The following is a 230,686-nucleotide window of genomic DNA, read 5'->3' as shown; positions in this document are numbered from 1 at the left end:
CCGTGTTTACGATAGAAAAGCAAATGGTTGAGACGATTCGCGCCCATGAAAAAGTGAGCAAAAAACAGGCGTTTGAGCGGTCACTTGATTTACTTCATCTCGTTGGTATTCCAGATGTAAAGAAGCGGATTAAGATGTATCCCCATGAGTTTAGTGGTGGAATGAGACAACGTGTCATGATTGCCATGGCACTATCTTGTAATCCCTCTTTACTCATAGCAGATGAACCAACAACTGCACTAGATGTGACAATACAAGCGCAAATTTTAGAGTTATTTAAGAAAATGCAAGACGAATTGAATATGGCTATTATTATGATTACACACGATTTAGGTGTCGTTGCAGAAGTATGTGATGAAGTTCTTGTCATGTATGCAGGAAAAGCAGTTGAAATGACTTATACAAAACAACTGTTTGATAATGGAAAACATCCGTACACACTTGGTCTAATGCAATCGATACCTAAAATAACCCCCAATAAAGAAAAGTTAGAAGTTATTGAAGGGCTACCTCCTGATTTACGACGTTTACCAAAAGGATGTCATTTTGCACCCCGGTGTAAATATGTGATGGAACGTTGTTTAATAGAGGGGCCAGATATGACAAAAGTTAGTGAACATCATACTGTGCGATGCTTATTATATGAAAAGACGAAAAAGGCGGTAAAACAATGAACAATTTACTTGAAGTAAAAGATTTGAAAAAATACTTCCCGTTAAAAAGCGATAAATTATTCTCACGTGAAAAACCGATGCTTAAAGCTGTCGATGGTGTATCTTTCTCTGTCAAGAAAGGTGAGACACTTGGACTTGTTGGAGAGAGTGGTTGTGGTAAATCGACAACAGGACGTGTCATTTTAAAATTACTCGAGCCAACAGCAGGGGAAATTTTTTTTAAAGGAGAAAATATCACTTCATATAAAGGTGAACGTCTTCGAAAGTTGCGAAAAGAAATGCAGCTAATTTTTCAAGATCCGTATGCCTCTTTAAATCCAAGAAAAGTAATTGAAAAAACAATTGCTGAACCTATGAAGATTTTTGGTATACCTAAAGAAGAGCGTCTAAAAAAGGTAGAAGAGATGATGGAACGAGTTGGACTAAGTTCTTATCATAAACAACGTTATCCACATGAATTCAGTGGTGGACAAAGACAGCGAATTGGAATAGCTCGCTCACTCGTTTTGGAACCTGAACTTATCGTTTGTGATGAGCCAGTTTCTGCACTTGATGTATCTATTCAAGCACAAGTCATTAATTTAATGGAAGACCTTCAACGAGAATTTAATTTAACGTATATATTTATTGCCCATGATTTAAGTGTTGTCCACCATACTAGTGATCGTGTGGCAGTGATGTATTTAGGTGAGATCGTTGAAATTGGTGAAGTTCATGAACTATATACAGACCCAAAACATCCGTATACACAAGCTTTATTATCAGCGATTCCAGAAGCAAATCCTTACGCAGAAAAAGATCGTATCATCTTAAAAGGCGATTTACCGTCACCACAAAATCCACCGAGTGGATGCAAATTTCATACACGATGTCCTTTTTCTGAGGAAATTTGTCTCTTAAAAAGACCGACATTGAAACAAGTATCACGCTCAGGACAGATGGCTGCTTGTCATTTCGTTAAGGAGGTGGTGGAAAGAGAAACGAGCGGCATGCTATCAGAAAGTGCATATAAGTAGCCAAAATAATGTTTTATAGGAGGGATAGCTTTGAAAAGGAAATTATCACTTATGTTAGTTCTTATGCTAATTATAACTATCTTTGTATCCGCATGTTCAAAAGATTCAAGTACAACGGATGGTTCTCATAGTAAAGGAGGAAGCGGAGACGAAAAGACGTTAATATTTGGACGTGGAGCAGATTCAATTCAACTGGACCCTTCAAAAGTAACGGATGGAGAATCGATTTATGTTACGAATCAAATTTATGATACGCTCGTTCGTTATGAAGAAGAAAGTACAGAGGTAAGACCAGCTTTAGCTGAGGAATGGAATGTTTCTGATGATGGCTTGACATGGACGTTTAAATTACGTGAAGATGTAAAGTTCCATGATGGCAATGATTTTACTGCAGAAGATGTCGTTTATAATTTTGAACGATGGGCATCATCGAGTGAATTTATTTACTATGGTTATATGTTTGGAGCAACAGACGATAATTTAAAAGGTATTATTGAAAATGTAGAAGCAACAGATGATTATGAAGTCCAAATTACTTTATCAGAACCGAACGCACCATTTATCTATACGTTAGCGATGCCGCCGTTTGGTATTGCAAGTCCGAAGGCAGTTGAAGAATATGGTGACGATTACTTTAAAAACCCAGTCGGAACAGGTCCATTTATTTTTGAGGAGTGGGTGCCAGATGACACAATTACTTTAGTTAAGAATGATGACTATTTTGGAGAAGTGGCTAAAATTGATAAGGTCATTTTTCGTACCATTCCTGATAATGGGGCACGTTTTATGGAATTACAATCGGGAACGATTGATATGATGAACGGTTTAAACCCACAAGATATCGAAACAGCAGAAGCAGACAACAACCTGGAAATCATACGTCGTCCTTCGATGAACGTTTCGTACTTAGCTATGAATACTGATCATGATGGTCCATTATCCGAAAAGCTTGTCCGTCAAGCGATTAACCATGCCGTAGATAAAAGTGAATTAATGACGTTATTTGAAGGCATTGGAAAAGAGGCAAAAAACCCAATTCCACCATCATTATGGGGTTATAACGATGATATTGAATCGTATGATTATGATCCAGAAAAGGCAAAAGCGTTGCTCGCAGAAGCAGGCTATGCGGATGGTTTTGATGTTAAGCTGCATATTTTCTCTAATCCGAGAGATTATATGCCACAGCCAAAAGTAACTGCACAAGCAATTCAAGAGATGTTAAAAGAAGTAAATATAAACGTGGAAATTATTGAGAGTGACTGGGATTCGCATTTAGAAGCGGTTGAAAATGGGAAACACGATATGGCGTTTCTCGGTTGGACAGGTGATAATGGTGATCCAGATAACTTCTTATATGTCCTTTTAGATAAAGATAATGCTAAAAAAGGGTCAGCAGGTAACATAGCTTTTTATAAGAGTGATGAATTGCATGATTTATTGAAAGAAGCACAAATCGAAATGGATCAAGATAAGCGAACAGAATTATATTTAAAAGCGCAAGAAATTATTCATGAAGATGCGCCATGGTTACCAATTGCACATACAACACCACCACTGGCAGCTCATAAGAAAATTAAGAACTATCAACCACATCCAACAGGAAGTGAACCTTTTAACTTGTTGGATATAGAGGAATAAAAATGCTATTTTGAAGACCTTCCTTTTATATAAATTACTGGAGACTCTGTTTAATAGAGTCTCCAGTAACAGTACATATATTTAATTGTAAAATGGAGGAATCGAGACAATGCTTAAATATATTTTACGGCGTCTTGCTATGTTAATTCCCGTGTTAATCGGTGTGTCAATTATTACTTTCTCTCTCATACATCTTATACCAGGAGATCCAGCAAGAAGCATGCTTGGTGAAAAGGCTTCGGAAGCACAACTTGAATTATTACGGGAAGAACTCGGACTGAACGATTCCTACCTCGTTCAATACGGGCGATTTATAAGTAATATATTACGAGGAGATCTCGGAACATCGATTCAATCGAAAGAAAGTATCGCATACGAGTTAGCACAAAAATTACCAGCTACGATAGAATTAAGTTTATTTGCTATGATTCTTGCCATTGTTGTAGGTGTTTTGGCAGGTGTTATTTCAGCGGTAAAACAGTATTCATGGTTTGATCATTTAAGTATGACAGGTGCTTTGTTTGGTGTGTCGTTACCTATATTTTGGCTCGGTTTAATGATGATATGGCTTTTTTCTGTTCAATTTAATATTCTTCCCCCATCTGGTCGTATGACAACGGGTGTACATTTAGAAACGATCACGAATTTTTATTTAATTGATAGTTTATTAACCGGAAATTGGGAAGCATTTAAAGATGTGTTACAACATATTTTATTACCTGGTATCGCTTTAGCAACGATTCCGATGGCAATCATTGCTAGAATGACACGATCAAGTATGCTCGAAGTGATGCGACAAGACTATATTCGAACAGCTTATGCAAAAGGGTTGAAGCGTTTTATTATTATCTTCCAACATGCTTTAAAAAACGCCTTCCTACCTGTGTTAACTGTTATTGGTCTACAATTTGGTACCTTATTAGGTGGTGCTGTTTTAACAGAGACCATATTTTCATGGCCAGGTGTTGGACGTTATGTGTACTTAGCCGTATTAGGTCGTGATTATCCGATTGTGCAAAGTACGATTTTAATTATCGCGGCGATTTTTGTTTTCATTAACTTGCTTACTGATATTTTATACAAGTACTTTGACCCTCGCATTAAATATAATTAACATATGAAAGGATGTGTCCTTTGTGTCATTACAGCCTAGTCCACTTCCAGAACCACATGCAACTGATCAAAATAGTATATATGAACATCAAGGCCAATCAATGTGGAAGCGTACAATTTCTCAACTAATTAAAAGAAAGACATCATTGATTGGTTTTAGTATCATCTTATTCATTGTTGTTACTGCCCTTTTAGCACCAGTTATTGCCACGCATAACCCGACAGCACAATCGATAACAGACCGATACTTGGCTCCTTCTTCAGAGCATTATTTAGGTACGGATGAGCTCGGTCGAGATATATTTAGTCGAATTGTTTATGGGACGCGCATATCAATACAAATTGCACTTATTTCTGTTGGCATATCACTTGTTATTGGTGTCATATTGGGTTGCTTGGCTGGTTATTTTGGTCGGTGGATTGATCAAGTAATTATGCGAGTGATTGATGTTATGATGGCTTTTCCAAGCATTTTATTAGCTATAGCACTTGTAGCGGTACTCGGTCCAGGACTAAAGAACGCTATGATAGCTGTCGGAATCGTCGGCATTCCTCAGTTTGCCCGAATTGTTCGCTCAATCGTCATGTCTGTAAAAGAAACAGAGTACATTGAAGCAGCTCGGGCCATTGGAGCGAAACATGGAAGAATTTTATTTCAACATGTCTTACCGAATAGTCTTGCACCAATTATTGTTCAAGCTACATTAGGTATGGGAACTGCCATTTTGGATGCTGCTGGATTAAGTTTTTTAGGTCTTGGTGCACAGCCCCCAACTCCTGAATGGGGAGCGATGTTAAGTGATGGTCGTGCTGCCTTACAGACTGCTCCATGGGTCGTTGCTTTTCCTGGATTAGCAATCTTTCTCTTTGTACTAGGATTTAATCTATTTGGTGACGGTCTTCGTGATGCTATTGATCCACGATTAAAAGAATAGTCCATTTGTTTCATTTCGTTAGCTAAAAAAGTCAACAAAACAAAATTTTGAACATTTTATATAATTAAATAAGGCTCTACAATAAATAGTGTTGGTGAAGGAAAAAACACATTCGTTAAATGAATCATTTAACGAATGTGTCAAAATTCACTCACACTATTTTTTATCTAAAAAATAGAAAACAAGTGAGTTTCCCTGTAGAATTAAAGTCGACGAAAACCAAATTCAGGAGGGAATTCACTTGTCTATTCTTAATGATATTAAAGTTTTACTAGATATTCAAGACAAAAATATTATTTTTGAGGAAAATGGAGTATATATTAAAAACTATAAAGGATATATGTCTAAATTTGTGTCAGCTAAATTGACCTATATACCAACTCATTGTGAAAAGTGTGGAGTTAAAAATGATCATTATACCATTTATAAAAATGGTACAAAAACATCACACATTAAGCTGCCAATGTATGGATCCTATCCTACTTATTTATCTTTGAAAAAACAACGTTTCTTCTGTAAAGCATGCAATAAAACATTTATTGCACATACTTCGATCGTGGATCGACACTATTTTATTTCAAAAAACACCAAGGCAAAAATATTAATTAAATCAACTGATGCACAATCACTTACAAATATTTCTAAAGACTGTTCAGTCTCAACCACGACAGTACAACGAGTCAAGGAGAACAACGGATTTATGCCAATGACCAAACTGTCCGGTACAATCGACGATGGTGTTATTAACCTGACTCGGGATATTAGACAAGCCTTTAAGGTGCAATCAGGCGGCGCGGATTTGAATGAATTTCACTTGAATCGGGTCATGCAGGAAGAAAGATTGACATACAAAGGGAAGACACTTGATTTTGAGGATGTTATCCATTCCAGTAAAAAATCGATTGCTATGAATATCGTGGACCGGCTTAAAAATGTATGGGGAGAAGAGTCGGATTTCCTCTGGGGCAGCATCGGAAATCGCCTGCCCATTCATTGGACAGGCGTCACATACTTTAAAACATCTGCTTATTTCCCTAAACAACCTTTTCTTCGCCAATCGCGTTTTCTCCTTGAAGCCACTCTCTATCTTTTTTCTAGTCTTTGCATCTAGCATGTATATCTCCCTTCCGCATGGCTACTCTATGCCGCCGAAAGAGGAAAGAAAGGCTTGTGCACTGTTTCTGATGGCGTCTTCCGATACGACACCCTCCCGTTCCTCTCCTTCTGTTGCAGACTGACTTGGAGCAACCTTGATCCCTTTGCGTAATTCCTTTAATAGCTCTTCATGTTGCAATTGGTATGATTCTTTGAAATCAAGCAACGCTTTTTTAAGCTCATCCAGTTCTTTTTTCTCTTTCCGTTCTTCATTCATCATGCGATATGCGTATTTGAGCATATTACGAATCATTTCACTATTTTTACTGTCCGGTACATTTTCAAGCATTTGCCCGAGGTCTTCATCGTCATCCGTTAATCGAAAACTATACCGCCTTTTCCAATTCGCAGTCATCGTCGTTCACCGCCCGCTACCTTATTTCCGATGATTAAAAATGGAGTTTCCAAGTCGCAAGTACCCAATCGCATTTGCGAATTGGCTTTCTTGGATCTTAATCAGCCGTTCATCAAAAGGTTTTTGAATGAATGGTTCGAATAACTCGCCTCCACCACCTGCAAGGAAAATGGCATCGAACCAGCTGATGAAGTCCTATATTTGCTCGAACAGGGAGCGACAAAGAAATCCATTCAACATGCGCTCGGGTTTTCCAATCCGAAACAGTTGAATGGCTTTTTAAATGCAATTTATCAAAGCAAGGGATGGAAAACGGATAAGGTTATGTAAGGAAATGTAATGAAACTAATAACTTAATAAGAAAAAACAATAGACAAGGAGTTAATGGTATTAATGAAAAAGAAAACATGGTTGAAAGTTTTATCAGTTGGTGTACTTGCAGTAGGGTTGGTTGGATGCAGCAATACAGAAAATGCACCAAAGACAGATACAAAAACGGAAGATGTCGCAAAGAAAGTGAATGAGGATGCGAAAAAGATTTTTGAACAAGCTAAAACGAAATTCGAAGACGCAAAAAGTATGAAGTTTGTCATAGAGAACAAGCAGACATTTAAAATTGGCGATCAAGAAGATTCCGGTTCCATCACAAAAGAAACGGAGTTCATGAAAGATCCAGTCATGGCTCATATCATTACAAAAGCTAATATCGCCCCTCTTGGAGAATATCAAACTGAAATGTATTGGGTGGACGGATACCATTATCATGCTTTTGAAAACGAGACGACCGAGAAAAGCTGGAAAGCCAGGAAACGAGTACATTAATGAAGATTACCGTTTTGTCCAAGACATGTTCAATGCCTTCAAGGGTAATATTGATGATTTTAAAGTGAGGGAAAAAGATGGGGCCTACCATTTCGTTTTTGCTGCTGACAAGAAAGAAATAACCGAGAAATATAAGACAGTGACTAGTTGGCTCATGAATACGGAAGGTGCGGAAATTAATAAGATGGATGTGAATTTCACATTTGACAAAGACAGTAATGAATTGAAGTCCCTTCACTATATCTTTGATATGTCTGGCGTTGCACGTGAGGAAAAAGGAGATAAGGGAGATGTCCATGTGGATGCCTTGCTTACCGTAAGCGACTATGGTAAGGCGACTGTCAGCCTACCGGAAGAAGTAAAGAAAGGAGCGAAGGAGTTGCAGATAGAGAAACCTGCAACGGAAGAATCCGATAAGTAATGAAACAGTTACCAAATGCGTTGTTGTCGGCGGTCGTACTGTTCATTCTAATGGGAGTTCTTCTGCAAGGTGGAGGGGAGGAAGCCCCTTCTGAAATTATTCCGCCATCAAAAGAAAATAGTTTACAATTACGAAAATTAAAAGCTTCCATAGCTAGAATTGTGGATGGTGATACGGTCATTGTTCGTTTTTCAGAAGGAGATTTGAAAGGTAAGGAAGAACGTATTCGGCTTCTCTTGATCGATACTCCAGAAAGCGTCCATCCCTCAAAGGAACCTGAATGGTTAGGGAAGGAGTCATCAGAATATGCCAAGAAATATTTAAAGGAAGGCCGGAAGGTTACTGTCGAAATCGGGAACCCGGAGCGTGATAATTACGATCGGTTGCTTGCCTATATTTGGGTCGATGGTGTGAATTTCAATCAGCACATGATTGAGAAAGGCTATGCACGAGTAGCTTATGTTTATCCACCGAACACAAAGTATCTTGAAGAGTTTGAGAAGGCGGAGGAAAAAGCGAAAAAGAAAAGAGTTGGTATTTGGGGTGTCGCGGGATATGTGACCGAAAAAGGTTTTGACATGTCTGTCATTCAACCAAAAGGAGAGGTAGCTAAATGAGTAATCTGGGGGAAATCGTAAAACAGTATAAAAAGATTGGAAAGGAAATTGAGACTCTTTTACAAGATACTGACGAAATGTTCGACAATACGAATGCAGCAATTCTTGACATCGAGGAATACCAAAAATATCTTTTGGTTTACCAAAGTCAGTTAGCTCTTGAAAAAGCACATAACTACATGAAAGAGTTAAGTAAAACGACTTTCATAGAGGGCTATTTGGAAAAGAAAAGTAATGGTCGATATGCGATAGGGGGATATGAATTGTCAAGCGGTTCTCACCTTGATATTTGGGTAGAGGATGACGATTCACAAGCAGGTGGATATTATCTATTTACCCGCATTGAACACAAGGAGGATTATTACGCCTTCGACAAGCCAAGTCTTGAACTTGAAGGTAGAAAGGCGAGAATCCGTCGATAGCAGAACAGGCAACCTTATTCAGAAGGGTTGCTTGTTTCATTTTGACTGAATTAGGAGTGTAGAAGTTGGAATCAAAAGATAAGGAATTGGTATTCCCTCATTTAAACAAGTGGCAGTGGAAGCCAAATGTAGTAGAAGCCGTACAAGCGATGGAAAGGGAGCACGGGCCATTAAAGGTTCTTGTGCAAAAGGTGGATGTGCATACATGCAAGAACAACGGCGATATTAGCATTCACGAATTTACGGCTGAAACCATCATCAAAGGAAAGGAGGTGATCGTTTCAGATGCCTTTTCTGTGCTTTGGTTCATAGAGTGGGGCATCATCCGTCATTGGAACAGCATCAACTTGTCGGAAAAGTTTTTGAACACAAAAATTGGGAAAATATGGCTCGGGTATTTGATACAGGAATGCAAACCGCAATATCTTGTCTATTAGTCTTGTTTTCATAACTAAAGACGTTTAGTTTATGACGTTGAAAGTTCTCCTTACGATAATTGGTTGAATGCCTGTAGATGGTGCTACCATAGGTGTAAAATATCCGTTCTGCACGGGAAGCGATTGAAGAATTACGAGCAGCCGGATACCCAGAATACAACCTTCAATCCTTGATTGATAAACTTGATCAATACGAAAAGGATTTGGAGTCTGAACAACCATCTGAACCGGAGCAACTTACAGAACCTGGCAATGGCAATGATGGGGATGGAGATAGCAACGGTACGGATGAAGGGGAAAATCCAACTACACCGGAGCAACCGAATGAACCTGAACTGCCGACAAACCCACCTTCTAATGGTGATGGGGATAACGATGACGGTAAAGGTGAAGAAGGAGACGATGGCAATACCGATGGTGAAACTCCATCCGAAGGTGAAGAACCAACTGATCTAGAAGAGCCAACAGAGCCAGAGCAACCAACGACCCCACCTTCAAATGGTAATGAAAATGGCAACGGAAACAAAAATAACGGCAATGTGAACGATGGCGGGGACAGGATTCCAACGCCTGACAAACCTTCTACAGATGTGAAACCATCCGAGCCGGAAAAGGAACCGTCCACGGATAACGGACCAACTGACGAAACAGATTTGGACAAGGATGATACAACAGATGAAAGTAACATTTTCCTAACGGAAGACAAAATCGAAATTACAAGCTCTTTTGCTGTTAGCGTCAAGCCAACTAAGGATGGAACTATTGTTGTAACATTTGATGAAGTGACGAACGATAATATGGCAACAATTGCATTGCCGCTTGATGTTCTTGGTGAAGGAAAGGTCATCAAACTCAAAACAGAAAAAGGTATTGAAGCCGTGCCATATACCATCTTAGATGGAAAGATCATCTTGACGCTTCACAAGAGCGGGGAATTGATTTTCGTCGATCCGATTGTCAATATCAAGGACATTGACGGCAACCAATACAAGGACTACATCCAGAAACTTGCAGAACGAGGTATTGTTGATGGGGAACAAGATTCCTTTAAGCCGAATACCAAGTTAAATCGCTTGGAGTTCGCAACGATGGTCGGGAAATCCCTCGGCATTAACGAATCGACAACCAATCAATTCTCTGACGTTGCAGACGGATACGTGAACGCCCTTGCGGAACTTGGTGTACTACAAGGAAAGGGGGACGGCTCGTTCGATGCAGACGACTCCCTGACACGCCAACAGGCATTCACAATGATGGGTCGCTTGCTTGAATCAAAAGGATTTGAAGTAGATGCTAACCAAACCAACCTATCGAAATTCAAGGATGCTAATGCTGTTTCCGACTACGCGAAACCATACGTCGATTTGCTAATCTCATTAGACATCATTGGCGGTGACAATGGCAACATTAAAGGAAATGAAGCCATCACAAAAGGTCAAATGGCAAAAATCCTTAGCCGCACGCTTGAACGTTTAAGCCTGCTATAAGAATTACAAAAACCCGGTAAGCGAAAAAAACTGCTTGCCGGGTTTTTGTTGGTTGAATGATTAAAAAATGTGTTAAACATTCTCTTAACAAAAGTATTAATTGTTTGTACTAATTGATTTCTTTGTCCTTCTTATCTCTTTTTATAGATGAAAGGCGACATCGCGAAATAAAGTTGTTGCCTTCAAATCATATTAAAAAGGAGAGACTACAATGGGTGTATTTGAACGTGCTTTAGAAGGAAAGGACTTAGATTTATTGGTCCAAGAGTTTATGAGACGTCCTGATTTTAACAAAGCGATCAATCAGGTGAAAGAGGACAGGAGAATTAACCCGAGTAAATTTGTTGAGTCAAAGGGTTTTGAAGTAATCACGAAGGTTGATTCGGAGCAGGAAGAAGTAACAATTCAGGAACTCACTCTTTATTTAAAGTATGAGGATGATGTGCTAATCCGAATGACACAGCTCAAAGCTGAAAGTGCCGATCAAAAGGAAAGAAGTTTTTTCTCTGTTAATGTTGAAGTCAAAAAGGATGCGGACAATCAAAAAGTAATTGAAAAGTTTTCAATTGATGATGGGGAATTTACTTTTTCTGATACTTTTGAAGTCGGAGAAGTAGACACATTTGCGATTCCAACGTATCTTGAAGTTCCACACGATTCAGATGATGTTTCCATCATGGCGTCACCTGTTCCATGTTTTAATTGGGATGGGAGCGGAACATGTTGTAAATTCCGTTATAATGGATTACCGTGGAATCCACTCGTAACATATAAATGGTGTGGAGCGAATTGCGGTAATGGTTGCGGCAGCACTCCAACCCCGGTAAACGCATTGGATCGTTGCTGTAAGTCGCACGACTGCTGCTATGTGAATAACAAGTCATATCCTGCACGTTGTTCATGCGATAGAACCCTCATCAATTGTGCTCGTGGGACCGATAACGCCGGAAGCGACCGGGTAGTCGTAGCATTCCAAGCGAAAATGTTAGCTTTCAGATGTTAAAAAAAGTAGGGCATGACAATTCATGCCCTACTTTTCTTTTCTGGTTGTGAATTGATTCAATTAAGGGTTGTCATTCAACATGAAACCTATCCCCATTAGAATAGGAACTAATACGGCAAACAAAATAATAATCACTGGCAATAATATACCGATGTATTTTTTTATGCCTTCCTCTTTTTTTCTTATAGCCAAGATGCTTGTTACAACCCCCAAACCCAAAAGGACGATTGCTGATAGTAACATGATTTGTAAGCCAATCACGATCATTCCTTGAGGTTCATTTGGAGAAATCAGGTATGAAGCAACAAGAAGTAAAGAACCTGCAACACTGAACAATATAGACCAATATCCGTATGATTTATTTGAAGTCATCTTTTTCCCTCCATTATCCTACATAAAAGAATAGCGTTCCAACAACAATAATAATTGATAGTACGTTGAGTAAGATTCCGATAATCGGTGTACTATCCGTTCCCTTCTTCATGTACAACACAACGCTGCATAACAACATCGCAAGCAATCCCAAAGAAATATTCACTAAAAAATATGCAGGTTTTCCGATTAATACATTTAGATTCATGTAAAACAAATTGATGATAAGTAATCCGTAAGCGATCCAATGGATAAGACTACTTGTTTTTATTTTTCTTCCGTTTGCCAATTCCATAGTTTCTCACCTCCTATATATACATTTGAGATATTTTCATCTTGCTCTTTTATAAATGAGAGGATTTCTTGACTTGGGCCTGTGACAGATAATCCAACGATTGAAATTCCATTTTTCTTTATATAATTCAATTTTTCCTTTGCCGAATGTATCTTATTGTTTGAAATGGATCTTGCCAATTTTTCGTGTTTGCTCAAAAAGGCTAAAGAACTTTTAAATTCTTCTTCTGCCGAAGTTGCTCCTTTTTCACGGTGAAAGTTTTCTGGATAACCGATAAAACGTTCATCTTCATGTTCATTGTCATCGGTTTTAACAGCCCGCCATAGAATGTCCATATCATATTTATTTGCTAAAGTATCAACCTGATTAGACTCTTGGGGTTCATTAAAGACGATAAAGAGTTCCACGACAATCTCTTCATTTAACTTGCTTAACCTAGTTATTGCTGCTTTTTGATCTAATGGAGGATTAGCACTCATCATGGTAGGTACATTCCTCCGTTCCCTTGTTGCATGGTTTAACACAAGTGTAATGTTATCTGACGCGATGAATGTTCTTTCTTTTCCTATCCTTTTATAAAGATCAAATGAGTATTTTGCTTTTAGAAAATTTCTTGTTTTTTGAGGGTTTTCAAGTTCTACATTCGGATTTGTTATTGGGATAACTGTTTCTGTTATTTCTTGAAGCACATTCATCTTGCTGGAATCACCCCCTGCATTATAATAAACACTTGTAAATAGGTTTAGAGTCGGAAGAATGAGTAAAACACTAATTAAGGTGGATAACCCAATCCGAAGATAAGCAAATAATTGGCTGCGTTTCAAAATCCTTTTTTCAAGGTTAGGATCATATTCATTTTTAGTGACTTCTATCTTCATCTCTGTTTCGAGAAAGTTTTGATATTCGTCGAGTTTTTCTAATTCGTTTTCAAACTGTTCTTCCTCTTCTGGTGTCAAACTTCCTTGTTGATATTGTTCGAGTTTTCTTTTGAATTCATCACTCTTCAAGCGGCTCACCCTTTCTTTCTAAAGAACGTTTCAGGCTTTTCTTAGCACGGAATAATATACTTTTGAAATTTGATTCAGTAACATTCATTTCTGTAGCTGCTTCTTTGTAATTTAACTCTTTCAGGTAAAAACAGATAATTGCATCCCTATAATTTTCTTTCAGATTCATAATTTCTTCATAAAGTTGTTGAAGATTTTCTTTCTGAAATAAAGCATCTTCTGGGGATATATTTGTATCGGGTATTGTCGAATAATCATAATCTATATCTGCGATATTTTTGTTTTTCCTTATATGGTCGTAATAGATGTTGCGCGATACTGTAAAAAGCCATGCTTTGTTCGGTTGGTTATGAAAACTGTCTAAATTTAAATAAGCACGTATAAATGTTTCTTGAACAATATCTTCGGTTAATGCGCTGTTTTTCGTTAAGGATAGAACGAAATGGTAAACATCTTTAAAATATTGGGCATATAAATCTTCAATATTCATTCAAGAAACATCCTTTCACTTAACTAACGTATCAACAAAGGATTTGTTGCACTTAATAAACAAAAATTAAAAAACCCCAAATATTGTTCACTGTTGGAACGCTAAATATCAGAGGATTGTTTGTGCTTATTAAGTTTGCCTCTGTATTGAAGCATATCTAAATAATTTCCCGTTAAAGTCAAATGTTAGCATATTGCGTTTGGACCTACAATGAATCGTAAGGCAATTTTAAAAAGTAAAATTAATATTCACCTATTTTTAATGTTGTAATTTTTAAGGGGAAATGTTACACTTTACGTATAATAATTATTTTAAAGCTACACATTATGTAGATGTCGTCAAACCTTTTCTTCTAAAGGAGATTCGACGCAAATTAATTGCCTTTGAATTCTTCTATGAAGAAAAGTTAGGCAGGCTGCAATTAGTCAGAATTGCTTTCTAGCATGTATTTAAGATTGATAGCTTCACAACTTAGTTGTGTCAATATATATAAAGTCGATGGTTACGCTATTGCGTGCTGTCGGCTTTTTTGTGTTTAAAAACATTATTAAAGGAGAGGTTTTGATGAAGAAAGGCATTGCTAATTATGGAGTAGGAGAGAATTTTCAAGGGTTTCTATTGGTGAAAAAAGTTCAAAAGGGGATTGCTCGGAATAACAACGGATTCCTAACACTCACTCTTGGCGACAAATCCGGTGACATTGAATCCAAAGTTTGGGATAACGTAGAACAGGCATTAGCCTATTATTCAGTCGAGAGCATAGTTGAGGTGCAAGGGGTTATTACAGAGTTTCAAGGTAAAAAGCAACTTAACTCTAACTTCATGAGAGCTGTGACGGAAGATGAACATGTAACGGTTGCAGACCTTTTACAGTCAGCCCCCGTTTCAGGTAATGATTTATTGGAGAAAGTCTATGAAGTTATTAATCATGACATTCATAATGACAAAATTAAGGCCATTACAAAAGCAGTTATTCAAAACTTCGAAGAGGATTTTAAAGTTTATCCTGCTGCCTCCAAAAATCATCACGCTTATGTATCTGGACTTGCTTATCATACGGTGGGTATGTTGCGGATAGCGGAAAGCTTTTGTGCTCTATACCCGGAACTAAACAAAGACCTTTTGTTTGCAGGCGTGATTCTTCATGATATTGGAAAGATCAGAGAGTATGAAGGGATTGTTAATACCGAGTATTCCTTTGAAGGCAAGCTGCTTGGTCATATTTCAATGATAAATGAAGAAATCGGAATGACAGCAAAATCACTTGGTATTGAAGGTGAAGAAGTTACTTTGCTAAAGCACCTTGTATTAAGTCATCATGGCAAATTAGAGTGGGGAAGTCCTGTACAACCTATCATCATGGAAGCAGAAATACTTCATTTGATTGACATGGTAGATGCAAAGATGGATACGTTGCGAACAGCATTGCGTGATGTACCAGCAGGTGAATTTACTGAACGTTTATTCTCTATGGGCAATCGTTCGTTTTATAAACCCTTGATTTAAAATTTGTTTTGGATTTGACACATAAAACGCATTAAGAGAGGAGAATGAAAATGCCAAATTGGGCAGAGGGTGTTCTAAAAGTTAGAGGAACAAAACAAGACATTAGAAAGTTTTTGATTGAAGGATTAGAAGCACTACCAAGTATGAGTGGAGAAATGGCACGAATGATGGGAAAGGAAGTTGAAATTCCAAACGTAAAAATTGAAGAGGATGAATGGGACTTCAATATGTATTCACCTTATGGTTTTTACGTTAAGGGAACAAGACGAGCTTTTATTGAAGGTCATATCCAGTGGTACTTTAACGATAGTCATTTAGAGGTACTTACTATTAATTCATTTAAACAAGCTTGGGGCGTTGATGCTATTGAATTTGCTTAAATATCCAAGAGGTATAATATCGATATAAAAATTTATGTTTTTGAGCGTGGTATGGAATTTAATCAAGATATTGAAATTAATAAAGGTGAGATTATCAAAGATGAAGAGATTAAATTTGATGATTATGAATGGGAATGCATATATCCGAATTTAGGCGGTTAAAGCACATTCCGAATCAACTATGTATTTAACAAATTTGGTTTAAGAGGAAGTTTGTCATGCTAACTGTTACAGAAGATTTAGCAACAGCTATTGAACATGTAAAGAAAAATTGTAGGATGACGAGACTTACAAGATACCTTGATGGCGAAGGAGTACCGAAACATCCTTTAATTAAAAAAGTTCTATCGGAGCTAACAAAAGAAGAAGTGATTCAATCTATTTTCTATGGGTATAAAATCAAGGGTTAGCTAACAGTTGGAATGCTATGTGTAAAGTAATTAAAAAGTGAACGAAGGGAGTCTTTAATTCGTACGTTCACTTTTCTTAAATATGTTCTATAAACTATCGGAAGGTACGAAAGGTTTAATGTGAAGGAGTGAAATGGAATGGATTTAATTATTTATGTGGTTAGAGAAGGTTATGAAATTAAAACGTGGCTATATAATGTGCCAAAAAATGCATCTGATGAAGAAATTAAAAAATTAGCAAGAGCTGAATATAAACGTGTAGGCGTAGAGCTAAGTGAAAATGAAACTTTCAGTTGGGAAAGGTTTTAATCGAACCATACTTAACAACCAATAAAAATATAATATGATAGGTTGCGATGAAAATGAAGTTTGATTTAAAAACTCCTTGCAAGGATTGTCCTTTTATTAAAGGTAGTTCTACCAATACCACATTGGCAGAGGGGAGATTAGAAGAGATTGTGGAGGGTATCAGAGCGGATATGTCTTTCACATGTCATAAGACTTTGCATATGCCTTCTCCTGATCAACAACATTGTGCAGGTGCGATGATATTTCTTGAAAAGGAAGATCGGCCAAATCAGATGATGCGGATTGCTGAAAGAATTGGTATGTATGATCGACGTAAGCTAAATATGAATGTCGATATAGTAGATGAATATTAATAAATGAAAGGCGTTTTGCTTATATGCAGAACGCTTTTTTAATATCGAGAAATCCTGGTAATGGAAAGGAACTATTATTTTGCATTAGCGTCCTTATACAAAGAATGGATTATTGGGAGGGATACAGTTGACCAGTCGAAACGAGTCAATTATCCAGAAAATCAAGGGTTTATTAGCCATTGCAAACGATCATAAAAACGATGAAGAATGTCAAACAGCTTTCGTTATGGCTCAAAAACTTATGATAAAGTATGAAATCTCTTCATCCGAAATACTGGATCAGAAAAGCAATGAAACTGTCTCAAAAGGCCAAGTGACAGCCCATAAAACTCTATTCTGGTGGGAACGTCAATTGGCAAATGTTATAGCGGATAATTTTAGAGTTACATGGTACTACAATAGCAAAACGGTTGAAGGTGAGAGCAAGAAAAAGAGGGCTATCATTTTTTTGGGATATGAAAATGATATTGCGTTAGCGAAAGAAATGTATATATTGGCGTATGAGGTTTTAAGTTTTTATGTATCTCAATTCGTAGATGAATATTACAAAGTGAATTTTTTGCAAAGGGAGCGGAGCTTAACAACGGAATTAAAAAACTCTTATATTAGAGGTTTTTTAAGTGGTTTAAATGAAAAGTTTGAAAAACAAGTTAAAGAGATGGAACAAGAATACGGGTTAATGGTATTGCTGCCTACAGAAGTAAAACAAGCATACGATGAAATGTTTGAAGGTAAAAAGGGGTTGTCTTTTAAACTTCCGCCTATTGAAGAAGTAGAAGTATATCAACAAGGATTTCATGATGGAAATAAGGTGGATTATACGAAATCTACATTGGATCAAGGATCAATAGTTTAACAGAAAATGCAGAGGTCTCCTTCCTCAACAAAGTAGGCGGGGGGATGAATGCTTGACTTTTTAAAGGAAGTGAAAAAGATTGATAAAGACATTCAAGTACAGATTGTATCCAACGAAAGAAGAGCGAGAATTGTTCGAACGAACACTTGAATTATGCCGAGACTTGTATAATCACGCATTGGAGCAGCGGATATTCACCTACAAAAAACGTGGTGTTTCCATTACTCCCTTTCAACAAATAAAAGAATTGCCACATTTGAAAAAGGTGTTGCCGGAATACAAGGAGATTCATTCCCAAGTGTTGCAGAACGTGTTGAAACGACTAGATGTTTCCTTTCAAAACTTTTTTCGTAGAGTGAAAAATGGTGAGAAGCCCGGCTTCCCTCGTTTTCAAGGAAAGAATCGGTATGACAGTTTTACCTATCCTCAAAGCGGATTTTCAATTGAAGGCGATAAGTTGAAATTGTCCAAGATTGGCAGTATCCGTATTCACTTGCACAGGAAGGTGGAAGGCAAAGTGAAAACTTGCACGATCATTCGAAAGAACGGTCGCTACTTTGTCTGTTTCGTTTGTGAAGTTGAGAAAGTGTTCCATTTCACAGGCAAGCAGGTTGGTGTCGATGTCGGCATTTCTCACTTGGCAATTACATCCGACGGAGAATTCTTTGATAATCCGAAGCACTTGCGGAAGTCAGAACAACAACTAAAACGTCTGCAACGGATCGTATCCAGACGAAAGAAAGGTTCTAATCGGAGAAGGAAAGCTGTTCGATTACTTGCGAAAAAACATGAACAGATTGCCAATCAACGGAAGGATACGAACCATAAGGTAAGCCGGATGTTGGTCGATCAATATGATTTGATTGTATTCGAGGAATTGAATGTCAAAAGCATGGTAAAGAACCGCAGGCTATCAAAAGCGATTCACGAAGTTGCGTGGAACCAACTCATTATTTTCACCTCTTATAAAGCAGCATACGCTGATAAGCAGGTCAAGGTAGTGAATCCACATAACACTAGCCAGATGTGTTCGAACTGCGGTCGGATTGTGAAGAAAAAATTGTCGGAACGGACACATGTTTGTTCATGTGGGTACACCGACCACCGAGATATAAATGCGGCGAAGAATATCCTGAAATTAGGTTTAGAAGCCGGATAGAAAAAGTCTTAGGTGCGGAACGCGCCATCGTGGAGGGAGCGGGAATGCCTGTCCCGAGGAAACGAGAAGCCCCCACTTCAAGTAAAACTAGGTGGTTGGTAGTTCACTTACTGTAGATTCTTCCACTTGAAAAAACATTGCCACCCACTCAAGTAAAGCTGAGTGATGGGTAGTTCACTATTTAGCTCATTGCATAAGTGCGGACGCAAAAATGGGGGCAGGAATTGCTGTTCAGTTTCGAAAAAGATTTGATCTTGCTAATCTAAGTAAACACGCAAAATATTCATCCTTACAAGTCGGAAGCTGCATCGCTGTTGGTAGAGTGCTGAATCTTGTTACGAAACAGGTATATTGAAAAAAACCAACATATGATTCTTTTACGATGGCTATTGAGGCAATGAAAAAAACAGCAATTGATAATGGAATCAAAAAGATTGCAATGCCGCAGATTGGAGCAGGGTTGGATAGATTAGAATGGTCAAAGAACCGTGGGATAATCCAAAAGGTCTTTGAGGATACTGATATTGAAATACTTGTTTGCAAGGTATAAAAGTCTATGATTTGCTTGCTACCGATTTCTAATGAAGTCGGTAGTTTTTTTGGTTTAAGGAACTTTTTAAAAAAATCAGCGTCCTACTAAAGAAAATAGGGGGTGACAGGACAACGTGAAAAAAAGAGAGTGGTTGTTAATATTAGCGTTAATATCAGCGATCGGGAGTTTGATTTGTTCCACGTTAATGGTTGCCGAATATGTTATTGGTAGATGACCTGACGTATTAAAACGCTGCATTCTTGCTACCACAAGAAGCACCTGCCGGACAAGCGTAAAGGGTTAGGAGAAAGCCGGCTTTTGTAAGAGGACACTTGATAAGGCGTACATCGGTAAGATTGTACTACCCTTATCGGGTGTTTTTTTGTTAAAGGGAACCTCCCATTGAAAAGTGCGTCCTATTAATTCATAGCATTTCGAGCAAATAGATAGTGTTTGGTGAACTTGGACTAAGCAATTAAGCATTTGTTTATGGTTATCTTCCATGAATTTCACTCCTTATTTAAATGGGGGCTATATAGTGGAAAGTGATGCGCTCATTAAAATTATCAATCAAATATTTTATTAAATGGTTGATTTCTTTGTTTGTTCCCTCTCTTTAATATATGAATAGGGCAACATAGCCAAAAAGGAAAGGCAAAGGTCTGCAAAACCTTGATTCCCGGTTCGAATCCGGGTGTTGCCTCCAATTTCTTATATTTTGAGGGGGGTTAAGATGGATAAGGAAATCACTCTATACGGTAGTGATAGCTGTATTTATTGTTCCAGAGCAAAAGAATGGCTGGAAAAACACCAACTGGAATTTATTTATAAGGATATTTCTGACGAAACAAACATGAAAGAATTTGATGGTTATAATGTATTTGGAGTGCCATTGGCAGTGATTGAAAATAAAGAAACGAACGAAGTAACAATGTTGAATGGTTTTTCACCAAATAAATACGAAAAAGAATTTCTTTAATAGGTAAACGCCCTTAATAACAAAAGGGCGTTTTTCTTTTTTTTATAAGGAAAAGTTGGTAATCAAGGTTTTGATGTAAAAATTGAATCAAGATTTAACAATGTATAGTTTAAACTACATTTTGTATATGATAAGATACATTTGAGGTGAAACAAAATTGAAAAGAGGAAAAGTGAAAAACAATATACGCAATGTTAGAAGGATGATGGATATAACTCAACAGGACTTAGCAGATCAAGTGGGGGTCCATCGACAAACAATTCTCGCTATAGAAAAGCAGAAATATGAACCAACAATCGGTATTGTTTTGGCTCTTTCTAAAGCTCTGAATCAACCGGTTGAAAATTTGTTTTTTTGGGATGAGGAAAACGAATAACTAATTTGCTAAAAAAGGAGAGGGTTATAATGCGTGTGAATAAATGGGTAATTCTAATGCTAAATTTTGTATTATTCTTGTCATTTAGTTATTTAAGTTATTCTGAATTTCTTAATGGTGGAAGGTTCAGCTTTTTAATGGGAGTATGTTCATTAATATTCGTTTACCAAATAATCTCAATATCAATTAATAAGAAAAAGAAATATGTAATTGCGGATCAAAGAATAACAAGTCAGATTACACTTTCCTTTTCAATATCATATGTTTGTATTTTGCTTTATCTTTTAGTTGGATTAATCGGCTTCTATAATGGTTTCTTTGATCCAATAAATATTATAATTGGGGCAATTATTACAAGTGGTTTGGTTTTTGGGATTTCGCAAATTGTACAACGTTTTTTAAGATAAGGTTTATTAAATTGGTGGTTAGACCTCTTTTAATAATGTATCAAAAATATTATTATAAGGAGGAAGTTTTATGACTATCATGAAACCACTATCACTCAATGCAGTACAAGAACAATCTCTTGTACAAAAGATTAAAGAAAGGGTCACAGATCAATTTGGCTTTGAAGTTGATTTTTCCAAATTAAAAGCCAACGAGGTAGATTTTTCGGCAATCAATAGCGACACCATTAAAACAATGTCAAGCTTTAGCAATGAATCTAAAGCAAAGGTTTATCTAGAGAAAATCAGAGAAGCTCACTAACTAGACTGGGATGTTATCGAAGCGTCCACTGGTAAAGAGGCAGTAGACATATTTCATGTGATAGAGCCAGATGTTATTTTAATTGACTATCATATGCCAGAATGGGATGGGTTACGAACGATCAAGGAGATTCGTAAGCTAAATGAGCATGTACCAATCATTATTTTGACAGTTGATGATCGGCAGAAAATCGCTGATAAATTTATAAAGGAAGGAGCGACTGATTTTGCGTTAAAACCGATAAAGGCGCCGGATTTAATATCACGAATTCGTGTTAATTTGAAAATTGGTCAGCTCACAAAAAAGGATAATAATGTATTTGTTGAGAAAGGAATTAATGAGAAGACGTTACGCTCTATTAAATTGTTTCTTATTAAACAAGACAAACCAGTCACGATTGAAGACATGGTCGAAAAACTTCCAGTATCTTATCAAACGATTAATCGTTATTTAAATTATTTAGAGGCAGAAGGTATGCTTCAAGTCATCCTAGAGTATGGTCGTACAGGCAGACCGAAGAATTGGTATCGATTGCAAATTACTCAAATAAGTTAGAACAAAAATGGGGTTAAAAGGAGGCTTTGTACGAAAGGCCTCCTCTACTTTATCGTTTTTTGTAATGATTTTCTTCCTATTTTCAGTTTTGTAACTGTGACATTTAAAGAGCGAATCGAATCTTTTGTTAATTCGACTTTGCCGTCTTTTTGTAGCCTTTTCCAATCTTTGATGTGCTTTCGATAAACATGTTCCGACAAGCGGAAAATATCAATGTCTTTATTTAAGGCTTCTTCGTATGTCATAAGAATTTCGGATTTGACTGTGTTAGCAATATGTTCTTGAAATTCAGCATCTGAAACTTTCTCTGTTACAGTACTGACAACAGCCTGCACTTTGACATCAATATCAAAGTACACAACATCATTTTCAACAATAGGTGTAACTTTCACCTTTACATCATTTAAAGTGGCAGAAGTTATACTATTTTCATCTGATTTATCTAATAAAAAAGAAACGGTTCCACGCCTTGTATGATTATTCATCCATTTAATACCCCTTGCTTCTTCATTTAATATAAATCCTTTAAATTTGTCTGGTGTTATAATTCCAACACCAGCTAAATGAGCAGTTCGAGGTATTCTTTCAACAGTTTCCCAATTGTATAAGACATTAATGGTTGGAATAATCATTTCGTGATTCGGCTCATCTAAACCAATAATTAATCTTCTTATATCAACTGGCTCTACAAAAGATTCTTGTTTAAATGAATTCATCGGATCACTTAATTTAGAAAGCGTTAAAGTTGTACTGGTGATAGGAATGGTAAGAAGGACATCTTTTATATCCTCTTGTGTACTATATACCCAAATGCGATATCTTGTTTCAGCAAAACGAATAAATACATCGATACTTGCATTAAACTGATCTTCCTCCAATACATTTTTTGAGAAGACAATATAAGTTAAGTGCCCCCAAGAGATTCTTTCATCTGCAGATCGATATAAATTGAATACAGCATCCTCTAATGTATTTCCGCTTGCATATCCTACTTCTGCTTGAACAATCTCTGTTTTTGGTTCTTCTGACTTTGCGACATTGGATAAATTAATGACTTGAGCATATACCTCATATTTTCCATCTTTATAATCAATCCCTAAACCATGAACATATAACATTCTCTCAGGTTCATGTTTATCCCAACAACCTGATAATAATACGACACATAAACAGACTAAATATAGACTAACTTTTCTCATTATTCATCCTCATTAATTCGTGTGATATCATTTGTAGCTACTTCTACAGGACGTGTTTTATAAAACTTTTGTAAGGGGCGAAACAGTGTTTTCTTTACATGATCTGAGTTTAAATTGGCGCTAATATTTAAATAAGGAACACCAAAGACTCTGATATTCGCAACATAAAGCAATGTGAAATAAAAAACCATAAAAAAGCCAAATAAACCAAAAAGGGATGTGACTATAATGGAAATAAAACGAATAATACTAACAGCTGCAACGAGTGATTGATTTAATAAAGTAAATGTTGCTACAGTTGATACAGCGATGACAACAATCATTGCCGGACTTGTGACGCCTGAACGAATAGCAGCATCCCCGATAATTAATCCCCCAACGACACTTAACGTACCACCTATTGACTCTGGTAACCGTAAGCCTGCTTCACGAAAAAGTTCAAATAAAATTAACATAATTAACATTTCAATAACTGAGGGAAAGGGAAGTCCTGTGTTTGATTGGAAGACAGTAGCCAATAATAAGAGTGGTAATTGGTTTTGATGATACGTTATTAAGGCTAACCAAAATGCAGGAAGTAAGCCACCAACAAAAACACCAAAGACGCGTAATAAACGTTCAAATGTACTATATATAGATGGATATTCATTATCTTCTGTCGTTTTAAATAACTGGAATAAACTAACAGGTGTAATCACACCGTACGCTACACCGTCAATTAAAATTAAAATACGTCCTATTACTAATGATTGAATGGCTAAATCAGGGCGACCTGTATAATCGTGTCGTGGAAATAATCTGGAGTTTTTATCGATATGTTCCATTAGAATATTTCCACTAAATACAATATCTACATCGATTTTATTTAGTTTATCTCTAATACCTTTTAATATTTCTGGTTTTGCTATATCGTCGAAATAAAGCATAGCGATTTTTGTTTTTGTTCTTCTTCCTATATGAAAAGTTTCGACACATAATGAGTTGGTCGGAAGCCGTTTTCTTATGAGTGCGACATTTACAGATAAATCTTCAATAAAATTATCTCGAGGTCCTTTAACGGGCACCTCTGTTTTTGTTTCTTCTGGTTTTCTATTCGGTTGATTTGTGATATTACTTGCATATAGCTCTCCTGTATTTGAAAAGTAAATCAAAACAAACCCAGAATATACTTTATTGATAACATCAGTCTTTTTAGTTATTTTAGTTAGTTGGGGAAGGTGGAGGTTTTTAACATCATGTTCTTCACTTTCGAAATACCGTCTTATTCGTTCAATAATAATTTGTTGCAACATTTGATGGTCTATCATAGCATCACATGTGATAATTGTAATAATGTGCTTATTGAAGGTGTAATCTTCAAATTGAATATCATCTGATTTTTGAAAGAGATTCTCCAATGTTTTTAAATCGAGCTTTTTCCTCCTTCGACTTCTCATGGTAGCTCCCTCCTTTTGCTAATAATAAATGTCAATATTAAAGAGATAAGAAAAAGTAGATAAAACGTTATCGGTAATACATAGTTTCCCTTAATGTTAGTAAAGGTTTGATCGTCTATTAAGATTAAGGCGAAGCAAGTGATAAAAAAGAATGGAAAAATACGTGTCCATATTTTTTTTGTTTTTCTTTCAATGTTAAATAAAAGAGTCACAATGTATAAAATAAATCCGACGCGGATAAACACACCGGTTAACCATTGATAAATAGATAAAAAATCGAGATGTTCAATATAGCGTCCAATGGAAACAAGTCCCCATTCTTCATAAGCAGGGTAACGTTGACTGGCAGCTTCTACAGGACCAAACTCAGAGATTGCTCCGATATACGGTCCTAGCGTAAGTGAGGTAAGAATACCGATAATGATTACATAATGAATTGTTCGCATTTTTCCGTGAATTTTATGCTGGATAAATAAGAATAATATGATTTCTACAAAGCCAGAGGCAGGATAAATCATTCCTTTTAACACTGGTTCATATCCGTGCTCAAAAAATGGCCGTAATAAATTGTAATCTTTCACTTGTAAGTTCGTAATAGCTACAAAAAAACCAAATACAACGACACCGAATAGTGTAAAGGCATTAGCTATGACAATCGTCTGTATATTTGTACATGCTAATAAAATACATAGCACAGTGTAGATGATTAATAATATAAAAACAGGCGTTTCGGTTAGAAATGTTGCATTAATCCATTGAAGCACTTCACGCATTGTAAAAGCTGCTAAAATAATTAGAATCAATCCAAATCCAACTAGAAGCATGTTGGCCATTCTTTTTCCTAATGTTTGCTTTAACAGTTCCATTAAATTTTCTTGATTTGTTTTTTTGTGTAAATAACTCGGAACAAATAGCCAAGGTAAAAGAAAAAGCGCTGCCATCAATACAGATATCCAACCATCCCTACCAACATGTATTAAAAGTGGTGGAATGATTGTAACGTGATTTTTTAATCCTATAAAGGTCATAGCAAGTAATATGACGTGTAATATACTAATTAAATGTCCCATCATCGCAACTCCTCACTATCTATCTTTTGATAAATAAGCTGAAATATGTAATAAAAATAAATATGACATCTTTTTGTATTGTTATTTTAAAGTCCGCTTAGGCTTGAAATATTTGATATAGTATGGTTAATATCTGATTATGTTATGGGAAACAACATAGTAATTAGTTAAGTATAGAAAGTATGTTAAGGATGGAGAGATTAGGCGTGAATACAATTACCGTTTCCGAACTGGTAAAAAAGTTTTCATTAGAAGTTCTTGTAGGAGAGGAATATTTAGATCGAATGATCGTTAAAGCACAAACACGACGACCAGGATTAGAATTTATTGATTTCTTTGATTTTCTACCTACACAGCACGTTAAAGTACTTGGGAAGAATGAAGTGACTTATTTACACTTACTGGATAAGAATGAACGTGCCCTAAGAGTAGAAAACTTACTTAAATATGAACCACCTTGTATTATAGTCACTGATCAACAAGAGGAACTCACATATTTAACGAAATATTGTCATCAAAAAAAGATACCACTTTTAAGAACAGATGAGACAAATTATGAATTTATCGGTAAATTAGACGCGTATATGATTAAAACATTAGCTCCGGAAATTGCGATACATGGTGTTTGTGTTAATGTATTTGGAATTGGTGTGTTATTGCGTGGTGAATCAGGTGTTGGAAAGAGTGAAACAGCCCATACGTTAATTGGTCGAGGACATCGTCTTGTTGCTGATGATATCGTAGTGATTAAAAAGCTCAGTCCACAGACGATTCTCGGCACACATAATGGAAAGAATAAAGAATTTCTCGCATTAAGAAGTATCGGATTATTAAACGTGACAAGACAATACGGTAGAAAAGCTTTTCAAGACGAAACACGTATTGCGATGGACATTGAATTAACAAATTGGAAAGATCACTCTTTATATAATGATTTGGAAGTAGAGCAAAAGTACACGGAATATATGGGCGTTAAAGTACCGCATATTCAAATTCAATTGCAACCCGGACGTGATGTCGCTGGACTCATTGAAGCAGCTGTGAATAATTGGTATTTAAAGCAACAAGGTTATAGTGCTGCAGAAGAGTTTATGAAGCGAATTAAAGAGGATCAATAGAAAAATCTGATTTTATATGATAAAAGTTAATGAGATAGTCTGAAAGCAAATTATGCACATAAAAGTATACTTCAAGTTATATAAGTGCATGCCCATGTTGGTAAGAAATGATTATAAAATCCTTACTTATGAAAATTAAGGGGAATAAAAGGGTTACGATTGTTCGAGCCATCACACGCCAAACTTATTTGAAATAGGTTTATTTCATGATATGATGAGATATGTTCTTGGAAAAGAGAAGAATCATGTATCTCATTAATACTAGTTTTATTAAAGAGGATTTGGGACAAAACGAGTCTTAAATGAGAAATATTGCGGAAACATTTTAATGTTGTTTCCGCAATTTCTTTTTGTTTTGGATTGTTATGATTATTATTATTTTGTGTTTTGGCGGTATACTTCTTAAGTTTACTCTACCAGAAAACATAGATTGGGAATATGCACATAAAATGATTTTCAACATCATGTGAGGATGATCAGAAGGACGACCTGTTTTACGAAGAAAATTTTCAAAAGCCTCTTTAGGAATACTCTCTACTAAATCATTAATGACTCATTTTCTTGACGTTTCACTTCCAAATCCATGCAGAGTGGTTAGCTCTACCCCTCATGGTTACGCTCAAATCTTAGAAACCATGCAGAGTAGTTAGCTCCACCCCTCATGGTTACGCATAAAGCATCAAAACCATGTAGAGTAGATAGTTCTACTCCACATGGTTACGAACAAATCTTCAAAACCATGCAGAGTAGCTCTCTCCAACCCACATGATTTCATCCAAAACTTCAAACGATAGCGAATAATAGTCGATAATAGTTTACTATTTAAACAAACCCCAGCTCTCTCTACTCATGATTCAATACTATCATGATCATTAGGAGAAGGAGACTGGGACATAAGGAAAAAGTGAACAAAAATAGTTTTTCATCATCAGAGGCTTTGCACCAGCCACTTTTATATTTTACAAAAAAGTGGATGAGTTATTTTTAGTAGAAAAAGCTCTTCCGAGAAATCGAGAAGAGCTTTTAATGATTATTTATTTACTTTTTTCTTCAATTTGTCTTGCAAATTCATTTTTTATATCATCTAGTAACCGTTGATCTGTCAGTAAGCGATATCCTGTTCTTGCTAATGCTTTGGCACCAGTAATAATCGCTTGATTGCCACGCTCTGATTGAGCTGCTTCGCGAAATTCAGTAGTATGACCGATTAAGTCGTCGGGACCAATTTTGATATAACCATGAACGGTCGGTACTTCATAACTTATATTACCAGCATCAGTGGAACCTATTCCTTCTCCGCGCTCTGTAATGACAGTTTCACCAAGTGCTTCGAGTTCTTCTTTTAATACATTGTCAAAAGTATCGTTTAGTACAAAGTCTTTTACTTCGTTTTGGAACCGTTTGATTTTTACTTTGGCACCCGTAGCAAGTGCAGCACCGTTGGCGACTGCACGAACCTTATGAGCAGCTTCGACTGTCCTTTTCCATGTAGCTGCCCGAATGAAGAAGCGAGCCGCAGCATATTCAGGAACAATATTCGGCGCATCACCACCATGTGTAATAATCCCGTGTATTTTAACATCAGATGGCAAATGTTCGCGTAGCGCATTAATCCCATTAAATAATTGAATAACCGCATCTAGCGCATTAATACCTTGGTCAGGCGCTCCTGATGCATGAGCAGCTTTTCCATAAAAGTGAAAATCTAAAGGGTCAACTGCTAATGATTCTCCTGTTATACTTGTTTTTCCAGCAGGATGGAGCATAAGGGCGGCATCAATGTTTTTTAGAAAACCGTGTTTCACAAAGCTTCCTTTCGCACTGCCATCTGGTCCACCTTCCTCTGCAGGAGTACCGAGGACAACGACTTTACCTCCCGTATTGTCAATTACGTCAGCTAAGGCAATTCCTGCAGCTACACTTGTCGTTCCAATAATATTATGACCACAAGCATGGCCAATACCTGGAAGAGCATCATATTCAGCAAGAAAGGCTACGGTCGGACCTTGTTTTTCACTTACCTTTTCAGCATAAAAAGCTGTTTCATGACCAGCTACTCCAGTTTCAACAGTAAACCCAGCATCTTGTAAAAGCTTCGTAAGTGCTTCACAAGCAAAATATTCTTCATTACCTATTTCTGGTCGTGCATGGATAGCTTGACTCGTTTGAATATATAGTTCTTTATGCTTTTCCACAGATGCATTCATCTTATCCAGTTGGTCTTGAACAATGCTCATAAATAAATCCTCCTTATTTTTTCATTTCTTGAAACACATCGTTTAATTGCTCGGGTGTTAATTTAACGAGAAATGCGCCGTCATTCGTGTCTCTTTTAATCGCTTCTTCTATATCTGCTTCTTGATATAGCTCAACAATTTTTAAATAGGTTTCGTTATCTTTATCTTCGCCTCGTACAGCAAGGACGTTAACGTAAGGGTGTGTACTTTCATCAGTTGCTTCTTCTTTAAAAATTGGATCTTCGTTTGGTGAAAAACCCGCTTGACCTGCAATTCCATTATTAATAATTGATGCTGCAACATCCGGTAATACACGTGGTGTTTGTTGCGCTGTCATAGGAATGATATCTAAGTTTAGTGGATTGTCACTAATTTGTGATGGATCACCGAACATACCGAAGTCATCTGCTAACGTAATGAGTCCGGCAGTTTCTAATAGACGAAGTGCGCGTGCTTGGTTTGCCGGGTCATCCGGGATAGCAATCTTATCTCCTTTTTTAAGTTCTGATACGTCTTCAATTTTTTCGGAATATAATCCCATCGGTGCTAACATCGTTGATCCAATCGGCACAATATCTTCACCACTTTCTTTAACATATTGACCGAGAAATGCAATATGTTGAAATGCGTTCATATCAAGGTCTCCTTGTGCTAAGGCATTGTTTGGCAATGTATAGTCTTGGAATTCGATTAATTCGATTTCAATGTTCTCTTTAGCAGCTTTTTCTTTTAATTTAGGCCAGAGTTCACCATCAGCACCATTAACCCCAATTTTCACTTTAACTTTTTCCCCTGAATCCTCTGCTTTACCATCTTCTGAACATGCAGCTAAAAATAATACAGACACAATTGATAAAAAGACTAAAAACTTTCTCATGTTGATTCGCTCCTTTTTATGCTTTTAAAAAATTATCGTCTCATGACGAGTTTAGATAATGTATTTCCAATCCATTGTGCTAACTGAACCATGACGATGAGAATAACGACTGTAACAAGCATGACCGTTCCGTCAAAACGTTGATAGCCATAAGTCATGGCAATATGACCTAGTCCACCGCCACCGACAGTGCCTGCTACTGCTGAGAAATCAATTAAACCAACAGAAACAAAGGTTAGCCCTAAAATGAGTGGCCCTAATGCTTCCGGAATTAACACAGTAAATATAATTCGTAACGGACTTGCTCCCATCGCTTGTGCCGCTTCAATGACACCAGGGTCGATACTGACAAGGTTGTTTTCAACAACTCTGGCAATTGTAAAACTTGCTACAATCGTCATCGGAAATATTGCTGCAGCTGTCCCAATCGTTGTTCCGACAACGAGTCGTGTTAATTGTGAAATAGCAACAATGAAAATAATAAAAGGAATTGGACGAATGATATTAATAATGATATTTAAGACTTGAAAAACAAACTTATTTTCCAAAATATTATTTTCTCTCGTTACAAATAGTAATAAACCAAGCGTAATCCCAATAATTGATCCAAATATAAGCGTCATAACGACCATCGTAATTGTCTGGCCAGTAGCTTCGACGATTTGTGGCCAGAAGTTAGACCAATCCACTTTCATCTTTAGTGACCTCCTTAATATCAACAATACTTTCTAATTCTTGTAATACTTGTTCAATGGCTGATTTATCCCCGGTAAACGAAATGAGTAAATTACCGAATAACTTTTCTTGTAACTCTTGGACAGAGCCATAAACAATATTGAAATCAACTTCATATTTTCGTGTCACTGTTGACAGTATCGGTTCATTTGTGATATCTCCTTTAAAAAGAACGCGATATAACGTCTCACCACCATTTGATTGCCATTTTTCTAAAATATGTTTCGATGGTAAATCTTGCTGTACTGATTGGACGAAGCGCTTTGTTGTCGGGTGTTTAGGAGCTGTAAAGGTCTCAAATACATCCCCTGCTTCGATCACTTCTCCTTTTTCCATCACCGCCACTTTATTACAAATTTGTTGTATGACGTCCATCTCGTGGGTAATGAGTAAAATGGTAATCCCCAAATCCCGATTAACGTTTTTCAATAATTTTAAAATGTCAGCGGTCGTATCGGGATCTAATGCTGATGTCGCTTCGTCGCAGATGAGTATATCAGGTGAGTTAGCGAGTGCACGAGCAATGCCAACTCGCTGTTTTTGTCCGCCTGATAATTGATCTGGAAAGTCTTTCGCTTTATCTTCTAGTCCGACAAAGCGAAGTAGTTCCATGACACGTTTTTCACGTTCTTGTTTTGGCGTACCCGCTAACTTCAGTGGATAAGCGACATTACCTGCAACTGTCCGTGCATTAAATAAGTTAAAATTTTGGAAAATCATGCCGATGTTTTGCCGTTGCTTACGTAAATCCTTTTGGGATAACTTTGAAATATCAACCCCTTGAATATAGACAGCGCCCGAAGTCGGGCGTTCTAACATATTTACAAGTCGTAGCAATGTACTTTTTCCTGCTCCACTGAATCCGATAATGCCGAATATATCACCTCTTTCAACAGTGAATGATACATCGTTTACAGCATGTACTTTCCGTTTACCAGATGTAAAAGTTTTAGATACATTTTTAAACTCAATCATTAATCCATCCCCCTTAAGTGCCTTACTTGCTGTCAATAAAAAATCCCTCTTTTCTTATCAAGTAAGAAAAGAGGGATTCTAGTTTGTCATAGAATCATTCTTCTCATCTTTCAAATACGAACGGAACGTATTTGCAGGAATTGGCACAGTTTTCTTAAATAGAATCTGCTGCCGAGATGTCATCGGGCCTGTCCCTCAATCTCTCTTGATAAGAAATGATATCTTAGTATTTAATTTTTTAAAAAGATTTATATGCTAGTCTAAGCGGAAAAGAATAGAAAGTCAAGGTCTTTTGTAAAGTAAAATGATTCAGATAAATCAATCTAAAAAAAGGAGAGAAAAATTCTCCCCTTTTTTTAAGTGTTATTTATCTAAATTTACCCATACAGATTTAACTTCCGTATAGTTATCTAAAGCATAGCTACCCATTTCACGTCCGATACCTGATTGCTTATATCCACCAAATGGTGCAGCCGCATCAAATGCAGTATACGTGTTGATCCAGACTGTCCCAGCTTTTAAGTTGTGTGCAAGATAATGTGCATCACGTAAGTTCTCTGTCCAAATTCCTGCAGCTAATCCGAAATCTGAGTCATTTGCTTTAGCAATTAAATCGTCCATATGATCAAAAGGAATCGCAGCTACGACTGGTCCGAATATTTCCTCTTGGGCTATCGTCATTTTATTATCAACGTTAGCGAAAATCGTCGGTGCAACGAAATATCCATTTTCAAATGGGATATGTCCCCCTGTTACTAATTCTGCGCCTTCTTGTAGTCCTTTTTCTATATAGTTTGTCACTGTTTGTTGCTGTTGTGCGGAAATTAATGGCCCCATCGTCGTATCTTTATTTAAACCATTACCTTGCTTAATTTGTTTAGCATGACTTTCTAATTCAGCTAAGACATGGTCATACATCTCTTTTTGAATGAAGATACGACTTCCTGCACTACAAACTTGTCCTTGGTTAAACATAATACCCTGTAGAGCCCCAGGAATTGCTTTAGATAAGTCAGCATCAGGCAGGATGATGTTTGGTGATTTTCCACCTAATTCTAATGTCACGCGTTTCATTGTATTCGCTGCTGATTTCATAATGGATTTACCGACAGGAGTCGATCCAGTAAACGCAATTTTATCTACTTTTGGATGATTAACGAGTGCATCTCCAACCTGACTTCCTCTACCAGGAATAATATTAATAACCCCATCTGGGAATCCTGCTTCACTTATAAGTTCTGCTAAATATAAGACAGATAATGGCGTATTCATAGCTGGCTTCATAACAACTGTACATCCAGTAGCAAGTGATGCCCCTAACTTCCACGCTGCCATCATAAGTGGAAAGTTCCACGGAATAATGGAACCAACAACACCGACCGGCTCATGACGTGTATAGTTAAAATAATTACCTTGTACAGGAATGGTCTGACCGACAATTTTAGTCGCCCATCCTGCATAATAGCGGAAGTGTTCAATAGATAAAGGAACATCTGCATTCATTGTTTCACGGATTGGTTTACCGTTATCAAGTGTTTCTAGTTGAGCAAGTTCAAGTTTATGCTCTTCCATTAGGTCAGCAAGCTTGTAAATCAAGCGGCTTCTTTCGGCAGTTCCCATCTTTGACCAAGGTCCACTGTCAAATGCTTCTCGGGCTGCTTGAACCGCTAGATCTACATCTTCTACACCTGCTTCTGCCACTTCGGCAATTTCTTCACCCGTTGCGGGATTATATGATTTAAAGGTTTTCCCTGAAACAGAATGAACAAACTTCCCATCAATATACAGTTTTTTGACGCCTTTTAAAAAGTCCTGTAATCTTGGACTAAGTTGTTCTGTCATTGAAATCTCTCCTTATGAGTTAATAGGATTTTAAATACATCTTAATTATAATACCTATAGGGGTATATATAAAGTAATTGAACTTATGGAATGAAATTCGTTTAGACGAATAGATTGGAAAAAGCCTATGAATATGTTAATTTCAATGGAGACAAAGTAAATGTGATGGAAATGTGAATAAAGAAAGAAGGTAAAATATGACTACCATGCAAATGGGTACGATTCAATTAATGACTGTTCTGAGAAAAAGTGACCAAGGTTATATATTACAGAAGGGAAAAACAGAAGCCTTTCTCTCTGAACAAGAAACAACACGAAAATTATTAAATGGAGACAAAGTTGATGTCTTCGTTTACATGGACAAACAAGATCAAATTGTAGCTACGATGAATTTACCACAAATGGTAATGGGCACGTATGGCTGGGCTTCTGTCGTTAAAGTTGTTCCAAATCTTGGAGTCTTCGTTCATATTGGAAGTTCAATTGAAGTACTCGTATCTGTTGATGACTTACCGATTGTGGAAGCAGTCTGGCCAGATGTTGGTGATAAGTTGTATGTGACACTAGGTCAAGATAAGAAAGGTCGTTTGCTCGCCATCCCAGCATCTGAAGAACAGTTAAGAGATGAATGGGAGATTGCAGATAGTGTTAAATTAAATGATCGTGTGAGTGGTTATGTTTATTTAACGAGTAAAGAAGGCAGTGCGATGCTTACAGAACGAGGAAATCGCGCATTTATTCATCATACAGAAAGAGAAAGAGAGCCACGATTAGGAGAGTATGTTAACGGACGCGTTATTGATGTGAAAGAAGACGGTACACTTAACGTATCACTTCTACCATTTAAACATGAGCGGATTGCTGATGATGCTGAGGCGATACTTACTTATCTCAAACAACGAGGAGGGGTCATGGTATTTCATGACAAGAGTAGTCCCGAATCGATTCAAGAAACATTTCACATGAGTAAGTCTGCCTTTAAACGCGCAATGGGACGATTAATGAAGCAACGTCAAATCATTCAAGAAGACGGCTATACGAAGTTAATTGATAAATGATATTTTTTAAAAAAGACTGAATGATTAATACAGTCTCGTTTCGTTATTGGAATGAGACTGTTTTTGTTATACTTGTATTCTTTCTTCTTAATAGTATGATAGATGATTAGATAGTAGAATAATTAAAAGAACATCAAGAATAGGGGAAGAAGAAAGTGGTTGAGAAAAAGTTTGATCAGTTATTGGGGATTCGAACAGATGGAATCCGGGAATGGCGTGGCAATGTGCCGTATAATCGTTATGAACCGACACCATATGTCGCACTAGAAAAACTGTTTCAAGCGTATCGTATAGAGGAAGAAGATGAGGTTGTTGATTTTGGATGTGGAAGAGGACGGGTGTCATTCTATATCCATCATCGTTTTCAAGTACCTGTAACAGGGATTGAAAACAATGATAAAACATTTCAAGAAGCGCTGGATAATGAAGCATCGTATCGGCGAGGTCGGGAACATATTAAGGCACCAATTGAACTTGAGTACGGTCTTGCTGAAATGTATGAAATAGAAAAAACGGAGAACTGCTTCTATTTTTTCAATCCATTTTCCGTAAACATATTTAAGAAAGTCGTCGATAATATTATGACATCCATCAAACAGCATGATAGACCGGTAGATCTCATTCTTTATTACCCATTGCCAGAGTATAAGCGATTTCTAAAACAAAAAACACCTTTCCGTTTGATAAATAAAGTCCGTGTGCCAGAAGCGAATCACGGAAAGCGTGGTAAATTTAAAATATATCGTTATGCATAGAAAGGAAGCTTCAGAATGGTTATTTAAGTATGAGAAGGTAATTCCATGAAGTCAAAGGAAATACCTTCTTTTTTATATATGAAACTTTAAACTGTAAGATACGTACATATATATGAAAAGAGTCTGGGGGAATTTTAGTGACTTTACTAGCTGTTCATCCATATGTTAAAATCCAACGCGACGTCTCAAGCTTCAAACAAATCCAACGAGAAGACATGCGGGAAATTCGTCTGTATACAGATCGTATTGAGACGAAATATCACACATTTGCCATTCAAGATGTGTTAGATATATCTTACCATGCGATAGGCCATAAAAGTGGACTTCTTTATTTACATACGATTAGAGGAATTTATTCGTATCATGTCTATCAAACACCACAAACATTTATCGACTCCTTTAAAGCACATCGTAAAAATCTCTAAGAGACAAGGTTAACGCTCTTCTAATTGATCGAGTTGTACCTCAAATTCCTTGGTCGGATCATCCAGTAAATACACTTTTGCCATATCACTTGTTTTATGAACATGTTGGATGTAGACACGTTTTCCTTGATATGTGACATGTTTGAGATTTGGTGATTTTGAAATTTCAATGGCTCGATTTCGATTCATTATATATTTCCTCACTTTAATATTAAATATCAATCCATAACTGTTCTACATTTTTTAGTTTATGTCGTTATCATATGATTAATCAGATACAATAACTTCTTAATCGACTATTTATGAACAAATGTGAGTATCATACAATGTAAAGGAGATGTGTAGAAGATATTTCAATAGAATATTTAACGAAGAAAAGGAATTATATAACTAGGCTTAGGAGAAGATCCTATTCCTAAAAAAGTTCAAGTACTTACTATTTCATGCAAAAACAAGAAGGATCAATAAAAGGCAGAGTCCATAAGTTCAGCCTTTTATTTTTTAGATTAATTATTCAGAATAGCGTGATTGTTAAATTAAAAAATCCATTAAATGTAGAGAAATATTTGAGCTTAACGCTCTATCATTGAAGTAAATGGAGTTTTATTGAAAGTATTATGACGTGGGGTATTAATATGAGCAACAAAAGAAATCGTCTTTCTGAAAAAACCTATTATGGAAGGGTAAAAAGTTAGACAAGGAGGTCGTTCTATTGAGAAAAGTGAGAAGATTACCTTTGATATTTTTAATCATATTATTGATTTTTACTCAAGGGGTTCAACCATTTATGTTTGCTTCGGATAAAGAAATGGATAGCAAACAGAAATTAAATATTAAAGTTGATCCTGAAGCAACAAATCAATATACAGTAGTAACACTATTAACAGAAGACCCCATTGTAGATGAAGTACATATCAAACTACCAGAAAAATCAACCTACGACCAAGAACAAACAGCACAACTTAAGCAAAAAAGCACGACTTTTCAATATGATGAAAACAATCAATTGTTAAAAATTGAATGGAGTGGAGATTCATCAGAATCAAAGAGAGAAGCAAAATTTTTATTGAGTGATTTAGAAGAAGCAGAAAACAACATCCAAGCTATTGGATTGATAGAGAAAAAGAAAGTGGCAGAAGCTGAAGAGACGTTTCAGGTTAATATGGTGGAAGAAAATAAAACTACCGATAGTAAAGAAAATCAGAGTGATGAACCTGAGAAAGAGACTGATAAGCGACTAGAAGAAGATGGAAATAAAGCTGAAACCAATAAAGAAGAGAAGCCAGAAAAAACGAATCAATCCAACATAAATGAAGAAGATAAGAATGAGACAGCTGAAGAGAAACAATCAAAAGACGAATTAACAAAGACAGAGAAGGAAAGAACGACAGAAAATAATGTAATCAAGGAAATAGAAACACCAAATAAAAAGCAAACAGACAAAAAAGATAAGAAAAAAGGTTCAACTGACGAAAATACAAAAGTCGTAACCCCCTTTGTCGGAGATTTAAATACAGATATCGATCTTTCTCCTTATAAAACAACAGTCGAATCTGGAAAAGCAGCAATGTATAAACTGGTTTTAAAAACAACAGGTTCACAAAAGTTATATGAAGATTCGACACTTACTGTGAAATTGCCAATTACTGATTACACTCAATTTACACAAGACGTTTATGAATTTAGTGACCAATTAAGAGCCGGAGAAACTTACGAGAAAATTATCAAGGTGAAAACAGAGAACTTAAATTCTCCTAATGGTGCTGAGTTAAATGCCATTGCAACACTTCAGGTAACGGATAAGGAACAAACGCAAGAATTCATCGACGATGCTACGGTAAAAATAAATTCTTCAGGTGCTATAAATATTTCTAAAGAATATATAAGGGCCGAGAAAAATCAAGAAACTATATTAGCCCCAACTTTAAACAGTTATATACGTTGGGAAATCACAGTGGATATCCCTAAAAAAGACATCGGACAGATGTATTTAAAAGAAGGATCTAAAATTGTGATTACAGATACACTCCCACAAGGGATTGAATTTACAAAGATGAATAGGCAAAGTGCTCCACAGCCCACACAAAATGGGAATAAATTAACCTGGGAATTTGATGCACCAAGCCTCTTAGGACAAGGGGAATCCGATGAAAATTTTTTCACTCAAACCTTAACTTTTTGGACAAAAGTTGACAATGATAAGAAATTAGTTAACACAAAAATAAATAATACGGCAACTGCAACCGCGACTTTTATTGATGGAAAACCTATTGATCCGCCAGAAATGCAGAAGTCGGCATTTTCGAATCCGTATCATCAACAGGAGATATTCAAGGTACTATTTTCTATTCTGTTCACTATGGTCCCAAAGATGGAAAAGGTGGCCAAGGAACCCCTGAGGGAAAAAACCCAAATCCCCCTGTTCATGATGATGCATATTTACATTTTTACCATGGTGTGACATCCATGCATCCAGGACAAAAATACGATATGGATGAATATAGAACGATTTATACGGTAGATGAAAATTTAATCTTAGATAAAGTTAATACTCCTGGGGACTGGATATTTGCGAGAAGTAATCCTGAATATGGCTTAAATATACCATTGGCTAGAGACCCTGAATATAACCTTGTACTTAAGATAGACGGTAAACCAGATATAATAATTGAAAATGCTAAGCATAATCACGAGTATACGAGAAGTGACTTAGGTTTATCTGATACTGATCAAGTTACTGAAATTTTACTAGATTTCACCTATGCTCCTGCAGGAATGCATGCTAAAAGACAAGTGCATTATTATTTTAATGTAAAACCTGGTTATATAGGAGAAGTGGAGAATAGATTTAATGTTCGAATAAAACCAGATAAAAAAGCTATAGAAGACTGGAATGAAATGGTGGAAAACACCAAGGATAAAACGAGATATAGATCCATAAGTGACAGTGGTATTTGGTGGTATCGATATAATAATCCTAATACATGGGATAGTTTAGCATCTGATAGACATGCAACGATAGTTCCAAAACCAACTAATCAACCACCTATTGCTACAGTCGGTGTAGAATTATTAGAACATCATGGTGGACAAGTTCATCATGGAGAAAACAGAATGAAGGTTAGACTGCAGCAGGCTGAACGGGCTGAACAAGAAGATGATAAAAAAGAAGAGAAGAAAGCTGATTAGCTCGCTTTATAAAACATAAAGCTCCCCATATATGAGGAGCTTTATGTTTTTTTATTGTTTTGGAACGTCAAATAAAATTGTTGTCCCTTTATTTGGTGTGGACTCAATCTCTAAACCTTTACCAAAGAGTTTCTTCAACCGTTCATTCGTGTTAGCAATGCCGATTCCACTTTTAGAACTTGCTTTGTCAGTTAATAGCTTTTCAACTTTTGCAGCATCTATCCCCACACCGTCATCATGAATTGATATTGTTACTTCGTCTTCCTTTTCTGTTGCAGAAATTTTAACAGTACCTCCAGCAGCGCGTTTTAAGACACCGTGTTGAATGGCATTTTCAACTAAAGGTTGAATGGATAGCGGGGGTACATCAATTTTTAAATCGTCATCAATATCCCATTCAACGGTTAATCTGTCTCCAAATCGTTGCTGCTCAATATAAACATAAGAGCGAACTATTTCTAATTCTTCTTCCAGTGGTATGAGTTTTTCTGTATTTCTTACGTTAAAACTTCTCCGTAAATAGTTTCCAAAGTGATTTAACAAGGTCGTCATTCTCGCTGTATCAATTTCACTTAAAGATGCGATCGTATTTAATGTATTAAATAAGAAATGTGGTCGTATTTGAGCCTGGAGCCAAGCGGCTTCCATTCGTAACTGCTCATGAATCGCAAGCTTTAAATGTATTAATGAATGCACACGTGCTGATAATTCGAGTGCATCAACAGGTTTGACGACATAATCATTTGCCCCGACATTGAACCCTGTTTGTATATCTTCGATTTGGTTACGAGCCGTTAAGAGTAATATCGGTAACTCAGATAAAGTATATTGTTTACGTATATGTTGTGTTAACTCATATCCAGACATTTGAGGCATCATCACGTCTGAAATAATTAAATCAAATCGATTGTCTTTTAAATATTGTAATGCTTCCTGTCCACTTGTTGCTGTCATCAGATGATAATCATGGTTTAATATATTACTCACAACCCTTAAATTAACAGGGTCATCATCCACAATGAGAATTCTTGCAATTTTATGTTTTTTCTTTTGTTCTGAAATAGGTTCCTCTGTAATTGTTGCTGCGTGTTCTTTAGTAACTAACGTTTCTTCAGTTTCATCTGTCTGATGAGTCATTGATTGATCAGCTAAAGGAAGTGTAAATGAGAAAGTTGAGCCTTCATTTGGTTTAGATTTTACAGATAAGTTACCACCATGTAGTTCAACTAATTGTTTACAAACATGAAGACCTAAACCGATGCCACCCCCAATGGCTGTCATACTGGAATCTTCTTGTTCATAAGGTTTGAATATGTTATGAAGAGCATCAGGACCAATTCCAATCCCAGTATCTTTAATATAAATTGTCGCCATATTACCTTCAGACCGAGCATCAATTGTAATAGAGCCTGCAGGTGTATACTTTACCGCATTATGAATTAAATTAAATAGTATTTGGATGAGTCGATTCTCATCAGCATATACTTTTGGAAAGTCAATCGGTATATTGAAATGAAACTTTAAATCTTTCTCATCGACCATAAAAGAAATCAAATCGAGTACAACTGATGTAACGGTATGAAGGTTAACTGGCTGTTGATAAAACTGCATCTGATTTTCCTCTATTTTTGTTAGATCCGAAATATCATTTAGGGTAAATCGCATATTTTCACTAATGCGAATAAGTAATTTTAAGTCGTCTTTGTTTTTTTGCGTTAATGTATCTTCATTATTGTGTAACATCGTTTGCGCAATATTAATAATACCATGTAATGGGTTGCGTAGTTCATGTGATGTATTAGCTAAAAACTCATCCTTCTTTCGATCAGCTTCTTTTAATGCTAATGTTTGTTGCTCATTAACTTGTAGCACATTCATGTACCGTTTTAATAACAGTAAGGCAATAGCGACGACATATATAATAAAATCAAAGGGATAAAATGGAATTTTAACAAGTCCACCGTTAATCATGGCACCCCAAATCATATTAGATGTATATCCTGTAATAAAGAATAAAACATATATGCCCTCATCATTTCCCTTTTGGATAATTTTTATTGTTTGGGAAAATAAATAATAGAAGGATGTAAAGAAAAGTATCATCGTGCCGATATTTATCCATTGGAAATAATCCAATGGAATAAAGATAATACTAATAGCCAAGACAACATATAAACTAATAAGCACTGGAAAAAGTCTTGTTTTAATATTAAATAGATACTTTATCGCAGTGATTAAGGTAATCAGTGTACTAATAAATAATAAATTGAGTAATTTATGATATGTCTTAGCGCCGATTGATAATTGTAGAACGATGTCATCATCAATTAATACGGTAAATCCAGCTAGCAAGAGCATAAGTCCATAAAACAACAGCTCTTTTTGGTTGTATTTTCTCGCTAAAAAAAATAAGACAAAAGCATAGACACTATGCAATAGATAAACGATAAAAACAGCTAATTGATAATTTTGTGAACGATGGTCTTCTTTTATGATAGCTGTTTCAGTTCCAATTTTAATAGATCCTGTCATACCTCCGCGGTATGAAATATCGTAATTAGATACGTGAATCATAATTTCTATTTCATCTTGATTCGGATTTAAAAAAGTTAATTTTGGTCCGCGGTTTCCAATGGATGTATTAGCGGATGTTCCAGGTGTCCCATAGTCAGTAACTTTCTCTCCATTTACATAAATTTGGGCTGCGTTTGTTATTCCTTCCACTCTTAGACCGTACAACCTTTTGCGATCATCTGGTAAAGTGATTTTTAAACGATACGTTCCATGTCCAATATTGCTTTTATCAGGGCTGTTTATGCTATCTTTCCAATTTCCTGGGACTTTAATATAAGAGTGTTTATCTAATTGATTTACTTTACCATTAGGGTCAATAAATACATTTGGATAAAATTCCCACTCCCCATCTAGCGCTACTGTATGCTTGTCTGTGAATGTCCAATCTCTTAAGTCAAGCACACCTTTTTCCACATAGGGCTGCTCAGGCGTCTTGTGGAACATAATCCAACCTATTCTTAATCCTGTTAAACCAATAAATAATAAAATTATAAGAAGGAACACCTTTGTCTTTGTCATTGGTTGATTTTGGGGCATCATGATTTCCATCTTTCTTTATGAATTAAATAAAAAAATATAATTACATTAATTATGAATGATTTTCTATACTGATACAAGCTGTAAATATTATTTATACATGGAATTAAGTAAAAAATTCCCATTTGTCATGCTTATGTTATTTTTTGCATATAGTATAAGACATCATGAACTGAGGTGGGAAAGACGGATGGACATTTTGCAAAAGGTAAAACAATTTCGTGAAGAAGAAGAACGATTGAAATGGAAAGGGACATTTCGTGAGTATCTAGATATTGTGAAGCAACATCCCCAAGTTGCACAAACGGCTCATTCACGTGTTTATCGTATGATTCAGCAAGCTGGTATAACAGAAATCGATGGAAAGAAAGTGTACCACTTCTTTGGTGATGAGATATTTGGTATTGAAGATGCAATTGAGAGATTAGTAGAGGAGTATTTCCATCCAGCAGCAAAACGGTTAGATGTGAGAAAGCGCATATTACTGTTAATGGGACCAGTTAGTGGTGGGAAATCGACGATTGTAACGATGCTAAAACGTGGATTAGAACATTATTCTCGCACGGATGAAGGTGCTATTTACGCAATAAAAGGTTGTCCAATGCATGAGGATCCACTGCATTTGATTCCACATCATTTAAGAGATGATTTTTACAAGGAATATGGTATTCGCATTGAAGGAAGTTTGTCTCCTTTAAACATGATGCGCTTAGAGAAAGAATACAATGGACGGATAGAAGATGTGATGGTTGAGCGTATTTTCTTTTCTGAAGATAAACGGACGGGAATTGGAACATTTAGCCCTTCAGATCCGAAGTCACAAGATATTGCTGATTTAACAGGAAGTATTGACTTTTCAACCATTGCTGAATATGGTTCAGAGTCGGATCCACGGGCGTATCGGTTCGATGGCGAGCTAAATAAGGCAAACCGTGGATTGATGGAATTTCAAGAGATGCTGAAGTGTGATGAAAAATTCCTCTGGCATTTATTGTCGTTAACGCAAGAAGGAAACTTTAAAGCCGGGCGTTTTGCTCTTATTTCAGCCAATCTTCTCATTGTTGCCCATACGAATGAAGCAGAATATCGCTCATTTATTGCTAATAAAAAGAATGAAGCGCTTCATTCACGAATGATAGTGATGCCTATTCCATATAATTTGCAAGTAAGTCAAGAAGAACGAATCTATGAAAAAATGATTAAAGAAAGCGAGATGGCTCATGTACACATAGCGCCACATGCGTTAAGAGTGGCGGCCATTTTCACGATTTTAACAAGACTAAAAGAATCGAAGAAAAAAGGTATTGATCTCGTTAAAAAAATGCGTCTCTATGATGGAGAAAGTGTCGAAGGTTATAATCAAACAGATATAGATGAGTTACGTCAAGAGTTTCCTGATGAAGGGATGAGTGGAATTGACCCACGGTATGTGATAAACCGAATTTCTTCAGCCATTATTCGTAAAGAAGTACCATCTATTAATGCATTAGATGTTTTACGCTCTTTAAAAGATGGACTGGACCAACATCCATCGATTACAAAAGAAGATAAAGAAACGTATTTAAATTATATTTCAATTGCTAGGAAAGAATACGACGAAATTGCCAAAAAGGAAGTACAGAAGGCTTTTGTCTACTCTTATGAACAATCAGCTAAGACGCTGATGGATAATTACTTAGATAATGTAGAGGCATTTTGCAATCGACATAAACTAAAGGATCCATTAACGGGTGAAGAGATGCTTCCTGATGAAAAACTCATGCGTTCAATCGAAGAGCAAATCGGCATCTCAGAAAATGCAAAACGCGCTTTTCGTGAAGAGATATTGATCCGAATCTCTGCATATGCTAGGAAAGGTCAAACTTTTGATTATCGTTCTCATGATCGACTTCGTGAAGCCATCCAGAAAAAGCTGTTCGCTGATTTAAAAGACGTTGTAAAAATTACAACATCTACACAAACACCAGATGAACAGCAATTAAAGAAAATAAATGAAGTTATTGCCCGATTGATTGATGATTACGGTTATCACTCCATTTCAGCAAATGAATTATTGCGTTATGTAGGTAGTTTATTGAATCGTTAATGTTGTACGGGTGTTCTAAGTTGAACACCCTTTACATAATGTGAATTAAGAAGAAAGCCTTAATACATTCTTAAGAGTATAGTTGGAGTTTGTAGAGAATTTGTTGAGTTGAACAAAATATAATATATGTAATTAAAGATACTTTTTAACGAATGACGCGTCTATACAAAGACTATTTTATGAGATGTTACAGGATTCCTTAAAAAAAGCGCAGGTGTAAATATTGTTTTATTTAGAGGGATTTTCCTTTTTGACTGTTTTTTTAAATCCGTTATTGTACTGGTTCATTTTATTAATGATTATCTCTAGTTACATACGTGTCCGTTCCGAACGAAGTGATTATGGAAGAAAATTATTCCCTATGTTATCTGAGATGAGTCATACGTGGGTCATATCTATCGTAGCAAGTATGATATTGTCGATGTTTATTTATTTAACAGGTATCTATATAACGTTTGAAGCAATCCTTTTAATTAGTATCGTCACTGTTATTCTATCATTTAATTATCGTTATCGTTTTTTATCACCAAGTTATACATTAGGTCTTTCGTTTTTAATGATATTAGTGTATTCCAAACTAGGAATAGACACCAGTCGATTTCCAATTGAATCCATATCAGGATGGCTTATTTTAACTGGTATGTTATTAATTGTAGAGGCATTTCTTTTTTATAGTGTTCAGCGACAACAACTATACTCGGAAATTTCTCCAAGCTATCGTGGACTTTGGATAAATCAATTATATATTCGCAGATCCATGTTTGTGCCATTTATTGTTTATTTGCCTAGTGGAACAGTGGAAACAGCTTCCACCTTTTCAACTGAATTGATTTCATTTCAATTGACGATTTTTCCTTTTTTTATCGGATTGAATGAGGTCGTTGAGCAACAAGAGGAAGTACCTCTAGCACAAAGAAAGGCTAAGTATATTGCTTTACTCGGTGTTATTGTTATGAGCTTAGCGATTGGAAGTTATGTTATTTCGTGGTTTTCCTGGGTGACATTATGTATTGCTATTTTAGGAAGGTTGTTCATTCAGTACTATGTCAAGGCAGATACAATGCGGTCTTATTATTTCGCATTAAAAGATCAACTTAAAGTCTTAACGGTCATTCGGGACTCATATGCTGATCGATTAGGCATAGAAAGTGGTGATGAAATCATACGTGTCAATGGCTCACTTATAAAAAACATCGATGACTTTAATGAAGCACTTTATGATGAGAAGAATACGATTAAGATTCATGCTTATAATCCGATTACAAAAACAAACAAACAAATTAAACGAACAATCAGTCAAAAGGATAAACGAAACTTAGGAATCGTTTTTATTATGAAGCCTTATTCTGATGGAGGTCAATCATAACAGAAATCTAGGAGTGATGATTTATGCAGAAAAAAAATAACTATAGCAATACTAAGGGTCAAAACGAGATGTTAAGAGTTGCTCTTGTGGATAAAAGCTTGTTATATAGGGACAGTCTTAAAGTGTTATTTGATGCCATTGGTTCATCGAAACTCGTTGCTTATGCCCCAACATTTGAACAGTTAAACGATTTATATAAAAAAGAAACAAGAGAACCATTTGATATTTTGCTAGTAGAAATCGGTGATAAACCTATTTATAGTATCAATTCAATTAAGCGTATGATTGAGAAAAATCCTGATTTAAAGATAATCGTCTTAACGGAAGAAACAGATGATATATATGCAGTATATTCCATTCGTGCTGGTGTTAAAGGATATGTGTTAAAGACGATGGGATTCTCTGTTTTACTAGAAGCTGTTCAAGAAGTCTATGGTGGTAATTTCTATTTTAATGACGATATTTTAAAAAATGTTATCTATGATTATCAAGATAAACATTTGAATCATAGTGAGCAAGTGGCGGTAGACTCATACGAGGAATCACTGATGTTGAGTCGGCGTGAAAAGGAAGTATTAGATCTCATTATAGATGGTAAAACAAACAGTGAAATAGCAAAAGCGTTATCGATAAAAGAAGTGACTGTTAAGAATCATGTCTATAACCTAATGAAAAAAATGAATGTCGAACATCGTACAGGAGCTGTATTAAAAGCAATCAAACAAGGTTGGGTCGCTATTTAACAGAGTATTGTATGGATGAACAATAAAATGATTAACAATCATATGTTTTAAGAAGCAGATCTATGATATATTGGTCTGCTTTAATTTTTCTATCATATTTCCTATATGAAGGGATAAGAAAAGAATGAAGCAATCCGTTTTTATGAATAAATACTATCATCGTCATGATGAATCAATAAGTTTAAAAGAAGTTGAATCATCCTATCCGGATTTTTATGAGTTTTTATTAAATACTGGTGATATGAGACTCGTATTTTTCGTCACGGTTTCTGTTATATTAATTTTTATATTATATAGAAAAGGTCTCATTCGTTTCTTATTTACTATTCCACTATGCTTACTAGCAGTTGTCATGCTCGTTTTTGGTCATATTTATGTTGAATCATCCATTTTAGAAAAGAAAATAGAAGCATGGGAAGATAATCAATTGGGAAGTTATATTGCTCAGTTAGACGCAAAAAAAGTGAAAAGAAAAGATATAGATACGTTTTCAATAAAAGATAAAACGGTTAAATTTTTCCATAAGGATAAGTTAGTGACTGTTGAAGACATAAGTATAGCTGATTCACCAAACAATGAGATGTATGTAGAGTTTATTTACTTTAATAAAGAAGTAAAAGGTAAAGATATTTATAAAGGATATTATAATGTCGTGTTATATAAATAGTAAGTCCAGAATGGAAACAAATCCATTAATCGTGTAAGATTCCCCCTTTCTTTGCATATTGTAAAGTAAAGGATAAGGAAAGGTGAGGAAACCGTGAAAAACAAGCAACATCATTTTGTTGTTTCTAGGGAGGACTGGTCACTCCATCGTAAAGGATTTCGTGATCAAGAACGTCATATGGAAAAGATAAAAGAAGCGATTCAAAGTCATTTACCAGATTTAATAACAGAGGAAAGCATCATTATGTCGAATGGGAAAGAAGTGATTAAAGTACCAATTCGCTCACTTGATGAATATAAAATTCGTTATAATCATGAGAGGTTAAAACATGTCGGTCAAGGAGATGGAACGAGTCAACAAGGTGATGTCATCGCACACACATCGGATAAAGAAGCAAAAGCAAATGGTCTAAGCGGAGAAAAAGGTGGTAATCAACCGGGTGTCGATTATTATGAGACAGACGTCTCAATCGCTGAACTGGAAGAAGCGTTATTTAATGAACTTAAGCTACCTCAATTAGAGAAAAAGGATAATGAACAGGTGACGGTTGATAGTATTGAATTTAATGATGTCCGTAAAACAGGCTTAATAGGGAACTTAGATAAGAAGAGAACGATTTTATCGGCATTAAAACGAAATGCCACGAAAGGGAGAACTTCGATTGCACCGATATACGAAGAAGATTTACGCTTTAAGACGTGGACAGAAGTGACAAAACGAGAATCCAATGCTGTCATTTTAGCGATGATGGATACGAGTGCATCAATGGGAAAGTTTGAAAAGTATTTAGCAAGGAGCTTTTTCTTTTGGACGACACGATTTTTACGTTCAAAGTATGAGACGGTAGATATCGTTTTTATATCTCATCATACGGAGGCAACAGTCGTTTCTGAAGAGGAATTTTTTACGAAAGGTGAAAGTGGCGGTACAATTTGTTCTTCCGCATATAAAAAGGCACTTGAACTAATTGATAAGAAATATTCACCGACGAGTTATAATATTTATCTGTTTCATTTTACGGATGGGGAGAATTTCTATTCTGATAATCAGGATAGTATTCGTTTAGTAAAACAGTTACTTACCGTTTCTAAATTATTCGGGTATGGTGAAATTAATGAATATGATCGGTACTCAACATTGATGAGAGCATTTAGTGAAATAAGTGACCCAGCCTTCAAACATTTTGTGTTAAGAGGAAAGCAAGATGTCTATCATGCGATGAAGCATTTTTTTCATCCACAATCTGCTTACAATAGGTAATTGATGTTTGAGCTGATTCTGAGTCACTAGCATTTAATTAGCCAAAAGGTAAGGTAGTATATTTTATAACAACTTACTTTCTACTGAAATGACAAGTGGAAAGTTTAAATGCAATTCAGCCCTTGACATTAAATTTCTCTGGCAAAAATTTGTCAGTAGCTTTATTGTTAATCGATGATTAGGGGCTGCCTTAGTATAAGTGAAATTAAATAATATGTTAAATTATAACGTAATAAAACAAACAAAATGCGTACGATCATGACTACTTTATAAATCTAATTTTTTATTTTCTAAATCTCTTTATAAAGTTTTGGAATAAGAGGTTTTCTCTTTATTCTTTAAAAATCAAACGGTCTTTTTCTCTCTATATATAAAGTATTTAGCACTTCCATATTTCTGCCTTAATTCTGCTTTAATTCTGTTTTATAATAAAAATAAGCTAGAAGAAGCTAGCTAATTGTGAATGAAAAATTCATAATTTGTTCATAAATACAGATAAATGCCCCAACACTAATTGTTATTTTGTGTTATGATATAACATAAGTTAACTAACAGGAACAACTTATTGTAACATGTGTGGGAATGTTCTCCCTAATATAATTCGTAACTCCCTATACGAAATTTGTTGTCTTCAAAGTTCCCTTGAATATTCCTTACACATACCTTGTCTAGTAAAAAACCCTCGCTTTCATGTGAGGGTTTTTTACTGTTTTAAGGTTAATTTGTAGACAGCACGGTCATTTATGAGAATTAATTTATCACCACTTTTTCCATAGAGAGTGGTTGTCTCTAACGGAATATCATCCAATTTCTCTAGTAAGATTGTGAACATAAACTCCCCATAAATATTCCCTAATCCATTTAGTTTTAAAGTATATCTTGATACATAACCATGAAGCTTATGAAGATTTGTTTCGTAATGCGTTGATTGCAATCGTTATTCAATGATTTCATGTTCAGATTCAATTTTTTCAATTTGAATGGCATTTTCTTTCCGACTTTGCAATATTTCATGTAACTCTTCGATAGATATAAAGGGAGAGGACAATTTCTATTCTCTTTGTTGGAAGTTCAAAATTCAAGATAGTTCTCATACACTGTATAAAGCATAAATGGAGGGATTGTTTTGACTAAGGAATTGGAACGTGCCATTCATGATATTACGGAAATTGCGAAAGGATTTGGGCTTGATTTCTTTCCGATGCGTTATGAAATTTGTCCAGCGGATATTATATATACGTTTGGAGCATATGGTATGCCGACTCGATTTACTCATTGGAGTTTTGGCAAACAGTTTCATAAAATGAAACTGCAGTATGATTTGGGCTTAAGTCAAATATATGAACTCGTCATTAATTCGAACCCATGCTATGCCTTTTTATTGGATACGAATACTTTAATCCAAAATAAAATGATTGTCGCACATGTCTTGGCACATTCTGATTTTTTTAAGAATAATGTTCGCTTTGCCAATACGAGACGCGATATGGTCGATAGTATGACGGCAACTGCTGAACGAATTGCTCATTACGAGCATGTATATGGTTATGAAGTTGTAGAGAAGTTTTTAGATGCTGTGTTAGCGATTCAGGAACATATAGATCCCTCACTTCTGCGGCCGACATTATATGATGAAGAAGATGATGAGCAAGAGAGTGATATAAGAACGACACCTTATGATGATTTATGGTATTTAAATGAACCTAAACCAAAAGCGAAAAAGACACGGTCGGCAGGAAGGAGAAAAGCTCCTAAACGACGAGAAAAAGATTTATTACTTTTTCTTATTGAGCATAGTCAAGAATTAACTGATTGGCAGTGCGATATTTTAACAATGATGCGTGAAGAAATGCTTTATTTCTGGCCACAACTAGAAACGAAAATCATGAATGAAGGATGGGCATCATATTGGCATCAGCGCATTTTACGAGAGATGGATTTGAGTCCAGACGAAACAATTGAGTTTGCTAAATTAAATGCGAATGTGATTCAGCCGTCGAAAACATTTATGAACCCCTATTATTTAGGTTTAAAAATATTTGAAGATATTGAACAGCGTTATAATCACCCAAGCGAGGAAATGATAGCACATGGCATTAAGCCATATTCCGGTCGAGATAAAATATTTGAAGTACGTGAATTAGAATCAGATATTTCATTTATTCGAAACTATTTAACGAAAGAGCTCGTGCAGAAAGAAGACCTTTATTTATTTGAAAAAAAAGGCTCTGTATATCAAGTTACAGATAAAGACTATGAGAATATACGCAATCAATTAGTTTCTATACGAGTGAATGGAGGGTTTCCGTACATCACTGTAGAAGATGGAGACTATTTAAAAAATGGTGAACTCTATTTGAAGCATCATTATGAAGGAATTGAACTAGACATTCCTTATTTAGAAAATGTTTTACCGTACATTTATCAGTTATGGGGCAGAGTCGTTCATGTGGAGACATATTTGAACGAAAGACCGCTTCGGTTTACGTATAATGGGAAAATAGTGACTCGACTTGCTTTATAGTGAGAGGTAAATTCACAATACTTATAATGCAATGGATTTCTAATGTGATTTAACCTACCGATCGTTAAATAAAACTCAAGAAATATAAATGAACCAATTGGACCTATATAGCGATGCTTAATCTGAAGAAGAAATAAACATTTACAAGATGTTTATTTCTTCTTTGGTTCAGGAAATGTATTTCCCTTTTTATCGACAGTAGCTGTTTTTATTTTTTGGTCTTTAACCGGCTTATCCATCTCATCTCGTTCAGCTTGAACAATTTGGTCTACAACATCCATTCCCTCAATTACTTTTCCAAAAGCGGCATATTCTCCATCAAGATGTGTGGCCTTATCAGTCATAATAAAAAATTGTGATCCAGCTGAATCAGGATGAGCGCTACGTGCCATCGATACAACACCACGTACATGTTCGAGAGAGTTTTCAAACCCATTAGCGGTGAATTCACCTTCAATCGCATAGCCCGGTCCACCTGTACCATTGCCATTAGGGTCTCCACCTTGGATCATAAAGCCAGGAATCACACGGTGAAAAATCAATCCATCATAAAATTGATCTTCAACGAGTGAAATAAAGTTATGGACAGTGTTCGGCGCCACTTCTGGATACAACTCCATCACAATTTCACCACCATCTTCCATGGTCATAGTAACGACTGGGTTGTCTCCGTTAAATGTTGAGTCAGCTTGTCCATCTTCTTGAGTAACGCCACATCCGGTAAGCAGGATAACTACAAACATAAATCCAATTAACATAAATACTAAACGTTTCATACTCTGTTTTCCTCCTTTAATCCTTATTATAATGGTATTTAATAAAATAGGTAAGCATTTCCTTAGTAGGTAGAAAGCGTTAGTAACATTTTATAATCCAAATTCTTTATCATGAAAAAAATCAGAAAATACAGCTGTTTTTTGTTAAAAAGCCATCCATTTTTCTACATTTATGATAGTATAAATGATAAGACTTTTGTGAAGGAGTATTTAATTGTGGAAGAGAATAATATAACTAGGATTGACCTAGATGATAAACAATATATATTAATCGGTACGGCTCACGTTTCTAAGCAAAGTGCAGAACAAGTTAAACAAGTTATAGAAGAAGAACAGCCGGATTCAGTTTGTGTTGAGTTAGATGACCAGCGCTATCAATCGATAACAAATAAAAGTAAATGGAAGGAAATGGACATTTTTCAAGTTATAAAGGAGAAGAAAGCAACATTATTACTGATGAATTTAGCGATTTCTTCTTTTCAGCGGCGAGTGGCTAAACAATTTGGAATTAATCCTGGACAAGAAATGATCCAAGGAATTGAATCGGCAGAAGAAGTAGGTGCCGAACTCGTTCTAGCTGACCGCAATATCCAAATTACGTTTAATCGGATTTGGCGTAATTTAGGTTGGAAAGGTAAAGCCCTTCTTCTAACACAAGTCATTGCGGGTATCTTTAGCAAAGAGACGATATCTGAAGAAGAACTAGAGAAAATGAAATCCCAGGATATGATTGATTCAATGCTCGAAGATTTCACAGAAAATTTTCCACGTTTAAAAGAACCACTAATCGATGAGCGAGATCAATATTTAGCCCAAAAAATAAAAAACGCTCCAGGTGAAAAAATCGTAGCTGTTCTGGGAGCGGCCCATGTACCGGGTATTACGAAAGAAATTCAAAAAGATCATGATCTTGAACAGTTAACAAAGATACCACCTAAATCAAACGTACCTAAAGTCATTGGATGGTCGATTCCGGTTATTATATTAAGTATTATTATTTATACCTTCTTAGCCAATCCATCAGCGGGTTGGCAACAAACCGTTAGCTGGATTTTATGGAATGGTTCATTATCGGCAATAGGGACAGCTCTTGCATTCGGTCACCCCTTAGCTATTTTAACTGCTTTTGTTTTAGCGCCGTTAACTTCGTTGAATCCACTTCTGGCAGCTGGTTGGTTTGCTGGGTTTGTCCAAGCGTACATGAGACGTCCGAATGTAAATGATTTTGAAAAATTAGCAGAAGATGTTTTTAGTGTAAAAGGATTTTGGAATAATAAAGTCACACGCGTTCTTCTTGTCATCGTTTTAGCCAACTTAGGTAGCTCTCTCGGTACGATTGTTGGGGGAGCCGATGTCATCCGTCTGTTCTTTCAAAATATATCATGAATGATGGGCTGCATTCTTTGTCATGGGCAAAATGAGTATGGTACAATAAAGATGTTAAAAGAGCTCTTGAATGTCACATCTCGAGACCTTTGCCACTTGTGTAAAGCTCTCGTTTTTTACTCAATAATGAGGAATCATTTGCAACCGATAAGGAATAATAAATGAATGAACCTTTTTAGTCATAGATTACTATTGTTAACGTAAAATAGATACAAGGGAAGTGATGACATGAACGTATTTATGACAAAAATGCCAAGTTTTATTAAAAGAGAAATTGAACAACTTCAAAGAATTATCGGTCCAGTGGCGAGAAAAGCATCAAAATATACATTTTGGTCATTTCCGCTAATTATTATTTCTGTTGTAAACCTTGTCTTTCTACTATTCATCCTCCCTGAAGAGTATCGCAACTCGTTTACACTCATTCTCTTTGCGGTGATGGGAGCCTTCGGATTAGCTTTATCAAAAGAAGCTAAACATCAAAAAAGAGAGATTCATAAGTTAAGTACAGATTACATGATTAAGCGAATTAAGCGAAGTGAAATCGTTTCACAGAGTTCACAAAATCGGTATATCCGTTTAATTAAAGAACAGCCTGTTCATATGATGCATCATTTTGTCAGATTTTTAGAGGAAGAAAAAAGACAAGAATAATAAGAGTACCCAAAAGGTCTATAGGACTTATTGGGTACTTTTTGTTATGTTTTATGTTGATTGAAAAAGGGCGACAAGTGTTCATTGTGATATCCGATTTGTAGACTATGACTTTATAAATGTTTCCAAAATTTCTAAGGACGTATTTATTTACATTTTAACGATTTAAGTCTAATATATTTAGGGTATCGAAGTAATTTTAAGGTGATTTACTCTCACGTTCAATATTTAAAGGTAGGGAATTAACTTGACGTTCATTCATGAATGGTCGCGACAGTTTCAAACATATAATAAAAATATTAAATTAGCGATCTGGGCTAATGTCTTTTCGCAAATTGGCCTCGGTATGTTTATGGTTATTTATAACTTTTACATACGTGCTCTCGGCTTAAGTCAAGATGTTAATGGACAAATTATTTCATTAACCGCATTAGCAACGGCGATTATTTTAGTGCCAGCAGGGATATTGAGTGATCGACTCGGTCGAAAAAAAGTGATGGTTTTCGGTGTGGTTTTTTCAGGTATTGTACTTATTTTACGAAGTATTGTCGAGCCACAATCGCTTTTGCTCGTTACAGGATTTTTAACAGGGTTATTTACGGCTTTTTTACAAGTTTCGTCGATTCCATGGTTAGCAGAAAACTCATTACCGAAACAACGGGTTCATTTATTTAGCTTACATTCCGCATTAATGATGGTTGCTAACGTATTAGGTAGTATCATTGGCGGATTATTAACAGATATTTTTTCAATGATGACGACTGAACTATTAAGTATTCGATATACATTACTGATAGGAAGTTTCCTATATTTACTTGCTTTCTTTCCGATTATAAAAATGACTGAGAAAAAGAGAAAACAACCTATTCCATATGGGCAGAAAGAAACAAAGAAGCAACGTTCAATTAAACAGTTTGTCAAACATAATCAAACAGGGCTTAAGGTTATAGGTCTCTTTGCTATTGCGCAACTTATTATTGGCTCTGGAAGTGGGCTTGTTATTCCATATTTAAATCTCTATTTTGCTGATCGTTTTGAAGTATCTAATACGATCATCGGTGTTATTATTTCTCTTGGACAGGCGGCAACTGCTGTCGCTATGTTTATTGGTCCACAAGTCGTTAAGAGGTTAGGCGAGGTTCGTGCAGTTGTCACTTTACAATTATTATCTTTGCCGTTTTTACTCTTAACAGCTTATACACAACAGTTTTGGTTAGCAAGTATTGGTTTCTTATTTAGACAAGCATTAATGAACGCCGGTAATCCTATTCAAGCTTCACTTGTTATGTCAAAAGTGAATAACTCGATTAAAGGTCTAGCTAATTCAGTTAACCAAATGGTCTTTCAACTTGGCTGGGCGTTTATGGGACCGATCTCAACCTCAATCGTGTTACGTTACGGGTCTTACTGGGGATATGCACATGTCTTTACAATAACAGCTGGATTGTATCTCATCGGATCACTTTATTTTTATTTTGTTTTTCGTTCCTTGTCATCAACTCATGAAACTGAAACATGAACCATTCATAGAAATATATAATTATAGGCGTGGTATTTTGCTAAGTCATATTCGAGATCCACGCTTTTTGTTTTTCCTAAATATGAAAAAAGTCATATGGTCTTTTTTGCTTCTTATAAAAATAAGATATATAGGCGAAACACTTGAAGCAATTCAAAAAAATGGTGCGGCTTATTTCTATGATGAAATTTTACAAGAACGATTTCATTATGATGAACAGTTGGTGAAAGAAAGACTTGTCGTAGAAAGAGAGCCGGCTTCTGGAGAGTTTAATGGTAAACAGATTTATAGTGCACCACCACCATTTTCAGGTGTAACCTTTATACAAATGATGAAAATGATAGAGCTTGAAGAGATTCAACCATTAATAGGTTCAGATAGCGAAAATATAAAAAAATACCTTCATATCGTTGAACTTGCTTATAAAAATCGAAAGCAAAATATAGGTGATCCATCGGTTCAACAAATTGATTATGATGAATTAACGACGGACGAATATGTGAGAGAATTAATGTCGCAGTCTGTTAGTTCAGGTGAAAAAGATGAAGAAGAGCTTGTGAGTACAACACATTTTTCAATTACAGATAAAGATGGATTAACTGTATCAGCAACAAATACACTTGGCCAATTCTGGGGTACGGGTGAAGCATATAAAGGATTCTTTTTAAATAACGGATTAGATAACTTTAATACTGTAAAAGGGTCTTTAAATGAGTACATGCCTTATAAAAAATCACGTTCTTTTATGGCACCTACTATTATTGTAGAGGATGAATCTATAATGGCCATTGGTACTCCTGGTGGAAACCGAATACCACAGATATTATCACAAGTTTTATTAGATTATCACTTTACCGGTGATTTAAAAGAGAGTATTACCGTGCCAAGAATGACACTTCATAATAAATTTATTGATTTTGAGTCATATCCAGAAAAAAGTCTGATCGACGAATTAAAGGAAGTTGGCTATACATCGCGTGTCATTGATTTAGAGGACCATTTTGGTGGCATTAATGCTATCATCGATACAGGTGATAAGATTATTGGTATATCTGATTTTCGTAGAGATAAGGAAATTAGTCAATAAATAGGAGAGGTAGCATTGTTTAAAAAAATCGTTCCGTTTATATTTTATCCGTTAATTATACTTGTTTTTCTATTTGCAATGACTAATTTAAAACATAGTGAGGCCTTATCTCATTCTGAACAGGCTGAGATTGATCGATATTTAATGGTAGAAAAACGCTTGAAACAAAATGATGACAAACGTCAGATGGAGACAAAACAGCATACAGAATCAGCATTTAATAGTAAGAATCATTTACCTACAGTTAGTATGAATGATGAAAATAAGTATGTTCGATATCTCCAATCTTTGCTCAATATTTCGGAAGACGGCGTTTATGGTCAAGAAACATACGAGAAAGTCGTTGAGTTTCAGTTAGCAAACGATTTAAGCCCCAATGGGGTTGTAGATCAGAAAACGTGGAATAAACTTTTAAGAAAATAACCTTCTTAGGAATTTGGAATATACTATAAGTTTATTAAGAAGACCGCATGAGATAGATGTTAAATCTCATGCGGTTAAATCATTCCAGAATACGTTGTCTATAAATGCAAAACAACAAGACGATTGGCTATGACAGTTATCAAACGATCATAAGTGACTTTATTCCTTTAATAACTCAATGGCTTCATCAGGGGAGATTTCTCCTTTTTCTAGCATAGAAACAACCTTTTCTTTACTCATTTTACTCGGAGCATTTACTTCATAGCCGAGGATTGAAATAATGTTTTTCAATTTGTTTCGGACTGTAGGATAGGAAATACCTAATTCTTTTTCAACTACTTTAATATTGCCACGGTTAACGAGGAATATTTCAATGAATCGAAGTTGCTCTTCATTTAATAAAGAAAACTTTGATAAAGTAAATGAGTTTTCAATCGTTGTTTGACATGTTCGACATTTTAACTTTGTTGCGACTAATGGGCTACGACAAACCGGACAATTCGATAGTACAGGATACTCCATAACGAAATAAACCTCCATTAATAATATAAAGCACCTTATAAAGATTTATGTATGACTTTATTCATATAGTAATTTAGTTTATTTTATCATAATAATTAAAGCTTTGCTTTATTAACAATAAGTTTTTCTTAAAAGTTAAGAGACACTTCCTTTGACACACTTCAATAGATATGATAAATAAAATGATGGGATTATCACTCTAGTGAGGAGAGTGCTAATTTAATAAAACATTGAAAGGAAGGAATACGATGACAAAAAAGCAGTTCCAAGCAGAATCAAAACGTCTTTTAGAAATGATGATAAATTCCATTTACTCGCAAAAAGAAATTTTTCTTCGTGAATTAATCTCTAATGCGAGTGATGCCATTGATAAAATTTACTATAAAACGTTAACAGATGATTCATTAACATTCGATCGCTCCAAATACTACATAAAAATAGAAGCTGATAAAGAAAAGCGGACATTAAGCATAATTGATACAGGGATTGGTATGACTAAAGAAGAGCTGGAAACAAACCTTGGTACAATAGCTAAGAGTGGCTCATTAACATTTAAAAAAGCGAATGACATTGAAGATGAATATGATATTATCGGTCAGTTCGGGGTCGGCTTTTATGCTGCCTTTATGGTTGCTGATGTTGTTACAGTTAAAAGCCGTGCATTAGGTAATGATGAAGCTTATAAGTGGGAATCTTCTGGTGCGGACGGCTATACAATTGAACCTTGTGAAAAGGATGATGTCGGAACGGAAATTATTTTACAGCTTAAGGAAAATAAAGATGAAGAAGATTATGATCAATTTCTTGAAGAATATCGTATAAAAGAAATAGTGAAGAAGTATTCTGACTTTATACGTTATCCAATCAAAATGGATGTGACAAAAAGCAAGCCGAAAGATGATGACAGTGATGAATATGTGGAATATACTGAAGAAGAAACGATTAATAGTATGGTTCCTATTTGGCGTAAAAATCCAAATGAATTAACAGATGAAGACTATGAAAACTTTTATAAAGAAAAGCGCTATGGCTTTGACAAACCATTAAAACATATTCATATTAAAGCGGATGGAACGATTCGTTATGATGCGATTCTTTATATTCCGGAAACAATCCCGTTTGATTATTACACAGCAGAATATGAAAAAGGACTTGAGCTTTATGCAAACAGTGTCTTAATTATGGAAAAGAATGGAGATTTAATTCCGGATTACTTTAGCTTTGTCAAGGGAATGGTCGATTCAAGAGATCTATCATTAAATATATCCCGTGAAATGTTACAACACGATCGGCAATTAAAGTTAATCGAAAAGAATATTACACGTCGGATTAAACGTGAATTGCTAAAGATGCTACGTAATGATCGTGAAACGTATGAGAAATTTTATGAAGCTTTCGGTCGTCAATTGAAATATGGTGTCTATAGTGACTTCGGTGCTAATAAAGAAACATTACAAGATTTACTCTTGTTCTATTCATCAACTGAAAAGAAACTAGTCAGTTTAGAAGAGTATGTCGAAAGAATGCCGGAAGATCAAAAGTATATTTATTATGCGACTGGTGAATCAAACGAGCGTATTGAAAAGCTTCCACAAACAGAGCTTGTTGCTGACAAAGGATATGAAATTTTATATTTCACAGATGAAGTGGATGAATTTGCCATCAAGATGCTTGCAACTTATAAAGAGAAAGAATTCCGTTCTGTATCAAGTGGCGATTTAGGTATTGATATGGAAGAAGAAGATAAGAAAGCGAAACAAGAAGCAGATGAAAATAAGGACCTTTTCGCTGAAATGAAGAAACTCCTTGAAGGAAAAGTAAAAGATGTTCGCGTTTCTAAACGTTTGAAATCACATCCTGTCTGTCTAGCTGCTGATGGAGACATTTCTTTAGAAATGGAAAAGGTGTTACGCAATATGCCGAATAACCAACAAATTGAAGCAGAAAAAATCCTTGAAATTAATCCAGATCATGAAGTCTATCAGTCATTAAAGAACGCATTTGACAAAGATAAGGAAAAGTTTGCTCTATATACAAACCTATTATATAATCAAGCTTTACTCATCGAAGGTATGCCAATAAAAGACCCAGTAGAATTTTCCAATGATATTTGTAAAGTGATGAATTAAATCAATTAGAAGTGACAAGAGACTATTTTTAGAGATAGTCTCTTTTTTCTTCTTCAATATGTTAACCTAAATAAAAATATGTTGACAAAAAGAAGAAAAATCATTTACTCTATAAGAAATAGAAAGAATGGGGTGATTTATTTGAGCTCTACTACAGTAAGAACGAAAAGTCATTTTAGAGCGTTAGATATTGCTTACATTGGAATGTTTGCAGCACTGATGATGATAGGGGCTAATATTACATCATTTGCACCATTTATGGTTGTCGGAGGCGTGCCCATTACACTACAAGCCTTTTTTGCAATATTAGCAGGTATTATTTTAGGCAGTCGGTTAGGTGCTATTTCTATGGCGGTGTATGCAATTGTCGGATTAGCAGGTGCACCGGTTTTTGCACGTTTTACGGGGGGATTTGCTCAACTCATGAGCCCGACGTTTGGATTTATTATTGCATTTATTTTTACAGCTTATTTAACTGGAAAAATTGTTGAACGATATAGTAGCCGTACGGCCTATATCATAGCAGCACTTATTGCTACAGTTATAATATATATTTTTGGGACGAATTGGATGTATTTTGCTTATCAAATTTGGGCTGATGCACCACCTGAATTTACTTATAAACTAGCTTGGCTTTGGATGTTGGCTCCACTACCAAAAGATATTATTCTTGCGGTCTTTGCAGGGGTATTTGGTTATCGGATGAGACACATCATCAAAAAAACATCACAGAAAAGGAGTAGGAAACAATGACTCTATATGATCAATTAGCTGACAAAGTTCTACATGGAGAAGAAATAACAAATGCAGAGGCCCTATCGGTTCTGGAAAGTCCAGATGCGGATTTGTTACCACTTCTTCATGCAGCCTATAAAGTACGTAAACATTATTTCGGCAATAAAGTAAAATTAAATATGATCATCAATACAAAATCAGGGCTTTGTCCTGAAAACTGTGGTTACTGTGCTCAATCAATTGTGTCGAAAGCACCGATTGAAAAATACCCGCTTCTTGATCAGAAAGAAATTGTCGCTGGTGCACAACGAGCTAAAGATTTAAATGTCGGTACATACTGTATTGTGATGAGTGGAAGAGGACCGACAAATCATGAATTAGATGTCGTTGTTGATTCTGTGAAAGAAATTAAAGAAAAGCATCAAGATATGACTGTTTGCGCTTGTTTAGGTATTTTAAAGCCGGGACAAGCCGAGCGCTTAAAAGAGGCAGGAGTCGATCGCTATAATCATAACATTAATACATCAAAGAATCATCATAAGAACATTACGACCTCACATACGTATGATGACCGTGTTAGAACGGTTAATTATGCGAAAAGCATGGGAATTTCACCATGCTCTGGTGTCATTATCGGAATGAAAGAGACAAAAGAAGATGTTATCGATATGGCTCGGAGTCTAAAGGTGATGGATGCAGATTCCATACCAGTAAATTTCTTACATGCTATTGATGGAACACCATTAGAAGGTACAAATGAGCTTAATCCACGTTATTGTTTAAAAGTACTTTGCTTATTCCGTTTCATTAATCCGACGAAAGAGATTAGAATTTCTGGAGGTCGTGAAGTGAATCTACGAAGTTTACAACCATTAGGACTTTTCCCAGCAAACTCCATCTTTATCGGGGACTATTTAACAACTGAAGGTGCTGAACGCAACTATGACTATCAGATGATGGAAGATCTAGGCTTTGAGATTGATATGGAACCATTAAACACCGAAAGAGCAACAGCCAATTAAAAGAGTTAGAATAAAGTAAAAAAGTGCATGAAACCGAGTTTAGGACATTTGGCTTCATGCACTTTTATTTTTTAGGAGTGAACAACACGTATTATATTTTGTCTAAGTCTCTCCTTTTTATCTCTGTTGTGTTAAAGTGACGCCATAAAGCGAGTTAATTTAGAAGGCTTCAGTTGAGTTACCTATCATTAACGTGTTCAATGTAAGCTAACTGGATTAGTTAAAGCTGATTAACCAACTATTGTCCACTCCAATAGTAAGTCTATATAAACACAACGATGATCTATTATTAAATACGACCTTCCTTGACAATTAGACCAAGTAATATATATATTCTAGTAAGTATCTTATTTGGGAGCAGACAACAATTTTATTACTTAGTAAGGGAGAAGACACGACGTGCGAAAGCAAGAACAAATAACAACTTATCAAATCTTAGCCCAAACGATTAAAACGGGAATTATTAAATCAAATTTAATTCCCATGATAGCTGGATTTACATTAGCACTTTATACATATAATGTGGGATATTCTGAGAAATTACCCGAATTTATTTTTGCTATCATTGGTACGGCTCTTGTGATTGGTTCAGCGGGAGCATTTAATAATTTATACGACCGAGATATTGACAATATTATGCAACGAACAAAAAAACGACCGACAGTCACAGGGGCAATCACACCGAAAGCTGTTCTGTGGCTAGGAATTGTGATGGCTGTTATTGGAATTGGTGCACTTTTATTAACGACACCATTAGCAGCTATGTTAGGACTTTTAGGCTTGTTTTTTTATGTTTTCCCATATACCATGTGGACGAAGCGAACAACTGTTTATAATACAGAAGTTGGTAGCATCTCAGGTTCGATGCCAGTTTTAATTGGTTGGGCAGCTGTCCATCAAGATATTACGCACCCCGCAATTTTAGGTCTGTTTATTATTTCAGTCATCTGGCAAATGCCACACTTCTATTCAATTGCCATTCGAAAACATGAAGAATACAAAGCTGCTAATGTTCCAATGTATCCCGTTGTCAAAGGGATTAAAAAGACATATATTCGCACGAATATTTATTTAATCCTATTAATCGCAACGAGTTTTTTGTTTAAATCACTTAGTCTCGGACTCATGTTAGTAGCACTTATTTTAAATGTCTCATGGCTTATCTTAAGTGTTTATGGTTATCAAAAAATGGACGCAGATAAATGGGCTAAAACAATGTTCGTTTATTCTCTTTTCCATATGACAATTCTTTTTTCAACAGTTATTATTTATGCATTGATAGGTATATTTTTTAAACTATAAAAGAAGCTTTTATATAAAGTATGCGAAGAAAACACGAGATTTTCTTCGCTATTTTTATGGACTGGTTTTAGAAGATTCAAGTGTGTCACTCATTCTCGCTCTATTGACATCTTATTTTCATAAAATAGATCCTTTAAGCTTATAACGTACCGTCTCGTGTGAATTTTAATCATGAGAGTCTAAATTAAAGGCTTTAACGTACAGTCTCACATATCATTTCCGTCCTGAGAACTTGTGCTCCGTGTCCACATGGTTTTAAATTCAATTAGATACATCAATAATATGAGATAACATAAGATTGACAACTTCATCACATTAAAAGATAATAGAGATTAATTCTTTTTAATAAACGACAATTATCAGAAAGGAGTAGCGGCATTGAGTCAACGTGAACAATTTAGAACGAGATTAGGTTTTATTTTAACAACGGCAGGATCTGCTATCGGCCTTGGGGCAATATGGAAGTTCCCTTATGTGGCTGGGCAAAATGGAGGGGGCGCCTTCTTTTTTATTTTTATCTTTTTTACGTTTGTTTTGGCACTTCCACTTATGATGGCAGAGTTTGCGATTGGGAGAACGGCTGGTGCTGATGCCGTTACTTCTTTCAAAAAGATAGCTCCAGGAACGAAATGGTATGGGATTGGAATCTTGGGAATGGTTACAACATTCATCCTGCTATCGTTTTATAGTGTCATTGGTGGATGGATTATCACATATCTAGGCAAAATTTTTACAGGTGAACTAATTGGTTTACAATCAGAAGAGTATGCACTATTATTTCAAAAAACGATTGAAAATCCTTGGCTAAGTTTATCACTTCAATTCATATTTATCTTGATGACGATTATAGTTGTCGGGCATGGGATTCAAAATGGAATCGAGCGAGCTTCAAAAATAATGATGCCTGCTTTAGCGATCTTGTTTCTTATTCTCGTCATTCGATCTGTTACATTGGATGGTGCGGTAAAAGGAATGGCTTTCTTATTTCAGCCTGACTTTTCAAAACTCACATCAAAAGCCGTGCTTGATGCAATGGGACAGTCTTTTTTCACTTTGAGTATCGGTGTATCCGTTATGATTACGTACAGTTCTTACTTGCCGAAGACAACGAATCTTCCACGTTCTGCGTTGTCGGTTGTGAGTATGAATCTACTCGTTATTATTTTATCAGGTCTTTCCATATTTCCAGCTGTGTTTTCATTCGGACTAGACCCTGATGCTGGTCCTGTCCTTTTATTTAATGTATTACCAACTATTTTTAGTCAATTACCATTTGGGATGTTTTTCTTCGCTGCTTTTTTAATCGTGTTTTTCTTTGCTGCTTTAACAAGTGCCTTCTCGATGTTGGAAATCATCGTTTCGGTTCTTTCGAAAGGTCATCTCGATAAGCGAAAAAAGTATGCTTGGATGATTGGAATTGCAATTTTTATTTTTGGTATTCCTTCTGCCTTATCATATGGGGTATTAAGTGATGTGACTGTTTTTGGTAAATCCTTCTTTGACCTTGCTGACTATGCAGTAAGTAATGTCCTCATGCCACTTGGCTCATTATTAATTGCGATTTTCGTGTCTTGGAAGATGGAAAAATCTCTACTTTTCGATGAGTTAAAAAGAGGAAGCAAGCTTAAAAGGGGAGCATTTCAAGCTTGGTATTATATTCTGCGTTATGTAGCTCCTGTATTAATCGTCATAGTTATGTTAGATGTGCTTGGTGTATGGCGTAGGGTGTTTTAAGTAAATAATCATTTGAGAAGTCTCTTTCCAACCTTTTTGTTGGTTAGGGACTTATTTTACGTATAAAAGGAGTTGATAATTGACAATTTGCACAATTAATAATAAAATTTTCATAAAATTATCATTTATTACATACTTATTATTAAGGAGGTGAATAAGGATGAAAAGAAGCTTGTTTTATCAATTTTTATTCATTTCTTTTTTAGCTATCTTATTAGTTTTTGTAGAATTATCTAGTGTACTTGCCGCAGATAGCCTTCCAAATTCATCTAATGATACTTCTTCTACAATAATTACTCCTGCTCAAAGTTACCATCATATTAAAAATGACAACACACTAAATGCTTATATATCAACCCATACTTGGAGTAAGTCATATAAGAACAAATTAGGAATTACTGTTGCTATTCATCGTGCAACTGTGCAGTGGACATGGGATAAAGGCAGAATAATTCGATACAACGGTATGTGGCAAAGAAATTGGACAGCACCTTTGTTTAACTACAAGTCTCAGAAAAACAGTTGGAATTATCGATATACTTCTAATGGTGAAACGAATCAAAGTGTTGTTTTCGAAAGTAGCCTTCCTACACCATGGGGCCACATACGTGGATCAAAATTCACAAGCCGAATTCGAATAGCTATTAATGGATACGGTAAATCTACAGCTAGATAATTGCCTATGTTCTTTCAAAAGATTTGATCAAAAATCACCCATTACTCAACTAAATAGTGAATATTGTGTTAGCGAACAATTTAGCCAGAGACTCGTCGACTTAGGCCTGCTATATTATATGGTCTAAGTCGACACAAAATGAACAATCAGTTGTGGAAAAGGAAGTGATGTACGGGGATGCATATAAGTAACAATCTAAAAGAGACGTAAAATTTAGCAGCCATAATCTATGCACAGATTTTTTTCTCTATAAATAAAACATTTGGTCCTAGTTTATGAGATGACTTAAGATTTGAAAGGAGTTAAGTTATGTCAAAGCCAATGCTGCAAGTGAATCAAATTAGTAAAGATTTTGCTACATATTCGGTCTTAAAAGACATTTCTTTTACGATAAAACGTGAAGATATTTACGGTTTAGTCGGTCGGAATGGATCAGGAAAAACGACCTTATTAGCTATTATTTGTGGTCTTCTAAAACCTGACGAAGGAACAATTAAAATAAACGGTAAGTCGTACGATCCGAAGCAAATAAGTATGTCCTTTCAACCAACATCGCTATATGGGTATTTAACTGGCAAGGAAAATCTCTATTTACTTTCAACACAACCAGAAAAGGCAATAAGCATTGTAAAGACTTTACATCCTGAACAAAGTAGTGATGTTCTTAACAAGAAAGTAAGAAGTTTATCATATGGTCAAAAGCAAAGACTTGGTTTGGCTATAGCCTTATCGAAGAAGGCGTGTCTCTATCTATTAGATGAGCCAACGAATGGATTGGATGTTTTATCAAGTGAAAATTTATCTACCTTAATTCACGATATGGCGAAAAAAGGAAGCAGTTTTATTATTGCGAGCCATGAATGGGGAATTATTGAGGCTAATTGTACCCGTTTAGGAATGATTCATGAAGGCCAAATTATAAAAGAACTTCATGTACATGACTCAAAAGATGAGCCTACCGTACGAATAAAAACAACAAAGAGCGTAACGAAAGAACAATTCATGCAGATTTCAATCATAAAGAGTGCGTTGGAAATGAGTCCATCTGTTTGGCATATTAAACTCGTATCTAAACAGGATATAAGCACTTTTCATAAGATATTGACTGATAAAGGCATAAGCATTGAAGAGTTTATGTTTATTCATCCGACTAGAGAGTGGGAATGGACATATCAGCAATTAAGTAGAGGAGAAAGCGTATGAAGAATGAATGGACGAAGCTCATTAAGCATCCAGCTATTATTTGGTCACTCGTAATCATGATTTTGATTGTGATTTATTCTTACATAAGTGTTGCTCATATGTTTCAGAACATGTACCCATCATTTATGGAAGAAGCTTCATTTACAGAACAAGAAATGATTGACTATATCAAACAGGCTGATCGAACAGAACCTTTTCATTCTATGTTATTTGTTTTAAGCTCATCTATGGCGATAACATATGCATTGGCTTCTGTTAATGCAGTAGGTCCAATCATTATTTCTATTTTGGCAGCAATTCTTTTTGGGATTGAATACCGATATGTAACACTTCGACAGTTATGGGTTAATGGTTTATCACGTATTCAAATCATCATTAACAAAATGTCCAGTATTTTATTAATCATTTTGCTTCTCATGTTATTGTCTATTATTACAGCTTTTATAACAAGTTTAATTGTGCCAGAACTCTTTAATTTACCGATGAATTTAATAGAATATCCAACAATTGTAATAAGTGATATCGTTCTACAACTGAGTGGAACAATCATTAGCTTGTTACTGTGGGGTATGTTTACTGCGTGCATGACTGTCGTTACAAAGAGTATTGTCGGGGGACTAATATTGGGTCTTGTTTATCCGATACTTGAATTTAGCATAATTGATCAGTGGTTAATTGGTAAGTACTTTCCATTATTTATACAAAAATCAATGCTTCCTATCTTATTTCATGATACGGATCCTGGAGGGTTTGTCTCATTCTATCCCATGCCTGAAATTTATCAATTGCATGAGAGCTTCTTATTGACTGGTGCTTATACAGGATTATTTTTTATCATTATGCTTATCGTTCTTAAGCGTCAAAAAGTTCTTATGGCATAAAGTGGTTCTAGTTAATAGTAAAACGACAGTAAAAACATCTTCGCTCACTTTAAGCTGAGCGAAGATGTTTTTTATTCGTTTTTTTTAATGGCTTTCTTAGGAATCTTATTTTCGTCAAGTTTTAAAATTAGATACATAGCTTAAATCATGATCTACAAATTTACATAACCTTTACAATCGCTTTATACTTCCTTAACACTCCATCTTTATACTTGTAATTGAAGGAGAGAGGCCTTCGGAAGATATTTCCTACAAAAAAGGGAGGACATTTTTTATGAAGTTGAAAAACATTTTCATGGCCTTGATGATTGCTGTATTAGCAATTGCACTTGTTGCTTGTCAAGGAGACTCAGAGAAAGAAAAAGAAGGAGAAGACAATAGCAACACAGAACAAAAAGATAATGAGAATAATGAAGAAGAAAATAATGAAGCAGCTGCTGATTTAGAAGGCAGTGTCGTCATCGATGGCTCTGGTACAGTTTATCCATTAATGGCGAAATTAGCTGAAGAATATATGAGTAACGAACAACCGAATGTATCAGTAGAAGTTAGCCGTGCTGGTACGAGTGCAGGATTTAAGAAATTCTTAGTAGAAGACGGAACAGATTTTAACGATGCTTCTCGCCAAATTAAAGATGAAGAGCAGGAAGAAGCTGACAAGCTTGGCATGGAAGTAAAAGAATTAAAAGTAGCACTTGATGGACTTACTTTTGTTATTAATAAAGAAAACGACTGGGCAACTGAAATGACAGCTGAAGATTTAAAGAAAATCTTCCTTGCTGATGGTGGCGTAACAAAATGGTCTGATATTAATCCGGATTGGCCAGATGAAGAGATTAACACATATGGACCAAATGAGAACCACGGAACATATGAATTCTTCTATGAAAATATTTTAGAAGAAAAAGATCTCGTAGATGATGTTGACTTACAACAAGATTACCCTACGCTTGTAAAAATGATCGAAGAAGATAAAAACGGAATTGCATTCTTTGGATTCGGTTACTATGTAAACAACCAAGATAAATTACAAGCAGTAAGCGTTGATTTTGGTAATGGAGCAGTTGAACCTTCACTTGATACAATTGCAGAAGACGGGGACTACGCACAATTTACACGTCCAGTATTTACGTACTTAAACGTGGATAATGCAAAAGAAAAACCACAAGTTCTTGATTATGCGATCTATGTTATGAACAATGTCAATCATGTCGCTGGTGAAACAGGATTCGCTCCAATTCCAGACGCTGAAGTTGAAGAAAGTGTTTCATTCTTAGAAGGTCTAAAGTAATTTACAGACAAGCATATAATCATACAAGATGAGGACAAATTATCGTTCTCATCTTGTTCCATTCATTAGAAAAGGTTGGAAATCATTGGTTTGAAAGGAAACTTATTATGCGAACAAATAATGAGCCTGTTCATGTTCAGGAACTGATATCTAAAAAGAAGCAGTCAAAAAATTTATTTCTTAAATTTGAAAAAGCGATTCCGATAATATTATTTCTCATTGCAAGTGTTTCTGTTTTTACGACAATAGGGATTATTTACACATTGTTTTCTGAGACAATAGAATTTTTCAAACAAGTGTCTGTCGTTGAATTTTTTACAGGTACGGTCCTAAAGCCACTAAGCCAAGACCCCAAGTTCGGTGTTTTACCATTAATTATGGGAACCCTAACTTCAACCGTTATAGCGATGCTTGTTGCAGCGCCAATAGGGCTAATGACAGCAATTTATTTAAGTGAATTTGCTTCTGAACGTATACGAAAGACGTTTAAACCGCTGCTAGAAATTTTAGCAGGTATTCCAACGATTGTATATGGTTTTTTTGCATTTACTTTTGTTACACCATTACTGAAACATGTTATACCAGGACTAGAAACGACAAATATTTTAAGCCCGGGGATTGTAATGGGAATTATGATTATCCCTATGATTGCTTCGCTCTCTGAAGATGCGATGAGTTCTGTTCCGAATGCGATGCGTGAAGGTGCACTTGCACTAGGAGCAACGAAATTAGAAGTAGCGACACGTGTTGTTATTCCAGCTGCTTTTTCTGGAATTGTCGCCTCATTTGTTCTCGCTATTTCAAGAGCAATTGGTGAAACGATGATTGTTACAATCGCTAGCGGAAGCTCCAAAAACTTCACATTTGATCTGACACAATCTATGCAAACAATGACCGCTTATATTGTAGAAGTAACTGGCGGAGATGCCCCAGCCGGATCGACTATATACTACAGTCTATATGCTGTTGCGATGACATTATTTGTCTTTACATTGCTAATGAACCTATTTGCTCGTTATGTCGCACGTAAGTTTAAGGAAGAGTATTGATATAACTCAGGAGGAATTGTAAATGAAATATGTTGATGCCGTCCAAGTGCAGAAACGAATGAATTTCCGACTTATCGTAAATACAATTGCTAAAATAATTTTCTTTCTATCAACGGTTTTCGGCCTTGTTGTTCTAGGCATATTAATCTATCGCGTATTTTCTGATGGAATAGGTTGGATTAATATGGATTTCTTAACAGGAAAGCTATCAACTGACCCAGAAAAAGCAGGGATCTTAGGCGCTATACTCGGAACGTTATGGTTAATGGTTGTCGTGGCTCCTGTGACTATGTTTTTTGGAGTAGGAACAGCAATTTATCTTGAATTATATGCTAAAAAAGGCAAGCTACGGTCATTTATTCAAACAAATATTGCGAATCTAGCAGGTGTCCCATCGATTGTTTACGGAATTTTAGGAATGACGGTATTTGTTCGCGCATTAGATATGGGTAATATCGTCCTTGCTGGTGGATTGACGATGTCCTTACTTATTCTTCCAATTACAATTGTTGCTAGTCAAGAAGCCATTCGTGCAGTTCCTAATCATTTAGGTGAAGCGTCGTATGGACTGGGTGCTACAAAATGGCAAACGATTAAAAATATTATTTTACCAGCGGCACTTCCTGGTATTCTAACAGGTGCTATCTTATCTTTATCACGTGCTATCGGTGAGACGGCACCACTTGTTGTCATTGGTATACCAGCATTACTTATTCCGTTCCCTGGAAGTATTTTTGATAAATTTACAGTTTTACCGATGCAAATATATTATTGGACATTAGACTCATCTTTAGTTGAGGAGTATGCATATCTTGCATCCGCAACAATCATTATTTTATTACTTGTCCTTCTTTTATTAAATACAACGGCCATTATAATTCGAAATAAATTTCAAAAACGTTATTAATGATAAAAAAGGAGTGTTTCTTATGGCAGGTGCAATGACAGCCATTCCACAAGCAGAAGTGAAGAAGCGAGCTAATATTGAAGTGTTAAGAACACTTGAACAAGAGAAAGAGGTCGTGTTTGATACACAGAATTTAAATTTATGGTACGGCGAAAAACATGCATTAAGAGATATTAATCTTGATATTCACGAAGAAGAGGTCACAGCGATTATCGGCCCATCTGGATGTGGTAAATCAACATATTTAAAGACGTTAAATCGTATGGTTGAACTCGTTCCGTCCGTTCGCACGACAGGCGTCATCCAATATAAAGGTAAAAGCATATTTGATAAGTCTTTACGTGTTGAAGAGTTGCGCACTCAAGTCGGCATGGTTTTCCAAAAACCAAACCCATTTCCAAAATCAATTTATGAAAATATTGCCTACGGACCTAAAATTCATGGGATTCGTAATAAAATGATTCTGGATGAAATCGTTGAGAAGAGTCTTAGAGGTGCCTATATTTGGGATGAAGTAAAGGATCGCCTCCACGATAATGCTTACGGTTTATCCGGTGGTCAACAGCAAAGGCTCTGTATTGCTAGGTGTTTAGCCATTGAACCAGATGTTATCCTTATGGATGAACCAACATCAGCATTAGACCCGAAATCTACCTTGAAAGTTGAAGAATTAATACGAGAGTTAAAAAAAGACTACGCAATCGTTATTGTCACGCATAATATGCAACAAGCATCACGTATTTCAGATCGAACGGCTTTTTTCCTTGATGGAGAAGTTGTTGAATATGACCGGACAGATGTCATTTTTAATGAACCGACTGATCAGCGTACTGAAGATTATATTAATGGACGATTTGGTTAAGTTTTTTCTGCTATCTCTTTGTATTTTAATATATAGATGAAAAAAAGACCGTATCTCAACGTGTGATGGGAAAGCGGTCTTTTTTTTATGGCAAACTTGATCAAACGGTGCTGCACCAAAATCGCGCGACCCTGGGCCAAAATCGCGCGACCCCGAGCCAAAATCGCGCAACCCCGGGCCAAAATCGCGCAACCCCGAGCCAAAATTGCTCGCCCGACTTCGACTTAGTATACATATAAAAAGAAGGTGCGGGATTCTTTCCTACACCTTCTTACGTTTCATAGAATTCTTTTATCATCTAAATCTATTAGCCTAACATGAGATAGACGAGTTTTAATAGATTCGATTAAAGGTTTAATTCTTGAGCGTCATCAATAACATCTTGTGGCACTTCGATAGGATCAACGCCATTGATGTTTTTGTACTTGGCATTTACCTCTTGAGAAATAGTCAATTCTTCGCCATCAACTTTAATTGACATATCCATATCGACGTTGAGTTTATTTAGATGGTATGTTTTTTTATCAATAAACATTTCATAATTTAGTTTACTTATTTCCATATTTTTAAAGATTTCTTCAGCTTCTTCTCCTAATGCTTCCATGATTTCTTGAGGCATAAATTGCTTCACCAACTTATCTGTGTCACCTTTAAGCTTATCACCATCAGCTTCTAATTTTAAAATAAATGCGTTATCATCTTTTTCAAAAGAAAGATCTTTAACGTATTCTTCTAAAACTTTAAGCTGTTCAGCAGGGTCTTGTTGTTGATTAAGCATTTCTTCAGACAAGGTGGAGTCCATCTTCATCCATGTACCAGACATTGAATCATACATATACATCGCATCGTCAGTGACATATGCTTCCACTTCCATATCAATTGGTAGTAAATCACCCATATCAATCGTACCTTTTTGATACATTGTTAGCGGGTCAGTTGTCATTTTGATATCCATTTTTGTAGAAATGTCCATTGTCATATCTTCACTAGGGACACCCATTGACTGTTTTATATCCATATCGACTTCAGCGCTTTTAAGTTCTTTTGAAGCTTCAAGCGCTTTGTTGTAAACTTCTTCAGCGTTTTCTTGACAAGCAGAAAGTGTGAAAGCTAAAGCGATTACAACAAATGTTGTGATCCATTTTTTCATAAAATAAAACACTCCTTAAAAATTTTCTTTGCAATAAGTCATACGTATCATATCACAAATGGTTTCGATTATAAGCGATGTTTTAAAATTTTTTAAAAATGATAAAATAGAACTAATTTTTATATCTACTATTGTCTAAAATATGATACTTTCGACTTATTCGTGTAAGAATCGATAAAAAGTGAGAAGAAAAGACAAGTAGTAAGACAACATTAGATAAAGCATGTGATAAATCAGGGATGAAACTAGCCACATAAATAGATATGACAAGCTCTAACGTTAGATTATCAATCTGAGTTGTTAAGACCCATAGATTCATTAGCCAACCAAATAAAAAACCCCATATAAAACCGAATATGATTCGCGCCCAATTTCGTTGTAAATAACGTGACACCATACCAGCTGTCATACCCATCATCCCCCAGGCAAGCATTTGCCAAGGTGTCCAAGGACCATGTCCAAGCACTAAGTTCGATATGAATGCACTCGCAACACCAACAATGAAACCACTTTCCACTCCAAAAGCGATCCCAACGATAATGATAAAAAAAGATGTCGGTTGGATGCTCGGTAATGCTGCAAAAGGAATGCGACTAATGGCTGCGATAGCACTGAACATAGCAAGTAAAACGATTTCACGTGTGGATACGAGACGCTTTTCAAAGCGAATAAAAAAAGGAAGCATCATACAACCAATGATAAATATACTTAAGAAAAAATAAGCTTTCTCAGTTATAAAAATAGATAATATGAATATTAAAGCAACGAAAAGGATGGGGACTATTTTTCTGGCCATGCTTGTAATGCCTCCTCAACTGTTAAAACATGTGATAAAGCGGTCCCCCTTGCCGCTCTATTTATATCCGTTGTATAAAAAGAATTATCTTGTAAAATTGTTTTTGTAGCTCCATCAGCAGTGATTTCGCCATCGAATAATAATCCAACCCGTTCCGAGTATTGAGCGACGAAATCAATATCATGAGAAACCATCACAATTGTTAATCCTTTTTTATGTAATGCAGTTAAATAACGACCGAGTTCATCCTTCGCAAAAGGATCTAACCCTTTAGTTGGCTCATCAAGGAATAATAGATCAGGTTGGCGAAGCAATAGGCAAGCGAGAACAATTCTTTGCATTTCTCCATACGAACAATCAAAAGGATGTTGATGTAAAAGATGTTCAATATGAAAGTGTTTAGCCATTTGTATCATTATTTCTTCATTATTATTATTTAACATGGATTGCATTTCTTTTTCTACAGTATCATACATAAAAAAAGCTTGTGGTTGCTGTGGTAAATAGCCAATCCTTTCTAACGTCTTTTTATTAAGTTGCTGTTGAAAAAGTTCCAAACGTCCTCGTTTAGGTTTTTTAATACCGAGACAAATTTCAATCAATGTTGTCTTTCCTGAAGCATTTCCTCCAATAATGGCATAAAAGTCTCCCTTATAAACAGTTAAAGATAAACGATTTAATATGGAAGGTTCATTTTTTGAGTGATAGAAAGTGACATCATTTAATGATACAATCTGTTCTGTCTGTTTAATCTGTTGCTTCGGCTTTTGAAGTCGCCTTCCCATTGGTAAAACACGTTTTAACCATACACGTCCTTCATTGACAGTGAGAGGGATGTCATTATTTACAGGTTGTTTCGTTTTCTTTATATATAAATGAGCTATATCAGGTAGATAAGCATCGTATCTTAAGTCTTGTGATTGAGCCAGCTGATATAAAAATTCTCGGCTATTTCCAGTAAAGCATACGGTTCCTTCATCGAGCATGAACACACGATCACACATCCGAAGAAGGGTGGCGTATCTATGTTCAGCAATAATAATGGTCATCCCTAAATCATGATGCAACTGTTCTAACATTTGAAAAACAAGCGTCGCATGCACAGGATCTAACTGAGAAGTTGGTTCATCAAGAATAAGTACCTTTGGACGTAATAATAACACGGATAATAAATGAACGAGTTGTTGTTCACCGCCAGATAGGGCATTTGTTTTCTTGTTTAGTAGATCTTCTATTTTAAAGTAGTGCCCAAGTTCGGCAACCCGCTTTCTCATTTCTGCCGTCGATAAGCCATGATTTTCCAAGCCAAAGACAAGCTCTTGCATTACAGTTGGCATAACCATTTGCTCTTCAGGATATTGAGAAATGAAGCCGATTTCTTCTGTCAACTCTTTGTCAGACCATAAATGAATGGGCTGATTCTTATAAAATATCTCACCAGCTAATGTTCCGTTCGGACGTAAAACATAAGTTAACAAACGTAAAAGCGTTGTTTTCCCGCAACCGCTAGGACCTGTTAACAGAATAAATTCACCCTCACCAATGGATAAATGTAACTGTTTTAAAACACTTTTATCCATATCAGGATAACGAAAAGATAAACCGGATAATTGAAACATTCAATTTGTACTCCTTTCAATTAGAAGCGGCATTAAATAAAGAGGTATCATAATGATATACATAACCCAATCTAGTGGATAAAAACGTAAGGTACCAAGTTGTGGATAAATATAAATATTGCCATAACCTAGCATGCTTCCTAAAAAGAAAAGTAAAAATAATAAGGTCAGTAACATTATGACCACCCAATCGCGTTTTTCCATCCGATAAGGTGTATACATCGTCCGTTTTTGGTTACCGTAACCACGTGCTTTCATAGAATCTGCTGTTTTAATGGCTTCTTCTAAAGACCAAGTGATTAATGTTTGCATCTGGAACATGGCTGTTTTAATAGGTGTTGTATTTGAACGACGAACACGATGTACAGCGCGAATGGTTTCTAGTCGATACATTAATAATGGAACAAACCGAAGTGCTATCATGATTAAAAGCGCTGTACGTGGGAGAAGATTAGCAAATAAGTATAAAAACCGCTGTCCATGTAGGACATGTTGAAAAGAGATAAACAATAAAAGCATGCCGCCGATCATAAATGCAAGACTAATACCATAAATAAGCGCTTCAAGCGTTATTTGTCGCTCACCAAGATAGAACAAAATATAACGACCACGTGAAACAAATAGCGGATTAAATAAAATGATCAACCCCATCAATAGAAGAATATGGAGCAGTCGTTTTTTCGCTGTTTCTCCTTTATCCTGTATCCAGACAATCGTGAACAATAACAAAAAGGAGGTGCCAATGAATATAGGATGATTTATATGAAAAAGTGTCACACTAATAAGAAGATAGTATATCAATTGAACAAAAGGGTGGATGCTCAAAAAGCCTTGCTCACTCAAAATCCATACTCCTTTCACCCTTGTTAATATGGTAAACGTCACGCTTGACCGTATATGATAGTATTGCTTTACGGGGCATCAAGATCTTGACCTAAATCTTTAGTGTAAAGCCATTCGATATGATCGCCAGATGACAGTTTAATGGCACCAGCACTTTGATTAACAAATTCCCCGTTAATACGAAACATCCAACCACTTCCAGGCCCGTCATCCATTTCATAAACGTTAGCAATACCTCTAATATAGGCAGAAGCGCCTTTTCCAGATATGTCTCGTTGAATATTTTTTTCCTTCGTAATACGTAATAAAGCATCCAAAGCAGTATCATTTTTGTAAATAGTGACATTGGTCTGAGCTAATGGGATATTGTTATCTGATATTTTAATGACCATTGTCACGGTGCCAATGCCGTGTTCAAAATTCGTCGTCTTTTTCTGTTTCTTTTGTTGCGTCGGCTTAGTTGGAGAATTGCTCTGTGTTTTTATTCGATCTTCAGTTTTAACAGTTTGTTTCATATGTAAAGCTGTTTCATGTTCCTTATGATCTGTACTCGAAAAGTCAAGTCCGCTTGGTTTCTGTAATGATTGACCACAGCTACTCAAAATGATTACCAACATCAACATGATTAATATTCGTAAGCGCATAGAATCCCTCATTTTACCATCATATCTATAGAATAGAGTGTATAGTTAAGTTCTTCAACTTATGAACAACATAAAAAGAACAGAAAAAAGGTGGGTTATTTCCCACCTTTTTAAATATTATGCAGCTTGCTGTCTTCTCTCGGATGTATTTGTAATGAGTTGCGGCGCTTTATTAATAAGTAAAACGAGAATAATGGCACATAAAATTGAAGCACCGAGGAACGTCATTCCATTCATCGTTAAAGAGAAGATAACAGGTGTTTTTCCGGCTTCAATAGCGTAATTTTTAAAGAAGATGACGCCAGCGACAAAGTGCCAGAAATAACGAGCCACACTACCAATGAATGTCGCAATGACAATCCATACAAATGTTGCACCTCTTTTTTTATCTTTTAAACTACTTTTAATCAAGTTAGAGAACAGACCAGCAAACCCGATACATGTAAAGGCGATAAAGTATTCTATAAAAGCTTGTGTAGGAGTTAAAATCCAGGCATCACCTGTCGCAATTTGCAAAATTCCCCATAGAAATCCTGATATCGAAGCAGCAAGAAAGCCACGACGAAAAGCTATAATAAAAATAGGTACCATCGCAAACGAGATGGAAATGGATGGATTGGGCTTAAATGATGGGAACAGATCAATTACCATCGCAAACCCAGCGAAAATCGCTATTTCTAACAATGTTTCTAAATCAAATCGTTTCATAAAAAAATGCCTCCTCTAATGAGCCACTGAGGGAGACATCGTGAAAAAAGGAAAAAGGTTACCTTAGGGCATACCTTCTCCACTTTATTTCACCACATCCCTACGTTAGTATTAACTAAACAGGTTCGAAGGGTTAGAACGTGTGAAACGTTCACTCTCAGCGAAAAGCTCCCCTTGTGGTCACTTCATTATGTATTCCTTGCCATCATAACAAATATATATCCGATTTAAAAGTAAAGAACCATGTCACCTGCAGTAGGGACATGGTTTAATCATTATGAATTAAAGAATGTCAATTCGTTTTGATTCTGGTTCTTTCGTTTCTAGTTTTGGAAGTTTAATTTTTAACACGCCTCGTTTTAATTTAGCTTTAATCTTATCTTCATCAACATTGTCTACATAAAAGCGTCGAATAAATTCGCCGTAGTGGCGCTCTTTACGAATGATTTTATCTTCTTCATCTTTTGCTTCTTCTTCTTCTTCGCGTTTGGCATGAATGGTTAAGTAATTATTATCTAATTGAATCGTAATATCATTTTTGTCAAAACCAGGTAGTTCAGCTTCAACATGATAAGCATCTTTTGTTTCCCTGACATCCGTACGGAAAGAATTGAAACTACCGTTTAAAGGTGCAATTCCTTCCTGGTCAAACACTTCATTGAAGGATTTTAACATGCGTTCGAACAAATCTAGCTCTTCACTCTTTCTTCTAAATGGCTTTAAGTCAAACATATGATTTTCCTCCTTCTTTTTGTGTACCTTTCATTTTTATTATACCTTATTTTCCCAAGTTGTTCGGTTAATTTTGTTATTTTTCAATGAAATGTCATAGTTCACACCATTGTAAAATTCATCATTATTCGACAAGAAATTCAATATGGATGACAGATAACAATTTATTTTGTAAAGTATATACAGATGTTGTTTTTGCTGTTGTTTATTATGGAAATTTAATCAAGATAATGGACATGTTAAACATTACAGCAATGAGTTGAGAATGATCTAAGAGGTTAGGGTAATTAATTTCCAAAGGGGGAAGAGCAATATGGACTTGCAAAAATTGTATAACGAAAAACTTTGTTCTGTAGAGGAAGCGGTTTCACTTATTAAACCAGGGTATGATTTGATCACACCGATATTAGCTGGAGAACCTTATAAATTAATGAAGCAATTAGAATCTCATGAAGGTCTCTCGGGGAACCGTTTAATTCAAATGTTTTCGACTCGTGATGTCATCGATGTTGAACCAGAAAAACTTCAAATTATTAGTACTTTCTTAGGGGCATCAGAAAGAAAAGCATTTAAAGAAGGAAAAATTGATATCTTACCAAATCATTTTTCTGATATGCCTAAATTATTAAAGCAATTTACGAGAAATCAAGTGGCGATGGCAGTTGTTTCACCGATGGATGATGAAGGGTATTTTTCAATGGGGACAAACTGTGACTATGTATCGACGTTATTTCCTTATGCTAAACATATTATTTTAGAAGTGAATGAACATATGCCACGTACATACGGAGAGAACCGTGTTCATATCTCTGATGTAAGTGCATTAATCGAAAACCATGAGCCAATCCCAGCATTACCTGATTTAAGAGTATCAGAGAAAGACCGTATCATTGGTGAATATGTAGCTGAGTTGATTGAAGATGGGGATACCATTCAAATAGGATTCGGCTCTATTCCAAATGCGATTATCGAACAGTTAAAATCACATCGTAATCTATCTGTACATACAGAGATGATTCCGGAGAAGATTATCGATTTATTTGAAGCTGGAGCTGTCACAAACGAAAACAATATATTTAAAAAAGGAAAATTGACTGCAACATTTGCATTTGGTTCACAGCGCTTATATGATTTTATTCATGAGAATGAAGATATTTATATGCTACCTGTTAATAAAACAAACAATGTTATAGATCTATCAAAAATGAAAAGCTTAGTCACAGTCAATGCGGCAGTTGAAGTAGATTTCCTTGGTCAAGTGAATTCAGAAATGATCGGCGGTACTTATTGGTCTTCTTCAGGTGGACAAGCTGATTTCCAAATCGCTTCACATCTTGCTGAAAATTCAAGAGGTATTTTAACATTACATTCAAGTGTAAAAAATGATACGATCTCAAAAATTGTGCCGACATTAAATCCAGGAACACCAGTCACAACATCTAAAAACGATGTAGATTATATCGTGACAGAATATGGTGTAGCCAGACTACGTGGAAAAACAATCCGTGAACGTACGAAAGAACTTATTCGTATTGCACATCCTAAATTTAGAGAAGAGCTTGAATTTGAAGCGAAGAAGATGGGTTATTTACTATAAATTATTTCCCCTGGACAAATGCTGTCCAGGGGTTTTTATATAAAAAAGAAGGTTTAATCATATAGACGCTTATCGTTGTTCATGTTAAAATGATGGTATTATAAGTAAGTAGGCTCGTGACATAAAGTTCAATGTAAAGAGGGTTGTTATATGAAACTTTGGTTGCGAAAGCTTGTCGTTGCTTTCGTTGCGGTTATGACACTGGGGATTTACATTCCTCCAATTACATTAACGGCTGATGCGGATGAAAGTAAAGACACTATATCGGAAAAATCGAATATCAATGACGAACGTTCAACGACTGCTGTTAGTGAAAATGAGATAGAAGAAGAGCAGTGGGATCAAGAGACTTTTGGAGACTTTCCTGATCTAAAAGAAGTCTATCTCGAACAACTAACAGAAAATGCGAAAGACCAAGCCTTTATGAAGTTTGGACCACGTATGATTGACCGCTTAGAAGATGAGTTTATAACGGATATTTTACCAGCTATTGAAGATGTATTAGAAGCGGTCATCGCCCAAGCTGATGAAGATGAGCTACGTTATTATGCGATTACTGAGGAACCAGCTCGTGGTTTCGGAGAGCGTATTTTTAACGTATATGATATGAGAAATCAATCGGATATAGTTCGCTTTCATGTTCGCCGTGAAAATCGTCCATTAGAAGGCTATTGGTTTAATTTCCATTATCATTTAAGTGATGACCAATTTGAAACACATCATAATATTGGTGAAATCTACTGGGATAAAAACATCCCGCCTAAGTGGATGTCTTAAATTCAAAAATAAAACCAGATGACTCCCAGATAAGAGCCATCTGGTTTTATTCCTTTCATATAACTTGCATGACATTCTTTTACGGTTAAATAAGAAGGATTGTCATGCGAGTTTTTTATTTTTCTTTGCGAAAGACAAGCCAAAGATAAAGAGCAATTCCACCGTATGTGATGAGAAGACTGATTAACAGCTGCATTTCTAATTGTAATGATGTAAAACTTAATAAATATTCAGGGAGAACAAGCAATAACAAAACAACAATAAGTATACTTGTCTTTGCCCAAAGGGTCATCCCAATAATAAGAATGGCAGAAAGTGCGACTACAAGCCACGTCCCTGTTTCACCAAAATGAATCATCGGAGAATCAATACGATCATTAAAATAAAGGATAGCTACAAAAACTGCAACGGGAATGGACATGACAGGTGTCAACATGATGATTGCCTTTGTGTCACTTATTTGCCGTTTTGCGACGAATTTCATGGATGCAAATACAAGTACAATAAATAGAATACTATTGGCGACATGACCAACAATTTCAAAGACCGAATAGGCTAGCTCACCTTTTAAAACATCGCTGAAAACTCTAAAGGTAAAAGAACCGACAATAATCAGTAAAATATATTTAAACCACCCAGAAACATCCATGTCCATTTCCTCTGAAATCATTTCCATATATTCGGCAGGTGAGTTTCCGACAATTTTTTCAATCGGTTTTCCATTTTTTTCAGCCTCTAGTAAGTGCATTTCTAGTTCATTTGTAATGTCTTTAATCTCTTCAAACTTCTTTCCGTTTGCAAATAAATAAGCATGTAAGTCTTCTAAAAATTTATGACTCTTCTTAGATAATTGTGGATTTGTCATTTGTTTCAACTCCTTATTTAAGATTATGAACTATTTACTCCATTCTGAAGTACTTGATTGACACTTTGCTGTAATTGTTCCCACCGAGTTATAAAATGTTGAAGTTCTTTTTCTCCTTTCTGGGTGAGCGAATAATATTTACGGCGAGGTCCAGCCGTTGATTTTTTAAATGTTGCTGATACAAGTTCCTCGCGCTGCATCCGCATAAGCATTGGGTAAATCGTACCTTCGCTGAATGACTCAAATCCATAAGCTTCAAGCTTTTCGGCTAACTCGTATCCGTATACTTCCTTATTTTTAATAATCGCTAAGACACAGCCATCAATAATCCCTTTTAGCATTTGTGTCGATGACAAGCACATCATCTCCCCTTCACTCACTACATTGCAATGCAAGGTATATATTTAGAAAAAATCTTGTCATACAAGGAAGAAATATACTTATATTTATTACCTTGCATTACAAGTTAGGTCCATTATAAAATATAAACTCTTGTCATGCAAGGGTTATCTATGTTTGACATCTATGTTAATTGTAACGTATTTGTGAAATAAATCACAAACCACTTCCTTTTATATAACAGATTTGCTATAATAATATTGCATCATAAAAACGAAGGATGGTGATCACGTTGAACAAAGGTACAGCTATTTTATTAAATGATGATCAAACGGTTACATGCATAGAAGATGTTGAACGTTCTATGTATAAGGAAATGAAGGAACTAGCAGGTTGTACGGATTACCATATTAAAATGGGTGATAGAGAGATTTGTTTTGCGGATGTTCAGTTTGTTTTTTGGTGCGCTAATGATGTTGACTGGGATTACGGATACTAACTGTTATATAATAGATTGCTATTATTACCCCCTGCATACTGAGCACCATCATATATGTACCGAGTGTATGTTCTGCATTCGGTATTTTTTTATTTTTATGAGCAATCAAGTACCGTTTGTATCAAAGGTATGAATGGATGTTAACATGATATAATAGAAAATATGGTAAAAATGATATTTTATTGAAGGGGGAAATCATGTGTCAAAAAAAGTAATTGGCTATGTAGGTACATACACAAGAAAAACGAGTAGAGGTATCTATCGTTTTGAACTTGATATAGAACATGGGAAGTTTACAAAGCTAGAATTAGCGTCACAAATGAATAATCCAACATATTTAGCGATTAGTGAGGACAATAAATATTTATATTCCGTTGCTCAAGACGGAGATATGGGTGGAGTAGCATCATTTGAAATTAATCAACACAATGGTGAATTACGTTATATGAATCGAAAATTGGAAGAAGGCGCACCTCCTTGTCATGTTGATATTCAAGGTGATGCACTTCTAGCTGGGAACTACCATAAAGGAACGGTTAAATGGTTTGAAGTAAGTGATCACCGAAGTATTAATAAAGAAGTCGTAACCGTTACACATGAAGGACATGGACCCCACAAACGTCAAGAAAAGCCGCATGTTCATTTTACAGGGCACACACCAGATGGAAAGTATATTGTTGTTGTCGATCTTGGAACGGATGAACTAGTTACTTATAAAAAGGAAGAAAAATCACTTAAAAGAATTGAAATGTATAAGGCGAAACCTGGAAGTGGACCACGTCATATGGCTTTTCATCCGAACGGAAACATAGCATACTTATTAACGGAGCTTAGTTCTGAAGTGATTGTGCTTGATTATGATTCAGAGACGGGTGCATTCAGAGAGAAGCAAATCATCCGTGTCATTCCTAATGATTTTACAGAAACAAATGATGCTAGTGCGATTCACATCTCATCCGATGGAAAATTTGTATATACTGGAAATCGTGGTCATAATAGCATTACAACTCTTAAAGTAGATGAGGTAACTGGTCAGCTGACACTTATAGGACATACGCCAACAGGTGGAGAGTTCCCAAGAGATTTCTCACTTGACCCGAGTGAGAAGTATATAGTTGTAGCGAATCAGCATTCAAACAATCTTGTCCTTTTTTCACGTGATGAAACGACGGGTCAATTAATAGCACTCGATTCTAAAATTCACGTACCAGAGGCGGTATGTGTTAAGTTTCTATCTTAATAACTTTGCTCATAATGTGTTATGAAGGGCTGCTCAACAAGTCTTGACTAACTTGTTGAGCACTTTTTTTATTTTAGTTTTAGATGTTCCTTTATCGTTCAACTTCTCACGATCCCCCTTTTAAAACATTTTCAACTATATATAAAAATTCAGAAATATTAGTTTGAACAGTTGACAAAAAGTCACTATGTATTATATATTTAATTCAACAATGTTGAATAATAGTAAACATAATTGAAACAAACTCATTTTAAATAATAATTTATAAGATGAACACGTGAAAGCGCATACATTTTAGTAGATATAGACGTTAATTTCGATCATAAAGGAGGGGTTATAAGTGAGACGTTGGCCAGAATATGTTCAGATTAAAGAAGTCGGGCCAAGAGATGGTTTGCAAAATGAGAAAAAACGTGTTCTGACAAAGGATAAAATCACTTGGATTAATAAATTATCTGAATCGGGAATCAGTGAGATTGAATACTCATCATTTGTTCATCCCAAATGGGTGCCACAACTATCTGATGCCCATGAAGTCGGAAAAAGTATTAAGCGCCATCCACATGTTCGCTACTCAGCACTCGTTCCGAATATGAAAGGGTTAGAACTCGCACTTGATGCAGGCATTGACGGAGCATCTGTTTTTATGTCAGCAAGTGAGTCTCATAATAAGAATAATATTAATAAATCGATTGCCGAGACATATCCTGTTTTAAAAGAGGTTATTGTAGAGGCGAAAGCGGCTGGAAAACATGTGACAGCATATGTGTCAACAGTATTTGATTGTCCATTTGAAGGGAGCATTTCCCCAGATCAAGTGGTTGCTGTTTGTGATCGGCTTCTTGAGTTTGGAGCAGATGATATTTCATTAGGTGATACACTCGGTACTGCTGTTCCTTCACAAGTAGAAGCATTGCTAGATGAGGTGCTTCGTCGTTATCCAAAAGATAAAATCATCATGCATTATCACGATACAAGAGGGATGGCCATCGCTAATATTATGACATCACTTGAATATGGTGTGACGCGCTTTGATAGCTCAATAGGTGGTCTCGGCGGATGCCCATATGCTCCAGGAGCGGCAGGTAATGTGGCGACGAATGATATTTTATATTTACTTCATGGCTTGGGAATTAAAACAGGTATAGATGAAAAGAAAGTCGATGAAGCAGCACTTTATATTCAAAAAAAATTGGGAAAGACACTGCCTAGCAAATCACTTGCATATGCAAGTGCACAGCAATAAAGACACGTTTGCTAGGAGGAGACGGATAGAACCATCTTCTGCATTTAAAGGAAGATGGTTTTTTTATATGATTATTGTTTGTTATCAATAACATGCCGGTCTTAATGACATTGACTATGACAGATAACCTAGGAACAAATCTTGACTGAATCACGCGCCTCACTTATGATAAGAACATCATACATAGTACGTTAGTAAGGGGGAAATAACAATCAACCTTCAAGATATCGGTAAAAAAATTAGACAAGCTCGTCATCGTAGTAAGAAGACACAGCAGGAAATCGCCGACCAATGTGGTATTTCCAAAAGTATGTTGTCAAAAATCGAGAATGGTCAGTCAGCTGCAGCCGTAGCCACACTTTCAAAAATAAGTGAAGCATTAAATATACCACTTTCTTGGATTCTTGATAACCGTCCAGAAACAGATCTCGTCTTACAACCGAAATCGATGCGGCAATCTAAAGTAGGACATGAAGATATGGGTTATTCATATGAGCTTCTAGCGAAATCACGTTTTTCTAATATTGAACCAGCAATTGTTCATGTTACCCCTAAAGATGCAAACTTGCGCCATGAACCATATACACATTCAGAAGATGAATTTATATACGTTTTAGAAGGAGAAATATATCTACTTTACGATCAAGATAAGCATCATCTTAAGGAAGGAGATACAGCTTACTTTAAGGGAACGAAACCACATTTATTTATACCTGTCGATAATGATGGCGCCAAAGTGTTAACGGTTTTTATTGAGGGAATAGAATAGACAGTAAGACGGGTTCATGACGATTTCTGTTCATTAGGAAGTTGAAATAACGGTAATTTTGGCGGTTTTAGCTCTATTATGTTAAAGAGCCAAAACCGTTTTAACTTTTTTGATATCCTTTAATTTGATAATAACGATTGAGTTCAATATGTTGATCAGGTGTATTAAAGCAATAAGCATTGCCACCTTTCTTTTTGGCATAGCTCATCACTGTCTCTGCTTTATTAATAAGTGATTCTATAAAATAGATTTGATTTGAGCATTGCTCTTCCATCATACCTGTACTAATGCCAACACTAATTGATAAGCTAACTTTTAAACCTCTTACATCATAAGACATACTAAGTTGTTGGATGAGTTTTTTAACAATGGCTTTAATGTCATTTTGGCCGTATGATGACGATAAACTCGTCCCAGCCAAGCCGAGAAATAAAGTCTGCTTTACCTAGACAATATTTGAGACGTCGTGACACTTTTTTAAGAACAATGTCCCCCATATGATGATCGAACTCATCATTCACTGCTTTAAAACGATCAAAATCTAAAAACAGGACGGTAAATTGCGGGTGATTTGTTCCTGAATCAACATCGAGCCACTGGCTAAGTGCATTTCGATTAGGTAATGCGGTTAAAGGATCATAGAATGCCAACTTCTTAATGATTTCTTCATATTCTTTTCGCGCAGTAATGTCGTGGTGAAGCGCTATACATTGATATAACTCCCCACCGTCATTAAAGAAAGGAACGATTGTCGTGTCTACCCAATAATAAGATCCATCTTTTGCACGATTTCTTATCTCTCCACGCCATACTTGACCATTATGAATCGTTTGCCAGAGGTCTTTAAAAACTTCCGAATGATGAAGTCCAGAGTTGACAATTTTATGTGTGTTACCAATTAATTCTTCACGGTTATATTTTGAGATTTTACAAAAATTATCATTTACTGATTGAATCACACCATGTTGATCTGTAACTGCGACAATTGTGGATTCATTTAATGCCTTTTCGATGTTTTTTAGACGTCTTAATACGTTATCCAACTTAGTCTAATGATCCATTTGTCAGTTTCCCCTTTAATTAACATTACAACAAAATCATACCATAAATGTGACTAAATTCACATAAATGAAGCAGGATTATGGTGAAAAATAGCCCTTTTTATCGATATTTATGTTAAATAATTATTTACAAATGGTATTAAAAATCCGCCCCTATTATTAAAATAGACGCGGAGTACCTTTATTTTCTTAATATGACTTGAATTACATGACCAGTACCAGTATGTCCTGTACCTTCAATTCGTTCAGCTTCACCGTAATAGAAATGGAGACATTTATAAGGGTTAATCCAATTCAGAATATCTACTGGATCATATAAATGATCGAGAACAGGTGGACCGCCTGTTTTATAGTCAAATTGCTCTTTAGAATAAACTTCAAATAAAACATGACCACCAGGTTTCACTGAACCAATGATATTCTGGATAAACTTTGCTTGTGATTCCCCAGGAACATGGCCGAATACCATGACAGCTGCATCAAACGTGTTAGCAGGTACTTTTTCAGCTATCAGGTCCTTTTGTACAGTTTTTACATATACTTCATGTTCAGCTGCTAATTGTTCGGTTTTTCTTAATCCTGCCGTTGCTTGATCATATGATGTCACATCATGTCCGAGTGTTGCGAGGTAAACGGCATTTCGCCCTTCCCCTTCAGCAAAACATCCAACCTTTGATTTTTCAGGTATCAATGAGCTTTTTTCACGGATAAATTCATTTGGCTTTTTACCATAGAAATAGCCTTCCTTTGAAAAACGTTCATTCCATTTATTTTTAGACATTAATCTGTCCCCTTTATCGATTATTAAGCATTGTTGTTATTATTTTATCATGTATGAAAAATATGTTTAACAATGTGCTTGCATAAAAAACCCCACCTGTATTTGGTGAGGTTTTTTGAAATAAGTTATTGTGCATCTTTATTATTGAAAGGTGCTAGTAAGATTATTAATCCAAAATAAAACATCATTAGCCCCATAAAAGTATAAAAAGATAAGAAAATATCATTTTTAAACATATAGACAGAGGCTGAAACGACTAAAGTAATGAGAATGACAAATAAATGTTTAAAGCGTTTCATGACTATCCCCCAAATCTTGTAAAGTCACTCTAACATAATTATATCAAACAGCATATCAAAGGTCATAGCAAACTCGTGACAAGTTTGTGAGATAATGACCATAATAATCACCTGCTTTAAAAAAATAGGTCTTTAAGCATATTTACTTCTCAAAAAATATGTGATAATTATGATTATACACGCTATTAAATTATGTTAGTTAGTTTTGATAACTAACAAACTTCGTGTAAGAACATTAAGGGGGTAAAATAATGCAATATAAAAATGTAAGGGCTTACAATTTGTGTCGATTTTGTTCTGTTGTTTTATCAGTAGTGCTTTTATTAACAATGGTGACAACAACTTTTGCGAAACCGAAAGATTATACTACTACAGAAGATAGAGAACTGTGGAATGAATTGAAGCCACTTAGTACAACTGTCACATTTCTTAACACGGGTGCACATCCAGATGATGAACGTAGCGATTTTTTAGCATATTTATCTCGTGGTCTAGGTGTAAAGACGGCTAGTTTGATAGCAAATAGAGGAGAAGGGGGACAAAATGAGATTGGTAATGAGTTAGGAGATGCCTTAGGAATAATACGTTCCAACGAGATGATTGAAGCATCTAAAATAACTGGGGTAAAAGCATATCATTTAAGTAATACAACATCTGATCCTATTTATGACTTTGGTTTTTCAAAGTCACCGGATGAGACATTAGAAAAGTGGGGCGAGGAATTAACTTATGAACGCTTCATACGCTTCATAAGAACGTATAAACCTGACATTGTTATGCCTTCATTTAGAAACGTTGATAGTCAGCATGGACACCATAGAGCGATTACAATATTAAGTGAACGCGCATTTGAAGATGCGGCAAACCCTAATGTTTTTCCTGAACATTTTGAAGAAGGATTGTCAACATGGCAAATAAAGAAACTTTACTTACCAGCAGAATCCAAGGAAACAAGTACCACGTCTATCGAGATTGGTAACTACGATCCAATTTATGGGATGACTTATCCACAATTAGGCGAAATGTCTCGCTATATGCACAAAAGCCAAGGAATGGGAAGGGATATACCAGTAGAACCAAGGCAAGTTCATTTAGAGCTAGTTAAAACGTCTGTGGAGTCTAACAATCAAGAGCTATTTTCAGGGATTCCGTATGATTTCCGCGAATGGGGTCAACTTATTAATTATAAGGGATTAAGTAATCAATTAAGTCAATTACAAGAAAAACTAGATTATCTCGTATCGCTTTATCCGAACAGAGAATCTGTTTACAATGAGTCCTTGTTAGTATTAGATGAAATACAAAAGCTGATTACAAAAGTAAGGAAAGCAAAACTGAATGATTCTTTGAAAGAAGATTTATTGCATAAGCTTGAAATAAAAGAATCCCAATTAAACGATGTCATATTCATATCATCTAACTTGGAGGTTACTTTATCAATTGATACCAATGTATTAACTCGTGGTGAAGAAGTAACGGTAACAGTAGAATTATTGAATAATGGATCTCAGCGCATTAAACATATTCAAACGACTCTCGAGACACCAGCTCAGTGGTTTAATGAAGGAATTGTAAAATTAAAACATTTAGACCCTGGTAAAAAGGAAAGACTTCAGTTTAAAATAACGGTGTCAGAAGACGAAGCATTTTATCACCCCTATAAAGAGGATTTTATTAAATCTTTAATTACTTTTAAAGATAAGGGTGTGGAAGTAAAGTCATTGATAGAATTTGAAGATACTGTAGCAGTCTTACCTAAATTAAGTCTTTCAACTCAACCTGAAAGTATCATTGTTAATACACTGGATATACAAGAAGAAATACCAGTAACAGTAAAAGTGAAAAATTATGCTTCAAAAGGAACGAGTGCAACCGTTTCTTTAAATTTACCAGAAGGCTGGACGAGCAATCCTAAACAAAAAGATGTTTTCTTGGAGGAAAGATTATCTGAAAAAGAAGTGATATTGAACATAAAACCACCAAAACATGTAAAAAAAGGTGAATTTAATATCACTGCGAAAGCAGAAACAGATGGGGAAATTTTTGATAACACTGTGCAGGAAATATCATATGATCATATAAATAACGAATATTTTATATATCAATCAACAATAAAGGCAGCTGCGTTTGATCTAAATATCCCCGACCAATTAAAGGTTGGTTATATTGAAAGTGGATTCGATAATATAGCAAATCATTTAATAGATCTCGGATTCGATGTAACGAAACTATCTGAAACAGAGTTATCTAGAGGAGACTTGTCTATATATGACACGATTGTTGTAGGTATTCGTGCTAATTTATCGAGACCAGATTTAGTAGAAAATAATCAAAGCCTTTTAGATTATGTAAGAAATGGTGGTCATGTCGTGATGCAGTATCATAAACCGGGTGATAATTGGGATACGATACGTACACCACCATACCCAATCAAAATTGGGACACCTTCAATTAGGTGGCGTGTCACAGATGAAACAGCACCAGTTACGATGTTAAATCCAGATCACAAACTATTTAATTATCCAAATAAGATAACTGAAAGTGATTGGGATCATTGGGTACAAGAGCGTGGCCTTTATTTTCCAATGGAATGGGACAAAAAATATGAGACATTTGTCAGTATGGGAGACCCTAATGAAGAGCCACTTACAAGTGGTATACTAATGGCCAAGTATGGACAAGGAACCTACTTATATACAAGCTTGGTGTTTTATAGACAGCTAGATCATCAAGTAGCAGGGGGTTATCGAATTTTTACCAACTTAATAAGTTACGGCTTGGAACAATAAAGTTTTGCGAGCCCTTTTAAATTGATATAAGAGGGTTCGCATAAACCTATTAATTTTTTATTTCGAAAACTTTGCAAAATCCTTTACAAATGTAAGTGCTTTCATATATAATAAACATAACGGTTGGTTTGTAAGTAAATTTAATTAACTAAAACAATGAGGCAATATGTAAAGAAATTAATCCCATTTATTTTATCTGAATAAGTCATGTTAGGGGACGTAACAATGCAAAAAAAGAATGCAAAACTTATTAAGCAAATCAATAAGCGACTCGTATTAAAATGTATTCGTGATGACGAGCCGATATCAAGAGCTGATATAGCAAAAAAAATTAGAATTAGCCGTCCGACCGTATCAACTTTAGTTAATCAGTTGATTGAGGATGAATGGGTAAATGAAGTTGGACAGGGCGATTCTACAGCAAGTGGTGGGAGAAAACCTATAAATTTAATGTTTAACCCGAAGAAATATTATATTATCGGGGTTGATATTGGTGGAACAAATGTATCAGTAGGGATGACTGATTTAAATGGTGAAATATTATCTTATGATGAGTTTCCTACACCACAAAACACTACAGATGAATTGTTTGAAAAATTACAATCTACTGTTGAACAGATGATTAAGAAAAAAAGTATACCACAATTTAAAATATTCGGAATGGGAGTTGGTGTACCTGGAATCACAAATGTTCAAGATGGATTTGTTTATGATGCTCCAGCGTTAGGCTGGCAAAATTACCCTGTTAAAAAAGAGTTAGAAAAATATTTTGATTTTCCATTTTACATAGATAATGATGTGAACGTAGGTGTATTAGGGGAACATTGGAAGGGAAAAGGAAAAGACAAGAAAAATATCATTTATATCGCAATTGGAACAGGAATCGGAAGTGGAATTATCATAAATAATGAATTATATCGCGGAACCAACTATAGTGCTGGTGAAATGGGTCATATGGTTACAGATCGGTTACACGCAAAAGACTTTCAACCAACCTATTCTGGATATGGTTTTTTAGAAAGCATTGCAGGCGGCTCGGCAATTGGTCAAATGATGACTGAACGAATTAATAAGAAAGTTCATGCAAAAGAAGTATTTAATATGTATCAGGAGGGAAGCGGGGATGCAAAAGAAGTAGTAAATTTCGCTATTGAAAATTTAGCACTTGGGATCGCAAACTATATATCTCTATTAAATCCGGAAATTATCATTCTAGGAGGTGGTGTGAGCGGAGCGTATCCAATCATTAAAAATCAGATAAACGATATTTTAAAGCGCTATACACCGCAATCATGTGAGTTAGCGCAAACTGCTTTTGGTAAAGAAGCAGGGGTGGTTGGGGCAGCAGCGTTGTTTTTGAAAGAGCATGATAGTATTTTAAACATTTAAAGAAAAGGGGAATAAAAATGCAAAATATGTTTAAAAGAAGTTTTTTATTCATGGCACTATTATTATTCGGTATGTTTTTAACGGGTTGTATGGCAAGTGAAGATAAAAAAGATACAAATGATAAGCAAACCACTGGAAATGAAGACTTAGAAGAAAAAGTAGTTGTGTATTCGCCGCATGGAAAAGATATTTTAAGTGATTTTCAGAAACAATTTGAGGAAGAGTATGGTATTAAAATGGAGTTTTTAGATATGGGGTCTCAGGAAATCCTTGACCGTGTTCGTTCAGAAAAAAATAATCCTCAAGCCGATGTTTGGTGGGGTGCTCCTCAGGTAAACTTTGATCAAGCTAAGGAAGAAGGATTGTTACAAGAATATAAGCCATCCTATGCTGACGCATTAGATGAGATGTATTATGATCCAGATTGGATGTGGACAGGTACTTCCATTACGCCAGAAGTGATTTTATATAACTCAAAAGAACTATCAGAAGACGAAGTACCGAAAGATTGGGATGATTTACTAGATCCAAAGTGGAAAGATGATATCATTATTCGCTATCCACTTGCTTCAGGAACAATGAGAACGATTTATTCAGCTATGATTTATAGAACATATAAAGATACAGAAGATCCTAGCGAAGGTTATGAATGGTTAAAGAAATTAGATGATAACACAAAAGAATATTCCGCAAACCCAGAAATTATGTATAACGATATCGCTAAAGGGGTAGGTAAATTAACGGTTTGGAATATGCCTGATACTGTTATGTTAGCAGAGGAAAAGGATTACCCATTTGACTATGTTATTCCCGAAAGTGGGACACCTGTTCTTACAGAAGGAATTGCAATAATTAAAGACGCACCACATCCAAAAGCCGCTGAGGCTTTTTATGAATTTGTTAATACGCCAGAGGCTATGCAGCTTTTAGCAGAGAAGTATTATCGTATTCCTACACGAACAGATGTAGAGAATTTACCTGATTGGATAACAGAGACGGAAATTAAACCAATGGATATAGATTGGGCTCTATTCCAAGAAAAATCTGATGAATGGATGGATTATTGGGATAACCATATCAAAAATGCCAGTAAGGATAAGAGTGAATAACATGCTATAAAAGGGGTTGCTGTTTAATGTCAACAGTACATTTATCACAAATTACAAAGCAGTTTGGAAAGGTGACAGCAGTCAAGAATCTAGATCTAGTTATAAATGAGGGAGAATTCTTTACGTTTCTAGGCCCGAGTGGATGTGGTAAAACAACAACTCTAAGAATGATTGCTGGATTTTACTATCCAACAGAAGGGGTCGTTAAGTTTAATGAGAAGGATATGACGACCGTTCCACCAGAAAAACGTAACACGGGCATGGTTTTTCAGAACTATGCCCTCTTTCCTCATATGACTGTTTATGAAAATGTTGCTTTTGGTTTAAAGGTTAGAAAAATAAGTAAAAAGGAGACAAAACAACGTGTTGAAAGTGTGCTTGAAAAGGTACGATTAAAGGAATATATCAATCGTCAAGTAAGTCAACTTAGCGGTGGTCAACAACAGCGAGTTGCTCTAGCCAGGGCGTTAGTGATAGAACCTGATATTCTTTTATTAGATGAGCCATTAAGTAATCTTGACGCTCGTTTACGTGATGAAATGCGAGCAGAGCTATTGAGATTACAAAGAGAATTTGGGATTACAACTGTTTATGTCACACATGATCAAGTAGAAGCACTGACGATGAGTGATCGGATAGCAGTCTTTAATTTCGGGGAATGTCAACAAGTTGGAACGCCAACAGAAATATATAATAAACCTGTTAATGATTTTGTTGCTCAATTTATTGGTGAAACTAATCTCTTACCAATAATATACGAAAAAACAATAGATTCACAAAGAGTTTACCGTTATAAAGAAACATCTATTTATGTAAATGAATCAAGTCATAACATAGCTAAATATCAGGAAACAGATGAACTGTATATTTCTGTACGTCCAGAAGCTGTGATAATATCAGAGAATAAAATTGAAGGTAACAATGTGTTTGAGGGAGTCATTGATCTTGTTCAATTTACAGGAGAATCTTTACATCTATTAGTGAAAATAGATGATAATACAACGATAAGGGTGACAGAATTAAATCAAGGCATTGAATCTTATAAAAAAGAAGGCACTAAAGTCTACGTACAGTTACCTGAAAATCGTGTCCGTGTAGTTCCCAAGATGAAGGAGTGACCATTTCATGTTGAATGCTGAAAAGCGAAAGACAATATTTCTTTTAATACCTGTTGTCGTCATATTAACTGGCTATGTTCTTTATCCAACCTTTGAAACATTTCTCGAAAGTATTAAAAGAAATGGTGTATTCTCTCTTCAAAATTATAAAGATTTCTTTGGTGCAAAATCAGCAGCAAATTTTGAAGCTTTATGGAATTCTATATGGATTTCATTACTATCTGTGTTGTTTAGTGCATTAATTGGTATTCCATTGGCCTATATCTTTAATCGATATGATTTTCCAGGCAGGAAATTTTTTTCGAATATTGCGATTATGCCGATTGTGCTTCCGTCGCTTGTTGGAGTCATTGCGTTTATGTTTTTGTATGGAGAAGCTGGACTTGTTCCAAATGCAATTAAAGATATATTTAATTTATCGGAAGTTCCATTCAGTATTGGGGGCATATCTGGTATATTAATTGTTCATGCTTATACGATGTATCCATACTTTTATATCACAACATCATCAGCATTAAATAATATTGACCCATCTATGGAAGAATCAGCATTAAGCCTTGGAGCGAGCAAATTTAAAGTATTTTGGAAAGTTACATTTCCGTTACTGACACCAGGAATTGTCGCTGCATCATTACTCGTTTTCATGGTATCTATGGCATCTTTTAGTGCGCCATTCTTATTAGCTGGTGGCTTTCGTGTATTAAGTCTACAAATCTATTTCTCTAAGATTAATGGTGATTTGGAAATGGCGGCTACTCAATCCGTCATCTTATCTATTGTGTCTATTTCTTTTCTACTATTTATGCGGTGGTATCAAGGAAGAAAAGATTACCGGATGGCATCAAAAGGAATTGGAGCACATCGTAGTGAGGTGAATAATCCTTTTATTAAATGGACAATGGTGTCAATAGGTATCATAGCGATGATTATTCTATTATTACCACATGCAACTTTATTAGTATTATCACTTGTCCCTGATGGTGCATGGACATGGCAGACATATCCAACGGCATTAGGTCTTGAAAATTTCCGTTTGCTTTTTGAAGATCCCCATATTTGGGAACCAGTTAGAAATAGTTTATTCATGGCTTTTATTGCATGTTTAGGTGTTCTTGTATTTGGTGTTATTACATCTTATGCATTAGTAAAGAGAAGCTTTATTGGTAAAAATTTACTAGATATTCTAGTCATGATCCCGTGGGCGTTACCAGCAACTGTAGTTGGCATGAACTTAATTTTAGCATTTAATAAGCCATCTGTTTTCTCATTTGGAAACATACTAGTCGGAACCTTTTGGATTCTGCCACTTGCTTATTTCGTACGTTTTCTACCGCTCGTTGTTCGTTCTACGAATGCGGTTTTAGAACAGTTAGATGATTCTATTGAGGAGGCAGCTCAAAACTTAGGGGCAAAATGGTTTTATACTTTTAGGAGAGTTGTTATTCCAATCATTTTACCAGGTGTCTTAAGTGGTACACTGTTAGCATTTGTGCAAGCAGTTGGAGAATTCCCAACATCTGTTTTACTTTATACACTAGGAAATCGTCCAATTTCAATTGAAATCATGAATCAGTTACGTATGTTCAATATCGGTCAAGCGGCCGCTTATGGCATGATTCAAGTCGGGCTAATCGCTATCGTTATGTTTATTTCAACGAGAATTTTTGGGGTAAAAGCGGATAAAGCGCTATAAATTTGTGAAAAGGTGGATTTATTAATGACAACATTGAAAGAACAATTTGAGGAAAAGGATGGAAAACATTTTCCAGGAAAAGAGTATGTTGAATCACTATTAAAGCCGGTTTTCTATGATCAGAAGACATATTTATTCGAAGCTATGTTTCAAATTCATAAGGCACATACAACGATGTTATGTGAACAAGGGATACTAAAGAAGTCCGAATTGGAGAGAATTCTAGAGGGTGTGCAAGTGATTGAACAGAAAGGTAAAGATGATTTAGAATACTCACCGCAATATGAAGACTTATTTTTTCTTGTTGAATCTAAGATAGGCGACTTAATCGGTGAAGATCTAGCTGGAAAAATGCATATCGCAAAAAGTCGTAATGATATGGGTGAAGCTATGTATCGCATCGTATTAAGAACCTATATACAACAAACAATTGATAATGCTAGGAAATTAGGAGATGCGATTCTTTACCAGGCAGAACAACATATTGAATCCATTATGCCTGCACACACTCATACTCAACCAGCCCAACCAACAACTTTTGGGCATTATTTGGTTGCGATTTATGATGGACTTTTACGTGACATAGATCGGTTGGAGAATACCTACACTACAGTTAATCAGTCTCCAATGGGAGCAGCAGCCATTACGACGACAGGTTTTAATATTAACCGTGAACGGATGGTTGAATTATTAGGATTTGACGGGCTCGTTGAAAACTCTTATGATGCGATTGGAGCGGCAGATTATTTACTAGAGGCTGCTCAAACGCTTATCAGTTTAATGACGAATATGGGACGCTGGTTACAAGAATTTTTACGTATGACTTCCAAAGAAGTAGGATTGTTGCGTGTTTCTGATGCATATGTACAAATAAGTAGTATTATGCCACAAAAGAGAAATCCAGTCTCAATTGAACACTCTAGATCACTTGCTAGTAGTGCAGCAGCTGAAGGTTTAGCTGTTGTACATATGATTCATAATACACCATTTGGTGACATTAACGATACTGAAGATGATTTACAGCCACATTTATATCAAGGTTATGAAAAAGCTAATCGTGTGTTACGACTCATGCATGCTGTAATGTTAACAATGGAGTTTAATAAAAAGCGTGCTTATCAGCAGGCAAGAGAAAACATGATTACAATTACAGAATTAGCAGATGTACTTGCCAGAGATTATGGGATTTCTTTTAGAAAGGCACATCAAATGGCTAGTAAAGTTTCTAAGAAGGCAATTGAAAAAGGTAAAGAATTATATGAAATTGATGTTGAGCAAATTAATCGCTGGTTAGATGATGTTGAATTAACTGAAGAGGATTGGGAGGGTATAATTGACCCAAAGCATTTCATCAATAGAAGAAAAGTAACAGGAGGGACAAATCCTCAAGTTGTTAAACAAATGATTGCCAATCGAAAAAAATAAAACACCGATATTTATTCCATCCTTTCTAAAGAAGGATGGTTTTTTGCTGAGTTGTTTCTATATTTGAACTATACTATATTTAATCATAGAAAACGTTTATGAGGAGTATATTGCAATGAAACGGATAGAATCGTCTTCTAATAAGAAATCTCCACATCAAAGTTTACGTTCTTTATTTTTACATGATATTCATATAGATCATATCGCTGAGGAATTGGTCGTCTGTCAAGCAGATGAGCGGACCGCTAATGCTTTACATATTATGGATACCCACGATTTTGATTGCTTAGGTGTTGAAGAGAATGGGAAGGTCATCGGATATATTGAAAAGCATGACCTTAGTGATGGTATTTGTCGAGATAAAATGAAATCGTTTATTACGACAGAAGTTGTATCTGACTCCACTTCATTACTTAAAACACTTTACTTATTCAAAGAAACAAAGCGCATCTTCGTTTTAGAAGAAAATCGAATAAGTAAACTTGTCACCCATGCAGATTTGCAAAAGGCACCTGTCCAGCTGTTTCTCTTCGGGCTTGTGTCGTTAACAGAAATGTACTTATTACAATGGATTAAGAAGTATTTACCTTATGAAGAATGGAAGCCTTATTTAAATAAGAGTCGATTAAGAGAAGCTTATCGCCTCTTCAATGAGAGGAAAAAAGTGAACGAAGAAATCCAGCTGATAGACTGCTTACAACTTTGTGATAAGCGTGATATTGTGTTGTCTCTGAAAGATATGTATACAATTCTTCCTTTTCCATCGAAAAATAAAATGCGAGACTATTTCCGACGAATAGAAAGTTTAAGAAACGACCTTGCACATGCCCAAGATTTTATCGGGAAGTTTACTAAAGAAGAAATCATAGATCTCGTGCTACAAACGGAAAAAGTGTTAAGGATTTTAGAGGAAGAGTTGTTGGGTGGTTGAATAAGACTAACAATTAATTTCAGAATTTGTTGTATAATATACATAGATATGTATGTTTTTGTTTTATTAAGTTATTTCAACGGGGTGAAAATAATTATGATAGAAATATCGGAAATACTTCAAAGTAATAATTTATTAACACTAACTGTACCTTATTTCAATTTATCCAGTAAAGAAGATAGTGAATATTTTTATGTAACATCAACTTATCGAAAAAGTCAGGGATGTTCACCAACAGAAGAAGAGATTAGTGAAAATAATACATTGTTAGTTGAAATGACTGGTTTACCATTTCGAAGTCAATCAAACACTCAGGGAAACCATTTGTTAAGAATAAAAAAAAGTGATGAAATAAGTAATCGTATTAAGTTTTTTAATAAATTATATAAACGGATACAATTATTAAAATTTGAAGAAGACCCCTCCGAGTTTCAACGTAAAATAATACTTAGTCTTTTTAGTTTAAGAGGGTCAATTGATTGTATGTATAACTTTTTTTCAGTTGATATATTAAAAGAAAACCAGAGTAGGGAATATTTATACCAAATATTTAATTTATTGACATCTATTGATGATATAAAACAATTAAATTTAAATTTTCGTGAATTACAGGATCAATATGTGGAAGGAATAAGTAAAAGAAATACTCAAATAAGAATTAATTTGCGTTGGTTTTATGATAAGTATAAATATGATTTAAAAAATATGAATATATATAAAGCGAGAATATTAGATGAAAATTCTAGTATAATTCGTACGAAGAATATTGCGCAAAGGCTTAAGCCACAATTTATAGAAAGAATGATGTTTTATATTAACACTGTATATGAATCGTTAGCAGATGAGGAAGCTCACCCTAGTCTAATTAGGGAAAAAGTCAAAGAATATAGATCAATTCTTGATTTTAAGGATAGTAACGAAAATAAAGAAGAATACGCTAGAAGTAACAGTATAAGAGATTTAGCAAAAGCATTACTTCCAGATGAATGTGTTTGTTGCAAAAATGAGTATTCCTTAAGTGATCGGACATTTAAATATCGAGATAGTGAAAGATATTATTTAGAGATTCATCATGTCATTTCATTTGCTAGTGATCGATCAGGTGATCAATTTGATAACTTAGTAAAGGTTTGCCCAGCTTGTCATCGAGCATTAACAAAAAATAGAGCCGATGAATCTTATCAAAAAAAATTGATATCAAATATCTTGAAAAATAGTGCTACAGCTAATAATTATGTAGAATTCTTGTTAGAACCTCCATTTAATGAAAAGGATAAAGTTGATTATGTGTATGAAAAGTTGAAATAAATGATTGCTTTTAATTTATAAATAAGGCATAATAAATTGAGGGACAAATAATTTGTCCCTCAATTTGTTTGTGAGGAGATTAAAATGAGTTATAGAATATTAGATTTATTTTCAGGTGCAGGTGGGTTTTCACTTGGACTTGATCAACTAGAAGTATATAAAACAGTAATTGCAACAGACTTTAATAAGGCAGCTTTAGAAACATTTAAGAAAAACTTTCCAGATACAGAAACTATACTTGGTGATATAACATGTAAAGAGACTAAGAAAAAAATTATTGAAAAAGCAAAAGAATTAAATGTAAATATGGTCATAGGCGGTCCACCATGTCAAGGTTTTAGTAATAAAGGCAAAAAACTTGGTTTAAAAGATCCAAGAAATTTTCTTTTTCTTGAATTTTATGAGATTGTAAAGGCTGTTAATCCGGATATTTTTGTAATGGAAAATGTAAAGACAATGATAACTGCAGCAGACGGATATTTTATTAATGAAATAACTAGATTGTTCGAAGAATTGGATTATTTAGTCAGTTATAGTGTTTTGAATTCATATGATTATGGTGTGCCACAGAAGAGAGAACGTGCATTTGTTATTGGGTCAAGGAAAGCTGTTTTTAATTTTGAAAAAATGAAATATTCGAGAATACGCTATAGTGTTAGAGATGCGATCAGTGATCTATCTTATTTAGAATCTGGGGAAGGGAGTTTTGAGTCAAAATATAAACTCAAAGCAACATCTCAATATCAAAAGGAATCAAGATTAAATGCTAAAAAGCTTTATAACCATGTTGCTACTTCACACACAAACGAAACCCTATTTAAGCTTTCGCTAATTCCACCCGAAAAAGGTAAAGAATATTTACCAGAGAATTTAAGGGGAAAACAAAAATTTAAAACAACTTGGGGAAGATTAGAGTGGGATCAACCTAGTCCAACAATAGATACTCGTTTTGATACACCGTCAAATGGGAAAAATACTCATCCTGAATTAAATAGAGCAATAACACCTAGAGAGGCTGCTAGAATACAAAGCTTTCCTGATAAATTTATTTTTTATGGTAATCGGACGAGTATAAATACTCAAATAGGAAATGCAGTACCTCCTAAAATGGCCAAAGCAATTGGTGAATCTATTATTAACCAATTTGAGAAAAAACAGTTATTTGAGTCTAATAATGCTACTTTGTATAATGATGATGCTTATGATAGAATTAGAGTTCTTCAAAAGGAAAAAATAATTGTAGATCACATAATCACAGATCCCCCTTTTGCAATATCACAAAAAAATAATTTTAATACCATGAAAAATCCTAGAAAAGGTGTATATTTTGGTGATTGGGACAATAGCTTTGATCTATATACCTGGATAGGAGAATATGAGAAAATATTAGATAAAAATGGCTCGTTTATTGTTTTTTGTTCCTATAGGTATATAAGTTTTATTATTGAGGAAATGGAGTCAAATAATTTAATTGTTAAAGATGTAATTCGTTGGAATAAAACAAATCCTATGCCAAGAAACATTAATCGCAGATATGTTCAAGACACTGAATTTGCTATTTGGGCAGTGAAAAAAAATGCAAAATGGGTATTTAATAAACCAAAAGATGTACCATACCTAAGAACGGGGTTTGACTTTCCAGTTGTATCTGGTAAAGAAAAAACAGATCATCCAACCCAAAAAAGTCTCCAATTGATGAAAGAAATTGTGCGAATCCATACAAAAGAAAATCAACTAATTATGGATCCTTTTATGGGAAGTGGTACAACAGGGGTAGCTGCATTAGAATTAAATAGGAGATTTATTGGGATAGAGATCAATCAGGATTATTTTGAAATAGCTAAAAAAAGAATTAAAACTACTACAAAATATAAGCAAATTTCACTTATATAATTTGAATAGATCGGATGTTTTTAAATCCGGTCTATTGTTATAATTACGCACTAACATCCAACAAGGAAATCTTATTGCTAAATTATCCTCTTTTTTGTGTTTGTGCATTATCGATTCTAATTTTTTCCACTTGTTCAATTGATGCACCGTGTATGTGGCTAAGTGCATGGATGATTTCAAGTACGTCAGCAAGTTCTTCTAATGCTTCGCTCTTATTTTGTGCGCTTAGGTATTCAGTCACTTCTTCCTTTAGCTTCTTTTTTAATTCCTTTTCATATTCCCCATCGTTTAACACTTTCGTTATGCATGCTCTGCCATCGTTATGTATAATTTCAGGAATTTTGTCGCGTACGAGTTTGTTATAAACAGGCATTCTTTCATCTTCCTTTACGTTTGTGTTATTTAAATTGTAGGAAAAATAAATTCACAGTGCAAACAGATTCCTTTAAAATTATTCCACCCTGTAACAAAACGGTGTATGATGGTACTAACATATTGAGACGGTTGTGAAAGAGGCGGGTGGCATGAAGGAATTAGAAAATTTATATCGGGAGATTCATCCGAAAGTATATGCTTTTTTCTATGCGAAGACGGGGAGTCAAAGTGTGGCGGAGGATCTAACGCAAGATACGTTTTATGAAGCAATGAAGAGTTATCACTTATTTCGTAAGCAAGCAAGTATTAAAACATGGGTGTTCTCGATTGCACGTCATCTCCTTTTCAAATATTATCGCTCGAATAAATATAAAAAGCATCTAGAAAAACGCCTTGTCTTACAACAGGACCACCCGTTATTACTAGAAGATGCTTTTCTATTAAAAGAGGAAAGTACGACACTCTTAAAGTGTATTGAATCATTAGGTGAATTAAGACGAGAGATTGTGACATTAAGGGTTTTTGGGGAATTATCGTTTAAAGAGATTGGTGAATTAGTCGGAAAAAGTGAGAATTATGCTCGAGTTCATTTTCATCGGGCGAAACTACAGTTACAAAAAAGAATGGAGGAGGAAGATGGAAAAACAATGTCCGATCGTTGAGGATTTATTGCCATTATACAATGAAGATTTACTAAAGCCGGAAACGAAGAAATGGATTGAAGCACATTTGCAGGAATGTAAACAATGTCAGGCGTTATTAACATTATCACAAGAACCACTTCCTACAGATTCGATTCAATCATCACTTGAAGAAAATGAGATGTTTAAGAAGATTAATCGTAAATTAGCAATTTATCAAATGGTTTTTGTCGGATTATCACTTATATTAGCGATGACGACATCACTTGTAAATGGGGGCTTCCATTTTATCCTAACGTATCCGATTCTCGGGTTAGTGACATTTTTATTTTATAAAGATATTAAACTCGTTTTCTATTTAGCGACGATACCGCTTTTTATCTGGAGTATCGCTGTGGATATATCGGATTATACGAATGGATATTTTATCGAAGAAACGACTATTACAGAAATGATTAGTGATATAACTTTGAATAGTATTTTTGCTACGTTTGTTCATTTGCCATTCGCTTTAATAGGTGCATTAATCGGATTTCTCATTCTTAAATTAACAGGGGGTGGTGATCAGCATGATGACGAAGAAAAAATTAATTTATAGTTTCTTTATAGTCGTTTTAACAGGTGGAATTTTACTTTTATATAATGCGTTTAATGGGAATCCTATCAGTAAATTTTTGGCCAAAAAGGAATTAAAAACCTACTTAGCAGAAACATATCCAGATGAAGAGTTTTATATAGAAGATGGTTTTTATAACTTCAAGTTTGGTAGTTATGATTTTAACGTTGTTCTAATTGGTGAAGAGGATGCTGAATACGAGGTCACATTGACCGGCTTCATTAAGCCAGAAATATGGTATGACGACATATATGATAGTCGGCTAGATGAACCACTGATCGAAAAACTCTCCCGTGAAGCAAGTGAAGAAGTTCTAGAATTATTAGAAAAAGAAGTCGACCACATTGTTGCGCTAGATGTAGAAATTGAAGTATCTCAAGGCACATATCCAAAAGATACATCATGGAATAAATCGTTAACACTTGAAAAACCACTGAATTTTTTTATTGTATTAGATTCGACAACAAAAACGAAAGAAGATACATTACAAAGTGCAATAGCGATTCAAACGTTATTAAATGAGGCTCGTTATGATTATGAGCGTGTGACGATTAACGGGAATATACTTGATGAGGAAGGGAAGGAGATTGCCGACACAGGTTATGTTAAATACGCCTTATCTTTCGGTCCGAACACAAAGTTAAAAATAAAAGACATTTCAGACCATGAATAACAAATATGGAGAGATGATTGACGTGAATCTGCTCTCCTTTTATAATGGAGTAGAAAAATTCATTCATTTCAGTAAAAGCCGGGTGTATTAGATGATTAAAGTGGATACGTCATTGACTTATGTTAAAGCGCTAGACTAGTCCGGTGTGAGCATCTTATCTCGCATTAACGTCATTTTACACCAATAAAAAGGATAGGCTAGGACACCAATTGAACAACGATACAGCAGGTTTATTTCTAAAAAGTAAAAGCGCATGAAATCAACCATACAACCTTTGACTTCATGCGCTTATTACGTTTTTCTATATTTTGTACTAACTTTTATAGGTATTAACTATTGACGAGTTCATGTCTTTCTTCGTGTTTTACGATATATTCGACATGAGCATCGTGTGGTGATGCAGTTTCTTCAACATAATCAGTAAATTTTTTAACATCATTATCTGCCGTTCTTAGAACTACATGTTTTTTACTGAATTTCGAAGGTGATGGAATCCCGCAGGAAGCTCCTAACATAAAGAGACCTTCACGCATCGTCGTTAAGTAATTCGCCGTGCGGAATTTCTTCTCTTCGACGACAACTCCAGCTTCTAAATGTGGTAAATGTGATGTAATTCCGACAGGACAAAGGTTCGTATGACATTTTCCAGCATTAATACAACCTACCGTATTCATCGCTGCACGAGCAATATAGATTAAATCAGCCCCAAGTGATAAGGCGACCGCCATTTTATTTGCTGTGGCAAGCATACCAGAGGCGATGATTTTAATCTCATCACGAAGACCGTATTTCCTAAGTGTTTGATCGAGAATCAAAATACCCGAGAAAATCGGCAGTCCAAGGCTATCAGCCATTTCTTGATAAGTTGCTCCTGTTCCACCTTCAGCCCCATCAATTGAGATAAAGTCAGGTTTCTGACCGGTTTCTTTCATGTAGCTCGCTAACTTATCGAAAGAATGGTTGTCTCCAGCGACAACTTTTATACCAACAGGCTTTCCAGTAATCTCTTGCCAGTGCGTAATCATCTTGAATAATCCTTTCATGTCAGAAAAGAGTGGGAAACGGTTTGGACTTTCGACATCTTTCCCCATTTCAACACCACGAATTTCTGCAATTTCAGGTGTGATTTTTTCTTTTGGCAGTTTACCACCGCGAACTTTTGCACCTTGAGCTAATTTAATCTCAATGGCCTTCACTTCAGGCTTTAAGGCGTTTTCTAAAAACGTTTCTTCATGATATTTTCCGTCTTTTCTAGCCCCGAAAAGTCCAGAGCCCACTTGGAATATAAGGTCTGCTCCACGCTCACCGATGATTCCTTTTTCAAGTAAGTCTGTAACGATCTGAGGCGCGTTTTCCCCAAAGCGCTTTTCCAATTCAAAATTTGATGCGTGAGGATTATGTTCGATGTATTTAAGAAGCCGTTTCGTCTGCCGATCACTAGGTTCGTAAGTTGAATCGATAAGATGGTATACTTTCGACAAATGATATGGCGAAATGCCACCTTCTCCTGTATTCATAAAACTTCCGCCACTAATGGCTACTCCTTGAGCGAGCGCTTTAACAGCGCTTTTAGATAAAGCACCATAGCTCATAGCGGAAATTCCGACTAAGCCTTTAACACGAAAAGGGTGTTCTCTATCTTTACCAATGATGATACTGTTTTCATCAGTCAGATGCCATGGTTTAATTTGAACTTGATGACGCTTTTCTTTCCGGCTAGTCAGTGATTCATTAACAATTCGATACGTGTATGTTTCAATCGGCGTGGTATTGTCTACTTCTAATTCATTGACGTTCAACGGGAACAGCGAGTTGGTTAAATAAAAATCCGTTTTATCAAAATTTTTCTTAGAACCAAATCCAATAACCGTGTTAGCATATTTCCCAGCTTTAGCAATCGTCTCTTGCGTATCACGATCGACCGGTCGACCTTCTTTATCATTTAAAAACCAATACTGCCGAAATTCAGGCCCGATCATTTCGAAAATATAGCGCAACCTTCCTAAGACAGGATGCGTTTTCAAGATAGAGTGCTGATTTTGATACTTATCTTTTAAATATAAATAGATTAAAAGAATAATAAGACCGTAAAAAACAATTAATGGAAGCTTCTCTAAAAACGAAATGATGATAGACAGATGAAACACCCCTTTGTCATGTAACATACTGAATATTTCCACAGTGGATAACTGTTATAGTGTATAAAAATATTTAAAAATATCTCCGGTGATAATTATATGGAATAATACATTAAAATTCAACTAAGTTTGACGAAATCGTGTAAAAAGAAAAACGTGCTGTTGAATACTATGTAGAGCTATTTGAATAAACTTAAAAATGTTAATCATAAAGGTTCATTTAACGTACAAGATGGTCAATTAAGGATTGTTTAAGGAAATGTAAAACAAGCGGAAAAATGGCATCATTTCTCCGCTTGTTAACTGATTATTTAAATTGAATCGGTTGCATACTTTCATCAAGTGCACGCATGTCATAGCCGTTCTCCTTATAATATTTAAGGAGTCGTTCTAGATGGATGGCAGTTGTATCTTTTTCATGCATCAGTATAATAAGTGGTTCTTTACCTTCTAGTTGTTTCGTTTGATAAATAGCTACATCAACGAACCTTTCTCCAGAATGCTTCCAATCAACGGTGTCAATATTCCAATCCCAAAGGATAAATCCCTCTTCGTCTGCGGCTTGTTTAAATGCAGATGTTACATAGGGATGTGAACCGTATGGTGCTCGAACTAAATGGGTTCGAATACCTGTTACATCTTCTATATATGAAATAGCTTGATTCATTTCTTCGACAAAAGCTTTAGGTGATCGATAGACTTTAGATACTTCATGTGTGACACCGTGTACACCAAGAGCATGTCCTTTTTCCGCCATTTCTATGACGATGTCTTTGTTTTTCTTCATATTCGGTTCAAGCATAAAGAAAGTTGCCTTTGCATCATACTTGTCTAATAGATCTAAGATTTTTCTTGAAGCAGTATGACTAGGACCATCGTCAAATGTGAGATAGACAACCTTATCTTTTGCTGGGGGGGTTATATCTGTATTATTTTGTTTCGTTTTTCTTCGTTTTTTCTTCTTAGTTTCCCCTGCTGTGTCGTCTGTAGTCCCTTTAACCTCTTTTTTGGATTTAACTTGTTTTGGTTGAGTTGTTGCTTTTTTATCTGTGTGTTGCGTGTGGGATTTCGCTTCCTTCTTTTCCGCATCAACATTATGACTCGAATAAAGATCAGCTAAAAACAATGTCGAAATCATAGTTAAAGCAATAATTAAACCAATTGTTATTTTTCTTCTTTTGTTTAATTTATTCTGTCGTTTTCTTGATGTCCGCAACTTGTCTCAACTCCTAAACTGATTAACAATCAATTAATCTATTACTATCGTAAACTTAATTTCTTATAAATGTGTTACAAAGAAATGACAATCATAACCTTCTGTTAAAATCAATGGGATATGCCAATTAGCGCAACATAAAAAATATGATGATAAATGATTGTAACCTAATTGCTATTATTTCCTTCGTAAGAATGAGTATAATATAAGTAAATCTGTATAAGGAATGACAATAATGAAGCGATATATAAAAGAGCTTTTTTTATTTGTTGTGTTATTCGGTCTAACGGGTTGCTCCATGCTTGAAACGAATACATCATTAATGGCACCACCGACTTTACCGGATACGAAAGAAGAGATTCTTCACGCTATAGAACAATATGTTCCGAACTCACAGGAATTACTGATTCCATTAAATGATAAGAGAACGAACCCAATTATAATGGAAGACCTTGACGGTGATGGTAAAGAAGAAGCAATCGTTTTTTATAAAAAGAAACCAGGCATCTTAACCGGTGTTGTATTGAAAGATATGGATGGCTGGAAGCAATGGGTAACATTTGATAGTGGTGGAAAAGTGCTACATGATTTAAAGTTTTTTGACTTGACTGGTGATGGGAAGAAAGAAGTATTTATCGGTACGGCATATACAAAAGAGTATGACAGCAGTCGTGTATTATATGTTTATCAATTAGATGATGAAGCTGAACGATTACTTGAGGAAGCATGTCATTATTTTATAATGGATGATTTCGGTCCGACAGGTCCAGCGTTAATACTTGTCACCTTTAATAAAGGAAAAAACAATACATTGACAATGTATCAAACAAAGGATATGAAATTAACAGTTACGGATACACTTGCATTAGATGAATATATTAATGGTTATGAGCATCTAATAAGTGGTCGTATAACACCATCAACATGGGGGCTCATGCTTGATGTAGGCATCGGAGCCCACTCTGGGGCTACATTTGTCATTTCCATCCAGAATGGAAGAATGGAAAATGTCTTTCCGCATGGTGAAGATGATCCTACTTTTAAAGCATCAATGACCTATAGTAATGATACAAATAGAGATGGCATTTTGGAGTTTTCAGTTTTAGAGGAGCCAGTAGTAGAGAAAGACTTATCCCATGCAGAAATGCCCTATATCACAGCATATTACCAACTAACTGATGCATATGAACAACATCTTGTGTCAAAGAGATTTGATAATGACACGTATAATTATCAAATCCTTCTTCCGTTAAAATGGAAAAACATTAAAATAAACATGTCAGATGATTGGAAATACGTCGAAATGATTGATGCTAAGACAGATCAAGTTTTATTTGATGTTTATGTGTCTGAAATTAAACGGATCGAAGATGATTGGACATTATTAAAAGAAACGGATCAATACGTTTACTTATCTAAGACGGTAAATGAAAAAAACAAACATTTATTTCAATTCATACATGATTCGATTGAGTGAGGGATATGGTTTATGGAGAAAATATTAGTCATTGAGGATGAAGATAATATTCGTGGATTTTTAACCGTTCATTTACGTAGAGAGGGTTTTGATGTAATCGAAGCGGGATCTGGAGAAGAAGGATTACGTTTATTACATGAACATCAAGATACGAGCCTTGTGTTATTAGATATTATGTTACCAGGAATAGATGGCTTTCAAGTTGCTGAAGAAATACGTAAACAAAGTCAGACAATCGGTATCATTATGTTAACAGCTAAGACGATGGAAACCGATCAAGTTCATGGTTTAAATCAAGGTGCAGATGATTATATTGTGAAGCCATTTAATTTAAATGAGTTGACAGCTAGAGTGCATTCACTCATACGACGTATACGAGTTCACCAAGCACCTAAGGAAACAGGGATTCGTTTAAATAGGGCAGAACGTTGTTTGAAAAAGGACGGAAAAATCATCGAACTATCGCCAACGGAGTATCAAATTCTGTCCATTTTAGATATGGCGAAAGGTCAAGCAGTTAATCGAAACGATATTTTAGATGAAGTATGGGGGCTGGATTTTCCAGGGGATCCAAAAATAGTTGATGTTAATATTAGGCGTATCCGTCAGAAAGTAGAGGATAACCCATCCGACCCAAAATTCATTGAAACGGTATGGGGCTATGGTTACAAATGGAAAAAATGACAAAACATAAAAAAGGTATCCGTTATTATTTAATGTTACAGCATGTCATTGTTATTTCTGTAGCTGTTCTTTTGTTTGAGTTTGTCGTATTTATCGGTCTTTATCAATATTATTATCGTAATACGGAGGAAATCTTATCATCACACGCGAAAAATGCGGTTCATTTTGCCATGCGTTCGACAGAATTATCGCCTTTTAATTTGCAATATATTATTCCGGAAATGATTAATGATTATCAATTAAAGGGAACTGAAATGCAAATTGTTTCTCCATCCGGAAATATTCTCGCTTCTTCGTCTGGATTTTCTCCAAAATATACGGTTGATCGACGGCTTTTACAAGAGTCAGAAGTGAATCAACCAGTCGTATGGAAAGGTCATAACGAAGGAACGGAAGAGCGGGTCATGGCTGTTGTCGTTCCTTTAGAGAACGAAGAGGAGCGACTCATTTACTTTCGATATATAACATCCTTAGAACGGATTGATAAAGTGTTTAAAAAGCAAATGTCTTTGTCGCTTGGGATTGGTTTGGCAATTATTTTAGTAGCCTCCCTATTAAGTCTAGCTTTTGCAAAGCAAATTACAACTCCGCTCATCCAATTAACGAAAGCATCTAAACGGCTAAGTAAAGGTGAATACGATGCGATGATTTCTCAGGGGAAATATCTTGGAGAATTAGATACATTGGCAAAATCCTTTAATGAAATGACTCACGGCTTGTTACAGCATGAGAAGATGAAAAACCAGTTTATTTCATCGGTCTCTCATGAATTAAGAACACCATTAACAAGTATCAAAGGTTGGAGTGACACATTATTAACAGGCGATTTAAAAAATTGGAAGGAAGTACGTCAGGGCTTACATATTATTTCTGAAGAAGCTTCTCGGTTAACAGAAATGGTTGAGAATTTACTAGATTTTTCAAGTATCAATAATCAATCGTTTACTTTAAATCCAACAACTTTCCATGTCCCAACATTTTTATCAGATGTCATACTGCAATTTGAAAAATTATGTAAGAAGAAAGGCATTGAAATAACCGTCCAAACAAGTCCAGATGTTTCGATTTATGCAGACCGTAATCGTATGAAGCAAGTTTTTATTAATGTCATTGATAATGCGATTAAATACAGTCAGCCAGGTGAACTTATCGAAATAAATGCAACAGTTCAATGTGGACGCATCATATTCTCTATAAAAGATGAAGGTCAAGGTATGACAGAAGAAGTTCTTGAGCAAGTGACGACACCTTTTTACAAAGGGAATTCGAATACATCAGGAACGGGCTTGGGGTTATCGATTTGTAAGGATATTGTCGAGTTACATCATGGGGAACTTCATATTGAAAGTAAGCTAGATAAAGGGACAAATGTTATCATATCTCTTCCATATGACGGAACGCAAGACGGCTTGCAATCGTTGCCTTAAGCATATAAAATATATGGCAATATTTGTATTTGGGAGGTCATAGAATGGCGCAATTTGAAGACTTTAAAACGTTAGATATACGTATCGGCACCGTTATCTCAGCAGATCCTTTTCCAGAAGCAAGAGTACCAGCCATTAAGATGGTGATTGATTTTGGCACATTAGGTGAGAAACAATCATCTGCACAAATTACGAAGCGTTACACGCCAGAAGATATGGTTGGGAAACAAGTGGTCGCTGTTGTTAATCTTCCACCGATGCGTATTGCGGGGTATCGTTCAGATGTTTTAGTGTTAGGGGCCGTTCCAAACGAAGGGGATGTCATCTTATTATCACCAGATGAACATGTAGCAAATGGAACCCGTATTTCATAATAGAAAACAAGAAGAGACTGGGCAAAAATGATTTCAATTATAAAGCTAAATATTGTGTATGATTTCTTGATAAAAAACTTTATCCCAGTCTCAATATGATGAACAAGTTACTCTGTTACAGGCCAGTTATTTTTCCATTGAAATTGCGGTCATAAAGTAATCACGTACATGAAGCCAATCGTCTAATTTAACATCAAAGTCTTCATAGCGATTATGTGGTGCAGAAAACATAATGCCCTGTCCTTTAAATATTTCAAGTTGTTCCAAACTATCATCAATTAAATAATCGGTGTGGACAATGCTTTTGACGCCGCAGAAAATAAAGTTATGTGGTGGAATAAAAGAAAAATGTTCTCTTAACCATTCATACTTTGCTTGTAGGGATTCAGGCGCAAACATGGCTGCTGTCGCAATAAAAATATCGTAATGCTCACTAAGCTCTTGAACGACTTCTTGACTATGTTCAATGACAGGTAAATGCCTAAAGAAGTCATACGTGTTAACCATTTGATAGATCTCATCTTTTAATTCTGGATATTTTTCTACTAGGGTCAATCCAATCATATCTTTTTTTGTTAGTTGTTTATCATACTTTTTATTAAAACGATCAAGTTTTTCTTGAACTAAATCGGCTAATACTTGGTCCATGTCAAGAGCAATTGTTTTTTTCAATCATATACATCCTCTCATATTATTATTAAGCTATGAAAATCACACACTCTTTTATTATTATAGACATCTTCTAACATAGATTCATCTATTATGTTGTTATCAACTATTTCTATAGGTAAAACGTGGCGGCAAACAAGAATTTTTCAAATGATGGATAAGTGTACTATAATACATTTATATATATAAGAAAGAGGGGATATGAATGAGTGGAAAAGCAACAATTAAAGTTAATGACAATGGATCACTACTCGTAACAGGTGATGTTGAATTAGTTGACAAAGAGGGGAATGTATTTGAAACGAAAAAGGCATTTTCACTATGCCGTTGTGGTTATTCGAAAAATAAACCCTTTTGTGATGGAAGTCATAAAAAAGAAGGGTTTGAAAGTGCACCACGTGCTAAATAGGAAGCGAAAGGCAAGGGTAAAGAAGAATAATCTCCTTTATCCTTGCCCTTTCTATTTTCAATCGTTAGCCAAATTTCCGATCTATCACCAACGAATTTGTAGTCAACTTGTGTAATCGTAATATGTTCGATCTCTTGAATAGATATTATTTGTTCTGTATTTTTAATATCCATGGGCGGTGGTTGGTTTCGATCTTTTTCAGCTTTCATATAAGTAAAGACAAGTCGCTTTATGTCAAGTCCATACATATTCATGATTTGTTCAATTTGTTGAACCTGATCTTCTATTTGTAATATATCTGTTTCATGAAGTGATTGACCGATAGTCTTGCCCCAATCCGAAAAAGCACTCTCTTGTATATGACGAAAGATTCGCATTTTTTGTTGCAAAAAAATAAAATGGTGTTCTGAAGTGGAGACAGTTTAAGTCAGATCCTTAGAAGACACCATTTTTTAAAAATATTAAATTTAATGTCGTTTACTAAGCCATAGAATGCCAGTTTTAACCCAGCGCGGAAATAATCCTGTTAGTGGCTGTTGAAAGACACTTCCGAATCCATCGCTTTTACCTAGAGAACCGAGTGTACCACGCAGTTTAATTTCTTTCGGTTTTTTCGGCTCTTTTCCATTTAAAATGTCAACTAAAATATCGGCAATTCTTTCTCCTTGTAAACCAGCAAGTTGTGCACTTGGTGAAAATTCCGAAGATGCATTATCACCAACGACATAGATATTTGGCTGTTCAGGCACTTGGAAGAATTCATTAACAACAATTTTATCGTAGCGATCTTTTTTAAAAGGAAGTTCACGGACTAAGTGATGTGGTTGTACACCTGCAGTCCAAATCGTCACGTCATTAACATAACAAACCCCATTATTACAGACGCCATCTTTTTCAACATATTCGACATTAGAATGGTGAATAACTTCAACATCATTTTTTATAAACCAGTCATGAACATGTGCTTGAATTTTTGGATCGAAAGCTTTTAAGACGGATGCGCCACGATCTAGCAGTCTAATATTTAAGTCCGCACGGCTTTCTCTTATTTCTGAAGCAACTTCGATTCCACTTAATCCTGCTCCAACGACTGTAACTTTACCATAGGCTGGCAAGTTTCCAACAGCTGTCCCTGCTTTTCGAGCTTTTGAAAAGGACTGCACACTATTTGTATATTCAGCTGCACCAGGTACACCGTGGTATATATCTTCACAGCCCAGACCAATAATAAGCTTATCATATTCAACAATATGACTAGAATCACTGAAGAAAATCTGTTCGTTCTCGACATCAATTTTGCTAACAGTTCCAAAAATATACTGAATGCGATCACTTTGTGGAAAGTCTAAGCGAACATCGCGATCAGCTGCTGTCCCTGCTACGATGGTATAAAATTCAGTCTTTAAAGAGTGGTATGGATTTTTATCGACTAAAATGATTTGCACATCGTCTGGAAGGTTAGCGTTATTTAATCCTAGGGCGACTTTTAGACCGCCGTAACCCCCACCTAGAATAACTATGTTTCTCATGATATGAACCCCCTACCCCTATTAAGTGAAAAGATTGTTAAAAACTTCACATCATCCCTTCTTATAGATTATCAAAAAAATGTATCTCTGACTAGGAAAAGATAGATGAAACGGTAATGACTCAGCTAACGATGTAAATAGGATGTATAAAGTATGTTTAAAAATATGGCAAAATGCTTTTTTAATCCCATTGCGCGTTTTTGGATTACAAACTTTTACTGAGATGATGTATTGACTTTTCTATGTCATCTCTTGTGTCAACATATCTTTCTAATCTTATATGTAAAGTGGTTAACAACTTCTCTATAGATATATTCGCGACATGCTACACGTCTTCATATAATAATAACAAGCGGAAAACGTATTCTTGTTTTCCGCTTGTTTGTTCACTTAATAAGAACTTAGTCGTTCAATACGTTCATCTAAATCTGGATGTGTAGAAAAAAGGGATGATTTTCTCTTTCCACTAATTTTTAGTGTTGCAACAGCAGTTTGTTCTTCATTTTGCACACGATCGACATAGTTCTTCAACATTTTTAAAGCATGTGTCATTTTATCTGTTCCAGCTAAGTCGGCACCACCTTTATCCGCATGGAATTCACGATGTCGAGAATAGGCAAAGACAACCAGGCTTCCTAAGATTGAGAATACAAGTTGAAAGACAATAATAGCAACAAAGTGTACAATCGGTGCTATATCATCTCTAACGACTTGAGAGACTAGAAATGCAACAATTCGAGCGAGGAAGACAACGAATGTGTTCACAACACCTTGTAATAAAGTCATCGTTACCATATCACCATTGGCTATATGAGCAACTTCATGAGCGATGACACCTTCAATAGCATCATCATCCATTTCATTTAATAACCCACGTGAAACAGCAACTAAAGAACGCTTTTTAGAAGGTCCTGTTGCAAAAGCATTAACCTCATCAGACTCATATATTCCAACTTCAGGCATATGCATCATGCCTGCAGCACGTGTTAAGCGATGTACTTTCTCAACAACCATTTCTTCTTCTGCTGTAAGTGGTCCGTTTGGGTCTAGAATACGTACACCCATAACACGCTTGGCCATCCAACGTGACATCCACAATGAAATAAAGGATCCTGAAAATCCAATCGCTGCACTAATAATCAGTAACGGCCCGTAAGCAATTTGTCCATCTATAATATACCCACCAACAAATGAAAAGACGATACTAATAGTGAGCAATACTAAGATGTTCGTTAATAAAAAGTAAAAAATACGTTTTCCCATGTTTTCCCCCCTGTTTACAATCATTTGTTAATTCTATTATATGGGCAAATAAACAATAATACAACTGTAATTATGGTGCGAAGGATAGCGCTTTCATGGTATGCTAAAAAGTAAAGTAAAGAAGGGGGAAAAGACATGATTGAACATGCGATACAAGATGATTACGCAGATGACTATGCATGGTGTTATGGATGTGGACGGTTAAACAAATTAGGCTTACAGTTAAAAACAGGCTGGGATGGTGATCAAACGGTCACCTGGTATACACCGAAAGCAGAGCATACGGCTATTCCGGGTTTTGTATACGGTGGCTTAATTGCGTCATTGATAGATTGTCATGGAACGGGCTCGGCTGCCTTATACGTTCATCGTAAAAACGGTCACGAGCCTGGTGATGGTGTAGATGCACCACGTCTTGTCACAGGATCACTCACAGTGAATTTCCTCGCTCCAACTCCTGAGGGCGTTCCATTAAAAGCAGTTGGAAATGTAGAGGAAATTCATCCGAAGAAGTTTAAAGTGACTACAAAAGTGTATGCAGGAGATGTATGTTGTGTTGAAGGTATAGTCATTGCTGTTATGATGCCAGATACGTTTAAAAAATGAGGAAATCACGCCGTATATTTCTTATATGGCGTGATTTTTTTAGTATATTTTCAAATTTTTAATATAAATATTTAAAAATGTCGAAAAAATGGTGAATTTAATTGTGAAAAGTAGCACATATAGGAACAATATATTATGATTAAAGAAGATAAATAATTCATATCAAAGTCGAGCAACTGATTGGGAGGAAAATGAAGTGGAAATCAGTTTTGATTCTTTATTAGATATTATAGGTGAATTGTTTTCAGACGAAGTTTCGATTGCGATTACGAATAAAGAAGAATACATTTATTTTCGTCCGAGTAAACGGATTGATTTAAAAATTAGCCCTGGAGATCCAATTAAACGAGGAACAATTGCTCATAAAGCATTAGAGAAAAAGCAGAAAGTATCAGAATTTATTGATCGTGAAATATTTGGTGTTCCTTACCATGGCATGGCTGTTCCGTATTATGAGAAGGAAGAATTAAAGGGAACGGTTCTAGCTGTCTATCCAGCCATGACAGAAGGAAAGTCAGTTGTGACTGTTCGAACATCTGATGGATGGAAGCCAGTCCCATTTGAAGACGTCATTTATATAGAAGTGAAAAATCGAAAAACCCATATTTATTCATTAGATGTGACTGGAACGCATAAAAACACATTACAAGAGTTCGAGTATGCCTTACCACGAGAAATGTTTATCCGTTGCCACCGCTCTTTTATAGTCAATGTCCATCAGATCAAAGATATTTTTCCGGATTCACATTCGACATTTGTTCTTGAATTAACAAATGGTGCTCGAGTCCCAGTTAGCCAAAATTATTCCAGTTATTTTAGAAAATTACTAGGATTTTAAAAACTTATGTTAAAATCCACTTATCAGAATAAATTAAAGCAATTATTTTCTATTTAAAACGACATATAATATGATTGAGACGTGAAAATTGTCGATTTAACGTGTTTCCCCAAAAAGTACTTTTAGTAAGTTACAATAAATATGGAGTATATTACAGTAAGAAGAGGGATGATTATAATGGGGGAAAGGCTCAAACGCATTAGAGTCAAGGCTTTACATGATCGCATCGTCTCTAAAGAAGAAGCAGCAAGCTGGATAAAAGACGGTATGACATTAGGCTTAAGTGGCTTTACACGTGCAGGCGAAGTTAAAGCAGTTCCATATGCTTTAGTTGAACGTGCAAAGCATGAATCATTTAAAGTCAATGTGTACACTGGGGCGTCTTTAGGTTCAGACATTGATAAGCTGTTTACTGAAGCAGGTATCGTTAACAGACGTTTGCCATTCCAAGTCGATCGAACAATGCGGAAAGCGATTAATGATGGACAGATTAACTTTGTCGATCAACATTTGTCTCACACAGCCGAACTCGTACGTTCCAATGTCATGCCGATTGATTATGCTATTTTGGAAGCGATTTCCATAACAGAAAACGGTGAAATTATTCTTTCATCCTCTGTAGGTAATTCTCTTTTATTCGCAGAACATGCTAAGAACATCATTATTGAATTAAATACAGCATGGCCAGAAAATCTTGAAGGCGTTCATGATTTATATAGTCCAGATCCGCAAGGAGAGCGTACACCGATTCCGTTAACTAAGCCGGATGATCGCATTGGTCAAACGGGGATTAAAGTGGACTTAGATAAAATTAAAGGCATCGTGTTTACTGATAAACTTGATGAACCTTCAGATATCGTGCCGCCTGATGAAGAAACACAAACAATGGCAAACCATTTGCTTGATTTTTTACGGAAAGAAATTGCTCAAGGGCGATTAACTGAGAAGCTTGCTCCAATTCAGGCGGGAATCGGTTCTGTCGCTAATGCGGTATTACACGGTATGCTTCAGTCTGAATTTGAAGGCTTAGATGTGTACTCAGAAGTATTGCAAGATGCCGTATTTGATTTGATTGATGCTGGCAAAGTAAAAAGCGCCTCATGTTGCTCATTTGCGATTTCAGAAGAGAAAATGAAACAAGTTTACGGTGATTTTGAAAAGTATAGAGATAAATTAGTGATGCGTCCGCAAGAGATTTCTAACCATCCAGAAATCATTCGCCGACTCGGAACGATTTCAATTAACACTGCATTAGAATTTGATATATATGGAAACGTTAACTCAACACATGTGACAGGAACTAAGATGATGAATGGAATTGGTGGATCTGGTGATTTTGCACGAAATGCACGCTTAGCTATTTTCGTTACGAAATCCACTGCAAAAAATGGAGAAATATCTAGTGTAGTGCCTTTCGTATCACATGTTGATCATACTGAACATGATGTTGATGTTGTTATTACTGAGCAAGGCTATGCGGATTTACGTGGTCTAGCACCAAGAGAACGCGCGCCGTTAATCATAGAAAACTGCGTTCATCCGATGTATCGCGAGCAAATGCGCGAGTACTATGAAGAGGCTTTAAAGCGCGGTGGTCATACACCACACGTTTTAGAAAAAGCTTTTTCATGGCATGAAAATCTAATTAAACATGGTACAATGCGTGAATTAGTTCATGCATAATCATATTGATTAAAAGCATATAGACAATAAAGGGGAAAAAAAGCACAAGCTCAATGTTGGTTTAAATAGATGAAACGAAAAAAGCAAGCTGACTTTCTTTGGGGAGGGAAATCAGCTTGCTTTTATTATTTATTTTGATTTACGATTCATTTCCAAAATAATAAAGCCGAACCATAGGGGAGGGCATCGGCTTTAGACAATGGGGATGGGCACCTAAAGATAAAATAATATCACTGTAAGACATATGATGACTTTCAAGGGGAACTTCATCTGACGACCTCCAAATCAGGTGACATTATTTATCTTACTTATAATGTATAACATAACTGTTAAAATAGTATGTCAGTAAGGTTAACTTTATGTAAAGTTCAATCAATGGTTTATTTACAGTATAAAAAGAGTATGACATAATAGACGTATACCATTTTGTTGAAAGAGGAATCGACATGGAATTAGTTTACATGGGTAAAACGAAGGACGTATATCAGTTAGATGATGGAAATTATTTACTTAAATTTAAAGATGACGTGACTGGTGAAGATGGGAAGTTTAATCCAGGTGCTAATACAGTTGGCTTAACGATAGAAGGTGCAGGAAAAGCGGCACTTAGGCTGACGACATTTTTCTTTGAACGATTAGAACGAGAAAATATTCTGACACATTTTATATCATCTGATATTGAGCATCAAACAATGAAAGTAATCCCTGCCAAATCATTTGGAGAGGGTTTAGAAGTCATTTGTCGTTATCGTGCTGTAGGTAGTTTCTTACGTCGATATGGTAAGTATGCTGAGGAAGGTCAAGCTTTAGATGCATTTGTAGAAGTTACGTTAAAGGATGATGAACGTGGGGACCCACCAATTAGTAAAGATGCTCTAGAGATGCTAGGAATATTATCAAGTGATGAGTATGAAACATTAAAAGAAATGACGATACAAATTTCATCTCTAGTTAAAGCAGAACTTGCTAAAAAAGGGGTCGAACTGTATGATATTAAACTTGAATTCGGTCGAAATGATGCAGGTGATATAATTTTAATCGATGAAATATCTGGTGGAAATTTAAGAGCATATAAAGACGGAGAGTATATTGAGCCAATTGCTTTAACGAAGTTGATATTAGATTAATTTAAAAGTGGTTTTAAAACAAGTGAGGAACAATTTCTTCGCTTGTTTTTATTTTACTTAGAAACTGGGTACCTGCTCCACTGTGTCGTCTCGTTCAGTTATTATTATGCGATATATCCCATGTTGCGTTCTGTCTAAATACCATTTCGTCTTAAATATGACTTTTTCATTTACTGTTTTTGAAAGAGGTACCACTTAAGTGTCATTCTTATGAAAATCTTTGTAAGTAGTGACAACAGCTCGTCACATTAAAAGGTTATATTGCATAAGTGAGCGAGAATAGGGAAACATGACATAAGAAAAGATATTCTAAAAGGGAAAGTGATATGAATGAGTCAAGTTAAATTAGCATGTATTTATTATAGTTCGACAGGAACAAATTATCAGATGGTGAAATGGGCTCAGGAAGCTGCATTAGAAGAGGGTGCTGAAGTAAGGGTGGTTAAGGTAAAAGAGTTAGCTCCTGAAGAAGCGATTCGTTCAAATCCCGCATGGCAAGATCATATGAAGAAAACAGCAGATATAAAAGAGGCAACATCAGAAGATATTGTCTGGGCAGATGCCATTATATTCAGTACACCAACTCGTTTTGGCGTTATGTCATCACAGATGAAGCAATTTATTGATGAGCAAGGTGGACTTTGGGCAAAAGGTCAGACAATGAATAAAGTAGTGAGTGTCATGACATCTGCGCAAAACGAAAATGGTGGTCAAGAAGCTACAATACTATCTTTCTACACGGTGATGATGCATTGGGGTGCCATTATAGCTGCACCGGGTTATACAGATCCGGCTATTGCACAAGCAGGTGGAAATCCTTATGGAGTAAGTGTAACTGTTAATCAACATGGCGAAATGCAAAAAAATGTTGAGGCCGCTGTCAAACATCAAGCACGACGTGTCATTCATGTGGCCAAAAAAATGAAGGATTAAGATTCGTAAAAGACAGTATCCGATGAAAGGATTTTTGTTAGAAACATTTACATTAAACATAAATTGAGTTGTTATTACCGTGGCGGGTAGTGTTAACAAAATTACTTTAGAAGTAACTACATCTTCCCGCCGCGATTAGCATGCTTAATCGTTATTCCCCTTACGGATACTTTATAACGAAATAATTGTAATGGCAATACGAGAATAGATGTTAATCATTCGTACTTTTATCAAAAGTAAATGTACGAATGCTCTCTATGAGTTTTCATCTATTTTCATTTGCTTTTATTAAATCTTTCTAGTATAATGAATGACTGTCAGTCACTTTTATGATGGCAGATGCTTGTGAGGGGGAGACAGGTATGACGGATAAAAAAGGGCGTATTGTTTATTCGGCAATTGAAGTTTTTTCGGAAAAGGGTATTGATAAAACAAAAGTATCGGATATAGTGAAGCGAGCAGGGGTAGCACAAGGAACATTTTATTTATACTTTTCATCTAAATTAGCAGTTATGCCATCTATTGCGGAAGTGATGGTTGAAAAAATACTGGAAGAAGTAAAAGAACATATCGATCAAGCGGCATCTTTTTCGGAACAACTGAGACAAGTTATTCATGTTGTTTTTAAAATAACGAAAGATTACCGTGATATTTTTGCACTCATTTATGCAGGTCTTGCATCTACGGAATATTTACAGGAATGGGAAGCTATTTATGCTCCGTATTACGAATGGATGAGTGATTTTTTAGAAAAAGCGGTTAAAGACGGTGTCATTCGTCAGTCGATACATCCCGATCAAACTGCTGTCCTATTAATTGGTCTTATTGAATCGGCAGCTGAACAAACTTACTTATACTCACATGGTGATCAAAATGCAGCCAGTTTAAAAAAGCAGGAATTACTCCATTTTGTAGAACATGCTTTAGGAATAACGCAGTAAACGATTAAGCATCACTTGAAGTGATTGATTATTAAATGAAGTATGATAAAGATGCTTGGGATTACCAGGCGTATTTTTTATTTATAAAATGACTGATAATCAGTCAAAAATTGCAACAAAAGGAGAGAGCAATGATGGTAGTAAAAAGAGAGAGTAAAGCGAAATATTGGGTTTATGTCGCTTTAACGAGTTTTTTTGAATTAGTATGGATCTTTGGATTCAATGTTGCTTCTGAATGGTGGCATTGGATATTTATTATTTCATTTATATTCCTTGATTTACATTTCTTAGCTCGAGCAGTGGAAGGATTACCAGGCGGAACGGTTTACGCAGTATTTGCAGGAGTTGGAACGATAGGGACATTTTTAATGGATGTGTATTTATTTGGTGAACATATTAGTTTGGCTAAGATTTTCTTCATCGTTCTCATTATTATCGGGGTAATCGGATTGAAGCTTGCTGATGATAAAGCGGAAAAGAAAGAGATTCATGAACAGGCAGCGCAAGTTGAAGGAGTTGAGCAATAATGGGTTGGGTATACGTATTACTAGCAGCTACTGCGGAATTGGTAGGTGTTTGGGGATTGAATGTATTTAGTCAAAGACGTAATTTAAAAAATGCACTCATTTATTTCGGCGGATTAGGGTTATCATTTGCCCTTATTTATCTTTCATTTAAATACTTGCCTGTCAGTATCGCTTATGCTGTCTTTATGGGGCTAGGAACTGCAGGGGCAGTTATTATTAATATGCTATTCTTTGGTGATTCAAAAAGTTGGTCTCGTGTAGCGAGTTTAGTTCTCATTATTACAGGTGTTGTCGGACTAAAAGCTCTTTCCTAATAAAAGCCAATAAATAAAAAAGGCGGAGAAACATGTATTTGTTTTCTCCGCCTCATTGATTTCTATGACTTCTATTTCCTATGCCTCCATGAACTCAGCAATAATTTCATAGGAGCGAAGTCGTGCTTTATGATCAAAAATTTGTGTATGAATAATGAGCTCGTCTGCATTTGTTTTTTCTATAAAGTTTTCTAATCCACGCTTAACCGTCTCTGGACTACCAACGATTGTTGAGCCAGATGTTAAGCTGTTTTTAACAGCTATCCATTCAGAAGGTGTACACATTTCTTCTAAGTTAGACACAGGTGGTTTAAGCGTTGTCGGTCGACCGCGGCGTAAACTTAAAAACTGTTGTTCTGAAGACGTGGCAAGAAATTGAGCTTCTTCATCAGAATCTGCGGCAATAACATTTATGCCAAGCATTGCATACGGTTTTGCTAACTGTTCTGATGGCTTAAATAAATCACGATAAATATTAAGTGCTGGGATTGTATTGTTAGGTGAAAAATGACTTGCAAATGAGAAAGGAAGTCCTTTTTCTGCTGCTAGTCTGGCACTAAATCCACTTGAGCCGAGTAACCAAATTGGAATATCTAAACCTTCACCTGGAAAGGCACGCACGATTCCTGTACCAGTAAAATATGCTTCTAATTCTTCTACCTGATCAGGAAATTCTTCGACACGTTGCTTTAAATCACGTCTTAAAGCATAGGCTGTCATTTGGTCAGTTCCCGGTGCTCTTCCTAGACCAAGATCAATTCTTCCAGGAAAAAGTGATTCAAGCGTGCCGAATTGTTCAGCAATGACAAGTGCGGCGTGGTTGGGTAGCATAATGCCACCAGCACCGACGCGCAAATGCTTCGTTTTCTCTGCAACATGGGCAATTAGAACAGATGTTGCTGAGCTAGCAATGCCAGGCATGTTATGATGTTCTGCCAACCAATATCGCTTAAAGCCCCATTTGTCAGCATGTTGAGCTAAATCAACGGTTTCTAATAAGGCATCTCTAGCAGTTGAACCTTCCTTAATAGGGGCTAGATCAAGGATGGATAGTGGAATATGTTTAAATCGTTTAGCTATCAATGAAATATCCTCCTAAAAAAACCTATTGTCTTTATTATGCAGAATACACAAATACAAGACAAACTTCTTGATTTTTGTTAAATGTTTAATTTGCGTTCAAATGATATTTTGATACTATAGATAGATGGTATACGTTTTTGCAGTGAATATGAGAAAAGAGGTTTTTTCAAATAATGAAACAGTCCATTTATGGTTTCACATATGAACAATTACAAGAATGGCTCGTTGAACATGGGGAGAAGAAGTTTCGCGCTCAACAAGTATGGGATTGGCTTTATAAAAAGCGTGTGAAACATTTTTCCGAGATGCATAACGTCAATAAAGAATGTATAGCCCTATTAGAAGAACATTTCACGATAGAAATTCTTGAAGAACAACTAAGGCAAGAGTCGAAAGACGGAACAATTAAATTTTTATTTAAGTTGGCAGATGGCAATTTAATTGAGACGGTCTTAATGCGGTTTAACTACGGTTTATCGGTTTGTGTAACGACACAAGTCGGTTGTAATATTGGCTGTTCTTTTTGTGCGAGTGGTTTGTTAAGAAAGAGCCGTGACTTGACTGCTGGTGAGATTGTCGGACAGATTATGAAAGTTCAAGCCCATCTTGATCAACAAGGAAAAAACGAACGTGTTAGCCATATTGTTGTTATGGGGATTGGTGAACCGTTTGATAACTTTGATAACTTGGTTAATTTCTTAACGGTTGTAAATGACCGAAAGGGATTGTCGATAGGAGCACGTCATATTACCGTATCAACGAGTGGTTTAGCTCATAAAATTTATCAGTTTGCAGATTTAAATTCTCAAGTGAATTTAGCTATTTCGCTTCATGCACCGAATAATGATCTAAGAACACGGATTATGAAAATTAATCGTGCTTTTCCAATTGAAAAATTAATGGATGCAGTGCAATATTATTTGGATAAGACGAATCGTCGGATTACGTATGAATATATTATGCTTAGAGATATAAATGATCGAGAAGAAGAGGCGTTACAGCTTGCTGAGCTATTAAAAGATCATCGTCACTTAGCGTATGTCAATCTCATTCCATACAATACAGTCGATGAACATAGTGAATATCAGCGGAGCCATTCGGAGACGATTCAAGCTTTTTATGAAACATTGAAAAGAGAAGGTATTCCATGTGGTATACGTTGGGAAAATGGTGCTGACATTGATGCAGCCTGCGGTCAGCTTCGCAGCAAACAAATTAATAAAAGACGTCCACATAGCTAACAATGATATTAGTAGAGGCGTTGACATCCAATGGAACGATCTAAATTTGCATCAAATATACAAGCAGGGAAGTGGAACTTTCCCTGCTATATTAATAATGAGATGAATAGAACGATTTAATCATTAACAATTCTTTTGGAATGAGAATAGACATTCATTTTTTCTCCGCGAATAAAACCTGCTACTGTAATACCTAAATCATTTGCTAATTTAATCGCTAAATCTGTTGGTGCCGATTTTGATAGCAAGATGCCAACGCCTATTTTGGATATTTTTAGTAGGACTTCTGAGGAGACCCTCCCGCTAAAGACTATGACCTTATCACGAACACTTAATCGATTACGTATGATACTTCCGTATATTTTGTCAAGAGCATTATGACGCCCGATATCATGGCGCATAAACAAGATCTTATCAACTGTACATAAAGCAGCATTGTGCATGTTTCCTGTTTGGTGAAATATATTAGACATGGCTTGCATCTCGTTCATCAAATGATAACATGCTGAAGGGGTAATGGTTAATGCATGTCTAATTGTTTTGGCTGTTCGAACATCACTTTTAAAGTAAAACTGTCGACTTTTCCCACAACATGATCCGATAAATCGCTTTGACTGATCGTATTTTTTAGGATCAATCGTGCGATTTAATGTGACATAGGCAAATCCACGTTCTATATCAATAGATAGCTCTTGAAGCTCATCTAACGTGTATATAATACCTTCAGATGCCAAAAATCCACAAACTAAATCAGCCAAATCGCTAGGAGAACACACCATGGTGGCAAACTCATGGCCATTTAATTGAATCGTAAGAGGTAACTCTACTGCTAATGTATCTTGTTTACGAATTGGGGTGTTCTCTTCATAGCGTATGATTTCCCAACCGTCGTGAGTGATGCGCAATTTCTCCCCCTCCATATACTAACTTGGTTCCGTTTCAAGTTCGGCAACACGCTTTTCAACATATTTCGTATCTTTCTGTGCGTAATATGTTTCAGCTTTTTCTACAATGGCTGGTGCTTGATATTCTGGAATTCCCGCGAACGTCTCATAAACACCTTTTTCAATTAAAACGTTACCTTCTGGCCAATGGAGCCCGATATTTCCCGTTTTTATCGGGGCAAATTTGGCATGTCCTGTAAACGACCCGAGTTTGTTGTAAACAACGATGGCCTCTCCATTTGAAATATCGAGTTCCTTAGCATCGTTTTCATTGATTAATACATCATAGCGATCTGCATCATTAAAGGGATCTGTTTCACCATAAATCATTGAATTAAACTGCTTGCCTCGACGCGTTGTTACATAAAAATGTCCCGCGGGCTTTCTTAGTTCCGGAATTTCAACAGGTATTAAATTACCTTTTCCATCTGGTGTTGGGCACACACCATCTTCACATAGCCATGCACCGCCCCACTGAAATACATCACCCTTATTCTTCAAGTGTTGAATACCATCATAGTTAGGTGCTGCTTTAGCAATTTCTTCACGTATTTGTTCGGCATCTGTAAAATCTATTAAATGAGCTAACTCTGGTTTTACACGTTTAGCCAAATCAACGTAAATTTCCCACTCGCATCGTGCTTCTTCAATGCGAGGTCCTTTAATTTCAGGAGAAAAATAGACCATTCTTTCAGTAGAAGTTGATGTTCCTCCTCCAGGTTGTTCATAGCGTGTCATAGCTGGAAGTACAATGACTGCTTCTTTCGCATCTACAAATGTTGAAGTGTTAAAAATAATATCTTGATGTACACGGATATCGACTTGGGATAAACATTTTTCTACAAATTCAGGATCAGGCATCGTTTCTAAAAAGTTTCCACCAGATAAATAATATAGCTTTAATTTTCGCTCATGATCTTCAGGAAGTAAGGCATTTTCTAATGTGACACCAACGATATCACCTTGCCATTTCGGAATCTTAAACCCCCATACTTTTTCAACTCGTTTACGGTTTTCTTCATCCATATTTCCACCTGGAAGGACGAATGGGTCGGCTCCCATTTCTCCCGAGCCTTGCACACCCGAATGGCCACGGATTGGCATTAGACCACAATGTTCTCGTCCTATAAAACCTCTCAGCAGGGCAAGATTAGCCACTTGTGAAATATTGTCCGTGCCAAAACGATGTTGTGTTAATCCCATGGACCAGACGAAGACAGCTGATTTGGCATGAGCGAGTAGTTCTGCTAATTCTTTCATTCGTTTTCGGGATAGACCAGAAGATTTTTCAAGTGTTTCCCAATCATAGCTCATGACTTTCTCACGTAATGCGTCATAATGATTAACATGCTTTTGAACGAAGTCATGATTGATAGCAGAGCCTTTTTTCTCTTTCTCCATTAAAAACCAATGTTTCATAATACCGTGCATAAAGGCGATATCACCACCGATATTTACTTGATATATATCATCAGCAATTTTTGTCCCGAATAAAGCTGATTCAGCAACGGAAGGAATCCAATATTTTTCCATTGATGGCTCATAATAAGGGTTAATGATAATGATTTTTGTTCCTTTGCGTTTTGCAGCATACATATACTTTGTCGAAACAGGTTGGTTATTAGCGGCTACAGAGCCCCAGAATAGGAGGACATCTGTACCAATCCAGTCTTTATAATTACAGCTTGATGCGCCAATTCCAAGTGAACGATTTAATGCTGTTTTTGATGGTGAGTGGCAAATACGTGATGCATTGTCAATATTATTTGTACCTAGAAAGCGTGCGACTTTCGCGGCGGTGTAATATACTTCATTCGTAATCCCACGCGACGTTAAATAGAACGCGTATTGCTTTGGGTTAAGCGCTTTCATTTTATTGGAAATGGTATCCAACGCTTCATCCCAAGAAATCCGCTTAAAACGGCGTTCGCCTGCTCGACGAATAAGTGGGTACGGTATGCGACCGAGCTTTCGTAATTCGGTACTTGATAATTGACGAAGGTCGTCGATATCTTTATGAATGATATCTTCCTTCATTGGTCCCATCGTATTTAAACGAAGGACATTGAGTCTTGTCGTACAGAGATGTGGCCCTTTTAATGTTTGATCCTTCAGTCCAGAAACACCAAGTGCACACCCATCACAAACCCCTTGTGTTAAAATACGCGTGGCATATGGGAGATTACCTTTATTTTCCCAAATAACTTTTAACGTATCACGCACATGATGCGGTTTTATTTTACCTAAACCGAACGGCACTTTGCTCACCCAAAGACTTGGATCAGGTTTTTTAGGAAGCTTCATTGGTCCTGTATGTTTTGTCTTTCCCATGTTAACCCCTCCAATTAAAGATATTATAAAGATAAGGTCTATTATTTAGAATAATACTACAATTGCTTCGAGAAAGAAACATTAGGGCTTGATTTTTGCTGTTTCTTTTGCAGTTTTTTCAAATCAATACGAATCCATAATGAGATAATTAACGCCAGTGAAAAGAGAATGGCAAATATAAGCATTGTGACATTATAACTATTCGACGTATCGTAGATGAATGACAGTAACAGTGGACCAACTATACCTGCCATTGCCCAAGCGGTTAAAATATAACCGTGAATTGCTCCAAGTTGTTTCGTTCCAAAAATATCACCAATATAAGCAGGGATTGAAGAAAAACCGCCTCCATAACATGTCATAATAACAAAAGTTAATATTTGAAATAAAATAGGCTGACTTGTGAACGGTATGAGTAGAAAGGCAATCACTTGAATAACGAAAAAGACTGTGTATACATTTGGTCTACCAATATAATCGGAAAGAAAGGCCCAGAAAATTCTACCCGCCCCGTTAAAAAGTCCCATAACACCGACCATTGTAGCAGCAGCTAATGCAGTCATACCGGTAATTTCTTGAGCCATTGGTGATGCGACAGATATAATAGCAATCCCACATGTAATATTGATAAAAAGCATAAACCAAAGCATCCAGAAGCGTCGCGTTTTTATCGCTTCTTGAGCAGTTAGCTGAGCCAAGTCTTGTTTTATCTTGAGTTTGTTAGTTTCTTTCGCTTGGATGAAGCCTTTAGGTTGCCAATCCTTTGGTGGTGGTGCTAAATAGAGAGCAGATAGCGTCATAATAATAAAATAAATTGACCCGAGAATAAAAAATGTATGTGGTATGCCAACTTTTGTTATTAAATATTCGCTTGCTGGACCACTAATAAGTGAAGCGAATCCAAAGCCCATAATTGCTAGTCCAGTAGCTAGACCACGTCTGTCAGGAAACCACTTAACAAGTGTTGATACGGGCGCAATATAGCCTATTCCTAAACCAATTCCACCAATTATTCCGTAGAAAAAATATAAAAGATATAATGATTCCAATAATGTAGCTAAGCCTGATCCAGCGACCCCCAGTCCAAAAAATAACGCTGCTAACATCCCAGATCGTCTAGGCCCGTGTTTTTCGACGAACCTTCCCATAAATGCAGCAGACGTACCTAGGAAAAAAATAGCGATACTAAAAATAAGTGAAATTTGCGTCGTCTCCCAGTTATATTGAGTTGCTAGTGGATTTGTAAAAACACTCCATGCATAAGCAGAGCCGATTGACATATGGATACCAAGTGCAGCCGCAGCAATGAGCCAACGATTTTTAACCTTTTGCATTTAGATACCCCTTCCTAAACTCACTTTATTTAAATTTTACCATTATTTATAAAAAACGCAATAATCAACAGGGACTTAAGCTCTTATCTGTTTTTATAGGTGTAAAGAGAAAGGGTTTGGGTGGAGATATGCAATCGGTCGTTATGTTTTTACCGACTGTAAGAGAAAAAATTCAACTGATAAAGCTATCTACTTATAGGAGATTTATTGAGTAACCAACTAAAAATAAGAAATGCGATGTTCTCAAGATGATTCATTCATATGAGACATCGCATTGAAGTGTTTTATGTTTATTTTTATCGTTTATCTTTAAGTGATTCGAATTCCTTATCGTCCATTAATAATCTTCGGCTTGGAATGGCAATTGTCACTTCTTCGTCATCAATTATTTCTAAAATATCTAGATTAATTTGTTGGCGGATATTTAGGTATGCTTCCCAATCTGTTGTTTTTGTAAAGAAATATAGAAATATATCAATTCCATCTTCCTGGTAAGTATCAGCAGAAACGAGAATGGTTTCTGGATGAATATCTGGGTTCGATTTTAATAACTGTTCAATTCGCTGGACAATATGTTTAATTTTTGAAGCCGGGTTATCATACGTCACGCGAATTGTAAATTTAATTTGCCGTTTGCCCATTTTACTCCAATTCGTAATCGGCTCATTCGCTAATGTCGCGTTTGGAACCGTGACAATTGCTTGTGAAAAGGTACGTATTTTTGTACTGCGAAAGGAGATATCTTCGACTGTTCCTTCAACACTTGGTGTCATAACCCAATCTCCAATTGTAAATGGTTTCTCAGTGATTAATACGATACCTCCAAAAAGATTGGCTAATGCTTCTTTAGCCGCTAGTGATATCGCTAATCCACCGAGACCGAGTCCAGCAATAAAACCATCTATTTTATAATCAAGCTCTTGTAAAATGACACTAATGGTTAGGGCAACGACAATAAATTGCAAAATGCGTGATAAAAATGGAATTAAAATATCATCAATCTGTATCGTTGTTGTTTCATTGATTTTTCGAAAGAGATGATGTGACCCAGAAGATAAATTGAAAAAACCCCAACCAATCAGTGCGATGATTGATGCACGTAGCAGCTTAACAAAGCTATCACTTTGATGATTTAAGTATGGATAATATCGAACGGCGATATATAATCCAATGGTGATAAACAACCACTGTAGCGGTTTTTTAAATGATTCGAATAGATATGAGAAAAAATCGTTCGGGGCTTTTTTACTGATACGTAATAGGAAAGTATAAATATATTTAGCAAAGATTTTTCGTAACAGAAGAAACAATAAGAATATAGTAATGGCAATGCCTAGCTTTTTTAAATGTTGTTCTGATAAAAATAATTCCCAAGTCATCTGACACGTCCCCTTTCGATTGTTTGATATGATGAATGGGGGTATATGAATACGATTCTTTATGTTCTCTTATTTTAAGGAATTGCCTTGTTTTGTGTCAAGTATAGGTCTGTCGTTCAGATGACCGGATTTTATTATGAATTAATATTTATGAGCGAACCGAAGACGTTCTTCTTCATAATCATAATGCTTAAGCTTTGATTTAATTTTAAGTTGTTTTTGTTTTGGGTGCTTTTTTTTATAGGTTTCGTTTTTCAGTTTTTTAATCCGTTCATGTGCTATACATTTAAATAATTCATACTCGATTAACATGATACTCCTCCTTTTTTTCAATCACCCTACTATATGTATGATAGCTTAGGAAAAAAGATTCGTCGTCTGTACTTCGTTTGCTTTTTTTGTACAATAAACCATTAGGGAGACCGAATAATCATCCGACTTTGGAAGGAGTTATCAGCTTATGGTAAAATACTGTTAGCTATAAAAGTGTTAAAGAAAGGAAATAAGGATGGAGAAGTTTTTAATAATTGTAATCGTTCTTTCATTAGGTTCTGCCATGGTCTTGTTCACTGGGCATTTTATTAAACATGGACTTTCTAAAAGCTTGCATTTAAGTAACTTCTTAAAAGGAGCTTTGGCTAGTTTTTTGATATATCTCATTACATTTATAAGCTATATATATTTTATGAATTAAACTAGGGTATGTAGAAACATACTCTTTTTTTGTCTGAACGAAACTTTTTTACTATGTTAATCGTAGCAAATAATGTAGATTTTTTTAACAGGAGTGGTACCTATGTTTTCAATTCATGAACCAACAAATCGAATTTCCAAACAAGCCGTTGACGTTTGGAAAATCAGTAACTTTATTGGTCATCTCATCTTTTTATCTATTTTAGCTGGACTGATTTGGGCAGGTTATCATTTTACTTGGTATCACTGGATTATTGTTGTCCTTTGGGTGTTAAGTGGATTGACAGTCATTTCTGGGGGATGGTCTATTTTCATTGAACCCCCTCTATTATATAAATACTGGCGTTATGGGATAGATGAGGAGTATGTGCGCTTAACACATGGTGTATTAACGCGAAAACATCATGTCATTCCTATGACAAAAGTACAGTATGTCAGTGCAGAGCAAGGTCCGATTCTTCGAAAGTACAATCTTTATACAATTAAGATAGGTACGATGCGATCATTCCATGAAATTCCTGCACTTCCCGAAGAAGAAGCCTTTAAACTTCGTAACCAAATTGCGGATCACGCCAAAATTAAGGAAGTGGAATCATAATGGAGATGGAAGTTAAACAGAAACGCATGCACCCACTGAAAATGTTAGATAATTTTATAGAACTCATAAAAGACGTTTTTATTCCTGCACTTTTTGTATTTGTTATTGCCAATCCTGATAGTCGTTTCATTCCTTATCTTAAAGTTATTTTTATCGCTTATGTCATTATACGATTATTCGGCATTGTCATAAGTTGGCTAAAAACAACTTACAGCATAAAAGAAGATGCCATTCATATTTCAAGAGGTGTTTTTAAAAAGAAAAATCATACGGTTCCAATTGAACAGGTGCAAAATATTCAGACGAAAACGCCTGTTTATTTTAAGCCTTTCCATGTAACATCGGTAACGCTTGTAACAAGTGTTTCTGGAGATGAAGCTGCTTTGAAAATAGAAGCCGTCAAATGGGAAGAAAAAGAATGCATCGAAGACCGTATTCTCGCATTCCGTCAACATGAACGAAATGACCAGATTGAACAAACGAATGAAGCGGAAATCATTGGGACAACAGTGCCAAAACGGATGATTCATTTCCGCCCAACGCGTAAAGATTTAATTAAGGCATCTTTTCTATCGCTTAGTTTCTTAGCGATTATTCCTATACTGGTAGCGGCTTTTGAAAAGATAGAAGATTTATTTGATTTAGAAGGAACTCTTAACCATATTTATCAATTTATAATGAGCTCATGGTATACGATTGCATTGACGATATTCATTTTTATTGTCATCGCTATTGGCTTCGGTTTAGTACGTACATTTTTAAAATATGGTAAATTTGAAATCGCTTCTGATGATGAGCGAATTTATATTAAGCGTGGGACGTTAAATGAACGGACATTATCGATTCGAAAAGATAATGTACAAGCAATCGAATTCGTACAAAATCCAATCAAAAAATGGCTTCGCTTAACAGAGGTTAAACTTGTTAGTGCTACAAGTGAAGAGGGGGAAGAATCTGCTGAGATTAACTCTTTATATCCTTTTCTTCCGACAGAGCGGGCATATAGTTTGATGGAGGAATTATTTCCAGCATTTAAATTGTCACATCAAATGAATCACTTACCGAAACAGGCTCTATATATGAAGTTTTTACGCGTGCCGTGGGTATGGCTTGTTTTTTCAGTCGTTTTATTTTGGTGGAAACCGTCGTTCTGGTACTTATCGATTGTTTTATTTATTTTGACTTATATGATGCGATATTTTCGTTATAAAAACGCACGCTTTCTCATTCAAGACGAGTTTGTTCAATTTAAAAAAGGGGGCCTCTGGTCATCTTTATATATAACCAATCGAAAAAAGGTGATTGAAGTAGAAGTGGCCCAGTCATATTTGCAGAGGAAGTTAAACTTAACGACAATTGGTATAGTGAACCGAACAAATCCTATCAACTATGAGGAAATGGAAGAGATCCCCATTTCCTCAGCAAAACATTTTCTTGCGTGGTATTATAAAAGAAGTGACGATGTTCAATTAGAACAAAATGAGTCATAGCCAAGAAACTAGGGCATAACTAGCATTGAATACTGATTATTATAGATTGGTACATTATCTGTTTTTCACTGGAGAGAAAGCAGTATTTGGAGTAGACGTTGTAATTTTTTTAAAAAGATAAATGATCTAGCAATCACTAAAAATATTAATCCACTTTTTTTAAAAAGGGTGGATTTCTTTTTATAGGTGTGATCATTACGGCTCAAAGCACAGATTTTTATATCTTTGAGTGGTCCAAAATGATATAACTCCAACTAAAATCATCGACTTATATACGATTGAACCCTTCAATGTGGCCTAACCTGAACAAACATCGCCGGTTTATATAACGTTGAACCCTTCAATGCGAGTTAACTTCAATTAGCACCACTGACTTACATATGATTAAACGGTTTTAACTCTCTTGAATACAGAGCTAAAACCATTCAAGTCGTTTTTATCATTTCACCTGTCTACTTGATAAGGGATCGTCAGTTTATTTTGTTCCGGCTTCTTTGGTTATGATACTGCTGCTAATCTTTAGCTTTCTTCAAAAGTGTTACCCTTTAATCAATTCATCCCATTCCTGTAGTGTTTGCTTAATCGAACGGTCACGGATGATGTGATCGGCCATGGAATCAAGTGGTGTTGCATCACGATTAACAATGACTAGTTTAGCTCCGTTTTCTTTGGCGAGTATCGGAAACATATTAGCAGGGCTTACCGTTAATGAAGAGCCAAAGACGATAAATAAATCTGCTTGCATCGTTTCGTCCTCAGCTTTCATAAAAACATCTTGTGGTAAGGCTTCTCCAAATAATACAATCCCAGGTCGAATGGTACCGCCACATGTATCGCATTCATCCATTCCATCAAAAAACTGTTGGGGTTGAAAAGGCTTTTCACATGAATGACAATGGAAGGAGCGGAATGTGCCATGGAGTTCCATAACATGTTTACTTCCTGCATCATGGTGAAAGCCATCAACATTTTGTGTAATAATCCCTTTGATGAGACTTTGTTTTTCCCAATCGGCTAAAATGTCGTGTCCTTCATGTGGTTTGTACGATTGAATCGCTTGCAAACGGTAACGATAAAAATTGATGAATTCATCGCGATTATGCTCTAATGCATGCACATTGGCCAATTCATCTGGATTAAATTTTTTCCATAATCCATCTTTAGCTGAGCGGAAATCTGGTAACCCGCTCTCTGTTGACATGCCCGCGCCTGTGAAGACAACAGTATGTTTACTTTCCATGATTAAATGAACAGTCTCATTCATTTATATCACTCCTTATTACCGTTATCGTACATGATTTAACTAGTTATTCCTAGTGAACAACGTTTTTTGAGTATAAAAAACCCTTCTGTTACAATACAGAAGGGGAATATATTAAATGACACCTAAATCAATCATTGTATCAGCTACTCGAGTAAAGCCAGCAATATTTGCTCCGACCATTAAGTTTCCTGGTTTATGGTAATCTTTAGCAGCTGTAACACTGTCGTGATAAATATTTTTCATAATTTCTTTCAACATGTTGTCAACTTGCTCAAAAGACCAAGTGACACGAGAGCTATTTTGCGCCATCTCTAAGGCAGAAACGGCAACACCACCAGCATTAACCGCTTTCGCAGGTGCAAATGGAATATTGTGATAGAGAAACACGCCGATTGCCTCTGTTGTAGAGGGCATATTAGCACCTTCTGCTACGAGCATTACTTTATTCTCGACGAGTCGTTTTGCCTCTTTTTCGTCAATTTCATTTTGTGTTGCACATGGAAGTGCGATATCACAAGGTATTTTCCAAATATCTGTACATTTTTCTTTATAAGTAGCGTGTGGATGTTCGTCAAGATAGTCCTTAATTCGACGTCTTTCAACTTCTTTTAATCGCTTAACTGTTGCAAGGTCAATCCCATTTTCATCATAAATGTATCCATTGGAATCACTACAAGCAACGACATGGGCTCCCAATTCGATCGCTTTTTCCATCGTGTGAATCGCGACATTCCCTGATCCAGATACGACGACTGTTTTATCTTTTAATGTTTCTCCGAGGTCTTTTAGCATTTCTTGTACGAAATATATGACACCGTAGCCAGTTGCTTCTTTTCGTCCGATGCTTCCACCATAATGAAGCCCTTTACCAGTTAAAACACCAGCTTCATACTTCCCACGTAATCTTTTGTATTGACCGAATAAATACCCGATTTCACGTGGACCTACACCAATATCACCGGCTGGCACATCAATATCAGGTCCGATATATTTATGGAGTTCTGTCATATAACTTTGACAGAAACGCATGATTTCAGCGTCGGATTTTCCTTTTGGATCGAAATCTGCCCCACCTTTTCCCCCTCCAATTGGTTGACTTGTTAAAGCGTTTTTAAACGTTTGCTCAAAGCCGAGAAATTTAATAATACTTGTATTAACAGATGGATGAAATCGTAAACCGCCTTTGTACGGACCGATTGCACTGTTTGTTTGGACACGATATCCACGATTTACATGAACGACTCCCTTATCATCCATCCAAGGAACACTAAATGTAATTAAACGTTCAGGTTCAACGAGGCGCTCTAGTATATTATATTTGATGTAATCCGTATTTTTCATCAGAACAGGTCTAATGGAAACGAATAAATCCCTTACAGCTTGATGGAACTCTTTTTCGTATGGATCGCGACTAACCATTTGCTGAAACACGCGATTCATATAGTTATTAACGAGTTCTTCTACTTTATGCATCGATAACTTCGGTCTATTTGTTAATGTCATAGGACACCTTCCTTTAAGTTTGTCATCATGACAATGTATTTCTCTTTACGGCGTGACTAAGACGTATTCGTTCGATATGTGAGTAGTAAAATAGTTGATATTTCTTAATATGATCATTTTTTCACATACTTATCCTATTACCATTTTAGCGAAAACCATTCATCTAATCAATATTAATAATAGATGAGATCAATGCCGATATGAGATAATAGAAGAATAAAGAGATGATGATGTGAAAAAAGGTGATAAGTAATGGAATTAAGACAATTAATTTATTTTATAGAAGTTGCTAAGCGTGAACATATGACAGAAGCTGCTGAAGCGTTACATGTTGCTCAATCAGCTATTAGCCGACAAATAGCAAATTTAGAAGCAGAATTAGAAGTTGATCTATTTATTCGTGATGGTCGTAATGTTCGCTTGACCCGTGTCGGAGAGGTTTTCTTAGAACATGCGGAGCGTGCTGTGCATGCCATTCATTATGCGAAACGTGTTGTTAAGGAACATACAGATCCAGAGCGAGGGATGATTCATATTGGTTTTACGAGTAGTTTGGCTTCTTTAATTCTTCCGACATTAATTTCGGCCTTTCGCAAAAAATATCCACATATTAAATTTCAGTTGAACCAGGCTTCCCACAATGAATTGGAAAAGCGTCTAGTACTAGGGGAGATTAATTTGGCTTTATTAGGACCCGTTCCAACAAAGAAAGAACGCATAAAGGGAACGATTTTATTTCAAGAAAAAATCGTTGCTTTACTGCCTGAAGCCCACCCATTAGCAAATGAAAAAGCAGTCTCATTAGATCAATTAAGGAAAGATGTATTTGTTTTATATCCTGAAGGTTATGTTCTACGAAAAATGGTAACCGATGCATGTAAACAACTCGGATTTAAACCAGAAGTATCATTTGAAGGGCAAGACATTGATACGATTAAAGGACTTGTATCTGCTGGTTTAGGAATCTCATTAATTCCAGAAATAACGATTGCAAATGATATGCCAAAAGGAATCGCAATCGTTGATCTTAAAAATCCAAATGTAAGGCGAACGGTTGGTATGATTACACCAGCTGAAAGAGAGTTGCTACCAGCTGAGAAACTTTTTTATCATTTCGCTATAGATTTTTTTAGTCGCTTAGAGCGATTCCAATATCAAAATTTGTCGATATAGGCTGTTTTAATAATAATGATAGGGCAGATGTTACTAATAAAGTGTAAGACATATTTAACTAGAGTGTTAATAGGTTTATCAAAAAACGCTAGACATCAATCATGAATTATGATAAGCTAAATACACAACATCTTGATGATTCAAATCATCAAGACACTATATATGGTATTGTTAATATATTAATGGTAAATATGAAAAAAGGAAATGAACTATAAAAGGTAGGAATGTTGGAGAGCAACAAAATCAAATATACCATTTTACAATGCATAATACAAACAAATCGTACCAATAAGACATGTCAAACGTTTCACTTCACAAATTAGTAACAAAGCTTTCATAATTTGAAAGAAGTGGGCGATTTTTTAGTGCAAAATTAGCTAAAAACAGATAATAAATATCAATTTTCTACAACTATTCCTAAATAAAGGGAGGATCTTATTCATGACACAAACGCTTCAAAAACACGAGTCACTCGTTAGAAATTGGGTTAGTCAAGCGCAAGAAGGATTAAATGTTAATACGGAAAAATATCTTGAGAAGTCATTTCGTACCATTACAGAGGAATCAACACCGAGCTTTATCGCAGACACATTAATTAAAAATGCGCTTGAAAACATTGATGAAGTCAATACGGATTGGACATATCTTGCTGCACGGATATATTTATATGATTTATATCGAAAAGCAGCTGAAAATCGTGGCTATGATGCCGAATTACGCTATGGGGATTTTTATGAATTGATTCAAACCTTAGTTGATAAAGGCATTTATACACCAGCATTATTAGAGAAATATTCAAAAGAAGAGATTTCTCATTTCGGTGAACATATTAAGCCTGAACGAGATCGACTATTTACATATCTGTCAATATATACACTAGCAACGCGTTATCTTGCGACAGACCATGATAAAAATATTTTTGAATTACCGCAAGAACGTTGGATGATCATTGCGATGCATCTTATGCAAGATGAACCGAAAGACAAACGAACAGCACTTGTTGAAGAAGCCTATTGGGCATTAAGTAATCTTTACATGACAGTTGCGACACCGACGATGAATAATTCTGGTAAAACACATGGACAACTATCAAGTTGCTTTATTGATACGGTTGATGATAGTTTGCAATCCATCTATGACGTGAATACAGATGTTGCTAAACTATCAAAAAATGGTGGCGGAATTGGTGTCTATATGGGGAAGGTTCGCGGACGTGGCAGTTCAATTAAAGGCTTTAAAGGTATGTCTAGTGGTGTTGTACCGTGGATTAAACAGTTGAATAATACTGCTGTTAGTGTTGACCAATTAGGGACGCGAAAAGGTGCCATTGCCGTATACTTAGATGCTTGGCATATCGATATTGAACCGTTTTTAGATTTGAAATTAAACAATGGGGACGAAAGAATGCGCGCCCATGATATATTCACAGGCATTTGTATTCCAGACTTATTTATGGAGCAAGTGGAGAAACGTGGTGACTGGTACTTATTTGATCCACATGAAGTTCGACAAGTAATGGGTTACTCACTTGAAGACTTTTATGATGAGAAAAAAGGCGACGGTGAGTGGCGTAGAAGATATAAAGAATGTATTAATAATGAAAATCTTCGTAAGAAAAAGGTACCAGCAATCGATATTATGAAACGGATTATGATTTCTCAGTTAGAAACGGGAACACCGTTTATGTTTTATCGAGATGAAGTAAACCGTCTAAACAACAATCCACATAAGGGTATGATTTATTGCTCTAACTTATGTACTGAAATCACTCAAAACCAATCACCAACACAATTTATTGAAGAATATGTAGAAGATGAAGATATCATTGTAAAAAAATATAAAACAGGTGATTATGTCGTTTGTAACTTAAGTTCTATTAATTTAGGAAAAGCTGTTCCAGATAATGTACTAGAACGATTGATTCGTATACAAGTACGTATGTTAGATAATGTCATCGATATAAATACACTACCAATCAAACAAACAACATTAACAAATCAAAAGTACCGTGCCATTGGTCTTGGTACATTCGGCTGGCACCATCTCTTAGCTTTAAAAGGTATTAAATGGGAAACGGAAGAAGCCGTTCAATTTGCGGATGAGCTTTACGAGAAAATATCTTACTTAACAATCCAAGCAAGTATGGAATTAAGTAAGGAAAAAGGACATTATCCTTCATTTGAGGGTAGTCGTTGGAGTACGGGTGAATATTTTGAGATGCGCGGTTATTCGGATGAAAAATGGACGAAGTTAAAAGAAGAAGTTAAGGAGCATGGCATTCGTAATGGTTACTTAATGGCTGTTGCACCAAACTCTTCAACATCAATCATTGCGAACTCTACTGCAAGTATTGATCCTGTATTTAAGCCATTCTATTATGAGGAGAAGAAAGACTATAAGATCCCTAACACGGCACCCGACTTAACACCAGAAACATATGATATCTATCGTCGTTCAGCATATATTGTGGATCAGCGTTGGTCTGTAAAACAAAATGCGGCACGCCAGAAACATATTGACCAAGGTATTTCCTTTAACTTCTATGTACCAAATACGATTCGTGCCTCAGTTCTTTTAGACTTGCATTTACGTGCGTGGAAGCAAGGGTTAAAAACAACATATTACGTTCGTTCAACATCAACAGATATTGAGGAATGTGAGTGGTGTCATTCATGAGAGCTCTCATTGCATATCTATCGTACAGCGGGAACACAGAAGAAATTGCTGAAATTATTGCTGACAAATTAGTTGCAGACGGTATGGAAGTGGAGATGCATTCGATTGGGATAGATCCCCCAATCGATCCATCTCGCTATGATTACTTCTTTTTCGGCACATTTACATGGGATGTCGGCAGCACACCAGATGAAATGAAAGATTTTGTGTTAGAAGTGGGTTATAAGCCAGATAATGTGGCCGTCTTTGGCTCCGGCGACACACAGTTCGGTGGCGATGATTTGTTTTGTAGAGCAGTTGATCGATTAGCGAAGTTTTACAATAGTAAATGGGAAGGTTTGAAGATTGAACAATCCCCAAGAGGATCACAAGAAGCATTAGTTGAACAATGGGTGGAAGGAGTTTTACATGATGTCAAAAGTCTTGCTTGAGAAGGCGAAAACATTAGAACCACGTTTTCCAAATAAATCAACAGGTTTATTCGGTGGAAAATCAAGTGGGATTTTAAACTGGAATGATATTGCTTATCCACATTGGTACAAAATGTATAAACGTTTAGTAGGTAATTACTGGCAAGCCGATGAAGTGAATATGGGAAGTGATGTGAAACAGTTCCCAACTTTATCAGAAGCAGAGCAAGATGCTTATTTAAAAATTATTGGCTTACTGTCAACATTAGATGGGCCTCAGACGCGAATTGCATTATTAATTTCATTATATGCAACAGATCCGTCTGTACAATCTATTATGGCTGTTATTGCACAACAAGAAGCGGTTCATAATGAAAGTTATTCATATGTTCTATCTTCAGTCGTATCGCTTGATGAGCAGAATAAATCATTTAATTTCGGTCGAAAAGACCCAGTACTTTTAAAGCGGAACGCGCGCATTATGGAACATTATAATAATTTCGCTAAAGAGCCGACAATCGAAAATATTTTAAAAACAATGGTTTATACGGCACTTTTAGAAGGACTATTCTTCTATTCTGGTTTTGCGTTTTTCTATAATTTAGCACGTAGTAATAAGATGGTCGGAACATCAACAATGATTAGTTATATTAATCGTGATGAATTAGAACATGGTCGATTTATTTCTGAATTATTCCGTGCAACACTCGCAGAAAATCCTGAACTCAATAATCCTGAGTTTATTGAGTGGGTTTATGACCAGTTCCGTACTTCAGTAGAATTAGAAACCGAATGGTCAGAATATGTCTTGAAAGATATAAAAGGTATTGATTTAGAAGAAATGGCAGGCTATGTCAAGTATCGTGCGAATAAAATGCTCCGGATGATGGGATTAAGTGAAATTTATCCAGAATACGTGAACAATCCAATGAAATGGATTCGTGCGTATGTTGATAACTTTGACGGAACGAAAACAGATTTCTTTGAACAGAAATCACGTCAATATACAAAAACAAGTGATTTAAACGGTTTTGACGATCTGTAAATAAAAAAAGTGGAGCTGGGACAAAGCCAGTTTTTAATGAGAAAAATTGCGGAAACATTTCCATGTTGTTTCCGCAATTTCTTTTTTGTTTCGGATTGTTATGATTACTATTTTGTATTTTGCCTGTATACTTTCTTAAGTTTACTGCCATTAATGCAAATGCTCATTCATTTTCTAATTTCTATTTTCCACTGACGGAAAATCGAGAGAATGACAAATTAGTCTTCAGGAATCCAAAAACTGGTTCAACATCTAGAATCCATGCAGAGTAGTTAGTTCCACTCCGGATGGTTACGCATAAATCTTCAAAACCATGCAGAGTAGATAGTTCCACTCCGCATGGTTACGCATAAATCTTCGAATCCATGCAGAGTAGCTCGCTCCACTCCGCATGGTTACGCATAAATCTTCAAAACCATGCAGAGTAGCTCGCTCCACCCTGCATGGTTACGCACAAATCTTTGAATCCATGCAGAGTAGCTCGCTCCACTCCGCATGGTTACGCATAAATCTTCGAATCCATGCAGAGTAGCTTTCTCTACTCCACATGATTTCATCCAAAAGCTCAAACGATAGCGATAATACTCGACAATAGTTTGTAGTGTCTCTTCACTATATAAACAAACCCCAGCTCGCTCTATTGATCATTCACGTACTGTCATTATCATGAGGAGAAGTGGGACATAAGGAAAAAGTGAATAAAAATAGCTTTTTCATCTTTCAGAGGTTTTTTCCCGACCTCGTATTATTTATTCATTCAGTATTCTTTAAATTAATTTGACCTTTCCCTTGTTGCAGCATCTACTTTGTAATGGCAAATCTAATCGATTTCTACCATATTGACAAACAGTTCTTTTGAATCAATTTTACCTTTGATTTGTTTGATAGGAAAGTCGTGACCTTCTAACCAGTCGTTGAAAGGAAGAATGACTGGTTTTCGATCACCACCGAGTGCAAACCATACAGACATATCTTTAGGGAAATACCCAGCCGTATGTAATGTACCAGCCCATGCCCCATATTTATTTGAGTAGACACCATGCTCTGAATGATTGAGTAAGCGAAAGGCAGAGTAAGAATCTGTTACATGGACTTGTCCTTTTTTCAGCGCTTTTTCTCGTTTTAAGGAATCATCTAAACGATAGCGATTTTCCTCACGAAGCTGTTCAAAATGATTCGTACATATATGTCCTTTCCGAGCTTTCACTTGTCGTGAAGATGCCTCGACGATTACACTGTCTCCACTCTGGTCAAGCATAATATAACTAAAAGCATGCCGATGGGGAATGTTTTTTAATAGTGTCACGGCTTCTTCGATCGTCGCGCATGTTTGCAAAATAATGCGCCCAATCATATTACAAACAAATCCATCGTTAGACCCGATGCGGTTTGTAAAGTTATAGCCCATTGCCAGACCTTTTTCGTTCATACCATCTGTTCGCCCAGTGATTTGCATTGAAGGTCCAATCGTCGCATACCCGCCATCTGTCGGTTGAAAAAGTACGAACCGGCCTTCATAAGAAGCAGGTGCATTATCGTAATTGCGCATCATATAATCAGAACTTGTAAAAACGGAGCAACCGCTTTGTCCATATTCTAGATAATAGCCACCAAATTCTCGTATGGCGGTTTCTATATCATAATGAAGTCCATCAGCTAACCCTTGAATCTCTGCCCAAATTTCGGGTGCAAATGTTACTAAGGCTTGTTTGACTTGATTGACATCAACGATAAAATGGCGTTTATATTGTTTCTCCCATTGTTTACGACGGTTCGGTAAAATGAAGGAATCGCTAAGTTTTTTACCTTGCCAATAACCAAAATCATAATGTGACCCTCTAAATTGAATAACATCACTATAGACTGCTTTCATTAATAGGGCTTCCTTTCATAGTAAGTGCTAACTTAACTATACTTGAATATGTGTTCATATGAAAGAAGAGCGCTTAATGGGCGTAAAAGTGTTGATGAAGTCCTTGAAAGATTGCTTCGGCAACTTTTTCTTTATAGTCGTTCGTTTGGATGAAGCGAAAATCATCAGGATTCGTTAAAAAACCTAATTCTATTAAAATAGCTTTTTGCTTGTTTTCTCTTAACACGTAGAACTGAGCCTGTTTGACACCTCGGTCATTCATTCCTGTCTGATTAATTAAATACATTTGAATAGTGTGAGCAAGTTTTTCAGATTGACGATCTGTATAATACGTACTTAAGCCTTTTACATGTGTATCAGTATAGGCATCAAAATGAAGACTAATAAAAGCATCTGCTTCTCTTTGTTCTGCAACATGAACGCGGTTTTCTAAGCTAAGGAAATAGTCATTGTTTCTAGTTAGCGTGACATTTGCCCCAGCATTTTCTAAATGATTTGCAACTTGTTGTGCCATCTGTAATGTTAAATCTTTTTCGCGTATGTTATGATGCACGGCACCAACATCTTCTCCACCGTGACCAGCATCAATGACAATATGAAGCTTATCTAATGATGTCTCTGTTGTTAGTGTATCTTTAGAAAGTTGTACAGGACGTGGCTTAACAACCTGAATATCAGTCGCTTTTCGCTCAGGTATAAAGTCAGTGACGTTATGTTCGACCCTTTCTGTTTCTTGATTACGTTCTTCGTTGTCTATTTTTGATTGTTTATCGGTTTTGCTTTTCTCTTGTTGTATATCTGTCTCATTTCGCTCAATAAACTGACGTGCGACCCATACAGGCTGTCCATTGAAAAATGTCTTCACCCAACCATTGACTTCTTCAAAGATCATTAATTCGCTACCAAACCCAAGTTGCCCTACTATTTCCGCATCTCCTGATGGTTGAGTCCGCATATTTAATTGAGTTGATTTCACTTGATATACTTCTCCTGATTCTGCTTGTACTTTAACAGTTGGCATAAAGATAAAAATGAAGACAAAAATGATTGTCATAAATATAACGACTCGTATATTCCCCATTGTTTTTTTAACCTCCTATGAAACTCATAATCTTGCAAACTAGTATGAACAAAAGAAAAATAGATATACCTATTATTTTTAAAAATAGGTTGAAAAGAAGCGTAGATACCGTTATTTTTAATGAGACTGTTTTATTTATAAAGGAATGGGAGAAAGAAATATGGGAATCAATGACATCATTGTTTATATCGTTGTCTTTTTCTTAATCATAGGTGCTATCGATAAAATACGCGGCAATAGATGGGGGCTAGGTGAACAGTTTACAGAAGGATTTAAAGCAATGGGTCCATTAACATTAGCCATGGTCGGGATTATTTCTCTTGCGCCGGTCATTGCTCATTTCTTGACGCCACTTATTACACCTGTATATGGCTTAATTGGTGCTGATCCAGCGACATTTGCGAATACCATTTTAGCAATTGATATGGGAGGATATGCCCTTGCGAAAGAAATGGCTTTAACGCCAGAAGCGGAAGTTTTCTCGTGGGTGTTTTTAGGAACGACGATGGGAGCGACTGTCGTTTTTACTATTCCGGTCGCATTAGGAATGATTGAAAAGAAGGACCATCCATATTTCGCCAAAGGAATATTAATCGGTATGATCACTGTCCCAATAGGTAGTCTAATAGGCGGCATCGTCGGTGGTTTAAGTATTCAAATGATTATCATTAATTTAATACCTATCTTGTTGTTCTCTTTCGTCATTGGCTATGGTTTATGGAAACATGCGGATAAAATGATCACAGCGTTTACACTGTTTGGCAAAGTGGTAGAAGTGGTAGCGATTCTCGGATTAACGGTAGCGATCGTCGAAACGTTAACAGGTATTGTCATCATTCCGAATATGACACCATTAAGCGAAGGTATTCAAATAGTTGGGCAAATCGTTATTTTCTTAGCAGGTGCTTTTCCAATGGTTACTTTTATCCAAAAGGCTTTAAAAAAACCATTAACGAAACTGGGGAATATGTTAAGTATTGATCCGACGGCGACAGCAGGACTTGTCGCGTCCTTAGCTCATAGCATTCCGATGTTAGCGATTTTAAAAGACATGGAACCTAAAGGAAAAGTAATAAACGTTGCATTTACTGTAAGTGCGGCTTTCGTACTCGGGAGTCACTTAGGGTTTGTTGCAGGTGTTGAAAGAGAGATGGTTTTCGCGATGATTGTTGGTAAGCTTATCAGTGGTTTGAGTGCGGTAATGCTTGCGATGCTCACTTTCAGAACATCGCAAGCATAGAAGTTATGATAGAGTGAAGAATAATTTTTATAAAGTGAGACCGCATGGGGCCGAATAGACAATGTTCGTTCTCATGCGGTTGTTTATGTGTAACTTCATTTATCTTCGTGAGTGTGGAGCTGTGTGTTTGATTTGAAAAATGGATGATTAGTCAAACAAAAAAGCGTCATGTCGAGTTGATGAACGAACATCGACATGACGCTTAAGCTAAGCTATTTTATTAAGCGCGCAGCCATTTCCACATTTCTTTAAGGGAAGCATTTTTTCCATACATTAAAATACCAACTTTGAATATCTTTCCAGCTAACTTCATCATGATAATGGTGCTAACAACTAAGATGACAAGTGCAATCGCGATTTCACCCCATGGCCATTCTTCCATAACGGTTAAGCGCATAAGAAGCACTCCCGGAGAGGTGAATGGAAAATATGTGCCGATTTTAGCGATCATGCCAGTTGGATTCATAAAAACGGATGTTGCAAAAATGAACGGTAAAAAAGGTAACATTAAAACTAAACCTTGAAAATTTCCCGCAGTCGAAACATCAGCCATCGTTGCGCCAATCCCAACATAGAGAGCAGCAAACAGTAAGTAACCAATAATCGCAATGAGTACGAGTAATAATGTTTCTGGTACGAGTAAGTATTCAATAATTGGAATATCCGTTTTCCATAAAGCAACAGGAATGGCAAAAGCTAATAAGACGACAGCTTGCAGCAGACCTAAGACGAAATAACCGATAATCTTACCTTGCATAAGCTCGCCAGGTGTCACCGATGATAAAATAATTTCTGCAATTTTATCTTTCTTTTCTTGAGAAGCGCTTTGAAAAATATACATACCAGCAATCACGATAGAAAAGAGTATGATTCCTGCAAAAATGCCTGGCACGGCCTTCTTAAATGGATCTTCTTCAAGTGTGGCACCTTTGCCATCTACCGCTTCTGTATTTTCTCCAGCTACTTCCTCAGAAAATACAATAGGTGTCGTTGCTTTAGTGAGTTGTTCTTCTGTTAAACCGAGCTTACTCATTTGGATTGATTTTAGAGGTGTTTCTAAAACCATTAACTCTGTTGAGAATAAATCATAAATGGCATCACTTGTGAAAACAGGAACAATCCCTTCGCTTAAAGCCTCCTGATTGATAAAAATATATGCCGTATCTTCGGTATCCTCTAATGCTTCATTCACCTCATCTTGAGAGAGCTCCGTCTGTTGAATGTCCCAATCTAATTCCACGGTATGAATCGTTTCTTTAAGAGCATCGTAGACACCAACTTCATCATTGATAAATACGGTTGTGCTTGAACCATTCTCAGCGTCCTCACCCATTAACGATCCTAAAAATCCGAATAATAAAATAAGTGCAGGCGTCATAAAAAGGCCAATTAAATACGTTTTATTTTTTAAATTTCGTCTCATTTCCCAGCGAGCGACTTTTATAGCGTTACGCATGTTGTTCACCTACCTTTTCGTTTGATTGATTACTATTTGCGATATCGACAAAGATCTCATGGAGCGAGATTCTATCGATCGATAGTTCTTGAATATGCAACTCAACTGGTAAGTTTTTCAGCCATAGCGTAGGAGTGACATCATGATCCAAATATAAAACTGCTCGGTCGGGTTGATGGTCAATCCTTTGTACTTGTGGAAGTTGCTTTAGAACAGTTAAGTCATTATGACCCCGAATGGTACATTTGAAATTCGCATACTCTGTTTTCACATCATCTAATGAGCCGTAAATCACTTTTTCTCCTTGTTGAATCATGAAGAGTCGATCACAGATTTCTTCTACTAAGTTCATTTGATGTGATGATAATAATATGGCTGTCCCTTGATCAGCTAAATGGCGAATTTCATCTTTGAAAACATCCTGGCTGACAGGGTCCAATCCAGAAAACGGTTCATCTAAAATTAATAATTCAGGTTCATGCAGAATCGAAGAAATGAATTGGACTTTCTGATTCATTCCTTTTGATAACTCTTCTAAATTAACATTTTCTTTTCCTTTTAAATCGAATTTTTCTAAGTAGGCAAGTGCACGTTCTTTGGCTTTTTTTAGTGGATAGTCCTTTAAGTCAGCTAAGTAGAGGAGCATATCCATCACTTTAACATTTTTATAAAGTCCACGTTCTTCAGGTAAATAGCCAATTTTGTGACGTGGAATATCTTTATACTGATGGAAAATAACTTCCCCTCGATCAGGGTAAATAATGCCCATAATATTGCGGATGGTTGTAGATTTTCCGGCACCATTAGGTCCGAGTATGGCCATAATCTCGCCCTGTTTCACTTCAAAAGAAATGCTTTTTAATACTTGTTTGTCTTTAAATGATTTTTCTAAGCCTTGAACGGATAATATCGTTTCCATCTTAACACCCTTTCTTATTTGCTTTCATTAACTAAATCAATACGATATAGGAACTCACCATTAAAATGAAGGAGTACACCTTTTTCATCTTTTTCAGCATGGATATGTAAATGGGGTTTAGTTGAATTTCCATAGTTACCGATTTCCCAATTTTGTCACCCGTTTGATATCGGCGCCGACTTATACAAGAACACTATTTTTACTAAGATATGCAAGGTATACAATTGTATCGTTATCATTTTTACATGATAGTCCAACATAGTTTCCCAAAGGGTCCTTCTTCGTAGCTTCACGTGGAATGAAATCGGGTAACGTGCTTTCAACTTCGATTACTTTAGCATCACACGGGCTATACATATTTTCATAAAACGTTCCTCATTAACATGTAATACGTAAAGATCTATTAAAAGTTTCCTTATTGATCATTTTTTTAAAAATAAGTTTAAAGAAAGTTCGTTTTCTTGGATGATCTAACTACGTTTATTCTGCTCCATATCTGTTAACAATAAAGAGGATAGTAGAATGGAGGGATTCATTTGTATAGAAAAAAGCTGATAACGGTTTTGACTCTTCTTTTTCTTTCAGGAATCATGGTCGGCTGTCAGATGAATACAGAGAAAGAAAGAGATGGTCATCAACATGAAAAAGATGTGGAAACAGTCGTTCCAACAGATGAAGGCGGAAAGAAAGCACATGTAAAAGTAACGATGCAAAATACAGAAGGTGAAAAAATTGGTGAAGCATCATTAAGTCAAGTAGAAGATGGTGTGCTTATTTCGTTACAAGCAAGTCATTTACCTCCAGGGTTACATGGCTTTCATATTCATGAGAAAGGTATGTGTGAAAAGCCAACCTTTGAGTCAGCTGGTCCTCACTTCAATCCGACAAATAAGAAGCATGGATTTGATCACCCAGAAGGTCCCCACGCAGGTGATCTACCGAATATTGAAGTGAAAGAAGATGGCACGATTCAAGTTGAAATCGTAGCAAAGATGGTCACATTAGAGATGGGTAAGGAAAATTCATTGCTTCAAGATGGGGGAACGTCACTCGTCATCCACTCTGAAGCAGATGATTATTACTCGCAACCAGCAGGGAATGCAGGGGACCGAATCGCTTGTGGTGTTATTAAAAAGGAATAAAAATAACGGCTCGGACAAACATGCTAAGCTCAACTGAAAGCCGAATATTATTTTAGTGATGACAAGATACCGTTACCTTCTAGCTGAACATGAAAAGGATCACTGTTATCTGCTAAAAAGGGATTATATAACTAAATGATATGATGCGTTTTTTGTTCGGATTTTTGTAAATAAGTATCATTTGTATCTGCTTCTTCTGAAACAATCGTTTGATTTAATCATAAACAGAACAATTCAATTTAGTACTAAACTCATGTATAATAGAATATATTTCGAGTAGCGAAAGAAGGGATAAACACATGAGTTTCTCGTCTAAAGCAGAATCTATTCCGGCGTCTGAAAAAATTTGGACGCGGGATTTTATTTTAATTTGTATCGCTAATTTTTTTGTCTTTATTGGATTTCAAATGACATTACCGACCATCCCCTTGTTCGTTAAAGAACTAGGTGGAAGTGATCAAATGATAGGTATTATTGTAGGTATTTTTACGTTTTCTTCTTTAGTTATTAGACCTTATGCAGGCCATGCCTTAGAAACAAAAGGGAGACGGTTTGTTTATTTATTTGGTTTAATGATTTTTACGATATCATTAGCCTCTTTCGCTTGGATTGCGAGTATAGCCTTATTAATCATCTTTCGTCTTATCCAAGGAGTTGGCTTTGGTTTTACTTCGACAGCGACAGGAACGATTGCTACCGATTTAATTCCACCTAAGAGACGTGGAGAAGGAATGGGATATTTCGGTTTGTCAGGCAATCTTGCCTTGGCTCTTGGACCATCACTCGGACTTACATTAGTAGGCGTTATTTCATTTAAACAATTATTTTTAATAACAGCGATAACAGGAGTGATTGCATTACTTCTCGCTACAAAAATTCGTTATAAAAAGGTGGAACCAGTAACAAGGGACACATCAAGCTCGTTTAAATTTGATGTTTTTGAAAAAACAGCGCTTAATCCATCTATTTTATTATTTTTTATTACGATTTCTTTTGGCGGGATTGCTTCTTTTCTTCCGCTTTACGCTGCACAGAAAGGCGTATCAGGAATTGAGGGTTATTTTCTAATGTATGCCTTATTCTTGATGCTTTCCCGAGTCGTTGCTGGAAGAATTTACGATTTGAAAGGTCATATTTACGTCTTTTTACCAGGGGCTATTCTTATTTTTATCGCTTTATTATTACTTTCCTGGTTACCGAATACATTGACATTGTTATTAGCCGCTATGATTTATGGGTTCGGCTTTGGTAGTGTTCAACCAGCACTTCAGGCGTGGGCAGTAGAAGAAGCTGCACCTAACCGTAAAGGAATGGCAAATGCGACGTTTTTCTCTTCCTTTGATTTAGGGGTAGGCGTAGGGGCAATTGTTTTCGGACAGATGGCCTATTTATTCAATTATCATGTGATTTACTTAGCGGCAGCTGGATCGGTTATGATTGCGATATTTTATTATATGATTATTTTATTTCTCACGTGGAAAAAAGCTAAAAATTAACGACCATCTATGTTACGCTTAAACATAGACATGAACAACCTTAAAAAGGGAGGTCCCTTTCGATTGAATAAAGTGGGCGACATAAATATTCGACAACTCTTTCCTTCCTATGTTTATAAACGTGGTTTAGATTATTACAATCATGACAGAGTTGAAAATTTATCCTTTGATATTAATTTCCATACATGGTCAGCTAATGTATGTGGGAAAAACGATGATTATTTCGTTGAGATTGACACAAGTCAAATTGAGAAAAATAAAATAAGCACACATTGTTCATGCCCTGCGTATGCAACGTATGGACCATGTAAACATGTGGCGGCTGTCTTACTAGCGATTCAAAATAAAGAGTCTTTATCAGATGTTAAGGAAATCCCATCTTTTCGCTATAAAGTGACAGAGGATTTTATGCGTTCTATATCAGCGACACAACAAACTGAAAGCCCAGTTGAGGTGCTACAAAATAAAGTGCCACTCCGTTTTGAATACTTTTTACATCGTAGGTATGATAAACGATTACTTTTAGAGCTGAAAGTGGGACCAGAGCGTACATTTGTAGTGAAAGATGTGAAAGACTTCTTTAAAGCGATTCTCAGTAATCAAAGCTATCCATTTACAAAAACATTTACATACTCTCCAGAGCAACATTATGTCCTAGAAAAGGATTTAAATATTGTAAAGATGATTCATCAGATGATTGAAAGTATGGAAATGTCACGAGACACTTATTACTATGAAACAAATGCGTTCGATAGAAAACGATATGTGACGATTTTACCTCTAATCGCCAAGCAATTATTGACATCTCTTAGCGAACGTGACTTTCGGTTGAAAAAGAACCATACTGTATTAGAGCGTATCGAAGTAAAAGATAGTCAACTTCCATTTGAATACCAATTAGTAAAAAATGACGCTGACCATCTAATATTACAACTTGAAGATACATCACAAATTGACTATTTACCAACGTATCATTTGTTAATGGAAGAAGGGAATTTATACTTCTTAAATGCTGAACAGCAACCCATTATTGAACAATTATTTAGTGTACAAGAAATGAAAGAGCTTCCTATTGCTAAGGAACAAGCCGATCAATTTATTTCGGAAGTCATCCCATCATTAAAAAGAGTAGGACATGTTCATGTATCAGAAGATGTGGCATCAGAGATCGTTCAATTTCCACTCGTTGCTAAACTTTATTTAGATATGCAGGACGGAATCATAACAGGTGATTTAACATATCATTATGGTTCAGAAGTAATAGATCCTTTTAATCCAAACGCAAAGGTTAAAGATGTCATTATTATTCGAGATGTTGAACGAGAACGAAAGATCATGGCATTAATTGAACATGTTAACTTTCATTTTAACGGAAAGTTTTTATATATTGAACCTGATGAGGAGACATTGTACGAATTTTTATATCATATGTTACCGATTCTTGATGATTATGTCGAATTGTTTCTAACGTCACATTTACGAAACATGATGTTTGAAGAGCGGGTAAGACCACATACATCGATTCGCATCGATTCTGAAACGAACTTATTAGAAATCGGTTTTGAAATGGACGGCATTGATGAAGAAGAAATCGACCATATATTAAAAGCAGTTATTGAGAAAAAACGTTATTATCGAATGCCTTCAGGGGAGATGCTTTCACTAGAAGGTGAAGAGATATCATCGATTAACCGTTTTTTTACTGATCTTAATTTAAAACATGCTGATATAAAAGCAGGTCGAATGACAATGCCCGCTTACCGTGGGATGCAAATTGATCAATTAATTGAAACAGAAAAATCATATGATACGTCTTTTAGGAAGTTATTACAACATCTTAAGGCGCCAGAAGAACAAGTGTATGAGTTACCAGATAACTTACAGGCAGAATTAAGAAACTACCAAATGACTGGTTATCAATGGTTTAAGTCACTCAGTGAATATCACTTCGGGGGTATATTAGCAGATGATATGGGATTAGGAAAGACATTACAAAGTATAGCCTATATCGCCTCAGAACCGAGCAAGTTACCGCATTTAATTGTTGTTCCGTCATCTGTCGTTTATAACTGGAAAAATGAGTTTGAGAAATTTGCCCCGACATTATCAACTATCGTGTTAACAGGAACACCAGAGGAGCGACATGAACGGATTGAAAAAGCAGATGAGATCGATGTATGGATTACATCTTATGCGACATTAAGACAAGATATTGCTTATTATCGTAAGCGAACGTTTCAAACGATGATTCTAGATGAAGCTCAATATATTAAAAACTATGCAACGAAAACATCTAAAGCAGTTCGCGAAGTTGTAGCTACTCGTAAATTTGCTTTAAGCGGTACACCGATTGAAAATTCTATTGATGAGTTATGGGCCATCTTTCAAGTCGTTTTACCGGGGCTTATGCCAAATCGTAAGACCTTCCGCCAACTAGATCACGATAAGATCATCACATTAACGAAACCATTTATTTTACGTCGATTAAAAGCAGATGTTTTAAAAGAACTACCTGAAAAAATCGAGTCTGTTTATGTATCAGAACTGACACGTGAACAGAAAGAATTGTATGTTGCCTATTTGAAACAATTACAACAGGAAACAGCGCAATCCTTTAAAAATAATAGTTTTCAAAAAAACCGTATGAAAATATTAGCTGGACTCACAAGATTACGCCAGTTATGTTGTCATCCAGCGCTTTTTATTGAGAATTATAAGGGGCAGTCTGGAAAGCTTATCCAATTGATGGAGACGATTCACCATGCTTTAGATAATGGCAAGCGTATGCTGATTTTCTCACAATTTACGAGTATGCATGAAATAATTGCTAAGTGTTTAGAACAGGAAGGTATTGAGTATTTCTATTTACATGGGGAAACACCATCTAAAGAGCGCGTTCATATGAGTGAACGCTTTAATCAAGGTGAGAGGGATGTTTTCCTTATCTCATTAAAAGCTGGTGGTACGGGCTTAAACTTAACAGGTGCAGATACCGTTATTTTATATGATTTATGGTGGAACCCTGCTGTCGAAGATCAAGCGACAGGACGAGCCCACCGTTTTGGCCAAAAAAATATCGTCCAAGTGATTCGTTTAATTGCAGAAGGCACCATTGAAGAAAAGATTTACGAATTGCAACAAAAAAAGCGTGAATTAATCGACCAAATCATTAAGCCAGGCGAGAAGATGTTGTCTAGTTTGAGCGAGGATGATATTCGGGAAATATTAAAGGTTTAATGGTCATGGAAATAACATATGCGACACGGTAAAATATAGCGAATAAAAGAGGAGTTCAGTTGAGAATATAACTGACTCCTTTTTTAATAGATTTATGTTCCATATATAAATTGTCAATCATATAAGTTTGAATCATTCTACTTTGTATAATTTTCTCGGTCTTCCTCGTGTATAAGGCTTTTCTTCACCAACAATTTTAATAACGTTTCCAGATAGCAACTTATTAATCGTTCGTTCTGCACTGCGCTTTGTCACTTGATAATAATCAGCTACATCATGTGAGGAGAATGGTTCATTATTTCTAAGTGTTATAAAATCAATAAAATGATAAGACGTTTCATTATTAAGCCTTGCTTTATGAATGAGTGCTTGATAGAGTTTCGCCGTATCGACATGTTTTTTAACTCCAATTGGTCCAATCGTTTCTTGTTGTTCATTAACTAAATAACAGCATGTTTTTGGCGATTGTTTACATGAATCAAGTGCTATTCTGGCGTGTGTTTCAGCTTGTTTAGCATTTAACCCTAAGCCAAATCCGATATCGATAGACATGGCTACATGTTGCTTTAAATCTTCGAGTAAAGGGAAATGACGGAAATGCCTTTTTATATATTGTAAAATGCCCTCTGTGCCAAACATCACATACTCGCTCTCGTTAATTCGTACGAGTGATGCATGTGTTTGCTTAGCGAAGTTCTCGAGAATCGTTTGCAAATTGTCATATGGTGTACGCTGTTTTGGAAGTGTTGATTTTTGCTTCACACGAAAATAACCAGCTACAATTTGTCCATTCGTTTGTTGATTGAGTTGCACTAAAGAAATACAACGGTCAATCGCTTCTATCATATTAATCATTGGAACAGGAATACGTTTGTTTGGAATATTAAGTTCATTTAAACGTTCCGCAACATCGTAAACCGTTGTCAAGACATAATCTATTTTTCCCTCATTCCATAGTTCTTGATGGAAAGATACGATTCGGTTGACATCAACAGGGGATGACTCGCCATAGTCGATGGAATAAATATCTTGCGATTGAATGTTTAAGTCTCTAAGTACTTTTTTTACTTGTAATCGGCTGACAGCATCGATTGACAGCCGTGTTAATGCTTTCCTACCTTCTTGTAACAAATGAAACAACGCTGTTAATAGCATGTATTCATCATAGGCAACAGTAACAGCTGGTAATCTTTTGTCTTTTACAATATGTTCGATGAATCGATATGGAAACGCTTCTGTAAATAAATACACGTCGTAGTGAATAACGTGATCAATCAAATTGGCTATGTCATTCACATAATGATACACAATAGGGACAATTTCAATGTGATCATTATCTTTCGCATACAATAATAATCGGTCGGTACTCTCCTTTCTACCAAAAGCAGCAATTTTAATCTTACCCATATCAATGACCTCCCTACGAACATAGCTCACCTTAATAAAACGTGCTAAACGAAGACCAATTATTTATAACTACTATAGTGAATTTTCGTAATATTGTCAAGAGCGATATAGGTTAAATTTTATAAAATAAATATGATTATTTCAATATAATGTAGGGGGTTAGTATGATGAGTCAATCCTTTTTGGTGGAAGCAAAACGAAGAGAAATTCGTGACTATCAATCGCTCTGGGCAGGACAAGGTGTTGGAGGAATAACAAAAGAGGAAACAGCAGCTTCAATTGTATACGATTTAATAGCGACTAATCTTATTGATTTTTTTCAAAAATTGTTTATAAACAGTAACATAACTTATTTTATAATCAGTTTAGTCTGTCAATTGGGAATGTAAGCGCTTGACATGAATAATAAACTTTATGTACACTATTTATACTTATATTTTTTGATAAGAATAAGGGGGAGTTATCATTGAAAAAGAGACATTTTCTCATTTCTATTGTGATGTTACTAGCAATGTCACTTTTTTTAGTGGCATGTGGTGAAGGGAAAACAGGTGGAGATGAGTCTGAAGGTGGTAAAAAAGACGAGAAATTTATGAACTTCTTAACAGGTGGAACGGGTGGAACATATTATCCACTTGGTGGTGCGATTGCTAAAGTCATTTCAGATGAAACGGATTATCAACCTGATGCTGTTTCATCAAACGCTTCCGCAGATAACGTGGTGGAATTATCAAAGGGAAATGCTCAATTAGCATTCGTTCAAACAGATGTTATGTCATATGCGGTTGAGGGGATTCATGCATTTGATGGTGAGCCAGTTGATAATGTTTTAGCATTGGGATCATTATATCCAGAAACCATTCAGATTGTGACAACACCAGAGTCAGGTATTAAATCTGTTGAAGATATGAAAGGGAAAAAAGTTTCTGTTGGAGCGCCTGGTTCAGGAACATATGTTAACGCAGAGCAAATTTTGGAAATTCACGGTATGACAATGGATGATATTAAAGCGCAAAACCTTAGCTTTGATGAGTCAACGAGCGGCATTCAAGATGGTACAATAGATGCAGCATTTATTACAGCAGGAACACCGACAGGCTCTGTTGAAGGTTTATCAGCAACAAATGAAGTATTAATTGTTCCAATTGCTAAGGATAAAGTAGATGAATTAGTTAAGAAATACCCATACTACGCACCAGAAACAATCCCAGCAGGAACATACGGTTTAGAAGAAGATGTTGAATCTGTTGCTGTTCTTGCAATGATTGCTGTTACAGAAAGCTTGTCAGAAGAAGCGGTTTATGAAATGACAAAAGCATTATATGAAAACACAGATAAAATTGCTCATGATCGTGGAGAGTCGATTACATTAGACACGGCCCTTGATGGAATTGGTATTGATTTGCATCCAGGAGCAGAAAAGTACTTTAAAGAAAAAGGCTTAATTGATTAATTTAAGTATATATTCTTAAATGATAGAAGGCCAGTTGCTAAAGCCACTGGCTTTCTTTTAATAGAACGTGGTGGTAAGACATGAAAAAGCGCATTTCTATTGTGCTTATAAGCATTATTTTGGTCATTAGTTTAATTCATATTCCATTTTCTAAGTCGCTTGTTTTTTATCAAGGACAGACAAAGAAATTGATTGCATATTTACCACTACAACAAGATGATACATTTCAAATTGTTTTTACGCATTCAATTCATTTGTCAGATGTTATTGAGAAATATCGAGTGACGACTGAAGATGACATTCAACAATTTGAAATCGTTTATGAAGCATATGGGATAGGGATGCCATCAAATGCTGAAGGTGAAGAAGAGTTTGTTTACGAAGATGGAAAATATCATATAAAAAATATGAAGCGTGTTTTCCCAAGTATTCATATAAGAAATGGTAAAACCGTATCAAAACACCGTCTTATTTGGGGAGAGAATAAAGAACGTCAAGTATTTTTTAACGATTATTTTTCACCTGGGGAATATTTAACGCTTCAAATTAAAAATCTATCATTATGGGAACGGTTGAAAGGAGTGAAGATCAGTGACTGATTCAGAAAATAATCAAAAACTTTCAGAAAAAGAACAAGAGGAATTACTAGAAAAATATGATGCTGAATCAAGAACACGTCAATTATCAGGAATCACTGCGGGAATCATTTTTGCTATCTTATTAGGATTCTCATTATTCCAGTTATATACAGGTGCATTTGGACAATTAACAGCTTATTTACAACGTACCATTCATTTAGGATTTGCGCTTGTATTGATATTTTTATTATATCCAGCACGTAAGTCCGCGCCCAAAAGAAAGGTTACCTGGTATGATTATGTGCTCGCCCTTTTAGCAATTATTGTAACAGGTTATTGGCCAGTCTATTATGAAACACTTGTCCAACAATTTGGTGGCATTACAGAAGCACAAATGATCATCGGTGGTTTGGCCATCTTGCTCGTTTTAGAAGCGACTAGGCGTGCAGTTGGATTACCCATTATGATCATCGCGATTGCCTTTTTGCTTTATGCCTATTTCGGACCATATATGCCTGCAGCTATTGCACATGGTGGTTTGAATTTAGAGCAATTAATTCATGCCATGTACTTTACAACAGAAGGTATTTTAGGGACGCCATTACAAGTATCATCCACTTATATTTTCTTATTCCTCCTTTTTGGAGCGTTTCTCGTGCAAACAGGTGTAGGAAATTATTTTAATGATCTAGCTATATCAATTGCTGGACGACGCACTGGTGGACCAGCTAAAGTTGCTATTTTTTCAAGTGCATTACAAGGGACAATTTCAGGAAGTTCTGTTGCGAACACTGTTACAACAGGATCATATACGATTCCACTTATGAAAAGACTTGGATATAAGAAGAATTTCGCCGGTGCTGTTGAAGCGGCTTCATCGACCGGTGGACAAATAATGCCACCGATTATGGGGGCAGCAGCGTTTTTAATGATAGAATTTGCTGGAGTTGGCTATTGGGAAATTGCAAAAGCGGCTCTTATACCGGCTCTATTATATTTCTCAGGTATTTGGATTATGACACATCTTGAAGCGAAAAAGCTTGGATTATTAGGGCTTCCGGAAGAGGAAATCCCACCTAAAAAAGACGTATTAAAAAAAATACACCTATTAATCCCGATATTAGCAATTATTTGGTTTCTATATCGAGGGTTCAGTATTGAAAGAACAGCTTTATATGGTATTTTAGCAACGATAATCGTAAGTTTGTTTTTAAAAGAAACACGCATTACACCGAAAAAATTTATTCTAGCTTTAACATCTGGAGCACGAACAGCTCTTGGAGTGGCAGCAGCAACAGCTTCCGCTGGTATTATTGTCGGAGTTGTAACAAAAACAGGGCTTGGCCTAAAATTAGGAAACAGTTTAGTCGGCTTAGCCGAATCGGTTACACAATCACCACAAGCTCTGCTATTACTAACGTTGTTCTTTACGATGATTGCTTCATTAATTTTAGGAATGGGCTCACCAACTACAGCTAATTATATTATTACATCAACGATTGCTCTACCAGCTATTCTCGCATTAAATGATCAGTTTGAATTTGCAATCCCGATTTTAGCAGCACATATGTTTGTTTTTTACTTCGGTATTGTAGCTGATATTACACCACCTGTTGCTTTAGCAGCTTTTGCAGCGACTGGTATTTCTGGTGGAGAGCCTATTCGAACGGGCCTAAATGCATCGAAATTAGCGATTGCGGCTTATATTATTCCGTATATGTTTGTCTTACAACCTCAATTATTAATGATTGATACGACATTTTTAGAAGTACTGTGGATCATTATTACAGCTATTATCGGTATGATTGCAATTGGATCTGGTTTAATTGGTTATTGGTATCGTAAGTTACATTGGATAGAAAGAATTATTTCAGCATTGGTCGGTCTCATGTTGATTTATCCAGAAACAGTAACTGATTTTATCGGTATAGGCGCTTTTGTAGTGATGCTCATATTACAGTTTGTTATTAAAAAAGACCAACATGAAAATCAAAATGAGAAACAGTCCTTACAGGCTTGAGGTTTAAGAAAAAGTAGGGATAATAAGAACTTTTTCCTATCGCACAATTTTAATTAAGTTATCCCCAATCTGTTGATAACTTAGGCATTAAATGACTTTCCTGTGTAAAACTCATCCTTACTTATCCACAAGTGGTGGATAAGTAGGAGGATAACTCTATATTTTGTATATGAATAATAAAAATTCTAGATATAGTAGTATGATAGTGAAATATATTAAGAGAACTTGTGAATAACATCAAAAAAGAATTTTGTTCGTCATTGTTCGATAGAATATGAAAATGATATAATGAATGTATCTATTGAGTAGGAGGGAATGTCAATGATGAAAGAAATTCATTCACAAGATGCACCTGCTGCTATTGGTCCATATTCACAAGCGATTCAAGCAGGAGATTTTATTTTTGTATCAGGACAATTAGGTGTTGATCCTAAAACGGGAGAAGTTGTATCTGGTATTGAGGCTCAAACGAAACAAGTTTTAGAAAACCTAAAGTCAATCTTAAAAGAGGCAAATACAGATTTTACAAAAGCTGTTAAGTTCACTATTTATTTATCTTCTATGGATGATTTTGCAACGGTCAATGAAATATATGGTCATTATTTAGAGGAACCATATCCAGCAAGAGTAACCGTTGAAGTAAGCCGTTTACCGAAAGATGTATTAGTAGAAATGGATGTCATTGTTTATCATAAATAGAGTAAATACGACAGATTATTTCCACGGAAATAATCTGTCGAAATAACAAAAAAGAACGCGCTTATTCATATTTAGCAAGTTCTTTTTTTATTTCTTGTTTTATTTTTACTAAACATTGTTCAGGTGTGTCAGCAAAGATACGTTTATTATTAACGATAGCATATGGTCTCACACGACATAATCCACAAAACGATAAACAGTCATGGATGAGTACGGCAACTTCAGGGAATTCTTCTTCAAGAATCGTTTCAACATCTAATGACATCATTGCATTTCCATTGCATACTTCGACAATAACAATTCCCACACATATCACTTACTTTCTATTGTCTATCAAGTGAAAGTTAATTTAACATAAATAAACCTGAAAATCAATATGTTAGCTTAAAAGGAAAAAAGGTTATCCTAAAAGCTATGATGACTTTATTTAGGACAACCAACTGCTTCAAGATAATTTATTATTTTTACCATCATATAAATGACATGCTACCCAATGATCTTTTTTATATTCTTTAAACTGTGGCTCAACTTTACGACATATATCCATTGCTAATGGACATCTCGTTCTAAAACGGCAACCACTTGGTGGATTTACTGGGCTAGGCAAGTCACCTTCTAAAATAATTCGCTCCCTTGTTCTTTCTACTTTAGGATCTGGTAACGGAATGGCGCTTAATAATGCTTTTGTATATGGATGCAATGGCTCCTTATATAATGTATCACTTGGAGCTATTTCAGCCATTTTACCTAAATACATGACACCGACACGATCACTAATATGTTTAACCATTGATAAATCATGAGCGATAAATAAATAGGTGAGTCCGTGTTCTTTTTGTAAACGTTTTAATAAGTTGACAACTTGTGCTTGAATGGAAACATCTAAAGCAGAAATGGGTTCATCAGCTACGATAAAATCAGGATTTACAGCGAGAGCCCGGGCAATCCCAATCCGTTGACGCTGACCACCACTAAATTCATGTGGATAGCGATTGCCATGCTCACTATTTAAACCGACTGTTTCTAATAATGCATTGACACGTTTTATTCTTTCCTTATTATTTTTTGTCAGTTGATGAATGTCCATACCTTCAGCAATAATGTCTTTTACAGTCATTCTAGGATTAAGAGAAGCATATGGATCTTGGAAAATCATTTGCATACTTTGATTGAATTTTTTTAACCTTTTTTTAGATTTAATAGCATGAACGTCTTCTCCACGAAATTTCACTTCACCATCTGTTGCTTCGTATAAGCGTAAAATTGTTCTCCCGACAGTCGATTTACCACAACCTGATTCACCGACAAGCCCAAACGTTTCACCTTTATATATATCAAAAGTGACTCCATCAACGGCTTTTAAAATGTCTTGACGATTTAGTTTAAAATGTTTTTTTAAATTGTTCACCTCGAGTAATTTTTCCTTAGAATGAGTCATGAACTTTTGTCCCTCCTACGACCGCAGTTTCTGGTATATCAACTTTAGGAGCGCGTTCATCTAAAAGCCAGCAAGCGGTTTTTTGTGTATCAGATAACTTCGTATACTCTGGCATATGATCTTTACATACCTTCATGGCATATGGACATCTTGCTACAAAAGGACATCCTTTTGGTGGGTTTGCCAAATCTGGTGGTGAACCAGGAATAGCTTGGAGCTCTTCATCTTTATTTTGATCTAGTTTTGGCATGGAACCGAGTAAGCCCCACGTATATGGATGTCGTGGATTGTAAAATATTTCATCGACAGTGCCTGTTTCAACGACTTTTCCACCATACATCACTGCTACACGATGAGCAATATTAGCTACAACTCCGAGATCGTGTGTAATCATGATGATAGCTGTTCCAGTTTTCTGTTGTAAATCACGCATTAAGTCAAGAATCTGTGCTTGAATCGTCACATCAAGTGCTGTTGTTGGTTCATCAGCGATGAGTATTTTTGGATTACAAGCAAGTGCGATTGCAATCATGGCACGTTGTCGCATACCACCAGAATATTGATGCGGATATTGGTTGATTCGAACATCTGGATTTGGAATTCCGACAAGCTTGAGTAATTCAACCCCACGTTGATGAGCAGCCTTTTTGGACATGTTTTGATGTTTGATAAGACTTTCTGCAATTTGTTTCCCAATGGTCATTGTTGGATTTAATGAAGTCATCGGATCTTGGAAAATCATACTGATCTCTTTGCCTCGAATATTTTCCATTTGCTTTTCGGATTTTTGAGTCAAATCTTCTCCATTAAAAATAATGGAACCGCCGACAAACTTTCCAGGTGGCATCGGTATTAATTGCATGATAGATTGAGCAGTCACACTTTTTCCTGATCCAGATTCACCAACAATTGCCAAAGTTTCCTTTTCATTAAGATGAAACGTAACCCCTCTGACAGCTTTAACTTCTGCATTATATGTGTCAAACGATATGGAAAGATCGTTAACTTCTAATATTTTTTTCATTTTGCATCTCTCCCATTATTTCCGTTCTTTTGGATCTAGTGCATCCCTTAATCCATCACCGACAATATTAAATGCCAGCATTGTTAAACAGATAAAAAACGCTGGAAAGAATAACTGGTATGGATAATATTGAAATGACGCTAACGCATCTGAAGACATTGTCCCCCAGCTTGCTTTTGGAGCGGGTACACCTAAGCCGAGATAACTTAAAAATGCTTCAGTGAAAATAGCGGATGGAATAGTTAAGGTAAGTGTGACGATAATAGGCCCCATCGTATTTGGCACTAAATGTTTAAATAATAAACGAGCATTGCTTGCCCCAAGAGATTTGGCTGCCATGACATATTCTTCAGAACGTAATTGCATCACTTGCCCACGCACGATTCGCGCCATATTTATCCATCCTGTAATCGTCATGGCAATAATTAATGTCCACAACCCTTGCGGCATAATTACCATCAGTAAGATAACCACTAATAGATATGGGACACTATAAAGGACATCAGCAATTCGCATCATATATTCATCAATTTTTCCACCGAAAAAGCCGGCGACAGCACCCCATATGACACCAATAACGAGGTCAATAAGTGAAGCCATAAGACCGATAAACAAAGAAATTTTTGCACCATACCATGTTCGAGCGAAAATATCTCGTCCAAGATTGTCAGTTCCAAACCAATGTTCAGAAGAAGGGGGCTTGTTAGCATTCATCAAATCGTTATCACGATAATTTTGACCCGAAATAGATTCACCAAAAAGAGCCATAAAGGCTAATAAGATAATAATAATCACGCCTGCTAAAGCAAGTTTGTTTTTGCGAAAACGTCGCCAAGCGTCTTTCCAATATGATGTACTTTGACCGGATATTTTTTCTGTTTCTTTTTGATCAATTTGGATAGATTCAAAATCGGAGTCACGTAACTGTACTTGAGACATTATTTTCCAGCCTCCTTCGATGTTACTTTAATTCGTGGATCTATGAGACCATAAATGAGATCAACGACTAAAATAGATACTAATAAAAGAACGCTAAAGAAGACGGTGGTCCCCATAATAACTGTATAATCCCTGTTAGTTACACTGACGACAAATTCATTACCTAAGCCAGGAATACCGAATATTTTTTCAATGACGAAGCTCCCAGTTAGTACGGATACGACTAAAGGTCCTAAATATGAAACGACTGGAAGCATGGCGTTTCTCAAAGCATGCCTATATGTGACGACACGCTCACTTAGTCCTTTAGATTTAGCTGTTTTAATATAGTCAGCACTCATTACTTCTAACATACTTGAGCGCATCAGTCGGGCGATAAATGCAAGTGGTGTCGTAGCTAATGCGATAGCTGGAAGTATTGTATGTGCAAATGATTCAAATCTAGCAATCGGTAATGCTTGTAATTTAATAGCAAAAATATATTGCAAGATTGTAGCCATAATAAAGCTTGGTACCGATATACCTAAGACGGCGATAACCATCGCGGTATAATCAGCAAATTTATTATGACGTATAGCAGCAATGACACCGAGTAATACTCCAAATGCCAATGCAATTAGGATGGCTTCTGCTCCTAATATTAATGAATAAGGTAAACTTCTCTTAATAATATCTGTGACTTCTTGTCCGTCATATTTGAATGATGGTCCAAAATCAAACTTGGCTGCTTTAATTAAATAATCGATATATTGTTTGTGTATTGGATCGTTTAACCCATATGCTTCCATCATTTGTTTCTCAATGGCCGGTGATGTTTTTCTCTCAGATGTGAATGGTCCACCCGGAGCAATCTTCATTAAAATAAACGTAATCGTAATAATAATGAATAAAGAAACAACAATTGATCCTAATTTTTTTAATAGATATCTAGCCAAGTGTAACACCTCCATACACAGTTCAAAATGAATGAACCTTTATATCAAGCGATTGTTCTACTTTTTTACATCGTTTATAAAGCATGTCTACAAAAAGAAAAAGAGGAATGATATTCATCACTCCTTTATTTCTATTAATCTTGTATACATGAAATAGAAATAAATATCTAATTGTTCATTTATTCTTCAAGGAGATGATGGTCTGAGTTGTATATTATATTTTCTATTTCATGTTGCTATCTTTTTGTAAGTCGTCAATTAGAAAATACAAGGTATATAGATTTCTATATACCTTGTCATTTATTTTTAATTTATTCTTCCGCAATGTAACCCCATTTGTATTGAACGACGCCAAGTGGTGACACTTCTACATCTTTAACGTAGTCTTTTTTAGTCCAAACGTTTGTATAGAAGTAAATAGGAGCGATTGGTAATTCTTCCATAAAGATATCTTCTGCTTCATGTAATAATTCTTCACGTGCATCGAGATCTGTTTCAGTACGTGATTTCTTAAGTAATTCTTGGAATTCAGCATTTTCCCAATTTGTATAGTTGTTACCACCAACAGTTTCAAAAATCTCTAAGAAGTTAATCGCATCGTTAAAGTCTGCAATCCATCCCATACGTCCAATTTGGAAGTTACCTGCTCCCATAGAATCGAGGTATACTGCCCACTCTTCATTGTTTAGCTCAACTTCTACACCGAGGTTTTCTTTCCACATATCTTGAACAGCCTGGGCAATCGCACCATGTGCTTCACTTGTGTTATACGACAGCTTTACTTTTGGTAAGCTATCTAAACCAAGCTCTTCTAGTCCTTTTTCCAGATACTTCTTCGCTTCTTCAACATCGTTATCATTGAAATAGCCTTGTTCGTTTTTAGAGAAAATAGCAGGTGGTACTAATGCCATAGCAGGTTGTTGTTCACCTTGAGTAATGTTATCAATAATGCCTTGACGGTTTATAGATAATGCAAATGCTTTACGGATATTAACATTATTGAAAGGTTCTTCTTCTACATTAAATGCGTAATAATAAATACCTGATTGCGGTGCAATATTCAGAACACCTTCAGATTTATATGCTGGAATAGCAGCTAATGGAACGGAATCTGTTGGTGATCCGAGCCAATCTAATTCTCCACTATCAAACATTTGTTTAGCTGTGTTTTCATCATCAATCATATACATATTAATTGTTTCGAAATTAACCGTATCTGCATCCCAGTAATCTCCATTTTTCTTAAGGACAATTTGATCTTTATGTTTCCATGACTCTAACAAGAAAGGCCCATTCGTTACATAATCTTCTGATGCTTCTAAAGCCCATTTGTCATTGCCATCAACGACTTTGTGATTCACTGGAAAATACGTGTAGAATGCTGTTAATTCTAAAAAGTACGCTGTTGGCTGCTCTAGTTCTACAACTAATGTGTGATCATCCTCGACTGTGATACCAACATCATCTAACGATCCACCATTTTCTTTAGCATCTTGAGCTCCCTTTATAGGATAGAGCTGATATGCATAGTCTGTATCAGCATTGTTAGGATCAAGTACCCATTTCCAGGCATATTCAAAATCATGCGCTGTTACAGGGTCTCCATTAGACCATTTAGCATCCTCGCGAATTTTAAACGTATAGGTCAATTTATCATCTGATACCTCATAACTCTCCGCCATAGCTTCTTCAACTTCATTATCTTGGTTTACACGCATTAACCCTTCAAAAACCTGATTTAGGACAGCTCCAGACGTTGTATCTGTAGCAAGTCCAGGGTGCAGTGAAGGTGGCTCTTCGCGGATATTCACATTAAGTGTCTGATCCTCTGCTAGTTGACTACTTCCCCCATCTTTTGAGGTACCTTCGCTTTTGGATTTCCCCTCGTCATCACCACCACATGCTGTTAAAAAAATCCCCACTGTTAAAACGAAAGCTAGTAATAACGATAATTTTCTCCATTTCATACTGATGACCCTCCCGTTTTTTTATTGTCATTTTTTCGACAAACTGAAATATATTTCAATTTATCGTTGTGACTATTATACAACAAAAATAATTTTTTTACAGCAAAAATTCACTAAATTTATAAGAATGAGAAGTGATGGTGGAATCAAATTAGTTCGTCTAATACACTTACTAAAATGGTTTTCAACTTCAATAAATGAAAAATATAATTACCGTCTATTTATTATGTCTTAAGACCATTTATATGCCTATCAGATAAGGGAATATACATAAAAAAACGTCTATATATCAACCCTTTGATATATAGACGCTTTTATACATGATGCATATCATTTTATATTTTAAGAACTCCAAGAATGAGACTTGCTATCTGTGTATTCATATTTATACCAAACCATCAATGTGAGCACGCCGCCAAGAATGAGTATGCCACTAGTCACAAAAAACACAGCCTCAAATCCGAAGAAACCAGATAGCATACCACCAAGAGCAGGTCCTGCCATATTTCCGAAGAAACGCAGGCTCGTGTTGTATCCAAGCACCTCGCCTTGCATCGCCACTGGTGCTTCCTGTCTAATATAGGCTATTCTAAGAGGTACGATACCACCTAAAGAAATACCGAGTAAAAATCTTAAAATAATTAACTGCCAAACATTCGTGACAAATGCACCAGGTAAATAAACAAGCCCAGAAATAAATAAAAGAATAATTAATATTTTCATATAACCGATTCGATCACCGAGCTTTCCCCATCGTCGACTCATAAACAAATTACCAAGACCAGCTGCTGAGAATGTCATCCCAGCAAATAGAGCGATATGTTTTAAACCATTCAATTCAGCTACATAAAGTGGCAGAATGGGTTGGATACTAAAGTGTGCAATCTGAACGACTGCAGACATTAACATGACAATAAGGAGTACTGGGTGTCTTATAATATGCAATATAACTTCTTTAGAAGAATAGGATGTTTTTTCTTTATTACTTACTTTCAACTGCATTTCTTTAATGCCGAAAGCTACAATGATTGCTGATAATAACAAGGCTAGAGCAGTCCATTTAAATGTTAATGCAAAGCCGAATGAATCAGCAAAAATACCACCAACCATTGGTCCTAATAAAGCACCAGTTATACTACCTGTTTGTAGTGTACCGAGTATTCGTCCGGCAATTTCCTGTGGCGTCTGAACCGCAATCAATGCTTGTGACATCGATACGAATCCAGTAAACACACCCATTATAAATCTTAAAATAAATAGTTGCCAAACGTTTGTGGCATATCCCATAAGAAAAACAGATAGGCTCATGCCAAGTGCAAAGAGAACAAGAATTGCCTTTCTTCCGTGTTTATCGCCAAATCTTCCCCAAATTGGTGAAAAGATAAAGGCAGTCACAAATGTAATCCCAAATATCCATCCCGACCAATTTTGTACATAACTTGTAGAAAAGTCTCCAAGAGAATGAACATACAAAGAGATAAACGGAAGAACCATAGTCATACTGCCTGAAACGAAGAAGTTAGCAATCCACATGATGACCAAGTTACGCTTAACATCTCGTATTGGATAATTAATAAATATACACACTTCTTTCCATAATATTTCGTTGTTCTAAATATCTATTATAGAGTATAAGGATAGAAAATAAAATGATATGCTTACTATTCGTAGAAGTAATCATTTGGTTAAATGAATGGCAAGCGTTAGAATGGATATGTTAGTAAAGAAGTCCATCCAAAAAATAACAAGTGGATTTTAACTATATAATAGGAAGAAAGTCGATTAAGACAGGAGTGTAAATAATGGAAGAACAGGAAAAGATACATACATCACATGTATGGGCGATTGTACTATTTACGATTGCCGTTTTTATGTCAGGATTGGATAATGGAATTATTAGCACCGCATTAACGACGATTAGTGATTCCTTCCATGTATCTCCATCATGGGGAACATGGTCTGTAACGATATACACATTCGGGATTGCCATTAGTGTTCCTATTATTGGGAAATTATCGGATCAGTATGGAAGGAAACGATTGTTTATAGTTGAAATTACATTATTTGGTATTGGATCTTTATTAGTTGCGTTAAGCCCGACTTTTTCTTTCTTATTGGTGTCGCGTTTTATTCAAGCGATTGGTGGTGGTGGTATTTTTGTTATTGGAAGCTCCTATATTCTCGCCACCTTACCTAAAGATAAACAAGGAAAAGTACTAGGTATCTTTGGCGGGATGCACGGTCTTTCAGCTGTTATTGGCCCCAATTTAGGCGCATTTATTTTACAGATAACTGGTAAATGGGAATGGATGTTTTTAATTAATATTCCAATCGTTATTTTCCTCATCATCTTTGGATATGTAAAAATAGAAGAAACCAAGGTGACACATGCAGGAAAATTAGATATTATCGGATCACTTATTCTCGGTGCGAGTATATTAGCGGTTATGTTTGGTTTAACGAATATTGAAAATGAATTAAGTGTCTGGCCATATCTTGTTATCGGGATCCTTCTGTTTTTATTACTCATTCGTTACGAAAGAAATATTGAGCAAAAAGGTCAGGAACCGATTATTCCGACATCACTTCTTAAAAGCAAATTATTTCGCATCACGTTATTTATTGGATTTATGTCAGGCGGTTTTTTAGCTGGTATTATATTTATACCTGCATACGTACAACAAGTATTACAAGTTCCGGTTGAGCAGGCTGGTTATTGGTTAACACCAATGGCACTAGCTTCAGGAATAGGTGCGGGATTAGGCGGTATACTAACTGATAAAATAGGTGCTCGCAAAACGCTCATCTTAGCAGGGGTAATAGGGCTATTCGGATTTATTTCATTTCCTATTTGGGTCAATGGATTTATCTCATATTTAGTAGCCAGTGTGTTCGCTGGAACAGGATTAGGATTTTTACTTGGAGCACCTTTAAATGTATTAATAGGAGAAAGTGCAGGAAAAGCTCATAAAGGAACAGCGATCGGAACGTTATCTCTCGTTCGTCAAATCGGGCTCACTATATTTCCAATATTATATGGTGGATTTTTAACGAAGGCTTACATCCAATTAGAACATGTATTAGAGACGAATTACTCTGGGAAGCTTAAGCTCGTTGGTACAGAAAATTATTCTATGTTGATTGAACAAGTTGAACGTTTAACAGATGCAAATTTGAGATCAAAAATATTAGCGACAATTTCAAATATATTAGAGTTAGGTTTTTCGATGATGTTTATCATTGCTGCTTTTTTAGCTTTTATTACAATTATAATCGGTATTTATTTAACTCAAAAAAAGCATTATAATGTCGTTTAATATAGATGAATAAAATAATCACTCATAATAAAAACTATCTAATTTTTGACTGAAATAAACTAAATTAGATAGTTTTTTTCTTGCATAATAGTTATAAATGTCGTTAAATAGATAAGGAATGCGCTTTCAGAAAGGCCCAAATTTGTTTAACTAAAATAGTCCATCCTATTTTTTTTGGAGTACTTTTAAGTTTTAATTATTAAAGAATCAAAAAATTAAAAACAAAACCTTTTATCTATTTGTAATATAAATTTAAAAAAGTAGTGCTTTTTTTTATGAAACATAGTATAATGGACAACATAACATTTATTTAGGTTAAATTGACAGAATATTTAACATGATAAAAATAAAAGATAGTGATAGATGATAATTGTAGTGCTTTATTTAAATAAAGTATTTAGTTTGAATTATTTGTAGATTTGAAAAATAGCGGTTTTTGTCAGTAATCAGAGGAGGATCTGGAAAATGAGTCAAGCATTGCTGAAAATAAAAAATTTAAAAACATCGTTTCGCATAAAAGACGATTATTATGCAGCAGTTGATGACGTTTCTTTAACTGTTAATAAAAATGAAGTGCTTGCTATCGTTGGTGAGTCTGGCTGCGGAAAAAGTGCGTTAGCCTTCTCTATTATGGGTTTACATAATAGGGCAAAAATAGAAGGAAATATTCTTTTTAAAGGTAAAGACCTTGCCAATGCTTCGCCTACAGAGTGGAGTAAAATTCGCGGTAAAGAAATGGGAATGATTTTCCAAGATCCACTAACGGCATTAAATCCGTTAATGATTATTGGTGATCAAATAGGTGAAGCGATATATCTTCATAATAAAAATATATCCAAAGAACAGAGAAAACTTAAAGTGATTGATTTACTAGAAAAAGTTGGTATTCCACATCCGGAAAGGGTTTATGACCAGTTTCCACATGAACTATCAGGTGGAATGAGACAAAGAGTTGTAATTGCGACAGCTATTGCTAACCAGCCAGAGCTCTTGATTGCTGATGAGCCGACAACAGCTCTAGATGTGACCATTCAATCACAAATCCTTGATTTAATGAAACAATTAAAAGAAGACATGGATGCAGGGATTATTATGATTACACACGACCTTGGTGTGGTTGCAGAAATGGCAGATCGTGTTGCTGTTATGTATGCTGGCCAAATTGTTGAAATAGCAGATGTATATACATTGTTTGAAAATCCACAACACCCATATACGAGATCATTATTAAATTCGGTGCCAAATAATAAAGAGGCATCTTCGAAATTGCACGTTATTCAGGGGATTGTTCCTTCATTGCAATTTTTACCTCGAAAAGGATGTCGATTCAGTGCACGTATACCGTGGATTGATGTATCGGCACATGAAGAAAATCCACAATTGCATGAGATTGAACCGGGACATTTCGTACGCTGCTCATGCTATAAACATTTTCACTTCCCTGAAGAAGAAGTGCAATAAGGAGGAAATATCGAGATGTCAATTTTGAAAGTAAAAGATTTAAAGGTGCATTTTCCTATAAAAGGTGGCATATTCGGAAGAACCGTTGACTATGTGAAAGCAGTAGACGGTGTATCATTTTCCATTGAAAAAGGGATGACATATGGTCTCGTAGGTGAATCTGGTTCAGGGAAAACGACAACAGGTCGCGCTATAATCGGTTTGAACAAAATTACTTCAGGAAACGTATTATTTGAAGGAAAAGACATTACTTCTTATAGAAGAGCGAAGGCAGATTATTATAAAGATGTACAAATGATTTTCCAAGATCCTTATTCATCACTTAATCCTAGAAAGCGTGTATTAGACATTGTAGCGGAACCGTTACGAAACTTTGAGAAATTATCACGTCAAGAGGAGAAAAAAAGAGTTCAAGAGCTATTGGAATTAGTCGGATTAAGCCCAGAGAGCATTTTGAAATATCCACACCAATTCTCAGGAGGTCAGAGACAGCGGATTGGGATTGCTCGTGCCATTGCCTTGAAACCAAAATTAATAATCGCTGATGAACCTGTATCTGCTTTAGATGTATCTGTACAAGCACAAGTTCTTAACTTTATGCAAGATATTCAAAAAGAACTTGATTTAACGTATTTGTTTATTAGCCATGATTTAGGTGTCATTCGTCATATGTGTAATCGGATTGGAATTATGTATAAAGGACGTTATGTCGAAGAAGGCACGACAGAGGATATCTTTAATAACCCACAACATATATATACGAAACGCCTTGTAGCTGCTATTCCAGATATTGACCCTAATAAACGGAAAGAACATGCTAAATTTAGGCAAGAGGTCCAAAGAGAGTATGAGCAATCATTTAATGACTACTTTGATGAAAATGGCTTAGCATATGATTTACAATCCATCTCTGATACACATTTAGTAGCTTTGCCTAAGAAAGGTTGATAGTTTATGTGGAAATTTACGGTACGTCGAATATTAATAATGATTCCGCAAATTATTTTATTAAGTGTACTCATTTTTATCATGGCAAAGATGATGCCGGGAGATGCACTATCAGGACTCATTGATCCAAATATTGATCCAGAAACGATTGCGGAACAACGGGAGAAGCTTGGGTTAAATGACCCGTGGCATATTCAATATGCTAACTGGGTAAAAGATTTATTTCAGGGCGATTTAGGTATGTCCTTTCGCTATAAGATGCCAGTGACAGAACTTATTGGTCAACGCTTAGCCAATACTGTCTGGTTGTCTTTATTAACACTTGTCTTAATATATGCGATATCGATACCTTTAGGTTTAATTAGTGGTCGCTATAATGATACATGGCTAGATCGCGTTATTACGGGATACACATATATCGGCTTTGCAACACCATTATTTATATTCGCTCTTGTCATGTTATGGTTTTTCGGTTTTACATTAGGATGGTTCCCAACAGGCGGAAGTGTCCAGCCAGGGGTGGAATCAGGAACGTTTGAATATGTTATGAACCGGATCTATCATATGCTTTTACCTGCCTTATCTATGGCGCTTATTACGACAGTTAGTACGGTTCAATATTTACGTAATGAAATCATTGATACGAAACAGAAGGATTTTATTTTAACTGCAAGAGCCAAAGGGGCTTCGGAATCTCGGATATATAACCGTCATATTTTACGCAACTCTCTCTTACCAATTGCTGCTTTCTTCGGTTATGAGATTACGGGACTAATTGGCGGAACTGTGTTCGTTGAAAGTATTTTCAGTTATCCAGGAATGGGACAACTATTTTTAGAATCAATTGTACAACGTGATTATAGTGTAGCAACTTCGCTTACATTATTATTCGGTATAGCAACAATTTTAGGAGCTTTATTATCAGACATTATTTTAAGCTTGGTGGACCCACGCATCCGAATTAAATAGAACGAAAGTGAATAAGGTAGGTGAACATAAATGAAAAAAGATGATACAACAATGGTAGAAACAGTAGAACAACCAGAACAAATAAATAGTGAGAGTCCAACCGGTTTAAAGATATTGTGGCGTGAAATTGTCCGTGATAAAGTCGCTCTTATATCACTCATTTTTATCGTTTTAATTACGACGATTGTATTTGGGGTATCGTTAATCTTAGATCAAGATCAAATTGTAAAAGTAGATTTATTATCGATTCATCAACCACCTTCAGATGAATTTATACTCGGAACAGATTATGGTGGTCGTGATGTATTCGGTCAATTGATTATCGGAACAAGGAATTCCCTTGCAATTGGCTTCTTAGTAACGCTGATGACAGGCGTGTTTGGAATAATTTATGGCTTAACAGCAGGATATTTTGGCGGTCATGTAGACAATATATTAATGCGTATCCTTGATTTTATGATGGTCTTACCATTTTTAATGATCGTTATCGTATTCGTTGCATTAGTTCCTAAATACAGTGTTTGGACATTCTCATTAATTATGACTGCTTTCTTGTGGATGGGTATTGCAAGGCTCATTCGTTCGAAAACATTGGCGGAAAAAGAACTCGATTATGTACAAGCATCGAAAACACTCGGTTCATCCAATTTAAAAATTATGTTTACACAAGTTTTACCGAATTTAAGTTCAATTATTATTGTGAATATGACATTAAATTTAGCTGCTAATATTGGTTTGGAATCTGGACTTTCTTTCTTAGGCTTTGGTTTCCCAGAAAGCACTCCGAGCTTAGGAACTTTACTAAGTTATGCGACAAACCCACAAACATTGCAATATAGATGGTGGATTTGGGTACCTGCAGCACTCTTAATTTTACTGTTAATGTTAAGTGTTAATAATGTTGGACAAGCATTAAAGCGCGCAACAGATGCAAGACAGCGAAGAGGTTAAACACCTAAGAGGGCCAAATTTGGCCTTCGCTTTTGCCAATTAAATTCTGAATATGAGCTGATTTTTGAATGTTGCACGGTTTTTTACAAGTGTTTCATCGATGAATGCAGTTCCATTCGCTGCAGGAGATCTTAAATAGAATGGGTTGATTCTGATACCACCACCCTAACTCATCTTAGTGGTGTGTATATATAAAACGGGTAACCGTGAAAATCATATAAATTAGGAGGAAAATAACATGAGTAACAAACGTTTTGGTAAAGTGCTCCTAGCACTTATGCTTGCACTCGTACTCGCACTTGCTGCTTGTGGCAAAGGCGGAGACGATGCAGACAAAAAAAGCTCCGACAAAGCAAAAGAAGAGTCAAAAAACGAAGAAGGTTTATATTCAATCGATGACTTCTCTAAAGATACATCGAACGATGGAGAGCCAATTGAAGGTGGAGAGTTTATTTTTGGTCTTGTAACAGATTCTCCATTTGCAGGGACTTTAAACTATAACTTCTATTCAGATGCAGTTGATAATGAAATCCTAAAGTGGATGGATGAATCATTACTTGATATGGATGAAAGTTATAATTTTACACAAGACGGAGCAGCTACATTCGAAGTAAGTGATGATAAAAAGACATTCACATTTACAATTCGTGATGAAGTTAAATGGCAAGATGGTGAGCCAGTAAAAGCAGAAGACTGGGCATTCGCTCATGAAGTCATTGCACATCCAGATTATGACGGCGTTCGCTTTGATGCAACATTAAGAAATATTGAAGGTATTGAAGAATACCATGATGGTAAGGCGGACAGCATTTCAGGTATTGAAGTTTTAAATGATAAACAGTTAAAAATTACGTATAAAGAAGCGACACCATCACTTTTATCAGGTGGTATTTGGACTTATGCACTTCCGAAGCATATTTTTAAAGATATTCCTGTAAAAGATATGTCATCATCAGATGCCGTGCGTAAAAACCCAATCGGTATGGGACCATACCAAGTTGAAAAGATCGTACCAGGCGAATCTGTTGTCTTAAAGAAGTTTAAAGACTACTGGAGAGGTGAACCAGCACTAGATAAAGTAACAGTTAAAGTCGTTGGACCTCAAGTAGTTGTAAATGAGTTGGAAAATGGTTCTATTGATATGGCAAGTTCTTTCCCAACAGATCAATATCCTGATAATGCGGATATGGAAAACGTAGAATTTTTAGGCGATGTTGATATGGCCTATACGTATATCGGCTTTAAACTCGGAACTTGGGATAAAAAGAACAAACGTGTTAAACCAGATCCAAATGCTAAGATGGCAGATGTGAATTTAAGAAGAGCAATGTGGTATGCAGTTGATAACGATGCGGTAGGTAAGAAGTTCTATCACGGCTTACGTTGGAATGCGACAACATTAATTCCACCGTCACATCCGACATACCATGATGAAACAATTGAAGCACCGACATATGATCCGGATAAAGCAAATGAAATCTTAGATGAAGCAGGCTATACTGAAAGAGATGAAGATGGCTTCCGTATGACACCAGATGGTGAGAAGCTCGTGATTAACTTTGCTTCTATGGACGGAGGCGACACAGCTGAACCGTTAGCACAATATTATATCCAAGCATGGAAAGAAGTTGGTTTAAACGTTCAGTTACTAGATGGCCGTCTACAAGAATTCCAAACGTTCTATGAGCGTGTAGGTAATGAAGGTAACGATGACCCTGAAGTAGATGTTTATCAAGGGGCATGGGGTGTAGCAAGTGACGTAGACCCATCAGGTTTATACGGTCCAGAAGCTATCTTTAACTTCCCACGTTATCAAAGTGATAAAAACGATGAACTGTTAGCGAAAGGTTTATCAGAAGAAGCATTTGATGAAAAATACCGTCAAGAAGCATATAAAGAGTGGCAAGAATTTATGGTAGAAGAAATTCCAGTATTCCCAACACTTTACCGTGCTGAAATTGTACCGGTTAATAAACGTGTCACTAACTACTCAATTGATAAAGCATCTGATTTAAGACTGTATCAAATGGGAGTTACTGAAGAAGAACCAGTTAAGTAATAATGAAAAAGGTCCTTATTATGAGGGCCTTTTTTATTTTGTCAATATAAGCGATTGTTAAACAGAAAATAAATAACAACATGAATCAAATAAAAAATCAAACAACCGTCATATAAATACACTTATATTACAAATCTAGCATGTTTGTTATATTTTTTTCTAATTGTGGTAACCCTTGTAATAGACTTTTAAAAGTCTTGTAACCGCATAGAGGCGTTTTCTATGTTAAGCTTACCTAGTGTATACTCAAGGAGGGACTACAATGAAGAAAATATTTGCATCCATGTCAATGGGGCTATTGTTAGTAGGTGCGAGTCTATCTACCGCATCAGCAGAAGATTATTCCGTACAAAAAGGGGATAACTTATGGACTATCGCTAATCAATTCGAACTTACAGTCGATCAATTAATAGAGATGAACAACTTAGATACAACCGTTATTCAACCAAAACAAAAACTTGTTGTTCAAGAAGCATATACAGTTAAGAAAGATGATACATTATACGGGATAGCGAAAGCCCATCATGTGACGGTTGATGAATTGAAGGAGTGGAATGGTTTAGACTCGGACATTATATTAGTTGGCCAAAAATTACACATGAAGAGTGAAGGTCATGAGATTAAAAATGAGTCTATGACGAGATCTAAACAGCCGAAGCAGCAATCAAAACAAGTCAAAGAAAAAGCAACTGGACAACAAGAAAAAAATCAATCAAATCGTCAAGAACAACCAGAAGGAAAAACACTAACTGTCACAGCAACTGCATATACAGCACAATGTAAAGGGTGTTCAGGAGTTACGGCAACAGGAATTAATTTAAATCATGATCGCAACAAAAAGGTTATTGCTGTAGATCCTAATGTTATTCCACTCGGTTCACGTGTCCATGTTGAAGGTTATGGTTATGCGATTGCTGGTGATACTGGTGGAGCAATAAAAGGAAATAAAATTGATATTCACGTACCAACTAAACAAGAAGCAAAAAAATGGGGCGTACGTACAGTTAAAGTTACAGTATTAGACAAGTAAATGAATAAATTTGAGTATGGCAGGGAAGCATTAAAAAATGCTTCCCTTTTAATATATTGTTTTTTCCAGATAAACATTTTAATATGTATATGGTAGACTATAGATATAATAAGATGTATTTAACAAAAAAATGTACACCAGACAAAAACAAATGTTTATAAAACGCTTACAAATAAGGAGGAATAAGTATGTCAAGTAAAATATTAGATGCATTTTTAAATGATGGCATTCAAGATCTGAAGGATCGTGGTATGTATAATACAATCGATCCTGTAGAGGGGGCAAATGGCCCAGTTATAAAGATAGACGGCAAGTCGCTTATCAATCTTTCTTCTAATAACTATCTAGGTTTAGCAACAGATGAACGTCTAAAAAAAGTAGCCAAAGAAGCAGTGGATACGCACGGCGTTGGTGCTGGTGCAGTTAGAACAATTAATGGAACTTTAGATCTCCACCTTGAATTAGAGAAAAAAATAGCTGAATTCAAAGGCACAGAGGCAGCGATTTCATATCAATCTGGTTTTAATTGTAATATGGCTGCTATCTCTGCCATTATGAATAAAGAAGACGCTATTTTATCTGATGAATTAAACCATGCATCCATTATTGATGGTTGCCGTCTCTCTCGTGCAAAAATTATCCGCTTTAACCATTCAGATATGGATGATTTAAGAAAGAAAGCTAAGGAAGCTGTTGAATCTGGACAATATAAGAAAATTATGGTTATTACGGATGGCGTTTTTTCAATGGATGGTGATATTGCTAAGCTTCCAGAAATTGTTGAAATCGCTGAGGAGTTTGACTTAATTACTTATGTTGACGATGCACACGGTTCAGGTGTACTTGGAAAAGGAGCAGGGACAGTTAAACATTTTGGTTTACAAGATAAAGTTGACTTACAAATGGGGACACTTTCTAAAGCGATAGGTGTCATCGGTGGTTATGTCGCTGGAAAACAAAATCTTATCGACTGGCTTAAAGTAAGCTCACGACCATTTTTATTTTCAACAGCTGTTTCACCTGCGGATGCAGCAGCTAGCCGTAAAGCGATTGAATTATTAATGGAAAGTACAGAGCTACATGACAAACTATGGGATAATGGCAACTATTTAAAAGCTGGTTTGCAGAAATTAGGGTTTGATATTGGGGAAAGTGAAACACCAATTACACCATGTATTATTGGTGATGAAAAGAAAGCACAAGCATTTAGTAAACGTCTATTTGAAGAAGGCGTCTATGCAAAATCAATTGTGTTCCCAACTGTTCCAAGAGGTACAGCTCGGGTTAGAAATATGCCAACAGCAGCTCACACGAAAGAGATGCTAGACGATGCCCTCAAAATATATGAAAAAGTTGGAAAAGAAATGGATATTATTTAAAGTGTCATCAGGGCAATCGGAGTAAAGAGAGGTTTTTAGGATGAAGAGAATTTTAGTAACTGGTGCATTTGGCCAAATTGGTTCAGAGCTCATTAATAAATTAAGTGATATTTATGGGCAAGACAATGTGATTGCAACTGATATTAAGTCAGGTAACTATTCAGGACCATTTGAAAAAGTTGATGTTACAGATGGGAAACGTTTGTATGAAGTTGCCAAACAATACAAAGTAGATACCATTATGCATTTAGCAGCGTTACTATCTGCTACGGCTGAAAAGATGCCAAAACGTGCCTGGGATATTAATATGGGTGGTTTAATTAATGCATTAGAAGTAGCTAAAGAACTAGATTTACAGTTTTTTACACCAAGTTCTATCGGTGCATTCGGTCCAACGACACCGAAAGAACACACACCTCAAGATACGATTCAACGTCCAACAACGATGTATGGTGTTAATAAAGTATCTGGGGAGTTATTATGTGATTATTACTATTACCGTTTTGGGGTTGATACGCGAGGAGTTCGTTTTCCTGGATTAATTTCTTACGTCACGCCACCTGGTGGAGGGACAACCGATTATGCGGTAGAAATTTACTATGAAGCTATAAAACAGAAAAGTTATACATCATATATTAAAGAAGGCACATATATGGACATGATGTACATGCCAGATGCATTAACAGCTATTATTCAGCTGATGGAAGCAAATCCTGATCAATTAAAGCATCGTAACGCTTTTAATATTTCCGCCATTTCTGCTGCGCCTGAAGACTTTGCAAAGGCGATTCAAGTGTATATTCCAGAATTTACACTCGAATATGATGTGGATCCAGTACGTCAACAAATTGCTGACAGTTGGCCGAATTGTATTGATTCAACAGCAGCTCAGGAAGAATGGGGTTTTAAGGCCCAATATGATTTACAAGCGATGACAAAAGATATGTTGGAAAAATTAGCTGCTAAGTTAAAGTAAAGTGAAATAAATTGCATGAGGTTGCGTATCGTACCAACTTCATGCGATTTTTTATTATATTGATACATGTTCGTAATCTGCTGTTGTAATTGTGCCATAGTTAACATCGGCAATGCATACTTTATTAAGAAAATGTCGGTCATGGGACACAATTTTTCTAATCATTGGATGATTAGGATATCCAAACCGTTTGTTGACTCATCTAATCATAGAATATCTGGATTGTCGAATAGATCTTGTGCTAATAATACTTTAACTTTTTCTGACTCTGTTAATCCCATCATTTTTTCTCGTGTAAACGTTCATTAATACCTAATCCTTTAAGGAGAATTGCTGTATCAGATTCTGCTTCTCAACCACCCATCTCGGCAAACTCACTTTCTAATTCATTAGCCCGCATGCCATCCGCTTCTGAAAAAATGTCGAATATATTGCATTGTTTTCTTACATAACAGCATATAATTTTTCATGTTTCATTAAAACAGTTTCAAAAACTGGTACATCTATATGCAAAGTGATCTTGTTTTAACACAGCTAATCAAAGATCAGGCGGGCATGGAGATACTGCCTGTTTGTGGCTTGATTTATCCTAATAATATTTATGAAAATGTTGATTTCCGAGCTCCATTTGCCCTAAACCCCGTAACAATGTCCTAGCATTTTCAAACAACTTCTTATCACCGAATCGTAAACTGACTTGATACACTGTAATCATATTTGTTTTCCTCCATCATATAAAATAAAATAATAATAAGGAAAGTTTAACGGATAAGTTACTGATTTATCAATGATGTTTTATTAGACATTGTTTTGAAAGTGAAGAGAATAATTTATGTCTTATCATGGTGAATGAACATGTTACGAGGAGGGATTTGTAGATAAGTGAAACCTTTTCCTATCTTAACCGTATCATCACATAGAAGCCGGAGGTAATTCTATGCATGAACGAATCATTTATATCTTATTCATGGATACAGGGACTTATCTATCCCGATTAATCCATTTATATACAAAACAATCATTAAACCATGTTTCAATAGCTTTTGATAAGGAATTAACGGAAGTGTACAGTTTCGGAAGAAAGAGGCCGCGTAATCCATTTAGTGGCGGATTTGTAAGGGAAGACATTCGTAGCAAATATTTAAGACATGCTCGTTGTGCACTTTATACATTCCGTTTGACAGAAGCGGAATATGAACAAATCCGACATCTTGTTAGTCAGTTTGAAAGAAACAAAGATCAGTACCGCTATAATTTTCTAGGGTTGTTAGGCTTTTTATTCCGTATTAAGATTAAACGTAAACGTGCATTTTTTTGCTCACAGTTTGTTGCAACACTTTTACGTCATAGTCAATCTTTTAAACTAACAAAACCAACTTGTTTTACAAAACCAGAGGATATTCGTTGTCAAGAAGGTATGACATTAATTTATCAAGGTATTTTAGGAGATTATGATAGGCAACCAATGATGGTCAACGAAGAAATAGTCCATATGAAAAAAGCTTCCCTCATGTTTTTATTAAAAAATAAAGTAAGAGAAATGGTGATGAGATAGAGGTGATGTCATAATGAAAACGGGAAATAGTTATCGATTATTAAAGCTTAAGGATATTTTATTTTCGGAGACGGATAAGAATCATGAACTAACAATTAAGGAAATCAATGAAAGATTGCAAGCCGTGATGGATGAAAATTTTGATGTGCGGACGATTAAGCGTGATATGGAAGTGTTAGAAAATATGGGATTTGAAATCATCCAAAATAAAGGGAAATACGGAAAGCTTTACTATAGTCATCAATCACGCTTGTTCGAAACATATCAACTACGCCTTTTGAATGACGCCATTTTATCAGCACGGTTTATTACATCAAAAGAGAAAAAGCGTTTAATTGAAAAGATAAAAAAGCTTACCAGTAGACATATTGCAAAAACATTACCGAGCCCACTTCTTTTTAGTCCATCTTCGAATATCGACTATGAATTAGTCAAAATTAACATTGATTTAGTCCATCGAGCGATTCATAATAAACATGTTATTACATATCAATACGGGAAATATAATGTGAATAAAGAATTTACATATAACCGCAACGGTGATCGGTATGAAGTGGAACCATATGCCTTAATTTGGCAAAACGATTATTATTATTTAATCGGACGATTTATAAAAGAAGATGAAATTCGCCATTATCGTCTCGACCGGATTCGTAACATCGAACTAAGTGAAAAAAGATTTCGCAAAAGAGACTTTGATTTAGGGTCTTATGTTAACCAATCTTTTCATATGTTTGCAGGTAAGGATACGTGGCTTAAAGTCCAGTTTAAAAATGACTTAATCAATGCTATCCTAGATCGATTCGGCCATGATGCTCGCATCCGTCCCATTGATGACGAACATTTTATGTTAACGACAAAGGTTAAGCTATCAGACGGTCTAATCAGTTGGCTACTAGCTTGGGGTGACCAAGCGAAAGTCTTATCGCCAGACCATGTCATTGAAGCCCTGAAAGAAAAAATAGGACGAATGAAAAAAATATACGATTGAATGATAACGACAAAAAAGCGTGTTGTTTAAAAGCACGCTTTTTTCTGCTTACTTTCCTTGTATTTCATCTCTTTGACTTCTCGGAGTGGAGTAAACTTCTCGTTTAACGTATCCTCTCGTTGCGTTAGAAATAGTTGAGCGTGTAAGTTTGTTTGTTTAACGTTTACTCTCGTTGCGTTAGTAATAGTTGAGAGTGTAAGTTGTTAGTCTAACGTGTCCTCTCGTTGCGTTAGAAATAGTCGAGAGTGTAAGTTTGTTCGTTTAACGTGTCCTCTCGTTGCGTTAGAAATAGTCGAGCGTGTAAGTTTGTTCGTTTAACGTGTATTCTCGTTGCGTTAGTAATAGTTGAGCGTATAAGTTTGTATGTCTAACGTGTCCTCTCGTTGCGTTAGAAATAGTCGAGCGTATAAGTTTGTATGTCTAACGTGTCCTCTCGTTGCGTTAGAAATAGTCGAGAGTGTAAGTTTGTTCGTTTAACGTGTATTCTCGTTGCGTTAGAAATAGTCGAGCGTATAAGTTTGTTTGTTTAACGTGTCCTCTCGTTGCGTTAGAAATAGTTGAGCGTGTAAGTTTGTTCGTTTAACGTGTATTCTCGTTGAATTACTTACAGTCGAAAGCCTATGTTGCCGGTTTAACGTGTTCTTTCGCCTTACTAATCACTGCTGAGACTTCATATAAACAAGTTTTAAGCACGTAGAACGACTTATTATTTTAGTGGGTCTTCGGAATATATGGTGGAATTACTTTTTTAACAGTTTGAAAACAATGGATGCCTAAATCGGATTATTTGGTGGAATGTTGAGTGATGTGTTGTGAGAAAGTTTAAATATTCTAATGAACAAGAGTGTTGCAAATAAATTTTCCAATGCCTTGTAAAAGTGTTACGACATACTGGAAAAAAGAAATTTATTGTTATGACTGTATTAGGTATTCAAATTATTATTGTATGGAGGAATTTGGTAAGCACCCCACTGAATATTTCTCGAAGCATCTCTGTCTAAAAAAAGAGATGCTTTTTTATTTCACACCAACAAAAGAAATTACAATAGTAAAACAACAATAATATATTAATTAATAACAATAATTTATTGCAAAACAATAAACTTTGTATTAGGATAATAATAACGGTAAATAAGTGAGGTGCTTTTATGGAACGAGGAACAACACTCTTTTTAAAGATAGCTGTTTTTCTTATTGGGATTACGGTACTTGCTTTGTGTATATTTTTGTTACCTTGGTTAGCAAATTATACCGCAGAAATGTATCCAGAATATGCTTATTTGCAATATCCTGTATTAATTGGTTTGTATGTAACTGCAATACCATTTTTCTTTGCTTTATATCAGACTTTAAGACTTTTAAACAACATTGATAAAAACAATGCTTTCTCGGAGTTTTCAGTAAATGCGTTAAAAAATATAAAATACTGTGCAAATGCCATTAGCATTTTATATGTAATAGGTAGTATTTTTCTTATATCACAAAATGCCTTACACCCTGGAATAGCACTTGCGGGATTTATAATTATCTTTGCTTCATTTGTGATTGCAGTTTTTTCTGCGGTTCTTCAAAAGTTGTTAAAAAATGCCATAGAAATAAAATCAGAAAATGATTTAACGGTCTGAGGTGAAAAATATGGCAATTATAATTAATATTGATGTGATGTTAGCAAAAAGAAAAATGAGTGTAACAGAACTATCTGAAAAAGTTGGAATCACTATGGCTAACATTTCTATTTTGAAAAATGGAAAAGCAAAAGCGATTCGATTATCAACTTTAGATGCTATTTGTAAGGCTTTGGATTGTCAGCCTGGGGATATTCTTGAATATCAAAGTGATAAGGATACCCAAGAATAAATAATCAAATAATTAATTTAATAAGGGGTTGAGAATTTATGAAGAAATCGTTACTTTTATCAATTTCATTTTTGATAGTTATGTTTTTTTCGGCTTGTACGGATAATTCTATGGAACCAAATGAGAATAACATGATTTTAAGTATAACAAATAATGCTAATTTTGATTTTTACTCAATAGAAATCAGCATTGATAAAATTACAGGCGGTATGAGTAATGCTGATGGTTCCAAAATACAAAAAGGAGACACATTTAGAAAAGAATATATTAATCAAGAAGACTTTGACTTAGAAGGAGAAGCAACATTTGAATTTGTATTAATAGGTAAAGAGGAAAATAGAATACCATTGAAAGAAATTACACTTGAACTAATGACGAACAAAGAATACCTCTTCGAAATTACTGGTGATTCGATAAAGGAAGCCGATTTAAAAAGAGTAAAATGAGTTTATCTATCAGAGTAATTTAATAATGATGATTTGTTTTCAAATCTATACTTGATACCTTAACACCACAGCGTAATAAAGGATGAACAATATGTCAGACCTATTATTCCTACCAGACCTTAAAACAACAGAACCACTACAAGAAAATGAAACCGATATGATGTTTAAAGTGGAGGCGATCAAACCTCCCGAACATTGTTCCGAATGCGGATTTGATAAATTGTACAAACACAGTTTACGAAAACAACTAATCATGGATTTGCCTATTCGTTTAAAGCGAGTGGGCTTACAATTAAACCGTAGACGTTACAAATGTCGTGAGTGTGGTTCCACATTTTGGGAACGCCTTATATCCATTGACGAAAAGCGTAATATGACTAAAAGGTTGGTAGAGTCCATTGAAGAACAATCCATGTCTAAGACCTTTGTGGAAGTAGCCGAAAGCGTTGGTGTAGATGAAAAGACCGTTAGAAACGTTTTTAAGGATCACGTGGCATTCAAAGAACGAGAATACCAATTTGAGACCCCTAAATGGCTTGGAATAGATGAAATACATATTATCCGTAAACCCCGTCTTGTACTGACTAATGTCGAACGAAAGACAATCTTTGATATTAAGCCTAACCGTCAGAAAGAAACTGTTATACAGAGACTTTCAAATATTAGTGATAGACATTACATTGAATACGTCACAATGGATATGTGGAAACCTTATAAAGATGCAGTAAATACTGTCTTGCCACAGGCTAAAGTAGTTGTAGATAAGTTTCATGTAGTCCGTATGGCTAATCAAGCCTTGGACAACGTCAGAAAGTCACTTAAAGCGAATATGACTGCAAAAGAAAGGCGTACTCTAATGCGTGAGAGATATATCCTTCTGAAACGTAAACATGACTTGAATGAACGGGATTCATTCCTCTTGGAAACTTGGTTAGGTCATATCCCTGAACTGAAAGAAGCTTATGAACTCAAAGAAGAGTTCTACTGGATCTGGGACACAAATGACTCCGATGAAGCCAGAGATCGTTATAGGTATTGGAAACAACGTTGTTTATCCAGTAAATCTAAAGACGCTTATAAAGACCTTGTGAGAGCCGTAGACAATTGGCAGAATGAAATCTTCAACTACTTCGACAAAAGACTCACTAACGCTTATACAGAGTCCATAAACAGCATTATTAGGCAAGTTGAACGTATGGGTAGAGGCTACTCATTTGAAGCGTTACGAGCCAAGATACTGTTTAATGAAAACCTTCATAAGAAACGTAAGCCACGATTTAATCCAAGTGCTTTCAACAAAGTTATGATATACGATACTTTCGGTTGGGATGAAGTAACAAACCATGTCATAACAGGAAACTATGGTGTCGATTTTTCCACACTTATTAAGAAATTGGAAAAGGGAGACTTTTAAGCCCTTTTCCACCATAAAATCCGAATACCCATTTTAGTTTTCTACAATATTTTTAATATCATAATAGGAATGCCGACCTGTTTTAACAAGAATGAGGTTTTTCGATAGAACTTTTCTTATAGTTGATTTAGGAAAGATATTTCCACACCATTCACATATAATGTTTGTTGTGATATTTTTATTGGGGAATAGTAAATTAAATTCTTTTATATTTCTTAAGATGGCATGTTTAACGATTTCATTAAAACCACAATTTTTACAAATTAGCGTTCTCAGGGTATGACGATCTAAAAAGGAAAAACAAGTAGGACATAAGATTCCTTTTTTAAGTTTTTTAAAGGTATAGTTCGGTATTTGTTCAAAGGAGGAATGAGTGTTATTCAGCTTTTCTAAATCGGTAACTAATCGTTGTTGCTCTTGACTTGGGGGAGAGAAGGATCTATTTAACTTCTGAACGAATCGGTTTAGCTGTGTTGGCATGATAATAGGGAGATTGAGAGGTAGTTGAAATAACGTAAATTCTGGATTAATAAATACTAGATAAGATTTTACTCGTATGTTATAGCCAAGCTGTTGGACTAAATGGCGCAATAAATAGCTGCTTTTTTCTAATTGGAGCAAAGGATTTCTAATTTCTTTTTGAGTTGCTTTTACATACCAAAGGTTATTGTTAATATAATATTCGCCTTCAAAATTCTTTATTTCAAAGTGAAAAATCGTATTGGCATTTACGAGTAAATGATCAATTTGGAAAAGCGAATGATTACTTTTAAGTAGCAAGTCATTGAGGATAAGAGCGTTTTCTGGAAGGTTGTATTTTAATAAATTATAAAATTTATTTTCTCCGTGGTATCCTTTCATTTGTTTGTGAAATATTTGCTTTTCTTGTTTGGAAAATGTCATTCGTGGAAAAAGTAACTGCATTTTTTTGAGTGTTTTTGACCTCTCTAATTGCCACTTGTTATCCGTCATAATATCACCTTTCTACTACTTTCTTTGATTAAAATAAATTATATAAATTTTAAAAGGCATTTAGCTTTTATGCAAATATATAAAATGATAAATTTCAACAGATATAAATATGAACATTAAATTTTATTCACTATAATATATAAAAGTGGTGTAACCGTTAAATTACTAAGAACAATTTCAATAAACCATTACTATATACTATTTTTTATGATCAGTTCATATTGCTCCAAGTCTAGTGCTCTCTTTATTGATTAGTGAAAATGGCCCCTTAAACATTAACTAATGATGAATAGCCGTCAAACAATCGTGTCTGAGAAGTTTAGGCCTAATCAAAATAAAAGGCGTGGTCATATGTAGTTTTAACATGACCACACCAGTAAGATTAGCCTATATTGGAAAGACAGTAACACGAAAACAAGATATATAGGAATTTACATTCATCCGAATTAATCCTCAATCCCTAATGATTCATATGGAATCTGGATATTTAAATTGATATCATTACGCGTTAAATCAAATGTCTCCACTTTAACGCGAAAATTACTTTTGATATCCATTTCGGTAACTGCGACATAAATTTCTTCTTTATTAGGATCAATATAGACCCAGTTTGGAACGGGTAAAAATGTTTTCATATATTTCATAATCTGTTTATTAGGCAGCTCAAGTAAACCGAGAGAGATAGACTTTTGTTTTAAAACGATATCTCCATTGGGTTGAACTTCAGGCTCTAAACGAACAGATAAAGGAACCTTAGTGGAAAAAACAGGTAACTCTCCAAGTAAGCGAACATCTTCCCCTAATGAGATTTGATAATGGTGTTCTGTTTTTCTTAGTAAGTTATCAAGATAAGCGTTGACTAATTCATTGACATTTTCTTTCGACGTACGAATGGTAAATTCAGAATATCGGTCATTAGAGTTAATCTCACTTTTGGGCAAATTTAGCGGTTTTGTCGGCCAAAGAAAAAAGAGACAAACACTACCGATAATAACAAGGTTCACAGATAGCAGAATAAAAAAAAGCCGTTTCCAGTTTCTTTGTTTTGTTTTCACTTTTTTTCTTGATAATGACATCGCCGTTCGCCCTCTCTTTATTTACCGCTCCATTTGATTCAAAAATTGGATAATTCGATTAGCAATCACTTCATAGCCTGCTTTATTCGGATGAAAGTAATCATCAGCCAACAATTGACTTGTTCGCCCGACAAATAAATCTGCCGTAGGGATAAAATATGCTCGGGAATCATGAGCAGTTACTTTCTGTCCAACTTCATTCCACTGTTTGGTTATTTCTGTTAATTCCTCAATTTCATTGAAATACGCTTCAAAAGGATTATAGAAGCCAATCAAGTAAATTTCCGCATCCTCATTTAATTCACGAAGTCGTGTAAAAATATCTCTTAGCCGATCTTCATAACGTTTCATTTCTTTCATAAATGGTTGAATCGTAATATGAGTAATATTTTCTTTTAGTACATACATCAAATCATTAGCACCGATTGTGATGAAAATCATATCAGCCTGCTCAATTGACTTGGCAATATCTTCGTTATCTAATCGTTTACGTAATTGGTCTGTTCGATTACCGCTTTTTCCAAGATTTTCAATACGAGCAAGGATTTTTTTATCTTGGAATGTTTGATTCAATATGCCAACATAACCACTTTGCTTCGTTTCGTCACCAACTCCCACGGTTAATGAATCACCAATGGTTACAATTTGCACAGGTTTATTTGCAAAAATATGTTGGGCATGATCGATCAGATATTGCAACCGTTCTTTGTATGACGATGTAGTTGATTGACTTTTATCCACGTTTTCTTCAATTCTCTCCACCGATTGATCAACAAGTTTTTCTTTAAATTGGGAAACGTTTGTATCAAATTTATATTTACTAACAACGAATACACCGATCATGATTGATAGGAAGATAAATAATATGCTGAACCAGAATATTTTCCTTTTCATATATTATCACACCAAAATAAGACTTAATAATTGTTCGCTATATTATCATTATAACTCTTTTTAATAAAGAACATGAGTAACATTTTTATGATTATTAAGAAAGGTATTTAACTTTAGGTGTCTTATCCATAGCAGGCTGTCTATAAATAGATATGAGATAAATGATTAATGCAATCCATATGAACGAAAAAGCTAATAAATGTATTAGAGAAAAAGTTTCATTATATACGAAGATACCGAGAATCAGCATAATGGTCGGTGCAATATATTGTAAGAAACCAATTAAAGATAAAGGAATGGACTGTGCTCCTTTTGCAAATAGAAGAAGCGGTATAGCTGTCATCACTCCCGCACCGATTAATAGTGCATGTGTACTTGTAAAGACATTCAGTGTAAAGGTTTGTTTAGGAAGTAAAGAAAGATACACTAAAGCTATTGGTGTTACCATCATCGTTTCAATTGTTAAGCTGAACATAGCTGACATATGAATCACTTTTTTAATCAGTCCGTATATAGCAAAAGATACAGCTAACCAAATAGACACCCAAGGAAAGACGCCTGCATGAACGGTTAATAAAATGACACCAACACTCGCAAGAATTACAGAAAAGACCTGTTGAGCTGAAAGCTTTTCTCTTAATACGACAACAGCTAACAAAATACTAATCAATGGGTTCATATAATACCCAAGACTTGCTTGAATAATGTAATCATTGTTCACCGCCCATATATATGTTAGCCAGTTTAAACTAATTACTAAAGAGGCACATATAATCGCTAATAATCTCCTTTTATGTAATAACATATCACGACATGTCGAGACAAATTCTGGCCAAGCCCGTACAATTGTTATTAAAACAATCATAAAGACAAAGGACCAAATAATCCGGTGAGCTAATATTTCACCTGATCCTACATGATCAATAAATTTCCAATAAATTGGTAAAACTCCCCATAGTACGTAGGCAATAATAGCATATAATGCTCCTAGTTTAGTCGATTGATTCTCCTTCAAGTGATTACCTCCCTGTTTGTATCATTGCTTAGTAGTTGCTTACACGTAAAAGGTAAATTAATTAAATTTTAGACCATTTCTCTAAAAATGCAACGATTCCGCTAAATAATAACGAACATCTATTCCGTAAGATTATTCGGAAATAGAAAAAGTGATTATTTATTATTTTAAGAACAAAAAACCAAGCATAACAATGATGTAAACGCTTTCATTTTTGTTTTGAATGACGTATGATAAGAATATAATAAGAAGAAGGGGAGGATAGATTGGATGACTAAAACATATAAACATTTTGAAACAGCTGTTATTCACGAAGGTTATGCTTCAGAAGAGATGTTTGGGAGCTTAGCCCCACCGATTTTCCAAACGTCTACCTTTGCTTTTACATCAGCAGAACAAGGTGAAAGACGTTTTAGTGGAGAAGAGTCAGGTTATATTTATTCTAGGTTAGGAAACCCGACTGTAAACATATTAGAGAAACGCATAGCCGCATTAGAAGGTGGCGAAAAAGGGCTTGCTTTTGCCTCAGGAATGGCGGCTGTTTCAGCTGTTTTATTTGCGTTAACAAAGGCAAATGATCATATTCTATGTTCAGTTGGTTTATATGGTTGCACGTTCGGTTTACTAACGATGATGAAAGAAAAATATCATATCACCCACGACTTCTCACCAATGCGTACAAAGGAAGAAATACGCTCCCTCATACGTCCAGAGACAGCATGTATTTATATCGAAACACCTATTAACCCTACGATGCAGTTAATTGATTTACAAATGGTCAGTGAAGTGGCTAAAGAATATCATATCCCTGTAGTTGTTGATAATACATTTTCATCACCTTATTTACAGCGTCCACTTGAATTAGGCTGTGATGTTGTTGTACACAGTGCGACGAAATATATTGGCGGTCATGGCGATGTCATTGCTGGTCTAGTTGTTGGTAAAAAAGATTTTATTGACGAAATTGCTATGACAACTCAAAAAGATATCGGTGGAGTTATATCTCCGTTTCAAGCTTGGCTTTTATTACGCGGGCTAAAAACATTACCTGTTCGAATGGATCGTCATTGTGAGCAAGCCGAAACCATCGCTAAAAAGCTCGCCCGCCATCCTGCTGTAACGGCTGTTTATTACCCAAATAATGATATCCAGAAAAAACAGATGCTTAGAGGAGGGGCGATGATTTCATTTGAAGTATTAGGCAATAAACGAACCGCGCAATTATTACTCAACCAGTTAAAGTTAATTAAAGTTGCTGTTAGCTTAGGTGATACAGAAACATTGATTGAACATCCAGCGACTATGACGCATGCGATTGTACCAGAGGATGAGCGGCTTAAAATGGGGATTACTGACCAAATGATACGGCTATCAGTCGGCCTAGAAGCGTGGCAAGATATTTGGTCTGACTTAAAACAAGCACTGGATCATATTCAGGCAGAAGCACAATCTGTTGTGTCAAAATAGACGGGGCAAAATTAAGGCCCCTTTTTTATGTTGTTTATGAGTCTTTTTCCACCAGTTTAACAACAGTAACAGTGTGGAAAAAAGGTAAAAAAATACAATGATCAATGTAACGATGGTTTGTTATTTATGCTATATTAATGAATAAGAGATTAATACTTTGTATGTCGGCTCGTTTGGAAGGAGAGTGCTGTTAATGGAATTATTACCTTTACTCATTGCTCTTATTTTTATTATTAACATTGGTTTAGCTATTTCAGTCATTTTTTTAGAGAGAAAGGATGCACCGGCAGCATGGGCATGGTTGATGGTTTTATTTTTTATTCCTATTGTCGGTTTTTTTCTCTATTTAATATTTGGTAAGCCATTACGAGGTGCACGAATTTTCAAATGGGATAAAAAGAGTAGACTTGGAGTAGAAAAGGCCGTCCGTGAGCAAATGAAGGCTTTGGAACGAGACGAATTTGATTTCAGACAAAAAGAATTAATGGAATACAAGGACTTATTTTATTTGCATTTACGTAATGATGAATCTATTTTCACACAAAATAATCAAGTTGATATTTTTACAGATGGACAAGATAAATTTTCAGCTTTAATTAACGATATGGAGCAAGCAACTGATCATATTCATTTATTATATTATATTTTACGTCATGATGAGCTTGGACAACGGATTGCTAAAGTGTTAATTGAAAAAGCGAAGGCTGGCGTGGAAGTACGTGTACTCTATGATGATATGGGTTCACGTCTGTTAAGGCCGAAATATGTTCGGCGGTTAAGAGAGGCGGGTGTATATGTTGATTCGTTTTTTCCGCCAAGCATACCGAAGATTAACTTTAAAATAAATTATCGCAACCATCGTAAGCTTGTTATTATTGACGGAAAGATTGGTTATATTGGCGGATTTAACATTGGAGATGAGTATTTAGGTAAGAGTAAAAAATTTGGCTATTGGCGTGACACGCATTTACGTATAGAAGGTGATGCTGTTCGTAACTTACAAACGCGCTTTATTTTAGATTGGAATCAAGCATCGCAAAATAGAATTTCATATGAAAAGCGGTTCTATGATGCGACTCCAAAAGGAAATACAGGGATTCAAATTGTCTCAAGTGGACCTGATTCAGAGTGGGAGCAAATTAAAAATGGGTACATCAAGATGATCATGTCTGCTAAAGAATACATATATCTTCAGACACCGTATTATATTCCAGACGAGAGTTTGCGAGATGCATTGCAAATCGCTGCTTTATCTGGAGTAGATGTGAAAATAATGATACCGAATAAGCCAGACCATCCTTTTGTTTATTGGGCAACATTTTCGCATATCGGTGACTTATTAAAGGCTGGAGCAGAAACATATATTTATCAAAAGGGATTTATGCACGCTAAAACGATAGTTGTCGATGGAAAAATTGCTTCTGTCGGCACTGCAAATATTGACGTGCGTAGTTTTAGACTGAATTTTGAGGTCAATGCCTTTATCTATGATATTGATATCGCAAGACAGCTTGCGGATATTTTTGAAAAAGATATGACGGATTCAACACAAATGTCTAAATCATTGTATGATAAGCGTTCTTTAGGTATTCGCTTTAAAGAATCTATCTCAAGGCTTTTGTCACCAATTTTATGAATGAGTGATATGATGGGCTATTTTGTCATAAAAGGTTGAAAAATGTTAAAATAGAAGTAGCAAGACTTACTATGAATGGAATAGGGAGGAAATGACATCATGAAGGCAAAGCCATGTTCAAATTCATTAGCAGTAAAAATTTCACAAGTGATGCCACCAGATACAAACCCTCACGGCACATTATTTGGTGGAAAATTAATGGCATACATTGATGATGTGGCTGCTATTGCCGCCATTCGTCATGCACGAAAAAATGTCGTTACAGCTTCAACAGATTCAATTGACTTTATTGCGCCAGTTAAAGCAGGAAATTCAATTTGTGTAGAAGCATATGTAACATGGACACATAAAACATCAATGGAAATATTTGCCAAGGCGATTACGGAAGATTTAATTACGGGTGAACGTCAAGTATGTGCGACTGCTTTTTTAACATTTGTAGCTGTAGATAAAGATGGACGACCAATTCCAGTTCCCCCAGTTTATCCAGAAACAGAGCATGAGAAATTACTTCATGCGGGTGCTCCAGTTCGAGCAGCACAACGTCGCGAAAGAAGACAACAGTCAAAACAATTCACAGAGATTTTCGGGGCAGATTACCCTTGGAATCGCTCTAAGTAAAAGAAGGATCCCGGACGGTTTAAGTTGTTCGGGATTTATCCGCTAAAAATAGATATGAAAAAAGAATTCATAACAAGAGATGCATTTACATCTACATCTTTATGTCACTGCTTTACTACAAAGAGGTTGCCATAAATTAAATGACAACCTCTTAAAACATAAAATATAATTATTTCTCACACTCAAGTGTGACCCATTTCTCTGCCCAGTCTTCGATTTCTCTAATAACTGGTTCCAATGCTTTTCCTTTTTCAGTTAATGAATACTCGATGCGCACTGGAAATTCAGAATATACTTTGCGATTGACAATGCCCTCTTTTTCAAGTAATTTTAAACGGTCAGAAAGCAGTCTTCCACTAATAGGCAAGTCCGCCTCCATTTCAGAAAAACGTCTTTCACCTTTTAATAATTCAGAAAGGACAAGTCCAACCCATCGCTTGCTAAATAACTGCATCGCTTTTTCAAACTTCGGACATAATGGTGCCAACAATATCCCCTCTATCTATATGATATCTAAACATGATTCACTCTATAATAACTTACAAAAAGTAACCTATATCAATCATAACATATAGTAAACCAACTGTAAAATAGGGTCATCCATTACTTCTCTCATCATTGTACTATTTTCCGTTTTGTGAAATAATTAAAGAATGATAATTAATGGAGGAGATTCGATGATTGATCAAAAAACAATGGAAAAATATGCAGAATTAGCATTGAAAACAGGAGTAAACTTGCAAAAAGGCCAACCGATTATGATTACGGCTCCAATTGAAACAGCAGATTTTGCAAGAATTGTCGTGCGTAAGGCATGGGAAATCGGTGCAAAAGACGTGCTTATGAACTGGGTTGATGATGAACTACAACTTTTGAAATTTCAGCATGCTCCAGAAGAAGTGATTGGTTCATTTCCAGAATGGCGCATAAAGCAGTATAATTCATTGGCGGAAGAAGGCGGCGCTGTTTTAAATATATACTCTACAAACCCAGACCTCTTAAAAGACGTTGATCCGAAACGCATCGCATTAGCGAATAAAGCATCTGGTGAGGCATTAACGAAGTTTCGAGAGTATACGATGACTAACCGGATTACATGGTCAATCATTTCAGTTCCGACTGGTGATTGGGCTCAAAAGATTTTCCCGAATTTATCAAAAGAAGAAGCGATAAAAAGTCTTTGGGATGCGATTGTAAAAATTGTACGCGTTGATCAAGACGACCCAATTGCAGCATGGGAAGAACATAATAAGACACTTTATAAAGCACATACTATTTTAAATGAGAAAAAATATAAGAAACTTATCTTTAAAGCACCTGGAACCGATTTAGAAATCGAACTTCCAGAAGGACATATTTGGGCAGGTGGTTCTGAGAAATCGACAGAAGGAATTACGTTTAACCCTAATATGCCAACTGAAGAGGTATTTACAATGCCACATAAATACGGTGTCAATGGTACAGTATCAAGTACAAAACCATTAAACTATGGTGGTAGCTTGATCAATCATTTCAGCTTAACATTTAAAGATGGAGAAGTCGTTGATTTTAAAGCGGAACAAGGTGAAGATACATTAAAGCATTTGCTTGAAACGGATGAAGGGGCAAAACGTCTTGGTGAAATCGCTCTCGTTCCACATGAATCTCCTGTTTCGCAATCAGGATTGATCTTTTATAATACATTATTTGATGAAAATGCTTCATGCCATATTGCACTTGGTAAGGCATACCCGATTAATATCGCGAACGGTTCTAACATGACAAAGGAAGAGCTTGATAAGCACGGTGTCAATGATAGTATGACCCATGTAGACTTTATGATTGGCTCTGAAAAGCTTGATATTGACGGTGTCCTTCAAGATGGTACAACAGAACCTGTCTTTCGAAATGGAACATGGGCTTTAGATATCAAATAATAAAATGGACAAATCATCCCATCAAGATAAGTCATAAAACATAGCCTATAACAATAAATAAACAGAACTGCCTTCTGGTAAGGAGACAGTTGAGAAAAACGGTTTTAGCTCTGTATTGGCGAGCTAAAACCGTTTTTATTAGTATCATACGAAATGAAACAAAGACATTCTTAAGTTATATTAAGCTATGTTTTACTAAAATAGCTTTAATTTTCGTATAACTATATTCTTCAGGCAAGGCTTCTTTTAATGGCTTAAGTCGTCGTTCATCGATTTCACGTTGTTTTTCTAAAACGAGTGTCTCTTCTTCTTCAGTGAAAAAAATATCCCAGATGACTGTATGACCTTCTTGGTATGCTTTAAATATATGATTTACAATCGTCATTAACGATAAGTCTCTTATGATGGCAATTTCCTTTAGAGTTTTTCCAGACTTAAAAAGATCATAACTAATCATATGACTGCTTCGTGTATCTTTTTTCGGTGATGAATCGTTTGTTCTTCTATGATCTGTAATTTGAATGCGCGCTTTTTTATCTGGATAGGAAGCATGCCACAATGCAATCCTTTTTAAGAAAGCTTCACCATATTGTTCATATTTTCGCTCTCCCACCCCTTTAATTTGTAGAAACTCTTCTTCTGTTTTAGGTAGATAACGGCACATATCTTTTAATGTCGCATCAGAGAACAATACATATGGTGGCACAGCCATTTCGTCTGCTATTTGTTTACGAAGCTGACGTAACTCCATGAATAAATCGTAATAATAATCAGCTGTTTCCACTGTTGGTATCGGTGCTGCATACATCGTTACATGTCGCTTTCCTTTTAACACTTCGACCGATTTTGCGTTTAATTTTAAGGTAGGATAACGTCCGCCTACAGATTGAAGTAACCCTTCTGCAATTAAAAATTGAATTCGTTCTGTTATATCTCTTTCAGTATAATGTGAAAGCAATCCATAAGTTGATAATTTCGTGAATCCAAGTTCACGAACTTTCTTATCCTTTGATCCTCTTAATACTTTAGCCGTTAGACTGATTCCATAACGCTCATCCATTCGTTTCACACAGGATAAGATCATTTGTGCTTCTTCAGTTATATCTATCTTTTCCTTACGATACGTACAATTACTACATGTTTCGCATGCTTCTATTGCCTCTAGATCATTAAAATATTGTAAAATATATGAGGCTAAACAGCTATGTGTATGACAGTAATTAATCATTGCTTGTAAATGTTCGTATTCTCTCTCTTTTGTAACATCGTCCATCATCGATTGTTCGATGAGAAACTTTTGCAATTGTACATCTTGTGGAGAATATAATAAGATGCAATCACTCGGTTCACCGTCACGACCAGCACGTCCTGCTTCTTGATAATAAGATTCGATATTCATTGGCATTGCATAATGGATAACAAAACGAACGTTTGATTTATCAATACCCATTCCGAATGCATTCGTCGCAATCATAAGATTGGTTTCGTCATGAACAAACTGTGTCTGTGCCCGTTGTCTTTCATTTTCAGATAAACCTGCATGATATTTCCCAACCGAATAACCTTCTCGCCTTAACCATTCATATATGCCATCAACTTGTTTTCTTGTTGCAGCATAAATAATGCCAGATTCTTCCGTGCGTTTTTCTAAAAAATGACGTAAATAATTGCGCTTATCCTTACCTTTAACGACATGGAAGGATAAGTTTTCTCGTTTAAAGCCTGTATTAACAATATGTTCTGGATGAATGTCTAGTAATTCTTGAATATCTGAAATAACTGCTTCAGTCGCAGTTGCTGTTAAGGCAACATAGGTGTCAATATGATGTAGTTGTTTCAAGATGGGTACAATTAAGCGATAGCTCGGACGGAAGTCATGCCCCCATTGTGAGATACAGTGAGCTTCATCGAAAGCTACAAACGATATCGGAATCGATTGAATCGTATGTAAAAACAAGCCTGATTCAAAACGTTCTGGTGCAACATAAACAAATTGATATCGTCCCGTCTTTATTTCCTTCAGTCTTTTTTGTTGTTCACTATTAGATAAGGAAGAATTAATGAACGTCGCGGAAATGCCTAATGATAATAAAGCATCGACTTGATCTTTCATCAATGATATAAGGGGAGAAATGATAATAGCAGTTCCATCCATAATAAGCCCTGGTATCTGGTAACATAAAGATTTCCCACCACCAGTAGGCATAATGGCAAGTGTATGTCGTTTATGTAATATATGATCAATCACTTTCTTTTGACCTGGTCGAAAAGATGCGTAACCAAAATAGGATTGTAGGATTTTCTCCGGTTGATTAAACATGGAAATCCCTCGCTTTCTTCTATTCAATCCTAACATATTTCACAAATAAACTTCCTGGTAATTTATTTTTTAAGAGGTCTTCTTCGTTAGACATTTATCTAGAGCATGTTCTTCTTGCAAGTATGTTGTATTAATTGATGTTATAAACATAGCTAGATAGATTAATCTGATAATTAATTTAAAACCTTCTTGTTTATTTATACTTTTCTAGCTAGAATATTTTTGATATAGATATTAAGATTTCATATAAAAAATGATAATAAAGAAGTCTTTAGAACTGCTATAGAAAGAAGGTGTATTTTTTTATGGGAATCATTTTCAATATAATTATTGTTGTTATTGCTTTATTACTAACTATTTTTGTTTTAAATCAGAAAAAAAACAAAAATAAATTGGATATAATCATCCTTGTTTTAGCTGCTACAATTATAATTATTGTTAATAACCCCTTAGTATGGATATCTATTTTTGCTTTAACTAGCATTTATTTTTTTTACAAGAAAATCAGTAATATTTAAAGCAAACAAATCATTAAAGCATATTTTAAATTATTTTTATCTTAGACTGGAATATTAATTTTCAGTTTATGCGATTTACAGTTGATTAAAAAGATTAACTAATCAACTTCTCTACGACAATTGACATAGTTTGACTTTGGCGTTATAGACCATATGTACTAATAATAAGTCTTTCTATATTAAGACTGTAATATGTAAAAATTAATTTAGATGTTACATGAATATAAAAACATGTTCAATGTTTGATGAAGAAGAAACGAAGACGAAGTGATACTAGTGTTTAAAAAAAGTTAAAGATGGGAAAGTAAAAACTAACGCAATATTGATATTAAAATGACACACAATGAGTATGAAAAAGAATATTTTTCGAGTTACTGTTTACTTTTTATTCAAATCCATATACAATGTTTTTATATTTTATAAAAAAATGGAAATCACAGGGGGATGACATGAATCCAACATTATTATTTGAGATTATGTTAATTGGTCTTTTGGGGATTGGTTCACAATGGATTGCATGGCGTTTTAGGATGCCAGCAATCGTCGTTATGTCGATTACTGGGCTTTTAATCGGTCCCATCTTTGGCTGGATTAATCCACAAGAAGACTTTGGAAATTTATATGATCCATTTATTTCCGTCGCCGTTGCGATTATTCTCTTTGAAGGGAGTTTAAATTTACGCTTTAAAGAATTAACTGGTATTGGTCGGCCAATCTTTCGCATTGCTACATTAGGGGCGTTTATCGCTTGGATACTTGGATCACTTACAGCGCATTATATAGCAGGCTTATCATGGGCGGTCGCTTTCGTTATCGGTGGCTTATTCATCGTCACTGGTCCAACGGTTATTATGCCACTTTTAAGACAATCGAAGCTTAAACCACGTCCAGCGAAAATTTTAAAATGGGAAGGAATTATTGTTGATCCTATTGGTGCCTTACTGGCAGTTTTCGCCTTTGAAATTATTTTGTACTTGACTGCTGATGACCCGAGTGGAAAGCGTCTTATTATATTCTTTGTTGCCTCTTTATTTGCTGCACTCTTCGGCTGGTTATGTGGACGTTGGATTGGTTGGATGTTTGAAAGAGGGTATATACCTGAGTTTTTAAAATCTCCAACTGTCTTTATCGTCGTCATTTTATGTTTTACGATACCTGATGAAATTGTTCATAGTACGGGATTGCTTTCAGTTACAGCGATGGGCCTTACTTTAGCGAATATGGGTGTAAGCTCAGTCACAGAGATGCGGCATTTTAAAGAAAATATGTCGATTCTTTTAATATCGGCTATCTTCATCATGTTAACGGCATCTTTACAGTTAGAGACATTATTGCAAATTTTTCAACCGAATATTATCGGTTATGTGTTACTTATGATGTTCGCCGTTCGTCCATTATCCATATTTCTTTCGACGATTGGAACGAATTTAACATTAAATGAAAAAATGCTTGTCGGTTGGATTGCTCCTCGCGGAATTGTTGCATTAACTGTATCGAGCTATTTTGCAGGTATTTTACTTGATGCAGGTTTTGAAGATGCAACTCTCTTAACGACGTTAACATTTGGGCTTGTATTTTTTACCGTGCTAGCACATGGTTTTTCAATCGGGCCTTTGGCGAAAAAGCTAAATTTATCAATGGAAGGTCATCCAGGAACACTTATTGTAGGGTGTAATCGCTTTACGGTTGAACTGGCAAAAACATTGCAAAAAGCAGATATTCCAGTCATCATTGTTGATTCATCATGGCGAAAATTACGCCTTGCTCGTGAAGCAGGAATTCCATTTTATCATGGAGAAATGCTTTCCGAACAAACAGAATTCCATTTTGATACGATGCCTTATGATTATTTAATCGCGGCGTCAGATGATCCATTTTATAATTCACTCATCTGTACAACGTTCATGCCTGAATATGGGCGGACGAATGTCTTTAAAATCAGTCCATATGATCAAATGAATATTAATACGACACGTGAAATCGTACCGAAAGTTGCCGGGCGTGTATTATTTAAAGAAGAAGTGACGATGACTGAATTAAATCAGATGCTAGAAAAAGGCTACGTCTTCCGGCATACAACGATTACAAATCAATTTACGTTTAAGCAATATATGGATGAGAAAGACGATCAAACGATTTATTTATACTTGATAAAGCCATCTGGCGTTCTGAAGTTTTTTACTGAAGATATGAAGCCAGTGCCAGAAGTCGGTGATGTTATTGTTAGTATCACACCGCCGACGAAAGAAAAGGCAAAAATTCAAGCAAAGATTGAAAAAACGCGCTCTAACAATGGATCTAGAGAATCATAATAAAAACGCTTGGACTGCTTGTCTAAGCGTTTTTTATGTCTATTCATATTTCTCTAGTTGCTTATAAACTTCAGCAATTTCTTTTTCTAAGCGGATGAGTTGTTCTTCTGCTGAAGAAACTCTTCCTTTAACATATTCTAATTTATCCATATCACTTTGGATTCTTGCGTAATCTGCTTTTAAATTATCTAACTCATCAAGCAAAGCTTTTTTTGACATATCAAATCACTCCCTTGATTTTAAGTGTAGCAAGTCATCACGATAACTGCAATTACTATCGTAGGTGCGGGAAGAATGAAACGATTAATAAGACATTCTTATCTGCCCAAAAGAATAAAATCTTTTGTAAAACTTGGACAAGCTAGCCATCTTAGTTCTCTAACTTAAGTAAACGGTGTTAAAGCCTTTTATGCTGTTAATAAAAAATATAAATGATAATTGACAAGGTATGAAAAAAAGTGTTTAATTAAATTAATAATATATTTATTCCTAAAGGGGAGTAGCTGTACAGTTTAAGTCGTCATGACGAGAAATTTCTCCGGCTTAAATTGGCAATGAAATAGATTGTTAGCGAGACCTTTACCAAATGGTAGAGGTCTCTTTTTTTATTAGGCCTTTACTGATTATTACAGTAAATGGCCTTTTTATTTTTAGAAAGTAAGTGGAGGGGAATGATAACAGAGAAACCACTGGACGATTAATTGGTAAACGTAGGATGTCATAATAGAGGAGTGATCGAGATGGATATGCAATTATTGATAGAATATATATGGGTATTAGCCATTTTAGTCGGATTAGAAGGATTATTAGCAGCTGATAATGCTCTCGTATTAGCAATCATGGTTAAACACTTACCGAAAACCCAGCGTAAGAAAGCACTATTTTACGGATTGCTCGGTGCTTTTGTTTTACGTTTTGGCTCATTATTTATCATTTCTTTTCTCGTGGATGTTTGGTGGGTACAAGCAATTGGTGCGGCTTATTTACTAATGATGTCGATTCGCCACCTTTATACGAAATTACGAGCGAAAGATGATCCAGATGAAAAAACGTTGCTAGAAGTAGAGCCACAAAAGGAAGTATCTAAAGCGAGCTTTTGGATGACTGTTGCCAAGGTCGAATTTGCTGACTTAGCCTTTGCGGTTGATTCTATTTTAGCTGCAGTTGCATTAGCAGTTGCACTTCCTAAGACTGGGTTAGGTCAAATAGGTAGCCTTGATGCTGGGCAATTTACCGTTGTGTTAGCAGGAGGAATGATTGGCCTAATTATTATGCGGTTTGCAGCAAATGTGTTCGTTGATTTATTAAATAAAAAACCTGGTCTCGAGATCGCGGCGTTTATTATCGTTGGTTGGGTCGGTGTAAAATTAGCCTTACTCGTTTTCGCACATGAAGACATTGCTTTAATTCCACATGATTTTCCACATTCTACATTATGGAAAATTATTTTCTATACTGTTTTAGTAGGCGTAGCTGTTCTTGGTTGGTTTTTATCAGGAAGAGACAAACAGAGTAAGCGGGTATAATCCGCTTGCTTTTTTTATAAATGTGTAAATGTAAGCGTTATTCGTATTTTATTAGCAGCCTTTTATGATCCAGTTTTCACAAGTTCAATATTTAGCGGTGCTGACTTTGCTTTAGCACTGATTTTATTATTCTACTGAATATATGGAAATTACTTGCTTGGTCAATGGTCATCCCTGGAATTGTATTTGGTGAATGACTATCTATCATCTGATGAATACTATAAAGGAATTATTCGATATTTAGGAAAAGGTATGATTTACACACACTATAAGCTCCCGGATTGATAAATTTTTTACTCGGGAGCTATATCTTTTTTGTAAAAAAAATATGATTTACTTGAAATTTTCCGCAACCCTTTGTATAGTTAATTCGTAGTATGTCTATCGGAATTATATGTGACACATTTGTATTCTAGGACATAAGATGAATAAAACATGAGGAGGAAAGAAAATGGATTCATGGTTTGTACTTATAAACGTTATTATATTACTCGCTTTTATTGGTCTCTTAATTTATATGCAAAAGAAACACGTATCTTTTACTAAACGTGTCTTTACAGGGCTTGGAGTTGGGATTGTTCTCGGTGCTTTTTTACAGTACTTTTATGGTGCTGATTCAAAAGTTTTAACTAAAACAGTTGATTGGTACAGTATTGTCGGGAGTGGTTATATTCGTCTTTTAATGATGATTGTTGTGCCATTAGTGATGGTTTCAATTATTCAATCGATCATAAATATGGAAAAATCGAGTGAATTAGGGAAAATTTCAGCCTGGATTATCGGTATTCTTGTTACAACAGCCATGGTTGCAGCACTCATAGGTATTGTAACATCAACTGTATTTGATTTGGATGCCTCCCAAATTGAAGCAGGGCAAGCAGAAGAAGAACGCGGACTTATGATGGAAGAGCGTTTAACTGAAGTTGAAGATTTATCAACACCACAAAAAATATTAAATTTCATTCCATCTAATATCTTTTTAGATATGACAGGGGAGCGCCCGACATCTGTCATTTCGGTTGTTATTTTTTCAATGATTGTTGGTGTTGCCGTTCTTGGGCTTCGACGAAAACATTCAGAGCACGCTGAATTTTTCACGAAAATTGTAAATGCCGTTCATGCAGTCGTAATGCGTATGGTTACTTTAATTTTACGCTTAACACCATTTGGCATCTTAGCTTTAATGGCTAATACCGTTGCGAAAACGAGTGTATCTGGCATTATAGAACTAGGTAAATTTGTCATTGCATCATATGTTGGTTTATTCGTTATATTTATTTTTCATCTCGTCTTACTTGCATTGTTTGGTTTAAATCCGTTCACTTATTTGAAAAAGGTCATGCCAGTTTTGACGTTCGCTTTTACATCGCGATCAAGCGCTGGAACGATTCCATTAACAAGTCAAGTACAACGTGAAACTCTCGGTGTAGAACCAGGTATTGCAAATATGGCTGCTTCATTTGGAGCAACTATTGGGCAAAATGGCTGTGCGGGCTTCTATCCAGCGATGCTTGCTGTTATGATTGCTCCAACGGTTGGTATAGACCCTTTAGCACCTGAATTTATTGTAAAACTTGTTCTTATTATTGGTATTAGTTCATTCGGTGTCGCTGGTGTTGGTGGTGGGGCAACATTCGCTGCATTAATCGTATTATCATCTATGGGCTTACCTGTCGCTTTAGCGGGGATCTTAATTTCAATCGAAGCTTTAATCGATATGGGGCGTACGGCAGTTAATGTCAATGATAGTATTTTAGCAGGGACGTTAACAGCTCGCATTTTGAAGAAATTAAATATGAAGCAATTCCATGATAAAACAACTCTTGATGAGAAGATGGTACTTTAATATGTAGAGTCAGTAAATTTTAGAGGAGCGACCGGTTATTAAACACACTAAACAAGTGTGGCTCATTTCCGGTCGTTTTACTTCATCCATTTTAATGACGTATCATTTTTAAAAGTTGATTCAGTGGTTGTTTATCCCGAACGATATGATAGGTCATAAACGGACATCCCTTAATCTTCACCCGTTCTAATACATGTTTAAGAGTCATCTGTTCGGGTTTGAATGATTCTGTAAGTTCTTCCCAAAACAAAGGGGTTGCAACACTTGCCTCATTCGTTCTCCGTGGAGAGTACGGAGCGATAATCGTTTTATTTTTACCGTGTTGCACATAATCCAAGTATAAACGTCTCTCTCTTTTATGAATGAAACGTTCAGTTGTGAATAAGTTAGGATACTGCTTTTCAACGGTTAAAGCAACCGCCTTTGTAAACACACTTGTTTCTTGATAAGAAAGGCTACCTTCGGGAATTGGAATATGAATCTGTATACCTTTGTTCCCTGATGTTTTAACAAAAGCATGTAACTGAAAATGATCAAGCATTTGCTTAATTAACCGTGCTGCTCGTACAGCTAAATAAAAATGTTCGCGATCAGGTGGATCAAGATCAAACACCATTTCATCGGGGGCATTTGCTTCAACCGTTTGAAATGGGAGATGGTATTCAATAGCTCCGTGATTGGCATACCATAGAAGGGCAGTTAAATCATCACAACGAATCCGTTCATCATTGGTTAAGTCATGAATAAATGGTGGGGCATAAGATGGTACATGTTTTTGATAAAAATGCTCTCCAAAAATACCATCGGGAGAACGAATAAGTGTGACGGCTTTATTTTTTAAAAAAGGTAACATATAAGGAGATATTTCACGTATATAAATGAGAAAATCCAGTTTCGTGACCTTTTGCCAATAAGCTTTTTTCAGATTAGTAAAGGAAATCCTTGTTGGAAACATCGCCATATCTTGTTTAAGCTGTTCAATGGTACATGTCTTAGGCTCAATTTCAGGAAGAAGGCGAACGAATTGTGGTTCACGAAGTTCATCACCATGTAAATCTAAAGTGTGTATTAACGCACAAATTGCCGGTGGCATATAAAATATGGAGCCGGATTTCTCACCATATTTACGAAAAAATTGCCGCAATATGTCAGCTTCTTCATCATGTAAACCGTGTTTACATTTTCCAATATAAATCAACTGATCATCATCATAAACATAGACAGAAAAATAACCATTCTTCTCGTTATAAGCTGTTAAGCATCCTTTTATGACTCGCCAGTTTTTAACTTTTATCCAATCCCGATGTGTTTTACCAGAACGATACAGACTGCTTTTTCGTTTGGCAATGATACCTTCACTTTTATTGGTAAAGACAACATGTTGAGCCTCATCGGCATGGGAAAAAGTATGAATCAGTCGTAGCGGTGAAAAAGGATTATCGAATAGACGTTTAAATAATGCTTCTAATTGTTGTCGTCTTTCATTATAAGTTTTATTTCTAAGTGATTTCTCTCCTTGCAATAATAAATCAAAAGCAATAAACTGTGCCGCTTTATTTATTTTTCCTGATTTGGCCCGTGATTGGATAAGTGAGAAATTCGCTTGATATAGATGATTTAATATAACCAATTCGCCGTCAAGCGTCAGTGGCAATATGGCAGAAACATTTGGCGTATTTGCACGACAATAGTCAACAATTTCAGGAAATTTATCTGTTAAATCGTGGTTATTTTTACTCAAAAGACTAATGTCTTGTTTCGTCCATTTTAAGACAGAACGAAAACCGTCATATTTAATTTCATAGGCCCAATCATCCCCCATCGGTAAATCTAACGAAACGACAGGTTTCATGATATTCATATACATACACTCCTTCCTTGATAATAGGTTATGTCATGACTGAGAAATCATCCTAAGTTAGGAATAGATTATGAACTCTCACACAAACTAAGCAAAAAAGGAGCAATCATTATGCACACGATGTGGAAAGGTACAATTAGCTTTGGGCTTGTAAATATTCCTGTAAAAATGCACGCCGCTACTGAAAATAAAGATATATCACTTCGTCAACTCCATAAAGAATGTCAAACACCAATTAATTATGAAAAAACCTGTCCCGTATGTAAACGATCAGTAAAAAATGATGAGATTGTCAAAGCGTATGAATACGTGAAAAATAAATTTGTTCTATTAGAAGAAGATGACTTAAAAGAGATACAAAGAGAACAACAAGATAAAGCGGTGGAAATTATTGATTTTGTAAAATTGGATGAAATTGATCCGATTTATTTTGATAAAAGTTATTATTTATCACCGAATGAAGGTGGAATAAAAGCGTACGGTTTACTACGTCAAGCACTTCACGAAACAGGGAAAATTGGTGTTGCTAAAATGATGATTCGTTCTAAAGAGCGACTTGCTGTAATCCGCGTTTATAAAAATACAATCGTAGTAGAAACAATCCACTATCCGGATGAAGTGAGACAAGTAACCGATGTTCCAAACGTTCCAGAAGATGTAGAGACTGTAAAGAAAGAGCTTGATACAGCGAAATTATTAATCGACCAACTGACAACAACATTTGACCCAGGAAAATATCAAGATGCATATCGTCACGCTTTAATTCATTTAATTGAAGAGAAAAAAGCGAAGAAAGACGTGACGACAACAACAAAAGAGCCAACACCTGATCATGTGGTTGATCTTATGGACGTTCTTCAAGCTTCTTTAGAAAAAGCAAGAAAAGAAAAAACAAAACCTCATCAGCCTAAAAGAAAAACAGTAAAGAAGCAAACAGCTGAATAATTTCATCGCAGTCACATACTGATTGATATCGGCTTCTTTTTGTCCAAAACTACCTATTGCCAACATTCGACTGAAAGTAAGATACATCGAGAGTAAATCTCGCTAGAAGTGATAGCAAATGATGGTTAATTCTATCTTTAATCTGAACAAGGGCAACATTTTCCATTGCAAATTAGGTTTCTCATGTTATAATAAAAACATTCAATTAAACATTCATTCTCATATAATGGCGAGAATATGGCTCGCGAGTTTCTACCGGTTTGCCGGAAACAAACCGACTATGAGTAGCTTTTTTGAGATAGATTTTTTAAATCTATCTGCTTCCTGTTTGTACGTATTTAGTCTAGGAACATAGCTCCTCATAGATTGGAGTTTCCTAGGCTTTTTTTATTTTATCGGGTCATGTGAAAGGAGAAAACAATAGGATGAAGCTACTTGAGGAGAAGATTTTAAGCGAAGGGAAAGTGTTATCTGATACGGTGTTAAAGGTCGATACATTTTTAAATCATCAGATTGACCCACAACTCATGCAAGCAATTGGAAAAGAATTTGCCGAACGATTCAGTGATGCGAAGGTGACAAAGATTGTAACGATTGAATCTTCAGGTATTGCCCCAGCAACAATGACTGGATTAGAATTACAAGTACCTGTTATCTTTGCTAGAAAAAGAAAGTCACTAACTTTATCTTCCAATCTATATACAGCAACGGTCTATTCGTTTACGAAACAAGAATCAAATGATATTTCTATTTCTAAAGATATGATTGGTAAAGATGATGTCGTTCTTCTTATTGATGATTTTTTAGCAAATGGACAGGCATTAAAAGGTCTGTATGATTTAGTTAAACAAGCAGGTGCTCAAGTTGCAGGAGCAGGTATAGTGATTGAAAAAGGGTTTCAATCCGGAGGTAATGATATACGTGAAGCGGGTATTCGTGTTGAATCTTTAGCAATTATTGACTCTCTTTCTAATGGTCAGATTCGTTTTAGAGGGGAGAAAGCATCGAAATGAAGACGAATATAAGATTGACAGCACTTGGTCTCCAACATTTATTAGCTATGTATGCTGGGGCTGTCATTGTACCACTTATTGTTGGACAAGGTTTAGGATTAACGACTGAACAACTTACATATCTCGTTGCTATAGATATATTAATGTGTGGAGTGGCAACTTTACTACAAGTTATTCGTGGAAAAGTCATAGGCATCGGCTTGCCTGTCGTGCTTGGCTGTACATTTACAGCAGTTGGTCCGATGTTAGCCATAGGTGATGAATATGGCGTTTCTGCTATTTATGGGGCAATTATTATTTCGGGCATTTTTGTTATGATAATCAGTCGTGTGTTTGGCCATCTCGTTAAATTTTTCCCACCTGTTGTCACAGGATCAGTCGTTACGATTATAGGAATTACGTTAATACCAGTAGCGATTAACAATATGGGTGGTGGTCAAGGGGCGAGTGATTTTGGTTCACTTACGAATATAGGTCTTGCATTCGGAACTTTATTGCTTATCATTTTAATTTATAAATATACAAAAGGCTTTACTCGCTCAATTGCTATTTTGTTAGGGATGACTGGAGGAACTATTGTCGCATTTTTTCTAGGTAAAGTTGATTTTTCTCCTGTAAAAGAAGCGTCAGTCTTTCATATGATTCAACCTTTTTATTTCGGGACACCGACAGTCGAATGGTCAGCTGTTTTGACGATGATTCTTGTCGCTATCGTTTCTCTTGTCGAGTCAACTGGTGTTTATTTTGCTCTTGGGGATATTTGTGAAAAAGAAATGAAGAGAAATGATTTAGTCCGTGGTTATCGTGCAGAAGGATTTGCTATTTTATTAGGCGGTGTGTTCAATGCTTTTCCCTATACGGCGTTCTCACAAAATGTCGGACTCGTACAAATGACAGGTGTCCGTTCTAGAAAGGTCATAGCGATAACGGGTATGATGCTCGTATTATTAGGCTTCTTCCCGAAAGTCGCTGCATTGACGACGATTATTCCATCAGCCGTTCTTGGTGGAGCAATGGTTGCCATGTTTGGTATGGTTGTTGCTCAAGGGATTAAAATGCTTTCAAAAACAATTTTTGAATCACAAGAAAATGCTTTAATCGTTGCTTGTTCAATAGGGCTTGGTCTTGGTGTAACGGTTGTACCTGAAATCTTCGGAGTGTTACCTACAAGTGTGCAAATTTTAACGAGTAATGGTATTGTAGCGGGAAGTTTCACCGCTATTATATTAAATATCGTTTTTCATATGTTGCCTTCTTCACGTAAGGAAAACGACCGCAGCATACCACATAAAATATAAAACATCATTGTGCTAACATGAAGAGGCTGAATAAGCCTCAAATAATGAATAAAAGGATTGAATGAGTCTCTTTGAATCATTCGATCCTTTTTCTATTCTGTATGTTGTCTCTGCCTTTAATATTTTTAGTCGTTTTCAATTGTTATACTGTCTTTCTTCAAAGTTTACTTGATATACGAGCTTTTTATATGAAAGAGTGACCATAGTCTGTTTGAATCTCACGTTATTTGGTACTCTTTTATGAAATATTGCAATTAAAATAATATGTGAGCCATTCCTACAATGATTGGCAATGTAATAAGTGTCCGTAATAGGAAAATGATGAATAAATCTTTAAATGAGACAGGTACTTTAGAACCGAGTAAAAGTCCTCCTACTTCCGACATATAAATTAACTGTGTGACAGAAAGAGTAGCAATAATAAATCGCGTCATTTCAGCTTCGATTGAAGCACCTAGTACAGCTGGTAAAAACATATCGGCAAAACCGATTAACATAGTTTCGGATGCTTTCGTCGCTTCTGGAACTTGCATCAGTTCAAGGAGTGGGATAAATGGATACCCTAACCACTGGAATAAAGGGGTATACTCGGCCACCATAACGGTAATGAGTCCAAATGCCATAACAACTGGTGCAACTCCCATCCACATATCAAAGACATTTTGAATGCCTTCTTTTAAGAATTGAGCAAAACCTTTTTCTTTTTTAGCACGTTCAACAGCATTTTTATAACCGTATGAGAAGGAGTTATAACCTTCAGGAATCGATTCATCAACAGGTTTAATTGACTTTCGAATATACGTATCTTCTTTTTTCGAAAGTGGTGGAATGCGTGGCATGATGATTGCTGCGATAAACCCAGCCAAAAGAACTGTTAAATAGAAAGGTACAAACATATGTTGCAAATCAACTTGTTCAATTATGACAAGGGTGAACGTAATGGAGACAATCGAGAAAGTCGTTCCGATGACAGCGGCTTCTCGCTTTGTATAATAGCCTCCTTCATACTGTTTACTCGTTAACAATACGCCTATTGTTCCATCACCAATCCATGATGCAAGTGCATCGATAGCTGACCGCCCAGGTAATTTAAATAGAGGACGCATAATCTTTGTCATCCATGTTCCAACCATTTCTAACAATCCAAAATTTGTTAACAACGGCAGAAACAATCCAGCGAATAAAAAGACAGAGAATAAAACGTGTAATAAATCACCAAGTAACAGTTGTCCTGTATTTTCTCCGTAAATGACTTCAGAACCTAATTTAAAATAAACCATTATAGCAAAAACAGCAGCTAAAAAGCGTGTTATAACCCAAAATGGACGAACATAAAATAGTTTATAAACGAAAGGCCATTGTCTTATCTTTTCTTCTCCTATTCTTCGCGCAACAAGCGTTAAGATAGCTGTTATAATAATGATCATCATCATAATAAGAGATAATTCATCTTTTAGAACTTCTTGCACCTTGCTGGCAAATAGGGCAATTAAAATAGAATACCCACCATTAACTTTAATGGGAATCATAAAGAGTAATACACCTATCAAAGACGGTACGATAAACCATAACTGGTCACTTATTGTAAATTTTTTCATTAACTATCTTCCAATCTAAATAAAATAACACCTTATTATTATACAAAAAAATGCATAATATAAAAAGAAAAAATGTTTTTTGCATTAGAAAGATTCAATTCCAACTGTTATATAAATTCAAAATCTTGCCTTTTGTATAAAATAAAGGTACAATAAACAAAAATATGTGTGTGTGAAAAGGAGGATCTCCCATGGAATCTTTATTAGAGTGGAAACTCAATATAGAAAAAGAACTTGGTCGTTCCTTAAAAAAAGAGGAATCGGAGTTTGTGACTGAACTATATGAACGCCACCTCATAGAAAGACAAGATACACGCACACCTAAAAACTATACATTAACTTGTCTTTATCATACATCTTTTTATCAAAATTAACTTTCTCGTGAATCACTTAAGAACGTGCTATACTAGTTTATAAATGGGAAGGAGTTGTAAAGATGGCGGTAAAAAATACGATTATACTACAAAAAATGCAGGAAGAATTAACACGTGCAAAAAAAGCAGATTCCCAAACATTCATAAAACATATAGAAAAAATAAAACTGTTATGTGAACTATTTCTTGATGCTGAACAACATGATAGCGCACCGTCATCACAGCACATATCTAAAGAAGAAATGAAAGTGATGCTTGGTCAACAAACAAAGCAACCTCCCATTCAACATGATGAAGCAAATGGAACGTCAATTTTTGATTTTTAAATATGATGTTTCAGGACAGAACATAGAAAAAGAGGGATATTAAACATGAAATTGTTTTTACTATTTGGTATTATTAATGGATTTCTTGCTGTTGCTTTAGGAGCATTCGGTGCCCATGGCTTGGAAGGGAAAATTTCTGACCATTCATTAAAAATATGGGAGAAGGCTGTCAACTATCAAATGTTTCATACGGCAGCATTACTTGTCACAGGCTTACTGTTAGCTAAAAATCAAATTGCAAGTTTAACATGGGCTGGTTGGGCATTTTTCATTGGCATTATTTTATTTTCTGGAAGCCTCTATTTTTATGCGACAACAGGGATTCGTGCATTAGCAATGATTACACCTTTTGGTGGGGTGACCTTTTTAGTCGCTTGGGTCCTTCTAGGATATGCTGTTATGAAAATGGTATGATCTAATACTATTGAATAATTAAAGTGACGATTACGATAAAGATGAGCACACTTCGTAAAATTTGCTTTAAAGCAGATTGTGATCGGTTTATATATAATAGTAACAGAACATGACATACAAGGCTTATGATGGTTAAGAAGAGAGTCATAATTGTAAATAATAAAGAACCTCTAATAAGCGCTATAAATCCAATTGGAAACGCAAGACCGAGGGATATGACTTCCCATAACATAAGTCTTTCTAGTGGATATCTCATCATCATCGCCTCATTTTTAGCTAGGTAAAATAAAGGATAGCATAAGTTATGATGCTATCCTTTATTTATATTACCTCGGTGTGTATGTTGCCATTTGACCTTGAGTTTGATAAGGGTATTGATAATTAATTGGTTCATCAAATACGACATAATCAAGATAGACCATCAACAGTAAATAACGTTTATTCGTTTCGGGGTCGCTTAATATGAGATGGTCCCGTCCAGCTGCTTCAATTCGGCCTTTGAATGCTTTTTGATTACCGTTAAAGCGTAAATAAGCTGTGGCGTGTTTCCCGCGATTTAGTCGCAAAATATTTTCGATATACGATTGTTCTGCAGGTAACATACCCGGGACATTAACTTGAGAATTTGTTTGTGATGACTGTGGCTGTACAAATTGACGATAAGCATAGGCTGGATAGTAAGCAGGCGAAGACGCTGGATAATAAAAATAAGGGTAATTTTGTTGACTCGTATATCCTGGTTGATGTTCACTCATTAAAAAACCTCCTCTAATTTTAATATACTGTTGGACACTCAGATTGGAGAGGTGTATAGAAGCAATGGGATTTAAATCTGCCACTGTTCCATTGATTAAACCATTGAGCTGGGCAATCTCCTTCAGGCATGAAAAACCAAAGCGCGTTTGTTGCTGGATGATATCGCTTTCCCATCATCACTTGACGTGCAAGTTCTTTATCAATTTCTCTGGCCCGTTGATAAAAGTAACCCTTTTGAGTCGCTTCAAATCCACCTGGACTTTGAAAGACCATTTGTGGAACCGTACGGATATCTGTAAAATCTAGGCAATCAGCTAAAACCCGGTTAACACCGACATTTCCTACCATAAGCATGCCAAGTTTGCCGTCACCTTCTGCCTCAGCGCGTATTAATCGTGCTAATAGATCAACGTTTTCATCAGTCATTGGAACAACAGCCAAACACTCCACCTCATTTCTGACTATAAATTCAACATGCCATTACTGATATGTATGTATGTGAGAAAAAAATATGATTCGGAATAAAATATAGCAGAGGTTTTAAGTTGTTAAATAAAAAACGTCCACAAATCCATACGATTTGTGAACGTTTAAAGATTAATTAAACATGTAGAAATGCTGGTACAGCTTGTTTTTTCAAGATATTTCCAACGAAGAAATATCCGAATTCTCCGTAGCGTGAGCTCACTTCATCAAAGCGCATTTCATAGACAATCTTCTTGAACTCCAAAGCGTCATGCGCAAATAAAGTGACACCCCACTCCCAGTCATCAATACCAATTGATCCTGTAATAAACTGTTTTACTTTTCCAGCATATTTACGTCCTGTTTTACTATGCTCATAAAGTAATTTTGCACGAACATCTTTTTCAAGCGTATACCAGTTTTCATCACCGATACGACGGCGGTTCATTGGATAAAAGCAAATATGTTCCCATTTCGGTAAAATTGGTTTTAAACGAGCTTGAATTTCTGGCAATGTTTCTGGATCAACACCGTCTTTTGACTCGCGATATTTCGCTAATTCAATAATGGATACGTAAGAATGTGCCGGAATGAGGAACTCTGCCATTTTTGATTTATTGAATTCTGTTTCTAATTCATTCAGCTCTTCCATGGTCGGGCGAAGAAACATAAACAACAGATCAGCTTTTTGACCAACGACCGTATACATAGCATGACTGCCGTTTTTAGCTTCTTCTACCGCTTCCCATTTTTCAATTAAATTGAGAAAGCTAGTGATTGCTTCTTCACGTTCTTCTGCAGATGCCATTTTCCAAGAAACCCAATCAACAGTACGCATATCATGTAATGAATACCAACCGTCCATTGTTTCGACAGCTTCTACCATTTAAATCTCTCCTTTATGTAATATAAAATGATAAATAACATGACGAATCGGTTATCTATAGCATAACCTTATTTTTACTATATCATAACGTCCAAAGCAGATTCATTTCAGACGCTATAACAAAACACATGATAGACATTAAATAGATACTTTTGTCACTAATTTGTAAAAAATTAGTGATGAATTGCTATAGTACCTATATAGTAGATAATTGTAGAAAATCGCGCGACCCTGGGTCAAAATCGCGCGACCACGGGTCAAAATCGCGCGGTCCCAGATCAAAAACTTAAGTTGAAAACCTATTCTATTTACCCTAGCTCTTGTTCGCTTCTTATAAACTTAAACTTTGTCATTTAAAATCTCTTGAATTTTTTCGTTACGTTTTTTCATCATATTCATGCGATACTTGAATGTCTCCATTTCACCTGCAGACAGATCACCTTTAACTAGTTCTTCACTTAAGTCCTGTAATGTTGATGTTGCTCGAAGAACCATCTCATCGACGGTCACTCTTCGGCCAATGAGTTCAGTTAAAGAAGCCATTTTATTTGGTTCAACATGAGGATAGGTGAATGTTGTCTCTTTCCCTTTAATAGCAATTCGGTAAAAGTCGCGGATTAATTGTGCTCGCCTTTTGCTATTTCCATTCACATCTAAATAAATTTGTATCGCTGCTGCATCCTTAATTCGTCGTTGGGAGATACCAGCGAATTTTCTTCCGTTAATACTTAAATCATAGTCACCTGGACAATAGGACCCGACAATTTCATACGCCTCGATATCCCGAGTCACATCCTTTAACATATGTTGAACAAATGTAACCATTGCTTCATAACTATCATAGATAGAAATACGCCCCATGTTAGGTAATATTAATGAAATATTTAAAATACCTTCGTCTAATACAACAGCTAAGCCACCTGAATTACGGACAATAACATGATATCCTGCATCATTTAAAAATTTAATTCCTTCATTTAAATAAGGAACACGGGTGTCTGGAATTCCAAGTACAACAGTATGTGGGTGGACCCATAACCGCATCGTTGGAGGTGCTGTATGCTGACTAACAGCAGTTGCAATGGCATCATCAATCGCAAAAGATGTAGCTGCTGTATAAGGTCTATCTTGAAAAGTCATTTCCTTTGTATGATCAACATAGCGAAAAGTTGCGTGTTTAGTGATATTATGTAATGTCTTCATAAAAATTCCTTTCATAGTCTATTCATTTTGAAAAATAAGTGACGTCTCTCATTTGCCCTTTTAACTCTCAATACACTATTATATAATAATACATAATCATCGTCGAAAAGAAACGGGTTGAATGGTATAAATGGCATATAAAGATGAAAAATTACATGAAGTAAAAGTTTTTAAAGATCCTGTCCATCGCTATGTCCATGTGCGTGACCGTGTCATATGGGACTTAATCGGTACGCCAGAGTTTCAAAGATTGAGACGAATTAAACAGCTCGGTACGACATATTTAACATTTCATGGTGCAGAACATAGTCGTTTCAACCATTCTCTTGGTGTATATGAAATCGTTCGACGTATCATCAACAACTTTAAAGATAGAGAACATTGGAATGAAAAGAATCGTTTACTCTGTCTTTGTGCAGCTTTATTACACGATTTAGGGCATGGGCCGTTTTCTCACTCATTTGAGAAGGTCTTTAAGCTTGACCATGAATATTACACACAACAAATTATTTTAGGTGACACGGAATCAAATCGAATTTTAGAAAAGGTATATCCTGGCTTTGCACAAGAAGTAGCAGATGTTATTAATAAGACGCACTCTAATAAACTCGTTGTTAGCCTTATCTCAAGTCAAATCGATGCAGATCGTATGGATTATTTACAACGTGATTCTTATTTTACAGGTGTGAGTTACGGTCACTTTGATATGGAAAGGATTTTACGAGTGATGCGACCTATAGAAGATCAAGTTGTGATAAAATCAACAGGTATGCATGCTGTAGAAGATTATATAATGAGTCGTTATCAAATGTACTGGCAAGTGTATTTTCATCCGGTAACACGAAGTGCAGAAGTCATTTTGACGAAAATTTTCGACCGGGTGAAATTTTTATACGAAAGTGGCTATCATTTCAAATTAAAGCCAACACATTTTATTTCATTTTTTAATAAAGAAGAAAACCTTCAAGACTACTTGAATTTAGATGAAGCTGTCGTCCATTACTATTTTCAAATGTGGCAACATGAAGAAGATAAGATTTTAAGTGATTTATGTGAACGGTTTATCAATCGGCGCTTATTTAAATATGTCGAATTTGATCCGAATAAGATGATGAACAGTTGGGTTACACTTACACAATTATTTAAAGATATGAATATAGATCCAGAATATTATCTCGTTGTTGATTCTTCATCTGATTTACCGTACGATTTTTATCGACCAGGCGAGGAAGGTGAACGCTTGCCTATCCATTTACTCATGCCAAACGGTGAATTGCGAGAATTATCACGTGAATCAGAAGTTGTTGAGGCGATTTCAGGAAAAAAACGAACAGATCATAAATTGTATTATCCACTCGATCGATTAGAACAGGCAAAGAAGAAGGACAAAAAAACGGTTCAACAGATCATGAGAATTTTACACGGTCAAGGAGATGTATAACATGTTGACAAATCATACGAAAATCATGCATTTTTTTTCCATCGTTGGTGAAGTAACTGGTCGGAAAAAACTCCAAAAAATGATCTATATTTTACAAGCATGTGGTGTTCCATTTGAAGAAAAATACAATTTTCATTTTTACGGCCCATACTCAGAGGAACTTTCTTTACGTATCGAAGAATTATGTAATCTCGGATTTATCGAGGAAGAAAAGGAAGAAAAAAGCAATTATTTTCAATATCATTATCAAATTACAGAACAGGGAACACAATTTTTAAAACAGTTTCAAACGGACATGCCAGATTTCAGTTCACAAGCTCATCTCTTACTAAATAAAAGCTCTCGCTTCCTTGAGCTTGTCGCAACGATGTTGTTTTTTAAAGATTTACCGAAGGAAGAAGTTGAAAAAAAAGTTCATCATGTGAAACCAAAACAAAACTACAGCCCGGATGAGTTTAAAGAAGCATGGGAATTAATTCATACATTGAAACAATAAAGAAACATAAGCGGTTCTAGCCCGTCATGCTAAAACTGTTTTAATTTCTTAATCAATCTATCGGAATATCTTATGAGGCACTCTTTATCGTGTCATACTTGCCATAAATAAACCGTTAGTTAACGTAAAAGTGCTTTAATGCGCATGAACCTCGGACAGATGCTTGTTATTACCTTTCTAAAGAAACAAAGAGGTAAGCAAGCTATTGAATGGTGTCACTGTCCATGTTAGAAAAGCTAATCTGTGCTACAATAAAGCCAAGATGAAACATCAGAAGGAGGTCTAATACATGAATTCAAAGCAATCTTCTAATAAAAAGAATCGCTTTACTATAATAAAAGATGACTCTGTCGATGGACATGGAGGTTATGGTGCGGGTTCGATTAGTTTAGAGAACATGTCATCTGTGATTGTAGATCCAAATGAAGAAAAGGCTTATCTTGATATGGACGCCATGCATGCACGTAGTGAAATTGAAAGACGTGTTAAATATATGCCGAATCGCGAAGACGTACCAAACCCAAAAAAATATTGGATTGTATGGGTCACTGTTGAACAAGGAGAAGAAGGTCCATATTATGCAGGAGTTGCAGGTTGTGAATTACTTGTAGATAAGCCAAATAAACGGGCCTACAAATCGATGCCAGAGCATGTTAAAAATATGGAGGCCTCATTAAAAGGAAAAATTGTCGTTGAACATATGGACGATTTATCGAAAAAACTATTGGGAGATTATTTAGCAACTTTTAATGAAGGATTTTGGGAGCGCTCATCAGAAGAATTAAAGAAAAACTTAGGCTATGAATAATGTCATAAATTATTCACATTTATTTTTAGAAACTTAAAGGTGACATCAAACCCTTGTACTTTTTTAAGGAAATTTGTAAAATAAACAGTACATGGACAACCTTGGATTACTAGGACAAATAGAAATCGACTCTGTTGTAGCTAGGACACTACAATCAGAGTCGATTTCTATTTATGATTGTTTTGAGTCAAAAAACAACTCAAACCATTTTTTAAAAAATCCTTTCTCCTCCTCTTTAACATCCTTTTCATCTGGCTGTTTTGTATGTTCAGTACAATAGTCAGAAGGTTCAGTACCAATTTCAAAATACATCACCCGATTCGTTGGGCATTCTGGTGTCGCTCGTTTACCAGTTACTGGGTCAATAGGAAGTCCAATGACGCCCTTTGGTGGTAAAAATGTACTCATTGGAATCGTATGATGGGCCTTTTCCATAAACTCAGCCCAAATTTTCTTGGCGTATTGTTTTTCAGTCGGACGTGTTATTCGTCTGTTGTCATCGTATCCAACCCAAACGCCAGTGACGATATGCGGGCTAAAGCCTATCATCCAACTATCAAATTCAGTCGTACCTGATTTTCCCGCATAAGGTCTTGATAGTTGTTTTATAATCGGAGTACCTGTAACAGGCATATAACCATCCAATTGCTCATCAAACATTCCAGTCATTAATTCAGTTAAGATAAATGCTTTTTTTTCATCAAGTAATTGCTCTTTATTCAAGCGCTTTGAGTAAAGGACATTCCCATGTCGATCTGTTATTTTTTTAATGACATGGCTGTCAATTTTATAACCACCATTACCAATCATGCCGTATGCAGTGACCATTTCCTGTAATGAAACAGAAGCAGTACCAAGTGCCAAAGAAGGAACAGCAGGTAAATCTTTTGTAATGCCAAAGGTACGGGCTGTTTTTACTAGCGTATGTTCACCTAAAAGAAGATGAGTTTTCACAGCATAAATATTATCAGAAAGTGCCATCGCTTGTGCTAGTGTAATGAAGTCATTGGCATAGTAGCCATTAAAATTTTGTGGTTTATATACATCATTTGTAGCAATTTTAAATTCAGTCGGTTCACTTAATAGATGTGTGTTTGCTGTGAAGCCGTGCTCGAGCGCAGCATAATATAACAAAGGTTTAAATGTGGAACCTGTCATACGCTGTGATTGTGTTGCTCGATTGAATGAACTAGAATTGAAGTCACGTCCGCCTATTAATGCAAGGATTTCTCCATTATTCGGATCTATAGCTAATGCTCCGACTTCAATATCACTCTCTTGATTAATTGTTTTAGTCATCGTCTCTTCCAGCTCTTCTTGTAGGTGGGGATTGAACGTCGTATAAATTCTGTAACCATTAGATTGAATATTTTCACGACTAAGCTTTAGAATTGCTTGTGCCTCGTCTAGCACCGCTTCTTGGAAATAACTCCGTGAGATTTGTTCCTTTGTTGTTCTTGCATAGTAAATGGGTTCATTCATTGCCTTTTTATATGCACCTTCTGAGATATAACCTGCCTCATGCATAACTTGCAAAATGATTTCTTGTCTTTTTTTTGCACGTTGTTCATCGTTAAAAGGTGAGAAATAACGTGGGCCTTTCGGTATACCTGCTAACATCGCGGATTCTGCTAATGTTAATTGGTCGACGCCTTTATTAAAATAAACACGGCTTGCTGCCTCAACCCCATATGCCCCATGTCCATAATAAATTGTATTTAAATAGCCTTCTAAAATGTCTTCTTTTGAATAAAACATTTCTAAACGAACGGTATAGATTGCCTCTTTTATCTTACGTGACCATGTTTTTTCATGAGTAAGATATAAATTACGAGCATACTGTTGTGTTAATGTACTTGCGCCTTCCTTGAAAGATCTCGCGCGAATGTCTTTTAAGGCAGCGGCGAATATTCGTTTTAAGTCAAATCCTAAATGATTAAAAAACCGCTGATCCTCAATCGCTATCGTTGCCTGTATCAAATGATGAGGCATGTCATCTAAACTGATCCAATGCCGATTGACTTTAGCATAGTCTTCGGCAAATGGCTCACCAAATGTATCAAAGTAAACAGTGTTTCTTTCATTATTAACAGGAGGTGGTCCTAATAGATAGATAACAATGAGAAATATGCCACCAAGCAATAAACACCACATTAAAACTTTTAATAATCGTCGAATATACATATTCATTGTGATAAACTCCATTTGAAAAAATTCACTATGTGTCTCTATTATGGGAAAAGATCCAAATAAATAAACAAATAATCGAAAAAAATAACCGTGTTCGGTATAATGAATAGGAATTGTAGTTAAAAGTTGAATTGAGGGATAAGATGGGTGAAAAAATCAACATTACGATGAACATGGTGATTGATGACCGAGGACAAACTGAAAAGACAACGTTGAAGGAGACAGGCTATTATTATAGACGTGAAAAATTTGATGTTCTAATGTTAACTGAACACCATGGTGAAAAAATTGTCCAAAGTCGTATGACCATTCATGATAATTATGTTAATATTAAACGATCTGGCCATGTAGAAATGAGTCAACAATTTCGCTTAAACAAATGGACGGAAAATGTATATCATCACCCATATGGAACCATCCACATGGAAACGTATACGAAAGCCATTTCGTACCATCGTCCGGAAAATGTTAAACGAGGAGCACTAATCCTGGAATATGATGTGAAATTAAATGGGCAAGATCCACGTCATCATCGCCTAGAACTATCATTTCATCCAGAATAGTCTACAATTTATTACAAAAAAACGAAACGTTCGACAGTAAGAATGTTGACTGAACAGTCGCTCATATTTTATAGTATAATATAAGCGCACAACAAAAAAGGACGAATCTATTAAACACTATAAATGTAATCGTTGTCATTTTTTGTTACTATATTCAAGAGGGGGAGTATATGGTGAAGGGATTCTTGCTTGTTAATACACTCGTATTTATTGCCATAACCATTTATGCGGTTTATCTATTCGCTAAGGTTGTTGCGACTCGGGTTAGCTACATCCGTTTAGGGAAAAAATCTGAGTTTGATGGTCAGGTCAAAGAACGATTAGGTAAAATATGGACAATCGTCTTTGGTCAATCAAAATTATTAAAAGATAAGAAATCGGGAACCATCCATGTGATGATGTTCTACGGCTTTATTCTCGTCCAATTCGGTGCGATTGATATGTTTGTCAAAGGGTTGGCACCTGGTAAACATTTACCATTTGGACCGCTCTACCCAGGGTTTACTTTCTTCCAAGAACTCGTGACATTGATGATTTTAGTTTCTGTTCTATGGGCATTCTATCGTCGCTATATTGAGAAGCTCGTCCGCCTAAAGCGTGGTTTAAAGGCAGGTTTAGTTTTAATTTTTATTGGAACATTAATGCTATCTGTTTTAGCAGGAAATGGTATGCTTCTCATTTGGGAAGAACAAGCGTTGACATGGACACAGCCTGTTGCTAGCTTAATAGCTTTAGCATTTAGCTGGTTATCACCAACAGCTGCAATGGTTATGTTCTATGTATTTTGGTGGATTCATACGATTACACTACTTGTGTTCTTAGTATATGTGCCACAATCAAAGCACGCACACTTGATTGCTGCGCCAATCAATGTGTTTTTTAGCAAGCGTGTTCCAGGAAAGCTGAAGAAGCTAGATTTTGATTTTGATGATGATGCAAGTGAAGAAGATATATCATTTGGAGTCGGTAAAATAGAAGACTTCGAAGAGTATCAATTGATAGACTTATATGCATGTGTTGAGTGTGGTCGTTGTACATCTGTTTGTCCAGCTGCGACAACTGGAAAGATGTTGTCACCAATGGATTTAATGTTAAAACTACGCGACCATTTAACAGATAAAGGAGCTGCGATTACCGGAAAGTCACCATGGGTCCCAGCTTATGCATTTTCAGGAACTGCCGGTAACCAACTAGCTAATCAAGGTAGAGAAGAAGCAATGGCTTCTATGGAAGGTATTAATTTAATTGGCGATGTCATTACAGAAGAGGAATTAAATGCATGTACAACGTGCCGTAACTGTGAAGATGCTTGTCCAGTTATGAATGAGCATGTTGATAAAATTATTGATTTACGCCGTTACCTCGTTATGACAGAAGGTAAGATGGATTCTGATATTCAACGTGCAGTAATGAATATTGAACGTCAAGGTAACCCATGGGGCTTATCGAAAAAAGACCGCATCAAATGGCGTGAATTAGATGATTCCGTATACATTCCAACAATTAAAGAACTTAAAAAAGAAGGAAAAGAATTCGAATATTTATTTTGGGTTAGCTCGATGGGAGCATATGATAGCCGCAGCCAGAAGATTGCCATCGCTTTTGCAAAACTAATGAATAAAGCTGGTGTGAGCTTTGCTATTTTAGGTAATCGTGAAGCGAACTCTGGAGATACGGCACGTCGAATCGGAAACGAATTTTTATTCCAAGAAATTGCAGAGAAAAATATAAAGACGTTTGAGAAAAATGGCGTTAAGAAAATCGTTACAATTGACCCTCACGCTTATAATATCTTTAAAAATGAATATCCAGATTTTGGATATAAGGCAGAGGTTGTTCACCATACACAAATGTTATACGACCTTGTGATGGAAGGTAAGTTAAAGCCTACACGTCCAATTAATGAAAAATTAACTTTCCATGACTCATGTTACTTAGGTCGCTATAACGGTGTTTATGACCCACCACGTGAGATCTTAAAAGCGATTCCAGGTCTCGAATTAGTCGAAATGGATCGTACGCGCGAAAATGGAATGTGCTGTGGTGCAGGTGGTGGTTTGATGTGGGCAGAAGAAACAACAGGTACTCGAATTAACGTCGCTCGTACCGAACAAGCATTGGCAGTTGATCCATCTGTTATCTCTAGTGCATGTCCATACTGTCTCACAATGTTAAGTGATGGAACAAAAGCAAAAGAAGTAGAAGAAGATATTAGTACAATGGACGTTGCTGAAATCTTAGCATTATCTGTATTTGGTGAAGAAGAGGAGTCAGAAGATAAAGTCACGGCTTAAGTTTAGAAATGGGAAGGCTCATATGAATGTTCGCGTGCTGCCTTCCTATTATAAAATATAATTACGATTGAGCGTTCAATCGAAATAAGGAAAGGTAGGTCAATAATCATGACAAAAACAGTCATCGTATCTGGTGCGAGAACACCTTTTGGAAAACTTGGTGGTAAGCTGAAAGGGTTTACAGCTTCAGAATTAGGGGGAATTGCCATTAAGGAAGCATTGGAGCGGGCAGGTATTGAAGGCTCCGATGTTGATGAAGTGATTATGGGAAATGTTTTGCAAGGTGGTCAAGGTCAGATACCTTCACGCCAAGCAGCGCGTCACGCTGGTATTCCTTGGGAGGTAAAAACAGAAACGATTAACAAAGTGTGTGCTTCTGGCATGCGTAGTGTCACAATGGCAGATCAATTTATCCGTCTCGGTGAAGAGGAAATTATTGTAGCCGGTGGCATGGAAAGTATGTCGAATGCGCCTTTCGCTTTACCGAATGCACGTTTTGGCTATCGTATGGGCGACCAAAAAGTCGTTGATTTAATGGTTCATGATGGTTTAACATGCTCATTTAACCATGTGCATATGGGTAACTACGGAAACGCCACTGCAGAGGAATTGAACTTATCGCGTGAAGAACAAGACAAATGGGCTTATCGTAGCCATAAACTTGCGATAGAGGCGATAGAATCAGGTAAGTTTAAAGAAGAAATCGTTCCAGTTGAAGTACCTATGCGTAAACAAGATCCAATTTTAATGGAACATGATGAAGCACCACGTAAGGATACGAACTTAGAAGTGTTAGGTAAATTACGTCCTGTATTCGGTAAAGACGGCACGATTACAGCTGGTAACGCACCTGGTATTAACGATGGGGCATCAGCATTTGTATTAATGTCAGATAAGAAAGCTGAAGAGTTAAACAAAAAGCCATTAGCAACGATTTTAGGACATGCTGAAGTAGCAGTAGAGGCAGAAAATTTCCCGAAAACACCAGGCTATGTGATTAATAAACTATTAGAAAAAACAGGTTATAAAAAAGAAGATATTGACTTGTTTGAAATAAATGAAGCGTTTGCTGCTGTTAGTCTAGCTTCTATGAAAATAGCTGATTTACCTGAAGAAAAAGTAAATGTTAACGGTGGTGCAGTCGCTCTTGGTCACCCTATTGGAGCAAGCGGATCACGCATCATTTTAACGATGATTTACGAACTGAAACGCCGTGGCGGTGGCTTAGGTGTTGCTGCTATTTGTAGTGGCGGTGGTCAAGGAGACGCTGTATTAATCGAAGTACCAAAACAATAGTAAGACAAATTAGGGGGATTGCAACATGGAAATTAAAAAAGTAATGGTTGTTGGTGCAGGTCAAATGGGATCAGGAATTGCCCAAGTATGTGCTCAATCAGGTTATGACGTTTTACTCAATGATATGAATAAAGAAGCGTTAGAAAAAGGGATGAATCGAATTGAAAAGCTATTGTCTCGTTCAGTAGAAAAAGAACGCATTACAGAAGAAGATAAAGAAGCGACAATGAACCGCTTAACCCCTTCATCTGATTTAAACGATGCAAAAGACTGTGATATTGTTATTGAAGCAGTTATTGAAGATATGGATGTGAAGCAGTCAGTTTTCCAACAGTTAGATAAAATCGCACCACCTCATGCGATTTTAGCATCTAATACATCATCATTACCGATTACGGAGATTTGCGCCGTTACAGAGAGACCAGAAAAAGTAATTGGTATGCATTTTATGAATCCGGTTCCAGTGATGAAATTAGTCGAAGTCATCCGTGGATTACAAACAAGCGATGAAACATTTAAAGCTGTTGAAGAGATGTCTAAGAAGTTGAATAAAACATCGGTAGAAGTGAATGATTTCCCAGGATTTGTTGCTAACCGTGTGTTAATGCCGATGATTAATGAAGCGATTTATACAGTGTATGAAGGTGTTGCTTCTGTTGAAGATGTTGATACCGTTATGAAGTTAGGTATGAACCATCCAATGGGACCGTTAACATTAGCTGACTTTATCGGCTTAGATACATGTCTTTATATTATGGAAGTACTCCATGAAGGGTTAGGGGATAGTAAGTACCGTCCATGTCCATTACTAAGAAAATATGTCAGTGCTGGATGGTTAGGACGGAAATCTGGTCGCGGTTTCTACACATACGAATAATCTTAACTTTATATTAAGGGGGGTTTTCAATGAACCTAAAGTTTACTGAAGAACAAGAAATGATGCGCACAATGGTTCGTGATTTTGCTCAAAATGAAGTGGCTAAAGAAGTAGAACGAATGGAAACAGAGGATCGTTTTCCAATAGAAGTCATTAAAAAAATGGGTGAACTCGGATTAATGGGGATTCCGATTGATGAAAAATACGGCGGTAGTGGCATGGACTTCACATCATATATCATTGCCATTCATGAACTATCAAAAGTAAGTGCATCTGTCGGTGTTATCCTATCCGTTCATACATCCGTTGGAACGAATCCAATTCTTTACTTTGGAACGGAAGAACAAAAGCAGAAGTATATTCCGAAATTAGCAAGTGGCGAATATATTGGAGCTTTTGCATTAACTGAGCCAAGTGCCGGTTCAGATGCAGCAAGTCTCAGAACGACTGCCAAGCGAGATGGTGATGACTATATTTTAAATGGTTCCAAGATGTTTATTACAAATGGTGGTGTAGCCCAAACATATATCGTTTTTGCTCGCACAAGTGAAGAAGAACGATCAAGAGGCATTAGTGCCTTTATTGTGGAGAAAGATACGCCAGGACTCATTATCGGCAAGAAAGAAAGAAAAATGGGACTACATGGTTCGAATACAGTTGAATTAAGTTTTGACAACTGTCGTGTCAGTAAAGAACAATTGCTTGGTGAAGAAGGCGAAGGGTTTAAAATTGCGATGTCTAATTTAGATAGAGGTCGAGTAGGGATTGCTGCTCAAGCATTAGGAATTGCTGAAGCTTCTTTAGAACATGCCATTGCCTATGCTAAAGAGCGTGAACAATTCGGCAAACCAATCGCCCACCAACAAGGGCTATCGTTTAAACTAGCTGATATGGCAACTCAAGTTGAAGCAGCAAAACTATTAACGTATCAAGCTGCTGAACTTGTAGGAAAAGGTCTTCCTGCTGGTAAACAAGCGTCAATGGCTAAGATGTACTCAACAAAAACAGCTGTTAAAACAGCCATAGAAGCAGTTCAAGTTTTTGGCGGCTACGGCTATACAGAAGATTACCCTGTCGAACGTTTCTTTAGAGACGCTAAAGTAACCGAAATTTACGAAGGGACGAACGAGATTCAACGTCTCGTTATTGGGAAGCACCTTTTAAAGTAAACGTTTTTACTGATTATGTTAAAATAAAGTAAGAAACACCTTTGAAAAACAGAGAGGAGCATATTAAATGCAATTTCAACTAACTGAAGAACAAGAAATGTTACGTAAAATGGTACGAGATTTTGCAGAAAATGAAGTCGCACCAACAGCAGCAGAGCGTGATGAAGAAGAACGTTTCGACCGTGAAATTTTTGATAAAATGGCTGAGCTTGGTCTAACAGGTATTCCGTGGCCTGAAGAATATGGTGGAATCGGTTCAGATTTTGTTAGCTATTGTATTGCCGTGGAGGAATTATCACGTGTATGTGCATCAACAGGTGTTACTTTGTCCGCACATTTATCACTTGCAAGTTGGCCGATTTATAAATACGGAAACGAAGAACAGAAGAAAAATTTCTTATATCGCTTAGCAACCGGACAAGCAATTGGCGCCTATGCTTTATCTGAACCTGGTGCCGGAAGTGACGTGGCATCTATGCGTATGACAGCTAAAAAAGATGGCGACGATTATATTTTAAATGGAAACAAAGTATGGATTACTAACGGTGGAGTAGCGGATATTTATATCGTATTCGCTAAAACAGACCAAGATGCGCGCCATCGCGGTATCAGTGCATTTATTGTTGAAAAGGGAACAGAAGGCTTCTCATTCGGTAAGAAAGAAAAGAAATTAGGTATTCGTTCATCACCTACGACAGAACTAATCTTTGAAAATTGCCGCATCCCTAAAGAGAATTTACTTGGTGAAGAAGGCGAAGGATTTAAAATTGCGATGACTACTTTAGATGGTGGTCGAAATGGAATCGCCGCACAAGCACTCGGTATCGCCCAAGGTGCTCTTGATGCATCGATCGCATATGCTAAAGAACGTGAACAATTCGGAAAACCAATTGCATACAATCAAGGGATTTCCTTTAAGTTAGCTGATATGGCAACAGAAGTTGAAGCTGCTCGATTATTAACTTATCAAGCTGCTTGGTTAGAATCGAATGGCTTACCATACGGGAAAGAGTCCGCTATGTCAAAATTATTTGCTGGAGATGCAGCAATGAGAATTACGACAGAAGCGGTACAAATATTCGGTGGATACGGATATACAAAGGATTATCCAGTTGAGCGATATATGCGTGATGCGAAAATCACACAAATCTATGAAGGAACAAATGAGATTCAGCGTCTCGTTATTGGTCGTATGATAACGAAATAAGTTGAAGATTAACATAAGCAGGCATGTGTGGCAATTGCCATACATGCCTTTTTTCATAACATCTCAGTTTAGACGATTTAAATCAACAAATCGGTACATTTGAGATGTGATTTACATTTCTTACTGGTTCATGAAATGATCTATTACTTTTACGACAGGCGTATGCATTTTGTAGCAAGTCATGAGCATCCAAGCTTCTAAAAATTTATTATAGAATCTCAAGACTCATGCACTTATGACAAACACCGTTTCAAATAACTTGATTTAGATCGTTTTATATGAATGAATTCAATTGAAATAGAGAAAAAGTAATGTTTAAATATTTTATACGAGGGGGTTAGGGTCATGACAAACAAACAGATTCTTTCCTCAGTTAAAGACCGACAACTTGTTGAAAAGCGTCGTCAACAGATAATAAAAGCAGCGATTACGCTGTTTAAACAAAAAGGATTTCATCGAACGACAACACGTGAAATTGCAAAGCAATCAGGCTTTAGTATTGGAACATTGTACGAGTATATACGTACAAAAGAAGATATATTATTTCTCGTTTGTGATTCAATCTATGAACAAGTAAAGAGACGATTAGAAGAAGTTATTCAATTACAAGCTTCTACAGAAGATACATTAAGCCATGTTGTAAGGGCTTATTTTGAATTAATAGATGACATGCAAGATGAAGTGGTTGTCATGTATCAAGAAGTGAAATCGTTAAAAAAAGAGTCTCGTGACTATGTCTTACAAAAGGAACGCGAAATGGTAGATATGTTTAAAGCCATGCTCTATAAATATTTGCCGTATAAAATCTCGGAAGTTGACGCAGAATTAGTAGCAAATAATATTTTTGTACAAGGACAAATGTGGGGTTTTCGCCGTTGGATGCTACAAAAACAATTCACATTAGAAACATATATTGAGCGGCAACTTTATTATTTAAGGAAAGCTCTTGCAGTTAAAGTGCCTTAATGCACTCTCAAATAATTAAAAAAAGAGTTAAAAAAGGCTTGTCTACCTATTTTCTAATCATTTTTCAAAAAAATATTCAATATAATTTGATTATCATGTATGTTATAGTTTATACTTCATTAATGGAAAATAGAAATCGCATATAAATAACGCTTTTTAAATAGGCAAGTCGCCTTAATAACATGTGAAAAAAGGGAGTGCAGGTTGATGAGTTTGAAAGATGCTAGCCCGGACAAATTAAAGCATTTGTCAATGATTGATTTGGCTAACTTGTTATTAATGGATCAAAAGAAAGCATTAGATTTTAAAGAAATATTTAACGAAATTAGTAAAATAAAAGGTTTTTCTAAAGAAGAGGAACTTGATAAACTAGCTCAGTTTTATACAGATTTAAATACGGATGGACGTTTTATGACCTTAGGACCTAATGAATGGGGTTTAAAACGTTGGTATCCTGTTGATGAAATTAATGAAGAAATTAAAGTAAGACCGAAGAAAAAGAAAAAACGCAACGTTGAAGACGATGATGACGATTTATTATTAGATGATGATATAGAATTTGATGATGAATTAGATCCTTTAGATGAAGATGATGATGAGGTCGATGCAGAATTTGCCGTTGACGATGATGACGAGTTTGCTAGCATTGACGACGACTTAGATGAAGATCTTCTCGGAGATGATGACGAATTTGCTGACGATGAATTTATTGACGATGAGGAAGAATTTAAGTAAGAGAACTTGACTTTTTTCTGCTTGATAAGGTAGTATTTTTATTGGGCACGTTAAGTTTGATTAATAAGCGTTTCCCCTGTTTATTGGGGAGGCGCTTTTCTTATGAATAACTATGATAATGAATAGAGAAATCCCATACTTATTTGATTAAAAGTATGTTTAACTGTGCTTTTCCCATATTAACTCTACAATCTTAGAAAGAGGGATGACTGAATGACTAAATATATTTTTGTCACAGGTGGTGTCGTTTCATCACTAGGAAAAGGCATTACGGCTGCTTCACTAGGCCGTTTATTAAAAAGCCGTGGATTAAAAGTAACATTACAAAAGTTTGACCCTTATATTAATGTAGATCCAGGAACGATGAGTCCATATCAACATGGAGAAGTGTTTGTAACAGAAGACGGAAAAGAAGCTGATTTAGATTTAGGACATTATGAAAGGTTTATCGATATCAACTTAAATAAGTATAGTAATATAACAACAGGCAAAGTGTATTCTTCTGTAATCCGTAAAGAACGCCGCGGAGAATTCGGGGGAGCAACAGTTCAAGTCATTCCACATATCACGAATGAAATTAAGGAGCAAGTGTTTCGCGCAGGTGAAGCAACAGGTGCTGATGTTGTAATTACAGAAATTGGTGGCACGGTAGGAGATATCGAATCATTACCATTCTTAGAAGCGATTCGTCAAATAAAAAGTGATGTCGGTCGTGAAAGTGTTATGTACGTTCATTGTACACTCGTTCCGTTTATCCAGGCAGCTGGTGAAATGAAGACTAAACCGACCCAACATAGTGTGAAAGAATTGCGTTCTCTCGGTATTCAACCTGATGCCGTTGTGTTACGAACGGAACAACCAATTAGTAAAGAAAACAAAGAAAAAATCGCTCTGTTCTGTGATATTGACTTTAATGCTGTCATTGAAATGCAAGATCAAGAGAATTTATATCAGATTCCAGTTGAACTCCAAAAACAACAATTCGATCAACTTGTCTGTGATCATCTACATTTAACATGTGGTGAAGCCGATATGAAAGAGTGGTCTAAGCTCCTTGACATGGTTAATCAGTTGTCTAAAACAATCCATATCGGCATTGTCGGTAAATATGTTGAACTTCCTGATGCTTATCTATCTGTAGTTGAAGCTCTTAAACATGCAGGCTATGTTTATGGTGCTGATATTGAAATACAATGGATTAATTCTGAGACATTAGATCAAAATACAATTGATCAAGAATTAGCACATGTCGATGGCATCATCGTACCAAGTGGTTTTGGTAAACGTGGAATTGAAGGAATGATTGAAGCGATTCGTTATGCAAGAGAGAATCAAAAACCGTTTTTAGGTATTGGTCTTGGCATGCAATTAGCTGCGGTAGAAGTTGCCCGTCATGTCCTTCGTTTAGAAGATGCACATACAACAGAAGTTAACCCAAACACACCAAATCCTATAGTAGATGTGATTGTAAGTGATGAAGATGCTGAATTACGACTCGGCAACAAAACATGTCAACTCATAGACAATACAAAAACAAAAGCAGCTTATAACAATCAAGGCATTATCCATGAGCGCCATCGTCATCGTTATAAGTTAAACAAAGCTTATATCGAACAGCTTCAAGAACATGGATTACTTGTTTCAGGTATTAGTGTGGAAGATGATATGATAGAAATTATTGAATTAAAGGATCACCCATGGTTTGTCGCTAGTCAATTCCATCCAGAATTTAAATCTCGTCCAACGAAACCACAGGCGTTATTTTTAGGATTTATTGGTGCGATAACAAAATCATAATCAAAACTTGACCGTCTGTTTAATTTAGTTAAGGCTGGGACAAAACCTCCGAAAGATAAAAAAACAATTCTTGTTCACAATTTCCTTCTGTCCCAGTCTCCTTCTCCTAATGATCATGACAGTACGTGAATGATTGATAGAGCGAGCTGGGATTTGTTTATACTATTGTCGGGAATTATTCGCTATCGTTTGAACTTTTGGATGAAACCATGTGCGGAGTGGAGCTATCTACTCTGCATGGTTTTGAAGATTTATGCTTAACCATGCGGAGTGGAGCTAACTACTCTGCATGGATTTGAAGATTTGTTCTTAACCATGCGGAGTGGAGCTATCTACTCTGCATGGTTTTGAAGCTTTATGCTTAACCATGCGGAGTAGAGCGAGCTACTCTGCATGGATTTGAAGATTTGTGCTTAACCATGCGGAGTGGAGCTATCTACTCTGCATGGTTTTGAAGATTTATGTTAACCATGCGGAGTGGAGCTAACTACTCTGCATGGATTTGAAGCTTTATGCTTAACCATGCGGAGTAGAGCTATCTACTCTGCATGGATTTGAAGATTTGTGCTTAACCATGCGGAGTGGAGCTATCTACTCTGCATGGATTTGAAGATTTGTTCTTAACCATGCGGAGTGGAGCTAACTACTCTGCATGGTTTTGAAGCTTTATGCTTAACCATGCGGAGTGGAGCTATCTACTCTGTATGGTTTTGAAGATTTGTTCGTAACCATGCGGAGTGGAGCTAACTACTCTGCATGGATTTGAAGATTTGTTCGTAACCATGCGGAGTGGAGCTAACTACTCTGCATGGCTTCGAAGATTTATGCGTAATTATGTGGAATAGAGAACTTTACTCGTTTCCAATTTGGAT

General features: G+C 35.9%; 215 protein-coding genes, 1 tRNA gene, 2 pseudogenes and 3 riboswitches (1 of these 221 cut by a window edge). Of the genes and pseudogenes, 143 read left to right on the top strand and 75 right to left on the bottom strand.

Going from position 1 to position 230,686, the window contains the following annotated elements:
• The 6 genes from HNQ35_RS07010 to HNQ35_RS06985 all read left to right on the top strand — a co-directional run.
• A protein-coding gene (locus HNQ35_RS07010) for an ABC transporter ATP-binding protein (RefSeq protein ID WP_281284181.1) crosses the window boundary here: on the top strand, positions 1-674 show its 3' portion. 328 nt of this gene lie to the left of the window's left edge; only the last 674 of its 1,002 coding nucleotides appear in the window; its start codon lies beyond the left edge, outside the window; its stop codon occupies positions 672-674.
• Positions 671-1,690 (top strand): ABC transporter ATP-binding protein, encoded by a 1,020-nt coding sequence (locus HNQ35_RS07005; RefSeq protein WP_146936708.1) that lies wholly within the window; start codon positions 671-673, stop codon positions 1,688-1,690. Before HNQ35_RS07010 ends, HNQ35_RS07005 begins: the two co-directional genes overlap by 4 nt.
• Before the next feature lie 30 nt (positions 1,691-1,720).
• Positions 1,721-3,331 carry an ABC transporter substrate-binding protein gene (locus HNQ35_RS07000; protein WP_307724220.1) on the top strand — a complete coding sequence of 537 codons (1,611 nt, stop codon included), beginning with the start codon at positions 1,721-1,723 and terminating at the stop codon, positions 3,329-3,331.
• Positions 3,332-3,440: 109 nt separating this feature from the next.
• The gene (locus HNQ35_RS06995; RefSeq protein ID WP_146936704.1) at positions 3,441-4,445 is read left to right on the top strand and encodes an ABC transporter permease; all 1,005 of its coding nucleotides are present in this window, start codon (positions 3,441-3,443) and stop codon (positions 4,443-4,445) included.
• A 100-nt stretch (positions 4,446-4,545) separates the two neighbouring features.
• Positions 4,546-5,379 carry a nickel transporter permease gene (gene nikC, locus HNQ35_RS06990; RefSeq protein WP_146936758.1) on the top strand — a complete coding sequence of 278 codons (834 nt, stop codon included), beginning with the start codon at positions 4,546-4,548 and terminating at the stop codon, positions 5,377-5,379.
• A 241-nt stretch (positions 5,380-5,620) separates the two neighbouring features.
• The gene (locus HNQ35_RS06985; protein WP_146936703.1) at positions 5,621-6,490 is read left to right on the top strand and encodes a transposase family protein; all 870 of its coding nucleotides are present in this window, start codon (positions 5,621-5,623) and stop codon (positions 6,488-6,490) included.
• Positions 6,491-6,514: 24 nt separating this feature from the next.
• Here the strand turns inward: HNQ35_RS06985 and HNQ35_RS06980 are convergent, their stop codons facing one another.
• On the bottom strand, positions 6,515-6,889 hold the full coding sequence (locus HNQ35_RS06980; RefSeq protein WP_146936701.1) for a hypothetical protein: 375 nt from the start codon (positions 6,887-6,889) through the stop codon (positions 6,515-6,517).
• Positions 6,890-7,282: 393 nt separating this feature from the next.
• Here HNQ35_RS06980 and HNQ35_RS06975 point away from each other — a divergent pair, with 393 nt between their 5' ends.
• The 7 genes from HNQ35_RS06975 to HNQ35_RS06945 all read left to right on the top strand — a co-directional run bounded on the left by HNQ35_RS06975 (position 7,283) and on the right by HNQ35_RS06945 (position 12,098).
• Entirely contained in the window at positions 7,283-7,711 is a 429-nt protein-coding gene (locus HNQ35_RS06975; RefSeq protein WP_146936699.1) for a DUF6612 family protein, read from the top strand.
• Positions 7,653-8,132: a DUF6612 family protein gene (locus tag HNQ35_RS06970; RefSeq protein WP_146936697.1), complete on the top strand. Its 480-nt coding sequence runs from the start codon at positions 7,653-7,655 to the stop codon at positions 8,130-8,132. Before HNQ35_RS06975 ends, HNQ35_RS06970 begins: the two co-directional genes overlap by 59 nt.
• Positions 8,132-8,749 (top strand): thermonuclease family protein, encoded by a 618-nt coding sequence (locus tag HNQ35_RS06965; protein ID WP_146936695.1) that lies wholly within the window; start codon positions 8,132-8,134, stop codon positions 8,747-8,749. Before HNQ35_RS06970 ends, HNQ35_RS06965 begins: the two co-directional genes overlap by 1 nt.
• Positions 8,746-9,171: a DUF5348 domain-containing protein gene (locus tag HNQ35_RS06960; RefSeq protein WP_120118572.1), complete on the top strand. Its 426-nt coding sequence runs from the start codon at positions 8,746-8,748 to the stop codon at positions 9,169-9,171. Before HNQ35_RS06965 ends, HNQ35_RS06960 begins: the two co-directional genes overlap by 4 nt.
• A gap of 65 nt (positions 9,172-9,236) precedes the next feature.
• Positions 9,237-9,608: a hypothetical protein gene (locus HNQ35_RS06955; RefSeq protein ID WP_146936693.1), complete on the top strand. Its 372-nt coding sequence runs from the start codon at positions 9,237-9,239 to the stop codon at positions 9,606-9,608.
• Between the two features lie 170 nt (positions 9,609-9,778).
• Complete coding sequence (locus tag HNQ35_RS06950; RefSeq protein ID WP_146936691.1) at positions 9,779-11,095, top strand: S-layer homology domain-containing protein; 1,317 nt, start codon at positions 9,779-9,781, stop codon at positions 11,093-11,095.
• Positions 11,096-11,306: 211 nt separating this feature from the next.
• Complete coding sequence (locus tag HNQ35_RS06945; protein ID WP_146936689.1) at positions 11,307-12,098, top strand: phospholipase A2 family protein; 792 nt, start codon at positions 11,307-11,309, stop codon at positions 12,096-12,098.
• A 60-nt stretch (positions 12,099-12,158) separates the two neighbouring features.
• Here the strand turns inward: HNQ35_RS06945 and HNQ35_RS06940 are convergent, their stop codons facing one another.
• From HNQ35_RS06940 to HNQ35_RS06925, 4 genes are read right to left on the bottom strand one after another with little or no spacing between them, the layout of a single operon-like run.
• Complete coding sequence (locus tag HNQ35_RS06940; protein WP_146936687.1) at positions 12,159-12,470, bottom strand: hypothetical protein; 312 nt, start codon at positions 12,468-12,470, stop codon at positions 12,159-12,161.
• 13 nt (positions 12,471-12,483) lie between these two features.
• The gene (locus HNQ35_RS06935; protein WP_120117189.1) at positions 12,484-12,765 is read right to left on the bottom strand and encodes a hypothetical protein; all 282 of its coding nucleotides are present in this window, start codon (positions 12,763-12,765) and stop codon (positions 12,484-12,486) included.
• Positions 12,738-13,772, bottom strand: a complete 1,035-nt coding sequence (locus HNQ35_RS06930; protein WP_146936686.1) for an anti sigma factor C-terminal domain-containing protein — start codon at positions 13,770-13,772, stop codon at positions 12,738-12,740. The genes HNQ35_RS06935 and HNQ35_RS06930 overlap by 28 nt, the downstream gene beginning before the upstream one ends.
• Complete coding sequence (locus tag HNQ35_RS06925; RefSeq protein ID WP_146936684.1) at positions 13,762-14,262, bottom strand: RNA polymerase sigma factor; 501 nt, start codon at positions 14,260-14,262, stop codon at positions 13,762-13,764. The genes HNQ35_RS06930 and HNQ35_RS06925 overlap by 11 nt, the downstream gene beginning before the upstream one ends.
• A gap of 564 nt (positions 14,263-14,826) precedes the next feature.
• Between HNQ35_RS06925 and HNQ35_RS06920 the strand changes: the two genes are divergently transcribed.
• From HNQ35_RS06920 to HNQ35_RS14415, 14 genes are all read left to right on the top strand, one after another.
• Entirely contained in the window at positions 14,827-15,768 is a 942-nt protein-coding gene (locus HNQ35_RS06920; protein ID WP_146936682.1) for an HD domain-containing protein, read from the top strand.
• A gap of 50 nt (positions 15,769-15,818) precedes the next feature.
• On the top strand, positions 15,819-16,148 hold the full coding sequence (locus tag HNQ35_RS06915; RefSeq protein WP_246118061.1) for a hypothetical protein: 330 nt from the start codon (positions 15,819-15,821) through the stop codon (positions 16,146-16,148).
• A gap of 218 nt (positions 16,149-16,366) precedes the next feature.
• Positions 16,367-16,558, top strand: coding sequence for a hypothetical protein (locus tag HNQ35_RS06910; protein ID WP_146936680.1), 192 nt, complete (start codon positions 16,367-16,369; stop codon positions 16,556-16,558).
• Between the two features lie 138 nt (positions 16,559-16,696).
• On the top strand, positions 16,697-16,867 hold the full coding sequence (locus tag HNQ35_RS06905) for a hypothetical protein (protein ID WP_170226634.1): 171 nt from the start codon (positions 16,697-16,699) through the stop codon (positions 16,865-16,867).
• Between the two features lie 149 nt (positions 16,868-17,016).
• Positions 17,017-17,220 (top strand): hypothetical protein, encoded by a 204-nt coding sequence (locus HNQ35_RS06900; protein WP_146936678.1) that lies wholly within the window; start codon positions 17,017-17,019, stop codon positions 17,218-17,220.
• A gap of 127 nt (positions 17,221-17,347) precedes the next feature.
• Positions 17,348-18,076 carry a DUF2786 domain-containing protein gene (locus tag HNQ35_RS06895; protein WP_170226632.1) on the top strand — a complete coding sequence of 243 codons (729 nt, stop codon included), beginning with the start codon at positions 17,348-17,350 and terminating at the stop codon, positions 18,074-18,076.
• A gap of 130 nt (positions 18,077-18,206) precedes the next feature.
• Positions 18,207-19,235 (top strand): RNA-guided endonuclease InsQ/TnpB family protein, encoded by a 1,029-nt coding sequence (locus tag HNQ35_RS06890; RefSeq protein WP_246118060.1) that lies wholly within the window; start codon positions 18,207-18,209, stop codon positions 19,233-19,235.
• A gap of 382 nt (positions 19,236-19,617) precedes the next feature.
• Positions 19,618-19,785 carry a macro domain-containing protein gene (locus HNQ35_RS06885; protein WP_174771665.1) on the top strand — a complete coding sequence of 56 codons (168 nt, stop codon included), beginning with the start codon at positions 19,618-19,620 and terminating at the stop codon, positions 19,783-19,785.
• Positions 19,786-20,398: 613 nt separating this feature from the next.
• Positions 20,399-20,473, top strand: a tRNA-Cys gene (locus HNQ35_RS06880).
• Between the two features lie 27 nt (positions 20,474-20,500).
• On the top strand, positions 20,501-20,746 hold the full coding sequence (locus HNQ35_RS06875) for a glutaredoxin family protein (protein WP_146936672.1): 246 nt from the start codon (positions 20,501-20,503) through the stop codon (positions 20,744-20,746).
• Between the two features lie 157 nt (positions 20,747-20,903).
• Positions 20,904-21,122 (top strand): helix-turn-helix transcriptional regulator, encoded by a 219-nt coding sequence (locus HNQ35_RS06870; RefSeq protein ID WP_218026190.1) that lies wholly within the window; start codon positions 20,904-20,906, stop codon positions 21,120-21,122.
• 29 nt (positions 21,123-21,151) lie between these two features.
• Entirely contained in the window at positions 21,152-21,529 is a 378-nt protein-coding gene (locus HNQ35_RS06865) for a hypothetical protein (protein ID WP_146936670.1), read from the top strand.
• Between the two features lie 70 nt (positions 21,530-21,599).
• The gene (locus HNQ35_RS06860; RefSeq protein ID WP_146936668.1) at positions 21,600-21,830 is read left to right on the top strand and encodes a hypothetical protein; all 231 of its coding nucleotides are present in this window, start codon (positions 21,600-21,602) and stop codon (positions 21,828-21,830) included.
• Positions 21,831-21,845: 15 nt separating this feature from the next.
• Complete coding sequence (locus tag HNQ35_RS14415; protein WP_281284182.1) at positions 21,846-22,385, top strand: response regulator; 540 nt, start codon at positions 21,846-21,848, stop codon at positions 22,383-22,385.
• Between the two features lie 44 nt (positions 22,386-22,429).
• Here HNQ35_RS14415 and HNQ35_RS06850 read toward each other — a convergent pair whose 3' ends face one another.
• Genes HNQ35_RS06850 through HNQ35_RS06840 form a run of 3 tightly spaced genes read right to left on the bottom strand, consistent with a single transcriptional unit; the run spans position 22,430 to position 26,090 of the window.
• Positions 22,430-23,584 carry a Ger(x)C family spore germination protein gene (locus HNQ35_RS06850; protein ID WP_146936664.1) on the bottom strand — a complete coding sequence of 385 codons (1,155 nt, stop codon included), beginning with the start codon at positions 23,582-23,584 and terminating at the stop codon, positions 22,430-22,432.
• Positions 23,584-25,020 carry a spore germination protein gene (locus HNQ35_RS06845; RefSeq protein WP_146936662.1) on the bottom strand — a complete coding sequence of 479 codons (1,437 nt, stop codon included), beginning with the start codon at positions 25,018-25,020 and terminating at the stop codon, positions 23,584-23,586. The genes HNQ35_RS06850 and HNQ35_RS06845 overlap by 1 nt, the downstream gene beginning before the upstream one ends.
• Positions 25,017-26,090 (bottom strand): GerAB/ArcD/ProY family transporter, encoded by a 1,074-nt coding sequence (locus HNQ35_RS06840; RefSeq protein ID WP_146936660.1) that lies wholly within the window; start codon positions 26,088-26,090, stop codon positions 25,017-25,019. Before HNQ35_RS06840 ends, HNQ35_RS06845 begins: the two co-directional genes overlap by 4 nt.
• Before the next feature lie 206 nt (positions 26,091-26,296).
• On the opposite strand from HNQ35_RS06840, the gene hprK reads away from it, so the two are divergent.
• Positions 26,297-27,208 carry an HPr(Ser) kinase/phosphatase gene (gene hprK / locus HNQ35_RS06835; protein WP_146936658.1) on the top strand — a complete coding sequence of 304 codons (912 nt, stop codon included), beginning with the start codon at positions 26,297-26,299 and terminating at the stop codon, positions 27,206-27,208.
• A gap of 412 nt (positions 27,209-27,620) precedes the next feature.
• Here hprK and HNQ35_RS14215 read toward each other — a convergent pair.
• The 6 genes and pseudogenes from HNQ35_RS14215 to HNQ35_RS06810 form a co-directional block, all read right to left on the bottom strand.
• Positions 27,621-27,793 (bottom strand): annotated as a pseudogene (locus tag HNQ35_RS14215) (transposase); the annotation flags it as partial.
• 449 nt (positions 27,794-28,242) lie between these two features.
• Positions 28,243-29,445: a M20 family metallopeptidase gene (locus tag HNQ35_RS06830; RefSeq protein WP_146936656.1), complete on the bottom strand. Its 1,203-nt coding sequence runs from the start codon at positions 29,443-29,445 to the stop codon at positions 28,243-28,245.
• 13 nt (positions 29,446-29,458) lie between these two features.
• Positions 29,459-30,322, bottom strand: coding sequence for a MetQ/NlpA family ABC transporter substrate-binding protein (locus HNQ35_RS06825; protein WP_146936654.1), 864 nt, complete (start codon positions 30,320-30,322; stop codon positions 29,459-29,461).
• A gap of 32 nt (positions 30,323-30,354) precedes the next feature.
• Entirely contained in the window at positions 30,355-31,017 is a 663-nt protein-coding gene (locus HNQ35_RS06820; RefSeq protein ID WP_146936652.1) for a methionine ABC transporter permease, read from the bottom strand.
• Positions 30,998-32,032, bottom strand: a complete 1,035-nt coding sequence (locus HNQ35_RS06815) for a methionine ABC transporter ATP-binding protein (RefSeq protein ID WP_146936650.1) — start codon at positions 32,030-32,032, stop codon at positions 30,998-31,000. Before HNQ35_RS06815 ends, HNQ35_RS06820 begins: the two co-directional genes overlap by 20 nt.
• Positions 32,033-32,132: 100 nt before the next feature.
• Positions 32,133-32,247, bottom strand: a riboswitch (SAM riboswitch).
• Between the two features lie 148 nt (positions 32,248-32,395).
• Positions 32,396-33,874 carry an aldehyde dehydrogenase family protein gene (locus tag HNQ35_RS06810; RefSeq protein WP_146936648.1) on the bottom strand — a complete coding sequence of 493 codons (1,479 nt, stop codon included), beginning with the start codon at positions 33,872-33,874 and terminating at the stop codon, positions 32,396-32,398.
• A 197-nt stretch (positions 33,875-34,071) separates the two neighbouring features.
• Between HNQ35_RS06810 and HNQ35_RS06805 the strand changes: the two genes are divergently transcribed.
• The 3 genes from HNQ35_RS06805 to HNQ35_RS06795 all read left to right on the top strand — a co-directional run bounded on the left by HNQ35_RS06805 (position 34,072) and on the right by HNQ35_RS06795 (position 36,112).
• Entirely contained in the window at positions 34,072-34,932 is an 861-nt protein-coding gene (locus HNQ35_RS06805; protein WP_146936646.1) for a CvfB family protein, read from the top strand.
• A 155-nt stretch (positions 34,933-35,087) separates the two neighbouring features.
• On the top strand, positions 35,088-35,687 hold the full coding sequence (locus tag HNQ35_RS06800; RefSeq protein ID WP_146936644.1) for a class I SAM-dependent methyltransferase: 600 nt from the start codon (positions 35,088-35,090) through the stop codon (positions 35,685-35,687).
• Positions 35,688-35,824: 137 nt separating this feature from the next.
• Entirely contained in the window at positions 35,825-36,112 is a 288-nt protein-coding gene (locus tag HNQ35_RS06795) for a hypothetical protein (protein ID WP_146936642.1), read from the top strand.
• A gap of 9 nt (positions 36,113-36,121) precedes the next feature.
• Here HNQ35_RS06795 and HNQ35_RS06790 read toward each other — a convergent pair whose 3' ends face one another.
• A complete protein-coding gene (locus HNQ35_RS06790; RefSeq protein ID WP_146936640.1) occupies positions 36,122-36,301 on the bottom strand; it encodes an H-type small acid-soluble spore protein in 180 nt (59 codons plus the stop codon).
• A gap of 532 nt (positions 36,302-36,833) precedes the next feature.
• Here HNQ35_RS06790 and HNQ35_RS06785 point away from each other — a divergent pair.
• Together HNQ35_RS06785 and HNQ35_RS06780 are read left to right on the top strand one after the other, a co-directional pair.
• The gene (locus HNQ35_RS06785; RefSeq protein WP_307724221.1) at positions 36,834-38,573 is read left to right on the top strand and encodes an adhesive domain-containing protein; all 1,740 of its coding nucleotides are present in this window, start codon (positions 36,834-36,836) and stop codon (positions 38,571-38,573) included.
• 5 nt (positions 38,574-38,578) lie between these two features.
• On the top strand, positions 38,579-39,301 hold the full coding sequence (locus HNQ35_RS06780) for a hypothetical protein (RefSeq protein WP_146936636.1): 723 nt from the start codon (positions 38,579-38,581) through the stop codon (positions 39,299-39,301).
• A 51-nt stretch (positions 39,302-39,352) separates the two neighbouring features.
• Here HNQ35_RS06780 and HNQ35_RS06775 read toward each other — a convergent pair whose 3' ends face one another.
• On the bottom strand, positions 39,353-42,415 hold the full coding sequence (locus HNQ35_RS06775; RefSeq protein ID WP_170226631.1) for an ATP-binding protein: 3,063 nt from the start codon (positions 42,413-42,415) through the stop codon (positions 39,353-39,355).
• Positions 42,416-42,602: 187 nt separating this feature from the next.
• On the opposite strand from HNQ35_RS06775, the gene HNQ35_RS06770 reads away from it, so the two are divergent.
• The 5 genes from HNQ35_RS06770 to yhbH all read left to right on the top strand — a co-directional run bounded on the left by HNQ35_RS06770 (position 42,603) and on the right by yhbH (position 48,534).
• Positions 42,603-44,498 (top strand): ATP-dependent protease PrkA, encoded by a 1,896-nt coding sequence (locus HNQ35_RS06770; RefSeq protein WP_146936632.1) that lies wholly within the window; start codon positions 42,603-42,605, stop codon positions 44,496-44,498.
• A 250-nt stretch (positions 44,499-44,748) separates the two neighbouring features.
• Entirely contained in the window at positions 44,749-45,864 is a 1,116-nt protein-coding gene (locus HNQ35_RS06765; protein WP_146936631.1) for a PDZ domain-containing protein, read from the top strand.
• 23 nt (positions 45,865-45,887) lie between these two features.
• On the top strand, positions 45,888-46,607 hold the full coding sequence (locus HNQ35_RS06760) for a LuxR C-terminal-related transcriptional regulator (RefSeq protein WP_146936629.1): 720 nt from the start codon (positions 45,888-45,890) through the stop codon (positions 46,605-46,607).
• A gap of 124 nt (positions 46,608-46,731) precedes the next feature.
• Positions 46,732-47,274 (top strand): hypothetical protein, encoded by a 543-nt coding sequence (locus HNQ35_RS06755; protein ID WP_146936627.1) that lies wholly within the window; start codon positions 46,732-46,734, stop codon positions 47,272-47,274.
• A 93-nt stretch (positions 47,275-47,367) separates the two neighbouring features.
• Complete coding sequence (yhbH, locus tag HNQ35_RS06750) at positions 47,368-48,534, top strand: sporulation protein YhbH (RefSeq protein ID WP_146936625.1); 1,167 nt, start codon at positions 47,368-47,370, stop codon at positions 48,532-48,534.
• A gap of 703 nt (positions 48,535-49,237) precedes the next feature.
• Here yhbH and HNQ35_RS14210 read toward each other — a convergent pair.
• Positions 49,238-49,366 (bottom strand): hypothetical protein, encoded by a 129-nt coding sequence (locus HNQ35_RS14210; RefSeq protein ID WP_260173506.1) that lies wholly within the window; start codon positions 49,364-49,366, stop codon positions 49,238-49,240.
• A gap of 294 nt (positions 49,367-49,660) precedes the next feature.
• Between HNQ35_RS14210 and HNQ35_RS06745 the strand changes: the two genes are divergently transcribed.
• Complete coding sequence (locus HNQ35_RS06745) at positions 49,661-51,058, top strand: SpoVR family protein (protein ID WP_221261439.1); 1,398 nt, start codon at positions 49,661-49,663, stop codon at positions 51,056-51,058.
• A gap of 152 nt (positions 51,059-51,210) precedes the next feature.
• Here HNQ35_RS06745 and HNQ35_RS06740 read toward each other — a convergent pair whose 3' ends face one another.
• Positions 51,211-51,834 (bottom strand): peptidylprolyl isomerase, encoded by a 624-nt coding sequence (locus HNQ35_RS06740; protein WP_146936621.1) that lies wholly within the window; start codon positions 51,832-51,834, stop codon positions 51,211-51,213.
• Between the two features lie 216 nt (positions 51,835-52,050).
• Here HNQ35_RS06740 and HNQ35_RS06735 point away from each other — a divergent pair, with 216 nt between their 5' ends.
• The 5 genes from HNQ35_RS06735 to HNQ35_RS06715 all read left to right on the top strand — a co-directional run bounded on the left by HNQ35_RS06735 (position 52,051) and on the right by HNQ35_RS06715 (position 56,903).
• On the top strand, positions 52,051-53,220 hold the full coding sequence (locus tag HNQ35_RS06735) for a TraB/GumN family protein (protein WP_146936618.1): 1,170 nt from the start codon (positions 52,051-52,053) through the stop codon (positions 53,218-53,220).
• A 228-nt stretch (positions 53,221-53,448) separates the two neighbouring features.
• Positions 53,449-53,874, top strand: coding sequence for a DUF5392 family protein (locus tag HNQ35_RS06730; protein WP_146936616.1), 426 nt, complete (start codon positions 53,449-53,451; stop codon positions 53,872-53,874).
• Between the two features lie 247 nt (positions 53,875-54,121).
• A complete protein-coding gene (locus tag HNQ35_RS06725; RefSeq protein WP_146936614.1) occupies positions 54,122-55,393 on the top strand; it encodes an MFS transporter in 1,272 nt (423 codons plus the stop codon).
• 37 nt (positions 55,394-55,430) lie between these two features.
• Entirely contained in the window at positions 55,431-56,480 is a 1,050-nt protein-coding gene (locus HNQ35_RS06720) for a gamma-glutamyltransferase (protein ID WP_170226629.1), read from the top strand.
• Positions 56,481-56,495: 15 nt separating this feature from the next.
• Complete coding sequence (locus HNQ35_RS06715) at positions 56,496-56,903, top strand: peptidoglycan-binding domain-containing protein (protein ID WP_218026189.1); 408 nt, start codon at positions 56,496-56,498, stop codon at positions 56,901-56,903.
• 159 nt (positions 56,904-57,062) lie between these two features.
• Here the strand turns inward: HNQ35_RS06715 and HNQ35_RS06710 are convergent, their stop codons facing one another.
• Positions 57,063-57,425, bottom strand: a complete 363-nt coding sequence (locus HNQ35_RS06710; RefSeq protein ID WP_146936610.1) for a DUF2089 domain-containing protein — start codon at positions 57,423-57,425, stop codon at positions 57,063-57,065.
• A gap of 248 nt (positions 57,426-57,673) precedes the next feature.
• Here HNQ35_RS06710 and htpG point away from each other — a divergent pair, with 248 nt between their 5' ends.
• The 12 genes from htpG (at position 57,674) to pstB (ending at position 71,216) form a co-directional block, all read left to right on the top strand.
• Complete coding sequence (gene htpG, locus HNQ35_RS06705) at positions 57,674-59,554, top strand: molecular chaperone HtpG (protein ID WP_146936608.1); 1,881 nt, start codon at positions 57,674-57,676, stop codon at positions 59,552-59,554.
• A 141-nt stretch (positions 59,555-59,695) separates the two neighbouring features.
• The gene (locus HNQ35_RS06700) at positions 59,696-60,307 is read left to right on the top strand and encodes a biotin transporter BioY (protein WP_371862299.1); all 612 of its coding nucleotides are present in this window, start codon (positions 59,696-59,698) and stop codon (positions 60,305-60,307) included.
• Entirely contained in the window at positions 60,304-61,311 is a 1,008-nt protein-coding gene (gene bioB / locus HNQ35_RS06695) for a biotin synthase BioB (RefSeq protein ID WP_146936604.1), read from the top strand. Before HNQ35_RS06700 ends, bioB begins: the two co-directional genes overlap by 4 nt.
• A 399-nt stretch (positions 61,312-61,710) precedes the next feature.
• On the top strand, positions 61,711-62,613 hold the full coding sequence (gene cyoE / locus HNQ35_RS06690; RefSeq protein ID WP_146936602.1) for a heme o synthase: 903 nt from the start codon (positions 61,711-61,713) through the stop codon (positions 62,611-62,613).
• 378 nt (positions 62,614-62,991) lie between these two features.
• Positions 62,992-64,347, top strand: a complete 1,356-nt coding sequence (locus HNQ35_RS06685) for a sodium-dependent transporter (protein WP_146936599.1) — start codon at positions 62,992-62,994, stop codon at positions 64,345-64,347.
• Between the two features lie 160 nt (positions 64,348-64,507).
• On the top strand, positions 64,508-65,023 hold the full coding sequence (locus HNQ35_RS06680; RefSeq protein WP_146936597.1) for a hypothetical protein: 516 nt from the start codon (positions 64,508-64,510) through the stop codon (positions 65,021-65,023).
• A gap of 309 nt (positions 65,024-65,332) precedes the next feature.
• Positions 65,333-66,226, top strand: coding sequence for an ABC transporter ATP-binding protein (locus tag HNQ35_RS06675; RefSeq protein ID WP_146936595.1), 894 nt, complete (start codon positions 65,333-65,335; stop codon positions 66,224-66,226).
• Positions 66,223-67,107 carry an ABC transporter permease gene (locus tag HNQ35_RS06670; RefSeq protein WP_146936582.1) on the top strand — a complete coding sequence of 295 codons (885 nt, stop codon included), beginning with the start codon at positions 66,223-66,225 and terminating at the stop codon, positions 67,105-67,107. The genes HNQ35_RS06675 and HNQ35_RS06670 overlap by 4 nt, the downstream gene beginning before the upstream one ends.
• Positions 67,108-67,381: 274 nt before the next feature.
• Entirely contained in the window at positions 67,382-68,398 is a 1,017-nt protein-coding gene (locus tag HNQ35_RS06665) for a PstS family phosphate ABC transporter substrate-binding protein (RefSeq protein ID WP_146936580.1), read from the top strand.
• Between the two features lie 107 nt (positions 68,399-68,505).
• A complete protein-coding gene (pstC, locus tag HNQ35_RS06660) occupies positions 68,506-69,447 on the top strand; it encodes a phosphate ABC transporter permease subunit PstC (RefSeq protein ID WP_146936578.1) in 942 nt (313 codons plus the stop codon).
• Positions 69,448-69,469: 22 nt separating this feature from the next.
• Positions 69,470-70,354, top strand: a complete 885-nt coding sequence (gene pstA, locus HNQ35_RS06655; protein ID WP_146936576.1) for a phosphate ABC transporter permease PstA — start codon at positions 69,470-69,472, stop codon at positions 70,352-70,354.
• Positions 70,355-70,376: 22 nt separating this feature from the next.
• Positions 70,377-71,216 (top strand): phosphate ABC transporter ATP-binding protein PstB, encoded by an 840-nt coding sequence (pstB, locus tag HNQ35_RS06650; RefSeq protein WP_246118059.1) that lies wholly within the window; start codon positions 70,377-70,379, stop codon positions 71,214-71,216.
• Between the two features lie 346 nt (positions 71,217-71,562).
• On the opposite strand, the gene HNQ35_RS06645 is transcribed toward pstB, so the two are convergent.
• From HNQ35_RS06645 to HNQ35_RS06615, 7 genes are all read right to left on the bottom strand, one after another.
• Positions 71,563-72,366: a DUF6612 family protein gene (locus HNQ35_RS06645; RefSeq protein ID WP_146936574.1), complete on the bottom strand. Its 804-nt coding sequence runs from the start codon at positions 72,364-72,366 to the stop codon at positions 71,563-71,565.
• A gap of 112 nt (positions 72,367-72,478) precedes the next feature.
• Positions 72,479-73,162, bottom strand: a complete 684-nt coding sequence (locus HNQ35_RS06640; RefSeq protein WP_146936572.1) for an ECF transporter S component — start codon at positions 73,160-73,162, stop codon at positions 72,479-72,481.
• Positions 73,147-74,781 (bottom strand): ABC transporter ATP-binding protein, encoded by a 1,635-nt coding sequence (locus HNQ35_RS06635; RefSeq protein ID WP_146936569.1) that lies wholly within the window; start codon positions 74,779-74,781, stop codon positions 73,147-73,149. Before HNQ35_RS06635 ends, HNQ35_RS06640 begins: the two co-directional genes overlap by 16 nt.
• A complete protein-coding gene (locus tag HNQ35_RS06630) occupies positions 74,782-75,624 on the bottom strand; it encodes an energy-coupling factor transporter transmembrane component T (protein ID WP_170226627.1) in 843 nt (280 codons plus the stop codon).
• Between the two features lie 68 nt (positions 75,625-75,692).
• Positions 75,693-76,268: a DUF4430 domain-containing protein gene (locus tag HNQ35_RS06625; protein WP_170226625.1), complete on the bottom strand. Its 576-nt coding sequence runs from the start codon at positions 76,266-76,268 to the stop codon at positions 75,693-75,695.
• Between the two features lie 117 nt (positions 76,269-76,385).
• Positions 76,386-76,976, bottom strand: a complete 591-nt coding sequence (thiT, locus tag HNQ35_RS06620; protein WP_146936563.1) for an energy-coupled thiamine transporter ThiT — start codon at positions 76,974-76,976, stop codon at positions 76,386-76,388.
• 80 nt (positions 76,977-77,056) lie between these two features.
• Positions 77,057-77,161: riboswitch (TPP riboswitch) on the bottom strand.
• A 97-nt stretch (positions 77,162-77,258) separates the two neighbouring features.
• Positions 77,259-77,708: an Hsp20/alpha crystallin family protein gene (locus tag HNQ35_RS06615; RefSeq protein WP_146936561.1), complete on the bottom strand. Its 450-nt coding sequence runs from the start codon at positions 77,706-77,708 to the stop codon at positions 77,259-77,261.
• A 313-nt stretch (positions 77,709-78,021) separates the two neighbouring features.
• Between HNQ35_RS06615 and HNQ35_RS06610 the strand changes: the two genes are divergently transcribed.
• On the top strand, positions 78,022-79,305 hold the full coding sequence (locus HNQ35_RS06610) for an acetyl-CoA hydrolase/transferase family protein (RefSeq protein ID WP_146936559.1): 1,284 nt from the start codon (positions 78,022-78,024) through the stop codon (positions 79,303-79,305).
• A 150-nt stretch (positions 79,306-79,455) separates the two neighbouring features.
• Positions 79,456-80,082, top strand: coding sequence for a YpjP family protein (locus HNQ35_RS06605; RefSeq protein WP_146936557.1), 627 nt, complete (start codon positions 79,456-79,458; stop codon positions 80,080-80,082).
• Between the two features lie 115 nt (positions 80,083-80,197).
• On the opposite strand, the gene HNQ35_RS06600 is transcribed toward HNQ35_RS06605, so the two are convergent.
• Positions 80,198-80,947, bottom strand: coding sequence for an HAAS domain-containing protein (locus HNQ35_RS06600; protein ID WP_146936555.1), 750 nt, complete (start codon positions 80,945-80,947; stop codon positions 80,198-80,200).
• Between the two features lie 23 nt (positions 80,948-80,970).
• Entirely contained in the window at positions 80,971-81,288 is a 318-nt protein-coding gene (locus tag HNQ35_RS06595; protein WP_146936751.1) for a PadR family transcriptional regulator, read from the bottom strand.
• A 290-nt stretch (positions 81,289-81,578) separates the two neighbouring features.
• On the opposite strand from HNQ35_RS06595, the gene HNQ35_RS06590 reads away from it, so the two are divergent.
• The 4 genes from HNQ35_RS06590 to HNQ35_RS14410 all read left to right on the top strand — a co-directional run bounded on the left by HNQ35_RS06590 (position 81,579) and on the right by HNQ35_RS14410 (position 85,040).
• The gene (locus tag HNQ35_RS06590) at positions 81,579-81,785 is read left to right on the top strand and encodes a protein YkzT (protein WP_146936553.1); all 207 of its coding nucleotides are present in this window, start codon (positions 81,579-81,581) and stop codon (positions 81,783-81,785) included.
• Positions 81,786-81,984: 199 nt separating this feature from the next.
• Positions 81,985-83,025, top strand: a complete 1,041-nt coding sequence (locus tag HNQ35_RS06585) for a lactonase family protein (RefSeq protein ID WP_146936551.1) — start codon at positions 81,985-81,987, stop codon at positions 83,023-83,025.
• Between the two features lie 340 nt (positions 83,026-83,365).
• Positions 83,366-84,271 (top strand): hydroxymethylglutaryl-CoA lyase, encoded by a 906-nt coding sequence (locus HNQ35_RS06580; protein ID WP_146936549.1) that lies wholly within the window; start codon positions 83,366-83,368, stop codon positions 84,269-84,271.
• Positions 84,272-84,476: 205 nt separating this feature from the next.
• Positions 84,477-85,040: a helix-turn-helix domain-containing protein gene (locus HNQ35_RS14410; RefSeq protein ID WP_146936547.1), complete on the top strand. Its 564-nt coding sequence runs from the start codon at positions 84,477-84,479 to the stop codon at positions 85,038-85,040.
• Between the two features lie 100 nt (positions 85,041-85,140).
• Here HNQ35_RS14410 and HNQ35_RS06570 read toward each other — a convergent pair whose 3' ends face one another.
• From HNQ35_RS06570 to HNQ35_RS06555, 4 genes are all read right to left on the bottom strand, one after another.
• Positions 85,141-85,461, bottom strand: a complete 321-nt coding sequence (locus HNQ35_RS06570; RefSeq protein ID WP_146936545.1) for a diguanylate cyclase domain-containing protein — start codon at positions 85,459-85,461, stop codon at positions 85,141-85,143.
• Positions 85,421-86,083: a diguanylate cyclase domain-containing protein gene (locus HNQ35_RS06565; protein WP_146936543.1), complete on the bottom strand. Its 663-nt coding sequence runs from the start codon at positions 86,081-86,083 to the stop codon at positions 85,421-85,423. Before HNQ35_RS06565 ends, HNQ35_RS06570 begins: the two co-directional genes overlap by 41 nt.
• Positions 86,084-86,282: 199 nt before the next feature.
• Positions 86,283-86,882, bottom strand: coding sequence for a class I SAM-dependent methyltransferase (locus HNQ35_RS06560; protein ID WP_146936541.1), 600 nt, complete (start codon positions 86,880-86,882; stop codon positions 86,283-86,285).
• Between the two features lie 125 nt (positions 86,883-87,007).
• On the bottom strand, positions 87,008-87,181 hold the full coding sequence (locus HNQ35_RS06555) for a hypothetical protein (protein WP_170226623.1): 174 nt from the start codon (positions 87,179-87,181) through the stop codon (positions 87,008-87,010).
• A 251-nt stretch (positions 87,182-87,432) separates the two neighbouring features.
• On the opposite strand from HNQ35_RS06555, the gene HNQ35_RS06550 reads away from it, so the two are divergent.
• From HNQ35_RS06550 to HNQ35_RS06510, 9 genes are all read left to right on the top strand, one after another.
• Positions 87,433-89,970, top strand: a complete 2,538-nt coding sequence (locus tag HNQ35_RS06550) for a PIG-L family deacetylase (RefSeq protein WP_146936539.1) — start codon at positions 87,433-87,435, stop codon at positions 89,968-89,970.
• Positions 89,971-90,195: 225 nt separating this feature from the next.
• Positions 90,196-91,359, top strand: coding sequence for an ROK family transcriptional regulator (locus tag HNQ35_RS06545; RefSeq protein WP_146936537.1), 1,164 nt, complete (start codon positions 90,196-90,198; stop codon positions 91,357-91,359).
• A gap of 17 nt (positions 91,360-91,376) precedes the next feature.
• Positions 91,377-92,468 carry an extracellular solute-binding protein gene (locus HNQ35_RS06540; RefSeq protein WP_146936535.1) on the top strand — a complete coding sequence of 364 codons (1,092 nt, stop codon included), beginning with the start codon at positions 91,377-91,379 and terminating at the stop codon, positions 92,466-92,468.
• A 26-nt stretch (positions 92,469-92,494) separates the two neighbouring features.
• The gene (locus HNQ35_RS06535) at positions 92,495-93,586 is read left to right on the top strand and encodes an ABC transporter ATP-binding protein (RefSeq protein WP_146936533.1); all 1,092 of its coding nucleotides are present in this window, start codon (positions 92,495-92,497) and stop codon (positions 93,584-93,586) included.
• Positions 93,587-93,593: 7 nt separating this feature from the next.
• Positions 93,594-95,279, top strand: coding sequence for an ABC transporter permease (locus HNQ35_RS06530; protein WP_146936531.1), 1,686 nt, complete (start codon positions 93,594-93,596; stop codon positions 95,277-95,279).
• A gap of 24 nt (positions 95,280-95,303) precedes the next feature.
• Positions 95,304-96,704 carry an argininosuccinate lyase gene (gene argH / locus HNQ35_RS06525; RefSeq protein ID WP_146936529.1) on the top strand — a complete coding sequence of 467 codons (1,401 nt, stop codon included), beginning with the start codon at positions 95,304-95,306 and terminating at the stop codon, positions 96,702-96,704.
• A gap of 115 nt (positions 96,705-96,819) precedes the next feature.
• The gene (locus HNQ35_RS06520) at positions 96,820-97,635 is read left to right on the top strand and encodes a CBS domain-containing protein (RefSeq protein WP_146936527.1); all 816 of its coding nucleotides are present in this window, start codon (positions 96,820-96,822) and stop codon (positions 97,633-97,635) included.
• A 96-nt stretch (positions 97,636-97,731) separates the two neighbouring features.
• Complete coding sequence (locus HNQ35_RS06515) at positions 97,732-98,943, top strand: HNH endonuclease (protein ID WP_170226622.1); 1,212 nt, start codon at positions 97,732-97,734, stop codon at positions 98,941-98,943.
• A gap of 84 nt (positions 98,944-99,027) precedes the next feature.
• Complete coding sequence (locus tag HNQ35_RS06510; RefSeq protein ID WP_146936523.1) at positions 99,028-100,836, top strand: DNA cytosine methyltransferase; 1,809 nt, start codon at positions 99,028-99,030, stop codon at positions 100,834-100,836.
• Between the two features lie 82 nt (positions 100,837-100,918).
• On the opposite strand, the gene HNQ35_RS06505 is transcribed toward HNQ35_RS06510, so the two are convergent.
• Entirely contained in the window at positions 100,919-101,209 is a 291-nt protein-coding gene (locus HNQ35_RS06505; protein ID WP_146936521.1) for a nucleoside triphosphate pyrophosphohydrolase, read from the bottom strand.
• A gap of 151 nt (positions 101,210-101,360) precedes the next feature.
• On the opposite strand from HNQ35_RS06505, the gene HNQ35_RS06500 reads away from it, so the two are divergent.
• From HNQ35_RS06500 to HNQ35_RS06490, 3 genes are read left to right on the top strand one after another with little or no spacing between them, the layout of a single operon-like run.
• Positions 101,361-101,873: an RNA polymerase sigma factor gene (locus HNQ35_RS06500; RefSeq protein ID WP_146936519.1), complete on the top strand. Its 513-nt coding sequence runs from the start codon at positions 101,361-101,363 to the stop codon at positions 101,871-101,873.
• Positions 101,848-102,450, top strand: a complete 603-nt coding sequence (locus HNQ35_RS06495; protein WP_170226620.1) for a zf-HC2 domain-containing protein — start codon at positions 101,848-101,850, stop codon at positions 102,448-102,450. Before HNQ35_RS06500 ends, HNQ35_RS06495 begins: the two co-directional genes overlap by 26 nt.
• The gene (locus HNQ35_RS06490) at positions 102,422-103,141 is read left to right on the top strand and encodes a YfjL-like protein (protein ID WP_146936515.1); all 720 of its coding nucleotides are present in this window, start codon (positions 102,422-102,424) and stop codon (positions 103,139-103,141) included. Before HNQ35_RS06495 ends, HNQ35_RS06490 begins: the two co-directional genes overlap by 29 nt.
• 329 nt (positions 103,142-103,470) lie before the next feature.
• On the opposite strand, the gene HNQ35_RS06485 is transcribed toward HNQ35_RS06490, so the two are convergent.
• Both HNQ35_RS06485 and HNQ35_RS06480 read right to left on the bottom strand, forming a co-directional pair.
• Positions 103,471-105,306, bottom strand: coding sequence for an FMN-binding glutamate synthase family protein (locus HNQ35_RS06485; RefSeq protein ID WP_146936513.1), 1,836 nt, complete (start codon positions 105,304-105,306; stop codon positions 103,471-103,473).
• Positions 105,307-105,586: 280 nt separating this feature from the next.
• Positions 105,587-106,495: a polysaccharide deacetylase family protein gene (locus HNQ35_RS06480; RefSeq protein ID WP_146936511.1), complete on the bottom strand. Its 909-nt coding sequence runs from the start codon at positions 106,493-106,495 to the stop codon at positions 105,587-105,589.
• Positions 106,496-106,730: 235 nt separating this feature from the next.
• Between HNQ35_RS06480 and HNQ35_RS06475 the strand changes: the two genes are divergently transcribed.
• From HNQ35_RS06475 to csaA, 4 genes are read left to right on the top strand one after another with little or no spacing between them, the layout of a single operon-like run.
• On the top strand, positions 106,731-107,972 hold the full coding sequence (locus tag HNQ35_RS06475; RefSeq protein WP_146936509.1) for a hypothetical protein: 1,242 nt from the start codon (positions 106,731-106,733) through the stop codon (positions 107,970-107,972).
• A gap of 12 nt (positions 107,973-107,984) precedes the next feature.
• Positions 107,985-108,656 (top strand): response regulator transcription factor, encoded by a 672-nt coding sequence (locus tag HNQ35_RS06470; RefSeq protein ID WP_146936506.1) that lies wholly within the window; start codon positions 107,985-107,987, stop codon positions 108,654-108,656.
• The gene (locus tag HNQ35_RS06465) at positions 108,644-110,083 is read left to right on the top strand and encodes a sensor histidine kinase (RefSeq protein ID WP_170226618.1); all 1,440 of its coding nucleotides are present in this window, start codon (positions 108,644-108,646) and stop codon (positions 110,081-110,083) included. The genes HNQ35_RS06470 and HNQ35_RS06465 overlap by 13 nt, the downstream gene beginning before the upstream one ends.
• A 44-nt stretch (positions 110,084-110,127) precedes the next feature.
• Positions 110,128-110,457, top strand: a complete 330-nt coding sequence (gene csaA, locus HNQ35_RS06460; RefSeq protein ID WP_146936502.1) for a chaperone CsaA — start codon at positions 110,128-110,130, stop codon at positions 110,455-110,457.
• 126 nt (positions 110,458-110,583) lie between these two features.
• On the opposite strand, the gene HNQ35_RS06455 is transcribed toward csaA, so the two are convergent.
• Positions 110,584-111,129: a 5' nucleotidase, NT5C type gene (locus HNQ35_RS06455; RefSeq protein ID WP_246118058.1), complete on the bottom strand. Its 546-nt coding sequence runs from the start codon at positions 111,127-111,129 to the stop codon at positions 110,584-110,586.
• Between the two features lie 202 nt (positions 111,130-111,331).
• Here HNQ35_RS06455 and HNQ35_RS06450 point away from each other — a divergent pair, with 202 nt between their 5' ends.
• Entirely contained in the window at positions 111,332-111,535 is a 204-nt protein-coding gene (locus HNQ35_RS06450) for a CDGSH iron-sulfur domain-containing protein (RefSeq protein ID WP_146936500.1), read from the top strand.
• Here HNQ35_RS06450 and HNQ35_RS06445 read toward each other — a convergent pair.
• From HNQ35_RS06445 to htpX, 3 genes are all read right to left on the bottom strand, one after another.
• Positions 111,493-111,924 carry a hypothetical protein gene (locus tag HNQ35_RS06445; protein ID WP_146936498.1) on the bottom strand — a complete coding sequence of 144 codons (432 nt, stop codon included), beginning with the start codon at positions 111,922-111,924 and terminating at the stop codon, positions 111,493-111,495. The two genes, HNQ35_RS06450 and HNQ35_RS06445, sit on opposite strands and share 43 nt — an antisense overlap.
• 78 nt (positions 111,925-112,002) lie before the next feature.
• Entirely contained in the window at positions 112,003-113,064 is a 1,062-nt protein-coding gene (locus HNQ35_RS06440) for an NAD(P)/FAD-dependent oxidoreductase (protein WP_146936496.1), read from the bottom strand.
• Positions 113,065-113,454: 390 nt separating this feature from the next.
• A complete protein-coding gene (gene htpX, locus HNQ35_RS06435) occupies positions 113,455-114,327 on the bottom strand; it encodes a protease HtpX (protein ID WP_146936494.1) in 873 nt (290 codons plus the stop codon).
• A 135-nt stretch (positions 114,328-114,462) separates the two neighbouring features.
• Here htpX and HNQ35_RS06430 point away from each other — a divergent pair, with 135 nt between their 5' ends.
• From HNQ35_RS06430 to HNQ35_RS06395, 8 genes are all read left to right on the top strand, one after another.
• The gene (locus HNQ35_RS06430) at positions 114,463-114,933 is read left to right on the top strand and encodes a PaaI family thioesterase (protein WP_146936492.1); all 471 of its coding nucleotides are present in this window, start codon (positions 114,463-114,465) and stop codon (positions 114,931-114,933) included.
• 196 nt (positions 114,934-115,129) lie between these two features.
• The gene (locus HNQ35_RS06425) at positions 115,130-115,771 is read left to right on the top strand and encodes a LytTR family DNA-binding domain-containing protein (protein WP_146936490.1); all 642 of its coding nucleotides are present in this window, start codon (positions 115,130-115,132) and stop codon (positions 115,769-115,771) included.
• A 177-nt stretch (positions 115,772-115,948) separates the two neighbouring features.
• On the top strand, positions 115,949-117,454 hold the full coding sequence (gene scpC, locus HNQ35_RS06420; RefSeq protein WP_146936487.1) for a succinyl-CoA:acetate CoA-transferase ScpC: 1,506 nt from the start codon (positions 115,949-115,951) through the stop codon (positions 117,452-117,454).
• Between the two features lie 446 nt (positions 117,455-117,900).
• Complete coding sequence (locus HNQ35_RS06415) at positions 117,901-118,581, top strand: phosphoribosylaminoimidazolesuccinocarboxamide synthase (protein ID WP_146936485.1); 681 nt, start codon at positions 117,901-117,903, stop codon at positions 118,579-118,581.
• A gap of 330 nt (positions 118,582-118,911) precedes the next feature.
• Positions 118,912-119,514, top strand: coding sequence for an NAD(P)H:quinone oxidoreductase (gene wrbA / locus HNQ35_RS06410; protein WP_146936483.1), 603 nt, complete (start codon positions 118,912-118,914; stop codon positions 119,512-119,514).
• 362 nt (positions 119,515-119,876) lie between these two features.
• Positions 119,877-120,455: a TetR/AcrR family transcriptional regulator gene (locus HNQ35_RS06405; RefSeq protein ID WP_146936481.1), complete on the top strand. Its 579-nt coding sequence runs from the start codon at positions 119,877-119,879 to the stop codon at positions 120,453-120,455.
• A 134-nt stretch (positions 120,456-120,589) separates the two neighbouring features.
• Positions 120,590-120,982 (top strand): DMT family transporter, encoded by a 393-nt coding sequence (locus tag HNQ35_RS06400; protein ID WP_146936479.1) that lies wholly within the window; start codon positions 120,590-120,592, stop codon positions 120,980-120,982.
• Positions 120,982-121,296 carry a DMT family transporter gene (locus tag HNQ35_RS06395; RefSeq protein WP_146936477.1) on the top strand — a complete coding sequence of 105 codons (315 nt, stop codon included), beginning with the start codon at positions 120,982-120,984 and terminating at the stop codon, positions 121,294-121,296. The genes HNQ35_RS06400 and HNQ35_RS06395 overlap by 1 nt, the downstream gene beginning before the upstream one ends.
• A 78-nt stretch (positions 121,297-121,374) precedes the next feature.
• Here HNQ35_RS06395 and HNQ35_RS06390 read toward each other — a convergent pair whose 3' ends face one another.
• Entirely contained in the window at positions 121,375-122,376 is a 1,002-nt protein-coding gene (locus HNQ35_RS06390) for an LLM class flavin-dependent oxidoreductase (RefSeq protein WP_146936747.1), read from the bottom strand.
• Positions 122,377-122,552: 176 nt separating this feature from the next.
• On the opposite strand from HNQ35_RS06390, the gene rlmN reads away from it, so the two are divergent.
• A complete protein-coding gene (gene rlmN / locus HNQ35_RS06385) occupies positions 122,553-123,620 on the top strand; it encodes a dual-specificity RNA methyltransferase RlmN (RefSeq protein WP_221261436.1) in 1,068 nt (355 codons plus the stop codon).
• 116 nt (positions 123,621-123,736) lie between these two features.
• Here the strand turns inward: rlmN and fdhD are convergent, their stop codons facing one another.
• From fdhD to HNQ35_RS06360, 5 genes are all read right to left on the bottom strand, one after another.
• Complete coding sequence (fdhD, locus tag HNQ35_RS06380) at positions 123,737-124,540, bottom strand: formate dehydrogenase accessory sulfurtransferase FdhD (protein ID WP_146936472.1); 804 nt, start codon at positions 124,538-124,540, stop codon at positions 123,737-123,739.
• 3 nt (positions 124,541-124,543) lie between these two features.
• Positions 124,544-126,895, bottom strand: a complete 2,352-nt coding sequence (locus HNQ35_RS06375; protein WP_146936470.1) for an FdhF/YdeP family oxidoreductase — start codon at positions 126,893-126,895, stop codon at positions 124,544-124,546.
• Positions 126,896-126,951: 56 nt separating this feature from the next.
• The gene (locus HNQ35_RS06370) at positions 126,952-128,229 is read right to left on the bottom strand and encodes an L-lactate MFS transporter (protein WP_146936468.1); all 1,278 of its coding nucleotides are present in this window, start codon (positions 128,227-128,229) and stop codon (positions 126,952-126,954) included.
• A 296-nt stretch (positions 128,230-128,525) separates the two neighbouring features.
• Positions 128,526-129,608 (bottom strand): mechanosensitive ion channel family protein, encoded by a 1,083-nt coding sequence (locus HNQ35_RS06365; protein WP_146936466.1) that lies wholly within the window; start codon positions 129,606-129,608, stop codon positions 128,526-128,528.
• A 141-nt stretch (positions 129,609-129,749) separates the two neighbouring features.
• Positions 129,750-129,920, bottom strand: a complete 171-nt coding sequence (locus HNQ35_RS06360; protein WP_170226616.1) for a hypothetical protein — start codon at positions 129,918-129,920, stop codon at positions 129,750-129,752.
• 484 nt (positions 129,921-130,404) lie between these two features.
• Here HNQ35_RS06360 and HNQ35_RS06355 point away from each other — a divergent pair, with 484 nt between their 5' ends.
• Together HNQ35_RS06355 and HNQ35_RS06350 are read left to right on the top strand one after the other, a co-directional pair.
• A complete protein-coding gene (locus HNQ35_RS06355) occupies positions 130,405-130,899 on the top strand; it encodes a PH domain-containing protein (protein ID WP_146936464.1) in 495 nt (164 codons plus the stop codon).
• Positions 130,899-132,389 (top strand): PH domain-containing protein, encoded by a 1,491-nt coding sequence (locus tag HNQ35_RS06350; protein WP_146936462.1) that lies wholly within the window; start codon positions 130,899-130,901, stop codon positions 132,387-132,389. The genes HNQ35_RS06355 and HNQ35_RS06350 overlap by 1 nt, the downstream gene beginning before the upstream one ends.
• Before the next feature lie 538 nt (positions 132,390-132,927).
• On the opposite strand, the gene HNQ35_RS06345 is transcribed toward HNQ35_RS06350, so the two are convergent.
• Both HNQ35_RS06345 and gdhA read right to left on the bottom strand, forming a co-directional pair.
• Entirely contained in the window at positions 132,928-133,653 is a 726-nt protein-coding gene (locus tag HNQ35_RS06345) for an SIR2 family NAD-dependent protein deacylase (protein ID WP_146936460.1), read from the bottom strand.
• A 111-nt stretch (positions 133,654-133,764) separates the two neighbouring features.
• Complete coding sequence (gdhA, locus tag HNQ35_RS06340; RefSeq protein WP_146936458.1) at positions 133,765-135,156, bottom strand: NADP-specific glutamate dehydrogenase; 1,392 nt, start codon at positions 135,154-135,156, stop codon at positions 133,765-133,767.
• Positions 135,157-135,408: 252 nt separating this feature from the next.
• Between gdhA and gltC the strand changes: the two genes are divergently transcribed.
• From gltC to HNQ35_RS06320, 4 genes are all read left to right on the top strand, one after another.
• Entirely contained in the window at positions 135,409-136,329 is a 921-nt protein-coding gene (gene gltC / locus HNQ35_RS06335; RefSeq protein WP_146936456.1) for a glutamate biosynthesis transcriptional regulator GltC, read from the top strand.
• A gap of 441 nt (positions 136,330-136,770) precedes the next feature.
• On the top strand, positions 136,771-139,005 hold the full coding sequence (locus HNQ35_RS06330) for a ribonucleoside-diphosphate reductase subunit alpha (RefSeq protein ID WP_146936454.1): 2,235 nt from the start codon (positions 136,771-136,773) through the stop codon (positions 139,003-139,005).
• Positions 139,002-139,436, top strand: coding sequence for a flavodoxin (locus HNQ35_RS06325; protein ID WP_174771664.1), 435 nt, complete (start codon positions 139,002-139,004; stop codon positions 139,434-139,436). Before HNQ35_RS06330 ends, HNQ35_RS06325 begins: the two co-directional genes overlap by 4 nt.
• The gene (locus HNQ35_RS06320; protein ID WP_146936449.1) at positions 139,417-140,460 is read left to right on the top strand and encodes a ribonucleotide-diphosphate reductase subunit beta; all 1,044 of its coding nucleotides are present in this window, start codon (positions 139,417-139,419) and stop codon (positions 140,458-140,460) included. Before HNQ35_RS06325 ends, HNQ35_RS06320 begins: the two co-directional genes overlap by 20 nt.
• 820 nt (positions 140,461-141,280) lie before the next feature.
• Here the strand turns inward: HNQ35_RS06320 and HNQ35_RS06315 are convergent.
• The gene (locus HNQ35_RS06315) at positions 141,281-142,333 is read right to left on the bottom strand and encodes a C45 family autoproteolytic acyltransferase/hydrolase (RefSeq protein WP_146936442.1); all 1,053 of its coding nucleotides are present in this window, start codon (positions 142,331-142,333) and stop codon (positions 141,281-141,283) included.
• Between the two features lie 73 nt (positions 142,334-142,406).
• The gene (locus tag HNQ35_RS06310; protein WP_146936440.1) at positions 142,407-143,414 is read right to left on the bottom strand and encodes an N-acetylmuramoyl-L-alanine amidase family protein; all 1,008 of its coding nucleotides are present in this window, start codon (positions 143,412-143,414) and stop codon (positions 142,407-142,409) included.
• Between the two features lie 160 nt (positions 143,415-143,574).
• On the opposite strand from HNQ35_RS06310, the gene eutH reads away from it, so the two are divergent.
• Entirely contained in the window at positions 143,575-144,654 is a 1,080-nt protein-coding gene (gene eutH / locus HNQ35_RS06305) for an ethanolamine utilization protein EutH (RefSeq protein ID WP_146936437.1), read from the top strand.
• Between the two features lie 220 nt (positions 144,655-144,874).
• On the opposite strand, the gene HNQ35_RS06300 is transcribed toward eutH, so the two are convergent.
• Entirely contained in the window at positions 144,875-146,110 is a 1,236-nt protein-coding gene (locus HNQ35_RS06300) for an ABC transporter permease (protein ID WP_146936435.1), read from the bottom strand.
• A complete protein-coding gene (locus HNQ35_RS06295) occupies positions 146,103-147,029 on the bottom strand; it encodes an ABC transporter ATP-binding protein (protein WP_146936432.1) in 927 nt (308 codons plus the stop codon). Before HNQ35_RS06295 ends, HNQ35_RS06300 begins: the two co-directional genes overlap by 8 nt.
• A gap of 536 nt (positions 147,030-147,565) precedes the next feature.
• Here HNQ35_RS06295 and HNQ35_RS06290 point away from each other — a divergent pair.
• The 3 genes from HNQ35_RS06290 to HNQ35_RS06280 all read left to right on the top strand — a co-directional run bounded on the left by HNQ35_RS06290 (position 147,566) and on the right by HNQ35_RS06280 (position 152,904).
• The gene (locus HNQ35_RS06290) at positions 147,566-148,171 is read left to right on the top strand and encodes a superoxide dismutase family protein (protein ID WP_246118057.1); all 606 of its coding nucleotides are present in this window, start codon (positions 147,566-147,568) and stop codon (positions 148,169-148,171) included.
• A 299-nt stretch (positions 148,172-148,470) separates the two neighbouring features.
• Positions 148,471-149,667 (top strand): MFS transporter, encoded by a 1,197-nt coding sequence (locus HNQ35_RS06285; RefSeq protein ID WP_146936430.1) that lies wholly within the window; start codon positions 148,471-148,473, stop codon positions 149,665-149,667.
• 63 nt (positions 149,668-149,730) lie between these two features.
• Positions 149,731-152,904: a DEAD/DEAH box helicase gene (locus HNQ35_RS06280; RefSeq protein WP_146936428.1), complete on the top strand. Its 3,174-nt coding sequence runs from the start codon at positions 149,731-149,733 to the stop codon at positions 152,902-152,904.
• Positions 152,905-153,036: 132 nt separating this feature from the next.
• On the opposite strand, the gene HNQ35_RS06275 is transcribed toward HNQ35_RS06280, so the two are convergent.
• Positions 153,037-154,311, bottom strand: coding sequence for a hypothetical protein (locus HNQ35_RS06275; RefSeq protein WP_146936426.1), 1,275 nt, complete (start codon positions 154,309-154,311; stop codon positions 153,037-153,039).
• Positions 154,312-154,478: 167 nt separating this feature from the next.
• Between HNQ35_RS06275 and HNQ35_RS06270 the strand changes: the two genes are divergently transcribed.
• The 5 genes from HNQ35_RS06270 (at position 154,479) to HNQ35_RS06250 (ending at position 159,061) form a co-directional block, all read left to right on the top strand.
• Positions 154,479-154,700 (top strand): hypothetical protein, encoded by a 222-nt coding sequence (locus HNQ35_RS06270; RefSeq protein WP_146936424.1) that lies wholly within the window; start codon positions 154,479-154,481, stop codon positions 154,698-154,700.
• Between the two features lie 77 nt (positions 154,701-154,777).
• On the top strand, positions 154,778-155,764 hold the full coding sequence (locus HNQ35_RS06265) for a TAXI family TRAP transporter solute-binding subunit (RefSeq protein WP_146936422.1): 987 nt from the start codon (positions 154,778-154,780) through the stop codon (positions 155,762-155,764).
• An 80-nt stretch (positions 155,765-155,844) separates the two neighbouring features.
• Positions 155,845-156,363: a DUF1850 domain-containing protein gene (locus HNQ35_RS06260; RefSeq protein WP_146936420.1), complete on the top strand. Its 519-nt coding sequence runs from the start codon at positions 155,845-155,847 to the stop codon at positions 156,361-156,363.
• Positions 156,356-158,362, top strand: coding sequence for a TRAP transporter permease (locus HNQ35_RS06255; protein WP_146936418.1), 2,007 nt, complete (start codon positions 156,356-156,358; stop codon positions 158,360-158,362). Before HNQ35_RS06260 ends, HNQ35_RS06255 begins: the two co-directional genes overlap by 8 nt.
• A gap of 321 nt (positions 158,363-158,683) precedes the next feature.
• Positions 158,684-159,061: a RidA family protein gene (locus HNQ35_RS06250; protein WP_146936416.1), complete on the top strand. Its 378-nt coding sequence runs from the start codon at positions 158,684-158,686 to the stop codon at positions 159,059-159,061.
• Positions 159,062-159,122: 61 nt separating this feature from the next.
• Here HNQ35_RS06250 and HNQ35_RS06245 read toward each other — a convergent pair whose 3' ends face one another.
• The 7 genes from HNQ35_RS06245 to HNQ35_RS06215 form a co-directional block, all read right to left on the bottom strand.
• Entirely contained in the window at positions 159,123-159,368 is a 246-nt protein-coding gene (locus tag HNQ35_RS06245) for a YuzB family protein (protein ID WP_146936413.1), read from the bottom strand.
• Between the two features lie 138 nt (positions 159,369-159,506).
• The gene (locus tag HNQ35_RS06240) at positions 159,507-160,499 is read right to left on the bottom strand and encodes an ABC transporter ATP-binding protein (protein ID WP_146936411.1); all 993 of its coding nucleotides are present in this window, start codon (positions 160,497-160,499) and stop codon (positions 159,507-159,509) included.
• A complete protein-coding gene (locus HNQ35_RS06235) occupies positions 160,486-161,523 on the bottom strand; it encodes an ABC transporter ATP-binding protein (protein WP_146936409.1) in 1,038 nt (345 codons plus the stop codon). The genes HNQ35_RS06240 and HNQ35_RS06235 overlap by 14 nt, the downstream gene beginning before the upstream one ends.
• Before the next feature lie 15 nt (positions 161,524-161,538).
• Entirely contained in the window at positions 161,539-162,462 is a 924-nt protein-coding gene (locus HNQ35_RS06230) for an ABC transporter permease (protein WP_146936407.1), read from the bottom strand.
• Positions 162,462-163,397, bottom strand: coding sequence for an ABC transporter permease (locus HNQ35_RS06225; protein ID WP_146936405.1), 936 nt, complete (start codon positions 163,395-163,397; stop codon positions 162,462-162,464). Before HNQ35_RS06225 ends, HNQ35_RS06230 begins: the two co-directional genes overlap by 1 nt.
• Before the next feature lie 311 nt (positions 163,398-163,708).
• Positions 163,709-165,364: a peptide ABC transporter substrate-binding protein gene (locus tag HNQ35_RS06220; protein WP_146936403.1), complete on the bottom strand. Its 1,656-nt coding sequence runs from the start codon at positions 165,362-165,364 to the stop codon at positions 163,709-163,711.
• Between the two features lie 342 nt (positions 165,365-165,706).
• Entirely contained in the window at positions 165,707-166,897 is a 1,191-nt protein-coding gene (locus tag HNQ35_RS06215; protein ID WP_146936446.1) for an MFS transporter, read from the bottom strand.
• A gap of 269 nt (positions 166,898-167,166) precedes the next feature.
• Between HNQ35_RS06215 and HNQ35_RS06210 the strand changes: the two genes are divergently transcribed.
• The 9 genes from HNQ35_RS06210 to HNQ35_RS06170 all read left to right on the top strand — a co-directional run bounded on the left by HNQ35_RS06210 (position 167,167) and on the right by HNQ35_RS06170 (position 178,454).
• Positions 167,167-168,681, top strand: coding sequence for an MFS transporter (locus HNQ35_RS06210; RefSeq protein ID WP_146936401.1), 1,515 nt, complete (start codon positions 167,167-167,169; stop codon positions 168,679-168,681).
• 465 nt (positions 168,682-169,146) lie between these two features.
• Positions 169,147-170,142, top strand: coding sequence for an ABC transporter ATP-binding protein (locus HNQ35_RS06205; RefSeq protein WP_146936399.1), 996 nt, complete (start codon positions 169,147-169,149; stop codon positions 170,140-170,142).
• A 15-nt stretch (positions 170,143-170,157) separates the two neighbouring features.
• Positions 170,158-171,090, top strand: coding sequence for an ABC transporter ATP-binding protein (locus HNQ35_RS06200; RefSeq protein WP_146936397.1), 933 nt, complete (start codon positions 170,158-170,160; stop codon positions 171,088-171,090).
• 6 nt (positions 171,091-171,096) lie between these two features.
• Entirely contained in the window at positions 171,097-172,059 is a 963-nt protein-coding gene (gene opp4B, locus HNQ35_RS06195) for an oligopeptide ABC transporter permease (RefSeq protein ID WP_146936395.1), read from the top strand.
• A 51-nt stretch (positions 172,060-172,110) separates the two neighbouring features.
• Positions 172,111-173,010, top strand: coding sequence for an ABC transporter permease (locus HNQ35_RS06190; RefSeq protein WP_146936444.1), 900 nt, complete (start codon positions 172,111-172,113; stop codon positions 173,008-173,010).
• 238 nt (positions 173,011-173,248) lie between these two features.
• Entirely contained in the window at positions 173,249-175,069 is a 1,821-nt protein-coding gene (gene opp4A, locus HNQ35_RS06185) for an oligopeptide ABC transporter substrate-binding protein (RefSeq protein ID WP_183330127.1), read from the top strand.
• Positions 175,070-175,331: 262 nt separating this feature from the next.
• Positions 175,332-176,099, top strand: coding sequence for a 3D domain-containing protein (locus HNQ35_RS06180; protein ID WP_146938529.1), 768 nt, complete (start codon positions 175,332-175,334; stop codon positions 176,097-176,099).
• A gap of 188 nt (positions 176,100-176,287) precedes the next feature.
• Positions 176,288-177,478 carry a glycine C-acetyltransferase gene (locus tag HNQ35_RS06175; RefSeq protein ID WP_146938530.1) on the top strand — a complete coding sequence of 397 codons (1,191 nt, stop codon included), beginning with the start codon at positions 176,288-176,290 and terminating at the stop codon, positions 177,476-177,478.
• Positions 177,479-177,518: 40 nt separating this feature from the next.
• On the top strand, positions 177,519-178,454 hold the full coding sequence (locus HNQ35_RS06170) for an L-threonine 3-dehydrogenase (protein WP_146938531.1): 936 nt from the start codon (positions 177,519-177,521) through the stop codon (positions 178,452-178,454).
• An 87-nt stretch (positions 178,455-178,541) separates the two neighbouring features.
• Here HNQ35_RS06170 and HNQ35_RS14195 read toward each other — a convergent pair.
• Positions 178,542-179,169 (bottom strand): annotated as a pseudogene (locus HNQ35_RS14195) (ATP-binding cassette domain-containing protein); the annotation flags it as partial.
• Between the two features lie 222 nt (positions 179,170-179,391).
• Here HNQ35_RS14195 and HNQ35_RS06165 point away from each other — a divergent pair.
• From HNQ35_RS06165 to HNQ35_RS06140, 6 genes are all read left to right on the top strand, one after another.
• Positions 179,392-180,009, top strand: a complete 618-nt coding sequence (locus HNQ35_RS06165) for a hypothetical protein (protein WP_146938532.1) — start codon at positions 179,392-179,394, stop codon at positions 180,007-180,009.
• A gap of 13 nt (positions 180,010-180,022) precedes the next feature.
• The gene (locus HNQ35_RS06160) at positions 180,023-181,000 is read left to right on the top strand and encodes a helix-turn-helix transcriptional regulator (protein ID WP_146938533.1); all 978 of its coding nucleotides are present in this window, start codon (positions 180,023-180,025) and stop codon (positions 180,998-181,000) included.
• Positions 181,001-182,148: 1,148 nt separating this feature from the next.
• The gene (locus HNQ35_RS06155; RefSeq protein ID WP_094245811.1) at positions 182,149-182,625 is read left to right on the top strand and encodes a DUF2975 domain-containing protein; all 477 of its coding nucleotides are present in this window, start codon (positions 182,149-182,151) and stop codon (positions 182,623-182,625) included.
• 10 nt (positions 182,626-182,635) lie between these two features.
• Positions 182,636-182,857 (top strand): helix-turn-helix domain-containing protein, encoded by a 222-nt coding sequence (locus HNQ35_RS06150; RefSeq protein WP_094245812.1) that lies wholly within the window; start codon positions 182,636-182,638, stop codon positions 182,855-182,857.
• 38 nt (positions 182,858-182,895) lie between these two features.
• Positions 182,896-183,303: a hypothetical protein gene (locus HNQ35_RS06145; RefSeq protein WP_146938534.1), complete on the top strand. Its 408-nt coding sequence runs from the start codon at positions 182,896-182,898 to the stop codon at positions 183,301-183,303.
• A 91-nt stretch (positions 183,304-183,394) separates the two neighbouring features.
• A complete protein-coding gene (locus tag HNQ35_RS06140) occupies positions 183,395-184,717 on the top strand; it encodes an ISL3 family transposase (RefSeq protein WP_146938535.1) in 1,323 nt (440 codons plus the stop codon).
• Between the two features lie 33 nt (positions 184,718-184,750).
• On the opposite strand, the gene HNQ35_RS06135 is transcribed toward HNQ35_RS06140, so the two are convergent.
• From HNQ35_RS06135 to rarD, 4 genes are all read right to left on the bottom strand, one after another.
• Positions 184,751-185,689: a nuclease-related domain-containing protein gene (locus HNQ35_RS06135; protein ID WP_146938536.1), complete on the bottom strand. Its 939-nt coding sequence runs from the start codon at positions 185,687-185,689 to the stop codon at positions 184,751-184,753.
• Between the two features lie 446 nt (positions 185,690-186,135).
• Positions 186,136-186,765, bottom strand: a complete 630-nt coding sequence (locus HNQ35_RS06130; RefSeq protein WP_146938537.1) for a YpmS family protein — start codon at positions 186,763-186,765, stop codon at positions 186,136-186,138.
• 21 nt (positions 186,766-186,786) lie between these two features.
• The gene (locus tag HNQ35_RS06125; RefSeq protein ID WP_146938538.1) at positions 186,787-187,659 is read right to left on the bottom strand and encodes an SGNH/GDSL hydrolase family protein; all 873 of its coding nucleotides are present in this window, start codon (positions 187,657-187,659) and stop codon (positions 186,787-186,789) included.
• A 94-nt stretch (positions 187,660-187,753) separates the two neighbouring features.
• On the bottom strand, positions 187,754-188,674 hold the full coding sequence (rarD, locus tag HNQ35_RS06120) for an EamA family transporter RarD (protein ID WP_146938539.1): 921 nt from the start codon (positions 188,672-188,674) through the stop codon (positions 187,754-187,756).
• Positions 188,675-188,944: 270 nt separating this feature from the next.
• Between rarD and megL the strand changes: the two genes are divergently transcribed.
• The 3 genes from megL to HNQ35_RS06105 all read left to right on the top strand — a co-directional run bounded on the left by megL (position 188,945) and on the right by HNQ35_RS06105 (position 192,398).
• Entirely contained in the window at positions 188,945-190,141 is a 1,197-nt protein-coding gene (gene megL, locus HNQ35_RS06115; RefSeq protein WP_146938540.1) for a methionine gamma-lyase, read from the top strand.
• A gap of 193 nt (positions 190,142-190,334) precedes the next feature.
• Positions 190,335-191,777: a cardiolipin synthase gene (cls, locus tag HNQ35_RS06110; protein ID WP_146938541.1), complete on the top strand. Its 1,443-nt coding sequence runs from the start codon at positions 190,335-190,337 to the stop codon at positions 191,775-191,777.
• 99 nt (positions 191,778-191,876) lie between these two features.
• Positions 191,877-192,398, top strand: a complete 522-nt coding sequence (locus tag HNQ35_RS06105) for an acyl-CoA thioesterase (protein WP_146938542.1) — start codon at positions 191,877-191,879, stop codon at positions 192,396-192,398.
• A 169-nt stretch (positions 192,399-192,567) separates the two neighbouring features.
• Here the strand turns inward: HNQ35_RS06105 and HNQ35_RS06100 are convergent, their stop codons facing one another.
• On the bottom strand, positions 192,568-192,885 hold the full coding sequence (locus HNQ35_RS06100) for a winged helix-turn-helix transcriptional regulator (RefSeq protein ID WP_281284190.1): 318 nt from the start codon (positions 192,883-192,885) through the stop codon (positions 192,568-192,570).
• Positions 192,886-193,075: 190 nt separating this feature from the next.
• Here HNQ35_RS06100 and HNQ35_RS06095 point away from each other — a divergent pair, with 190 nt between their 5' ends.
• The gene (locus tag HNQ35_RS06095) at positions 193,076-194,314 is read left to right on the top strand and encodes an aminopeptidase (RefSeq protein ID WP_146938543.1); all 1,239 of its coding nucleotides are present in this window, start codon (positions 193,076-193,078) and stop codon (positions 194,312-194,314) included.
• A 175-nt stretch (positions 194,315-194,489) separates the two neighbouring features.
• Here the strand turns inward: HNQ35_RS06095 and recQ are convergent, their stop codons facing one another.
• Positions 194,490-196,634, bottom strand: a complete 2,145-nt coding sequence (gene recQ, locus HNQ35_RS06090) for a DNA helicase RecQ (RefSeq protein ID WP_146938544.1) — start codon at positions 196,632-196,634, stop codon at positions 194,490-194,492.
• A gap of 967 nt (positions 196,635-197,601) precedes the next feature.
• Here recQ and HNQ35_RS06085 point away from each other — a divergent pair.
• Positions 197,602-199,464, top strand: coding sequence for a cation:proton antiporter (locus tag HNQ35_RS06085; RefSeq protein WP_146938546.1), 1,863 nt, complete (start codon positions 197,602-197,604; stop codon positions 199,462-199,464).
• 39 nt (positions 199,465-199,503) lie between these two features.
• Here the strand turns inward: HNQ35_RS06085 and HNQ35_RS06080 are convergent, their stop codons facing one another.
• A complete protein-coding gene (locus HNQ35_RS06080) occupies positions 199,504-199,683 on the bottom strand; it encodes an SE1832 family protein (RefSeq protein WP_146938547.1) in 180 nt (59 codons plus the stop codon).
• 521 nt (positions 199,684-200,204) lie between these two features.
• Between HNQ35_RS06080 and HNQ35_RS06075 the strand changes: the two genes are divergently transcribed.
• Positions 200,205-200,990, top strand: coding sequence for a MeeY/MeeF family manganese export membrane protein (locus tag HNQ35_RS06075; RefSeq protein WP_174771683.1), 786 nt, complete (start codon positions 200,205-200,207; stop codon positions 200,988-200,990).
• A gap of 451 nt (positions 200,991-201,441) precedes the next feature.
• Positions 201,442-202,836: an L-cystine transporter gene (locus HNQ35_RS06070; RefSeq protein WP_146938548.1), complete on the top strand. Its 1,395-nt coding sequence runs from the start codon at positions 201,442-201,444 to the stop codon at positions 202,834-202,836.
• A gap of 91 nt (positions 202,837-202,927) precedes the next feature.
• Here the strand turns inward: HNQ35_RS06070 and ligD are convergent, their stop codons facing one another.
• Complete coding sequence (gene ligD, locus HNQ35_RS06065; protein ID WP_146938549.1) at positions 202,928-204,697, bottom strand: DNA ligase D; 1,770 nt, start codon at positions 204,695-204,697, stop codon at positions 202,928-202,930.
• A 111-nt stretch (positions 204,698-204,808) separates the two neighbouring features.
• Between ligD and ku the strand changes: the two genes are divergently transcribed.
• From ku to HNQ35_RS06050, 3 genes are all read left to right on the top strand, one after another.
• Positions 204,809-205,642 carry a non-homologous end joining protein Ku gene (gene ku / locus HNQ35_RS06060; protein ID WP_146938550.1) on the top strand — a complete coding sequence of 278 codons (834 nt, stop codon included), beginning with the start codon at positions 204,809-204,811 and terminating at the stop codon, positions 205,640-205,642.
• Positions 205,643-205,841: 199 nt separating this feature from the next.
• Positions 205,842-205,943, top strand: a riboswitch (purine riboswitch).
• Between the two features lie 124 nt (positions 205,944-206,067).
• Positions 206,068-206,655 (top strand): xanthine phosphoribosyltransferase, encoded by a 588-nt coding sequence (locus HNQ35_RS06055; protein WP_146938551.1) that lies wholly within the window; start codon positions 206,068-206,070, stop codon positions 206,653-206,655.
• The gene (locus tag HNQ35_RS06050) at positions 206,652-207,953 is read left to right on the top strand and encodes a nucleobase:cation symporter-2 family protein (RefSeq protein ID WP_146938552.1); all 1,302 of its coding nucleotides are present in this window, start codon (positions 206,652-206,654) and stop codon (positions 207,951-207,953) included. Before HNQ35_RS06055 ends, HNQ35_RS06050 begins: the two co-directional genes overlap by 4 nt.
• Positions 207,954-208,207: 254 nt before the next feature.
• Here the strand turns inward: HNQ35_RS06050 and HNQ35_RS06045 are convergent, their stop codons facing one another.
• A complete protein-coding gene (locus HNQ35_RS06045) occupies positions 208,208-209,551 on the bottom strand; it encodes a YjiH family protein (protein WP_146938553.1) in 1,344 nt (447 codons plus the stop codon).
• 191 nt (positions 209,552-209,742) lie between these two features.
• Here HNQ35_RS06045 and HNQ35_RS06040 point away from each other — a divergent pair, with 191 nt between their 5' ends.
• The 3 genes from HNQ35_RS06040 (at position 209,743) to HNQ35_RS06030 (ending at position 210,665) form a co-directional block, all read left to right on the top strand.
• A complete protein-coding gene (locus HNQ35_RS06040) occupies positions 209,743-209,925 on the top strand; it encodes a hypothetical protein (protein WP_146938554.1) in 183 nt (60 codons plus the stop codon).
• Between the two features lie 62 nt (positions 209,926-209,987).
• On the top strand, positions 209,988-210,251 hold the full coding sequence (locus HNQ35_RS06035) for a YwdI family protein (RefSeq protein ID WP_146938555.1): 264 nt from the start codon (positions 209,988-209,990) through the stop codon (positions 210,249-210,251).
• A gap of 45 nt (positions 210,252-210,296) precedes the next feature.
• A complete protein-coding gene (locus HNQ35_RS06030; protein ID WP_146938556.1) occupies positions 210,297-210,665 on the top strand; it encodes a DUF423 domain-containing protein in 369 nt (122 codons plus the stop codon).
• Between the two features lie 7 nt (positions 210,666-210,672).
• On the opposite strand, the gene HNQ35_RS06025 is transcribed toward HNQ35_RS06030, so the two are convergent.
• The 5 genes from HNQ35_RS06025 to HNQ35_RS06005 all read right to left on the bottom strand — a co-directional run bounded on the left by HNQ35_RS06025 (position 210,673) and on the right by HNQ35_RS06005 (position 213,975).
• A complete protein-coding gene (locus tag HNQ35_RS06025; RefSeq protein WP_146938557.1) occupies positions 210,673-210,921 on the bottom strand; it encodes a hypothetical protein in 249 nt (82 codons plus the stop codon).
• Positions 210,922-210,991: 70 nt separating this feature from the next.
• On the bottom strand, positions 210,992-211,420 hold the full coding sequence (gene gerQ / locus HNQ35_RS06020; RefSeq protein ID WP_146938558.1) for a spore coat protein GerQ: 429 nt from the start codon (positions 211,418-211,420) through the stop codon (positions 210,992-210,994).
• Positions 211,421-211,439: 19 nt separating this feature from the next.
• Positions 211,440-211,862, bottom strand: a complete 423-nt coding sequence (locus HNQ35_RS06015) for a cell wall hydrolase (RefSeq protein WP_146938559.1) — start codon at positions 211,860-211,862, stop codon at positions 211,440-211,442.
• 160 nt (positions 211,863-212,022) lie between these two features.
• A complete protein-coding gene (gene hemQ / locus HNQ35_RS06010; protein WP_146938560.1) occupies positions 212,023-212,772 on the bottom strand; it encodes a hydrogen peroxide-dependent heme synthase in 750 nt (249 codons plus the stop codon).
• A 339-nt stretch (positions 212,773-213,111) separates the two neighbouring features.
• The gene (locus tag HNQ35_RS06005) at positions 213,112-213,975 is read right to left on the bottom strand and encodes a lipoate--protein ligase family protein (protein WP_146938561.1); all 864 of its coding nucleotides are present in this window, start codon (positions 213,973-213,975) and stop codon (positions 213,112-213,114) included.
• Positions 213,976-214,105: 130 nt separating this feature from the next.
• Between HNQ35_RS06005 and HNQ35_RS06000 the strand changes: the two genes are divergently transcribed.
• The 3 genes from HNQ35_RS06000 (at position 214,106) to HNQ35_RS05990 (ending at position 216,720) form a co-directional block, all read left to right on the top strand.
• The gene (locus HNQ35_RS06000) at positions 214,106-215,416 is read left to right on the top strand and encodes an HD domain-containing protein (RefSeq protein WP_146938562.1); all 1,311 of its coding nucleotides are present in this window, start codon (positions 214,106-214,108) and stop codon (positions 215,414-215,416) included.
• A 1-nt stretch (position 215,417) separates the two neighbouring features.
• Complete coding sequence (locus HNQ35_RS05995) at positions 215,418-215,912, top strand: YwgA family protein (protein WP_146938563.1); 495 nt, start codon at positions 215,418-215,420, stop codon at positions 215,910-215,912.
• A 289-nt stretch (positions 215,913-216,201) separates the two neighbouring features.
• Positions 216,202-216,720, top strand: a complete 519-nt coding sequence (locus tag HNQ35_RS05990; RefSeq protein ID WP_146938564.1) for a YwhD family protein — start codon at positions 216,202-216,204, stop codon at positions 216,718-216,720.
• A gap of 171 nt (positions 216,721-216,891) precedes the next feature.
• Here the strand turns inward: HNQ35_RS05990 and HNQ35_RS05985 are convergent, their stop codons facing one another.
• Positions 216,892-218,910 (bottom strand): transglycosylase domain-containing protein, encoded by a 2,019-nt coding sequence (locus HNQ35_RS05985; protein ID WP_246118112.1) that lies wholly within the window; start codon positions 218,908-218,910, stop codon positions 216,892-216,894.
• A gap of 143 nt (positions 218,911-219,053) precedes the next feature.
• Here HNQ35_RS05985 and HNQ35_RS05980 point away from each other — a divergent pair, with 143 nt between their 5' ends.
• The 9 genes from HNQ35_RS05980 to pyrG all read left to right on the top strand — a co-directional run bounded on the left by HNQ35_RS05980 (position 219,054) and on the right by pyrG (position 229,814).
• Complete coding sequence (locus HNQ35_RS05980) at positions 219,054-219,473, top strand: YwiB family protein (protein ID WP_146938566.1); 420 nt, start codon at positions 219,054-219,056, stop codon at positions 219,471-219,473.
• Between the two features lie 170 nt (positions 219,474-219,643).
• Positions 219,644-221,767 (top strand): heterodisulfide reductase-related iron-sulfur binding cluster, encoded by a 2,124-nt coding sequence (locus tag HNQ35_RS05975; protein WP_221261435.1) that lies wholly within the window; start codon positions 219,644-219,646, stop codon positions 221,765-221,767.
• Positions 221,768-221,875: 108 nt separating this feature from the next.
• A complete protein-coding gene (gene mmgA, locus HNQ35_RS05970; protein ID WP_146938568.1) occupies positions 221,876-223,063 on the top strand; it encodes an acetyl-CoA C-acetyltransferase in 1,188 nt (395 codons plus the stop codon).
• A gap of 25 nt (positions 223,064-223,088) precedes the next feature.
• On the top strand, positions 223,089-223,940 hold the full coding sequence (locus HNQ35_RS05965) for a 3-hydroxybutyryl-CoA dehydrogenase (RefSeq protein WP_146938569.1): 852 nt from the start codon (positions 223,089-223,091) through the stop codon (positions 223,938-223,940).
• 29 nt (positions 223,941-223,969) lie between these two features.
• Positions 223,970-225,109, top strand: coding sequence for an acyl-CoA dehydrogenase (locus HNQ35_RS05960; protein WP_146938570.1), 1,140 nt, complete (start codon positions 223,970-223,972; stop codon positions 225,107-225,109).
• Between the two features lie 67 nt (positions 225,110-225,176).
• The gene (locus tag HNQ35_RS05955; RefSeq protein ID WP_146938571.1) at positions 225,177-226,316 is read left to right on the top strand and encodes an acyl-CoA dehydrogenase; all 1,140 of its coding nucleotides are present in this window, start codon (positions 225,177-225,179) and stop codon (positions 226,314-226,316) included.
• 345 nt (positions 226,317-226,661) lie between these two features.
• Positions 226,662-227,282 (top strand): TetR/AcrR family transcriptional regulator, encoded by a 621-nt coding sequence (locus HNQ35_RS05950; RefSeq protein ID WP_146938572.1) that lies wholly within the window; start codon positions 226,662-226,664, stop codon positions 227,280-227,282.
• A gap of 207 nt (positions 227,283-227,489) precedes the next feature.
• The gene (rpoE, locus tag HNQ35_RS05945) at positions 227,490-228,017 is read left to right on the top strand and encodes a DNA-directed RNA polymerase subunit delta (protein WP_146938573.1); all 528 of its coding nucleotides are present in this window, start codon (positions 227,490-227,492) and stop codon (positions 228,015-228,017) included.
• A 213-nt stretch (positions 228,018-228,230) separates the two neighbouring features.
• Positions 228,231-229,814 carry a CTP synthase gene (gene pyrG, locus HNQ35_RS05940; RefSeq protein ID WP_146938574.1) on the top strand — a complete coding sequence of 528 codons (1,584 nt, stop codon included), beginning with the start codon at positions 228,231-228,233 and terminating at the stop codon, positions 229,812-229,814.
• Positions 229,815-230,686: the final 872 nt, after the last annotated feature.

The sequence above is a fragment of the Cerasibacillus quisquiliarum genome (genome assembly GCF_014202495.1).
GTDB lineage: Bacteria > Bacillota > Bacilli > Bacillales > Amphibacillaceae > Cerasibacillus > Cerasibacillus quisquiliarum.
This window is presented reverse-complemented; position numbering and strand designations above follow the sequence as displayed.

Excerpts from the sequence above, each read along its gene's own strand:
- HNQ35_RS07005 (WP_146936708.1), top strand. The coding sequence starts at position 671 with ATGAACAATTTACTTGAAGTAAAAGATTTGAAAAAATACTTCCCGTTA.
- HNQ35_RS06995 (WP_146936704.1), top strand. The coding sequence starts at position 3,441 with ATGCTTAAATATATTTTACGGCGTCTTGCTATGTTAATTCCCGTGTTA.
- nikC (WP_146936758.1), top strand. The coding sequence starts at position 4,546 with ATGTGGAAGCGTACAATTTCTCAACTAATTAAAAGAAAGACATCATTG.
- HNQ35_RS06980 (WP_146936701.1), bottom strand. The coding sequence starts at position 6,889 with ATGACTGCGAATTGGAAAAGGCGGTATAGTTTTCGATTAACGGATGAC.
- HNQ35_RS06975 (WP_146936699.1), top strand. The coding sequence starts at position 7,283 with ATGAAAAAGAAAACATGGTTGAAAGTTTTATCAGTTGGTGTACTTGCA.
- HNQ35_RS06970 (WP_146936697.1), top strand. The coding sequence starts at position 7,653 with ATGCTTTTGAAAACGAGACGACCGAGAAAAGCTGGAAAGCCAGGAAAC.
- HNQ35_RS06965 (WP_146936695.1), top strand. The coding sequence starts at position 8,132 with ATGAAACAGTTACCAAATGCGTTGTTGTCGGCGGTCGTACTGTTCATT.
- HNQ35_RS06960 (WP_120118572.1), top strand. The coding sequence starts at position 8,746 with ATGAGTAATCTGGGGGAAATCGTAAAACAGTATAAAAAGATTGGAAAG.
- HNQ35_RS06945 (WP_146936689.1), top strand. The coding sequence starts at position 11,307 with ATGGGTGTATTTGAACGTGCTTTAGAAGGAAAGGACTTAGATTTATTG.
- HNQ35_RS06940 (WP_146936687.1), bottom strand. The coding sequence starts at position 12,470 with ATGACTTCAAATAAATCATACGGATATTGGTCTATATTGTTCAGTGTT.
- HNQ35_RS06935 (WP_120117189.1), bottom strand. The coding sequence starts at position 12,765 with ATGGAATTGGCAAACGGAAGAAAAATAAAAACAAGTAGTCTTATCCAT.
- HNQ35_RS06925 (WP_146936684.1), bottom strand. The coding sequence starts at position 14,262 with ATGAATATTGAAGATTTATATGCCCAATATTTTAAAGATGTTTACCAT.
- HNQ35_RS06920 (WP_146936682.1), top strand. The coding sequence starts at position 14,827 with ATGAAGAAAGGCATTGCTAATTATGGAGTAGGAGAGAATTTTCAAGGG.
- HNQ35_RS06915 (WP_246118061.1), top strand. The coding sequence starts at position 15,819 with ATGCCAAATTGGGCAGAGGGTGTTCTAAAAGTTAGAGGAACAAAACAA.
- HNQ35_RS06910 (WP_146936680.1), top strand. The coding sequence starts at position 16,367 with ATGCTAACTGTTACAGAAGATTTAGCAACAGCTATTGAACATGTAAAG.
- HNQ35_RS06905 (WP_170226634.1), top strand. The coding sequence starts at position 16,697 with ATGGATTTAATTATTTATGTGGTTAGAGAAGGTTATGAAATTAAAACG.
- HNQ35_RS06885 (WP_174771665.1), top strand. The coding sequence starts at position 19,618 with ATGGCTATTGAGGCAATGAAAAAAACAGCAATTGATAATGGAATCAAA.
- HNQ35_RS06875 (WP_146936672.1), top strand. The coding sequence starts at position 20,501 with ATGGATAAGGAAATCACTCTATACGGTAGTGATAGCTGTATTTATTGT.
- HNQ35_RS06865 (WP_146936670.1), top strand. The coding sequence starts at position 21,152 with ATGCGTGTGAATAAATGGGTAATTCTAATGCTAAATTTTGTATTATTC.
- HNQ35_RS06860 (WP_146936668.1), top strand. The coding sequence starts at position 21,600 with ATGACTATCATGAAACCACTATCACTCAATGCAGTACAAGAACAATCT.
- HNQ35_RS06850 (WP_146936664.1), bottom strand. The coding sequence starts at position 23,584 with ATGAGAAAAGTTAGTCTATATTTAGTCTGTTTATGTGTCGTATTATTA.
- HNQ35_RS06845 (WP_146936662.1), bottom strand. The coding sequence starts at position 25,020 with ATGAGAAGTCGAAGGAGGAAAAAGCTCGATTTAAAAACATTGGAGAAT.
- HNQ35_RS06840 (WP_146936660.1), bottom strand. The coding sequence starts at position 26,090 with ATGGGACATTTAATTAGTATATTACACGTCATATTACTTGCTATGACC.
- HNQ35_RS06830 (WP_146936656.1), bottom strand. The coding sequence starts at position 29,445 with ATGAGCATTGTTCAAGACCAACTGGATAAGATGAATGCATCTGTGGAA.
- HNQ35_RS06825 (WP_146936654.1), bottom strand. The coding sequence starts at position 30,322 with ATGAGAAAGTTTTTAGTCTTTTTATCAATTGTGTCTGTATTATTTTTA.
- HNQ35_RS06820 (WP_146936652.1), bottom strand. The coding sequence starts at position 31,017 with ATGAAAGTGGATTGGTCTAACTTCTGGCCACAAATCGTCGAAGCTACT.
- HNQ35_RS06815 (WP_146936650.1), bottom strand. The coding sequence starts at position 32,032 with ATGATTGAGTTTAAAAATGTATCTAAAACTTTTACATCTGGTAAACGG.
- HNQ35_RS06810 (WP_146936648.1), bottom strand. The coding sequence starts at position 33,874 with ATGACAGAACAACTTAGTCCAAGATTACAGGACTTTTTAAAAGGCGTC.
- HNQ35_RS06805 (WP_146936646.1), top strand. The coding sequence starts at position 34,072 with ATGACTACCATGCAAATGGGTACGATTCAATTAATGACTGTTCTGAGA.
- HNQ35_RS06790 (WP_146936640.1), bottom strand. The coding sequence starts at position 36,301 with ATGAATCGAAATCGAGCCATTGAAATTTCAAAATCACCAAATCTCAAA.
- HNQ35_RS06780 (WP_146936636.1), top strand. The coding sequence starts at position 38,579 with ATGCATCCAGGACAAAAATACGATATGGATGAATATAGAACGATTTAT.
- HNQ35_RS06775 (WP_170226631.1), bottom strand. The coding sequence starts at position 42,415 with ATGATGCCCCAAAATCAACCAATGACAAAGACAAAGGTGTTCCTTCTT.
- HNQ35_RS06770 (WP_146936632.1), top strand. The coding sequence starts at position 42,603 with ATGGACATTTTGCAAAAGGTAAAACAATTTCGTGAAGAAGAAGAACGA.
- HNQ35_RS06760 (WP_146936629.1), top strand. The coding sequence starts at position 45,888 with ATGCAGAAAAAAAATAACTATAGCAATACTAAGGGTCAAAACGAGATG.
- HNQ35_RS06755 (WP_146936627.1), top strand. The coding sequence starts at position 46,732 with ATGAAGCAATCCGTTTTTATGAATAAATACTATCATCGTCATGATGAA.
- HNQ35_RS14210 (WP_260173506.1), bottom strand. The coding sequence starts at position 49,366 with ATGTTCACAATCTTACTAGAGAAATTGGATGATATTCCGTTAGAGACA.
- HNQ35_RS06740 (WP_146936621.1), bottom strand. The coding sequence starts at position 51,834 with ATGAAACGTTTAGTATTTATGTTAATTGGATTTATGTTTGTAGTTATC.
- HNQ35_RS06730 (WP_146936616.1), top strand. The coding sequence starts at position 53,449 with ATGAACGTATTTATGACAAAAATGCCAAGTTTTATTAAAAGAGAAATT.
- HNQ35_RS06710 (WP_146936610.1), bottom strand. The coding sequence starts at position 57,425 with ATGGAGTATCCTGTACTATCGAATTGTCCGGTTTGTCGTAGCCCATTA.
- htpG (WP_146936608.1), top strand. The coding sequence starts at position 57,674 with ATGACAAAAAAGCAGTTCCAAGCAGAATCAAAACGTCTTTTAGAAATG.
- bioB (WP_146936604.1), top strand. The coding sequence starts at position 60,304 with ATGACTCTATATGATCAATTAGCTGACAAAGTTCTACATGGAGAAGAA.
- HNQ35_RS06680 (WP_146936597.1), top strand. The coding sequence starts at position 64,508 with ATGAAAAGAAGCTTGTTTTATCAATTTTTATTCATTTCTTTTTTAGCT.
- HNQ35_RS06675 (WP_146936595.1), top strand. The coding sequence starts at position 65,333 with ATGTCAAAGCCAATGCTGCAAGTGAATCAAATTAGTAAAGATTTTGCT.
- HNQ35_RS06670 (WP_146936582.1), top strand. The coding sequence starts at position 66,223 with ATGAAGAATGAATGGACGAAGCTCATTAAGCATCCAGCTATTATTTGG.
- HNQ35_RS06665 (WP_146936580.1), top strand. The coding sequence starts at position 67,382 with ATGAAGTTGAAAAACATTTTCATGGCCTTGATGATTGCTGTATTAGCA.
- pstC (WP_146936578.1), top strand. The coding sequence starts at position 68,506 with ATGCGAACAAATAATGAGCCTGTTCATGTTCAGGAACTGATATCTAAA.
- pstA (WP_146936576.1), top strand. The coding sequence starts at position 69,470 with ATGAAATATGTTGATGCCGTCCAAGTGCAGAAACGAATGAATTTCCGA.
- pstB (WP_246118059.1), top strand. The coding sequence starts at position 70,377 with ATGGCAGGTGCAATGACAGCCATTCCACAAGCAGAAGTGAAGAAGCGA.
- HNQ35_RS06645 (WP_146936574.1), bottom strand. The coding sequence starts at position 72,366 with ATGAAAAAATGGATCACAACATTTGTTGTAATCGCTTTAGCTTTCACA.
- HNQ35_RS06640 (WP_146936572.1), bottom strand. The coding sequence starts at position 73,162 with ATGGCCAGAAAAATAGTCCCCATCCTTTTCGTTGCTTTAATATTCATA.
- HNQ35_RS06635 (WP_146936569.1), bottom strand. The coding sequence starts at position 74,781 with ATGTTTCAATTATCCGGTTTATCTTTTCGTTATCCTGATATGGATAAA.
- HNQ35_RS06625 (WP_170226625.1), bottom strand. The coding sequence starts at position 76,268 with ATGCGCTTACGAATATTAATCATGTTGATGTTGGTAATCATTTTGAGT.
- thiT (WP_146936563.1), bottom strand. The coding sequence starts at position 76,976 with ATGAAACGATTTGATTTAGAAACATTGTTAGAAATAGCGATTTTCGCT.
- HNQ35_RS06615 (WP_146936561.1), bottom strand. The coding sequence starts at position 77,708 with ATGTTTGACTTAAAGCCATTTAGAAGAAAGAGTGAAGAGCTAGATTTG.
- HNQ35_RS06610 (WP_146936559.1), top strand. The coding sequence starts at position 78,022 with ATGGACTTGCAAAAATTGTATAACGAAAAACTTTGTTCTGTAGAGGAA.
- HNQ35_RS06605 (WP_146936557.1), top strand. The coding sequence starts at position 79,456 with ATGAAACTTTGGTTGCGAAAGCTTGTCGTTGCTTTCGTTGCGGTTATG.
- HNQ35_RS06600 (WP_146936555.1), bottom strand. The coding sequence starts at position 80,947 with ATGACAAATCCACAATTATCTAAGAAGAGTCATAAATTTTTAGAAGAC.
- HNQ35_RS06595 (WP_146936751.1), bottom strand. The coding sequence starts at position 81,288 with ATGCTAAAAGGGATTATTGATGGCTGTGTCTTAGCGATTATTAAAAAT.
- HNQ35_RS06560 (WP_146936541.1), bottom strand. The coding sequence starts at position 86,882 with ATGTCTAAAAATAAATGGAATGAACGTTTTTCAAAGGAAGGCTATTTC.
- HNQ35_RS06555 (WP_170226623.1), bottom strand. The coding sequence starts at position 87,181 with ATGAAACGCTTTAAACATTTATTTGTCATTCTCATTACTTTAGTCGTT.
- HNQ35_RS06550 (WP_146936539.1), top strand. The coding sequence starts at position 87,433 with ATGCAATATAAAAATGTAAGGGCTTACAATTTGTGTCGATTTTGTTCT.
- HNQ35_RS06545 (WP_146936537.1), top strand. The coding sequence starts at position 90,196 with ATGCAAAAAAAGAATGCAAAACTTATTAAGCAAATCAATAAGCGACTC.
- HNQ35_RS06540 (WP_146936535.1), top strand. The coding sequence starts at position 91,377 with ATGCAAAATATGTTTAAAAGAAGTTTTTTATTCATGGCACTATTATTA.
- HNQ35_RS06535 (WP_146936533.1), top strand. The coding sequence starts at position 92,495 with ATGTCAACAGTACATTTATCACAAATTACAAAGCAGTTTGGAAAGGTG.
- HNQ35_RS06530 (WP_146936531.1), top strand. The coding sequence starts at position 93,594 with ATGTTGAATGCTGAAAAGCGAAAGACAATATTTCTTTTAATACCTGTT.
- argH (WP_146936529.1), top strand. The coding sequence starts at position 95,304 with ATGACAACATTGAAAGAACAATTTGAGGAAAAGGATGGAAAACATTTT.
- HNQ35_RS06520 (WP_146936527.1), top strand. The coding sequence starts at position 96,820 with ATGAAACGGATAGAATCGTCTTCTAATAAGAAATCTCCACATCAAAGT.
- HNQ35_RS06515 (WP_170226622.1), top strand. The coding sequence starts at position 97,732 with ATGATAGAAATATCGGAAATACTTCAAAGTAATAATTTATTAACACTA.
- HNQ35_RS06510 (WP_146936523.1), top strand. The coding sequence starts at position 99,028 with ATGAGTTATAGAATATTAGATTTATTTTCAGGTGCAGGTGGGTTTTCA.
- HNQ35_RS06505 (WP_146936521.1), bottom strand. The coding sequence starts at position 101,209 with ATGCCTGTTTATAACAAACTCGTACGCGACAAAATTCCTGAAATTATA.
- HNQ35_RS06500 (WP_146936519.1), top strand. The coding sequence starts at position 101,361 with ATGAAGGAATTAGAAAATTTATATCGGGAGATTCATCCGAAAGTATAT.
- HNQ35_RS06495 (WP_170226620.1), top strand. The coding sequence starts at position 101,848 with ATGGAAAAACAATGTCCGATCGTTGAGGATTTATTGCCATTATACAAT.
- HNQ35_RS06490 (WP_146936515.1), top strand. The coding sequence starts at position 102,422 with ATGATGACGAAGAAAAAATTAATTTATAGTTTCTTTATAGTCGTTTTA.
- HNQ35_RS06485 (WP_146936513.1), bottom strand. The coding sequence starts at position 105,306 with ATGTTACATGACAAAGGGGTGTTTCATCTGTCTATCATCATTTCGTTT.
- HNQ35_RS06475 (WP_146936509.1), top strand. The coding sequence starts at position 106,731 with ATGAAGCGATATATAAAAGAGCTTTTTTTATTTGTTGTGTTATTCGGT.
- HNQ35_RS06470 (WP_146936506.1), top strand. The coding sequence starts at position 107,985 with ATGGAGAAAATATTAGTCATTGAGGATGAAGATAATATTCGTGGATTT.
- HNQ35_RS06465 (WP_170226618.1), top strand. The coding sequence starts at position 108,644 with ATGGAAAAAATGACAAAACATAAAAAAGGTATCCGTTATTATTTAATG.
- csaA (WP_146936502.1), top strand. The coding sequence starts at position 110,128 with ATGGCGCAATTTGAAGACTTTAAAACGTTAGATATACGTATCGGCACC.
- HNQ35_RS06450 (WP_146936500.1), top strand. The coding sequence starts at position 111,332 with ATGAGTGGAAAAGCAACAATTAAAGTTAATGACAATGGATCACTACTC.
- HNQ35_RS06440 (WP_146936496.1), bottom strand. The coding sequence starts at position 113,064 with ATGAGAAACATAGTTATTCTAGGTGGGGGTTACGGCGGTCTAAAAGTC.
- htpX (WP_146936494.1), bottom strand. The coding sequence starts at position 114,327 with ATGGGAAAACGTATTTTTTACTTTTTATTAACGAACATCTTAGTATTG.
- HNQ35_RS06430 (WP_146936492.1), top strand. The coding sequence starts at position 114,463 with ATGATTGAACATGCGATACAAGATGATTACGCAGATGACTATGCATGG.
- scpC (WP_146936487.1), top strand. The coding sequence starts at position 115,949 with ATGGGGGAAAGGCTCAAACGCATTAGAGTCAAGGCTTTACATGATCGC.
- HNQ35_RS06415 (WP_146936485.1), top strand. The coding sequence starts at position 117,901 with ATGGAATTAGTTTACATGGGTAAAACGAAGGACGTATATCAGTTAGAT.
- wrbA (WP_146936483.1), top strand. The coding sequence starts at position 118,912 with ATGAGTCAAGTTAAATTAGCATGTATTTATTATAGTTCGACAGGAACA.
- HNQ35_RS06405 (WP_146936481.1), top strand. The coding sequence starts at position 119,877 with ATGACGGATAAAAAAGGGCGTATTGTTTATTCGGCAATTGAAGTTTTT.
- HNQ35_RS06400 (WP_146936479.1), top strand. The coding sequence starts at position 120,590 with ATGGTAGTAAAAAGAGAGAGTAAAGCGAAATATTGGGTTTATGTCGCT.
- HNQ35_RS06395 (WP_146936477.1), top strand. The coding sequence starts at position 120,982 with ATGGGTTGGGTATACGTATTACTAGCAGCTACTGCGGAATTGGTAGGT.
- rlmN (WP_221261436.1), top strand. The coding sequence starts at position 122,553 with ATGAAACAGTCCATTTATGGTTTCACATATGAACAATTACAAGAATGG.
- fdhD (WP_146936472.1), bottom strand. The coding sequence starts at position 124,540 with ATGGAGGGGGAGAAATTGCGCATCACTCACGACGGTTGGGAAATCATA.
- HNQ35_RS06375 (WP_146936470.1), bottom strand. The coding sequence starts at position 126,895 with ATGGGAAAGACAAAACATACAGGACCAATGAAGCTTCCTAAAAAACCT.
- HNQ35_RS06370 (WP_146936468.1), bottom strand. The coding sequence starts at position 128,229 with ATGCAAAAGGTTAAAAATCGTTGGCTCATTGCTGCGGCTGCACTTGGT.
- HNQ35_RS06365 (WP_146936466.1), bottom strand. The coding sequence starts at position 129,608 with ATGACTTGGGAATTATTTTTATCAGAACAACATTTAAAAAAGCTAGGC.
- HNQ35_RS06360 (WP_170226616.1), bottom strand. The coding sequence starts at position 129,920 with ATGTTAATCGAGTATGAATTATTTAAATGTATAGCACATGAACGGATT.
- HNQ35_RS06355 (WP_146936464.1), top strand. The coding sequence starts at position 130,405 with ATGTTTTCAATTCATGAACCAACAAATCGAATTTCCAAACAAGCCGTT.
- HNQ35_RS06350 (WP_146936462.1), top strand. The coding sequence starts at position 130,899 with ATGGAGATGGAAGTTAAACAGAAACGCATGCACCCACTGAAAATGTTA.
- HNQ35_RS06345 (WP_146936460.1), bottom strand. The coding sequence starts at position 133,653 with ATGAATGAGACTGTTCATTTAATCATGGAAAGTAAACATACTGTTGTC.
- gdhA (WP_146936458.1), bottom strand. The coding sequence starts at position 135,156 with ATGACATTAACAAATAGACCGAAGTTATCGATGCATAAAGTAGAAGAA.
- gltC (WP_146936456.1), top strand. The coding sequence starts at position 135,409 with ATGGAATTAAGACAATTAATTTATTTTATAGAAGTTGCTAAGCGTGAA.
- HNQ35_RS06330 (WP_146936454.1), top strand. The coding sequence starts at position 136,771 with ATGACACAAACGCTTCAAAAACACGAGTCACTCGTTAGAAATTGGGTT.
- HNQ35_RS06325 (WP_174771664.1), top strand. The coding sequence starts at position 139,002 with ATGAGAGCTCTCATTGCATATCTATCGTACAGCGGGAACACAGAAGAA.
- HNQ35_RS06320 (WP_146936449.1), top strand. The coding sequence starts at position 139,417 with ATGTCAAAAGTCTTGCTTGAGAAGGCGAAAACATTAGAACCACGTTTT.
- HNQ35_RS06315 (WP_146936442.1), bottom strand. The coding sequence starts at position 142,333 with ATGAAAGCAGTCTATAGTGATGTTATTCAATTTAGAGGGTCACATTAT.
- HNQ35_RS06310 (WP_146936440.1), bottom strand. The coding sequence starts at position 143,414 with ATGGGGAATATACGAGTCGTTATATTTATGACAATCATTTTTGTCTTC.
- eutH (WP_146936437.1), top strand. The coding sequence starts at position 143,575 with ATGGGAATCAATGACATCATTGTTTATATCGTTGTCTTTTTCTTAATC.
- HNQ35_RS06300 (WP_146936435.1), bottom strand. The coding sequence starts at position 146,110 with ATGCGTAACGCTATAAAAGTCGCTCGCTGGGAAATGAGACGAAATTTA.
- HNQ35_RS06295 (WP_146936432.1), bottom strand. The coding sequence starts at position 147,029 with ATGGAAACGATATTATCCGTTCAAGGCTTAGAAAAATCATTTAAAGAC.
- HNQ35_RS06285 (WP_146936430.1), top strand. The coding sequence starts at position 148,471 with ATGAGTTTCTCGTCTAAAGCAGAATCTATTCCGGCGTCTGAAAAAATT.
- HNQ35_RS06275 (WP_146936426.1), bottom strand. The coding sequence starts at position 154,311 with ATGGGTAAGATTAAAATTGCTGCTTTTGGTAGAAAGGAGAGTACCGAC.
- HNQ35_RS06270 (WP_146936424.1), top strand. The coding sequence starts at position 154,479 with ATGAGTCAATCCTTTTTGGTGGAAGCAAAACGAAGAGAAATTCGTGAC.
- HNQ35_RS06260 (WP_146936420.1), top strand. The coding sequence starts at position 155,845 with ATGAAAAAGCGCATTTCTATTGTGCTTATAAGCATTATTTTGGTCATT.
- HNQ35_RS06250 (WP_146936416.1), top strand. The coding sequence starts at position 158,684 with ATGATGAAAGAAATTCATTCACAAGATGCACCTGCTGCTATTGGTCCA.
- HNQ35_RS06240 (WP_146936411.1), bottom strand. The coding sequence starts at position 160,499 with ATGACTCATTCTAAGGAAAAATTACTCGAGGTGAACAATTTAAAAAAA.
- HNQ35_RS06235 (WP_146936409.1), bottom strand. The coding sequence starts at position 161,523 with ATGAAAAAAATATTAGAAGTTAACGATCTTTCCATATCGTTTGACACA.
- HNQ35_RS06230 (WP_146936407.1), bottom strand. The coding sequence starts at position 162,462 with ATGTCTCAAGTACAGTTACGTGACTCCGATTTTGAATCTATCCAAATT.
- HNQ35_RS06220 (WP_146936403.1), bottom strand. The coding sequence starts at position 165,364 with ATGAAATGGAGAAAATTATCGTTATTACTAGCTTTCGTTTTAACAGTG.
- HNQ35_RS06215 (WP_146936446.1), bottom strand. The coding sequence starts at position 166,897 with ATGTGGATTGCTAACTTCTTCGTTTCAGGCAGTATGACTATGGTTCTT.
- HNQ35_RS06210 (WP_146936401.1), top strand. The coding sequence starts at position 167,167 with ATGGAAGAACAGGAAAAGATACATACATCACATGTATGGGCGATTGTA.
- HNQ35_RS06205 (WP_146936399.1), top strand. The coding sequence starts at position 169,147 with ATGAGTCAAGCATTGCTGAAAATAAAAAATTTAAAAACATCGTTTCGC.
- HNQ35_RS06200 (WP_146936397.1), top strand. The coding sequence starts at position 170,158 with ATGTCAATTTTGAAAGTAAAAGATTTAAAGGTGCATTTTCCTATAAAA.
- opp4B (WP_146936395.1), top strand. The coding sequence starts at position 171,097 with ATGTGGAAATTTACGGTACGTCGAATATTAATAATGATTCCGCAAATT.
- HNQ35_RS06190 (WP_146936444.1), top strand. The coding sequence starts at position 172,111 with ATGGTAGAAACAGTAGAACAACCAGAACAAATAAATAGTGAGAGTCCA.
- opp4A (WP_183330127.1), top strand. The coding sequence starts at position 173,249 with ATGAGTAACAAACGTTTTGGTAAAGTGCTCCTAGCACTTATGCTTGCA.
- HNQ35_RS06180 (WP_146938529.1), top strand. The coding sequence starts at position 175,332 with ATGAAGAAAATATTTGCATCCATGTCAATGGGGCTATTGTTAGTAGGT.
- HNQ35_RS06175 (WP_146938530.1), top strand. The coding sequence starts at position 176,288 with ATGTCAAGTAAAATATTAGATGCATTTTTAAATGATGGCATTCAAGAT.
- HNQ35_RS06170 (WP_146938531.1), top strand. The coding sequence starts at position 177,519 with ATGAAGAGAATTTTAGTAACTGGTGCATTTGGCCAAATTGGTTCAGAG.
- HNQ35_RS06165 (WP_146938532.1), top strand. The coding sequence starts at position 179,392 with ATGCATGAACGAATCATTTATATCTTATTCATGGATACAGGGACTTAT.
- HNQ35_RS06160 (WP_146938533.1), top strand. The coding sequence starts at position 180,023 with ATGAAAACGGGAAATAGTTATCGATTATTAAAGCTTAAGGATATTTTA.
- HNQ35_RS06155 (WP_094245811.1), top strand. The coding sequence starts at position 182,149 with ATGGAACGAGGAACAACACTCTTTTTAAAGATAGCTGTTTTTCTTATT.
- HNQ35_RS06150 (WP_094245812.1), top strand. The coding sequence starts at position 182,636 with ATGGCAATTATAATTAATATTGATGTGATGTTAGCAAAAAGAAAAATG.
- HNQ35_RS06145 (WP_146938534.1), top strand. The coding sequence starts at position 182,896 with ATGAAGAAATCGTTACTTTTATCAATTTCATTTTTGATAGTTATGTTT.
- HNQ35_RS06140 (WP_146938535.1), top strand. The coding sequence starts at position 183,395 with ATGTCAGACCTATTATTCCTACCAGACCTTAAAACAACAGAACCACTA.
- HNQ35_RS06135 (WP_146938536.1), bottom strand. The coding sequence starts at position 185,689 with ATGACGGATAACAAGTGGCAATTAGAGAGGTCAAAAACACTCAAAAAA.
- HNQ35_RS06130 (WP_146938537.1), bottom strand. The coding sequence starts at position 186,765 with ATGTCATTATCAAGAAAAAAAGTGAAAACAAAACAAAGAAACTGGAAA.
- HNQ35_RS06125 (WP_146938538.1), bottom strand. The coding sequence starts at position 187,659 with ATGAAAAGGAAAATATTCTGGTTCAGCATATTATTTATCTTCCTATCA.
- megL (WP_146938540.1), top strand. The coding sequence starts at position 188,945 with ATGACTAAAACATATAAACATTTTGAAACAGCTGTTATTCACGAAGGT.
- cls (WP_146938541.1), top strand. The coding sequence starts at position 190,335 with ATGGAATTATTACCTTTACTCATTGCTCTTATTTTTATTATTAACATT.
- HNQ35_RS06105 (WP_146938542.1), top strand. The coding sequence starts at position 191,877 with ATGAAGGCAAAGCCATGTTCAAATTCATTAGCAGTAAAAATTTCACAA.
- HNQ35_RS06095 (WP_146938543.1), top strand. The coding sequence starts at position 193,076 with ATGATTGATCAAAAAACAATGGAAAAATATGCAGAATTAGCATTGAAA.
- recQ (WP_146938544.1), bottom strand. The coding sequence starts at position 196,634 with ATGTTTAATCAACCGGAGAAAATCCTACAATCCTATTTTGGTTACGCA.
- HNQ35_RS06085 (WP_146938546.1), top strand. The coding sequence starts at position 197,602 with ATGAATCCAACATTATTATTTGAGATTATGTTAATTGGTCTTTTGGGG.
- HNQ35_RS06080 (WP_146938547.1), bottom strand. The coding sequence starts at position 199,683 with ATGTCAAAAAAAGCTTTGCTTGATGAGTTAGATAATTTAAAAGCAGAT.
- HNQ35_RS06075 (WP_174771683.1), top strand. The coding sequence starts at position 200,205 with ATGGATATGCAATTATTGATAGAATATATATGGGTATTAGCCATTTTA.
- HNQ35_RS06070 (WP_146938548.1), top strand. The coding sequence starts at position 201,442 with ATGGATTCATGGTTTGTACTTATAAACGTTATTATATTACTCGCTTTT.
- ligD (WP_146938549.1), bottom strand. The coding sequence starts at position 204,697 with ATGAATATCATGAAACCTGTCGTTTCGTTAGATTTACCGATGGGGGAT.
- ku (WP_146938550.1), top strand. The coding sequence starts at position 204,809 with ATGCACACGATGTGGAAAGGTACAATTAGCTTTGGGCTTGTAAATATT.
- HNQ35_RS06055 (WP_146938551.1), top strand. The coding sequence starts at position 206,068 with ATGAAGCTACTTGAGGAGAAGATTTTAAGCGAAGGGAAAGTGTTATCT.
- HNQ35_RS06050 (WP_146938552.1), top strand. The coding sequence starts at position 206,652 with ATGAAGACGAATATAAGATTGACAGCACTTGGTCTCCAACATTTATTA.
- HNQ35_RS06045 (WP_146938553.1), bottom strand. The coding sequence starts at position 209,551 with ATGAAAAAATTTACAATAAGTGACCAGTTATGGTTTATCGTACCGTCT.
- HNQ35_RS06040 (WP_146938554.1), top strand. The coding sequence starts at position 209,743 with ATGGAATCTTTATTAGAGTGGAAACTCAATATAGAAAAAGAACTTGGT.
- HNQ35_RS06035 (WP_146938555.1), top strand. The coding sequence starts at position 209,988 with ATGGCGGTAAAAAATACGATTATACTACAAAAAATGCAGGAAGAATTA.
- HNQ35_RS06030 (WP_146938556.1), top strand. The coding sequence starts at position 210,297 with ATGAAATTGTTTTTACTATTTGGTATTATTAATGGATTTCTTGCTGTT.
- HNQ35_RS06025 (WP_146938557.1), bottom strand. The coding sequence starts at position 210,921 with ATGAGATATCCACTAGAAAGACTTATGTTATGGGAAGTCATATCCCTC.
- gerQ (WP_146938558.1), bottom strand. The coding sequence starts at position 211,420 with ATGAGTGAACATCAACCAGGATATACGAGTCAACAAAATTACCCTTAT.
- hemQ (WP_146938560.1), bottom strand. The coding sequence starts at position 212,772 with ATGGTAGAAGCTGTCGAAACAATGGACGGTTGGTATTCATTACATGAT.
- HNQ35_RS06005 (WP_146938561.1), bottom strand. The coding sequence starts at position 213,975 with ATGAAGACATTACATAATATCACTAAACACGCAACTTTTCGCTATGTT.
- HNQ35_RS06000 (WP_146938562.1), top strand. The coding sequence starts at position 214,106 with ATGGCATATAAAGATGAAAAATTACATGAAGTAAAAGTTTTTAAAGAT.
- HNQ35_RS05995 (WP_146938563.1), top strand. The coding sequence starts at position 215,418 with ATGTTGACAAATCATACGAAAATCATGCATTTTTTTTCCATCGTTGGT.
- HNQ35_RS05990 (WP_146938564.1), top strand. The coding sequence starts at position 216,202 with ATGAATTCAAAGCAATCTTCTAATAAAAAGAATCGCTTTACTATAATA.
- HNQ35_RS05985 (WP_246118112.1), bottom strand. The coding sequence starts at position 218,910 with ATGAATATGTATATTCGACGATTATTAAAAGTTTTAATGTGGTGTTTA.
- HNQ35_RS05980 (WP_146938566.1), top strand. The coding sequence starts at position 219,054 with ATGGGTGAAAAAATCAACATTACGATGAACATGGTGATTGATGACCGA.
- HNQ35_RS05975 (WP_221261435.1), top strand. The coding sequence starts at position 219,644 with ATGGTGAAGGGATTCTTGCTTGTTAATACACTCGTATTTATTGCCATA.
- mmgA (WP_146938568.1), top strand. The coding sequence starts at position 221,876 with ATGACAAAAACAGTCATCGTATCTGGTGCGAGAACACCTTTTGGAAAA.
- HNQ35_RS05965 (WP_146938569.1), top strand. The coding sequence starts at position 223,089 with ATGGAAATTAAAAAAGTAATGGTTGTTGGTGCAGGTCAAATGGGATCA.
- HNQ35_RS05960 (WP_146938570.1), top strand. The coding sequence starts at position 223,970 with ATGAACCTAAAGTTTACTGAAGAACAAGAAATGATGCGCACAATGGTT.
- HNQ35_RS05955 (WP_146938571.1), top strand. The coding sequence starts at position 225,177 with ATGCAATTTCAACTAACTGAAGAACAAGAAATGTTACGTAAAATGGTA.
- HNQ35_RS05950 (WP_146938572.1), top strand. The coding sequence starts at position 226,662 with ATGACAAACAAACAGATTCTTTCCTCAGTTAAAGACCGACAACTTGTT.
- rpoE (WP_146938573.1), top strand. The coding sequence starts at position 227,490 with ATGAGTTTGAAAGATGCTAGCCCGGACAAATTAAAGCATTTGTCAATG.
- pyrG (WP_146938574.1), top strand. The coding sequence starts at position 228,231 with ATGACTAAATATATTTTTGTCACAGGTGGTGTCGTTTCATCACTAGGA.